The organism is Persicimonas caeni (genome assembly GCF_006517175.1).
Lineage (GTDB): Bacteria > Myxococcota_A > Bradymonadia > Bradymonadales > Bradymonadaceae > Persicimonas > Persicimonas caeni.
The window spans coordinates 4,722,687-4,953,372 of the sequence record NZ_CP041186.1; the positions used below are offsets into that span (position 1 = coordinate 4,722,687).

General features: G+C 63.9%; 169 protein-coding genes, 5 tRNA genes and 1 pseudogene (1 of these 175 running past the window's edge). 95 read left to right on the forward strand and 80 right to left on the reverse strand.

From position 1 onward, the window contains the following. The first annotated feature begins 193 nt into the window (after positions 1–193). Both FIV42_RS17380 and FIV42_RS17385 read left to right on the forward strand, forming a co-directional pair. Positions 194–829, forward strand: coding sequence for a hypothetical protein (locus FIV42_RS17380; protein WP_141198916.1), 636 nt, complete (start codon positions 194–196; stop codon positions 827–829). Positions 830–1,805: 976 nt separating this feature from the next. Next, positions 1,806–3,812, forward strand: a complete 2,007-nt coding sequence (locus tag FIV42_RS17385; RefSeq protein ID WP_168210727.1) for a TonB-dependent receptor plug domain-containing protein — start codon at positions 1,806–1,808, stop codon at positions 3,810–3,812. An 18-nt stretch (positions 3,813–3,830) separates the two neighbouring features. On the opposite strand, the gene FIV42_RS17390 is transcribed toward FIV42_RS17385, so the two are convergent. Continuing rightward, entirely contained in the window at positions 3,831–4,775 is a 945-nt protein-coding gene (locus tag FIV42_RS17390; protein WP_141198918.1) for a diacylglycerol/lipid kinase family protein, read from the reverse strand. A gap of 262 nt (positions 4,776–5,037) precedes the next feature. On the opposite strand from FIV42_RS17390, the gene glgP reads away from it, so the two are divergent. Then, the gene (gene glgP / locus FIV42_RS17395; RefSeq protein ID WP_141198919.1) at positions 5,038–7,173 is read left to right on the forward strand and encodes an alpha-glucan family phosphorylase; all 2,136 of its coding nucleotides are present in this window, start codon (positions 5,038–5,040) and stop codon (positions 7,171–7,173) included. 215 nt (positions 7,174–7,388) lie between these two features. Here the strand turns inward: glgP and dnaK are convergent. From dnaK to rho, 6 genes and pseudogenes are all read right to left on the reverse strand, one after another. Further along, positions 7,389–8,933: pseudogene (gene dnaK / locus FIV42_RS17400) on the reverse strand (molecular chaperone DnaK); the annotation flags it as partial. 120 nt (positions 8,934–9,053) lie between these two features. After that, on the reverse strand, positions 9,054–11,267 hold the full coding sequence (locus FIV42_RS17405; protein WP_141198921.1) for a DUF4388 domain-containing protein: 2,214 nt from the start codon (positions 11,265–11,267) through the stop codon (positions 9,054–9,056). A gap of 6 nt (positions 11,268–11,273) precedes the next feature. Next, a complete protein-coding gene (locus FIV42_RS17410; protein WP_141198922.1) occupies positions 11,274–15,824 on the reverse strand; it encodes a tetratricopeptide repeat protein in 4,551 nt (1,516 codons plus the stop codon). Positions 15,825–16,512: 688 nt separating this feature from the next. Beyond that, complete coding sequence (locus FIV42_RS17415; RefSeq protein WP_141198923.1) at positions 16,513–16,848, reverse strand: Rieske (2Fe-2S) protein; 336 nt, start codon at positions 16,846–16,848, stop codon at positions 16,513–16,515. 43 nt (positions 16,849–16,891) lie between these two features. Continuing rightward, entirely contained in the window at positions 16,892–18,259 is a 1,368-nt protein-coding gene (locus tag FIV42_RS17420) for an erythromycin esterase family protein (RefSeq protein ID WP_141198924.1), read from the reverse strand. Between the two features lie 268 nt (positions 18,260–18,527). Further along, a complete protein-coding gene (rho, locus tag FIV42_RS17425; RefSeq protein WP_168210728.1) occupies positions 18,528–19,385 on the reverse strand; it encodes a transcription termination factor Rho in 858 nt (285 codons plus the stop codon). A gap of 362 nt (positions 19,386–19,747) precedes the next feature. Between rho and FIV42_RS17430 the strand changes: the two genes are divergently transcribed. Further along, positions 19,748–20,185, forward strand: coding sequence for a hypothetical protein (locus FIV42_RS17430; protein ID WP_141198926.1), 438 nt, complete (start codon positions 19,748–19,750; stop codon positions 20,183–20,185). Positions 20,186–20,367: 182 nt separating this feature from the next. Continuing rightward, positions 20,368–20,640 (forward strand): hypothetical protein, encoded by a 273-nt coding sequence (locus FIV42_RS17435; RefSeq protein WP_141198927.1) that lies wholly within the window; start codon positions 20,368–20,370, stop codon positions 20,638–20,640. A 72-nt stretch (positions 20,641–20,712) separates the two neighbouring features. On the opposite strand, the gene FIV42_RS17440 is transcribed toward FIV42_RS17435, so the two are convergent. From FIV42_RS17440 to FIV42_RS17465, 6 genes are all read right to left on the reverse strand, one after another. After that, positions 20,713–21,606: a R2-like ligand-binding oxidase gene (locus tag FIV42_RS17440; RefSeq protein ID WP_141198928.1), complete on the reverse strand. Its 894-nt coding sequence runs from the start codon at positions 21,604–21,606 to the stop codon at positions 20,713–20,715. A 496-nt stretch (positions 21,607–22,102) separates the two neighbouring features. After that, positions 22,103–23,182 carry an IS110 family RNA-guided transposase gene (locus FIV42_RS17445; RefSeq protein WP_141198929.1) on the reverse strand — a complete coding sequence of 360 codons (1,080 nt, stop codon included), beginning with the start codon at positions 23,180–23,182 and terminating at the stop codon, positions 22,103–22,105. A gap of 366 nt (positions 23,183–23,548) precedes the next feature. Further along, on the reverse strand, positions 23,549–25,513 hold the full coding sequence (locus FIV42_RS17450; RefSeq protein WP_141198930.1) for a glycyl radical enzyme family protein: 1,965 nt from the start codon (positions 25,511–25,513) through the stop codon (positions 23,549–23,551). Positions 25,514–26,085: 572 nt separating this feature from the next. After that, positions 26,086–26,493, reverse strand: coding sequence for a hypothetical protein (locus tag FIV42_RS17455; protein WP_141198931.1), 408 nt, complete (start codon positions 26,491–26,493; stop codon positions 26,086–26,088). A gap of 252 nt (positions 26,494–26,745) precedes the next feature. Next, positions 26,746–27,495 (reverse strand): phosphocholine cytidylyltransferase family protein, encoded by a 750-nt coding sequence (locus tag FIV42_RS17460; protein ID WP_141198932.1) that lies wholly within the window; start codon positions 27,493–27,495, stop codon positions 26,746–26,748. A 318-nt stretch (positions 27,496–27,813) separates the two neighbouring features. Continuing rightward, the gene (locus FIV42_RS17465) at positions 27,814–28,611 is read right to left on the reverse strand and encodes a CDP-alcohol phosphatidyltransferase family protein (protein ID WP_141198933.1); all 798 of its coding nucleotides are present in this window, start codon (positions 28,609–28,611) and stop codon (positions 27,814–27,816) included. Between the two features lie 218 nt (positions 28,612–28,829). On the opposite strand from FIV42_RS17465, the gene FIV42_RS17470 reads away from it, so the two are divergent. Together FIV42_RS17470 and FIV42_RS17475 are read left to right on the forward strand one after the other, a co-directional pair. Continuing rightward, the gene (locus FIV42_RS17470) at positions 28,830–29,816 is read left to right on the forward strand and encodes a hypothetical protein (RefSeq protein WP_141198934.1); all 987 of its coding nucleotides are present in this window, start codon (positions 28,830–28,832) and stop codon (positions 29,814–29,816) included. Between the two features lie 83 nt (positions 29,817–29,899). Continuing rightward, on the forward strand, positions 29,900–30,478 hold the full coding sequence (locus FIV42_RS17475; RefSeq protein ID WP_141198935.1) for a hypothetical protein: 579 nt from the start codon (positions 29,900–29,902) through the stop codon (positions 30,476–30,478). Between the two features lie 169 nt (positions 30,479–30,647). On the opposite strand, the gene FIV42_RS17480 is transcribed toward FIV42_RS17475, so the two are convergent. Further along, complete coding sequence (locus FIV42_RS17480) at positions 30,648–31,448, reverse strand: cobalamin-binding protein (RefSeq protein WP_141198936.1); 801 nt, start codon at positions 31,446–31,448, stop codon at positions 30,648–30,650. Between the two features lie 170 nt (positions 31,449–31,618). Between FIV42_RS17480 and FIV42_RS17485 the strand changes: the two genes are divergently transcribed. Beyond that, positions 31,619–32,683, forward strand: a complete 1,065-nt coding sequence (locus FIV42_RS17485) for a hypothetical protein (protein WP_141198937.1) — start codon at positions 31,619–31,621, stop codon at positions 32,681–32,683. A gap of 207 nt (positions 32,684–32,890) precedes the next feature. Here the strand turns inward: FIV42_RS17485 and FIV42_RS17490 are convergent, their stop codons facing one another. The 11 genes from FIV42_RS17490 to FIV42_RS17545 all read right to left on the reverse strand — a co-directional run bounded on the left by FIV42_RS17490 (position 32,891) and on the right by FIV42_RS17545 (position 53,100). Then, the gene (locus FIV42_RS17490) at positions 32,891–33,103 is read right to left on the reverse strand and encodes a dodecin (RefSeq protein WP_141198938.1); all 213 of its coding nucleotides are present in this window, start codon (positions 33,101–33,103) and stop codon (positions 32,891–32,893) included. Between the two features lie 77 nt (positions 33,104–33,180). After that, positions 33,181–34,080 (reverse strand): pseudouridine synthase, encoded by a 900-nt coding sequence (locus FIV42_RS17495; protein ID WP_168210729.1) that lies wholly within the window; start codon positions 34,078–34,080, stop codon positions 33,181–33,183. Positions 34,081–34,099: 19 nt separating this feature from the next. After that, entirely contained in the window at positions 34,100–35,833 is a 1,734-nt protein-coding gene (locus FIV42_RS30205; protein WP_168210730.1) for a hypothetical protein, read from the reverse strand. 152 nt (positions 35,834–35,985) lie between these two features. Further along, positions 35,986–43,281, reverse strand: coding sequence for an OmpA family protein (locus tag FIV42_RS30210; protein WP_168210731.1), 7,296 nt, complete (start codon positions 43,279–43,281; stop codon positions 35,986–35,988). Positions 43,282–44,389: 1,108 nt separating this feature from the next. Next, complete coding sequence (locus FIV42_RS17515) at positions 44,390–45,172, reverse strand: 2-keto-4-pentenoate hydratase (RefSeq protein ID WP_141198940.1); 783 nt, start codon at positions 45,170–45,172, stop codon at positions 44,390–44,392. A 328-nt stretch (positions 45,173–45,500) separates the two neighbouring features. Next, positions 45,501–46,520, reverse strand: a complete 1,020-nt coding sequence (gene dmpG / locus FIV42_RS17520) for a 4-hydroxy-2-oxovalerate aldolase (RefSeq protein WP_141198941.1) — start codon at positions 46,518–46,520, stop codon at positions 45,501–45,503. A gap of 108 nt (positions 46,521–46,628) precedes the next feature. Beyond that, the gene (locus FIV42_RS17525) at positions 46,629–47,567 is read right to left on the reverse strand and encodes an acetaldehyde dehydrogenase (acetylating) (RefSeq protein WP_141198942.1); all 939 of its coding nucleotides are present in this window, start codon (positions 47,565–47,567) and stop codon (positions 46,629–46,631) included. A gap of 213 nt (positions 47,568–47,780) precedes the next feature. After that, positions 47,781–48,554 carry a 2-keto-4-pentenoate hydratase gene (locus FIV42_RS17530; RefSeq protein ID WP_141198943.1) on the reverse strand — a complete coding sequence of 258 codons (774 nt, stop codon included), beginning with the start codon at positions 48,552–48,554 and terminating at the stop codon, positions 47,781–47,783. A gap of 40 nt (positions 48,555–48,594) precedes the next feature. Beyond that, complete coding sequence (locus FIV42_RS17535) at positions 48,595–48,891, reverse strand: hypothetical protein (RefSeq protein ID WP_141198944.1); 297 nt, start codon at positions 48,889–48,891, stop codon at positions 48,595–48,597. 168 nt (positions 48,892–49,059) lie between these two features. After that, positions 49,060–50,601: a hypothetical protein gene (locus FIV42_RS17540; RefSeq protein WP_141198945.1), complete on the reverse strand. Its 1,542-nt coding sequence runs from the start codon at positions 50,599–50,601 to the stop codon at positions 49,060–49,062. A 312-nt stretch (positions 50,602–50,913) separates the two neighbouring features. Then, complete coding sequence (locus tag FIV42_RS17545) at positions 50,914–53,100, reverse strand: hypothetical protein (RefSeq protein WP_141197440.1); 2,187 nt, start codon at positions 53,098–53,100, stop codon at positions 50,914–50,916. Positions 53,101–53,367: 267 nt separating this feature from the next. On the opposite strand from FIV42_RS17545, the gene FIV42_RS17550 reads away from it, so the two are divergent. The 8 genes from FIV42_RS17550 (at position 53,368) to FIV42_RS17585 (ending at position 62,894) form a co-directional block, all read left to right on the forward strand. Continuing rightward, positions 53,368–54,054, forward strand: coding sequence for a polymorphic toxin-type HINT domain-containing protein (locus tag FIV42_RS17550; RefSeq protein ID WP_141198946.1), 687 nt, complete (start codon positions 53,368–53,370; stop codon positions 54,052–54,054). After that, the gene (locus tag FIV42_RS17555) at positions 54,051–54,383 is read left to right on the forward strand and encodes a hypothetical protein (protein ID WP_141198947.1); all 333 of its coding nucleotides are present in this window, start codon (positions 54,051–54,053) and stop codon (positions 54,381–54,383) included. The genes FIV42_RS17550 and FIV42_RS17555 overlap by 4 nt, the downstream gene beginning before the upstream one ends. A 535-nt stretch (positions 54,384–54,918) precedes the next feature. Further along, positions 54,919–56,562, forward strand: coding sequence for an RCC1 domain-containing protein (locus tag FIV42_RS17560; protein WP_141198948.1), 1,644 nt, complete (start codon positions 54,919–54,921; stop codon positions 56,560–56,562). Between the two features lie 24 nt (positions 56,563–56,586). Further along, positions 56,587–57,768, forward strand: coding sequence for a choice-of-anchor D domain-containing protein (locus tag FIV42_RS17565; RefSeq protein WP_168210732.1), 1,182 nt, complete (start codon positions 56,587–56,589; stop codon positions 57,766–57,768). A 135-nt stretch (positions 57,769–57,903) separates the two neighbouring features. Next, positions 57,904–58,686, forward strand: coding sequence for a hypothetical protein (locus FIV42_RS17570; protein WP_141198950.1), 783 nt, complete (start codon positions 57,904–57,906; stop codon positions 58,684–58,686). 405 nt (positions 58,687–59,091) lie between these two features. Then, entirely contained in the window at positions 59,092–59,790 is a 699-nt protein-coding gene (locus FIV42_RS17575) for a CoA transferase subunit A (RefSeq protein ID WP_141198951.1), read from the forward strand. 51 nt (positions 59,791–59,841) lie between these two features. Then, complete coding sequence (locus FIV42_RS17580) at positions 59,842–60,498, forward strand: CoA transferase subunit B (RefSeq protein ID WP_141198952.1); 657 nt, start codon at positions 59,842–59,844, stop codon at positions 60,496–60,498. Between the two features lie 275 nt (positions 60,499–60,773). After that, positions 60,774–62,894, forward strand: coding sequence for a ribonuclease catalytic domain-containing protein (locus FIV42_RS17585; protein WP_168210733.1), 2,121 nt, complete (start codon positions 60,774–60,776; stop codon positions 62,892–62,894). 7 nt (positions 62,895–62,901) lie between these two features. On the opposite strand, the gene FIV42_RS17590 is transcribed toward FIV42_RS17585, so the two are convergent. Next, complete coding sequence (locus tag FIV42_RS17590) at positions 62,902–64,872, reverse strand: serine/threonine-protein kinase (protein ID WP_141198954.1); 1,971 nt, start codon at positions 64,870–64,872, stop codon at positions 62,902–62,904. 44 nt (positions 64,873–64,916) lie between these two features. Further along, positions 64,917–66,524 (reverse strand): phytoene desaturase family protein, encoded by a 1,608-nt coding sequence (locus FIV42_RS17595; protein ID WP_141198955.1) that lies wholly within the window; start codon positions 66,522–66,524, stop codon positions 64,917–64,919. A 60-nt stretch (positions 66,525–66,584) separates the two neighbouring features. On the opposite strand from FIV42_RS17595, the gene FIV42_RS17600 reads away from it, so the two are divergent. The 3 genes from FIV42_RS17600 (at position 66,585) to egtB (ending at position 70,057) form a co-directional block, all read left to right on the forward strand. Continuing rightward, complete coding sequence (locus tag FIV42_RS17600; protein WP_141198956.1) at positions 66,585–67,031, forward strand: hypothetical protein; 447 nt, start codon at positions 66,585–66,587, stop codon at positions 67,029–67,031. A 735-nt stretch (positions 67,032–67,766) separates the two neighbouring features. Continuing rightward, positions 67,767–68,672 carry a hypothetical protein gene (locus FIV42_RS17605; RefSeq protein WP_141198957.1) on the forward strand — a complete coding sequence of 302 codons (906 nt, stop codon included), beginning with the start codon at positions 67,767–67,769 and terminating at the stop codon, positions 68,670–68,672. Positions 68,673–68,800: 128 nt separating this feature from the next. Further along, positions 68,801–70,057, forward strand: coding sequence for an ergothioneine biosynthesis protein EgtB (gene egtB / locus FIV42_RS17610; protein ID WP_141198958.1), 1,257 nt, complete (start codon positions 68,801–68,803; stop codon positions 70,055–70,057). Between the two features lie 88 nt (positions 70,058–70,145). Here the strand turns inward: egtB and FIV42_RS17615 are convergent, their stop codons facing one another. The 6 genes from FIV42_RS17615 to FIV42_RS17645 all read right to left on the reverse strand — a co-directional run bounded on the left by FIV42_RS17615 (position 70,146) and on the right by FIV42_RS17645 (position 76,991). Next, a complete protein-coding gene (locus FIV42_RS17615) occupies positions 70,146–71,639 on the reverse strand; it encodes a leucyl aminopeptidase family protein (protein ID WP_141198959.1) in 1,494 nt (497 codons plus the stop codon). A 41-nt stretch (positions 71,640–71,680) separates the two neighbouring features. Further along, positions 71,681–72,469, reverse strand: a complete 789-nt coding sequence (locus tag FIV42_RS17620) for an ABC transporter permease (protein WP_141198960.1) — start codon at positions 72,467–72,469, stop codon at positions 71,681–71,683. Between the two features lie 78 nt (positions 72,470–72,547). After that, entirely contained in the window at positions 72,548–73,564 is a 1,017-nt protein-coding gene (locus FIV42_RS17625; protein ID WP_141198961.1) for an ABC transporter ATP-binding protein, read from the reverse strand. Next, positions 73,561–74,427 carry an ABC transporter permease gene (locus FIV42_RS17630; RefSeq protein WP_141198962.1) on the reverse strand — a complete coding sequence of 289 codons (867 nt, stop codon included), beginning with the start codon at positions 74,425–74,427 and terminating at the stop codon, positions 73,561–73,563. The genes FIV42_RS17625 and FIV42_RS17630 overlap by 4 nt, the downstream gene beginning before the upstream one ends. Beyond that, on the reverse strand, positions 74,427–75,353 hold the full coding sequence (locus FIV42_RS17635) for an ABC transporter ATP-binding protein (RefSeq protein ID WP_141198963.1): 927 nt from the start codon (positions 75,351–75,353) through the stop codon (positions 74,427–74,429). Before FIV42_RS17635 ends, FIV42_RS17630 begins: the two co-directional genes overlap by 1 nt. A 135-nt stretch (positions 75,354–75,488) precedes the next feature. Beyond that, the gene (locus FIV42_RS17645; protein ID WP_141198964.1) at positions 75,489–76,991 is read right to left on the reverse strand and encodes a serine/threonine protein kinase; all 1,503 of its coding nucleotides are present in this window, start codon (positions 76,989–76,991) and stop codon (positions 75,489–75,491) included. A 238-nt stretch (positions 76,992–77,229) separates the two neighbouring features. Here FIV42_RS17645 and FIV42_RS17650 point away from each other — a divergent pair, with 238 nt between their 5' ends. Continuing rightward, positions 77,230–78,192 (forward strand): hypothetical protein, encoded by a 963-nt coding sequence (locus FIV42_RS17650; protein ID WP_141198965.1) that lies wholly within the window; start codon positions 77,230–77,232, stop codon positions 78,190–78,192. Between the two features lie 104 nt (positions 78,193–78,296). On the opposite strand, the gene FIV42_RS17655 is transcribed toward FIV42_RS17650, so the two are convergent. After that, positions 78,297–78,500, reverse strand: coding sequence for a hypothetical protein (locus tag FIV42_RS17655; protein ID WP_141198966.1), 204 nt, complete (start codon positions 78,498–78,500; stop codon positions 78,297–78,299). 156 nt (positions 78,501–78,656) lie between these two features. On the opposite strand from FIV42_RS17655, the gene FIV42_RS17660 reads away from it, so the two are divergent. From FIV42_RS17660 to rplL, 15 genes are all read left to right on the forward strand, one after another. Continuing rightward, on the forward strand, positions 78,657–80,381 hold the full coding sequence (locus FIV42_RS17660) for a proline--tRNA ligase (protein ID WP_141198967.1): 1,725 nt from the start codon (positions 78,657–78,659) through the stop codon (positions 80,379–80,381). Between the two features lie 27 nt (positions 80,382–80,408). Continuing rightward, complete coding sequence (gene pyrF, locus FIV42_RS17665; protein ID WP_141198968.1) at positions 80,409–81,131, forward strand: orotidine-5'-phosphate decarboxylase; 723 nt, start codon at positions 80,409–80,411, stop codon at positions 81,129–81,131. Positions 81,132–81,201: 70 nt separating this feature from the next. Next, on the forward strand, positions 81,202–81,948 hold the full coding sequence (gene rlmB, locus FIV42_RS17670; RefSeq protein WP_141198969.1) for a 23S rRNA (guanosine(2251)-2'-O)-methyltransferase RlmB: 747 nt from the start codon (positions 81,202–81,204) through the stop codon (positions 81,946–81,948). Between the two features lie 148 nt (positions 81,949–82,096). Then, positions 82,097–82,169 (forward strand) — tRNA-Thr (locus FIV42_RS17675). A gap of 47 nt (positions 82,170–82,216) precedes the next feature. Next, positions 82,217–82,298 (forward strand) — tRNA-Tyr (locus FIV42_RS17680). Positions 82,299–82,353: 55 nt separating this feature from the next. Beyond that, positions 82,354–82,426 (forward strand) — tRNA-Gly (locus FIV42_RS17685). A 139-nt stretch (positions 82,427–82,565) separates the two neighbouring features. Then, positions 82,566–82,638 (forward strand) — tRNA-Thr (locus FIV42_RS17690). Positions 82,639–82,832: 194 nt separating this feature from the next. Next, positions 82,833–84,026, forward strand: a complete 1,194-nt coding sequence (gene tuf / locus FIV42_RS17695) for an elongation factor Tu (protein WP_141198970.1) — start codon at positions 82,833–82,835, stop codon at positions 84,024–84,026. Positions 84,027–84,127: 101 nt separating this feature from the next. Then, positions 84,128–84,200 (forward strand) — tRNA-Trp (locus tag FIV42_RS17700). Positions 84,201–84,314: 114 nt separating this feature from the next. Next, positions 84,315–84,704: a preprotein translocase subunit SecE gene (secE, locus tag FIV42_RS17705; RefSeq protein ID WP_141198971.1), complete on the forward strand. Its 390-nt coding sequence runs from the start codon at positions 84,315–84,317 to the stop codon at positions 84,702–84,704. Positions 84,705–84,707: 3 nt separating this feature from the next. Then, the gene (gene nusG / locus FIV42_RS17710) at positions 84,708–85,259 is read left to right on the forward strand and encodes a transcription termination/antitermination protein NusG (RefSeq protein ID WP_141198972.1); all 552 of its coding nucleotides are present in this window, start codon (positions 84,708–84,710) and stop codon (positions 85,257–85,259) included. 260 nt (positions 85,260–85,519) lie between these two features. Then, the gene (gene rplK, locus FIV42_RS17715; RefSeq protein ID WP_141198973.1) at positions 85,520–85,945 is read left to right on the forward strand and encodes a 50S ribosomal protein L11; all 426 of its coding nucleotides are present in this window, start codon (positions 85,520–85,522) and stop codon (positions 85,943–85,945) included. A 45-nt stretch (positions 85,946–85,990) separates the two neighbouring features. Next, positions 85,991–86,695, forward strand: coding sequence for a 50S ribosomal protein L1 (gene rplA / locus FIV42_RS17720; RefSeq protein ID WP_141198974.1), 705 nt, complete (start codon positions 85,991–85,993; stop codon positions 86,693–86,695). 401 nt (positions 86,696–87,096) lie between these two features. Further along, positions 87,097–87,621, forward strand: a complete 525-nt coding sequence (rplJ, locus tag FIV42_RS17725) for a 50S ribosomal protein L10 (protein ID WP_141198975.1) — start codon at positions 87,097–87,099, stop codon at positions 87,619–87,621. Between the two features lie 84 nt (positions 87,622–87,705). Then, positions 87,706–88,089 (forward strand): 50S ribosomal protein L7/L12, encoded by a 384-nt coding sequence (gene rplL, locus FIV42_RS17730; RefSeq protein ID WP_141198976.1) that lies wholly within the window; start codon positions 87,706–87,708, stop codon positions 88,087–88,089. 121 nt (positions 88,090–88,210) lie between these two features. Here the strand turns inward: rplL and FIV42_RS17735 are convergent, their stop codons facing one another. From FIV42_RS17735 to FIV42_RS17780, 10 genes are all read right to left on the reverse strand, one after another. Beyond that, complete coding sequence (locus tag FIV42_RS17735) at positions 88,211–89,683, reverse strand: hypothetical protein (protein WP_141198977.1); 1,473 nt, start codon at positions 89,681–89,683, stop codon at positions 88,211–88,213. Between the two features lie 105 nt (positions 89,684–89,788). Then, a complete protein-coding gene (locus FIV42_RS17740) occupies positions 89,789–90,481 on the reverse strand; it encodes an RNA polymerase sigma factor (protein WP_141198978.1) in 693 nt (230 codons plus the stop codon). Between the two features lie 58 nt (positions 90,482–90,539). Beyond that, entirely contained in the window at positions 90,540–91,817 is a 1,278-nt protein-coding gene (locus FIV42_RS17745; RefSeq protein WP_141198979.1) for a hypothetical protein, read from the reverse strand. A gap of 149 nt (positions 91,818–91,966) precedes the next feature. Further along, on the reverse strand, positions 91,967–92,821 hold the full coding sequence (locus FIV42_RS17750; RefSeq protein ID WP_141198980.1) for a hypothetical protein: 855 nt from the start codon (positions 92,819–92,821) through the stop codon (positions 91,967–91,969). Between the two features lie 14 nt (positions 92,822–92,835). Further along, on the reverse strand, positions 92,836–93,726 hold the full coding sequence (locus FIV42_RS17755; RefSeq protein WP_141198981.1) for a hypothetical protein: 891 nt from the start codon (positions 93,724–93,726) through the stop codon (positions 92,836–92,838). Positions 93,727–93,808: 82 nt separating this feature from the next. Then, positions 93,809–95,041, reverse strand: coding sequence for a hypothetical protein (locus tag FIV42_RS17760; protein ID WP_141198982.1), 1,233 nt, complete (start codon positions 95,039–95,041; stop codon positions 93,809–93,811). Beyond that, positions 95,042–96,565 carry a hypothetical protein gene (locus FIV42_RS17765; protein ID WP_141198983.1) on the reverse strand — a complete coding sequence of 508 codons (1,524 nt, stop codon included), beginning with the start codon at positions 96,563–96,565 and terminating at the stop codon, positions 95,042–95,044. Beyond that, a complete protein-coding gene (locus FIV42_RS17770; protein WP_141198984.1) occupies positions 96,562–97,845 on the reverse strand; it encodes a hypothetical protein in 1,284 nt (427 codons plus the stop codon). Before FIV42_RS17770 ends, FIV42_RS17765 begins: the two co-directional genes overlap by 4 nt. A 32-nt stretch (positions 97,846–97,877) precedes the next feature. Beyond that, positions 97,878–102,203 (reverse strand): EB domain-containing protein, encoded by a 4,326-nt coding sequence (locus FIV42_RS17775; RefSeq protein WP_141198985.1) that lies wholly within the window; start codon positions 102,201–102,203, stop codon positions 97,878–97,880. A 3-nt stretch (positions 102,204–102,206) separates the two neighbouring features. Beyond that, positions 102,207–103,622 (reverse strand): CCA tRNA nucleotidyltransferase, encoded by a 1,416-nt coding sequence (locus tag FIV42_RS17780; protein WP_168210734.1) that lies wholly within the window; start codon positions 103,620–103,622, stop codon positions 102,207–102,209. Between the two features lie 193 nt (positions 103,623–103,815). Here FIV42_RS17780 and FIV42_RS17785 point away from each other — a divergent pair, with 193 nt between their 5' ends. Genes FIV42_RS17785 through tnpC form a run of 4 tightly spaced genes read left to right on the forward strand, consistent with a single transcriptional unit; the run spans position 103,816 to position 107,314 of the window. Next, positions 103,816–105,000 carry an acyl-CoA dehydrogenase family protein gene (locus tag FIV42_RS17785; RefSeq protein ID WP_168211052.1) on the forward strand — a complete coding sequence of 395 codons (1,185 nt, stop codon included), beginning with the start codon at positions 103,816–103,818 and terminating at the stop codon, positions 104,998–105,000. Positions 105,001–105,049: 49 nt separating this feature from the next. Then, the gene (gene tnpA / locus FIV42_RS17790; RefSeq protein WP_141196692.1) at positions 105,050–105,382 is read left to right on the forward strand and encodes an IS66 family insertion sequence element accessory protein TnpA; all 333 of its coding nucleotides are present in this window, start codon (positions 105,050–105,052) and stop codon (positions 105,380–105,382) included. Then, on the forward strand, positions 105,376–105,741 hold the full coding sequence (gene tnpB, locus FIV42_RS17795; protein ID WP_141196693.1) for an IS66 family insertion sequence element accessory protein TnpB: 366 nt from the start codon (positions 105,376–105,378) through the stop codon (positions 105,739–105,741). The genes tnpA and tnpB overlap by 7 nt, the downstream gene beginning before the upstream one ends. Positions 105,742–105,781: 40 nt before the next feature. Then, positions 105,782–107,314 (forward strand): IS66 family transposase, encoded by a 1,533-nt coding sequence (tnpC, locus tag FIV42_RS17800; protein WP_168210434.1) that lies wholly within the window; start codon positions 105,782–105,784, stop codon positions 107,312–107,314. A 358-nt stretch (positions 107,315–107,672) separates the two neighbouring features. Here the strand turns inward: tnpC and FIV42_RS17805 are convergent, their stop codons facing one another. Continuing rightward, positions 107,673–108,071 carry a hypothetical protein gene (locus FIV42_RS17805; RefSeq protein WP_141198988.1) on the reverse strand — a complete coding sequence of 133 codons (399 nt, stop codon included), beginning with the start codon at positions 108,069–108,071 and terminating at the stop codon, positions 107,673–107,675. 383 nt (positions 108,072–108,454) lie between these two features. Here FIV42_RS17805 and FIV42_RS17810 point away from each other — a divergent pair, with 383 nt between their 5' ends. Continuing rightward, entirely contained in the window at positions 108,455–108,895 is a 441-nt protein-coding gene (locus FIV42_RS17810) for a hypothetical protein (protein ID WP_141198989.1), read from the forward strand. Positions 108,896–109,056: 161 nt separating this feature from the next. Here FIV42_RS17810 and FIV42_RS17815 read toward each other — a convergent pair whose 3' ends face one another. Both FIV42_RS17815 and FIV42_RS17820 read right to left on the reverse strand, forming a co-directional pair. Beyond that, on the reverse strand, positions 109,057–109,890 hold the full coding sequence (locus tag FIV42_RS17815) for an SWIM zinc finger family protein (RefSeq protein ID WP_141198990.1): 834 nt from the start codon (positions 109,888–109,890) through the stop codon (positions 109,057–109,059). Continuing rightward, positions 109,887–112,949: a DEAD/DEAH box helicase gene (locus FIV42_RS17820; RefSeq protein ID WP_222615261.1), complete on the reverse strand. Its 3,063-nt coding sequence runs from the start codon at positions 112,947–112,949 to the stop codon at positions 109,887–109,889. The genes FIV42_RS17815 and FIV42_RS17820 overlap by 4 nt, the downstream gene beginning before the upstream one ends. A gap of 413 nt (positions 112,950–113,362) precedes the next feature. On the opposite strand from FIV42_RS17820, the gene FIV42_RS17825 reads away from it, so the two are divergent. From FIV42_RS17825 to FIV42_RS17835, 3 genes are all read left to right on the forward strand, one after another. Next, positions 113,363–114,892, forward strand: a complete 1,530-nt coding sequence (locus tag FIV42_RS17825) for a hypothetical protein (RefSeq protein ID WP_141198992.1) — start codon at positions 113,363–113,365, stop codon at positions 114,890–114,892. A 142-nt stretch (positions 114,893–115,034) separates the two neighbouring features. After that, positions 115,035–115,877: a glutathione-dependent disulfide-bond oxidoreductase gene (gene yghU / locus FIV42_RS17830; RefSeq protein ID WP_141198993.1), complete on the forward strand. Its 843-nt coding sequence runs from the start codon at positions 115,035–115,037 to the stop codon at positions 115,875–115,877. A gap of 93 nt (positions 115,878–115,970) precedes the next feature. Beyond that, on the forward strand, positions 115,971–116,873 hold the full coding sequence (locus FIV42_RS17835; RefSeq protein ID WP_141198994.1) for a haloalkane dehalogenase: 903 nt from the start codon (positions 115,971–115,973) through the stop codon (positions 116,871–116,873). 87 nt (positions 116,874–116,960) lie between these two features. Here the strand turns inward: FIV42_RS17835 and FIV42_RS17840 are convergent, their stop codons facing one another. Further along, the gene (locus tag FIV42_RS17840) at positions 116,961–117,740 is read right to left on the reverse strand and encodes a 2-oxo acid dehydrogenase subunit E2 (protein WP_141198995.1); all 780 of its coding nucleotides are present in this window, start codon (positions 117,738–117,740) and stop codon (positions 116,961–116,963) included. Between the two features lie 161 nt (positions 117,741–117,901). Here FIV42_RS17840 and FIV42_RS17845 point away from each other — a divergent pair, with 161 nt between their 5' ends. Both FIV42_RS17845 and FIV42_RS17850 read left to right on the forward strand, forming a co-directional pair. Then, a complete protein-coding gene (locus tag FIV42_RS17845; RefSeq protein WP_141198996.1) occupies positions 117,902–118,618 on the forward strand; it encodes a hypothetical protein in 717 nt (238 codons plus the stop codon). Positions 118,619–118,644: 26 nt separating this feature from the next. After that, the gene (locus tag FIV42_RS17850) at positions 118,645–119,187 is read left to right on the forward strand and encodes a GNAT family N-acetyltransferase (protein ID WP_141198997.1); all 543 of its coding nucleotides are present in this window, start codon (positions 118,645–118,647) and stop codon (positions 119,185–119,187) included. A 76-nt stretch (positions 119,188–119,263) separates the two neighbouring features. Here the strand turns inward: FIV42_RS17850 and FIV42_RS17855 are convergent, their stop codons facing one another. The 5 genes from FIV42_RS17855 to FIV42_RS17875 all read right to left on the reverse strand — a co-directional run bounded on the left by FIV42_RS17855 (position 119,264) and on the right by FIV42_RS17875 (position 127,340). Beyond that, positions 119,264–120,055 (reverse strand): alpha/beta hydrolase, encoded by a 792-nt coding sequence (locus FIV42_RS17855; RefSeq protein WP_141198998.1) that lies wholly within the window; start codon positions 120,053–120,055, stop codon positions 119,264–119,266. 39 nt (positions 120,056–120,094) lie between these two features. Further along, positions 120,095–121,108, reverse strand: coding sequence for a glutaredoxin family protein (locus FIV42_RS17860; protein WP_141198999.1), 1,014 nt, complete (start codon positions 121,106–121,108; stop codon positions 120,095–120,097). Between the two features lie 185 nt (positions 121,109–121,293). Continuing rightward, the gene (locus tag FIV42_RS17865; protein ID WP_141199000.1) at positions 121,294–122,643 is read right to left on the reverse strand and encodes an OmpA family protein; all 1,350 of its coding nucleotides are present in this window, start codon (positions 122,641–122,643) and stop codon (positions 121,294–121,296) included. Next, the gene (locus FIV42_RS17870; protein ID WP_141199001.1) at positions 122,643–125,741 is read right to left on the reverse strand and encodes a thrombospondin type 3 repeat-containing protein; all 3,099 of its coding nucleotides are present in this window, start codon (positions 125,739–125,741) and stop codon (positions 122,643–122,645) included. Before FIV42_RS17870 ends, FIV42_RS17865 begins: the two co-directional genes overlap by 1 nt. 237 nt (positions 125,742–125,978) lie before the next feature. Further along, positions 125,979–127,340, reverse strand: a complete 1,362-nt coding sequence (locus FIV42_RS17875; protein ID WP_141199002.1) for an MATE family efflux transporter — start codon at positions 127,338–127,340, stop codon at positions 125,979–125,981. Positions 127,341–127,512: 172 nt separating this feature from the next. Between FIV42_RS17875 and FIV42_RS17880 the strand changes: the two genes are divergently transcribed. From FIV42_RS17880 to FIV42_RS30215, 8 genes are all read left to right on the forward strand, one after another. After that, a complete protein-coding gene (locus tag FIV42_RS17880) occupies positions 127,513–128,808 on the forward strand; it encodes an alpha/beta hydrolase family protein (RefSeq protein ID WP_141199003.1) in 1,296 nt (431 codons plus the stop codon). Positions 128,809–128,855: 47 nt separating this feature from the next. After that, the gene (locus tag FIV42_RS17885) at positions 128,856–129,152 is read left to right on the forward strand and encodes a hypothetical protein (protein WP_141199004.1); all 297 of its coding nucleotides are present in this window, start codon (positions 128,856–128,858) and stop codon (positions 129,150–129,152) included. A 181-nt stretch (positions 129,153–129,333) separates the two neighbouring features. After that, on the forward strand, positions 129,334–131,610 hold the full coding sequence (locus FIV42_RS17890; protein WP_168210735.1) for an amidohydrolase family protein: 2,277 nt from the start codon (positions 129,334–129,336) through the stop codon (positions 131,608–131,610). Between the two features lie 141 nt (positions 131,611–131,751). Further along, positions 131,752–132,474, forward strand: coding sequence for a hypothetical protein (locus FIV42_RS17895; protein WP_141199006.1), 723 nt, complete (start codon positions 131,752–131,754; stop codon positions 132,472–132,474). A gap of 181 nt (positions 132,475–132,655) precedes the next feature. Then, the gene (locus FIV42_RS17900; protein ID WP_141199007.1) at positions 132,656–133,516 is read left to right on the forward strand and encodes a hypothetical protein; all 861 of its coding nucleotides are present in this window, start codon (positions 132,656–132,658) and stop codon (positions 133,514–133,516) included. 190 nt (positions 133,517–133,706) lie between these two features. Next, positions 133,707–134,111 (forward strand): hypothetical protein, encoded by a 405-nt coding sequence (locus tag FIV42_RS17905; RefSeq protein ID WP_141199008.1) that lies wholly within the window; start codon positions 133,707–133,709, stop codon positions 134,109–134,111. Positions 134,112–134,197: 86 nt separating this feature from the next. Further along, entirely contained in the window at positions 134,198–136,453 is a 2,256-nt protein-coding gene (locus FIV42_RS17910; protein ID WP_168210736.1) for a PAS domain S-box protein, read from the forward strand. Between the two features lie 5 nt (positions 136,454–136,458). After that, complete coding sequence (locus FIV42_RS30215; RefSeq protein WP_168210737.1) at positions 136,459–137,178, forward strand: response regulator; 720 nt, start codon at positions 136,459–136,461, stop codon at positions 137,176–137,178. Positions 137,179–137,206: 28 nt separating this feature from the next. On the opposite strand, the gene FIV42_RS17920 is transcribed toward FIV42_RS30215, so the two are convergent. Beyond that, positions 137,207–137,920, reverse strand: a complete 714-nt coding sequence (locus FIV42_RS17920; protein WP_141199010.1) for a response regulator transcription factor — start codon at positions 137,918–137,920, stop codon at positions 137,207–137,209. 288 nt (positions 137,921–138,208) lie between these two features. Between FIV42_RS17920 and FIV42_RS17925 the strand changes: the two genes are divergently transcribed. Next, a complete protein-coding gene (locus FIV42_RS17925) occupies positions 138,209–139,351 on the forward strand; it encodes a fatty acid desaturase family protein (RefSeq protein ID WP_222615262.1) in 1,143 nt (380 codons plus the stop codon). 108 nt (positions 139,352–139,459) lie between these two features. Further along, a complete protein-coding gene (locus FIV42_RS17930) occupies positions 139,460–140,452 on the forward strand; it encodes a hypothetical protein (protein WP_141199012.1) in 993 nt (330 codons plus the stop codon). 22 nt (positions 140,453–140,474) lie between these two features. Here the strand turns inward: FIV42_RS17930 and lspA are convergent, their stop codons facing one another. From lspA to FIV42_RS30220, 3 genes are all read right to left on the reverse strand, one after another. Beyond that, entirely contained in the window at positions 140,475–141,029 is a 555-nt protein-coding gene (lspA, locus tag FIV42_RS17935) for a signal peptidase II (RefSeq protein ID WP_141199013.1), read from the reverse strand. Positions 141,030–141,211: 182 nt separating this feature from the next. Further along, on the reverse strand, positions 141,212–141,667 hold the full coding sequence (locus FIV42_RS17940) for a hypothetical protein (protein ID WP_141199014.1): 456 nt from the start codon (positions 141,665–141,667) through the stop codon (positions 141,212–141,214). Continuing rightward, complete coding sequence (locus FIV42_RS30220; protein WP_168210738.1) at positions 141,668–141,814, reverse strand: hypothetical protein; 147 nt, start codon at positions 141,812–141,814, stop codon at positions 141,668–141,670. A gap of 358 nt (positions 141,815–142,172) precedes the next feature. Between FIV42_RS30220 and FIV42_RS17945 the strand changes: the two genes are divergently transcribed. From FIV42_RS17945 to FIV42_RS17975, 7 genes are all read left to right on the forward strand, one after another. Then, positions 142,173–143,135 carry a transposase gene (locus tag FIV42_RS17945; protein ID WP_141199015.1) on the forward strand — a complete coding sequence of 321 codons (963 nt, stop codon included), beginning with the start codon at positions 142,173–142,175 and terminating at the stop codon, positions 143,133–143,135. Between the two features lie 360 nt (positions 143,136–143,495). Beyond that, positions 143,496–143,810, forward strand: a complete 315-nt coding sequence (locus tag FIV42_RS17950; protein WP_141199016.1) for an SdpI family protein — start codon at positions 143,496–143,498, stop codon at positions 143,808–143,810. Between the two features lie 128 nt (positions 143,811–143,938). Beyond that, complete coding sequence (locus FIV42_RS17955) at positions 143,939–145,288, forward strand: DUF2254 domain-containing protein (RefSeq protein ID WP_141199017.1); 1,350 nt, start codon at positions 143,939–143,941, stop codon at positions 145,286–145,288. 454 nt (positions 145,289–145,742) lie between these two features. Continuing rightward, a complete protein-coding gene (locus FIV42_RS17960; protein ID WP_141199018.1) occupies positions 145,743–147,161 on the forward strand; it encodes a hypothetical protein in 1,419 nt (472 codons plus the stop codon). Between the two features lie 105 nt (positions 147,162–147,266). Next, positions 147,267–148,727, forward strand: a complete 1,461-nt coding sequence (locus FIV42_RS17965; RefSeq protein WP_141199019.1) for a hypothetical protein — start codon at positions 147,267–147,269, stop codon at positions 148,725–148,727. 124 nt (positions 148,728–148,851) lie between these two features. After that, on the forward strand, positions 148,852–149,163 hold the full coding sequence (locus FIV42_RS17970) for a DUF3817 domain-containing protein (protein ID WP_141199020.1): 312 nt from the start codon (positions 148,852–148,854) through the stop codon (positions 149,161–149,163). Between the two features lie 93 nt (positions 149,164–149,256). Next, on the forward strand, positions 149,257–149,964 hold the full coding sequence (locus FIV42_RS17975; RefSeq protein ID WP_141199021.1) for an endonuclease: 708 nt from the start codon (positions 149,257–149,259) through the stop codon (positions 149,962–149,964). A gap of 3 nt (positions 149,965–149,967) precedes the next feature. On the opposite strand, the gene FIV42_RS17980 is transcribed toward FIV42_RS17975, so the two are convergent. From FIV42_RS17980 to FIV42_RS17990, 3 genes are all read right to left on the reverse strand, one after another. Next, a complete protein-coding gene (locus FIV42_RS17980) occupies positions 149,968–151,689 on the reverse strand; it encodes a hypothetical protein (protein WP_141199022.1) in 1,722 nt (573 codons plus the stop codon). 293 nt (positions 151,690–151,982) lie between these two features. Beyond that, positions 151,983–152,552, reverse strand: coding sequence for a hypothetical protein (locus tag FIV42_RS17985; RefSeq protein ID WP_141199023.1), 570 nt, complete (start codon positions 152,550–152,552; stop codon positions 151,983–151,985). A gap of 394 nt (positions 152,553–152,946) precedes the next feature. Beyond that, positions 152,947–154,857, reverse strand: coding sequence for an N-acyl-D-amino-acid deacylase family protein (locus FIV42_RS17990; protein WP_168210739.1), 1,911 nt, complete (start codon positions 154,855–154,857; stop codon positions 152,947–152,949). A gap of 174 nt (positions 154,858–155,031) precedes the next feature. On the opposite strand from FIV42_RS17990, the gene FIV42_RS17995 reads away from it, so the two are divergent. The 3 genes from FIV42_RS17995 to FIV42_RS18005 all read left to right on the forward strand — a co-directional run bounded on the left by FIV42_RS17995 (position 155,032) and on the right by FIV42_RS18005 (position 163,618). Continuing rightward, a complete protein-coding gene (locus FIV42_RS17995; protein ID WP_141199024.1) occupies positions 155,032–155,808 on the forward strand; it encodes a helix-turn-helix transcriptional regulator in 777 nt (258 codons plus the stop codon). A gap of 156 nt (positions 155,809–155,964) precedes the next feature. Beyond that, positions 155,965–161,640, forward strand: a complete 5,676-nt coding sequence (locus FIV42_RS18000; RefSeq protein ID WP_141199025.1) for a hypothetical protein — start codon at positions 155,965–155,967, stop codon at positions 161,638–161,640. 211 nt (positions 161,641–161,851) lie between these two features. Further along, complete coding sequence (locus FIV42_RS18005; RefSeq protein WP_141199026.1) at positions 161,852–163,618, forward strand: acyl-CoA dehydrogenase; 1,767 nt, start codon at positions 161,852–161,854, stop codon at positions 163,616–163,618. Positions 163,619–163,702: 84 nt separating this feature from the next. Here the strand turns inward: FIV42_RS18005 and FIV42_RS18010 are convergent, their stop codons facing one another. The 4 genes from FIV42_RS18010 to FIV42_RS18025 all read right to left on the reverse strand — a co-directional run bounded on the left by FIV42_RS18010 (position 163,703) and on the right by FIV42_RS18025 (position 169,180). After that, positions 163,703–164,155 carry a CBS domain-containing protein gene (locus FIV42_RS18010; protein WP_141199027.1) on the reverse strand — a complete coding sequence of 151 codons (453 nt, stop codon included), beginning with the start codon at positions 164,153–164,155 and terminating at the stop codon, positions 163,703–163,705. Positions 164,156–164,281: 126 nt separating this feature from the next. After that, entirely contained in the window at positions 164,282–165,754 is a 1,473-nt protein-coding gene (locus FIV42_RS18015) for a sensor histidine kinase (RefSeq protein ID WP_141199028.1), read from the reverse strand. 100 nt (positions 165,755–165,854) lie between these two features. Then, on the reverse strand, positions 165,855–166,457 hold the full coding sequence (locus tag FIV42_RS18020) for a hypothetical protein (RefSeq protein ID WP_141199029.1): 603 nt from the start codon (positions 166,455–166,457) through the stop codon (positions 165,855–165,857). A 152-nt stretch (positions 166,458–166,609) separates the two neighbouring features. Then, the gene (locus FIV42_RS18025) at positions 166,610–169,180 is read right to left on the reverse strand and encodes an ATP-binding protein (protein WP_141199030.1); all 2,571 of its coding nucleotides are present in this window, start codon (positions 169,178–169,180) and stop codon (positions 166,610–166,612) included. A 303-nt stretch (positions 169,181–169,483) separates the two neighbouring features. Here FIV42_RS18025 and FIV42_RS18030 point away from each other — a divergent pair, with 303 nt between their 5' ends. Continuing rightward, positions 169,484–170,857, forward strand: a complete 1,374-nt coding sequence (locus tag FIV42_RS18030; protein ID WP_141199031.1) for a mechanosensitive ion channel domain-containing protein — start codon at positions 169,484–169,486, stop codon at positions 170,855–170,857. Between the two features lie 62 nt (positions 170,858–170,919). On the opposite strand, the gene FIV42_RS18035 is transcribed toward FIV42_RS18030, so the two are convergent. Next, entirely contained in the window at positions 170,920–171,765 is an 846-nt protein-coding gene (locus tag FIV42_RS18035) for an aldo/keto reductase (RefSeq protein WP_141199032.1), read from the reverse strand. Positions 171,766–171,841: 76 nt separating this feature from the next. On the opposite strand from FIV42_RS18035, the gene FIV42_RS18040 reads away from it, so the two are divergent. After that, positions 171,842–172,561 (forward strand): SDR family NAD(P)-dependent oxidoreductase, encoded by a 720-nt coding sequence (locus FIV42_RS18040; RefSeq protein WP_168210740.1) that lies wholly within the window; start codon positions 171,842–171,844, stop codon positions 172,559–172,561. Between the two features lie 8 nt (positions 172,562–172,569). On the opposite strand, the gene FIV42_RS18045 is transcribed toward FIV42_RS18040, so the two are convergent. After that, positions 172,570–173,262, reverse strand: coding sequence for a zinc metallopeptidase (locus tag FIV42_RS18045; RefSeq protein WP_141199034.1), 693 nt, complete (start codon positions 173,260–173,262; stop codon positions 172,570–172,572). Between the two features lie 240 nt (positions 173,263–173,502). Here FIV42_RS18045 and FIV42_RS18050 point away from each other — a divergent pair, with 240 nt between their 5' ends. The 4 genes from FIV42_RS18050 (at position 173,503) to FIV42_RS18065 (ending at position 177,682) form a co-directional block, all read left to right on the forward strand. Further along, on the forward strand, positions 173,503–174,111 hold the full coding sequence (locus FIV42_RS18050; protein WP_141199035.1) for an autotransporter domain-containing protein: 609 nt from the start codon (positions 173,503–173,505) through the stop codon (positions 174,109–174,111). 3 nt (positions 174,112–174,114) lie between these two features. Continuing rightward, complete coding sequence (locus tag FIV42_RS18055) at positions 174,115–174,969, forward strand: alpha/beta hydrolase (protein WP_141199036.1); 855 nt, start codon at positions 174,115–174,117, stop codon at positions 174,967–174,969. A gap of 110 nt (positions 174,970–175,079) precedes the next feature. Next, the gene (prmC, locus tag FIV42_RS18060; RefSeq protein ID WP_141199037.1) at positions 175,080–175,982 is read left to right on the forward strand and encodes a peptide chain release factor N(5)-glutamine methyltransferase; all 903 of its coding nucleotides are present in this window, start codon (positions 175,080–175,082) and stop codon (positions 175,980–175,982) included. Positions 175,983–176,299: 317 nt separating this feature from the next. Continuing rightward, positions 176,300–177,682 carry a methyltransferase domain-containing protein gene (locus tag FIV42_RS18065; protein WP_168210741.1) on the forward strand — a complete coding sequence of 461 codons (1,383 nt, stop codon included), beginning with the start codon at positions 176,300–176,302 and terminating at the stop codon, positions 177,680–177,682. A 121-nt stretch (positions 177,683–177,803) separates the two neighbouring features. Here FIV42_RS18065 and FIV42_RS18070 read toward each other — a convergent pair whose 3' ends face one another. The 5 genes from FIV42_RS18070 to pssA form a co-directional block, all read right to left on the reverse strand. Next, entirely contained in the window at positions 177,804–178,367 is a 564-nt protein-coding gene (locus FIV42_RS18070; RefSeq protein ID WP_141199039.1) for a helix-turn-helix domain-containing protein, read from the reverse strand. A gap of 286 nt (positions 178,368–178,653) precedes the next feature. Then, positions 178,654–179,604 carry an NAD-dependent epimerase/dehydratase family protein gene (locus FIV42_RS18075; RefSeq protein WP_141199040.1) on the reverse strand — a complete coding sequence of 317 codons (951 nt, stop codon included), beginning with the start codon at positions 179,602–179,604 and terminating at the stop codon, positions 178,654–178,656. Further along, positions 179,601–180,479, reverse strand: coding sequence for a lysophospholipid acyltransferase family protein (locus FIV42_RS18080; RefSeq protein ID WP_246099062.1), 879 nt, complete (start codon positions 180,477–180,479; stop codon positions 179,601–179,603). The genes FIV42_RS18075 and FIV42_RS18080 overlap by 4 nt, the downstream gene beginning before the upstream one ends. A gap of 19 nt (positions 180,480–180,498) precedes the next feature. Continuing rightward, complete coding sequence (locus FIV42_RS18085; RefSeq protein ID WP_141199042.1) at positions 180,499–183,153, reverse strand: CehA/McbA family metallohydrolase; 2,655 nt, start codon at positions 183,151–183,153, stop codon at positions 180,499–180,501. A 119-nt stretch (positions 183,154–183,272) separates the two neighbouring features. Then, positions 183,273–184,064, reverse strand: coding sequence for a CDP-diacylglycerol--serine O-phosphatidyltransferase (gene pssA / locus FIV42_RS18090; protein ID WP_141199043.1), 792 nt, complete (start codon positions 184,062–184,064; stop codon positions 183,273–183,275). Positions 184,065–184,337: 273 nt separating this feature from the next. Between pssA and FIV42_RS18095 the strand changes: the two genes are divergently transcribed. Next, positions 184,338–185,321, forward strand: a complete 984-nt coding sequence (locus FIV42_RS18095) for a GNAT family N-acetyltransferase (protein ID WP_141199044.1) — start codon at positions 184,338–184,340, stop codon at positions 185,319–185,321. Positions 185,322–185,334: 13 nt separating this feature from the next. Here FIV42_RS18095 and FIV42_RS18100 read toward each other — a convergent pair whose 3' ends face one another. Genes FIV42_RS18100 through FIV42_RS18110 form a run of 3 tightly spaced genes read right to left on the reverse strand, consistent with a single transcriptional unit; the run spans position 185,335 to position 187,621 of the window. Next, the gene (locus tag FIV42_RS18100) at positions 185,335–186,042 is read right to left on the reverse strand and encodes a 4'-phosphopantetheinyl transferase family protein (RefSeq protein WP_141199045.1); all 708 of its coding nucleotides are present in this window, start codon (positions 186,040–186,042) and stop codon (positions 185,335–185,337) included. Between the two features lie 36 nt (positions 186,043–186,078). After that, entirely contained in the window at positions 186,079–186,366 is a 288-nt protein-coding gene (locus FIV42_RS18105; RefSeq protein WP_141199046.1) for a hypothetical protein, read from the reverse strand. 1 nt (position 186,367) lies between these two features. Further along, complete coding sequence (locus tag FIV42_RS18110) at positions 186,368–187,621, reverse strand: tetratricopeptide repeat protein (protein ID WP_141199047.1); 1,254 nt, start codon at positions 187,619–187,621, stop codon at positions 186,368–186,370. 196 nt (positions 187,622–187,817) lie between these two features. On the opposite strand from FIV42_RS18110, the gene FIV42_RS18115 reads away from it, so the two are divergent. Beyond that, complete coding sequence (locus FIV42_RS18115) at positions 187,818–188,849, forward strand: polyprenyl synthetase family protein (RefSeq protein WP_141199048.1); 1,032 nt, start codon at positions 187,818–187,820, stop codon at positions 188,847–188,849. A 129-nt stretch (positions 188,850–188,978) separates the two neighbouring features. Then, the gene (locus FIV42_RS18120) at positions 188,979–189,890 is read left to right on the forward strand and encodes a tryptophan 2,3-dioxygenase (RefSeq protein WP_141199049.1); all 912 of its coding nucleotides are present in this window, start codon (positions 188,979–188,981) and stop codon (positions 189,888–189,890) included. 39 nt (positions 189,891–189,929) lie between these two features. On the opposite strand, the gene FIV42_RS18125 is transcribed toward FIV42_RS18120, so the two are convergent. Continuing rightward, positions 189,930–190,754, reverse strand: coding sequence for a hypothetical protein (locus FIV42_RS18125; RefSeq protein WP_141199050.1), 825 nt, complete (start codon positions 190,752–190,754; stop codon positions 189,930–189,932). Continuing rightward, complete coding sequence (locus FIV42_RS18130) at positions 190,754–191,518, reverse strand: hypothetical protein (protein WP_141199051.1); 765 nt, start codon at positions 191,516–191,518, stop codon at positions 190,754–190,756. The genes FIV42_RS18125 and FIV42_RS18130 overlap by 1 nt, the downstream gene beginning before the upstream one ends. Positions 191,519–191,669: 151 nt before the next feature. On the opposite strand from FIV42_RS18130, the gene FIV42_RS18135 reads away from it, so the two are divergent. From FIV42_RS18135 to rpoZ, 4 genes are all read left to right on the forward strand, one after another. Continuing rightward, positions 191,670–193,421, forward strand: coding sequence for an OmpA family protein (locus FIV42_RS18135; protein WP_141199052.1), 1,752 nt, complete (start codon positions 191,670–191,672; stop codon positions 193,419–193,421). After that, entirely contained in the window at positions 193,411–194,526 is a 1,116-nt protein-coding gene (locus FIV42_RS18140; RefSeq protein ID WP_168210742.1) for a thermonuclease family protein, read from the forward strand. The genes FIV42_RS18135 and FIV42_RS18140 overlap by 11 nt, the downstream gene beginning before the upstream one ends. Before the next feature lie 161 nt (positions 194,527–194,687). Beyond that, positions 194,688–195,572 (forward strand): ChaN family lipoprotein, encoded by an 885-nt coding sequence (locus FIV42_RS18145; RefSeq protein ID WP_141199054.1) that lies wholly within the window; start codon positions 194,688–194,690, stop codon positions 195,570–195,572. 228 nt (positions 195,573–195,800) lie between these two features. Beyond that, a complete protein-coding gene (gene rpoZ, locus FIV42_RS31180) occupies positions 195,801–196,055 on the forward strand; it encodes a DNA-directed RNA polymerase subunit omega (RefSeq protein ID WP_141199055.1) in 255 nt (84 codons plus the stop codon). 11 nt (positions 196,056–196,066) lie between these two features. On the opposite strand, the gene FIV42_RS18155 is transcribed toward rpoZ, so the two are convergent. Beyond that, positions 196,067–196,678 (reverse strand): hypothetical protein, encoded by a 612-nt coding sequence (locus tag FIV42_RS18155; RefSeq protein WP_141199056.1) that lies wholly within the window; start codon positions 196,676–196,678, stop codon positions 196,067–196,069. Positions 196,679–196,795: 117 nt separating this feature from the next. On the opposite strand from FIV42_RS18155, the gene FIV42_RS18160 reads away from it, so the two are divergent. Genes FIV42_RS18160 through tmk form a run of 5 tightly spaced genes read left to right on the forward strand, consistent with a single transcriptional unit; the run spans position 196,796 to position 201,384 of the window. Continuing rightward, entirely contained in the window at positions 196,796–198,400 is a 1,605-nt protein-coding gene (locus tag FIV42_RS18160) for a PEGA domain-containing protein (RefSeq protein ID WP_141199057.1), read from the forward strand. Beyond that, complete coding sequence (locus FIV42_RS18165) at positions 198,397–199,401, forward strand: tetratricopeptide repeat protein (protein WP_141199058.1); 1,005 nt, start codon at positions 198,397–198,399, stop codon at positions 199,399–199,401. The genes FIV42_RS18160 and FIV42_RS18165 overlap by 4 nt, the downstream gene beginning before the upstream one ends. 36 nt (positions 199,402–199,437) lie before the next feature. Beyond that, positions 199,438–199,938 carry a HEAT repeat domain-containing protein gene (locus FIV42_RS18170; protein ID WP_141199059.1) on the forward strand — a complete coding sequence of 167 codons (501 nt, stop codon included), beginning with the start codon at positions 199,438–199,440 and terminating at the stop codon, positions 199,936–199,938. 18 nt (positions 199,939–199,956) lie between these two features. Then, a complete protein-coding gene (locus FIV42_RS18175; protein ID WP_141199060.1) occupies positions 199,957–200,721 on the forward strand; it encodes an enoyl-CoA hydratase/isomerase family protein in 765 nt (254 codons plus the stop codon). 3 nt (positions 200,722–200,724) lie between these two features. Continuing rightward, entirely contained in the window at positions 200,725–201,384 is a 660-nt protein-coding gene (gene tmk / locus FIV42_RS18180) for a dTMP kinase (protein WP_141199061.1), read from the forward strand. A 3-nt stretch (positions 201,385–201,387) separates the two neighbouring features. Here the strand turns inward: tmk and FIV42_RS18185 are convergent, their stop codons facing one another. Continuing rightward, positions 201,388–202,533, reverse strand: a complete 1,146-nt coding sequence (locus FIV42_RS18185; protein ID WP_141199062.1) for a glycosyltransferase family 4 protein — start codon at positions 202,531–202,533, stop codon at positions 201,388–201,390. 170 nt (positions 202,534–202,703) lie between these two features. After that, the gene (locus FIV42_RS18190; RefSeq protein ID WP_141199063.1) at positions 202,704–203,867 is read right to left on the reverse strand and encodes a glycosyltransferase family 4 protein; all 1,164 of its coding nucleotides are present in this window, start codon (positions 203,865–203,867) and stop codon (positions 202,704–202,706) included. A 133-nt stretch (positions 203,868–204,000) separates the two neighbouring features. On the opposite strand from FIV42_RS18190, the gene FIV42_RS18195 reads away from it, so the two are divergent. From FIV42_RS18195 to FIV42_RS18235, 9 genes are all read left to right on the forward strand, one after another. Next, positions 204,001–206,640 (forward strand): efflux RND transporter permease subunit, encoded by a 2,640-nt coding sequence (locus FIV42_RS18195; RefSeq protein ID WP_141199064.1) that lies wholly within the window; start codon positions 204,001–204,003, stop codon positions 206,638–206,640. A 247-nt stretch (positions 206,641–206,887) separates the two neighbouring features. Continuing rightward, positions 206,888–208,330 carry a PKD domain-containing protein gene (locus FIV42_RS18200; protein ID WP_141199065.1) on the forward strand — a complete coding sequence of 481 codons (1,443 nt, stop codon included), beginning with the start codon at positions 206,888–206,890 and terminating at the stop codon, positions 208,328–208,330. 71 nt (positions 208,331–208,401) lie between these two features. Further along, the gene (locus tag FIV42_RS18205) at positions 208,402–210,540 is read left to right on the forward strand and encodes an amidase family protein (protein ID WP_141199066.1); all 2,139 of its coding nucleotides are present in this window, start codon (positions 208,402–208,404) and stop codon (positions 210,538–210,540) included. A 126-nt stretch (positions 210,541–210,666) separates the two neighbouring features. Further along, positions 210,667–212,283, forward strand: a complete 1,617-nt coding sequence (locus FIV42_RS18210) for an alpha/beta hydrolase family protein (RefSeq protein ID WP_141199067.1) — start codon at positions 210,667–210,669, stop codon at positions 212,281–212,283. Positions 212,284–212,494: 211 nt separating this feature from the next. After that, positions 212,495–214,681 (forward strand): hypothetical protein, encoded by a 2,187-nt coding sequence (locus FIV42_RS18215; protein ID WP_141197440.1) that lies wholly within the window; start codon positions 212,495–212,497, stop codon positions 214,679–214,681. Between the two features lie 790 nt (positions 214,682–215,471). Further along, positions 215,472–216,482 carry a hypothetical protein gene (locus FIV42_RS30540; protein WP_174769513.1) on the forward strand — a complete coding sequence of 337 codons (1,011 nt, stop codon included), beginning with the start codon at positions 215,472–215,474 and terminating at the stop codon, positions 216,480–216,482. Positions 216,483–216,966: 484 nt separating this feature from the next. Further along, a complete protein-coding gene (locus FIV42_RS18225) occupies positions 216,967–218,034 on the forward strand; it encodes an IS110 family transposase (RefSeq protein WP_141196007.1) in 1,068 nt (355 codons plus the stop codon). Between the two features lie 557 nt (positions 218,035–218,591). Then, positions 218,592–219,305 (forward strand): hypothetical protein, encoded by a 714-nt coding sequence (locus FIV42_RS18230; RefSeq protein ID WP_141199068.1) that lies wholly within the window; start codon positions 218,592–218,594, stop codon positions 219,303–219,305. Between the two features lie 199 nt (positions 219,306–219,504). Continuing rightward, positions 219,505–220,101, forward strand: coding sequence for a DNA integrity scanning protein DisA nucleotide-binding domain protein (locus FIV42_RS18235; RefSeq protein WP_141199069.1), 597 nt, complete (start codon positions 219,505–219,507; stop codon positions 220,099–220,101). 138 nt (positions 220,102–220,239) lie between these two features. Here FIV42_RS18235 and FIV42_RS18240 read toward each other — a convergent pair whose 3' ends face one another. Further along, positions 220,240–221,931 carry a DUF7151 family protein gene (locus tag FIV42_RS18240; protein WP_141199070.1) on the reverse strand — a complete coding sequence of 564 codons (1,692 nt, stop codon included), beginning with the start codon at positions 221,929–221,931 and terminating at the stop codon, positions 220,240–220,242. A gap of 200 nt (positions 221,932–222,131) precedes the next feature. Here FIV42_RS18240 and FIV42_RS18245 point away from each other — a divergent pair, with 200 nt between their 5' ends. The 3 genes from FIV42_RS18245 to FIV42_RS18255 all read left to right on the forward strand — a co-directional run. Further along, a complete protein-coding gene (locus FIV42_RS18245; protein ID WP_168210743.1) occupies positions 222,132–224,930 on the forward strand; it encodes a VWA domain-containing protein in 2,799 nt (932 codons plus the stop codon). 23 nt (positions 224,931–224,953) lie between these two features. Further along, positions 224,954–228,706: a tubulin-like doman-containing protein gene (locus tag FIV42_RS18250; RefSeq protein ID WP_141199072.1), complete on the forward strand. Its 3,753-nt coding sequence runs from the start codon at positions 224,954–224,956 to the stop codon at positions 228,704–228,706. Positions 228,707–228,885: 179 nt separating this feature from the next. Then, positions 228,886–230,686 carry the beginning of a hypothetical protein gene (locus FIV42_RS18255; protein ID WP_141199073.1) on the forward strand. Its footprint extends 2,342 nt past the window's final position, so the window shows 1,801 of its 4,143 coding nt (coding positions 1–1,801); it begins with the start codon at positions 228,886–228,888; its stop codon lies beyond the right edge, outside the window.

The window sequence follows — 230,686 nt, forward strand, 5'->3', positions numbered from 1 at the left end:
GGAGGCGCCGCGCCCCGACCTGTACGCCCCGCACAGATCGGGGCGCGCCGAACGTGTCCCATCGACGAGCAGCAAACAGAGAAATCGGCGCGTGGCTGCCGCCACGCCACGATCCACGCAACAAAATCTCTCTTCTGCCGATAACCGTAATAGGGGCGCCAACGCCCCACGACCATCGACAGAAGGAGACACAATGACGAATACAGAGATCAATACAGAGATCAAGTACTCGCGGGGCTACCTGCCCCACATTCACACCGAACACGGTCAGACGATCACGTTGAGACTGCACGATTCACTGCCCGTCGCATCATTCAAACGCATGGAGGCGACGGCCGATAGCCCCGAAGAGCGTCACAAAATCGTGGCGCGGTTTCTCGACGAGGGCCGCGGCTCCTGCATTTTGGAGCGCCCGGAGGTTGCTGCGATCGTGCGCGACAGCATTTTGTGGTGCGACGGACGCAAATACGACCTCAAGGACTGGGTGGTGATGCCGAACCACGCCCATGTCTCCTACCGCAACGGGCGGAAGATACCGACGCGGGTGGCCGGAGAGATCAAGTCGTTTACGGCCAAGGAGATCATCAAGGTGTCGGAGGACGTCGAGGCGCCGGTGTGGATGCCCGGGACCTTCGACCGCTACATCCGCGACGAGGTGCACGATTTCAACGTGCAGCGGTATATCTGGTTCAATCCGGTGCGGGCGGGGCTTGTGGAGGATCCGTGGGATTGGGAGTTTTCGAGCATTCACGACTCGCCGTTCGACAAGGAGGAGTTGCGGCGGTGGTTCGAGCAGAACAAGGATGGATTTTGGGATAACGGGTTTTGAGGCGCGCAGCGAGGGACACGCAAGCTGCGGCCGGGAGACCGCAGGGCGGGCCGGAGGCGCCGCGCCCCGACCTGTAAGCCTCGCGCGGGTCGGGGCGCGGGCGTCCCCGCCCGCCGGCGTCGCCTCCGGCGCGCCGAACATGTCTGCCGCAACAAGCAGAGGCGCCCAGCCAGCGCGAAGAACACGCAAGCTGCGGCCGGGAGACCGCAGGGCGGGCCGGAGGCGCCGCGCCCCGACCTGTAAGCCTCGCGCGGGTCGGGGCGCGGGCGTCCCCGCCCGCCGGCGTCGCCTCCGGCGCGCCGAACATGTCTGCCGCAACAAGCAGAGGCGCCCAGCCAGCGCGAAGAACACGCAAGCTGCGGCCGGGAGACCGCAGGGCGGGCCGGAGGCGCGGGCGTCCCCGCCCGTCGGCGTCGCCTCCGGCGCGCCGAACATGTCTGCCGCAACAAGCAGAGGCGCCCAGCCAGCGCGAAGAACACGCAAGCTGCGGCCGGGAGACCGCAGGGCGGGCCGGAGGCGCCGCGCCCCGACTGGTGTGAGGAGCGCAGCGAGGGACACGCAAGCTGCGGCCGGGAGACCGCAGGGCGGGCCGGAGGCGCCGCGCCCCGACCTGTAAGCCTCGCGCGGGTCGGGGCGCGGGCGTCCCCGCCCGCCGGCGTCGCCTCCGGCGCGCCGAACATGTTCGCCTCAACCTTGCCGGGGCTCACAACCAGGTCGGGGCGCGGGCGTCCCCGCCCGCCGGCGTCGCCTCCGGCGCGCCGAACATGTTCGCCTCAACCTTGCCGGGGCTCACAACCAGGTCGGGGCGCGGGCGTCCCCGCCCGCCGGCGTCGCCTCCGGCGCGCCGAACATGTCCGCCGCAACAAGCAGAGGAGGTCAGCTAAGCCAAGAACACACAAGCTGCGGCCGGGAGACCGCGCCGCGCCCCGATCAACGTCCTTGCAAGATCGACGCGAAGTCTGCCACGATCCGCCCCGTGAAAAAGCCGTCCCACATACCCACCTGCCTCCTCGCCACGCTGCTGCTGGCGCCCGGCCTCGCCCGCGCCGAAGACGCCGAAGAGCCCGACGAGAACACCGTCAAGACCGTCTCGCCCAAGGAGCGGTCGGTCGACGATGCGCGCCTGCCCTCCGGCTTCGTCACCCGCGTCGAGGTCGACGAGGCGACCGGGAGTGGGCGCGATCTCGGCGACGAACTCGAGCGGGTGCCCGGGGTGACGGTGCGCCAGACGTCGAGCTTCGGGCGTCCGGCGTTTGCGACGGTGCGCGGGGGCAATTCGCGCCAGCTCGCCGTGTCGCTCAACGGGATGCGCATCAGCGCGCCGGCGGGGGTGGGGTTCGACGTGGGGAGCTTGTCGCTTGCGGGGGTGGAGGCGGTCGACGTGTATCGCGGGGCGGCGGGGGCCGTGCACGGGGCGGGGGCGCTCAGCGGGGCGCTCGACCTGCGTACGCGGCTGCCGAAGAACGACGCCGGCTGGCAGGGCGCGGCGACCGGGCTGGGCGGAAGCTACGCGACCTACGGAGTCTTCGGGCATACGGCCTACGGCGGGGAGTCGTACGCGGTGCGCCTCGACGCCGGTTGGCGCCAGAGCGAGGGCGACTTCGCGTTTGTCGACCGGCAGGGCACCGCGCAGGAGCGCGTGAACAACGACCACCGGCAGTTGAGCGTGCTGGCGGCCGGGCGCGTCGACGTCGGCGAGGGCCACCTCGAGCCGCTGGTGATGTACGACGGGGGCTCGGGCGGCGCGCCCGGGCCCAGCGAGTCGCCCGAGCGCTTCGACGAGGCGCGCGTCGACCAGAGGCGCCTCGTCGGCCAGCTCGCCTGGCGGCAGCGAAACCTCGCTGCAGGCGATTGGGGCGCGATGGATGCTCGCGCGATGGCGGGCTACGGGCGGCGCGACACCGACTACGACAATCCGGAGTCGTACCTGGGCGGCGCGCAGATCTCGGACACCTCGACCCTGCACACCTTCGAGGTCGACGCGCAGGCGAGCACCTTCTTTGCGTTCGGGGATATCCTGCACCTGACGCTCGAGGGCCGCCGGCAAAGCTACGAGGCGGCGCACGAGGAGGTCTTCGCCGACGCGACCGACCGGTCGAGCATCGAAGCCTCGCGGCTGAGCCTGGCGGCGGGCGTGTCGAACGAGTTGCTGCTGGCGGGCGACGCCGTCAGCCTCGTCGCCGCGCTGCGCCTCGAGCACTTGAAGGACGCGCGCCAGGCGGCCGCCGACCGTGCGTGGACGCCGCTGATGCCGTCGGTGGGGGCGATCTGGCGGGCGCACCGGTGGTTGGAGTTCAAGTCGAACCTCGCGCGCACCTTCCGTGCGCCCGATTTCGACGAGCTCTACCTGCGCATGGCCGGCCTGGAGGGCAATCCCGACCTCGCCCCGGAGCGCGCGCTGAGCGCCGACGCCGGCGTGCGGCTCGGGCCCGAGGAGGGCCCCGTATCGCTCGAAGCGATCTACTTTCGCAACGCGCTCGACGAGTCGATCTACTTTGTGGCCGTGTCGGCGTGGAAGTTTCAGGCCCAGAATCTGGGGGCGGGGACGAGCCAGGGCGTCGAGACGACGCTGTCGGTGCGGCCGAGTGAGCGTGTCGACCTGCTTGCAAGCTACACGCTGACTGACGCCACCCTCGACGGGCTTCCCGACGGGGTGACCTTGCTCGGCCAGCCGGTCCACCAGGGCTCGGTGCGCGCGGAGGTCGAATTGGGCGGGCTGGGGCCCTTCGACGGTGTGTCTTCGATGCGTCTGTTCGGCGAGGGCTTCTGGCGAAGCCGAGTCTACTTCGACAACTTCGGCCATATCTCCAACCCGCCGTTTTGGACGGCGGACCTGGGCGCGGCGTTCGCGCCGGTCGACTGGGTCGAGCTGACCTTCAACGCCCGCAACCTGGCCGACAACCGGCGAGGGGCCGACAGCCTGCAGAGGCCGTTGCCGGGGCGGGCGTTTTATGGGGCGGTGAGCGTGGAGTTTGGGGAGTAGGGGGGAGTGGGGGAAGAGTTACTTGATGATGATCTCGACCCTCGGCCCCGCCTCGAGCGTGACTTCCCCACTGTCGGCCACGTGCATGTCGCCGTCGATGGTGTAGGCAATGGGCTCGTCGGAGACGAACACCGCCTTGGCCGACACTGCCGACCGGAAGACGTCTTCGGGGACGGGCAGTCCCAGTCGAATGCGCGGCAGTTGCAGGGCGGTGCCCACCGCGCCTTCGGTGACCCCGAGCAGGTGGAACGCCCCCGCCGACTCTTCGCTGCGGATAAACGGGCGGAAGCCCAGCCCGATCTGGTCGACCGTCGAGGCGAGCACAGCGGTGTAGTCGCGCTCTTGCCAGACCTCGTCGTCGAGCTCGATGCGCGCGCGAAACGGGCGGAACAGCTCGCGGTTGATGTCGCTGTCGAAGGGCATCGTGGCCACGGCTTTGGCCAGAAGCTTGGCGGCGGTGGTCGGGCTCGGATTGCCGGTGCCGTAGTACAGCTCCAGAAAGTTGGCCACCAGGCCGTTGCCGAAGATGAATCCGTAGCGCGTGCCCGTCTCGTCGCGGACGGCCAGCAGGTCGCGCTCGGTCGTCTCGAAGGGCTGTTTGGTGTAGTATTTTTCGACCAGATTCGCCAACAGCCGCGCCGGCGTGCCCTTGACTCCGACCGCGTTGGACACAGTGTTCATGGTACCCCCACGAAGAAGGGCTACCTTGGGAAGGGGGGCGTCACCCCACACCTCGATGAACTTGGTCAAGGTGACATGGTTGGTGCCGTCACCGCCGTTGAGCGCCAGGATGTCGATGTCGTTGTCCCGGAATTGACGGGCGGCGTCGCTGACGTCCTCGATGCGGTTAGTCAGCTCGTAGGTGTCGTCTTGGCCCAAGATGTAGGCGAGCCGGCGCATCTGTTCGGGATGGCGCCGGTTGCGGCGGCTGTGAGGGTTGCTGATAATTCCGATGCCGGGCATCTGCTGTACTCCGTGGGCGAGCCTTGCTAAACCTCAGGCGATTGCTAAACCATAGAAGGAATAGCAAAGTGACCTTTCCCGCGGCAAGCGCAACTGCTTTGGCGCGGCAGGTGCAACGATGGCAGGGGCAACGATGTGGGGGGCCGGCGAGACGGCCGGTCAGATATATGGCTCGATGTTGATGGTTTGAATGGATATTAATTCACCGCGTCCGGTGGCGACCGGCCGCGTTCAGTGACTAGCAGGACAAGAGGCGTTGGTCATGGCAGATAACAGATTTCCGTTGGTTCAGAAGCTCGAAGAGATTGCCCAAAACCTGTGGTGGTGCTGGCAACCTGACGGCTGGTTGGTCTTTCGCGACCTCGACCCGGAGCTGTGGCACAAGACCAACCACAATCCGATCGCGTTTTTGGACGCCCTGTCGCCCAAAGAGATCGAAGATCGCGCCCAGCGCACCGCGGTGGCCAGCCGCATCCAGAATGCCCATCGAAAGCTGCGTGACTACGTCGACAAGTCCGGCCCGAAGGCGTGCATGAGCGCCGGCACCCTGCACACCAAGCCGGTGGCCTACTTCTGCGCCGAGTTCGGCATCCACGAGTCATTCCCGATCTATTCGGGCGGACTGGGCATCCTCGCCGGCGACCACATGAAGGCTTCGAGCGACCTCGGCATTCCCATCGTCGGGGTGGGTCTGTTCTACCCGCTGGGCTACTTCCAGCAGTCCATCGACAGCAACGGCTGGCAGCAAGAGGAGTATGGCCGCACCGACATCGAGACGCTGCCGCTGACCAAGGTCAAAAACGAGGACGGCCGGCCGGTGACCATCGAGGTCGAGGTGGGCCAGGGCACCATCAAATCCCACATCTGGCGGGCCCCCGTGGGCCGAAACCAGCTGTTGATGCTCGACTCGGATGTGCCGGGTAACAACCCGGAGGACCGCCAGCTGACCAGCCAATTGTACGGCGGCGACCAGCGCATGCGTATCCGCCAGGAGATCTTGCTGGGCATCGGCGGGGTGCGCGCGCTCGAAGCGCTCGATATCACCCCCGGCGTCTATCATCTCAACGAGGGCCACAGCGCGTTTGCCACCTTCGAGCTCGCCCGGCGTTATATGGAGCGCGAGGAGCTCTTCTTCGACGAGGCGCGCGACAAGGTCATGCGCCAGACGGTGTTCACCACGCACACCCCGGTGCCCGCCGGCCACGACCGCTTCCCCATCCAGCTCTTCGAGGACATGCTCGGCTGGATGCGCCCCAAGCTCAAGCTCGACCATCGTCAGTTCCACGGCTACGGGCGCATCGATCTCGACGACCCCAACGAGCCGTTCTGCATGACTGTCTTGGCGCTCAAGATGAGCCGGTACCGCAACGGCGTCAGTAACCTGCACGGCGAGGTCAGCCGACGCATGTGGAAAGACCTGTGGCCCGAGCGCGAGGTCAAGGACGTGCCCATCGGCCACATCACCAACGGCGTGCACGTCAACTCGTTCCTCGCCCCGGAGATGCGCGGGTTGTACGACAAGTATCTCGAGCCGGGCTGGGAGAACCGTCTCGCCACCCGCGAGGGTTGGGCGGGCTTGGGCAACCTCGAGCCCGGAGAGTTGTGGGAGACCCACCAGCTCTTGAAGTCCAAGCTCATCGATTTCATCAACGAGCGCGTGCAGAACCAAAAGGCGCCCAGCGGCGACAAAGAGGGCCAGGTCACGCCCGGCAGTGGCTTCGACCAGGAGACCCTGACGATTGGCTTTGCGCGGCGCTTCGCGACCTACAAGCGCGCCGACTTGCTCATGCGCGACATGGAGCGGTTCAAAAAGCTGATCAACGACGCCGAACGCCCCGTCCAGTTGGTCTTCGCCGGCAAGGCCCACCCGGCCGACGAGTACGGAAAAGCGCTCATCCAGAAGATCGTCAAGGCGACCACCGACCCGGTCTTCGAGGGGCGGATCGTGTTCTTGACGGACTACGACATGAATATCGCCCGCCACATGCTCCAGGGCGTCGACGTCTGGCTCAACAACCCGCGTCGCCCGCAGGAAGCCTGTGGTACCAGCGGCCAGAAGGTCGTCCTCAACGGCGCGCTCAACTGCTCGATCCTCGACGGTTGGTGGGCCGAGGCCTACGACGGGCGTAATGGTTTCGCGATTGGAAACGGCACCGAGTACGCCGACCCGGGCAAGCAGGACGCCCACGACGCCAAAGAGCTCTACAAGGTGCTCGAGAACGAAGTCATCCCGCTGTACTACGACAAAGATCAGACGGGCATGCCCCGCGAGTGGATCGAGCGGGTCAAGTGGAGCATTATCAGCCTCGGCTGGCGCTTTTGCGCGAGCCGCATGCTGCTCGACTACCTGAACCACGCCTACCTGCCGGCCAGCGGCGCGACCAGCGCGGAGATGTAGAGGCGGCGAAGAAGCAAAAGAGCAAAGAAGCGAAGAAGCAAAAAAGCGAAGAAGGGAAAAAGCAAAGAGGGCGCTCGCATCGGCGGGCGCCCTCTTTGACTTTTTAGCTCATTAGCTCATTAGCTTTTTAGCTTTTTAGCTTTTTAGCTTTTTAGCTCATTAGCTTTTTAGCTCATTAGCTTTTTAGCTCATTAGCTTTTTGCTCACTACGCCGTTTGTTGGCGTTTCATCGCCCGCTGCAATTCCTCTTCGGACAGACCGGAGTGGCCTTCGACCGTGATCGACTGACTCTTGTCGGTGTTCAAATCTTTGGCGGACACCGCGACGATGCCGTCGGTGTCGATCTCGAAGGCCACCTCGATGCGCGGCTTGCCCTTGGGCTGCGGCGGGATGCCCGTCAGGTTGAACATGCCCAATAGCGTGTTCTCGCTGGCGGTTTGCTCCTCGCCCTGCAGCACCGTGATCGTCACCATGTCCTGATTGGCTTCGGTGGTGGTGAAGATCTTGGTCTCACGCGTGGGGATGGAGGTGTTCTTCTGGATGATCTTCGAGAAGCGATCGCCCGCCACGCGAATGCCCAGGCTGAGCGGGGTGACGTCGAGTAGGATGACCTCCTGGACTTCACCGCCGAGGATGCCCGATTGGATGGCGGCGCCCACGGCGACGACCTCGTCGGGGTTGACCCCTTTGCTCGGCTTGCAGGTAAAGATCTCTTCGACCTTCTCCTGAACCAGGGGCATGCGGGTCATGCCGCCGACGAGCAGCACGTCGTCGATGTCGGAGGGCTGGATGCCTGCATCCTTCATCGCCGTGCGGCACGGCTTCTCGAGACGCTCGACCAAGTCGTAGCACAGGTCATTGAGCTGCGAGCGCGACAGGGACAGCGAAAGGTGGCGCGGGCCGGCGTCGTCAACCGCCAGGAAGGGCAAGTTGATGTTGGTCTCGGTCAGCGTCGACAGCTCACACTTGGCGTTCTCGGCGGCCTCCTTGAGCCGCTGAAGCGCCATTTTGTCCTCGGAGACGTCGATGCCCGTCTCGTCTTTGAATCGCTCGAGCAAAAAGTCGAGGATGGCGCGGTCGAAGTCTTCGCCGCCCAGGTGGTTGTCACCGCAGGTGGCGGCGACCTCAAAGACGCCGCCGCGAAGCTGGACCACGGAGACGTCGAAGGTTCCGCCGCCCAAGTCGAACACGATCAGGTTGGCGTCGTCGGTCTTCGAGTAGCCGTAGGCGAGGGCGGCAGCGGTCGGCTCGTTGATGATGCGGCGCACCGTCAGGCCGGCGATCTTGCCGGCGTCTTTGGTCGCGCTGCGCTGGGCGTCGTTGAAATAAGCCGGCACGGTGATGACGGCTTCCTCGATCTCTTCGCCGAAATAATCCTCCGCCGTCTGCTTCATCTTGCGCAGGATCATCGCCGAGATCTCTTGGGGGCTGTACTGCTGCCCGCTGACCTCCACCCAGGCGTCGCCGTTGGTGTTCTCGACAATCTCGTAGGGAAGCGTCTTTTTGAGCTTCTTGACCAGAGACGAGTTGTACTTCTGGCCGATCATCCGCTTGATGTCGTAGATGGTGCGCTCGGGATTGATGATCGCCTGGCGCTTGGCCTGCTGACCGACGAAACGCTCATCGTCTTCCGTAAAGCCGACCATCGACGGAGTGGTGCGCGAACCTTCACTGTTCGGCAGCACGAGAGGGTCGCCGCCTTCGATGACCGCCACACAGGAGTTGGTCGTACCGAGGTCGATTCCGATGATTTTGCCCATACGATTCTAATTCCTTGAAACTCAACCTGATTCTAGGCTGCCGGCCCATCACCATACCACGGTCAGATGGGCCCCTCCAGTGATCTCATTTCGATGCCACACAACGAGGTTAGGGCGTATTTACTTCTTAAACAAGTTTTTAAGAAAGCTGCCCGCGTCGCTCTCATCGTTGCTCTCGTCCTTGTGGCGCATCTGGTACAGGCGCAACTCGCGTTCGGCCTCACGCGACTTCGGGTTGAGCTTGTGCGCTATCTTAAAATGCTTCATCGCCTGCCGAGACTTGTCTTTGACCTTCAGGATATGTCCGAGGAACAGGTGTGCGTCCGGAAGCGACTGGCGGTCGCCAATTTCGATCGCTTTCTCCAAGACCTTTTGAGCCTCATCGCGCTTGTCGGGCTCGTTGAGGAACAGGAAATAGCCGTAAAAGGTCATGTAGGTCGGGTTGTCCGGCTCGAGGTTGTAGGCCGTCGAGAAGTAACGGAAGGCGAGGTGCTCGTTTTCGTTTTCCCGGTAGGCTTTATAACCTTCGTTGAACGCCTTTTTGGCCTTGTCTCCGCGGTTATGAATCCCGCTGGTGGTGCCGCTGGTGGACTTGCGTCGAAGCTTCTCGAGCCTGGCCTTGCGCTCCTCACTTCCCTGACGCAACTCGCTCTTGCGCGTCTTGCCCTGCACGATCGGCGTGGAGGGTTCGCGGCCCAGGCCGATGGGCGTGGCGCGGCGCTTGGCCTTGAGACGCTCGACCCGCGACTGACGCGCCGAGTCGTCGGTATCCACCTCCTCGGATGCCATTTGGGTCGCCGGCTCGGCGCCGAAGCTCGGCTCGTCGAGGCCGGTGCTCGCAGCAGACACACCTGTGTTCAGCGTCTCGGTCGACGGGCCTGCGACGCTTTTGCCACCGGAATTCGTCGAGGTGCGCCCGGAGGTCATCGGCTCGGAGATGGAGTCGCCAACGCCGGTCGACTCGCGCGGGTCTGGTCGCGTCTGCTCCTTCTCGACCTTGAGCAGTTCGGTGTAGGCGTCTTTGATGGCGATGAAGATCTCCTGGGCGAGGCGTTTGACGTCGCCAGAGACGTTGCCACCGTAGACGTCTGGGTGGTGCATCTTGACCATCTTGTAGAACTTGGTCTTGATCGGCTCGCGGCCGCAGCCCTCCCAGACATCGAAGATCTCGTAAGGGGTCGCCTGCTCGATCTCGTCGAGAAAGTCGTGCAGTTCCTTTTCCAGATCGAGACGTCCCGTGCCGGTGGCGCGGTAGGCCTTGGTCGCCTTCTTCTCCTCTTCGACCCGCTGCTGCTGGGCCTGCTCGACGGCCGCGTCGTACTGGACGTTCACCCCCTCGGGGGTGGGCTGGCTGCGCAGCATGATCAGGTCGGTATGGCGCGCATACAGGCTCGCCTTGAACCCGGCGGTCGCATCGGCACCCAGCGCTGCCAGCGCCTTCTCCAGGTGCGTCTCGCCATCACACGCCTTCATGAACTTGTCGAGGATCGCGTTGGCTTTGACCGCATCGCGCCGCTTGGCCCACAGGTTGGTGACCGTGGGGTAGGTGCGCATGTGCGGCATCATCGACTGCATGACACGTCGTTGGGGGACGTGGCGGTCGAGGCTGTTGAAGATGAAAGGGAGCACGTCGATGGGCTCCCCGTCGGGAACGCTGGTCTTCGCAAACGCGTACTGGCCTCCCTGCCAAGCAAACGCGCTGGCGAGTGTCTCGATGTCGGAGAACGCCGCGCTCTTGAGTTCGAGTGGTTGCCCTTCGCGGATGGCGTAGCGCCGCTTGATACTATCGTTTTGAAGCTGGAGCAGGCCGGTGGCGCGCGTCTGCGCCAGGGTGTAGAGCACGCGCGGCAAGCTCACCTTGTCGAGCAACCCCTTTTCGAGGGAGGGCAGGTGCACTTCGACGAGCGTGGGCCCGACGTCGGCTTCTGGAGCCTGCGCCTGCTCTCGATCCGCCGCGGCCTCGGCGAGAAGGTCTTGGAGGTGAGGTGCGAGCAGTTCGACGCTCGGCTCGGCGCCGCCCAGCTCGATGGAGTCCCGAAATGAATCGAGCGAACTGATGAACTGCTTGGCGCGCTGCGACGCTTTGCGCAGCAGTAGAACGCCGGGAGTCAGCTCCTTCTGGAGAATATTGTCCAGCAGGATAAAGGCATCGAGCCCCTCGATTTTGATGGCGTCGTAGTCGATGCACACCGCGTCGAAGCGGTCCTTGAACAGCGCGTCCTTCGCTTCGGACCATTCGCCGCAACTTTCTACGGTGGCATCGAGCTTGGCGACACACTGCGCGACAGTTTGGCGCAGTGTGTCATCTTCAGTTATGAGAAAGACCTTCTTCATGCGTGCTCACAGGCTTCCGCCGAGTTCTTCAATCTGTCGGAGCATCTCGCGCTTGGTGGCCACCGGTACGGTCTCCTTGGTGGCGATTCGCTTGAGGTACTCTTTGAACGACTTGACCGCCAGCTTGTTCTTGCGCATGCGCTTGTAGAGATAGCCAAGCGTGCGGAAGACCTCCGGGTCGTCATAGCCGTAGCGCACTGCGTTTTGCAGGTGCTCGACACTCTCGAGCTCCTTGCCGGTGTACTGCAGTGCCATGCCGAGCTTGTACTGGACTTCGGCATGCTCGGGACGCTTCTCGAGGACGTCCTCGAAGTTCTCGATCGCCTCGTCATAGTTCTGCTCGCCGTAGTTGGCTTCGCCCATGGCGATGAGCGCCTCGGTCATGTCGGGCGCCAACTCCAGCGCGCGGGCAATGTCCTGCTTGCCCTGCACCGAGTAGCCGAGTCGAGACAGCAGGCGGCCGCGGCGCACGTACAGTTGCGGGTTGGTCAAACCGTAGCTCTCGTCGACGGCCGTGGCCTTGCGGTACTCCTCGAGTGCCTGCGTAAGGCGCTCTTCGGCCTCGTAGGAACGTCCCATCCAGTAACGAAATTCTCCTTCGTTGGGACGGTAATCGAGAACGTGGCGGAAGATCTTCATCGCCTTCTTGTAGTCGCCCTGCTCGAAGGCCGTACGACCCACGAAGAAGTACGCGTCGTGGTAGCGAGGGTCGAGTTCGTAGGCCTTGTTGAAGTCCTCGCGCGCCGTATCGAAGTTCCCCTGGTCGAAGTAGATGCGACCGCGGATGAAGATATACTCCTGATTCTTGGGGTACTGCTCGATGACCTTGTTGATCTGCTCGACGGCCTTGGCGAAGCGCTCGGACTGGCGATAAGCGTCGGCCAGGTAAGCCGACAGGCGGATGTCCTGGATCCCCTCTTCTTTAGCTCGCTCGAGGAGGGTCAGCGCCTTTTCGTCTTCGCCGTTCTCCAGGTACATGCGCGCCAGCGCCAGGCGAGCCGGCCAGTAGTTCGGGTCGCGCTGCAGCGATGCCTTGTACCACTGCTCGGCCAGGTCGCGTCGGTTGCTCATCTTGAAGTAGGCGGCGACGTCGGTGGCGACGCCGGCGTCGATCTGCTCGGGCTGCTGGCGAATCTGCTGGATATGAGATTCGGCTTTCTCGACGTCTTCGTCGACCTTCCAGGCCAACTGCGCGAGGGCCGCGTGGGCCGACAGCAGCGCCGGGTCGATTTGCACGGCGCGCTGCAGCGCCTTTTGGGCGTCGAAGAACGCACCGCGTTTGCGGTTGAGCTTGCCCAGGTACAGCGGGAAGCGTGCGTCGTTCGGGAAGAGCTTCTCGCCCTCCTCGAGCTGGCGGATCGCTTCGTCCCACTTCTCCAGGCCCATATACGAGCGCACGATACCGAGCATCACCTCGGGATCCTTTTCGCCCAAATTCTTGTTGCTCGTAAAGAAGTTCAGCGCCTCCTGATACTTTTCGGCGGCGGCATACTCCTCGGCCAGCGCGCGTAGCGTATCGGTGCGGCTGGCGTCGATGCTCAGCGCCTGGGTGTACGCTTTGATCGCCTCTTCGCTCTGCTGGCGTGCCGAGTGGACGCGGCCGACCAGGTGGTGGGCACGAGCCTGCTCGTTGGCGGCTGCGAGTTGCTTGAACTTGCTGAGCACCTTCTCGAGGCTCTCGGTGGCGTTGTTCAAGTCGCCGCGCTCGTAGTAGGCCTCGCCAAGGTCGACCAACGAGGCGATATGCTGCTCCGATTTTTCCAGTGCCGACTTCCATGCGGCGATGGCCTTCTGGCGGTCACCGCCGAGTTCGTACAGACGTCCGAGCCAGTAGTGGGGCAGGGCGGCCTTGGCGTTCGCCTCACTGGCGGCCTTCAATGCCGTGCGTGCGCGGGCGGCCAGTTGCTTGGCGGTGCTGTCGAAACCCGTGGACTTGGCGATCTTCTTTTTGACTTGTTTGTCTTTGGCCGCGGGCTCGTCTTTCGCTTCGGGCGCCTCTTCGGCGCGCTTGTCGCCGGCCGCTTTGTCGTCCGGCTTCTCAGCTCCTTCGCCAGCCTTCTCAGCGTCGGCAACCTCGCCTTGTTTGGGCTCTTCAGCTCCGTTGGCTTCGGCGCCCTCACCGTCAGCCTTGCCCTTTTCGGCGGCGTCTTTCTTCGCCGCGTCCTCGGTCTCCTTTTCACCCGGCTCGTTTTCGGCCTTCGGTGCAGCAGCATCGTCGGCGCCCAGGTGCTTCTCGAGGGCGATGACGTCACCGACGCCCATCATCAGCTGAGCGTAGTAGCCGAGCTCGCCCGACTCACCGACCAGCGGCTCGAGGTACGAGCGCGCGGCGTCGGCGCTGCCGCTTTGAGCTTCGTAAGCTCCGCGAGCCAAGGCTTCCCAGCCGCCCGATGCATTGGCGTACTTCTTGGCGAGTTTGGCGGCGTGTTTGGCGACGTCTTTGTCGTCATAGCGCGACAGGAAAAGCGACTCGACGACAAGCAGCTTGGGCTCCTCGCCGGCGTCGAGCTTGGCCTTTTTCGACTGGTCGATGACCGCCAGTAGATCCCCGTAGTTGTCCGAGGAGGCCATCTTCATGTCGACGGTCTTGGGGCCGGTGTCTTTGACGACCTTTTTGACCTCATCGCCAGAATCGGCGAAGAAATACGAGTAGATGCCATAGCCGGCACCGCCGATCACCAACAGGGCGACCAACGGCACGCCGATCATGGTGGTCAAGCCACGCTTTTTGTCCTCTTCGACGGCTTCATCGCGCGTCTTTTGTGCCGGAATGCCTCGCGAGGCGGGCTGACGCGGGCCAGAGGAGGCGGGGCGGAACGGATCGTCGTCGTCGAGGCCACCGTCATCCAGGCCGGCATCGTCGAAGCCACCGCCAAAGTCGTCATCCCACGAATCGCCGCCACCGTCGTCGAAACGTCCGGTATCGAAGGCGTCGTCGGCCGGGGCGCTGCCCATCAGATCGTCGCCCCACTCACCCGATTTGCCGGCGAGGTCGTCAGGACCCCCGTCGTCTCCGGCTGCATCGGCCGAGTCGTCCAGGAAGGAGAAGCTGGCGTCACCCGACAGAAAGTCGTCGTCCTCACCTCCGCCATCGTCGAACAGCGCGTCGGCTTCTAGGCCGCCATCTTCAAAGAGATCGTCCTCGTCGTCATCGGCCGGCGCGGCGAATAGGTCCTCGGAGTCTTCGTCGCCAAAGCCGGCGTCTGCGCCACCGTCCGGTGCTCCAAAAGGATCATCGTCGACCGGCGCGGCAAACAGATCGTCGTCGTCCTCTTCGGCCGCAGGCGCGTCGAACAGGTCGTCGTCATCGTCGGGGGCGCCGAAGAGATCATCTTCGTCCTCTTCGGGGGTGCCGAATAGGTCGTCTTCGTCGTCGTCGACGGGAGCGCCGAACAGGTCGTCCTCGTCATCGTCGACGGGAGCGCCAAACAGGTCGTCCTCGTCGTCGTCGTCGACGGGAGCGCCCGGGGCGCCGAACAGATCGTCTTCGTCGTCGTCGACGGGAGCGCCGAATAGGTCGTCCTCGTCGTCGGCCGGAGCGCCGAACAGATCGTCTGCGTCGTCGTCGACGGGAGCGCCGAACAGATCGTCCTCGTCGTCGAGCGGAGCGCTGAACGGATCATCGTCTTGCGCGATCGGCAGGGCGTCCTCGCCTTTGGCTTGCGGCAGACTGTCGCTGCCTTTGGCCGCAGGAAGACTGCCGTTCTTCGAGGCGGGCAAGTCAGGGGCGCCCGATTTGGCTTGCGGCAGCCCGGTCGATGCGGACTGTGGCAGGCCGGTCGATGCGGACTGTGGCAGGCCGGCTTCTTTCGACTGTGGCAGCCCGGCGGCGTCTTTGCTGGCGGGCAGGCCGGCAGCGTCTTTGCTCGCAGGCAGGCCAGGGCCGTCGCCTTTGGGCTTAGGGAGGTTGAGGCCTTTCGGTTTGGGCAGCCCGGGACGGCCCCCTTTAGGTTTGGGGAGTCCGGGACCATCGCCTTTGGGCTTGGGAAGTCCGGCGCCTTTGGGAGCCGGCAGACCGGGGCCGTTGTCTTTCGCCTTCGGAAGGTCGGCTCCCTTGGGAGCAGGCAGCCCTGGCCCGTCTCCCTTCGCTTTGGGAAGTTGGGGCGGACGGGCTTGAGGCAGTTCAGGCTCGTCGTCGTCGACGACCGAGGAGGCCCACCCGCCGAGCATCGTGCCGCCGGGGTTCATTCCGGGATCGTCGCCGCCGGAGGCATACTCGGCAAATTCGGGGATCTCATCGAGCCCCTGCCAACTCTCCTTGTCCGCCGAGACCTCGGCGTCGCCGCTGAGTTTGCCGGCCTCGAGCATCATCCGGATGGCATTCTTGTCGAAGGGCCCAAACACCTTCCCCGTCGGCCGCTTGACGAAGAAGCGGTCGACTTTGCCCGAACGCCCCGAGGCGCCGAGCAGGGTCGAGCCGCCGTCGTCTTGGACGTCGTCGGGATCGACTTGAAAGGTGTGGGAGCACTTCGGGCAGCGCATCGACAAACCGTCAGCGGGTACTCGCGAGGAGTCGACCTCGTATTCCGCCGAACAGGAGGGGCACGTAATGTTCATAAGAACCGTTTCCTTCAAACGTCACGGGAACGACGCTTCCCAAAGCATCTAAAGCGCCTGTTATGCCGTTGTGGTTCCGAGAAATGGAGTCACGCGTCACTTTACCGCCCGCTGTAGGCGTTGACAAGCAAATGACCTTGGAAACGGTGCTGAATTGGTAGGGAAATCAAAATCGGCAGCCGGGGAGGCGTGTGGCTGCGTGCGGGTGTATTCGATCGGGGGAGGGCGAGGGGTCCAAGAAATAAAAAACCCCGCATGGCTGCTCGTGGGTCTTGTCCGGCCCGACTGTACCGGAAGCCATGCGGGGAGCGGTAGTGTCCTGGGATTTCCTAGGCTCAGCGGTAAAGTACCGCCGCGTTGTCCGTATGCTTGCCCCGAGCGGACAACGGCGCCTGGACCTTACCAACTAGGAGGTCACTACCTCACCAGTCGGGTTATGTATCTTTGATCTGCGCACTGGATCACCTCCTTTTCTGGGCACCACGTTTCGCGACTCCCAAGTCGCCGCGGCTGCTTGCACGCGCCCTCATGCAAGTCCGCTTCGACACGCCCTATGCGTGTCTTACCCGAGCGGTGAACCCGGGCCGACCAGCAGGCAACAACCTGAAGGCCGCTTGCGAGGAGTATAACAGAAGGAGCGACGAAAACAATTCCACGAGATGTCAGAAAATTCGAGAAAAGTGGAGCTTTACCCCACTTTGACGAACACCGACTCGTCGATCACTTCGACCGAATAGGTCATCACCGGCGCGCACTTACGCCGGTTGCATCGGCCGGTGGCCAACTCGAAATCATACTGGTGGTGGGGACACGTGATCTTGCCGTGATGGACGACTCCATAGGCCATCGACTTGTCTTTGTGCGGGCAGATCTCGTCGACTGCGTAGACCTCACCTTTGTCCTTGCACAGCAGCACGCTGCGCCCACCGGTCTGGACCTTGCGCGGCATCATCTGTGGGATCTCGTCGAGCCGGCACACCTCTTCAAAGCCGGCCTCTAGCAACTCGTCGCGCGTGCTTGACATCGATACTTCCTAAGAAAGAGTCGCGATTAAAGTCCAAAGGGGATCACAGTCCAAAGGGGTACGTCTCGGGCATGTCGACTCCTCCGCGCGCGGCGTCTTGCCACAGCGTGGACGGGTCGAGCGGCACGACGGCGCTGGTCACGTCCATGTGAATCACCCAGTCGAACTGCTCGGAGAGGCGAGCGTCGAAGTAATGGCTGACTCGCTCGGTCTCCGGGCGGTAGATGACCCCGATGGCGCGCTCCAGGCGCGGCTCGGCCAGCGCCTCGTCTAGCTCGGCGTCGGCGTGCAGGTCGAGCAGAAAATAGCTCGGACCGGCCCTGTGGAACAAGGCTTCGAAGCTTTCGGCGAGCCCGGGGCGCACGCGCTTGTACTCGGCGTGGCTGCCCCAGTTCGACGAGGCGGTCACCGCGCCCTCGTAGGTGGTAAAGCCGACGTTGAGCACCTGGTCGCCGAAGCGCTGGCGCAGCAGCTGACCCACGTTGTGCTCGCCTCGCCGCGACATCGCCGTAGCCCGCGCGTCGCCCAGGTGCGAGTTGTGCGCCCAGATAATGGCCTTGCTGGTGCTTCCCTGCTTCTGCAGGTGATCGAGCAGGGACGACGCCGTCTCGGCCATGTGCTGGTCGCGCAGGTTCCAGGTCGACGCGCGTCCGTAGTACATCGAGCGGTAATACTCTTCGGCGTTTTTGGCCACGCGGGCGTTCTGCTCGGCGAAGAAGAACTCCTCCTCGGCCGTCGTGCCGTCGTGAGCGCGCATCTTGTCGGCCAGGAGCTGGGCGCGGTTTTGCTCGAGCTCGACGAGTTGCTCGACAACCTCGTCTTCGCACGTCTCGGCGCCGCGGCGACCGGCCGTATAGCCGTAGGCCTGGGCGTCGGGTCCGAAGTGGTCGAAGCAGGCGTAGCGTTCGCGCGCACGCCGGGCTGCGTCGGGATTGTGCTCGTCGAGGTAGTCAATGACCGCGTTCATCGACCGGTGCAGGCTGTACAAGTCGAAGCCGTAGAAGCCGGCGCGGTCGGCCGGGGCGTGGTCGCGATTGCGCACGCGCATCCATTCGACGAGCTCGACGACGTCCTCGTTACGCCACATCCAGCGCGGGTAACGCTCGAAGTCGCCGAGCGCCTCGGAGGCGTCGGGCTCTTGGCGGGCGTGCTGCACGTAGCGGTTGACTCGGTAAGCGTCGGGCCAGTCGGCTTCGACCAGCACCGCCGAAAATCCGTGCTCTTCGATCAGGCGTTTGGTGAGCTCGGCGCGCACCCGATAGAACTCGTGGGTGCCGTGGCTGGCTTCGCCCAACAAGACGAAGCGTCGGTCGGCCGCTTGCTCGACCAACGGGTCCAGGTTGCGCGGCGAGCCGCGAAAGGGGTGGGCGGTCTGGGTGATGAGGTGTTCGAGCGGGTCGCTGAGTGTCATGGCCAAAGCTGCCTGATTCGTTGGAAAACGAAACCTTCGGGCGCGTGCTCTCGTGTTAAGAGATAAGCACGCGCCCAGAGGCTGTCAGGCAGACGAGGCCTTGCAGAGATCGAGGCGCTTTCAACATGGGCAATTAAGGACTTAGGGGCAGCGAATCGGAACCATGTCACAACTCGCAACCCCAAAATCCTTAATTGCTCGAGTAGAAGGGGCTGCTACTTCGCAAGGCCTTCGCCTCTCACAAACTCAGCCTTCGCCTCTAACAAACTCAGATAGAGCCGAGCAGCTCGAGGTTGTTATGGGTGCGATCGAGGCGCTCGAGCAACCATTTGAGCGAGTCCTGCTTGCCCATGTCGGCGATGCGCCGGCGCAGGTGGGGGACGCGGTGGCCTTCGACCTCGCTCAGAAGCTTGAGCTCGCGTCGGGTGCCCGAGGCGCCCAGGTCGACCGCCGGGTACAGGCGTCGGTTGGCCAGCTCCCGGTCGAGGACGAGCTCGGAGTTACCGGTGCCCTTGAACTCGTGGAAGATCACGTCGTCCATGCGGCTGCCGGTGTCGATCAGCGCGGTGGCCACGATCGTCAGGCTTCCGCCTTCCTCCAGGTTGCGCGCCGCGCCAAACAACTGGCGGGGTCGATCGAGCGCGCCGGCGGTGATTCCGCCCGACAGGGTGCGCCCCGAGCCGCTGGCCGTATGGTTGTAGGCGCGCGCCAGCCGCGTGATCGAATCGAGCAGCAGCAGCACGTCTTGGCCGTCCAAAAGCTTCTGCAGCGCGCGGCGGAACACCTTCTCGGCCAGCTTGATATGGTCGCGCGGCGAGCGGTCGGTGGTGCTCGCCTCGACCTTGGCCGGGATATTGCGCCGAAAGTCGGTCGCTTCCTCGGGCCGCTCGTCGATCAGCAGCGCTACCTGGTGGATATCCGGGTAGTTCTCGCGCACCGATTGCGAGATCTTCTGCAAGATCGTCGTCTTACCGGCTTTGGGGGGGCTGGTTACCAACACACGTTGGCCTTTGCCCAGCGGCGCGATCAGATCGATGAGCCGGCCGGTGATTTCATCGGGGCCGGTCTCGAGCTTGATGCGCTCGTCGGGCTGGATCGGCGTGTAATCCGACAACCGATCAGCCAATCGTTGCAGTTTGTCTCGTCCACGTCCGCGTGAGCGTCCGCGCCTGCGCTTTCCTCGTCTTCCCATACGACTCGCGTCTTGTGAGGTGAAACCGCTCTGAATGCTTCTCTCAGAGCATTGTTGCCTTGAATAAGGATTTCACGGGGGGGAGCAATCCTGACGGATAACACCTAAAGGCGGGGGCGAGGGCCCTTCTTGGGCCGGGCTAAACGCCCCAACACGGTGTAGTTTGACACAGGTTGGAATTCTTTTCCACCCTTTCTTGTTCTTATCCGGGATGTTCTTTTCACGCGTATTGAATTCCTTGCCTCGGTAAGGTAGCCTTACGCGACAATTATTTGGGCTTTACGAGGAGGCGCACTTTGGACACTCTCGACGTACTCGAAAAAGCAGAACGAAAAGGCGGCCCGGAACGCCGCCAGGCGATGACCGACGTCATCATGGCCGCCCGTGACTTGGGCTGCGACTTCAACGTCGGTGGTGGTAAGGCAGGCGGTTTCAACGTCCGCTACGGCTCGCTGCGCTACGCAGTGATGGATTTGAACACCCGCGGTGAGGTGTTCCTGCACATCAAACATCACCCGAGCAAAGACATCACCGACGAGCAGCGCGACGAGGCCAACAAGTTTGTCGAGAGCCTCGAAGGCTTCACCATCAAGAACGGCCCGATCAACAACTACGGTCAGATCGAAGAGCCGATCGAAGAGGTGCCGGTCGACGCGCTTCGCAAATTCCTCGAGCGCACCGTCGAGGTGATCCGCGAGGTCTACTATCGACCCCACATCGAGCTGGCTGGCTGACTCGGCCAACACAATTCGGTGAGTAGAACCATCGGGCCCGCCACGGCGTTTACGTGGCGGGCTCGTTGCGTTTGCCTTGAGCGAGACGCCTCGTGGTTATCTTCCAACCCGCGCCCGCACTTTCTATCCGCGTTTGTCGATGCGGAGCGTGCGATGAGGCGACGCTGTCAAAGGAGGAAGATATGGAGACCACCAGAAATTTCCCGTATCTTCGCAAGATACCGGGTTTGGAGCGCATGGACGTGAGTACGCGTGACTTCGAGTCGCGTAACCGTCCGCTGTTGCTGACCTGGGCGTTGATCTTTTTCGGCTTGGCCGCCGCGAGCCTCGTGGCTCGCCTGACGATCTTTACCGAAGGGCCCAGTGCTTTGTTATTTACCCTCTTTCTGGTTCTTTTCGGCATCCTCGGGCTGATCTCGTGGCTCGCCCGGATCGTCAACACGCCGGTGGGTTGAGCGCCAAGAAGCGCGGGGCGCGAGGCCGCCAAGATACGGGCCCCTCGCCCCACGCCACTCGTCTTACTGCTCTTATTGCGCCGGGGCCGGCTCGCCCAAAATGTCTTCGAGCGACTGCTCGCGCGCCTTCATAATGCGCGCGTATCGCTTCTGGAACTGATTGGTGGCGTAGTCGACGAAGAGTTGCTGTTCGAGGCCAAACGGCAGCTCGTCGTACGGCGCAAACGTATCTTCAATCATGCCCAACGCCAGCGGGAGCATCATCGTCATGCGGCTCTCGATGGTCTGCCAGACCCCTTCGCCGTGTTCGGCGACCAACCGCGACAAAAAGTAGACCCCGAAGGCCAGGTGGCGCGACTCGTCCTGCTTGAGCAGGCCGGCGACCTCGCGCATGCCGGGCATCAGGTCGTTCTCTTCGAGCATGTGGTGAAACGCGTAGTAGCCCGTCTCGGCGAGCACCCCTTCGACGATCATGTTGTAGGTGACCGACGCTTCGGCCTGCGCCTCCGGCGAGTTGTCCTCGTAGAGTCGGTTGAGCGCGCTGGGGAGCGCCTGCTCGAAGATCGCTTTGTAGTTGCCGCCGTGGAACCGGCTCAAGTCGGTGCGCTCTTCGGCGACCTCGTCGAGAAAACGACGGAAGACCTCGACGTGCTTCGCCTCCTCGAACAGAAAGGAGGTCAGGTACATCTCCTCTTCGAGCCGTCCCTCCTTGGCCACGGTCATGATCAGCGGCAGCAGGTCGAGGGTGACCGACTCCTCTCCGGCCAGAAACTGCGCGGTCAGGTGCAAGATGACCTCGCGCTCGAGGTCGTTCATCTGCTTCCAATCCTCGATGTCTTGGCTGAAGTCGATGTCCTGCGGGTCCCACGTACCCAGCTTCTTGGCCTTCGCCCACAGCCTCATCGGCGGCAGGTTGTGGTTGAGGCCAGCGGGGCTCGTCGTCTGGAAGTTACGCTCGGTGCTCATGAGTCTGCTCCATATTGAGGAGGAGTGAATGAGGTTCGACGGCTTCGATTTGTTGCGACTGGGTACGTTATGCCACAGATTCTTGGCTATTCCAACACGCGTTGGAATAAGTTCGGGGTGAGCGCCTTGCAGTTGAGTCACGCCAGCTATTCCTATGTGTATGATCAAGTCCCCTGATTGGCAAAATCGGTCGAATTGATCTCCTTGCAGCTTGCGGATTCGCAATCGATTTGGTGGCGGCTCGCGGTTAGCGAGGACATGCTCTCTTTCCTATACGTGGTCGTCGCAATGGACGCCTAGCACCCTGTGTCTTTTACGGTATGTGGGACGCCGCCATTTGAGGGCGTGAGTCCTGTGGCTGCACGAATAGCAGGCCGCGGTCGTCCCTCGCGAGCATGGCCAATGCCCGCTACCTCAAAGCTGCCATTTCTGTCGTTTGGTTCATCTACAAGTGCTTGTTCAAACGGTTGATCTACTCAGCAGATGGTGATTCTCTTTAGGCTGTTATCGGGTTGTACTCGTACTTTTTTTGGTCTCGAAGCATTGCACGTATCGCCAGCGCGAGCCTTCGCGCCACCGCCACGATCGCCACACCGGCGCCACTCTTGGCTTTGATGCGCTCATAGACTGCCCGCATCCCGGCGTCTTTGCCGATCAGCGTCCAGCTCGACTCGACCAGGGCTGAGCGCGCTCGTTTATTGCCCGCTCGCGTGATTGAGCCCTTGTTTTGCCCATCTCCACTGGACCACTCGCCTGGCACAAGCCCAAGCCAGCTCGAAAACTCCTCGCAGCGATCGAAACGACTCACGTCACCGAGCTCGAGCAAAAGGAGCATCGTGGTCAGCGCGCCAATCCCCGGCACGCTGCGCAACAACTCGGCTTCATCGGCCCATTTTTGGCTCTCTTCCATCTGGCGAAGTCGCCCCTCGAGCCGTTTAATCTGCTTGTCGAAGCTGTAGATGACGCCCACCAGCGCCTCAATCGCCAGGTCGAGATTCTCGTCACCGGTCGGCCCCTCCTCGAGCCAGCGCATGAATCGCTTCGACCAGTTGGCCTTCAAATCGTCCGGCGCCGAGACGCCGTGAAACAGCAGCAGCGACTTGAGCTGAGCCTTGAGCTGGCTGCGGTGTTCGACCAGCTGGCCCCGGGTACGCACTACCTGCCGCTCGCAGTACGTATCCTCGTCGAGCGCGTGAACGGCCGGAAGCATGCCAGCACGAGCCTGCTCGGCCAAATCGTAGCTGTCGCGCTCGTCGGTCTTGATCTTCTTTCCGCCCTTCTTCTGGCGCACATGTGTCGGCGGAACCATAAACGCATCACAGCCGAGCTCTTCGAGCCATTTCAAGAGCTTGTAGCCAGTGGGGCCTGCTTCATACACAGCAACGATATCGGCGTCTTCGAGACGACGAACCAGCCCGACCACATGCTCCTTGGCGTGGGGCAGCGACTCCGAGAGCACCATCTCACCGTCATCGTCGATGACTGTCACATGCAGCGTGCGCTTGTGGGCGTCGATTCCCATCCACAGTTTGCGCGTCGTTGCAATCACATCGTTGTCGATCTTATAGTTTCGCATGGGTCATCCTCCTGGAGTGAAATCTGGTGGCCGCCTCGTGCGGACCACGTTCCAACTTCAATTTCAGGGGATGACCCACTTTCATTTCAAGTCGCGCTCGCTGCTGTCGTCTCTCGTCAGTGCACAGCATGACATTTGGGGCGCCTATTTGAGGCGCCTGAACTGCGGCGCGGAACTACAATTTGAGGGTAGCTTCGATGCACCACATGAGCCGCATTGAAACGACCCCCAAATTGTAGTTCCGCGAGGGCACTTTCCAGCCCTCGCCCCAAATAGCAGTCCTCCAGCAACCGAGGGGCCTCAAACCAAAAAAGCCCCGGCTGCGTTCGCAACCGGGACTCTTAAAGCTTCAGCAATCAGTCGAGCTTAGAAGTCGACCGAGCAAGCCTCACCGTCGCAGAACTTGTCTTCCTGGTCGTGGTGCAGGGTGTTGCCGTTGTGCTGCTTGAGGGGAGTGATGCCCTTCATCATCTCGTGGTACTCCTCCTCGGTGATCGCCTCGTACGGAGGCTGCTTGTAGCCGTGGTCACGCATCGGCAGGAAGCTGATGCCTTTGAGCCGCGTCTCGTAGGCCGCCAGGATGCGAGGGATCTCTTCGGCCTCGGTGTCCGGATCGAACTCGGCGGTGCAGCTGACCTGGTTGTCGGCCCAGTAGTGCTGGACCTGGGCGGCCAGGTCGACCTTCTCACGCAGGCTGACCTCGTTCTTGCGTCGGTCGAGCGAGTTGACCTTGATCGGGAAGGAGATGACCATCGTGTTGTCCGAGTAATGGTCCTCCTCGATGTGGTAGCCGGCCTTCTCGCACATGTCGAGAAGCTCGTGGCCCTCTTGGACGCGGATGCGTCGGATATAATAGGGCGCGTGATCCCAGTGCACGCCCGGGGTCGAGCCGGCGAGCAGGCTGACGGTGCCGGACGGCTTGACCGAGGTCGTCTTGATGGAGCGCGGGATGCACAGCCAGTCGGAGTACTTCTTGTCGAGGTACTGGATGTACTGATAGCCCTCGTCGCACCAGTTGAAGAACTCACGGTAGCCGTGCTTGTTGATCGCCTGGACGATGCCGGTCATCGAACATCCGATGCGTCGGTTGCGCAGCATGACGGCGTTGGTGCCCGGATCGTGAGTCTGAATCAGGGTGACCGTCTTGGCGTACTGGTAGGCCACGCGCAGCGTCTCTTTGTAGTCGTCGATGCTGTCGTGGTGCGTCGGGTAGGTCTCGACCAGGCAGCAAAGCTCTTTGTCCCAAAGCGTCTGCTCGACACAGGGGTTGGAGCCCTCGGCGTGCTCGTCCTTCCAGTTCGCCTCGTCCTTCATGCGGCCGAAGGCGCGTGCGTTCTCCAGCCAAAGGTAGCCCGGCTCGCCGTTTTTGCCGGTACGCTTGGCCACTTCGGAGTAGTCCATGCCGACTTCGGCGGCGATGGAGTTGTTCGACGCCCAACGCCACGCGGACACCTTCTCGGGATCCATTTTCAGGTCGAGGAATTCGGTGTCGTCGGGGGCGCCGAAGGCGATTTGCGCGGTGCGGCGCACACCACCCGAGACCACGCAGCGGCCGGTGATATTCATCGTGTCGACGATGAGCTTCGAGTCGACCTTCTTGCCGACATAGCCGTCGAACAGATTCTCGAGGGTTTCGAGCATCTTCTCGAGGGGAGCCGGGCCGCTGGCCACGCCGCCAAACGACTTGATCGGCGCGCCCTTGGGACGGATCTGCGAGAAGTCCCACTCACGCGGCAAGGTGTCTTCGCCCACGTAGGCGTTGAGGAGCTTGGTCAGCGCCGCCGCCCAGCCTTCACGGCTGTCGGGGATGACGAAGTTCTCGTTGCTCACCTCGGGCTTGACGATCTCGCGCTTGCCGGCGCCCTTGGTGTCGAAGCCCACGCCCACCCCGAGCATCGACATGCCGAACATCCACGAGAAGGGGCGCGCGAAGTTGCGGTCGATCTCCTTGGTGGAGATGAAACCGCAGTTGTTCAGTGCCGCGCCGCCGCGCTCGTACACGTAGTCCGAGCCCATCATCCACAGGCCGCGGCCGGGCGGGGTCCATTTAAAGTGAAACAGGCGATCGTATGCCTTGCAGGCAAACCGGTGCGCCTTCTCTTCGTCCCAGGGGAGGCCGCGCTCCATGCAATGAACGCGCTGGACGGTAAACATTCCCTCGATGACGCGCTGGCAAGTTTGCCACCAGTCTTCGCCGTCACGGCTGTAGGTGCGTTTGTAGGTCGCCCACGAAAGGTCACCAAACCCCCACTTGACCGGACGCTCCCGGTATTCGTCTAGGAAGCGCTCGTCGAGTGAAAAAGTCCCCCATTTTTCAACATCAATGATCATGTTCGCATCCTTGCGTTGCGAAGGGTTCCCCTCCGGAACTAACCGGTCGGAAGAAGACTCCATCTAGCCTTCCTTGGTCTCCGTCCGCGGTCGGCGTGCGACCGTCGAGATTGAGACGAGCGAAGACCCAAGGCAGGCCTAGATCGACTCCCGCCGGACTGCGGTTATTTCCCGTCGAGAAACCGAATTAACAATTAACAAAAGAGACGGATCGGCCCCGGTCTGAGCTCGAGAAGTGCAACCCAGAACCACAACATGTTGGGGTGTTTGCGATCCGCGACCCACTATATCTAGTGTGTCTGATTTGTAAACTAATTTTTTCGCATCCGAGGTCAAGAACAACGAAAACCGAATAATTGCGGAGGTTTAGAAAGGCCAGATTTTCGAGTGTCGTTTTTGAACGTATGTTCAGTATCGCGTGGGCGCCGAAAATGCAACACCGCGCACAGCCGCATCATAGCTGGATCAGAGAAAACCCGCCCCCTCAGAGAGCCGAGCTCGAGGGGGCAGAGCGCTCGGGCGATCACGTGATCGCCCGAGCGTTAATTTTGTGAAATTTTAGATTTGTGGTGTTAGCGACGCCGGCGTGTTTTTTGTTGTGCGCGACCCTCGTCGCCTTCCTCTTTGAGCACGTACACTTCGCCGCGCTCACGGTGGTAGACCCAGCCCTCGAAATTCTCGTCGAGATAGCGGGTGAAGTCCTCTTGAGGCTCGCCGGAGACGCGCTCGACCTCGGGGAGCTCCTCGACGTCTTCCGGGTGCTCGTCGAGCCAGTCGACGCTGTAGACGACGTACTCCTGGGGCACGCTCGGGTCGGCAGCGCCGCCGTAGACGGCGTCGAGCATGATGTCTTCGTTGACGTTGCCGCTGTTAGGAGGCGGCCACTCGTAATCACGCCCGGCCATGCGGCTCAGGCGAGCAAATCCTTCGTTGGTCGAGATGTCGTAATTCGACTTGAGTCGGTGGTATGCTCCGGGCATGGCTGTACCTCTCGTTTTAGTATTCAAATGAGATGGCCATGCAGGTGTCGTGGCGCCAGCTATTAGGGGCGAGGGCGAACGACGCCCTCGCGGAACTGCAATTTGGGGGTCATGTCAATGCGGCTGATGTGGTGCATGTACGCGACCCACAAATTGTAGTTTGCGCCGCCGTTCAGGCGCCCCTAATAGCTGGAGCTCGTCTGCTGCAAGGCCCCCAAATCTCATCTGAAACATAAGCCGCATAGGCCAAAATCAACCGGCCCACTCGTCTCGCACCCGGTGCAGGTCCTCAACAGTGTCGATCTCGCGCCATCCGCCGTCGATGGGCACCCACCCGACGTCGACGCCGCGGTCGATGAGCTCGCAGAAGAGATCGGTCAGGTAGGCCTTGCGAAACTTGGCCGCCGCCTGGAAGGGCTCGTCATCGCCATACTTGGCGCGCACGTCGGCGTAGACTTCGCGGAGTTGGCGCGCGCCCTCGGCGGTGTAGCGTGCCAGTCCGATAAACTCGCCGACGGCGTTCTCGGGGCCGACCTGCTTGCCCACGCGCAGAACGCGCTCGCCGTCGACCTCGGCCAACTCGGCCTGCTCGGGCGGGTGATCTTCGCGTCCCTCGTAGGCCAAGTGCCATTGGCGGTCGACCACCAGCGCGATGTCGTGAGGGCTGTGGACCGCCTGCTCGACGACCTGAGGCGTGTAGACGATGTCCGAGTAAGTCGACACGAACGGCCCGTCCATCGCCGAAGCCGCACAGAAGAGCGACAACAAGATATTGTTCGACTGGTAGTCGCTGTTCTCGTGGTAGGTCGCCCCGTCGACGACGAGCTTGTCGGCTAGGTAGCCGCGCACGATGTGGATGTCGTCGATGTCGTTCTTGGCGAACGCCTCGAGCTGGTAGCTCAAGATGGAGCGTCCGCCGATGTCGACCATGCACTTGGGGCGCTCGTCGGTGTAGTGCTCGAGGCGGCTGCCGAGGCCGGCGGCGATGATGATGGCTTTCATGGGTAGTTCGTCCTTTCGGGTGCTTCAATCTTGCAATGTCTTGCTTTCTGGCGCCCCCCATCCGCCCTTCGCTCCGCTACGGGCACCTTCCCCCGGGGGAAGGGCTGCCTTAGCGCGCCTGAATCACGTAGCTTCTCGCAAGAGCATCCCTTCCCCTTGGGGAAGGTGCCGAGCGCGCAGTTTAGCGCGAGGCGGATGGGGGGCCCCGAGAAGCTACGCTTCGCCAACTCGCAACAGCATCCCTTCCCCTTGGGGAAGGTGCCGAGCGCGCAGTTTAGCGCGAGGCGGATGGGGGGGCGCCAAAAAGCAACCACGTTGCTACTTATAAAACCCCGGCCTCCCCAACTTAACCAACACCCCCAACCCCGTCTTGCCCGCGTACAGCGCGTACACGCCCAAAAACAGGTACATGAACCAGGCCGATCCATCGAACCCGTCGAGCCCGTCGAGCAAAGCCAGGTACACAAACCACGACGGGTAGTGGACCAGCCACGAGGCGAAGCTTTGCACCAGCCACAACGCTTTGGGCATCAAACCTTTGGGCGCCCCCGACTTTCGGCGCGCCGACTCGCCCGGTTTGATGTCGCGGCCGGCGTACTCGGGACGGCGCACGAAGTTGGTCAGCGAGGTGGCGATGGACACCAGCGCCATGCCACCCAGTCCGACCAGCAGCCAGACCAGCTCGTCGTGGACGAGCCACAGGCGCACGCTGAACGCGCCCACCAAAATGAGGGCTTTGACCTCGTCGATCAGAAAGTCGAGGTAGGCGCCCACCTCGCTGGTCATCGACTTGAGCCGGGCGAGTTGGCCGTCGGCGCAGTCGAGGATGTAGGCGAACTGCAGGATGGCAGCGGCGACGAGCATGCCCGTCCAGTCGCGCATCAAGATGAGTGCGGCAGCGACCCCCAAGAAGGCCACCGCGCCCAGAAAGGTCACCTGATTGGGTGTCAGGGCGGTGCGTCGCAAGAAGTAGAGCAGCACGGCCGCCAAGGGGCGGGCGACGTAGACATTCCAGAAGATGTCCTGCTCTTTGCGCGAGTCGCGGTAGATACGCGCGATCTCGCCGAGCATTCCGCGCGGCTCGTCTCGGGTGGTGTCGGATTCGGTCGTGGTCATGAACGGATAGTTGGAGTCGTGACGGCGTAAGTCCCCGTTGTTCGCCGCGAAGATAGCATTGCCCGGGCGCAATTGGAAACTTGTGGCGCGTCGTATTTAGCCGTGCGCGCCGCGACGGGGCCTGTGGGCGGCGCAGCCGGGCCCTTCGAACAAAAGGAATACACAGTCGGAGCGCGCGTCTTATATTTGTAGTGGCGGATCAAACAGCGGAGGCGGCCATGGCGATCACTCCTCGCACAGTTCTTTCAGAACCCATCAACCTTCTGGTCTTTGCGTTCGGCGTCTTTGCCGTGGGCGGACTGATCGGCGTGATCTGGAGCGCCGACGGGGGCGACGAACGCTCCCGGTGCCCGGCGCTGCAGGCTCATGCGCAGCGTGCGGCCGATGTCGGCGCGGTGAGCCACGGCTTCGAGGAGGACAATGGGCCGCCCGAACTCGCCGAGGCCAGCCAGGCCGATGCCAGCCATCGCGCTGCGCTCGACTATACCTGTCGCCTCGACACGCCGGCTCACGATTGGAACGAAGCGCATTGGCTGCGCCATCTCGACTGCATGGAAGCGCGCGGTGAGCCCACCGAGGTCATCCTCGCCGAGACGAGCGCCGCCATCGAGTCCGTCGGGCTGACCCCGGAGCTGGCGGTCAAAAAGGCCGACGCTCTCGAGGCGGTAGCCGGTCCCGACGAGCACATCGCCTTTCTGGAGCAGGCGGTCGATCGGCTGGGCGTCGTCGACGGCCAACTTGTCCACCGCTTGGCCCGCGCGCTGACCTGGCGCGGTCATCAAAACGACATCGAGCAGATCCGCCACCTGCAGCTCCTGTCGCGCATGCTCATGCCCGACTCGTGTGAGGTCCAACAGACCGACATCTGGGTGCGCTATCACTTGGCCCAGCAGATGGCCCAGGGGCCCTCGCCGGTCGCCTGGGATGGCGTGCAACGCGCGGTTCGCCACTACGTCGACCGCGGCTGTCACGAGCGGCTCCACGAAGGGCGTTGGGAGACGCTCGCCGAGATCGTGGGCGTAGGCGTGGCGGCCGAGGCGACCAACGGCCACTCCGGCCACTCGAGCCTGCTTCGTGAAGTCGCCGGCTCGTTCGAGGTGCGCCAGGTGCCCACCTTCTGTCGCGAGGCGGTCCCCGAAGGCACCGGACTGCGCAGCTATTGTGAGAAGCGCATGGGCGACGAGTTGTTTTTGTCGCGCCGCTAAACTCGCACTCTCAGCGTTGACGCCCGCGGCGGTCGGCGACTACACAGGCGTCTGACATTGGTTTTGTGCGACGGTGTGACACCATGGAAGACGCTATCATCTGGCTCAAAGAGCTTCGCAAATTCGCCCTCGAACATCGCGGGGATCTCGAGATCCCCAACGGCCACGACCTCGACGCGCTGGATAACTGGAAGCGGCGCGTCTCCGGGGGCGTGCTGCTCCAATTCCTCGACTTCGTCCAGAGCGGCGATGTGTTCGAGCACTTCGAGCCCGCCCTCGAGGAGCGCCCGCTCCACGAGCGTGTCTTCTTGTTCATCACCGACCTCGCCGGCGCCGTCGCCGGCCAAGAGCTGCTCCAGCAGGACACCGAGCACGTCTTCTGCATCCTCAACAGCGAGTGGCGCGCCTGGCTGAGCGACCCGGACAAAGCCCACGACGACGACTTCGACAGGCACTACGAGTTTTGGAGTGTCTGGCACCAGGACCTGCACTCGGAGTGGGAGCTCGACGAGCTCGAGGGCGCCGAGTACTGGGTGCACGAAGAGGGCTTTGCGCTGGCCGACGGCGCCGGACGCGGCGCCCAGCACCTGTGGAAGTGGGACGGCCAAGAGATGCACAAGGTCGAAGAGGCGATCACCTCGTGGAGCTCCATGCCCACCTGAACTGCGGTGGGGCGAGCAAAGAAGCAAAAGAGCAAAGAAGTAAAAGAGCAAAGAAGTAAAAGAGCGAAAGAGTAAAAAGCAAAAGGCGAAAGAGCGCGTTCTTGGGGACGTCGCTCTTTTGCTTTTTCGCTTTTTAACTTTTTCGCTGCTCATTCGGATTTTTCGCTGCTCATTCGGCCAACGGCCGGATGATCGCCTCCAGCGCGTCGAGGCCGTCGGTCAGCGCGGCCGGGCCCGGCTGCAGGATGATCGACGGGTCGAGCTCGTAGATCTCGTCGTTTTGGACCGCGGGCACTGTCTCGTACCCCTCCCGATTGCGAATCGAATCACAATCGACCGGCTTGCCGCACCACGAGGCGATGATCGCCTCCGGGGCGTGCTCGATGACCCCGGCGTGGTCGACGTAGCGCTCCTTGGCGCCCTTGCCGTGTGACTTCTCCGAGAAGATGTCGCGCCCGCCGGCCAGCTCGACGAGCTGGCTGACCCATCGAATGGCCGAGATCTGCGGGTCGGGCCACTCCTCGAAGTACACCGGCGGGCGGTGCGCCTGGGCGTCAGTGCGCGCCTTGGCCGCCTCGAGCCGCTCGATATAGCCGCGCGCGAGCTCCTTGGCGCGCTCTTCCTTCCCCACAATCCGGCCGATGGAGACGATCACGTCGAGGATGTCCTGGATGGTGCGCTGGTTGAAGATGAGCACCTGCTGGTTCGCTTCGATGAGCTTCTTGGCCAGCTCTCCCTGGATATCCGAAAACCCGATGATCAGGTCGGGCTCGAGTGCGCAGATTTTGTCGACGCTGCCGCCGATAAACGCCGAGACGACCGGTTTCTCGTCTTTGGCGCGCTCGGGGCGCACGGTGTAGGCGCTGATGCCCACGATGCGGTCTTCTTCGCCGAGCTCGTACAAGATCTCGGTGGGCTCTTCGACGAGGCAGACGATACGTTCGGGGAAGTCGCGAATATGCAGGTTCATCGGTGTTCCCTGAGGCTCAGTTTTCTGAAAGTGCGTCGACTTTTCGACAAAGCTCGGGGGCGACATGCGTCCTTAATGCCCGCTACGCCCGCTCGAAAAGTTGGCATGACTTGTGAAAATCGTACATAGTGTCTGCATTCGTGTGTGTAACCCGAGCGAGCTGGAAAGTCATGCGACGAGCGATCTGGATCCCCATCTGTTTGGTGCTGCTATTCGTGAGCGGCTGTATCGATCTGAACCAAGACTACGAGCGTGAGTGCTTGGCCGAGCGGCGCTGCGGGCCGAGTGAGGCGAGCGTGTGCGGCGTCGACGGGGTGGAGTACGAGTGTGCGGCGATGGCGCAGTGCTACGGCGTCGAGGTCGACGACTCCGGTCAGGCCTGCGACGGCCAGGCTCAGTGCGAGCCGGTGACCTGTGAGATCGCCTGTCCGAACGGCTTCAAGACTGACGAGAACGGGTGCGAGATCTGTGCGTGTAAAGAGGAAGAGCCGCCGCAGTGCGAGCCGGTGAGCTGCACGCTGTTCTGCGAGAACGGCTTCAAGACCGACCAGAACGGGTGTGAGATCTGTGAGTGCGAAGAAGAGGAGCCGCCGCAGTGCGAGCCGTTCCAGTGCGCTCTCGATTGCTTCAACGGGTACAAGACCGACGAGAACGGCTGTCAGATTTGCGAGTGTCGCGAGTCGGAGGGTGGCTCGTGTGGAGCAGATCCGTGCATCTCGTATCACTGCGGCAGTCGCGTGCCGAGTTGCATCAAAGAGAGCGAGCTGGCCACGATGGGCGCCTGTCCTTCGCCTCCGCCGGGCCGCTTTCAAGAGCCCGACCAACAGTGCATCTGTGACCCCGACGGCGACTTTTGTCGGGCGCGCGACTGCTCGTTGGAAGAGGGGTGTCCGGGAGACGACGGCCTGTGCGTGACTTGGCCCGACTCGAACGAGTACGGCTACTGCGTGGAGGCGACCTGCGACGATATCGTGCTTCGGTTCGAAGAGATCGCTCAGAATTACAACACCTGCAGCTCGGACGACGACTGCTCGCTCTACTCGCCGATTTACGATTGCTGTGGTGGTTTTGCGGTCAACGCCGAGGGCATCGGCGAGATGGGTATCGCGGACGCCTTCGCCGCGCGCACGCAGTGTGGGCGCGACTGGGCCGAGACCTGCACGATGGTCGACTGCGCCGAGCCGCCTACGAACGCCGTAGCGTGCGTGCAGGGGCGGTGTCAGGCGACGCGGTAAGCCGCCGTTGCGAATCAGCACCATGTAAAATAACGCAGCCCCTATGTCCTTAATTGCTTATGTAGAAGAGGGAGCAACCACCGAGGCGCGTCGAATGCGAAATGAACGCCTTCAGGGTTGCAACGCCCGCTACATAAGCATTTAAGGACATAGGGGCTGCTACTTTGCGACGCCCTTCAAGTCTGCAAGCTATTTCAAGTCTGCAGGCTATTCCTCGATCGTAAAGCCGATGTCGACTTTGACCTGGTAGTGGGCGACCTCGCCGTTATCGATGTGGCCGCGGATCTCGTCGACCTCGAACCAGCGCAGGTGACGCACCGATTCGTTGGCCTGTTTGACGGCTTGTTTGATGGCGTCGTCGACGCTCTCTTGCGAGGAACCGACGAGGGTGACGACTTTATAAGTATGATCTTTCGTCATGCTTTTCTCCCGCGTGTTGGCTGACGTTACCTTTTTTCGGTGGGGCACGCGGAAATCTAGTATCGCTTCGAGCGACATCAACCGTTGTCGCTCAACCAAGCCTCCAGACGTGGGTGGGGCCGGTCTTGGTCGCGCCACTTTTGGGCCTGGCGCCCGAGCGCTGCGATGCGACGTTTGCGCGCGGCTTCGCGCCCGCCGCAGGCTTGCCACATCGCGTCGACCTCGGCGTCGCTCAGCCGCCGGTATTCGCCGGCCTCGAGCGGCTCGTCTTGCCGGTCCATGGTGACCGGCCCGATGCGTGGGCGGTGCAGGTGCTGCAGGCGAAACTCGGCGCGACGCGCCATGCGCCGCACCATGCGGTGGCGCCCCTCGTCGACGACCACCGACAACAAGCTCTGCTCGGCGCCGCTTTCGACCACCTCGGCGCGAAGCGCGGTGGCCGGCGGCTTGCGGTCGCCGATGTCGATCCCCGCTTCCAATCTGGCCAGGCGCTCATCGTCGTCGGCGACCGGGCCCTCGACGGTCAGGTGGTACTCCTTTTCGACCCCGAAGCGCTTGCGCAGCAGGCAAAAGCACAGGTCGCCGTCGTCGGTCATCAGCAAAAAGCCGGTGGTGGGCCGGTCGAGGCGGCCGACCGGGAAGACCGTGTCGGGCAACTCGTCGAGCCACGGCTCGAGGCACTCGCGCCCGTGCGGGTCGCTCGTGGTGGTCAAAATCCCCTCGGGCTTGTGCAGCGCAAAGTAGTGGCGCGCCGGGCTCGGCTCGACGACCTCGCCGTCGAGCAAGACGACGTCGTCGTCGAAGATCAGGCTCCACAATTCGTAGTCGTCGGGCCACGGCTCCCATGTTGCCGCGGACGAGTCGCCCAGGTCGGGGCGCACCTCGATGCGCCCGGCGTCCCACGCCGCGTTGATGTCGCTGCGCGACAGGCTCGTGGCGTCGGCGAGGTACTTATCGAGGCGCTTGGGTGCTGGCATAGAGCGAGCTGCTGCGGGGTTAGGGCGTGACGAATTGAAACGAAGGGCACAACCGCTGCGGAATCGCGAAGCGGTGCGCGTGCTGTGACACCGGTCCGATGACCGAGTGCGACGGCCCGAAGGTACCGTCCCCGTTGCCCATGTAAAGGCGCGTCTGACCCGGGTCGCCGTAATTTTGGTGCTCGTAACCCACCAGCAAATCGACGTTTCCGTCGAAGTCGATGTCGAAGATGCGGCCCGAGCCGGTGCGCCCGAGGCTCTCGGAGCCATTGGTCTCGTCGGCATCGGTGGGGTTGAGGTCGACGGCCGTGATCGACGAGGTGTCGAATCCGCCGGTGCCGTCTCCGAAGTAGGTCCACGCCTCGCCGGGCTTGCCGTCGTCGTCGAAGCCGAGCACCACGTCTCCGGTGCCGTCGTTGTTGACGTCGGCGAAGAGCGTCGAGTTGGCCGGGGCTTGGCTGGCGCTCTGGTTGTGGGTGAACTGCACCTGCGGCTGGCCGAAGGTGCCGTCGCCGTTGCCGAACAGCGTGTAGACCTGGGTGGCGGCGTTTCCGCCCGACGAATACGTGATCAGCGTCAGGTCATCGTGGTCGTCGGTGTTCGGGTTCAAGTTGACCGCCTGGCCGGCCAAGCGCGCCACCCACTCTCCGTCGACCGTCGAGGTGATGTCGATCGGCGGCATGCGCACGAAGAAGCATCCGTCGTTGGGGTCGTCACCGACCACGCACGAACTGAAGGCGTTCCCGTCGTTGTTCAAGTACACGATGATGCGCCCGCCGCTGATGTAGTTGGGCTTGTCGTACTCGAAGCGCACCACGTCGAATTTGTGGTCGCCGTTGGCGTCCATGACCGTGCCGTAAATGGGCTCGTCGGTGGTGCCGATATGGGCCTGCTGGAACTCGTCGGCTTTGCTGTCGCGCCAGAAGAAGTAGAAGTTTCGCGTCGGGTTGCCGTCGGTGAGCCGGCTCGAGTGGGCGATGAAATCGATCTCGCCGTTGGCGTCGAAGTCGCCGATCGAGAAGAGCCCGTAGGCCAACGTGTTCCCCGCGTGGGTGATCGGCGCGCCGATCTGGGCGGGGGCTTGGAACGTGCCGTCGCGGTTGCTCAAAAAGAGGTCGATCGTCTGCTGGTCGTTCTGGCGCAGCACGAACTCCGGAAACGGCTCGAAGGGGTAGGGATCGTCGGGGTCGTCGACCCCGTCGCCGTCGGTGTCGGCCGCCAACGGGTTGCTGCGCAGGCAGTCGGTGCCCCAGTCGAGCTCCTCGGCGTCACTCAGGCCGTCGCCGTCGTCGTCGTCATCGGCGTTGTTGCCGGTGCCGTCGCCGTCGGTGTCGAGCTGCTCGCTCGGGTCATCGGGGAAGGCGTCCTCGGCGTCGCAGGTGCCGTCCGAATCCGAGTCGACCTGCCCGTTGGGGTTGGCCGGGCACGCATCGGAGTTGTCGCCGGTGCCGTCGCCGTCGGTGTCGGACCACTCGTTCGGATCCTCGGGGAAGGCATCCTGGTCGTCGGGATAGCCGTCGTTGTCCGAGTCGGCGCCGGTGTCGTCCTCGGTGTCGTCCTCGGCGTCGGTGACGTCGTCGCCGGTGTCTGAGGCGTCGACGCCGACGTCGGCTCCACCCGAGTCAGGCGCGACGTCGGCCAGGCTGTTGTTGGTGGTGTTATTGGCGCCGCCGGTCTCGTCGTCGCTGCACGCCGAGGTGGCCACCGAGAGGGACAACAAGAAGATCGAAAGGAGCTTGGCCGTCTGCCGCATGATCCGTACCGCCTGGGGTGAATCGCCATTCATTTTGTGAAGAACGACTCGGATTGTGGCAGATCGCCACACGCGCTGCAAGCAAACGGGGGCGCCGCTGGATGCGACGCCCCCGTTGCGGAGAGGCGGGTCAGGAGCTGGGGAGGGAGGGCCTACTTGGTCTCGACGTCTTCGGTCTCGACCTTTGCCTCCTCCTCGCCCTCCAGAATGGTGAACGTCACGCGGCGGTTCTTCTCGCGGCCTTCGGCCGTGCCGTTGTCCGCGATCGGCTTCGTCTCACCGTAGCCCTTGGCCTCGAGGCGCGAGGCGTCGATGCCTTTTTCGACCAGGTAGCCCACCACAGCGTCGGCGCGCTTCTGCGACAACTCGAGGTTATGCGCGTCGCTGCCCTTGCTGTCGGTGTGACCCTCGACGCGCACCTTGGCGATCTCGGGATGGGTGCGAAGCACCGTCACGATCTCGTCGAGGATGCGGTGGCTTCGCTCACGGATGGTGGCGCGGTTGGTGTCGAAGTAGATCTTCTCCATGATGTTGATCTTCTCTTCGGTCACCTTGACCTTCGACTCGCCCTCGTCGGGGCAGCCGTCCTCATCCTCGAAGCCGTTGACCACCTCGGCCTGGTTGGGGCACTGGTCGTCGGCGTCGGCGATGCGGTCGCCGTCGTTGTCGTTGTCGGGGCAGCCGTCGGCGTCTTCGAATTCGTCGACGTCTTCGGCTTCATTGGGACACTGGTCGTCGGCGTCGGCGAGCTTGTCGCCGTCGTTGTCGACGTCGGGGCAGCCGTCTTCGTCTTCGAATTCGTCGACGTCCTCGGCCTTGTTCGGGCACTGGTCGTCGGCGTTGGCGATGCCGTCTTCGTCACGGTCGGCGCCGGCGTCGGGGCAGCCATCCTTGTCGTCGATGTCGTTGTAGTCCTCGGCCTTGTTCGGGCACTGGTCATCGACGTCATCGATGCGGTCGCCGTCGTTGTCGCGGTCGGGGCAGCCGTCGGCATCTTGGAATCCGTCGATGTCTTCGGCGATATCCGAGCACTGATCGTCGGCGTCCTCGATGCCGTCGCTGTCGGCGTCACGATTGACGGGACGCCACCCGATGGCGGTGAACAACCGGTAGGCCGGCGAGCCGACCCCGGCGCTCAGGCCGGTGCCCGCGCCGAGCGAGACCGCCAGGTCCTGGGGCAGGGCGTAGGAGACGCCGGCGAGCAACTCGGCGGAGTTGGCGTTCTCGTTGTCGGTGCTGTCGCCGGCGTCGAAGGGGTTGCGCGCGTCGGCCAGGTTGATGTTGCCGAAGGCGCTGGCGCGCGCCTTCAGCCCGTCGAGGAAGGCCGGGCCTTCGATGCCCACGCCCCAGCGCACGATGTCGCCGGCGGCGTAGCTGCCCGTGTAGGCCTCTTCGCGCGCCTGCCAGCCCACGTTGGCGCTGACGAGCATCCCCATGGCGTGCTTCCAGTCGACCACGAGGCGCGGCTCGACGCGAAACTCGCCGTCGGAGTTGAAGCTGTCGGTGTCGCCCACGGGCAGGTAGACCGACGCCATCAGCGCCGCGCCGAACCCGTAGAAGCGTTTCGGAAAACGCAGCTTGGGCACCACGCGCATATCGGCGAGCGCGAAGCTGTCGACCCCGCTCAGCCCGTATTGGGCGACGTTGTCGTCGCTCTGGTAGGCGACCATCGGCACGACCAGGCCGATTTCACCCAGGTCGTACAGGCCGATGGCGCCGCTCAATTCGGCTTTGAGCTGCGAGTCGAGCAGCTTGGCGCGGGTCGTGCCCGACTCGGTGTCGAGCCGGATGGGGTCGTCGACGAAGTGCAGGAAGAATCCTGCCGACGGGCGCAGGTGACCGAGCACGTCGCTGGTGGCGACGTTGTAGATGCTGTGGGCCTGCACGGGCAGCGGCTCGAAGTGCTCGACCTGGTAGTCCGTGTCGAGGTTCGCGCCCATCTGCGCCTGGGCCGGGGCCACGTCGACCACCATCAGGGCCGCGCCGGCGCCCAACAGGACGCCGAGCTTCGAGCCGAGCTTACGGCCGCGGCGCCACAGCGCGCTCAGGCCGAAGAGCATCAGCAGGGCCAGTCCCATCGGCGCCGGGCCCGAAGGCGAGGCGCTCGAGCAGGCGAGGCTTCCGCCGCGCAGGGTGGTCTGCTCGTCGTCGATGTCGGACAGCGGGTCGGAGCGGCGGTCGATCTCCTCGCCGTCGGGCACGCCGCCGCCGTCGGTGTCGGCCACGGTCGGGTCGGTCTCGTGCTCGTTGACCTCGTCGGTGTCGATGAGGCCGTCACCGTCGGTGTCCGGGTTCTGCGGATCGGTGCCAAGCTCGTCCTCGTCGGCGTCGGTCAGCCCGTCGTTGTCGCTATCCTCGTCGATGTAGTCGGGCGTGCCGTCACCGTCGGTGTCGTTGCTGCCCTCGTTCTCGTCGTCGATGCCGTCGTTGTCGCTGTCGGAGTCGACGTAGTCGCTCTGTCCGTCGCCGTCGGTATCGACGGTGCCTTCGTCGGCGTCGATGACACCGTCGTTGTCACTGTCGACGTCTTGGAAGTCGCGGGTGCCGTCACCGTCGGTGTCGACGGTGCCCTCGGTCGAGTCGTCGATGCCGTCGTTGTCCGAGTCGTCGTCGAGGTAATCGGCGGTGCCGTCGCCGTCGGTGTCGACGTCGCCTTCGTCGGCGTCGCTGAGTCCGTCGCCGTCCGAGTCGTCGTCGAGGTAGTCGGGCGTGCCGTCACCATCGGTGTCGACGTCGCCTTCGGTCTCATCCGAGATGCCGTCGCCGTCGCTGTCGTCGTCGAGGTAGTCGGGCGTGCCGTCACCGTCGGTGTCGACGTCGCCTTCGGTCTCGTCCGAGATACCGTCATTGTCGGAATCGCTATCGACGTAATCGGCCTCGCCGTCGCCATCAGAGTCGACGTCACCCTCGTCGGCGTCGGTCAAGCCGTCGTCGTCCGAGTCGGTGTCGAGGTAGTCGGGCGTGCCGTCACCGTCGGTGTCGACGTCGCCTTCGGTCTCGTCGGAGATGCCGTCGTCGTCGGAGTCGGCGTCGATATAGTCGGCGGTGCCGTCACCATCGGAGTCGACGTCGCCTTCGACCGCATCCGAGATGCCGTCGTTGTCCGAGTCGTCGTCCAGATAGTCGGGCGTGCCGTCGCCGTCGGTGTCGACGTTGCCCTCGACCGAGTCGAGGATGCCGTCATCGTCCGAGTCGGGATCCCGGTAGTCGGGGATGCCGTCGCCGTCGGTATCGTCGCTCTCCTCGTCGGCGTCGGGCGTGCCGTCGCCGTCGGAGTCGGTGTCCAGATAGTCGGGCGTGCCGTCACCGTCGGTGTCGACGGTTCCCTCGCTGGAGTCGGGCAGCGTGTCGCCGTCGGAGTCGGTGTCGAGGTAGTCGGGCGTGCCGTCACCGTCGGTGTCGACGTCGCCTTCGACCGCATCCGAGATGCCGTCGTCGTCGCTGTCGGTATCCAGGTAGTCGGGCGTGCCGTCCGAGTCGCTGTCGACGTCACCTTCGGTCGCGTCGCTCAAACCATCGTCGTCCGAATCGGTGTCGACGTAGTCGGCCGCGCCGTCGCCATCGCTGTCGACGTCGCCTTCGTCGGCGTCGCTGAGTCCGTCGTCGTCGCTGTCGGTGTCGAGGTAATCGGGCGTGCCGTCACCATCGGTGTCGACGTCGCCTTCGACCGCATCCGAGATGCCGTCGCCGTCGGAGTCGGTGTCGAGGTAGTCGGGCGTGCCGTCACCATCGGAGTCGACCGAACCTTCGACCGCATCCGAGATGCCGTCGCCGTCCGAGTCGGCGTCGAGGTAGTCGGGCGTACCGTCGCCATCGGAGTCGACCGAACCTTCGACCGCATCCGAGATGCCGTCGTCGTCGCTGTCGGCGTCGAGGTAGTCGGGCGTGCCGTCACCGTCCGAGTCGACGTTGCCTTCCGTCGCATCGTCGATGCCGTCGCCGTCCGAGTCGGCGTCCAGGTAGTCGGGCGTGCCGTCACCATCGGAGTCGACCGAACCTTCGACCGCGTCGTCGATGCCGTCATTGTCGCTGTCGGTGTCCAAGTAGTCCGGTGTGCCGTCCGAGTCGGAGTCGCTCGTGCCTTCATCGGCGTCGGCCAGGCCGTCATTGTCGCTGTCGGCGTCGAGGTAGTCGGGGGTGCCGTCACCATCCGAGTCGACCGAACCTTCGACCGCGTCGTCGATGCCGTCGTCGTCCGAGTCGGTGTCGAGGTAGTCGGGCGTGCCGTCCGAGTCGCTGTCGACGTTGCCTTCGACCGCGTCGTCGATGCCGTCGTCGTCGCTGTCGGTATCTAAGTAGTCGGGAGTCGAATCGCCATCGGAGTCGACGTTGCCTTCGGTCGCATCGTCGATGCCGTCGTCGTCCGAGTCCGTGTCGAGATAATCTGGCGTCGAGTCGCCGTCGGAGTCGACGTTGCCTTCGACCGAATCGTCGATGCCGTCGTCGTCCGAGTCGGCGTCGAGGTAGTCGGGCGTCGAGTCTCCATCGGAGTCGACGTTGCCTTCGACCGAGTCGTCGATGCCGTCGCCGTCGCTGTCGGTGTCGAGGTAGTCGGGCGTCGAGTCGCCATCGGAGTCGACGTTGCCTTCGACCGAATCGTCAATGCCGTCGTTGTCCGAGTCGGCGTCGAGGTAGTCGGGGGTGGAGTCGCCGTCGGAGTCGACGTTGCCTTCGACCGAATCGTCGATGCCGTCGTTGTCCGAGTCGGCGTCGAGGTAGTCGGGGGTGGAGTCGCCGTCGCTGTCGACGTTGCCTTCGACCGCATCGTCGATGCCGTCGCCGTCCGAATCCGAATCCAGGTAGTCGGGCGTCGAATCACCGTCCGAATCGCCGTTGCCTTCGATCGCATCCGAGATGCCGTCGTTGTCCGAATCGGCGTCGAGGTAATCGGGGGTCGAATCGCCGTCGCTGTCGACAGTGCCCTCGATGAAGTCGAGCAGGCCGTCGTCGTCGCTGTCGTCGTCCAGGTAGTCGGGCGTGCCGTCGCCGTCGGTGTCGACGTCGCCTTCGACCGCATCGTCGATGCCGTCGTCGTCGCTGTCGGTGTCGACGTAATCGGCGCTGCCGTCGCCGTCGCTGTCGAAGCTCCCCTCGACCGCGTCGCTCAGGCCGTCATTGTCCGAGTCGCTGTCCAGGTAGTCGGGCGTCGTGTCCAGGTCGGTGTCGCCCGCGCCCTCGACCGAGTCGTCGATGCCGTCGTTGTCCGAATCGGTATCGAGGTAGTCGGGGGTCGAGTCGCCATCGGAGTCGACGGTGCCCTCGACCGAATCGGGCAGCGTGTCGCCGTCCGAGTCGGTGTCCAGATAGTTCGGTGCATTGTCGCCGTCGGTGTCGACGTCGCCTTCGATGGCGTCCGAGATCCCGTCGTCGTCCGAGTCGGTGTCCAGGTAGTCGGGCGTGCCGTCGCCGTCGAAGTCGACGTCGCCTTCGTCCACATCACCCAGGCCGTCGCCGTCGCTGTCGAAATCTCGCCAGTTGCCCGTCCCGTCGTTGTCCGGGTCGGCGGTGCCTTCGTCGGCGTCGAGGATGCCGTCGTTGTCCGAGTCGGTGTCCAGGTAGTCGGGGATGGAGTCGAGGTCGGTGTCGCCCGAGCCTTCGATGGCGTCCGAGATGCCGTCGTTATCCGAGTCGGCGTCGACGTAGTCGGCCGCGCCGTCGCCGTCGCTGTCGGTCGTGCCCTCGTTTTCGTCGGGCAGCGTGTCGTCATCGCTGTCCAGGTCGAGGTAGTCGGGCGTCGAGTCACCGTCGGTGTCGACATTGCCCTCGGTCGCGTCCGGGATGCCGTCGCCGTCCGAGTCGGTGTCCAGGTAGTCGTAGGTCAGGTCGCCGTCGGAGTCGACGCGGCCTTCGGTCGCATCCGGGATGCCGTCGCCGTCGGCGTCGGTGTCTCGCCAGTTGCCCACCGAGTCGTTGTCCGAATCGTTCGAGCCTTCGTCGGCGTCGAGGATGCCGTCGCCGTCGGTGTCCGTGTCGCGCGCGTCGACGATGCCGTCCGAGTCGGTGTCGACCCAGCTGCCGCCGTCGGCCTCGACGAAGTCACTGATGCCGTCGCCGTCGGTGTCCGGGTTGTTCGGGTCGCTGTCGGTGGTGCATCGCTCGGCCAGGTCGCTCAGCCCGTCGCCGTCGGAGTCGACGCTGCTGTCGCCGGTCTCCACCGAGATGGACGCGCTCGAGACCGACTCCACAAACGCGTAGGTGTCCAGCAGGGCGTTGTCGCCGCGGCCGGCACCCGAGAAGTCGCCCCAGGCGCGCGCGTTTCCGTTGGTCGTCTCCGTATGCGGCACCGCCGCGTCGGCGTAGGGGCCCGAGATGACCCCGTTGGGGCCCGCCGAGTAGGCGCCGATCTCGCCGTTGGGAAGCGCCACGGCGCTGGCCTGCAGCAACTCGTCGTTCCAGAACATCGTCAGCGGCGAGCGATTCAGCAAGCTGTCGAGCACGTACATGCGCATGCCCTCGTAGCTCGTCTCGATGTCGCGGCCCACGTAGTGGAACTCGCCGACGCCGATGCGGATGATGCAGTCGTAGGTGCCGTAGGGCACCGGGTTGCTCTCGTTGTCGGTGCCGTCCCAGGTCAGGGTGTTGGTCCCCGGCTGGACGGTGCCGGCCACGGTCACGTCGACGTTCGACGAGGGGTCGAAGGTCCCGTCGGCGTTGATGTCGCAGATCATCTGCACGCCGCCCTCGACGTTGGTGTCGAAGGTGAACGTCCCCTCGGTCACCCCCGGATCGATGGCGTTGCACTGCGCCTGGCTGCCCGCGGTCGTGCCCGAAAACGACACGTTCGACACCGTCGGGGTCAGGGTGGCGTAGTCGGACACCGCCGGCGGGTTCAGGTACAGCGGGTACTCGGGAGTCACGCTGTTATTGCTCGACGGCACGCTGATGCCCGACTGGTCGCCGTCGACGCCGCTCGAGTTGGCCGTGATGTCGTAGACATAGCCGGCCAGGCCGTCGAGTTTGAGCTCGACCACCGCGGTCTTGCCGGGCTCGCCGCCCGGAACGATCGCATAGAAGCTCGCGTTGGTCGCCGCCGACGCCGAAAAGCTACCCGCGTCGAAGTTCCACCGGCTGGTGAACAGACGGCCCAGGTAGGTCGTCGTGCCGTCGGTCACGCCGATATCCCAGCTGCCGGTCTGCTGTTGAGACAGCGTCAACGAGTAGACGCCGGCCGGGTGCCCGCTCAACGCGAGGCTTCCCCCGCTCGAAATCGTGCCCACGGTCGTGCCGTTGGGGTCGGTCACCGTCAACGTTCCCGAGCCCGACCAGGTCACCGATTCCGTCGTCGGATCGACGATGTCGAGCTGCAGCAACGTCGACCGCAGATTTTGCGAGCTGCCCAGCTCGGCCGAGCCTTCGGCGAACGCCGGCGAGGCGGGCAGCGTCAGGCACACGCCCGCCGCTAGCATTGCCCCGTAGGCCAGGGGGTGTTTCCAATTTCGGTACTGCATCGTTTGGCTTCTCCCAAATGAAGGGGGTACAAAAAAGTGGCGTGTCACTACCAAGCAAACGACGTGCCGTAAATAGTTTTGTTTTTGATATGATTTTTTCGCTTTAGGCGGGTTGGTTGCGAAAAATATGCGTTCCCCGAGCGCTGCAGATAGATCTTGCGCCGGCCGCGACGGTCGGCGCGCTGACAAAAGTCTCACCGGACCACAGAAGTGGGCGGTTTTTGACGGAGGAGAAGGGCGCGTAGCGAGGCAGTTTTTGCCCGCGCAGCCTTCAGGTAGGTAAGATTTTCCGAGATCGGCAAGACGACCGCCACGCGCAAACGCGGCAGTTCGTCCGCCCTTCAATATTAACTCCTTCAATAGCCGGCGCTGCTATCCTGCAGGGCGTTCCAACTCACCCGAGCCGACTCGTCCCTCGGAGCGAGAGGTTTTGTTTGGTGCCCTCGTAAGAGCTGGAGGTGAGATGCCGAGTGACGCCCGCATGGCCCACAAAAAATAGAACGCAGCGCCGCGAGCGAGGTTCGGCGGACTCGACAAACGGCCCTGAGGTGCGTTCGAAACGTCCGATGAACGGATCACCGTTCGATTCGACCCTCGAAATTTCGTCCACTGGACGTCTCGGCCGAGCCTCGCCCCTCGGTTTTTGGTCCATCGGACGTCACGCGCGTCTTCGAACCCTCGGCATTTTCGTCCATCGAACGTCGGGCGTCTGCTTTCGCACGGAATTTTTGGTCCCGTGGACGTCGAAAGTCGGATTTAGGGCCCACGATTTTGGTCCATCGGACGTTTCGAACGCACCTCAGGCCGAGGTTTTGGTCCGTTGGACGTTTTTTTGAGGGTGGAGGCTCCCTTTTTGGTCCATCGGACGCCACGACGAGGGTCGAGGCTCGTCGTGGCGGACGCCCTGCAGGGTCTCACGGCTGCTATTGAGGTGAGATTATCATTGAAGGGCGGACGATTTGCGGCGTTTGCGCGTGGCGACGCTCTCGGGCCATAGCCACGTGGCTAATCGGCAAGACGACCGCCACGCGCAAACGCGGCAGCCCGTCCGCCCTTCAATCCTAACTCCTTCAATAGCCGGCGCTTCTATCCTGCAGGGCGTTCCAACTCACCCAATAGACAACTCGACGCTGCCCAGCTCATCGACGTCGACCTGGACGTGGTCGCCCGAGTCGACGTGGATGGCGGCGGTGGCGCCGCCGGCCATGACGATCTGGCCCGCTTTCAACGACTCGCCGCGCTCGGCGAGCATGTTGGCGAGCTCGGCCAGCGAGTTGGCCGGGTGCTCGTAGATCGCCGCGCTGCTGCCCGTTTTGACGACCTCGCCGTTGTGGCTCATCACCATGCCCAGGTTGCCCAGCTCGTCGAGGGCGTCGGGCGCCACGCGCTCGGTGCCCAGCACGATCTTCGACGACGAGGCGTTGTCGGCGACCACGTCGATGATGGTGAACTTGAAGTCGCGAAAGCGGCTGTCGATGACCTCGAGCGCCGCGCACACGCTCTCGACGGCGTCGAGCGCCTCGGCCGGGGTGGTCGGGCCCTCGAGATCTTTGCCCAGGATGAAGGCGACCTCGGGCTCGACGCGCGGGTGGATGAACAGGTCGCGGTCGAGCTCGGCGCCGCTCCCCTCGACCATCGTGTCGGTCAGGTGGCCATAGATGGGGTTATGCACCCCCACCTGCTCCATCTTCGCCTTGCTCGTCAGGCCCATCTTCATGCCCACGAGCTGCTCGCCGCGCTCCAGACGCCGCGCGATGGAGGCGCGCTGGATGTCGTAGGCCTCCTCGAGGGTCATCTCGGGCGCCTCGGCGGTGAGCATCGTGATGGGGGTGACGGCGACAGCGGCGCTGTCGACGATGTCGGCGAAGTAGTTGATTTGGTCTTTTTTCATATCAGCTTCTTCCTTCGTTTGTTTTTGTTTGTTCGGTTTGGGTTGTTGTGGCGGCCCCTCCGCCTCGCGCGTCGCCTGCGGCTTGCGCTCGGCACCTCCCCCAGCGCTTTTAAGCGCGCTGGGGAGGAGCCTCTTCGCGATCGAGCAGTGATTGTCACGCGAACCGGGAGGGTTGCCATCTCGCGACGAGTACTCACGCGAACCCGAGTCGTTGCTCTTCGCAAGGGGCTCCTCCCCGCGGCCTTCGCCGGGGGGAGGTGCCGAGCGCCAGCCGCCGCAGGCGGCGACGCGCGAGGCGGAGGGGCCCCGCAAGAAGCAGAGGCACTGCTTACTCGTCACCCTCCGCAAGATCCAACGCCACATCCACAATCATATCCTCCTGCCCCCCGATCATCTTCCTCTTGCCCAACTCCACCAAAATATCCCGCGAGTCGACCCCGTACAGCTCTTCAGCCTTCTCGGTGTGCAGCAAAAAGGACGAGTAGACCCCGGCGTACCCGAGCATCAGGGCGTTGCCGTCGGTCTGGACGGGGCGGGTTTGCAGGGGGCGTACCAGCTTGTCGGCGGCGTCGATGAGCGGGTACAGGTCGCAGCCGTGGTCGACGCCCATGCGGTCGAGCACGGCGACGAGCGCCTCCAGCGGGCAGTTGCCCGCGCCTGCGCCCATGCCGGCCAGCGAGGCGTCGGCGCGGTCGGCGCCGGCTTCGATGGCGATGACCGTGTTGGCCACGCCCAGGCTCAGGTTGTTGTGGTTGTGGAAGCCCACCTCGCAGTCGAGCGCGTCTTTGAGCGCGGCGACGCGCTCGCGGGTCTCGTCCATCAAGAGCGCGCCGGCCGAGTCGGTCACGTACACGCAATGCGCGCCGTACGACTCCATGAGCTTGGCCTGCTCGACGAGCTCGGCGGTGGGGATCATGTGGGCCATCATCAAAAAGCCGACCGTGTCCAAGCCCTTGTCGCGCGAGTACTCGATATGCTGGCGCGAGATGTCGGCCTCGGTGCAGTGGGTGGCGATCCGAATCGTGTCGATACCCGCGTCGACCGCCATGTCGATATCCTCGACGGTGCCGATGCCCGGCAAGAGCAGGGCGGCGAGCTTGGCGTGGTCGAGCTCTTCGCGCACGGCCTCGAGGTACTCGCGCTCGGTATGCGCCGAGAACCCGTAGTTGAACGAGTTGCCGTTGAGCCCGTCGCCGTGGCTGACCTCGACGATGTCGACCTTGGCCTCGTCGAGCTTGCGCGCGATCTGGCGCATCTGCTCGACGGTATATTGGTGCGACAGCGCGTGCATGCCGTCGCGGAGGGTGACGTCGTTTACAATGAGCTTATTTGGCTTGCTGAGAGTCATAGTTGCGCTGACCGTTCTTGACTGTTTGACGAGATTGCGCTCGGAGCAAAAGAGCAAAAAGTGAAGGAGCAAAAGGGCGCTGTTGCTAACCTCGTGCTCCTTTGCCTTTTACTCTTTTGCTTTTTTGTTTTTTCGCTGTGTTGCCAGCAACTCCCCCATCCTCAACGCCGCCGACGTCATAATATCCAAGTTCCCCGCACACTTCGGCAGATAATCCCCCGCCCCCTCGACCTCCAAAAAGCAGGTCACCTTCGTGCCGTGAAGCTCGCCCTCGCCGGGCACGCGCAGCGGCTCGTCGAGGTAGTCTTCGAAGACCGGCGGTTTGACCAGCCGGTAGCCGGGCACGTACTCGGCGACCCGAGCGACGACCTCCTCGATGGAGGCGCGGATGGCGTCGCGGTCGGCCTCGTCACAAAAGGCGTAGACCGTGTCGCGCATGATCAGCGGTGGATCGGCCGGGTTCAGGATGATGATCGCCTTGCCGCGCCCCGCGCCGCCGACCTCCTCGATGCCCCGCGAGGTCGTCTGGGTGAACTCGTCGATATTCGCCCGCGTCCCCGGCCCCGCCGAGCGGCTCGAAATCGAGGCCACAATCTCGCCGTAGTGCACCGGGCTGACCTGGTTGATCGCCCAGATGATCGGGATCGTCGCCTGCCCACCGCAGGTCACCATGTTGACGTTGGTGGCGTCTTGGTGCGCCTCGAGGTTGGCCACGGGCACCACGTACGGACCCACCGCCGCCGGCGTCAGGTCGACCGCGATCTTGCCGGCGTCCTCCAGGATGGGCGCATGGTGCAGGTGCGCCTTGGCGCTGGTGGCGTCGAAGACGACCTCGACCCGCTCCCAGCACTCGTGCTCCATCAACCCGGCGATCCCCTCGTGCGTGGTCGCCACCCCGAGCTTGCGCGCCCGGGCGAGCCCCTCCGACTCCGGGTCGATCCCCACGAGCATGTCGAGCTCGAGGGCGTCGGAGCGCTCCAGAATCTTGATCATCAGGTCGGTGCCGATATTGCCCGAGCCTAGGATTGCGACGTGAGTTTTGGTCATTTTCGAACTCTTCATTGAGCGATTTTGGTTGTTGAGGCCCCCCATCCGCCCTTCGCTTCGCTACGGGCACCTTCCCCCGGGGGAAGGGCTGCCTTAGCTCACCTGAATCACGTAGCTTTTCGCAACAGCATCCCTTCCCCTCGGGGAAGGTGCCGAGCGCGTGGTTTAGCGCGAGGCGGATGGGGGGCGCCGCAAAGCTACGCCTTGCTCTCCTCAACGAAACGAGACCCGAACAGACCCAACACGAGCGATCGAAGCCTCGAGCCAGCAGCCCGGCTCGACGTCGGTCACCGGGCCCAAAGCCCCCGACAAAATGATCTGGCCCGGCTCGAGCGCCGTGTCGAACTCGCCGAGCTTGTTGGCCAGCCAGGCGACCGCGTGCAGCGGGTGGCCCAGGCAGGCGGCGCCGGCGCCGGTGGAGACGACGCGGCCGTTTTTGCGCAGCTTCATGCCCGCCAGGCGCAGGTCGCCGGCGTCTTCGAGTTTGACCGGCTGATTGCCCAGCACGAACAGCGCGCTCGAGGCGTTGTCGGCGATGGTGTCGGGGTACTCGATGTCCCAGTCGGTGATGCGCGAGTCGATGATCTCGATGGCCGGCACCACGAAGTCGGTCGCCTGGATGACCTGGGCGGCGGTGATGCCCGGCCCGCACAGATCCTCTTTGAGGACGAAGGCGAGCTCGGCCTCGGCGCGCGGCTGCAGCAGCTTGGATGTGTCGACCCGGGCGCCGTCGTCGACGATCATGTCGTCGAGCAGGCAGCCGAAGTCGGGCTCGTCGACGCCCAGCCACTCCTGGATGGCGTGGCTCGTCAGCCCGATCTTGCGGCCCACCAGCCGCGCGCCGCCCTCGAGGCGACGCCGGATATTCTCGTCTTGGACCGCGTAGGCCTCTTCGACGGTGATCTCGTTGTTGATCGCGGTGAGCGGCTCGCAGGGCGTGCGTTCGGCCTGCGCGGTGCGAAGCATCTGGGCAAAATCGGTCGTCATGGGTTTGTCCGGCGGGGGGAATTAGGCAGCCAAGATGTGGTTATGCGGCAAGCGCGAAGATGGTCCAATAGGCGAGGGCGAACACGAAGCCGGGCGCCGACCAAACCATGTTCGAGCGCGCCGTCAGCGCCGACAACACGAGCGTGGCCAACCCGAGCGGCGCGCTCACGAACGCCACGCCCAGGCTGGCAGTCTGCGCCAGCGACTGATCCGTCCAAATCTCCACGCCGATGGAGCCGAGCGCGATGGCGCCGGTCCCGGCCGCCAACGTCGCCAGCAGCGCCGTCGGCTTCGACGACCACAATCCGGGCGGTTTCTCTTTGACTGCGTTGTTCATGGCTGTGTCTCCGTGCGTATTGCGGTGCACGTGGTTGTTGTGGATCAAAACCCCGGGTCGAGCCCCGGGGCTGCACCGGCGAGGGCTCCGCTGGGGGCAAGCCCCCGCTCCGCGTCAATCCGCGTCATCCGCGTCCTAAACCCCCAAACTCCCAAACCCCTAGACCCCCTACACAAAAAACCGCTCACTGTAAAACTTGCTGAACCGGTTAAAAGTCACCGCACCAAAAGCATTTACAGCGATCCCCACCAGCACCAATGCCTTGAACAATTTACTCAGCGGGCGTCGTCCGACGGCGAGCAAAACGATGAGGTACGGCATGTAGTCGAGGGCGAATCGGTAGCCGAATTGGGCGTAGCCGGTGTTCTGGTACATCAGGTGCGGGATGGCGACCACGGCGACAGTGACCCACAGAAGGCGCCACCAGAACTTGTCGATGTCCGATTTTCGCTCTTCGGGCAGGAAGAGGTAGAAGAAGGCCGGCGTCGTCAAAAACAGACTCATGCCGTGCTTGCTGATGACCACGAAGGGCGCGTCGGGCTGGAAGCGCGGGATGAGGGTGATCAGCGCGGACAGGTTCTTCGACAAGAAGTGCACGTTGAACAGGCCGAAGCGCTGGATGCGCTCGAGGGAGCCTGCGGCCAAGTAGCGGTGGCCGAACTCGGTGAACGACTCGAAGCGAATATGGTTCATCCACAAGAGGCTCAGGCCCACAATCAAACAAGGCGCGCAGAAGAGGGCGAGCTTTTTGATGGCGTCGCCCCAGTCCCCCTTGCGCAGCTTGCCGCCGGGGAAGAAGACGAAGGCGAAGAAGAAGATCGCCGTGAACACCAGCGGCGCGCGCGTGGCGAAGCCGAGCGCCAAGAAGATGCCCGCCAGCAGCGGATGGCGCGCGTCGATGGCGCACAGCATATACAGCAGGGTGAAGGTCACGCCCATGATCAGCGCGGTGAACCACACCTGGCCCATCACCGAGCACCACAGGTGCGCCGAGCCGAACGCAAACAGGAGCGTCAGCCACAGGTTGTCGTCGCGCCCGCGCCCGGTGCGCCCGCCGATGGAGAGGCGTTTGAGCAGCAAGTACATGAGCACCGCGTTGAGCGCGGCGAAGAAGATCGTCCAGACGACGTCGTTGACCTCGTAGCCCCAGATAGCCGCCAACGGCATCATCAAGAAGGAGGGCATCGGCGGAAACGACACGAAGAAGCGCTGTTTTCGCTCCCGGTAGTCGATCTGGTTGCGCTCCAGGTAGACCACCCGGTTGTCGAGGGTCTTGAAGCGCCCCTGGCCCTGATCGTCGAGCCAGATGCCCCGAAAATGCTCCCCGTCCTTGGTCCTCAGATCCCACCAACTCGCCCAGTCGTTCCGGTGCGGCGGGCGCCGGTCGAGCTCGAAGGCGTACTTGCCCTCACGCTTCTTGACCGCCTCCTCGTCGCCCAACTCGGCGGCGACCATCGTATTGAGCGTATTCGCAAAATAGATGAAGTGCGGGTCGGTCGAGGTGTCTTTGACGCGCTCCCACGCAAATAGCGAGTAGACCGCCGCCGACACCACGAAGATGATCAGCGGCAAGACCCACGCTTTTTGGCCCATGCGGCGCCGAAAAAACGCAAAGAGCGACTCGTCGTCGCCGCGCTCGGAGACGACGGTCTGACCCTGCTCGAGCTCGCGCTCGGGGAGTTGATAGGATGAACCCGGTTCGTGAAGCATGGAATGACGGACGTGGGTAAGGATCGAAACTCTGGGCAAAATCGGGCGGATTGTATGCAGCGCGGGGGTTAAAGTCTATAGCAGCGCCTTGCCGGTTCGCCACCTCAACCCCTCCGGCCTCGCAAACGGCGCTCGGCCGACTCCCCTTCGGCCTGAAAGGCGGCCGTGGGGAGTGAATGGTTGGCCTGTCGAAAGGGGTCGGTTCTCGGCGCTTCGCCTGTCGACCACTTTCGCCAGATCGACCGGCCGCCCATCGACCACCTATGCCAGGTCGACCATTCGCCCCCCAGCGCTTCGCCCACTCGATTCGGATCACCTATTCGCCTTGTTTTGAAAGGGGGGATCCGATGCGGGGGTATTTGCCTCCGGTAAAAGACGTGCGGCAGTTAAGGGGGCTCTGATGGCGATTGTTATGTTGGCCTGCTGGGGCAGGCTGTTCCACTGTAGCCGCTCGTCCCAGGTTTTCCGGCGTCGCTGGCGACGTGCGGCGGTCATCGCCAGATAGTCTACGTGGCGAGTTGAGGAATCCGGTGGAGATTTTGTCACCTCGACCTTGAGGCTTCGAGCAGCTTTTCGAAAGGCGTTGCGAAAGGTGCTTGCGACCAGTACCGGCTGACGCATGTGGAGGTCGCCGGGTTCGGGCAAGTCGTCAGGAATCGACAGTCTAAGCCCTAGCAGGGCCGTTGAGGGCGACGCCTTATCAGCGGGATCACTGCCATGCGTCGGCGCGTCAGCGGCCTTATCTTGGCCTTGGATCGCAGCTGGCTCGTCGTGCGCACCCAGCGTGGCTGGCGGCGGCATGTGAATCTCGATCTCTTTTCTGTAGGTCGGCGACGTCGACGAGGTGCATTCGCGGCGGAAGGGGCAGCCCTGGCAGGCTTGTGGGGAGCCGATGCGGAATCTGACGATCACACGGCCGCCGCGCTGGCGCATTCCGGACAGGCCCAGATAGGCGCCTTTCGCACAGCCGATCTGGCGGGTTTGAGCGTCATAGCTGAATCCATCGAGCCCACCGATGCGCTGCTCGACCTTTCGGGTGACACCCTGCCACCAGGCGTGCGATGCCTCGAAGCCGACGGCGAGCGAGGCCGGCTCCGGACGGCCTGCCGCTGGGGCTGCGTGGGGTGCGGGGGCACCGGTCGGCGCGAGCGGCAGCGTGTCGGCCGATTCGAGCTTGCGCGGCGCAGCCTCGACGTCGATAGGCTCGAGCTCGCCGAAGAGCTCGGCGCCCCTAATGGCCCTGAAATTGTGTAGCCAAACCCCCAGCGCCATCATGACCTGCTGGCCGGGCGCGCAATCCGAGTACATCTTCTCCAGATCCATGTGCCGATCGAGTCGGGCAAAGCCGTTTTCCTGGCGGCCGGCCCGGGCGTAGTAGGTGGTGACGACTTCTGCGGCCGGATAGGCCGTCGGGTCGAGATCGCAGGCGTAGACCTCGTACTGAAGCCCGTCGACAAAGCATCCGGCGCCGCGCTTCTTGCCGTCGGTCGGCTCAAAGCAGCTGACCACCAGCCTGGCCCGAGCGTCACCAAGCCAGTAGTCGCCCATTTCGGTCGCCCAGCGCTGGGGGCCGCTTCGGGAATCGTCGACCTTCTGCCATGTCTGCTGGGCCAGCTGAGCGCGCACCGCAGGATCTTTGAGCGGCTCGTAGTAACGAAGCCGGGTCAAAAAGTGCACCGGCGAGCGAAGCGCCGCGCGCAGCTGGGCAAACCCTCCCTGGTGGCCGTCGATGGCCAGAAAACACCGGCCGGGCTCGAGCCCGCGGGCGTTGGCCCATCGCTCTATCAGTGCCAGGCCCTGCGCAAAGTCATCGCTGAGCTGGCCGTTTCCGGCCGCATAATTCATCGCCAGATAAAGCCCGCTTCCCAGATGCTCCAAGATCGACGTCTCCATCTGGACGTCGGCGCGCTTTCGGCCCGAATAGCCCGGTTTGGCGCCCAAGCTGTCGACCCGACGGCGGGCGGGCGGGTACTCCTCGCCCTCGCACAGCGCCCGGCGTCGAAAAGGCTGCACGCGCCCATCGATGGCGAAGCCGTGCCAGGACTGCCCGGTGCAATCGCGCCACAGCACAGCCTCGTAGGCCGAAAAAGGCGCCGCCGGGGTCCATGCTCCGAGCAACTGCTCTTTGAATCGACACGCCATCTCCTCGGGAATGTCGCCCAAAACGCGCGACATCGATGCCTGGCTGCAAAGCCTGTCTCGCCCCCCTGCCGCTGCCAGGGCCTGCGACCACCCTCGGCCATTGACTTCGTCGAGCATCCCACGAAGCCCCGAGTACGTGGGCTGGGCGCTAAAAAAGGCCAGCCCCGCCAGCACCGCGTCGATAAACTGGTAGCCGCTTCGGTCGAGCCGAAACTGCTGCTCGATCTCGTCGAAAATGCCCTCACCGCGCAGATGCTCGCAGGCTACGATATACTCGTTGAAGTGAGCGGGCACTGCTCGCTGCGGCTCGGAACGCTCGTGATTTTGGAGGCTGACATTGAGGCGAGTGTCTGGCATGATCGTCTCCGGATGTAATGATTTCCAGGCTTTGTGCCCGGTTTGTTTTTGGTCGAACAAAATCATTACATCCTTTTTGTTTTCTTGACGATCCTCCCGATCGGTCGCCCCCCACGCCTCCTCGCTGATTCGGATCGAGTGGGCTTCGCGCAGGGGGGCAGGCGCGAAGGCGCCGGGGGGTTGAGGTGACGGGGCGGCAAGGCCAACGCCCTCGCCGCATACACCCCCACGCGCACCTGCAGCTTCACAGCCAGCACCGTGGTATGGATGTGCGACGGCTCGAACAAGCCGATCGACGAGGTCGAAGAGGGCGAGTGGGTGCTGGCGCGCGACGAGAAGACAGGCGCGGTCGAGTGCCGCCAGGTCGTCGCCCCGTACGCCAACCCCGAGCGCGCCATCATCGAGCTCGAACTCGTCGACGAGCAGGGTCGCGTCGAGGTCATTGAGACGACCGACAACCATCCGTTCTTCGTCGAGGGCCAAGGCTTTACGCGCGTCGACGAGCTTTTGCTCGGCGATCGCATCCCCAGCGGCGACGGTTTGGTGCTCGAAGTCGAGCGCATCTATCTGACCGGGCGCATCGAGACGGTCTGCAACTTTGGCGTCGACGACTTCCGCACGTATTTTGTGGGGCAGATCGGGGCGTGGGTTCATAACTGCTACGATGAGTTGCGTGACCTACTTGGCGATATGCCCAAAGAGGAATTCGAGCGTCTATCCAAGAATTGGAACAAAGGAAATCACGACACGCTGGCTGAAAGCCTCCGTTATCACGCAAACAAGCATGGAGGTGGGAATCTCAAAAAATACCTTCGACAAGCGAACGCGTTTAACAAAAGAGGCGCGAAGAGAACTAAGTTGCCGAATGGGGCCGTGAGGTACAACAAGGGCAATGGTGAGTTTCTCATCAAGCGCAATGGAGGCATCGTCTCGTACGGGAGGAATAATCAGTGAATGACCGGGTATCTGACAGTTTAAACGCGCTTGTAGGGCCAATCGCCAATGCAGCGCGTCCGTTCTCGTCGGTTTTAGATGAGGAGGATTACCATGCGTTGGATTGGCTGGAGGACGTAGCCTTCGGTACGCTCAGTTATCTCGAGAAAGGGAAGGTGCCGGAAGATCGAGAGGAGCGAATCAGGACCTTGGAGGCGGGCGCTGAATTGACGTCCCGGTTGCTCGCGAATGTTCGGGAACCACTCGAGCTTCGCGCATCGGTTGCGTTTGTGGAGATGGTGCGGGTGTGGGTTTTGCGTGAGCTATTGGAACGTCGACCGGCTGAATGAGCGTGAGAAGGCATTCTGACAGTGATGCCAATGCGCATCATGGAAGCATGACGCCGCCAGTCATAGGTTTCAGTGGCCGTATTGCCCCTCGACGAACAGCGCCTTGCCGGTTCGCCACCTCAACCCCTCCGGCCTCGCAAACGGCGCTCGGCCGACTCCCCTTCGGCCTGAAAGGCGGCCGTGGGGAGTGAATGGTTGGCCTAACGACACGCGTGGGTTTTCGACTCCTCGTCCATCGACCACCTGCGCCAAATCGACCATTGGCCCCCCCAGCGCTTCGCGCAGGGGGGGCAGGCGCGAAGGCGCCGGGGGGTTACGTGACTGACCGGCAAGGCCGCCGAAACAGTGTCTGACACCTGCTATAATGCCCGCTATCCCACCTCAGCGATTGAATTGAGGCGCTCAATCGGCTAGTAATCGACCATATCAAGTGACGTTATAGTCGAACGCAGGTGAAGTCGTGGTGTCTCGTAACTCCCAAAATCTAATTAGTGCGCTCCGTTGCAGGACGATCGTTCTGCTGGTGTTCGTCGCGATGACGAGCGTCTTGGGAGCCTCGTGCGCCACCGGAGATCTCGACGATACGGAGGACTCCGGGCGCCTCGACGAAGACTTGCCCGACGCGCCCGGCGCCGATGCCGGTGATGTCGCCCCCGACACACCGGATCCGCAGGACGCGACGGACACCCCGCCGGAGATCGACGCGAGCGATGCGTCGGACGCGGTCGATATCGTCGAGGACGTCGAGGAAGACACCTCCGATGCCACCGACGCGACGGACGCGACCGACACGGCCGACGTCGAAGAAGACACCAACACCGAGCCGTGCGGCGGAAGCTGCCCTGCCACGCAGGTGTGCCGCAACGACAGTTGCGTCGACATCTGCACCGAGGCCGGCGTGCAGTGCGGCGAGGCGACCGTCGACGGAAAGACCGCCCAGTGCGGCGGGTGTGGCACGGGCGAGGCGTGCTCGGCCGGCCAGTGCGTCGACCTGTGCGTGCAGGCCGGCGCGGAGTGCGGCGAGGTCACTTGGTCGGGCGCGACCGCCGATTGTGGGCTGTGCCCGAGCACGAGCCAAGACTGCTTCTCCAACCGCTGCGCGCTCGACGGCTACCGTGAGATCACCGGCGGCTACTCGCACACCTGCGCCACGCGCTCCGACGGCAGCGTGCGCTGCTGGGGCGCCAAGCCCATCGTGGGCAGCTCGACCTACGGCCAACTCGGCGACGGCACTACGGACTACTCGCTCAACCCCGTCAGCGTCTCGAACCTGGGCAGCGCCCAGGGCGTGTCGGCGACGAACAACCACACCTGCGCCTGGCTGTCGAGCCGCACCGCGTGGTGCTGGGGCATCAACACCAAGGGGCAGTTGGGCGACGGCACGTTCAACAACCGTTCGGCGCCGGTGCGCGCGGCGTCGAGCTACTCGGACGTCGTCGACATCGCCTCGGGCGGCGGCCACTCCTGCCTGGCGCGCTCCAACGGCACCGTGTGGTGCTGGGGATCGAGCGGGCAGGGCCAACTCGGCGACGGCAACGTCTACTCGAATAACGTGCTCAACCCGGTGCGCGTCGAGACGGTCTCGTCGGCCGTCGAGGTCGAACTCGGCGCCGCATTTAGCTGCGCGCGCCAGTCCGACGGCACCGTGTGGTGCTGGGGCGCAGGCGGCGACGGTCAGCTCGGCGCGGGCACCTTGTCGGGCTCGTCGAGCCCGCTGCAAGTGAGCAACCTGACCGACGTGGTCGATATCGCGGTGGGCTGGCACCACGCCTGCGCGGTGACCCAGGCCGGCGAAGTCTGGTGCTGGGGCAACGGCAGCAAGGGCCAGCTCGGCAACGGCGGCAACGGGAACCGCAGCCGCCCCGTCCGCGTCAGCGGTCTGAGCGGCGCGCGGAGCGTGGCCGCAGGCTACCGTCATAGCTGCGCGCTCGACGATGTCGGCGACGTCTACTGCTGGGGCGGCAACGGCAAGGGCCAGCTCGGCAACGGCACGAGCATCGACGTGAACACCCCGGTCGTGGTCAACTCGCTGTCCAACGCGCTGTCCATCGGCGCCGGCTACGAGTACTCGTGCGCCGTCAAGATCGACGGCAGCGCCGAATGCTGGGGCGATAACCAGTACGGCCAGCTCGGCAACGGCTCGACGACCAGCAGCGAGACTCCCGTTTCAGTGCAGTAATTGGCAGCAATCAGAGGTACCGCAGTGTTGAAGTACAACCGTGTTGTTTTGCTCGTCGCCCTGGCGCTCGTCGTCGGATGCAGCGACGATGACTCCCAAGTGGCTCCCCAAAAAGATGTCGGCGGCTCCGAAGACGCCGCCGTCGAGGCCGACACCGGCTCCGACGCCTCGGGCGACGCCGTCGACGACGTCGAAGAGGACGCCGCCGAACCGGCCGCGCTCCGCGTCACCCCCACCCAGCTCTTTTTCGAAGGCGTCGAGATCGGCCAGACCGCGACCGAGACGGTGCGCCTGGCCAACGTGGGCGGCAGCACACTGTATATCAACAACGCCGAGCTGACCGAGGGCGACCCGGAGAACGACGCCGAGCTCAAGCCCGGCAGCACCTGGGTGGGCGACGACCCGCTGGCCATCGAGCCGGGCACCCACGTCGACCTCGAGGTCGTCTACGAACCCCTCGACCACGTCACCGACCGCGGCGTGCTCAGCATCAGCGGCACCGACCCGGACAACCCGCAGGTCGAAGTCGCCATCGAAACGGTCAGCTCGTACCCCGACATCGATGTGCTGCGCACGCTTCGCTTCGGCACCGTGGCGGTGGGCTCGCCGGCCACCGAAGAGGTGGTCATCCACAACCGCGGCATCTCGCCGCTGACGGTCAACGAGATCTTGATGGCCGGCGACAGCGCCTTCTCGCTGGCGATGCAGGCGCCCTACGAGACCCCGGCGGTCATCGAAAAGGACGACTACATCATCTTCGAGGTCACCTACAATCCGTCGGACGCCGAGACCGACGAGGCCACGATCACCATCGACAGCAACGACCCCGACGAGTCGAGCTACGAGATCGGCGTCATCGGCAACGAGCCCACCCCGTGCATCCGGGTGAGCTCGAAGAGCCTCGACTTCGGTGAGGTGAACACCGGCGCGCGCGGCACCGAGAGCCTGACCATCCTCAACTGCAGCGAGACGCGCCAGTTGCAAGTCTCCCAGATCGCGCTGTCGACCGACGGCGGCGGCGCCTTCACGATCAACCAGGCGCCCGACACGCCCGTGTCGATCCCGCCGCGCACCACCGAGCAGGTCCAGGTGGCCGCGTCGAGCGACGACGTTCGCGACGCCATCGGCGTGCTCGTCGTCGAGTCGAACGACCCGCAGCAGGGCGGCCTGGTGGTCGATCTGCGCGCCTCGTTCATCGACGAGTGAGCCGACGCGGCACCCATAAACTTGTTCCTCGCCGCACGCCTCTCTATACTCGCTGCGAAAAGATGAAATGATCTAGCCGGCGAGCCCCGTGGTGAATGACACCACCGGCGGCTCGCCCTCGCAATGGAGCGTTGTATGCGTGCATGGAATCGTGTGGTGATGTCTGCGGCCGTGACGGCCGTTCTCGCAGCGGTGATGGTGGCAACCCCCTCGGACGCCTCGGCGCAATACGTCGACCGCGACGACGAAGTGCGCTTCGACGAGGAGTTCGACAAGAACGAGTATCTGGTCGCCCCGCGCATGCGCGCCATCGTGGTGCCCGACTTCATGCTCGACATCTGGTACGACGAGCACGCCAGCCACTGGGACGGCCAGGCCAACATGGCCTACGGCCTCGAGTTCGTCTGGCGCAAGGTCGACGCCTTCGAGATGAGCACCGCCATCGAGTACGCCGACCTGAGCATGCCCAGCGGCTTCTGGAAGGAATCGGGCGACAACCCCGCCGAAGCCGACTTCACCGAAGTCGACATGCAACTCCTGTCGGCGGTCGTCTCCGGCTACTGGTACTGGGACGTCCAAGAGTGGTTCGCCCCCTACGTCGGCGGCGGCGTGGGCGCGGGCATCGTGCTCGGCGACATCGTGCGCTACGACCCGGTCGACGGCTCGACCTGCCAGGGCGAACTCGGCGGCGCCAACGGCTACGCCCCCAACTCCTGTTTCGGGGACGACGGCCAGCCCGATCCTTCGCAGATCGACCAGAACAGCCGCAAAGTCGAAGACGACGTGCCCGCGGTCATTCCGATGATCAACCTGACCGGTGGCATGCGCTTCAATATCGGCAAGTACGGCGTGGCGAAGTTGGAGGTCGGGTTCTACGATTACTTCTTTGCTGGGGCGTCGCTCGGGGCGCAGTGGTGAGAATGCGTGCGAGTCGTGGGGAGGCGAGTCGTGGGAAGGCGTACGAGTCTTGGGAAGGCGTGCAAAGGAGCTACGTTCCTCCCCGCTTTGCAGTTCAAAAGTGGGGAGGACCAAGGAGGGGACCCCTCCTCCGCGAGCAAAGCGAAGTGGAGGAGGATCGAGGAGGAGGAAACCAAGCCCGGGCAACCCGTTTCTACCTCTCCCTCAATCCCTCTCCATTTCGCTTCGCTACATGGAAAGGGAGTCCTCTCCTCAATCCTCTCCTTCCCTTCGCTGCGCTACGGGCGGAGAGGAGGCACGTCTTGTGCTCGATTGCTCCCCCCTTGCCAACCCACCCATCAATTTAGTATCCACTCACCAGCAGAACGAAAGTCGAACGAACCATAACCAAAGAAGGAGCGGTCGATGGACAAGGTATTTGAATCGGCGGCCGACGCCATCTTCGATCTCGAAGACGGCATGACGGTCATGAGCGGCGGGTTTGGCCTGTGCGGCAACCCCGAGAACCTGATTCGCGCCATTCGCGAGAAGGGCACCAAGGATCTGGAAGTCATCAGCAACAACTGCGGGACCGACGACTACGGCCTCGGCATCTTGCTGAATAACAAGCAGATCCGAAAGATGGTCTCGAGCTACGTGGGCGAGAACAAGGAGTTCGAGCGCCAGTATCTGTCCGACGAGCTCGAGGTCGAGCTCAACCCGCAGGGCACGCTGGCCGAGCGTATCCGCGCCGGCGGCGCGGGCATCCCGGCCTTCTACACTCCGACCGGCTTCGGCACCGTGGTCGCCGACGGCAAAGAGACCCGTGAGTTCGACGGGCGCATGTACGTCATGGAGACCGCGCTGCACGCCGACTTCGCGTTCGTCAAAGCGCAGAAGGGCGACAAGCACGGCAACCTGGTGTTCAACGCCACCGCCCGCAACTTCAACCCGCTGATGGCCAAGGCCGGCAAGATCACCATCGCCGAGGTCGAAGAGCTCGTCGAGCCGGGCGAGTTGGATCCCGACGAGATCCACCTGCCGGGCATCTACGTCCAGCGCATCCTGCAGGGCGAAAACTACGAGAAGTGGATCGAGCAGCGCACCACGCGCCCGCGTGGGTAATTTCGGACACTTTTCGCACGAATCGACTCAACGATATCGGAGATTGAGACCATGGCTCTGACACGTGAACAGATTGCACAGCGAGCCTCCCAAGAGCTCGAAGACGGCTTTTACGTCAACCTCGGCATCGGCATCCCGACGCTGACCGCCAACTATATCCCTGAAGGCATGCACGTGACGCTGCACAGCGAGAACGGCCTTCTGGGCATCGGCCCCTTCCCCTACGAGGGCGAAGAGGACCCCGACCTGATCAACGCCGGCAAGCAGACGGTGACCACGCGTCCCGGCTCGGCGTTCTTCGACAGCGCCGAGAGCTTCGCGATGATCCGCGGCGCGCACATCGACCTGACCCTTCTGGGCGCCATGCAGGTCGCCCAGAACGGCGACCTGGCCAACTGGATGATCCCGGGCAAGATGGTCAAGGGCATGGGCGGCGCGATGGATCTGGTCGCCGGCGCCAAGCGCGTGGTCGTCTTGATGACCCACACCACCCGCAAGGGCAAGCCCAAGCTCCTCAAGGAGTGCACGCTGCCGCTGACCGGCACCGGCGTGGTCGACCGCATCATCACCGACCTGGCCAGCTTCGACGTCACCGGCGATCACCTGACGCTTCTGGAGACCGCTCCGGGCGTCAGCGTCGACGACGTGCGCGAAGTGACCGAGGCGGAGTTCGAGGTGGCGAGCGACGTTGCTGAAATGAAGCTTTGATTCAGTCGGTTGACTGAATCGGAAGCCCGCGGGATGTTGTGTTCCGCGGGCTTTGTTTTGTCGTCATTTTGTCATCATAGCTAGGATGGCGCCCCCCATCCGCCCTTCGCTTCGCTACGGGCACCTTCCCCCAGGGGAAGGGATGCTGTTGCGAGAAGCTACGTGGTTCAGGCGCGCTAGGTCAGCCCTTCCCCTGGCGGAAGGTGCCGAGCGCGTAGTTTAGCGCGAGGCGGATGGGGGGCCTCGAGAACCCACACTTTGCAAGTTTGAACCTCATGAACCTAGGCGAAATCATCGAATTCAGCTCCGGCGACGACCACCGCATCGGCGTGATCGTCGGGGAGATCGGCAAGAAGAAACTCGAGGTGGTCACCTCCGAGGGCGACGAGATGCGCGCGACGCGCAAGGAGGTCACCTTCGAGACCGGTGTGAGCGTGGCCGACTACTCGTCGACCTCGGTTGCCCAGAGCGGGGCGCGTCGCTTTGCGAAGAAGGTCGAGGAGTTCGCCGAGGAACTCGACCTGCCCATCTTGTGGCAATTCGTCAGTGACATGGGCGAGGCGATGGGCCCCGAGGGGATCGCAGAGCTCTTCTTCGCCACGACCGAGCCGGCGGCGAGGCTCGCCGTCTTGAGCGTGCTGCGCGACGATATCGTCTACTTCAAGCAGAAGAAGGGGCCGACCTTCGAGCCGCGCTCGGAGTCGCAGGTCGAAGAGCTCAAAAAGCAGGTCGAGGCCGAGCTCCAAAAAGAGCGCGAGCGCCAGAATTTCGTCGACGGCGTCGTCGAGATCTTGAAAGCCGACGATGACGCGCGCGCCGAGGTCGCCGACGCCAAGATGGCCGACCCCGACTTTCGCAAATTCGCTCGCATCATCCAGAAATACGCCATCTACGATCAGGACCACGACCGCGCCGACCAGGCCAAAGAGCTCCTGGACGAGATCGAGGACGGGTACGGCCGCCATCTCAAGGGCCGCTACGGCTCGAAGGCGTTCCACCTGATGGTCGACATGACCGTGTGGGACGAGCACGAAAACCTGCACCTGCTTCGCCACAATATCTCGCCGGATATCGCCGACGAGATCGTCGAGGCTGCCCAGGTGATCTGCGAGCGAAGCTGGGAGCCGGAGGGCTACCGGCGCGACCTGACCGACGTGCTCATGTTCAGCATCGACTCGGCGTCGACCAAGGACATCGACGATGCGATCTCGTGCGAGAAGCTGCCCGACGGAGGCTATCGCGTCGGCGTGCATATCGCCGACCCGTCGGCGCGTGTGGCGGCCGGCTGCAACGTCGACCTCGAGGCGCGCGGGCGCGGCACGAGCATCTACCTGCCCACGGGCATCTTCCCGATGTTTCCGCACAGCCTGAGCCACGAGAAGATGAGCTTGGTGGCAGGCGAGCTTCGCCCGGCGGTCTCGAGCCTGATGACCTTCAACGCCGACCTGGAACTGGTCGACACCGAGATCGTGCCGGCCATGGTCGAGGTCGACCACCGGCTGACCTACGACGGCGTCGACCAGATCCTCGCGAACCCATCGGAGGCAGACCTTCCCGGTCTGGATACCAGCGCCTCCGAGAATCTGGCGTCCTCCCTCCAATCCCTCCAAAAGATCGCCCGCGCGCTGCATGAAGAGCGCGTCTCGAACGGCGCGGTCAACATCGACCTGCCCGAGCTCAAGCTCAAAGTCGACTACACCCCCGGCGGCGAGCCCACCATCTCGACGCGCGTGCTCGACAGCAACTCGCCGTCGCGTCAGCTCGTCAGCGAGGTGATGGTGCTCAACAACCGCGTGCTCGGCGAGTTCTGCCGTGACCACGAGCTGCCCACGATCTTTCGCGGCCAGGCGCCGCCCGAAGAGGAGCTCTACACCGACGATATTCTGAGCCTGCCCGAGGGGCTGGCCCGGGAGTTCGCCCTGGTGCGCAAGATGAAGCCGGGCGACGTCACCACCCAGCCGACCTCGCACTTCGGCCTCGGCCTGGCGGTCTACGTGCAGGCGTCGAGCCCGATTCGCCGCTACACCGACCTCGTCGCGCAGCGCCAGATCAAGGCGTTCCTGGCCGAAGAAGCGCTCCCCTACGGTGAGTCGGATATCATGGAGGTGTTGGGATCGGTCGAGAGCGCCGCGCGCGGCGCCTACTTGGCCGAGCGCGAGACGACGCGCTACTGGACGCTGTATCACCTGGGCACCACCCTCAAAGGCGAGCCGCTCGAGGCGACCGTCGTCGAGCACAAAGGCCACGATAAGGCGGCCGCAGCGGTGTTCGTGCACGACGTCGCCTTCAAGGCGAATTGCAAGTTCCGCGACCGTCCGCCCGTCGGTGCAAAGTGCGAGGTGATGGTCGTCAAAGCCGACCCGCGCAAAGACGTGCTTCAACTTCGCGGGGCGTGAAGGTGACTCAGCCCGTTCGTCTCTTGTCCGTCTTCTTGTCCATCTGGGACGGACTCCACAGCCACGCGATCGAGCCGAAGGTGATCGCGTTGGCCGCGGTGCTGGCGTAGACCTGCAGCTCGGGCACGAGCATGCCCACCACCGCGGCCGAGGCGAATCCTAGGGCCACCCAGCAAAGCCGCATATCCGAGAGCAACCCCGCCCCGACGATGGCGAAGGCCGCCATCATATAGTCGGAGGTGCGCGCGACTTGCAGGTTCCCGTCGACGTACCACACCGCCCAGCGGGTGAACGCCAGCGCGCCGAATAGCGCCACCAGCAAGTAGATGACCCGCCGGTTGACGGCGTTGCGGAAGATGCGCTTGCGAAAGAGCGACACGCCCACGACGACCAGGACCAGGTTGCGAAAGCCCGAGATCATGTGGTTCTCGAGTTGCTCGGCGTAGCTGAAGTGGCCCTGGTCGATGCGGATCGCCGCATACAGGCTCGTCGCCGTCCAGACCACTCCGAACACAATCGCCAGCCGGCTGCGTGAGGTCGTCGCCGTGCGCAAGTCGAGGGCGCTCTCGAGGCGCTTGAGGCGCGCGAGATCTCGCCGGTCCTCTTCGCTGCGCTCGGCGAGCTCGGCGGCGCGCGCTTCGAGCCGCGGGTTCGGCTCGGGCAGCTCGGCGAGGCAGGCGCGCGCAGCCTCCACGTTCGCCTGACTCAAGTAATGCTCCGTCATCGCCTCCAAACAGCGCTGCAGCCCCTCGGAGGCGAGCGCATTCTCCGGCCACAATCGAAGCGCCTGATAAAAGCCAAAGCGGCACTCGCCGTAGGTGTCGTGGATGGCGGCCAGGTCGGCTTCGTCGGCCTCCAAGAGCCGCTCGAGCTCCTCGCGCTTCTCGTCGGCCGACTGCGCCAGGTCGATGGAGTCGCGATGCTTCAAAAAGTCGTGCAGCGCGTCGCGAAACGCCTCCACCGACTCGTAGCGCTCCTCGCGTTTGGCGCGGCACGCCCGGTTGGCGATCTCGGCGAGCTCGGTCGGGATATGCTCCCCATACTCGTAAGGCTGCGAGGTGTAGGCGTTGTACATCACCTCGAGCAGTCGATTGCCTCCGTGGCGCGGCTCGCCGGTCAACACGTGGTGCAGGGTGGCGCCGAGCAGGTAGACGTCGGCGCGCTCGTCGAGCCCCTCGGGGGAGTCGAAGGTCATCTCGGGGGCCATGTACTGCGGCGTGCCGGCGACGCCCGAGGCCTCGGCGAGTTGGGGCAGCAGTTGCTTGTCCTCGTCGACGGCCAACGCGATGCCCCAGTCGAGCAGGTAGACCTCGTCGAAGTGGCCGATCATGACGTTTTCGGGCTTGATGTCGCGGTGCAGAATCCCGCGGCTATGCGCAAAACGCACCGCGCTGCACACCTGCAACAAGATCTCGATATGCTCGCCCAGCGCGTCCAGACGCCGCTCGTCGTCCAGCTCGGCGAGCATGCTCGTCCACGAGGTGCCCTCGACGCGCTTCATCACGATGAGCGGCGCGCCGTCGCGGTTCTTTCCGACCGTGTAGATGGGCAGGATATTGGGGTGCTCGAGATAGCCGGTGACGTAGGCCTCTTGGAGGAGCAGCCGCGCGGCGTCCTCGTCGGCCCCGGCGCGGCTCGTCTTGACGGCGACCTCGCGGTCGAGCGGCACCTGGTTGGCCAGGTGAACCACGCCCATGCCGCCCTCACCGAGGGTGCCGAGCATGCGCAGATCGGGTGGGGCGGCGAGCGGCTCGTCGGTGTCGAGGCGCATCTCGGGCAGGGTGTGCAGCCGCTGTCGGCTCGCCACCCGAACGGTGTCGCCGTCGGAGACGATCGTCTCGCCGCCGTCGCTTAGCAACGTGCGTGCGTCGAGGGTTAATGTGTCGAGATAGTTGTGGAAACTCTCGAGGTCGCGATACTCGCGCATGGGCTGATACGTCGGAGAGAGCAATTCGGCTGGCCGCCACGTTAGCAGCATGGCGACCACCCGAAAAGCCTCACCGAAAAGCCCTGGCGAACCGGTCAGCTCGCCTTGAAGATCTTGGCCGGGATATTCTGCTTGAGCGCTGCCGCCGCGGTGATCATGCTGGCGCTGAGCGCGCCGCCGATGCCGCAGGTGGCGATGTCCTGGCCGGTCAGATACAGGTCGCGAACCGGGGTGTGCGCGCGCAGAAAGCGCTTCTCGAAGCGCTCGGGCGTGTGCGCCAGCCCGTAGATCTCGCCGGTGTCGTAGTTGGCGAAATGCTTCGTCGACAGCGGCGTCGACAGCTCGCAGTGGTCGATCTCACCTTCGAGTTGCGGCTCGACGGCGTAGAGCTTGGCGAGCATGCGCTCCGAGAGCCGCGCTTTGAGGGCGTCGTACTCCTCGCCGCGCTTTTTCCAGCGCGTGCCCTCCCACTCCCGAAACCAGTCGTAGGGCGCCACGGTGATGATCTCGACGGTGGCCGTTCCCGGATAGCGTCGCTCCCAGTCGGGATCTTTGGCCGACGGAAACGAGATATAGGTCACCGGAAGCTCGGTCTCCTCGGGGTTGGCGACAAAGCGCTCGACGTTCTGGTCGTGGTCGTAGTTGTCCGGGTAGAGCCAGTAGTTGGCCTTGGGGAGCTCGAGCTCCTCGGCGGTCTTCTGGAAGCCCAGGTACAGGCAGATATGCGAGGCCGACGGCTCGACCTGCTGCAGCTCGGAGAGCATGTCGTGGCGGCGGGCGACGTCCTCGGGGAGCAGGCTCGAGACGGTGTTCATGTACCCGGCGCCGCTGATGACCATGTCGGCGCGAATCTCGCGGTCGTCGGCCATGCGCACGCCCACGGCCCGGTCGTTCTCGATGAGGATCTCGTCGACCTCGGCGCTCACCGCGATGACCCCGCCGGCTTGCTCGATGACCGGCGCGATATGCTCCAAGATCGCCCCCGAGCCGCCTACCGGATACGCCCCGCCGCTAAAGTAGTGGCGCGCGACCATCGCGTGCATCGCAAAGCTGCTCTTCGACGGCGGCAGGCCATAATCGCCCCACTGGCCGGTGAGCACGCCGATAAGGCGCTCGTTGGAGGTCAGCTCGCGCATCACCGACAGGGTAGAGCGGCCGGCGAGGTCCAAGAATTTCGAGCGCAGGAATCGGCCGGTGAGCTTGCCCAGAAGAGGCGGCATCGCCTTCTCCATGAAGTACTTCTGGCCCTGGCCGACCGCCTTGAAGACGAGATCGACGTAGTCGTCGATCGCCTGCTGGTCCTCGGGCGCCTCGAAGTGGCGCTTGAGCTCGGCCTTGAAGTTGTCGGTCCCCTTTCGAAACGGGTAGACCTCGTCGCCAAAGCAGATCTGGTCGTAGACCTCGCCCATATCCGCCCACTCGAGCTTGCCGTCGGTCACGTAATCGAAGAGCCGACGAAGCGTCGAGTTGGGGCGGGTGACCTCGCCCACGTAGTGCAGCCCGACGTCCCACTCGTACTTCGGTCGGCGAAACACGTGGGTGAACCCACCGGCGGTGTAGTGGCGCTCGAGCACGAGCACGCGCTTGCCCTCTTTGGCCATGATCGCCGCGGTGGCGAGGCCGCCGATGCCGGAGCCGATGATCACCGCGTCCCAGTGACCCGAAAAGTCGTGACGTTTGTACGAGACGGTCGATTGCTTCATGAGATACCTGTCGGCGAGGAAAACATGTCAGCTTCGCAAATGATGGGGCCCGAATGACGTGTGGTCATACAGTATCGCCGCGACCCGGTTCGAGCAAAGCCCCCGCAGAGTCGCGCCGAGCACGCTCGACCAACTCGGGAAGACGTCGAGCGTCCGTTCGAGCACGATAACCTGCTCCACGGAACCCTCGAGGGTACGATCGAGGACGCTGGAGTAAAATTGGAAGGTGTCGAGGGTGCGATCGAGGAGGCTAGAGTAAAATTCGAGACCCTCGAGGGTCGGATCGAGTACTCTGGAGTAAAAATCGGAACCATCGAGGGTCGGCTGGAGGAGGATGACGTACGCGAAGAAGGTGTCGAGGGTTCATCGAAGTACTCTGGAGTAAAAATCGGAACCATCGAGGGTCGGCTGGAGGAGGATGACGTACGCGAAGAAGGTGTCGAGGGTTCATCGAAGTACTCTGGAGTAAAAATCGGAACCATCGAGGGTCGGCTGGAGGTAAAGTAACTTGTGCCCAGCGCATGAAGAAGACGCACCGGTGCGTCGACCGGCGAATTTTGCCGGCTTGGAAGCTGCTGATTCCCATGTTGTCGACGAGTATGCGGGCAAGGCCCGCCTCGTTTTTGAAGCCTCCCCGGCCAGGTCGTACACCGCATACTTCGCACGCCTGACCCGACGCCACCACCTACACCGACGCCGCTGCGGCAACTCCCATGGCACAGGCTCATCTTCACGCCAGGTCTCTTACTTCGACGCTTCCGCGAGCCCGCACCGGGCAAATCCGACCGTTTCGCCACAAGGACGAAACTGCCGGCTCGGCCTCCGCCGAGCGCGCCGAAGATGTACAGGCCGACATCCCATCGAAGATACGCTCGCTACGAAAGCTTTGTTTTGCGGAACGAGGAAACCGATTCCGCCGCAGACCGAGCCCACCGGCTCGACCACCGGCTGGTGAGCCAAGACCAACTTCGACTCACCCGCCCATTTGAAGAGGAAACTCGTGCGCACGATACGTCTACCCCTCACTACTGTTTTCGGCAAAATGGACCGATTCGTTGCGCGAAAAATTCGAGATCCTGCTCTGACGGCAGCCTGGGCTCGTTTTTTCTGCAATTCTCTGATCGTGGATCTGTTCTCTTATGCCGAAGAGGCCGACGCCGAACCCGGGTGGTTCGAACCACGCGAACTGTGTAAACTCCCGCGCAGCAGCACGTCTTCTTTCTCGACTGATTGGTAGTCACGATGTATCGAACTCTCTTCGCTCGCCTGCTCCTCGCCGCGTTGCTCGTCCTGAGCGCCTGCGGCGGCTCCGAGACCGACAACAACGCGGCCGACACCGGCGTCCAAGACGCCGCGACCGACGTCGCTCCCGATGCGGGTGACCCGTCAGATGCCGCCGACACGGTGTCCGCCGACACGGTGTCTGACACCATGTTGGACACCGCGCGGGACACCGCCGACACGGTGTCTGATACCGTGTCGGACGCCGAGCAGGACACCGACCCAGATACTGAAGAAGACGCCGGCGAGCAGGTGCCGCGCGACGGGTTCGGCGCGATCTCCGGCTCGTGCGGGGTGCTCGACGACGAGCTGACCAGCGGGGAGTCGTTCTTCATCGAGAACACCATCGACTTCGGCACCGACCCGTACGACGACGCCGACGAGTCGCTCCTGACCGACGGCGGGCGTGAAATCATCGCCGACGGCAACGCCGGCGGAAGCTCGATTCTGTCGGAGGTCTTCGCCTATGAGGTGCTCGAGCGCTGCGAGCTCGCCACGCTGTTCAAGACCGAAAACGAGGTCAGCTACACGGTGTCTGACACCTCGATTACCGACCTTCTGGTCGAGATCGACGGCCTCAAGGTCGGCGTGAGCGTCACCCGCGCGGTGGGCTGGCCCCGCGAAGATCCCTACACCGTCGAGCAGGCGACCACCCTGCTGACCGACAAGCTGCAGGACGTCCAGGAGAGCAGCGCCAACGTCGCCGCCGAGGACGCGTGGACCAAGCAGATCTTGCACGTCATCGCCTACGAGCCGCAGCACGCCGACTCGCTCGAGACCGCCTACGGGCAGCTCGACGCCAGCGTGGTCGCCGACACGGTGGTGTTCGTGACCGTCAGCAGCGGCGACGACGCTTTTCTGTATTGAAGGTCTCTTTCTGAATCTACCTGTTCGAAACCGACCTGCTCGCACCAGACGGGACTTTGCGCGGCTCGCGCCTATAATGGGGCCGAGCCGTTCAAAATTACCGAGAAAAGATTGATTGAGGGAAGGTCATGGAGCGCGACACAGAATCGCTGCGCAGCCGTTATGTTCAGGTGCGAACTTTCTCCGAGCAGCTGTGCGAGCCGCTCGAGACCGAGGATTACGTCGTCCAGTCGATGCCCGACGCGAGCCCCGCGAAGTGGCACCTGGCGCACACGACTTGGTTTTTCGACCAGTTCATCCTCCAGGAGCTGTGCGGCCGCGAGCCGTATAGTGAGCCGTTCAATTTCCTGTTCAACTCCTACTACAACGCCGCCGGCGACCAGTACACGCGCGCCCGACGAGGCATGATCACCCGGCCGACCGTCGAGCAGGTCTACGACTACCGCAACGCCATCGACGACGAACTCCAAAACGTGATCGCCAAGGGCGACCTGAGTGAGGAGTTCGTCCTGCGGCTCGAAGTCGGCCTCAACCACGAGCAGCAACACCAAGAGCTTCTGCTCACCGACCTCAAGCACCTGATGTGGCAAAACCCGCTGCGCCCGGCGCCCTATCCGCAGGAGCACGAGCCGTTCGCCGCCGAGCGCAAGCAGGAGCCGCGCGAGATGCGCCGCCACGCCTTCGACGGCGGGGTCTACGAGATCGGCTATGGCGGAGACGGCTTCTCCTACGACAACGAGAGCCCTCGCCACGAGGTGCTCTTGCAGCCCTTCGAACTCGCTCGCCGGCCGGTGACCTGCGGCGAGTACCTGCAGTTTATCGAAGACGGCGGCTACGAGCGCCCCGACCACTGGTTGTCGGACGGATGGGCGACGGTGCAGGAGCAGGGCTGGGACGGCCCGCTCTACTGGGAAAAGCGCGACGGCCAGTGGCACCACTACACCCTCAACGGCATGCGCCCCGTGCAGCCCAACGAGCCCGTCAGCCACGTCAGCTACTACGAAGCCGACGCCTTCGCCGACTGGGCCGGCGCGCGGCTGCCCTCCGAGCAAGAGTGGGAGGTCGCCACCCAGGGCCAATTCATCGAGGGCAACTTCGTCGAGTCGGGCAACTTCCACCCGCGCGCCGTCGAGACCGACCCGGAGGGCTTCACCCAGATGTTCGGCGATGTGTGGGAGTGGACCCGCAGCTCCTACGGCCCCTACCCGGGCTTCGAGCCCTTCGAAGGCGCGCTCGGCGAGTACAACGGCAAGTTCATGTGCGGCCAATACGTGCTGCGCGGCGGCTCCTGCGCCACCTCCAAGACCCACATCCGCGAGACCTACCGCAACTTCTTCTATCCCCATTCGCGCTGGCAATTCTCGGGGATTCGCCTCGCCTGGTGATGGCGGAATTTGGTTGTCTGGAGCTCGTAGAGCGGAATCCCCTTTTTCATAGCCCCATGCGAAGCGAAGCGGAGCTTGGGGTGACGTGTCACAGACTCCGCACAAACTCCACGAGCGTCGTCACCCCAAAGCCAGTCCCGCCGACGATGCGAAGGTCGTCGCCTTCGACCGAGTAGGCCGGTCCGGCCATGTCGATGTGGGCCCAGCGGTCGACGTCGACCCAGCGCTTCAAGAAGAGCGCGGCGCTGATCGCGCCGCCCCAACGGCTGCCGATATTCTTCATGTCGGCCACCGGCGAGTCGAGTTGCTTGTCGATGTCGGGGGGGAGCGGCATGCGCCACAGCCCCTCGCAGCCGCGCTTCGAGGCGTCGGTGAGCCCGGCGACGAGCTCGTCGTTGTCCGAGAAGAGCGCTGCGTGGTAGCCGCCTAGCGCCACGACGCTCGAACCGGTGAGCGTGGCGAGGTCGACGATGGTGTCGACGTCGTACTCCTGGGCGTAGGCGAGCGCGTCGGCCAGGACCAGGCGGCCTTCGGCGTCGGTGTTCAAGATTTGGACGGTCTTTCCGCCGTAGCCGCGCACGATGTCGGCCGGTCGGGTGGCCCGTCCGTTGACCGCGTTTTCGGCCGCGGGCACCAAGAAGTGGATCTCGATGCCTTCGGGCTTCAACTCGCCCAGCACGCGCGCCGCGCCGAGCACGGCGGCGCCGCCGGCCATGTCGCTGTGCATGAACTTCATCCCTTCGGGACGCTTCATGCTGTAGCCGCCGGTGTCGAAGGTGATGCCTTTGCCCACCAGCGCGACCTTGCGGCGCACCTCGCCGTCGGGGCGGTAGATCAGGTGGATGAGGCTGGGCGGGTTGTCGCTGCCTTTGCCGACGGCCTCGATCAGGTTGAAGCCGCGCTGGACGAGCTCGGCGCTGTCGAGCGAGGCGCACTCCAGGCCGGCGCGGCCGGCGATGGCGCGGGCGCGGTCGGCGAACTCTTCGGGCGTGAGCGTGCCGGGCGGCTCGTTGACCATGTCGCGGGCCAGCGCCACGCCGTGGGCGATCAGGCCGACTTCGTCGAGCGAGACGTCGACGTCTCGGCCGTTTCGCACCAGCGTGAGCGTGTCGGGCCCCTCGTAGTCTTGATCTTCGCGGCGCAGGTACTTGTCGAAGCGGTAGATCCCGTAGCTGACGCCCAGCGCGACCTCGGAGGCCGCTCGGGCCGCGCCCTTGCCGTCGTTTTGTCCGTCGGGAAGCGCCAGCGCGACGTGTTTGGCGCGCAGTTCGAAGGCGCGACGCCCGGCGCGAACGCCGCCACGCCACAGCGCGTCGCCCGCGCGCTCGTCCTCGCCGCCCAATCCCACCAGGAGCACGCGCTCGGCGCCGAGCTCGTTGAGCCGGCGAAACACGATCGTCTGGCCGGGCTTCGCCTCGAACTCCTCGCGCTCACACTCGACGAACAGGTCGAGCCGCGACTTCTCGCTGATCATGCGCAGCGCGTGACAACGCCGCTCCTCGAGCCCCTCGACCGACACGGGAACCACGAGCAGATCGGCCTCGATTTCAGTCGTGCCCTTGTCGCTAGTCCGATAGTCCATTGTGGCTCCCTGGATTTGGTATGGATTGGATTCGGTATGGCTTAGATGTGGTATTGCTTGTTCGAAAAGATGACCGAGCCCGCCGCGACCGCAATGCCGCACATGATGGCGAGGATGATCGCGCCGAGCCACCAGTCGATCGTCAACGGTTGGTCGAAGACGAGCTGATCGAGCATGCCCAGTCGGCTCGAGGTGTTGAACTCGGCGGCGTTGCGCATGTGAAAGCGAACGCTGAGCAGTTCGAGCACCGGCAGGAACGAGAAAATGAGTTCCACGACCACAAAGTAAAGGATGCCCGCGAAGAGGCTCTTGGCCACCAGGGCGCCGAGCGCGGCGAAGATGGCGGTGTAGGCCGCCGTGCCCAGCACGGTGGCCAACAGGATCTGCACGATGGTGGTCAACGACGTCCCCATCCCGCCCGAGGCGATCGCGACGATGGCGAGCAAGGAGATCACCGGGATGAGCACCAGGCCCACGGCCACCGTGGTGCCGGCGAGCCATTTGCCCAAGAAGAGCGCCGGCTTGGGGACGGGACGCAGCGTCAGGTAGGTCAGCGTGCGCCCCTCCATCTCGTCGACCAGCGCCGGACCACCGTAAAAGACGGCCGCCAGCGGGATCAGAAACGGGAACATCACCCCTTCGACGGTCTCCGAGAACATCGACAGGCCGTCGATATTCTCGAAGAAGACGTAGATCAGCGCGAAGACCACCGGCAGGAGCTGCACGCACAAGAGCACGAGCGTCTTCTTGGCGAACAAGAGCCTGCGCAGATCGGTCGTATAGATCGTCGCAATCTGGCTGCCGGGATTTACTGTACGGGCTGTGGTCATGTTTTCGGTCAACTGCAGGTCTTGGATGGTTCGAACGCCAGGTTCCGAGGCGAGCCTCGGGGTTGCGCGGGCGCGCGATCACTTCACGAGGTACTCGAACACCGACATCAGGTTATTGTCCGGCGACATGTAGCCGCGAAGCTCGATGCCGTGCTCGCGGGCCAGCCGCGGGATGCGCGGGTAGCAGCTGTCGGGGTCACGCGTGGCGACCTGGAAGCCCTTGTCGGTGAACTCGACGCGCACGATGTCGTCGTACTCGGTGAGCATGGCGGCGAATTTTCGCGGCGCGTCGCAGTCGATGAAGATCGTGTGCGGGTGCTCGTCGATGAGCTCGCGAATCTTGTAGATATTGCCCTCGGCGAGCACCCGGCCCTTGTTGATGAGCAGGATGTCGCGCGTCATTTGCTCGACCTCGTGGAGCACGTGGCTCGACACGAGCACCGTCTTGCCCTCGTCGCCGAGGTGATTGACGAGCTCGATCATCTTGTGGCGGCCCACCGGATCGGTGCCGGTGAGCGGCTCGTCCAGAAACAAGACGTCCGGGTCGTGTGAGATCGCCTGGGCGAGCTTGATGCGCTGGCGCATTCCCTTGGAGTACTCCTCGATGGGCCGGTCCTTGGACTCGGTCATCCCGACGAGCTCGATCGTCTCGTCGGCCATCTTGTCGGCTTCGGCCGGAGAGTATCCCTGCAGCCGCGTCAGGTAGGTGACGAACTCCTTGCCCGTCATCTCCTCGTAGAAGGCGTCTTGCTCGGGGACGAGCCCCACGCGCGAGAAGATCTTCGAGTTGTTCCAGATCGGCTCGCCGAACATGCGCGCGGCGCCCGTCGAGGGGCGAAGCTGGCCGCTCAGGATCTTCATCAGCGTCGACTTGCCGGCGCCGTTCGGGCCCAGAAGGCCGGTGACGCCCGGGCCGATGTCGAGCGAGATGTCGTTGACGCCGATCACCTGGCCGTACCACAGCGACAGGCGGCGAGCCGAGATGACGACCGGATCTCCGCCCACACGGGCGATCGGGCGCTCGGCGCGCGTCTGCTGAGTCTTCTGAGCAGTCTGAGCAGTTGCGGCTCCATTGGCTGTTTCGGTGCTGCTCATGCGATCCCCTCGAGTTTGTGGACGCGCCAGCGGATGCCGAAGAGGGCGAGGCCGGAGACGGCTACCAAGATGAGCATGGGCGCGATGATCGGCACGTCGGGCGGCGACGGGTCGAGCAGGCCCTGGCTGAGCAGCCAGAAATTGCCTGCCAGGTGGGTCAGGTTGGCGGTATCCGCCCCCGAGCTGGCCACCCCGACGATGGCCGCGACGACCATCGGCACGAATAAGACGCCGATCCACCCCAGCACCGCGTAGCCGGTGCGCCGCGTCAGGCTACTCAGCCCGAGCACCACGCTGCTGACCACCGCGGCGATGCAGGCCGACAAGACGATCCCGACGAGCGTCTGCTTGATCATCGGGCCGGCGAGGTCGGTGCGGTAGAAATACGCCGCCCGAAGCCCGCCGATGAGCACCGCCGGAACGACCGTGACCAGCGAGCAGAGCATGGAGATGCCCAGGAATTTGCCCAGGATATACTCCCAGCGCTCGACCGGGCGTGAGAAGTAGAGCTGGAAGGTGCGGTAGCGCAGATCTTCGGCGATCGCCCCGCAGCCGCTGGCCATCATCAGAAGGGCGGCCGAGAAGAACTGCATCTGCAGCACGAAGGTCACTGCCCCGGCGCCGAGGCCCTCTTCACCTTTGCCGGCCAGCGCCTGCAAGGAGGGCATATTCTCGCGCACGCCGTACTCGACGAAGACCAGGCCGAGGGTGATCAGCACCGGAATCCAGAGCAAGAAGAGCAAAAGCTTGGTGCGCTTGAGGCTCCAAGCGAGCCCGAAGGTGGCGCGTGCGAAGATCCACCAGCCGCCGCCGTCATCGAGCGGGCCGTCGTAGCTGACGTAATTTTGTTCGTGTATTGCCATTACGCTGTTGCTGCTTCGTTGTGTTCATCCAATAGCGTCAAGAATGCTTTTTCGAGCGTCAGCTCACCCGGCATGAAGTGGCGCACCTGGATGCCCTCCTCGAGGGCGACGTCCAAGATGGCGAGCGGATCGGCGTCGGCGCCAAGGCGCACGAGCAGGCGAAAGCCCTCGCGCTCGACGTCGAAGCCCCGCGAGATCAGCGCCTGGCGGAAGCGCTCGTCGTCCTCTTTGGTCTGAATCTCGATGACACGCTCGCCCTTGTCGGCCTTGAGCGCGTCGATGGGGCCGCAGTGGATCAACTCGCCTTGGTCGAGCATGATCACCGACTCGCAGACCCGCTCGACGTCGTAGAGGATGTGGCTCGACAACACGACGCTCACCCCGCGGGCTTTGACGTCGTTGATCAGGTCGAGCATCTCGTCGCGCCCCTGCGGGTCGAGGCCGTTGGTCGGCTCGTCCAAGAAGACGAGTCTGGGCCCGTGGACCAGCGCCTGGGCGAGCTTGACGCGCTGCTTCATGCCCGTCGAAAAGCCGCTCAGTTTGCGGTAGCGCGCCTCGCCCAGCCCCACGTAATACAGAGTCTCGTGGGCTCGGCTGAACGCCTCCGAGCGGGGCATGCCCGTCAATTCGCCCATCAGGCTGACATAGCGCACCGCCGTCATATACGGCAGGTAGCAGTCGTTCTCGGGCATATAGCCGATGGCCTGACGGATCTTGTGGGCCTGCTCGGGCAGTCGGTGGCCGAGCACGCTGGCGCTGCCGCGGGTCATCTCCAGCAAACCGAGCAGGGTCTTGATCAGCGTCGACTTGCCGGCGCCGTTCGGCCCCAGCAGTCCCACGCTTCCCTCCTCGATTTGCAGGGTGATCCCCTTGAGCGCCTCGAAGTTTCCGTAACTCTTTTGGACGTTGTCGAGGTCGAACAGCATGTACGGCTTGGGGTCTAGGGGTTTAGGGGTCTAGGGGTGTAGGGGTTTGGGGACGGCCGTGATCGTAGTCGTGATCGTGATCGTGATCGTGATCGTAGTCGTGATCGTGACCGCGATCGACTCGGCGTCCCACGCTCAGCCGTTCAACAACAGCACCGCAATGAAGCCGACGAGCACCAGCAAGATGAACACCAGCGCGACGATCGCGATGATGATGATCTTGCGGTTGGCGTTGCCGTCCTGCGGCTGTTGTTGGGGCGCGCCCATGGCCGGTTGGACCGGCTGGCTTTGCGCCTGCGGGTTGTGCGATTGCGGGGCAGCCATCGCCTGGCCGCCGTCGTTTTGAAACTGCGGCGCAGGGGTGGCGTTCGAGACCGCGTTGGTCTCCTTGGCGGCGTCGAGGTACTCGTGCAGCTTGCTGACCTGGTGCATGCCGGTGAGCTCGCTGCCCGGGAAATACGTCTCGCGCGCGTCGACCGAGCGCTCCGACAAGATCTCGCGCTCGCGGCCGACCAGCGCCTCGAACATCGCCATGGCGTTCTCGTAGCGATCGTTGGGGTCCTTGGCGATCGCCTTCATGATGATCTTTTCCATCGTCGGCGCCACGCGCCCGGGAGCGACCTCGCTGGGCTTGGGCGGCTCTTCGAAGACGTGCTTGGTCAAGATCTGCACCGGGTTCTTGTCGGTGAACGGCACCCGGCCGGTGATCAGCTCGTAGAGGATGCAGCCGAGGCTGTAGATGTCGGTGCGCTGGTCCAGATCGAGGGCCTGAGCCTGCTCGGGCGACAGGTATTCGGGCGTGCCGTAGACGATGCCGGCCTGGGTTAGCTTCTGCTCGGGCTTGCCGTCGGGCTCTTTGAGCTTGGCGATCCCGAAGTCTAGAATTTTGACGAAGTTCTTTTCGCCCCGAAATTCGGTCAAAAGGATGTTATCGGGTTTGAGATCGCGGTGGATGATGCCCAGGTCGTGGGCTTCAGCCAGGGCGCTGCACGTCTGCTTCATGATCTTGATGGCCAGCAGCTCGTCGAGCGGGCCGGTTTCTTCGAGGCGGTCGCGCAGCTCGCGTCCCTGCACGTACTCCATGACCAGGTAGAGCAGATCGTCTTCGGTACGCCCGAAGATGAACACCCGAACGATATTCGGGTGGGTGAGCATACTGATGACCTTCGCCTCGCGGTGGAAGCGCTGGACGATCTCGTCGCTCTCGGCCGCCCGGGCGTGCAGCACCTTGAGGGCCACGTTCTGGTCGATGGCGTTTTGGCGCGCCAGGTACACCGCGCCCATGCCGCCTTCGCCAAGCTTCTTGGTGATCGTGTATTCACCGAAGAAAACGCGACCCACCAGGTCGACGTTTTGGGGCTGAGAGATCGGCGAAGACTGGCGCCCTTGTTGAGATCGCTGTTGAGATCGCTGCTGAGACCGCTGCTGGGCGCGCGAGCCGCCACCTTGGGGCCGCTGTTGGGGCCGCGAGCCGCCGGTGTGGGGCCGTTGCTGAGGCCGCGAGCCGGTTCGGTTGGGCGCCGACGGGCGGCTCGCCTGGTTTTGTCCGGTGCGAGCAGCCACTAGCTGGGTGCCGTCATTGGGACAAACCGACGTGTTGTCGGGGAAGCGCTTGTGACACTGCGGACACACTTTCATCGCGGGATGCTCCGGGCAGACAAATCCGTTCGGCGACGTGTACTGAAAATAAGATCGCTTATTAGCACGCGCGCAACCCTCTCGCAATGAAGCAGATACTCACACGGACCCCGGGTCGCGAGACCGGAGACGTCACGCGCCAAGACGCCAACAATCCTTGACTGCCGCCGTCCCGGTGCTAGTCTGGACAGCGGCACCTGCTCCTCGAATGAATATGCTCATCGAAACAGGTGTCGAAATGAAACACGCTGGATGGATGATGAAACTCGACGCACTGACATCGCGTACCGCAGCGGCCCTGACGGCCATCTTGCTGCTCGCGGGCTGCTCCACCGAGGAGAGCCTGCCGCAGCTCGATGTCGACGGCACCGCTGCGCCCGACGAGACCCGCGCGGGCACCTTGTTGGCCGAGTATTCTCACCCACGAGGCGCCGCAAGCGGTGGCGTCAGCGTGCACGCGCAGTTCTTGGACGTCCACGGAGTCAATTACGACACCGCCCTCGAGGCCCTCGAGGTGTGGAGCCCCGACTGGGAGCTCGACGTCGACGCCTGCAGCCTGCGATCGGATATGGCCGTCGGCCAGCAGCATCCCGCCGATATTCGCCTGGAGTTGCTCGACGTCGGACCGATCACGGTGCGCGGACCCGGTGAGGCGATCCGCCTCGAAGCTCGCCGCCTTCCCGACCTTTTGAGCGCGTTTTCCGGTGTGATTTACGGCACCGAGCAGGGCTTCGGAGCTCAACCGCTGCGCATCGGCTACGAGCCGGGCGCCTGGTACTCCTTCGGCGCTCCCGGACGCAGCCACACCGGCGGTTTCTACGTCTCGATGCGCGCTCCGCGCCCGATTCGCATCGCCGCCATCGGCGACCTGCCGGCCGACCAGGGACGCCAACTGGACGCCGACTTCACCCAAGACCTGACCGTCGAGTGGCAACCTTCATTCGGCGAGGCCAGCGACGACACCGTCTTCCTTTACATCTCGAGTGGGTTCGGCCCCGATCGCCCCCGGCTGACCTGCCGGGTCGACGACGACGGCTCCTTCACGGTGCCCGACACCATCGTCCAGCAACTCTCCCAGGACAGCGCCGAGCTTGAGCTCACCCTGCGCCGCATCACCTCCGAGCGCGTCGACATCGACGAACTCGAAACCTCCGAGTTTATCTTCTCGACGGTCGACGAGATCACCCTCGTCGGTCAGTAGGCACCACGTTGCTCTTCGCTGGGTAAGCCCTTCCCCCGGGGGAAGGTGTCTCGCGCGTCGTACAGCGCGAGACGGATGGGGGGCGCCAGAAAGCAAAGCGCCCATCACGCCACGTCCTTCTCCCCAAGAAGCCTCTTCACCAAGTAGACCAGCCCGAACGTCACCAGCACGCCCACAGCGATCGCCACGATCTCGAACGGCACGACAAACCCGACATTTTCAGCAGGCGCATCCGGCGCGCCGTTGAGCTTTTGAGCCACGTCATTTGCGGCCTGCAACAAGACGATGGTGGCGGTGACGAATTTCATGAACTCGTTCTTGGTTCAGGTTCTGGAATTTCGATGGCTGATTCTCGGGCCACGACCGCAGAAATGCAACACATACCCCCGTGTCGTTGACACTGATTGAGCGGTGCGATACTTCCCAGACGTTCGAAGCGTTCTGGTCAAACCCAAGGTAAAACGATGCGTCTTTCCAAGATGTTCATGCCCACGCGCAAAGAAGACCCCGCCGATGCGGAGGTCGTCAGCCATAAGTTGCTGGTGCGTGGCGGCTATATTCGCATGCTCACCCGCGGCATCTACGACTTTTTGCCCCTCGGGTGGCGCTCCGTGCGCAAAATCGAGCAGATCATCCGCGAGGAGATGGACCGCGCGGGCGCCCAGGAAGTCCACCTTCCGGCCGTCCAGCCTGCCGAGTTGTGGAAGGAGTCGGGCCGTTGGGACGAGTATGGACCCGAGTTGTTGCGCTTCAAGGACCGCAAGGGCTCCGATTTCTGCCTCGGGCCGACCCACGAGGAGGTCATCACCGATCTGATCCGCGGCGACATCGCCAGCTACAAAGATCTGCCGGTGAACCTGTACCAGATCCAGACGAAGTTCCGTGACGAGCCCCGCCCCCGCTTCGGCCTGATGCGCGGGCGCGAGTTCATCATGAAGGACGCCTATTCGTTCGACATCGACGAGGAGGGCGCCAACAAGAGCTACGAGGAGATGTTCGAGACGTACAAGCGCATCTGCGAGCGGCTCGGCTTCGACTATGCGGCCGTGGAGGCCGACACCGGCAATATCGGCGGCTCGAAGTCCCACGAGTTCCAGGTCCTCGCCGACACCGGCGAAGACGAGATCGTCAGCTGCCCCGAGTGCGGCTACGCGGCCAACGTCGAGAAGGCCGAGATTCGCCTGCCCGAGTACGACGGCGAGAAGTTCCCGCCCCAAGACCTCGAGTTGGTGGAGACGCCCGGCAAGAAGACCATCGACGAGGTGTCCGGCTTCCTGAACATCGCGCCGATGCGTTGCCTCAAGACGCTGATCTTCAACTGCGACGACACCGCCGTGGCGGTGCTCGTGCGCGGCGACCACGACGCCAACGAGATCAAGATTCGCGGCTTCTTGAAGGAGCACACCGACATCTCGTGCGAAGAGATCAACTTGGCCAGCGACGCGCAGGTCACCGAGATCACCGGCGCTCCGGTGGGCTTCGCCGGCCCGATCGACTTGGACATCCCCGTCTTCGCCGACTTGGCCGTCGAGGAGATGACCAACTACACGGTGGGCGCCAACGACGCCGACAAGCACTACGTCAACGTCAATCACGGGCGTGACTTTGAAGTCGAGGCGTTCGCCGACCTTCGCCGCGCTCAGAACGCCGACCTGTGCGGCCGCTGCGGCGCGCCCTTCGAGGGCCACCGCGGCATCGAGATCGGCCACGTCTTCTACCTCGGCACCAAGTACTCCGAGGCGATGGACGCCAAGATCCAGGACGAGAACGGCCAGATGAAGCCCATGATCATGGGCTGCTACGGCATCGGCGTGACTCGCATTCTGGCAGCCGTCGTCGAGCAGAACCACGACGACAACGGCATCATCTGGCCCATGGCGATCGCGCCCTACCAGGTGACCGTGCTGCCGCTGCAGATGCGCAACGACGAGGTCGTCGAGACCGGCGAAAAGCTCTACGAGGAGCTTCGGGCCGCGGGCATCGAGGTGACCCTCGACGACCGCGACGCCGGCGTCGGCCAGAAGTTCAAGGACGCCGACCTGGTCGGCATCCCCGTGCGCATCGCCATCGGCTCACGCGGTCTCAAGGACGGCAACGTCGAGATCAAGCTTCGCAGCGAGTCCGACATTCAGGATATCTCGGTCGACGAGGCCGTGGAGTACGTCAAAGGGCTCGTACAGAAAGGTTGAGACGCTTCTTTCGAGCAAGGCCACCCTATGAACGACGCACAACAAACTAAGCTTCGCGAGCATGTCATCAGCGCCCTCGACGTCGCCACGATGGACGAGGCGCTCGAGCTGGTGGACGCCCTCGACGGCAAGCTCTCGCTGTTCAAGGTGGGAAGCCGCATGTTCACACGCTACGGTCCGGCCTTGCTCGATGTCTTGGCGCAGCGTGATGTCGACGTCTTCTTGGACCTGAAGTTTCACGACATCCCCAACACGGTCGCCGGTGCGGTCGAAAGCGCGCTGAGCTTCGAATCGGTGTTCATGATGACGGTTCACGCCTCCGGCGGCGCCGACATGATCGCCCGGGCCGTCGAGGCGGCCGCTCAGCGCACCGACAACCCTCCCAAGATCGTCGCGGTGACCGCGCTCACCAGCCTGTCGCCCGACGACATGTCGCAGATCGGCGTCGAGCTCGCCCTCGACGAATGGGCCTACAGCCTCGGCGAGCTGGCGCTCGACGCCGGCGCCGACGGCCTAGTCTGCTCGGCTCACGAGGCCGCCCAGATGCGCGATCGCTTCGGCGACGATCCCCTGCTGGTCACCCCGGGCATTCGCCCCGAGAAGAAGATGGCCAAAGACGACGACCAGAGCAGGGTGATGACGCCCAAAGACGCGCTCGACACCGGAAGCGACTACTTGGTGATCGGTCGGCCTATCTATCAGGCCGACGATCCGGCAGGGGCAGTCGAAGAGATTGGCAGCTCGCTTTGACGCGTGGCCTGTAACGCACTCCAAGCCAACTCGGGGCCCCCAACAACCATAAAAGCCAAATCGAAAAACCATGCACATCTACGGCGTACACCCCTCAGAAGAGCTTCTCCGCACGGCCCCCGACCAGATCTACGAGATCTACGCGGCCGATCCGTACGCTTCAAAACTCGAAGACGTGCGCGAAATGGTCAAAACCCTCGGTCTTCGCCTCCAACAGGCGTCCTACGACGAGCTCGATCGCATGGCAGAGGGGGGCAATCACCAAGGAATAGTGATTCAGACGCGCCCGTTCGAATACGTTGCGTTGGGTGATCTCCTCGACGCGACCGCCGACGCGAGCCGCGCATGCGTGCTGGTGCTCGACCAGATTCAAGATCCGCACAATCTCGGCGCGATCCTGCGCAGTTCGGCTGCCATGGGCGTCGACGGGGTGATCATTCCCAAAGATCGGGCCGCAGGTGTCACCGCGGCGGTGGTGCGTGCTTCGGCCGGACAGGCCCTGCGCGTACCCGTGGCGCGTATCACAAATATCGCCCGCACCCTCGACGAGCTCAAAGAGCATGGATGGTGGACGGCCGGCGCTATGCTCGGCGAACACACCACCGATCTGTGGGACATGGACTTCGAGATGAAGACCGCGTTGGTCATGGGCAGCGAACACCAGGGAATCCGGCGTCTGGTCGGCGAGAAATGTGATTTCAAAGTGCGTATCCCGATGGCGGCAGGTGTCGAGAGCCTCAACGTGGCTTCCGCTGCCTCCATCATGCTCTACGAGGTGCGTCGACAGTGGGCCACCGGTGGATCGCAGGAGGGCTGAACAAGCGGTCGCGGGACGTTTTTCAAAGACTTCCCAAATAAAGTTTATATTCTGCTTGACAGGCCCCGAAACAGACTATATTACTCTCCGTCCGCTGGCGGCGCCGGGCGTCGCAGTCACGCCCGAGTGGGCGAGCAAATGAGCTTCCGCTGGCGTAGCTCAACTGGCAGAGCAGCTGCCTTGTAAGCAGCAGGTCATGGGTTCGAATCCCATCGCCAGCTTTCGCCGCCAGGTCGCATGACCGAAGGCGATTGACAATTTGGTTTGAGGTGGGGTTCCCGAGCGGTCAAAGGGACCAGACTGTAAATCTGGCGGCTTAGCCTTCGAAGGTTCGAATCCTTCCCCCACCACTACGAAATCTCCCTTCGGGGATGATTTCAGCAACAGGTTGCAATAGCAGCCTGTGCGGGAGTAGCTCAGTTGGCAGAGCATCAGCCTTCCAAGCTGAGGGTCGCGGGTTCGAATCCCGTCTCCCGCTTGTGGTTCCGCCCGAGGGCGGGCCACAGGCATCTTCTGCCGCCGGTTCAAATACGACTTGATTGCTCGTCAGGAACAGGCTAAAGAAGGCGACGCGAACGAGACGTATCGTGAAGGTTGCGACTCGCCGCAGTATGTGTGCCCTTGTAGCTCAGTTGGTAGAGCACATCCATGGTAAGGATGGGGTCACCGGTTCAAGTCCGGTCAAGGGCTCTTAAGATGCATGCTCCCACCTCATCCCGCCTTCGGGCGGGATGAGGCCGAGGCGACTCCCTGAGTCGCTCATTTTTTTACCAGCGGCTTTTTTGCCAGCGGCTTAATCAGCACGCAGCCAAAACTACGCACGCGACCGGTCGGTCAGGTTTCACCGATTCATGTCGTAGTGACACCGTTTAAGGAGTCGAATCATGGCTAAAGAGAAATTCGAAAGAACAAAACCGCACCTGAACATCGGGACCATCGGTCACGTTGACCACGGTAAGACCACCCTGACCGCGGCGATTACCCGCGTGCTCAGCGACAAAGGTCTGGCGACCAACGTCGACTTCGAAAACATCGATAAGGCTCCCGAAGAGCGCGAGCGTGGTATCACCATCTCGACGGCGCACGTCGAGTACGAGACCGACAACCGCCACTACGCTCACGTCGACTGCCCGGGCCACGCCGACTACGTCAAGAACATGATCACCGGTGCCGCCCAGATGGACGGCGCGATCCTGGTGGTCTCGGCTGCCGACGGCCCCATGCCCCAGACCCGCGAGCACATCCTGCTCGCCCGTCAGGTCGGCGTGCCGGCGATCGTCGTGTTCCTCAACAAGGCCGACATGGTCGACGACGAGGAACTGCTTGAGCTGGTCGAACTCGAGGTGCGCGAGCTCCTCGAGAAGTACGAGTTCCCCGGCGACGAGCTTCCGGTTGTGACCGGCTCGGCGCTCATGGCGCTCAACGGCGAGACCGGCCCGATGGCCGACGAAGCCATCATGAAGCTGATGGACGCCGTCGACGACTACATCCCCGAGCCGGAGCGTGAGACCGACAAGCCGTTCCTGATGCCCATCGAGGACGTCTTCTCGATCTCGGGTCGTGGTACGGTCGTCACCGGTCGCATCGAGCGCGGTCGTGTCTGCCCGGGCGACGAAGTCGAAATCGTCGGTCTGTCGGACAAAGCCGAGAAGACCGTCGTCACCGGCGTCGAGATGTTCCGCAAGCTCCTCGACGAGGGTGTGGCTGGCGACAACGTCGGCTGCCTGCTTCGCGGCATCAAGAAGGAAGACGTCGAGCGCGGTCAGGTCCTGGCCAAGCCGGGCACCATCACCCCGCACACCAAGTTCATGGGTGAGGTCTACATCCTGACCAAAGAAGAGGGTGGACGTCACACCCCGTTCTTCGACGGCTACCGCCCGCAGTTCTACTTCCGTACCACCGACGTCACCGGCACGGTGCACCTGGGTGAGGGAAGCGAGATGGTCATGCCGGGCGACCGCGTCACCATCACCGGCGAACTGATCACCCCGATCGCCATGGACGAAGGTCTGCGCTTCGCGATTCGCGAAGGCGGCCGCACCGTCGGCGCCGGCGTCGTGACCGAAATCGTCGAGTAAGGAATAGTGCGCCACGTTGTCAGGTTGCACCGGTGAGTCCGGAAGCAACTTGTGGCGCCACAGATAGGTCGGCCCGAGCGTTGCGTTCGGGCCGACCGTAAAGGCCACTAGCTCAATTGGGAGAGCTCCGGATTCCAAATCCGGCGGTTGGGGGTTCGAGTCCCTCGTGGCCTGTTGACCGAGGAAGGACATCGCGTTCTTTCCTCCCGGGAGAGCCGCCGGATTTTGTCGGGCGGTTCTTCTTATGTGTCGGGCCAGTCGGTCCTACTCACAAAACCAACGAGGATCATGGACGTCTCACGACTCGTTAATCTCGTCTACGTCGGCATTGCCATTCTGACCTTCGTCATCGCTGACAAGGCTCTGGAATGGCTCTGGAGCGCCGTCGAGGCCTTGCCGCGCGTAGCTATCATCGGTAGCGCGGTAACCCTGCCGACTGTGATCGCGGCAGCGCTCACCATCGGCTTGGTCGCCTACTTGTACCGTCGCAAAGACGTCTACAGCTACCTGAGCGAAGTCGTCATCGAGCTCAAGAAGGTCACCTGGCCGAGTTGGAATGAGACGAAGCGCTCCACGCTCATTGTGATCGTCTTCACGGTTCTGCTGAGCGTGTTCCTGTGGGGATCGGACCAGATCTGGAGCTTCCTCACCGACATGCTTCTCACACCAGGCACGTAAAGCATGGCCGAAGAACAGCAGCAAAGAAATTGGTACATCGTTCAGACCTTCTCGAACTACGAAAACAAAGCCAAGCAGGCCCTTGAGCAGCGCATCGCTGCGTCAGGGCGTGAAGAGGCGTTCGAGGAGATCTACATTCCGACCGAGACGGTCGTTGAAGTCAAGAACGGCAAGCGCCGCGAGCGCACCAAGAAGTTCTACAAGGGCTACATCTTCGTAAAGATGGTCCTCGACGACGAAACTTGGCATATCGTCAAAGATACGCCCAAGGTCGTCGGCTTCGTCGGTGGCACCCAGCGCAAGCCCAGCCCCGTGCCCGAGAGCGAAGTCAAAGGCATCGAGGAGAAGATCGAAGAGGGGACTCTTCGCGCCGAGCCCACCTACGCCTTCCAGCAGGGCGACAAGGTGCGCATCATCGAGGGCAACTTCGCCGACTTCACCGGTACCGTCGAAGAGGTCAACGAAGAGAAGGAAAAGCTCAAGGTCTTCGTCGAGATTTTCGGCCGCCCGACCTCCGTCGAGTTCGACTTCGACCAGGTCGAAGAAGCCGAGTAGCTCGCAGATAGATATTCGCCACGGGGCACACGGGGGCACGGAGAACAGCATGCTTGGTTTTTCTCCGTGGCCCCGGTGCTCCCCGTGGTGAAAATGAGCAGTTAAGAACGCCGGGTCGGTTGATCCGGCGTTCTTTTTGTTGTAACACGCCCCGTCCAATCCACGAGGGATTGGATTTTGACATGCGAAACGCGCAGGAGTCGATCCTCCGACGCATACTGCGCTACTCGTACTGAACACGAGTCTCACAGAGGTTAGAGATGGCTAAAAAAGAGATTGCAAAGATCAAGCTGCAGGTTCCGGCCGGCAAGGCGAACCCGTCGCCTCCCGTCGGTCCCGCGCTGGGCCAGCACGGCGTCAACATCATGGAGTTCTGCAAGGCATTCAACGCCAAGACGCAGGACCAGCCCGGAATGATCATTCCGGTCGAGATCACGGTGTACGCCGATCGGTCCTTCACTTTCATCACCAAGACCCCGCCGGCTGCGATCCTGATTCTCAAGGAATTGGGCATCCCCAGCGGCAGCGGTGTGCCGAACCGCATCAAGGTCGGAACGCTGACCTGGGACCAGGTCAAAAAGATCGCCGAGATCAAGCTTCCCGACCTTTCGACCGACGATATCGAGGCCGCCGCCCGTACCGTCGCTGGCACCTGCCGCTCGATGGGCGTCAACGTCAAGAAGTAAAACTGACTACACGGCAGCATTGCCGGTGATGAAGGAGAAGAACCTATGGCACGCCACGGAAAAAAGTATCGTGACGCCAATAAGAACGTCGATCCCGCCAAGCTCTACGGCCTGGAAGAGGGTATCTCGCTCGTCAAGAGCATGGCCAAGGCCAACTTCGACGAGTCGATCGACGCAGCGGTCAACCTGAACGTCAACCCGCGCCACGCCGACCAGATGGTCCGCGGCTCGCTGGTCCTGCCGCACGGTCGCGGCAAGCAGACCACCGTCCTGGTCTTCGCCAAGGGCGAGCACGCCAGCCAGGCTGAAGCCGCCGGCGCCGACTACGTGGGCACCGACAACCTGATCAGCCGTATCACCGAGGACAACTGGACCGAGTTCGACGTGGCCGTCGCTACGCCGGACATGATGGGCCAGGTCGGCCGCATCGGTCGTATCCTCGGACCTCGCGGTCTGATGCCGAACCCGAAGAGCGGCACGGTCACCTTCGACGTCGAAAAGATCGTCAAGGAACTCAAGGCCGGTCGCGTGGAGTTCCGCGTCGACAAAGCCGGTATCATCCACATCTCGTTCGCTCGCGCCAGCTTCAGCGAGGAGCAGATCACCGACAACCTCAAAGAGGTCGTCGGCACGCTCGCCCGACTTCGTCCGGCCAGCGCCAAGGCACCGTACTTCCAGAAGATCAGCATCAGCTCGACGATGAGCCCGGGCATCAAGCTCGACACGGGCTTCGCTCGCGAGATGATCTAAAGGCGATTTCACCACAGGGCACACGGGGACACGGAGAATAGCTAGAAAAGGCTTTCCCCAGTGTCCCCGTGCTCCCCGTGGTGAGTATCGCGTTTTGGCTGGACCATGCTTGACCGGGGCAGATGATTGCCCTATACAGTCGCCTCCGAGTCGGAGACGACTCGTTTGAAAATTTGAAGACACCACCCGCGTCGAAGAAGCAGGGGCACCCAAGTCAGGGTGCTTAAACCACCACCCAGCGGAGACTATGACGGACATAGATTTTCCCGACACGGCACGAGCGTGTGCCCTGAACGGAAGCTTGTACGCCAACCCTCTGCGCCGCTTCTCGGCCGGAGGGTTTTTTGTTTGGCTGCGAAAGCAGTCAGTTGGCCCAACTCACAAACTCATAAGGAGTTGCCGTGAATCGCGCACAAAAAGAACAGCTTGTTGAGCAGATGCGCGACGAATTCGGTCAGGCCAAGTCGATCATCATGACCAGTCACGTCGGTCTCGACGTGAACACCGTCAACGAGCTGCGCAGCGAGTTCCGCGCCCAAGGCGTCCACTACCACGTGGTCAAGAACACGCTCGCCAAGCTTGCAGTCGCGGATACTGACTTGGACATCATGGCCGAGTCGTTCCGTGGCCCGACGGCAGTCGCCTACAGCTTCGAGGACGCCGTGTCGCCCGCGAAAGTTGCAGCCGACTTCGCCGACGATCACGACAAGTTCGAGATCAAAGGCGGGTACCTGGACGGCAAGATGATCGACGTGGCCGGTGTCGACCAACTCGCGAAGATGCCCACGAAGGATGAACTTCGTGCCAAGCTGCTTCGTACGTTCGTCGCCGGACCGACCAATTTCGTCCGACTTCTCAACGCCGCACCGCAGAAGTTTCTCAACGTGCTCAACGCACGCAAAGACGACCTGGGCGAAGCTGCTTAATCAGCGGCCCGCTCGGTCACCAACGACAAGAGTCACTTTACTTTGCCCCGACAAAATTCGGGGCCGATACGAAGGAGAATTACAATGGCAGACGTAACCAAAGACCAAGTCGTCGAGTTCCTTAGCAACATGAGCGTCATGGAGATCGCCGACCTCGTGGGCGAGCTCGAAGAGAAGTGGGGCGTCGAAGCTTCGGCCGCCGTGGCCGTCGCTGCTGGTCCCGCTGCTGCCGCTGGTGGCGCCGCTGAGGAAGAGCAGACCGAATTCGACGTCATGCTCACCAGCTTCGGCGACAAGAAGATCCAGGTCATCAAGGCCGTGCGTGAGCACACCGGTCTGGGCCTCAAGGACGCCAAGGACCTCGTCGAAAGCGCTCCCGCCGCTGTCAAAGAGGCCGTGGACAAGGAAGAGGCCGAGAAGGTCAAGGAAGCTCTCGAAGAGGCCGGCGCCAGCGTCGAGCTCAAGTAATCGAGACGTCTTCTGACGTAAAAAAGGCGACCGGGTTTGTCCCGGTCGCCTTTTTTCGTTCTTGTGTCCTATGTCTCGAGTCGTGGGTTTCGAGTCTCGAGTCGTGTGTCTTGGGCCTCGATCAGTCTGCGCTCGCCGGGGCGACGGAGGCGGGCTCGGCGGCCTCCTTCTCGAGGGCCTCGCTCTCGAAATCATAGGAGCGCTTCGACGGCGCGCGGCGGCGCTTTTTGACCTCGCGCTTGCGCTTCTCGGCAAGCTCCCGGCGCTCGCGCTCGATTTGGGCCGAGCGGTACGACGGGTACTTCTTCTGCAGCTCGGCGTAGACCTCGTCAGCCTCGCGCGTCTTGCCCTGTTGGGCGAGCGCGCGCGCCTTGAGCTCGAGCACGCGGGCCTCGTCGGCCTTCTGGCCCGAGGAGCGCGCGAGATAGCGGTCGGCCTGGGTGACGACGCCGGCGTAGTTGCCGCTTCGGTAGTCCGACTCCATCGTGCTGACCTGTGAGGTCTGTTGCTCGCGGCTTGCTTTGGCCTGGGCGGGCACGGGCTTCGATTCGCTCTCGGCGACGGCGCTGTCGTCGGCGCCGACCGCGTAGTTCGAAGAGCTGCTGGTGTCGTCGGCCAGCGAGCCGAGCTTCTGGCCCAGGGCCGCCGAGTCGCTGCTCTCGTCGGCCTTATCGCGCTCGACCGGCGCGGCGGCTTCTTCTTGGGGCGCCGCTTCGGCGCTTGCATAGCGATCGTCGCGATCTTTCCGCGGTTGGGGCTTCGATTTGCCCGTCGGGGCGGCCGCTCCGGAGCGCGTGTTGTTGCCAAAGAGGTCGAGCATATCGCTCGACTTCGATTTCTTGCTGCGCGAGCGAGCCTTGCGCGTCGGAGCTTTCGGGGCTCTCGCTTTGGCGCGCTTTTTCGACTCGACCTGCCGGTTGGCCTGTTGCTGGGCCTCTTGCTTAGTGTCCTTCGTGTCGAGTTGGGCGAGTTCGCCAATCTTTGCCTTCTCGGCCGGTTCTGCTTCGGGTTCTGCTTCCGCGGCTTCCTCGGCGACTTCCTCTGGCTCTGCCGGTGCCTGACCGAATTCGTCCGCCGGGGACTCGGTCGGCTTGGGCGAAGGCTCCATCTTGGCGAGTTCTTCGGTCTCTTCGCCGCCGAACGTAACTTCGCTGTGCACGGCCTCTTCGGCCGCCTGGAAGGCGCGCTGCTCCGACTTGCTCCCCAGCTTGACGAAGATGAAGCCGCCGACGAGCACCACTGCTGCGGCCATGGCCAACTGTGCCACGCCGCTGGAGTTGAGTCGGCTCCACAGGCTCTTCTCTCGAGGCGCGGCCGTGTTGGGCGACCGCTCGGTGACCTGTGCCTGGCGCGACGCCTTCTTGGCGGTGTGCTCGCGCGCTGCGGCCATGATCGAGTCGTGCACGGAGGTCGGCACATCCTCTTCGAGGTCGACGTCGCGAATCTTCGACAGCATCGACTCGAAGCTCTCGAGCTCCTGCCGGGCCTCGTCGGACTGGTCGACCGCACGGCGAACCTCGTCGCGCGCTTCGGCGTCGAGCTCGTCGTCGTAGAGCAGGTCGAGAATTTTGGATTGTGGCTTATCGGAAGCCATCGTCTTGTCCTTCTTGAGGCGCCAAGGGCACCAGTATCACTTCATATGCTGCAAACGTGCGTGACCACAAATGGATCTGTTTTAGTTTAAACGACTCTGTCGCCGTCACTCTTCCGGCACGGCGATCTCCTGTCTCTCCTCGCGGTCGAAGCTATGGTCGATATAGTCGGCCAGGTGGCCGCGAAGCGCCTGCAGGGCGTATCTCATGCGGCTTTTGACCGTGGGCACCTTCACGCCCACCGCCTCGGCGATCTCGCGGTATTTGAGCCCGGAGAATTCGCGCAGCATAAAGACCTCGCGCTGTTCGTCGGGTAATTCGTCGAGGGCGGCCATAAGCTTTTCGCGAAACGCGCTGCGGTCGTACTCGACCGGCGCAGCCGATGCGCCGCCGTCGGCCAGACGCTCGCCCAGAGATTGGCCGTCGGGATCGGAGCCGCGCGGCTGATCCAGGGAAATCTCGGTCGCCCGGCTCCTCTTGCGCGCCTTATCGATGCACAGGTTGCGCGCGATCGTATAGACCCACGTGGTGAACTTGGCGGTGGGCTTGTAGTTGTCGGAGTATTTGATGACCCGCAGGAAGACCTCCTGCAGGATCTCTTCGGCGCGGTCGCGGTTGCCGCAGCTTCGCAAGATAAAGTGAAAGAGCGGCTTTTCGTGGCGGCTGACGATCACCTCGAACGCGCCGACATTTCCGTCGGCATAGCTCAGCATCAGGTCCTCGTCGGACATCTCGTCGAGGGGTTTCTCCTCGTCCGACTTACCCTTGCCGAGCAAGTTCTTGGCGATCGCCAGCAGCATGCAGACTCGCTAGCCTGTGAGTTGGGACGTCGAGTGAGTGGGGACGTCGGGGGCCGACTCAGGACTTCGACAGCTCTTCGAGCACCTCAGAGGCCAGGTCGCCGACGGTCTTCTTCTCGCCCCAGCCCGGAAGGCCCTGGCGGTCGGAGGTCAGCGCCGAAATCTGGTCTTTGAGGTCATCGGCCTTGAAGATGCGCGCGCACTGCAGCGCGAGCATGCGCGCCGGCCAGCGCGAGCTGTTCAGGCCGCGGGTGAGCTGGTCGGAGACCGACTCGACTTTCTCATCCTTCATCTCGCCGTGGTACATCTTGCAGAAGTACTGGGTGTTCTCCACGAGATCTTTGCTGTCGGCGGTCGGATAGCTGTCCATCTCGACCGGCAGGCCGGCTGCTACGTAGGTGAATGCCGGCTTGCCCATGACCTCGACCAGGCGGGTGGCCGACACCCAGCGAAGCAGGCCGCTTCTGTTCTTGACCAGGTCGCTAAAGAAGGGCGCGGCCTTCTCGCCTTCGATGCGCACGAGCGCGTCCATCGAGGCGTCGACGAGTTCGTTGGGCGAGTTCGGGTCGGTGATCGCCTTTTTGAAGTAGGGGCTGAGCTCTTCGTGCTCGAGCGAGAGCAGGGCGATCTGCAGCGACTTGCCCAGCTCGGGGTGCTCCTCTTCGGCGCGCTTGCGCAGCACCTTGGCGGCCGCCTGCTTGGTCTTGTCGTCGCCGTGCTTGTTGATCATGGTGACCACGGTCGACGGCTGGACGGCCTCCTCGAGCCACTTGATCAGGCTCTCGGTGCCCGACTCGCCGGCGCGCGGGGCGATCTGGCCCAGCGTGGTGCTGCCGAGCTGGTTGCGGAGCTGCCAGTCGGTCGACATCCACTCGCCGATGATCGACTCGAGCTTCTTCTGGGACTCGCCTTTGGCGAAGGGATGCAAAAAGTAGGCGGCGTCCTTGGCCTCGACCGACTCGGAGGCGCCGGCCGCGATGCGTCCACCCTTCTCTTTGACGTCGCCGGACAGCTTGGGCATGTCCTGCTTTTCCCACTTCGACACCACGATGGGCACGGCCGCCTCGACCATCTCGGCGCGAAGCTTCTCGTCCTCGACCCCCTCGAGCGTGGGCGGAAGCGCGTTGCCTTCGCCCTCTTCGACCAGGATCTCGAACGCGCGGACGCGCACCGGACGCGGCTCCTCGCCGCTCTGCGCCCACTCCTGCATCTTCTCCATGCCGCCTTTGGCGGTGCGCCACTCTTCGAGGTCGGCAGGCTTTCGCTCGCAGCCGAAGCTGGTGGCGACGAGCAATAGCGTCACGATAAGTACGGCAAGGTGCTTGAGTCGTTTCATATTGTCTACGTTCTCGGCAGTGCGTTTGTGTCTTGCGGCTGTCGAATCATAGTTTGTTCGGCGGGCAAGATGCAATCCCCGGCGATGTTTGTCGCGGTCGCGGATGGTATCAGACACCGTGTTTTCGTCAGACACCACGTTTTGTCGACTCAGCGCGTGTAGTCGCACACCGACTTGCCGTCGACCTCGACGCATTCGCCCGAGCCGCTCTCGCAGATGTCGCGTTCGTCGGCGTCGGAGCAAGCATATAGGCATTGGCCGTCGCGGCACACGCCGTCGCCGTCGCTGCATTCGTCGTCCGACTGGCACGACGGGGTGCAGATGCCCGCCGGGGTGCCGTCGACGCGCTCGACGTACTGGCAGGTGATGCGCGACCCCTTGGGGTTGGGGCAGGGCGACGAGGGCGTGCAGGCGCGCATACACAGGCCTTCGAAGCACAGGCTCGCCACGCCGCAGCCGGTCGTCGGGCCGTAGGCGATGCCCGTGGCCGTGTCGGCGATGCAGCCTTCGACGGTGCACAGGCCTCCGGTGTCGTCGATCGGAAAGCAGAGCGGCTCGGAGTCCTCGAAGCCCGGGGCCAGTCCGTTGCACGTCGAGTCGTCTTGGCAGTCGGCGCCCAGGGTGGGGTTGCGGTACAGGCAGACGCCGGCGCCGACCGACGGCGGGAAGTGACACTCGTAGCTGTCGGGGCAATCGTTCGTCGATGCGCAGCCGGGGACGCATTCGCCCAGGTACTCGCGCTCGCCGTCGGAGCACACCGAGGCGTCGGCGCCGCCGGCGTCGGACGGCTGTGGAGTGACGCCCAGGCTCTGATTGGTCGTGCAGTAGTTGCGGTCCGAAATCTGGTCGTACACGCACGTGTAAGCCGGCCCGCAGTCGTCATCTCTGGGGTCGCATTCGAACAGGTATTTGTCCGCCTCGAGGGTCTGCTCGCAGCCCCCGAGCCCCAGTGTCACCGCGAGCGTCACGGCCATTGCGATTATCGCGCGATACAGCTTCGACATGGTGTCTCCGGGCGTCAAAACGCGGTCGTAAAGGTAAGGCTCGTACCTGCAGGCGTCGTCTGCACGCCCACCTGGGTGGGGCGCGCCTCGGCGCCGTCGGTCAGCAGCAGGTAGAGGCCCCCGCCGATGAGGGCGCCGCCGACCAGGCCCGTCGAAAGCGCGACGGTGTCGAGGGTGTTCGCCTGAGCTTCGGCCTCCAAGAACTCCTCGCGCGAGATGTCGGTGGTCAGCGGGCCGGCGTCGGGCTCGGCATCGGCCAGGGCGTCGTTGCGCGTGGTCTCGGCGACAAAGTGCAGGGCGAGGCTTCCGCCTGCGAGGAGGACGCCCGAGGAGACCGCCGCGACGCCCCAGATATTGCGGGTCTGGCTCTTTTGGACCGGCGGCGGAGTGACCGTTTGCGGCTTGGCGGGCGCTTGTTTGGCGACGACGGGTTGATCTCGCGGGGTGCACGTCTCGGCGCGGTACTCCTCGAGCTTCTTGGCGACGAACGCCGGCGAGGGTTGGGCGACCGCGGGAGCTCCGTCGACGCGATCGAACGCGCCCCGGGCCTTTTGGCAACGTCCGGAGAGCTGATAGGCGCGCCCCAGGTTGAGCCACGTCACGTTGAGCGGCTGACGAAACGCCGACTCCTCGAGCAGGTTGATGGCCACGACATAGTCACCGGCGTCGATCGCGCGAACGGCCTTCTCGTTGACGGAGGCCTGCTCGGCAGAAGGCTCGACGGTGTCGATTTGGTCGGCGGTCGCGGTCTTGTCAGTCTTGTCAGTCTTGTCAGTTTGGTCAGTCTGGTCAGCCTTCTCGGGGTGCGAACCGTCGGATTGGGCGAGGGCGGTGCTGCTCGTAGAGAGGAGCACGCACGCCAACAAGACTCCGGCGGCTCGATGGCCGGTGTGCCTGAGCGTCATGGGATAACCTGTGCGGGGATGGAGGCGGGTGAGCGTGCGACGGTCGAAACGCGTGCTCCTTAAAACGGATGGGCGGAAGGCGTCAACAACCGGAGAGTTCGGCGTCGACGCAAACTCCCTCGGCGCTGCCTTCGGTCACGAAGCAGACTTGCCCGTCGGGGCATCCGTCCGCGTCGCAGTGTGCGGTGCAGCCGGCGCAGGTGCCGGTCTGGTCGCCCGGTTCGGCGACGCAGCGGCTCGGGGTGGGGCAGTCGGTGCACACCTCGGAGGCGGCGCGGCATAATCCGTCGGCGTAGCAAGCTTCGCCCTGTGGGCAGTCGCCCTGGGTGTCGCAGGCTGCGTAGCTCGGCGGCTCGATGCAGGCGCCGCGGTCGCAGACGAGCCCGTCGGCGCAGTCGCTCTGGGCGATGCAGTCGGGGCCGTCGACGCCCACGCAGCGGCCGCGCTCGCAGTAGGGGGCTTGCGAGGTGGGGCAGTGGGTGTCGTCGAGGCATTCGGTGCAGCATCCGTCGACGTAGTACTGCCCGCGCGAGGCGCAGTCTTCGTCGGAGCTGCCCGGCTCGGCGCAAAGCAGGCATTGGCCGTCGGTGGTGCAGAACTCCTGGCGAGTCAGGTCGCAGTCGGAGTTGGCCAGGCAACCCACGCAGGCGCAGGTGAGCGGGTCGCGGTAGGGGCGCAGCCCGGAGCAGGCGGGGGCGTCGCTGCAGTCGGGCAATTCGGTGCAGCGATCGTCGACGCACGACAATTCGCCGGGGCATTCGGCGTCGTCGCGGCAGGGCTCTCGGCAGAGGCCCTCGAGGCAGTAGTTGAACGAGGGGCAGTCGGCGTCGTCGGTGCATTGGGGCGTGCAGCGGCGCCTGTCGACGAGGCAGGTCTCGCCCGTGGGGCATTGGCGGTCGGAGGTGCATTGCTCGGGCGGGGCGGTGCACATGGGCGGGGTGCCCAGGCAGACTTGCCCGCGGTCGCACGCGCTCTTGTCGAGGCAGCCGTCCTCGACGCACCAGCCCGACCAGCAGACAGCCCCGTCGGCGCAGTCGTCGCCCGTGGCACACTCGGCCGGCCCGCAGATGCTGTCGACGCAGGTCGACTCGCCGGGGCACTCGGCGGCCGAGTCGCAGCCGATGACGGCGCACGCGCCCTCGTCACACACCAGGTTCGTTCCCCCGAGACAGTCCGACAGAGAGCTGCATGCGTCGCCGACCTTGGGCGGCGGCGGATCCGAGCAAGCGGCCAGGGTGCCTGTGAGGGTACAGAGGAGGGCGCCGAGGAGCGCGAGACGGCACACAAGCACCAGGCGGAACGAAAGAGCGGTCATCTAGAAGAGTCGGTCGAATTCAAAGAAGAGCAGCACGTCGTTGGCGCGCACCTGCGAGTCGATGAGGTGCAGCGGCGCGCTCGGGTCGAGGGGGATGGGCAGCGAGAAGGCGTCCTCGAGCACGAGCATCATGGTGCGTCGGGTCCAGCGCACCAGGTCGCTGTCGAAGGGCACCTCGTAGCTCCACTGCGACTGCACCGACGCGGCGCTCACGAAGACCGAGTCGACGGTGAACGCGATGCTGTCGAGGCGCTCGGTGGGGCGAAGCGAGACGATGACGGTGGCGGTGACCTGCGCGATGCGCACGGGCACCTCTTGCATCTGGGCGTATAGATCGACCGACAGGTCGTTCCACGCGAGCTCGATGGTGCCGTTGACGGGGTCCATCTCGAGCTCGGGCAGCTCGCCGGGGACGACCACCGGCTCGACCCAGGCGCCGATGGGCAACTCGCCCAGGCCGACGTCTTCGAGCATCAGGTCGTCAGTGGCCACGTTCGAGCCGCCGCCGTCGAACGACAGGTTCTCGAGGCCGCGGCAGCCAAACCCGGCCAGGGTGCTCGTCTGGGCGAGTCGCAACACGAGCGGGGCGGCCACGGCGATGCCCACGTCGGCTCCGGCGCGCTCGACTTCGGCGGCGGGGACCTCGTCGGCCGACAGAGTCGCCGGGGCCTCGGGGTCTCTTGCGGGCGCGCAGTCGGCGCGGCGGCTGTTGAGCGCCATGTCGAGATCGACGTCGAAGCCCTCGGGCGACAAGCTCGAGCCGTTGCTCTGGGTGACGCGGCCCGAGACTTGAAGTTGGCCGCGGCGGTTCTCGAAGCTGCTCAACCGCTGGAGGCCGACGACGCTGTGGACCAGCCCGAGACTGTCGAGCGGGGCGATGGCGATGGCTTTGCGCCCCGATTCGGTCCAGGCGCGTTCGAGGTAGTCGACGAAGAGTTGCTCGACGGCGAAGGCGTCGTCTTCGGCCTGCGCCTCGAGCGGACGGCAGTCGCCGATGAGGCTGACCTGCGGATTGCTCAGGTCGACGGTGCGCCCGCCGACGGCCTCGAAGGTGGGCACGTCGCCATCGTGGCCGAGCGCGACGTCGCTTTCGATGGAGGCCCGGTCGGCCTCTACCGAGTAGCGGCAGATACGCGCGCCGACGCCCTCGGCGATGCGCACCGGCACGGTCACGGCGACGTTATTCGACTCGATGTTCACCGTCAGCGCGTCGGGTTGGGCGTCGACCTGCCAGGTCTGCACGCTCACCTGGCGGTCGATCGGACCGAGGGTCAGGTCGAGGCCGAAGGCGTCCGATGTCTCGCTCGGGTAGGCCAGCGTGATTCCACCGGGATGCTCGGCGCGGTAGAGGCGCTCGAGGCCCTGCGGGCTGACCAGCGAGCGCATAGTGCGCGGCTGGAAGACCGGCGGCTGCGCGCTGCGTGCGCCGGGCTGGAAGCGCACGTCGTCACACCCGCTCGGCAGGAGCATCGTCGCGGCGAGCGCGGCCAACAGAAGCGTCGGATGCAGGACAGGGAGCCTCAAAACTCCTCCTCTCTGAGCAGGTCGAGGCGTGATTCGAGGCCGTCGCGCCGCGGGCGCAACTGCTCGGTGGCGATCGTCAGTCCCAGGGAGGTCGAGAAGCCGAGCGAGGCCGAGAAGCCGGTCGGCGGGCGTCCGTCGACGGTCTGCTGCGCCCAGGTGCCGTCCAGGTCGAGCGTGCGGCGCCGGTGGGCGAGCCGCAGCCGCGCGGTGGTCGCGTCGATGTAGGCGATCCAGGGGATGTCGCGGTCGTCGAAGACCAGGCTGGCGAAGCCGCCCACGAGGTGTTTGCGCTTGCGGCCGAACTCGTCGACCTCGAAGCCCGGGTCGGCGACCTCGATCGTAAACTGGCCCTCGCGGCTATAGGCCAGCAGAAGCTGGCCGCGCGTGTCGTCCTGGTAGGCGATCGCAAGGTTGCCCGAGCGATCGATGGCCAGCGACGGAAATTTGCCGGTGACTCCACTGGTGAGCTCCAGGTCGTCCTCGCGCTCGAAGTCGCCGGTGTCGACCACCGTGGTCGTCCAGGCGCCGTCGATGCGGCTGGCCAGGCGCAGATCGCCGCAATCTTTGTCGTGATAGGCGATAAAGGTCGACCCTGCGCTCGTGATCACGTCGGGGTGATACCCAAGGCCTTGGCCGGAGAGGCGGCGGCGCTGCTCCGAGCAGGCGGCCAAGTCGGATTGCTCCGAGGGGTCGTCGACCACGGCCATCGTCCACGGTCCGGCGTCGGCCTGGCCGCTGAGCACATTCAGAGAGCGTGCCTGGGCGTCGTGAAACGCCAGGTGGATGCGCCCCGTCGTGTCAATGGTCAGGTCGAAGTGCTCCGAGCCGCGGTAATCCTGCGAGCCGGCTTGTGAGCCGGAGGTGATGGGCGGGAGCAGGCGCCAGCGGTCGGCGGCGTCGTCGAGTTGATGGATGGCGACGCGGTACTTTCGGTCTTGCTCGAGCCAGGCGACGGCGACCGTCGACGCCGAGGTCGCCAGGGCCAGCTTGCGGCCCAGAGGGCGGGTGATGTCAGCCAGGGCGTACATCGTCGGCTCTTCGTCCGCCGTGCCCACCAGAACCTGGCCGTCGGCCGGATCGATGGCCGCCAGAAAGGTCTGGTCGTCGATGATGCCCAGGCGAACGGAGCGCCCAGCAGGAGTCTCTTCGAGAGGTTCGATGCGCGGAGGGATGCACTCGCCGTCGTCGGTGTCGCAGACCAAGCCGGCTTCGCAGGCGGGGTCGCAGGCGGTGGCTCCCGTGCGGTCGCAGCTCGCCAGGACGGCGAGCGCGACCAGCACGGAAGACCAGCATATACGGCGGGTGGTCAGTGTCACGGAAGCGTATGGAACTCCGGTTTACCCTCGGCCGGATCGGCCTGGTTGTTGAGGACGAAGTCGACGGCCAGATCCGAGCTGTCCGCGTTGCGGACCATCGCGGCGAAGAAGCCGTGCGAGCCAGAATAAGGATCGCCCGGCTCGCTCAACGTGTCCACCGTCCAGTTGCCGCTCGCATCGCGAGTGGCGATGTGCAGCTTGTGCCAGGTGGCGTCTTGGTAGAGCACGCGCACCGTGCCGTCGCTCTCGAGGCGCAACTCGACGTCCTCACCGATATCGTTGAGCACGTAGCCTTCGGTGGTGTCGCGCACGCCGTCGGCGATCGTCTCGCGGGTGTTCTGGCCGGGGATCTCGTAGACCAACTGCTGGGTTTGCGTGTCCATGTAGGCCAGGTGGACGTTGCCGTCGGCGTCGACCGCGCCGGAGACGTACGGGCCGCTGGCTGCGCCGAGCAGAGTGGCCTCGGCCCAGGTGTCGTTCGCGCGGGTGGACCAGCCGACCTGCTGCTGCAGGTGATCGTAGAAGGTCACCGCCAGGCCGTCGCTCGTCGTGCTCAGGTGGGCGTACAGACCGACCATCATCGGGTAGGCGCGCTTGCCGCGGGTGTAGTACGGCTCGCAGGCACCGTTGTAGCACTCGAGGCCGTCGCCGCAGCTATCGGCGCAGTCGTCGGTCGGCTCCGAGCAGGTGGGCGTATCGCCCGGGAAGCAAAGCTCGAATCCACCGCAGGCGCCGCCGCAGGGGTTGTCGGTCGCCGCCGCGTAGACCACCTCAGGGGTGGGGGCGAGGGCGTCGAGTGCGGCGTCGGCCGGGAAGTCGATGTAGCGAAGCTGGGTCTGCCAACCGTCGGTGGCGTCTTCGACCTGGAAGGCCGCGTAGACCGCGTAGACGTTGCCGCCCTGGATGACCATGCTCGACCACAGGCCGGTGTCGCCGGCGTCGTCGAGGGTCTTGAGTTCGAAGGTGTAGCCGTCGGCGCCGCTGGTGCCGCGGGCGTACTTGAGGTCTCCGTTTTCTTCGTCGCGGTACAGCACGTGGATGTTGCCGTTGGCGTCGACGCCGGTGGCGGTGTGCGTGCCGACGTTGGTGCCGGTGTCGGCGATGCCGCCGCGGGGGCCGTCGAGCGCGCCTTCGACGTCGCCGTCATCGGGCAGGCCGTCGACGAAGTACCAGGTCGGCTCGCCGTTTTGGTCGACGGTGGCGACCATCAGGTCGGTGTAGGTGCGGTTGTAGACGGCGGAAGCGCGCACGTCGCCGTTTTGGGCGACCGAGGCGTACTCACCGTGGACGCCCATGGGCAGCGGCGGAAGCGAGACACACTCGCAGGCCGCGCCGGTGACTTCGCAGGTGGTCGAGTCGCCGGTGCCCTGGCTGGTCGCCTTGGGCTCGAAGCCCGGGTCGCAGACGGTGTCGGCGCACGGGTCGGGCAGGTCTTGGCAGGAGTTCGACGCGTAGCAGCAGAACTGGTCGTCGCCGCAGCCCTCGCTGCAGGCGACTTCGCAGGCGCACATGCCGTCGTCGCCGCAGGTAGCGATTTCGCCTTCGGGGCAGGAGCATTGGTCGTCGGTCTCGCAGGCGCCTTCGATGAGCTCGCAGGTGCCCTCGACGCATTCCTGGTTGTCAGCGCACGCCGGCTCACAGGTCTGCGGCTGGTCCTTGCTGCCGGCGTCGTCGTCGCAGCCGGTCAGGCCGATGGCGGCGATGGCCACCACCAGAATGCTGGCGCGACGGAAGAGTTGGGTCGACTTGCGCCGACGCCACAGCAGCATGGCCACGCCGAAGATGGCCAGGAGTCCTCCGGCCGCGCCCATCGGCGAGCTGCTTCCGGCGGCCTGACAGCCGGCCTTCGGCTCGCTGGTGTCGGTGTCGAGGGTGGGCGCGGCGTCGTCGTAATCCATCGGCTCCCAGACGACGTTTTGCTCGTCTTCGGAGACGTGGCCGGCGCTGTCGCGCACCTGGGCGACGAGGCGGAAGTGCTCGGGCGCGCCGATGGCGGCCAGGTCGATGGTGCGCTCGGGCAGCCACGGCGTCCACTGGCTCTCGCCTTGGCCGTCGACCACGCGGTAGCGGAACATCAGGTCTTCGGGGGCGTCGACGGCGTCCTGCGCGTCGAGGGTGACGAGCTCGCCGTCACGCTCGATGGCGAAGTCGGGCGCCGAGTAGTCGACGGTCACGAAGGTCTGGGCCGGCTCGAGCTCGCTCGAGTCGGCGTCGCCGCGGAAGCGCGCGCGCACTTCGATGCGGTGCTCGCCTTCGAGCACGAGCATCGGGTCTTGGATTTCGAGGCGCGTCGTGCGCTGGTACATGCTCCAGATGCCGCCGTCGACGCGGTAGCTGTACTCGATGTCCGAGGACATCTCGGCGTTGGCATAAGCCGGCAGCACCGAGACGACGTCGACGATGGCCTTCGGGCGCGGCACGCCCGAGGCGGTCCACTCGCTCAGGTCGACGGAGGTGTCGACGATGCTCGTGTCGAGCATCATCGACATCGGCTGGGTGCCCGCGGGCACCAGGTCGGCGTACAGCGCGATCATGGTGTTGTTGTCGACGCTGGTGATGTCGTCTTGCTCGAGCGCGATGCGCATGCCCACGAACTCGGGAAGCTCGATGGGCTGGCTGATGGAGCCGGCCAGGCTCGGCAGCGCCATGCCCATGAGCGTCGGAATCAGGTCGATGATGCGCTGGGGATCTTCTTTGAGAAGCTCGGTGCGAATCGGTCGGATATTCTGCACGGCGCCTTCGAGGTCACCGAGCACCGGCACGATGCTTCCCTGGCCGTCGGCGGCCAGCGCAATCGGAAGCAACATGTCGGCGCGCAGGGTGAATACGCGCACGAAGCGCTCCTTGGCGAACACGTAGAAGTGCAGGTCGAGGTCGCGCCAGTCGAGGGTCATCAGCGGGTCGTCGATGGCGTAGGTGTCGCCGTCCGGGGTCACCGTGTTGGCGCCCAGCTTGACCGTGGGGCCGGTCTGCGGGGCGATTTGCAGGTAGAGCATCGCGTCGCCGCCGGCCAATTTTTTGATGCTCGGCAGCAGCGCGCCGAGGGTGTTGGCCGAAAGCTGGGAGACGTCGTTGCTGTCGATCTTCATGCACAGCGCGCCGCTTCCCCAGGTCGACCACAGGACATGCTCGACCGAACGCTTGTGCATGCCGATGCCGACCATGAAGGGGTCGCCGCCGGGGCGCGAGTCGGTCAGGATGGACGACGAGCGGTCGACCGGATCGAAGCTGGGGCGCGTGGTCGGGTCGACGGGGATGCAGCGGGCGAACTCTTCGGGCTGGGAGCCGATGCGTCCGCCCAAGTTCAGCCCGGTGTCGACGTCGGCCATGTCAGCCAACTTGAACATCGTGTGGACTTTGGAGTCGGGGTTTTGGGTAAAGTCGCCGATGACCTGGCCGAGCATCAGGTTACCCTCGACGCCGAAGCTTGCGGGCACGCAGGTGCCGTCGGAGTACATGCACGATTGGGTGCCGTTGTTGTCTCCGCAGGTCGAGTTGCTCGGGCAGACCGGCTCGCCGTCGCCGCAGGCGCGGCAAAGCTGCTGGGCTTCGAGGTCGGCGATGGTGTCTTCGAGCATCGACTTGACCTGGTCTTCGAGCTGGCCGCGCAGCAAGCCGCTCAGCCAGTTACCCACCGTGCAACCGATGCCGCCGTCGAGTTCGAAGTCGACCTGCTGGGTGATGTCTTCCATCTGGATCTCGCCCAGATCGATGCGTACGTCACCGGTCGGCGAGTTCTGGTCGATGCTGAACATGACCGGCAGGGTGGCGTCGAGTGTGCCGGGGGTGCTTTGGGACGCGCCTTTTTCCCAAAGGTGCACATCGCAGTCGATGGTGCCCAACCAGCCGGTGTCGTACTCGATGTCGAGCTCGTCCTGCCAGTTTCCGTTGGCGTCTTGGCCGCCGATATCGCCGATGGTGATCGCCACCTCGAGGGTGTCCGAGGGGACGGGAGTGATCTCGGCGTCGTCGACCGCCAGGTCGATCTGACAGCCCGGCGAGCCGTCGGCGCAGGTGTGGTCGAGGCAGATCGCCGGGTTGTTGCCGTCGTCGCGCGGCACGCAGAAGCTCAGGCCACCTGGCTGGAACTGGCTGATCAGGGTGGGTACCTGGCCTTCCAGATAGTCGAAGCCCGACTGGGTCACACGCACTTGTGCGCCGCGAGTAAGGGTTTTGTCGTAATGTTCGGCGGGATATTCCGCCGTCTCGAAGCCCTCGCAGTCGCAACCGCTATCGGAGCAGGCGGCCATGAAAATGGCCATCGACACCACCGCTAGCTTGCGCGTCATCCAAGAGGGGAGGCCCCAGCTGCGCTCCACCATTCGTCACTCCTCATCATCAGAAAGAGCCGCGGACAAAAAGTCCGGCGGCGAGTTTTTCAAGTAGTCAACATAGTATGCGGGCTCGCGCCCAGATTCCAGCCGGTCTTCAATGATCTCTTCTTCGAGCCAATCTTTGACCTCGCCGACCATCGGAGATGGCTTGAGGCCCAGGGTCTTCATGATGCCGTTGCCCAGCCCGGAGGGGAGCTCGGGGCGGAGCGTGCCGGCCTCTTCGAGCGCCTCGATGCGCTCCTCGAGTTGGTCGATCTGCTCGAGGGTGTGCGCCTGGCCAGTGTCGGTCACGTCGACCACGGTGGCCCGGGCAAACGCGAGCATGCTGTCGACGTACGGATCGGCGCGGCGCACGTAGCGACGCACCTGCGCGTCGGACCACTGCGGCTCGTACTGGCGCTCTCGGCCGTGATAGCGAACCAAAAAGCGCACCTCATCGGCGGTGTCGTTGTCGAAGCGGAAACGCCGCGCGATCTCGCCGGCGAGCATCGCCGCCTGCTTCTGGTGTCCCGGAAACGCGATCGTGTCGTCTTCTCGGACGATACGTGTCCAGCGTTTGCCGATGTTACACAAAAGCGACGCCCAGCGCAGCCGTCCCGCTCGCGGGGCCTGCTCGAGGACCTGGAGGGTCTCGGTAAACAGGTCCCGGTGGGGCACCGGGCTGGTCGTGTGAAAACCAATCAATGAGTCGACTTCGGGCAAGATGATGCCAAGAATTCGAATCTCATGCAAAAACCGAAGCGATTGGGACACGAACGGCCCCTTGAGCAGCTTGGTCATCTCCTGCAGCCAGCGCTCGGCGCTGATGTCGAGGATGCCGTCGGCGCGCTCGGTGGCCGCCTTGCGCAAGTCCGCTGTGGGCTCGAAGCCGAGCTTGCTCATGAACCGGCCGATGCGAAGGATGCGCAGCGGATCTTCGGCGAGCGTCTCGAGCGGGTCGCCGATGACGCGCAAGATGCCGTCTTGCAGGTCTTTCTTGCCGTCGTACGGGTCGACCAGGTCGCCGTTGCCGTCGAGCGCCATCGAGTTGATGGAGAAGTCGCGGCGGCCCAGGTCCTGCTCGATAGTGTCGCCAAACTCCACGATCGGGTGGCGGCTGCCGCGCCGGTAATACTCCTCGGAGCGGTAGGTCGTGATCTGGACGTCTATCGGCTCGCCGTCGGGGCCGTACAAGACCGCGCCCACCGTGCCGAACTCGGCGCCCAGCTCGTAGACCTGGAAGTTGTTGCTGCGCAGAATCCTGGCGGTCTCTTTGGGCCGCGAGTCGGTGCAGAAATCCCAGTCATCCAGGTTTTCGACCGGCTCGCCGAGTTCGTAGTCGCGTACAGCGCCGCCGACCAGATAGAGGTCGCGTCCGGCGTCTTCGAAGGCTTTGAAGAGTTTTTTGACGGAATCGGGATATTTCATGGTGCGTCGTTGGTATGAGTTGTGGGGCCTCTCTATAGCAGACGTCGCCCCAGAGGGCGACCGTCGCGAGGCCAAAACCCCTCGACAATGAACCCTCATTCACCCATCATAACCCGAAACTCCACGACCCCGAGCAACCCCGAAACCCCAAAATCCCAAAACCCCTAAACCCTAAACCCCCGAGACCACCATGATCGATTACGGACTGACAGAAGATCAGAAGATGTACCAGAAGACGGCGCGCGACTTCGCTCGCGACGTCATCCGCCCGGTCGCCGAGCACCACGACCGCACCGGTGAGTACCCCTGGGAGGTCATCAAGAAGGCGCACGAGCTTGGCTTGACCAACACGATGGTCCCCACCGAGTACGGTGGCCTGGGCCTGGGCACCCTCGACTCGTCGATCATCACCGAGGAACTCGCCTGGGGCTGCACCGGCATTTCGACGGCCATGGAGGCCAACCAGCTCGCCAGCGGCCCGGTGATCATGTACGGCACCGACGAGCAAAAGGAGAAGTACCTGGGCATGCTCGTCGGCCCGCCCAAAGAAGACGGCACCCCGCACATGGCCGCCTACGCGGTGACCGAGCCGGGCGCCGGCAGCGACGTCGCCGGCATGGGCACCACCGCGGTCAAAAAGGGCGACAAGTACGTCCTGAACGGCCAAAAGATGTGGATCACCAACGGAGGCAAGTGCTCCTGGTTCTTCGTGGTCGCCTACACCAACAAGGACGCCGGCTACAAAGGCATGAGCGGTTTTATCGTCGACGCCGACACCCCCGGCATCGAGGTGGGCAAGAAGGAAGACAATATGGGGCAGCGCGCCTCGGACACCCGCGCCATCACCTTCGACGACGTCGAGGTCCCCGAGGAGAACCTACTCGGCGGCAAAGAGGGCGTGGGCTGGATGCAGGCGATGCACGCCTTCGACAAGTCGCGCCCCTTGGTCGCCGCCGGCGCCGTCGGCCTGGCCCAGGCCGCCTTCGAGTACGCCCGCGACTACTCGCTCGAGCGCAAGGCCTTCGGCAAGCCCATCGCCAAAAACCAGGCCATCAGCTTCATGATCGCCGAGATGGCCATGAACATCGAAGCCGCCCGTCAGCTGGTGCGCAAGGCCGCCTGGCGCCACGACCGCGGCGAGCGCAACACCAAAGAAGCCGCCTTCGCCAAGGCGTTTGCCGCCGACCAGGCGCAGAAAATCGCCACCGACGCCGTGCAGGTCTACGGCGGGTTTGGCTTCAACAAAGAGTACCCGGTCGAGAAGCTGTACCGCGACTCGAAGATCTACCAAATCTACGAGGGCACGAGTCAGATCCAGCGTCTGATCATCAGCCGTGAGATCGTAACCGACCGGCAGACCTCGTTCTTGAGCACCTGAGCCCCTCCCCAGCATAATCTGTGCGTCACTCACGCTAAAGGAGTCACGCATGGCATCCCCGAAGAGACGCGGCCGCCCATTCTGGTCGTCCCTCGTTCAGAAGTACGAGCAGTCCAGCGACATCACCCAGAAGGAATTCGCCCAGAAGTACGGTGTACGCACCGACACCTTCCGAAGCTGGCTGTACCGGCTGCGCCGCGAAGAAGCATCCACAGCCGGCCCATCCGCACCTCGATTTATCGAAGTCGACACCAGCCAGGTCGACCCATCGCCCCAGCAGGTCACGCTCGAGCTCGGAGAGTTGCGTTTGCATTTGACCGCGCTGCCCGACCCGGGATGGCTGGCTGAGCTCGCTGCACTCAAGGAGGCGAGCTCATGCTGACCTTACCCAGAGGAGTGCGCATCTATCTCGCCCGCGAGCCGGTCGACATGCGCAAGGGCATCGACGGTCTGAGCGCTTTGGTTCGCCAGTTCGGCGAAGACGTCTTTTCCGGCCACCTTTTCGTGTTCATCTCCAAGCGAGGCGACAGACTCAAGATTCTGACCTGGGACACCGGCGGCTTCGTCGTCTTCTACAAGCGTCTGGAGAAGGGCACCTTCAAGCGACCCAAAATCGCTGCGGCCGACGCGACCCTTCGACTCGACGCAGCCCAGCTCACACTTCTTTTGGAGGGCATCGACTTTAGCCGACTTCGACGCCCGAAATTGTGGCAGCCGCCGGAAACCAGAAATGCGAGCTAAGGGATCGACATCCGATCACTTCTGTGATCTAACCTGCTCTATGGCCGAGCGGATCGACATCCCGACCCCAGAAGACATCCAGAAGCTCGATGGTGCGAGCGCTCGGGGTCTTCTGCGTCAGCTCGCCGCGCTCATTGCCACGCTCTACGCGCTCATCGACGACTTGCGCGAGACGATCGCTCGCCAGAGCCATCAGCTCGAGCAGTTTCAACGGGCGATGTTTGGAAGCTCGTCGGAGCGACTGCCGTCGCTGAAGACCCAGCTTCGAAAGAAGCAAGCGCGCCGGGAGACTGCCGAGCAGAAAAAGGAGCGGCTGCACAGGGCGCAAAAGCGGCGCGAGAAAAACGCCGAGAAGAAGCGAAAGGCCGCGCGCAAAGAGGTGGTCGAGCATCCCATCGTCGAGCCCAATTGCCACGGCTGCGGCCGACACTCCCACCAAGCAAGCCCGCTGGCCGATGCGGTCAGCTACGAATACGAGTACGTGCCGGCGCATTTCGTGCGCCGTGAGCACCGCCAGCATCGCGCGGTGTGCGAGTGCGGCGAGTTTCTGTACGGCCAAACGCCTCAGCGGGTCTGCGAGGGCGGGATGTACGGGCCGGGGCTGCACGCCAACGTGGTGGTGTCCAAGTGTGCCGACAGCCTGCCCATCGAGCGGCAGGCAAAGCGGCTTCGCCGCGTCGGTATCCCGATGAACAAGAGCACGCTTTTGGACCTGTACCACCGCACCGCCTGGCTGTTGCGGCCGCTGTGGGCCTACTTGGTCGGCGACGTCGCCCAGAGCGCGGACGTCTCGGCCGACGAGACCCCGATTCGGGTGCAGGCCAAGGGAAAATGCCGGCGCGGATGGATGTGGACGTTTATCGCGGGCAAAAAGATAAGCTACGTTTACAGCCCGTCTCGCGGCGGCGAAACCCCGGTGCAGGTGCTCGGCGGGACCACCGGCACCCTGCAGGTCGACGGCTACACCGGCTATAACAAGGTGACCTGTCCGAGCGGCCGCGAGCGCGCCGGCTGCTGGGCACACGTGCGCCGCAAATTCTTCGAAGCGCGCTCCACGGCCCCTGTGGAGGCCGACCACATGATGTCTCAGATTTTGGAGCTCTATGGGGTGGAGTATCTTGCGGCAGACGAGCCAGTTATCGGAAGTAAGCCACATTTGCTGCTTACGCTGCGCCAGACGAAGAGCACAAAGATAATCGGCGGTATTTTTGAGTGGCTCGATGTCCAAAAGCCGCTGCATCCGCCCAAGAGCCCGCTGGGCCGCGCCATCAACTACACGCTCAAGCAGCGCGAGGCGCTCAGCGTCTTTCTGAACAATGCGCAGGTCAGCCTCGACAACAACCTGAGCGAGCGAAACCTGCGGCTCATCGCGCTGGGCCGAAAGAACTTTCTCTTCGTCGGAAATGATCAGGCCGGCGAGAACTTGGCCATCCTGCAATCGCTCGTGGCGACCTGCATCGCCAACGACGTCAACCCCCAGGACTACCTGGCCGACGTCTTGATGCGCATCCAAGACCATCCTCAGTCAGCCATTTCGGAGCTGATGCCGTACAACTGGGAGCCTCAGGATTGAGATGCGGGGCGGGTTTGCGGTAGGGTTGAGCTATGCAACGATGTCTGCCAGTCGGTTACGTGAGATCTACAAAGAGGTGTGAGCTAGGGCGGACAAACAACAATTTGAGGGTCGACCTGGCAACCGTGGTGGGTTGTTGAGCATCGAGAACGACTACGTTCCAAAAACGCGACCCCCAAATCGTAGTTTGTCCGCCCAAATAGCGCGCCTCCCCTCGGACGCCCTCCGGTCGCCCGAGGCTACCGAGGCGCCGCAAAAAGCGCGGCGCGCGCTCGCGATGCTCGCTTGGAGGGCATCTTGGGGCCTTGAGGCGGTGTCAGACACCATGTTGACCGGCACTTTGGCAGAATCGGTCGATTCATTGCCACGAGTTCACCACAGCATATCGCACGTCCTCTTCGAGTTCCGGAAAGAGCTCGGCGAACTCTCGAAAGGTCATGCGGCGCCGTCCTCGAACGGAGATGGGTTCTTCCAAGACGACGCCCTTCGCCAGATGTAGCAGAACCGACACGCTGGGTACGTTTTCGAGCAACCTGCGAACTCCGTCGACAACCTGGCGGTCAGCGTCTTTTCGCCTAGATACGATGTGGGTGGCGCCGTGCCCTGAGTTGACGAGCACCACCGCACCGTCCTTGTGGCCCAACGCGGCAGCGCCGATTGGACTGCCGGATGCGTCCTTCAGGTAGAACGCATCGCCGAAGGCGGCTTCGATTTGCGACTGTTCTGTGGGGGCCGCAACTGCCAAAAAGTATGTCATTGAGGGCCTCCGGGTCGAAACAGTGTCAGAAGACTTGTCTTCAGCGCGACCGTCAAGATCGTCGTGAACTATCCGCCCACAAGGTAACGTCCACCTCGCGGACTGACGCGGTGCCAGACACCGTGCGATGGCTGCGAAAGACGGGGCGTTGGAATCTGGACGCCTCGTCGGTATATTTAGGACGCGTGGTCGCCGGTTTCCACAATACTTCTTACCCTCCATCCTCATGGATCGACAGATAGATCGCACAGTCGTCAAGAAGGTGAGCTTACACGAGGCTGCGAGCGACGCCGCATTTTGGCGATCGCGTCCTCCCGAAGAGAGGATTGAGACCGTCGAGACGATTCGCCGAGAGTATCACGACTGGCCCGAGGACCCTGAGGATGAAGATATCCCCCGACTTCAGAGAGTTTATCGCGTGTGCAAACGTTCGTGATGTACGGTTTCTCATCGTCGGTGGATATGCCGTCGCGTACCACGGCCATCCGCGCTACACCAAAGACTTGGGCGTGTGGGTCGAACCCTCTGCTGAAAACGCTCGCCGACTCCTCCTGGCGCTCGAAGACTTCGGCTTCGGTGCGCTTGAGCTGAAAGTCGAAGACTTTCTGGAGCCCGACCAGATCATTCAACTCGGCTATCCTCCACTGCGTATCGATCTACTTACGAGCGTCTCTGGCTTGTCGTTTGACGAATGTTTTCCGAATCGTCAGAACGTGAAAATCGAGGAAGTTGAGGTGCCTTTTATCGGCTTGGATGATCTGAAGAAAAACAAGCAGGCAAGCGGGCGACATCAGGACTTAGCTGATCTTGAAAACCTCCAGTGAGCTTTATCGTCAGGGGGCGCCTCGCTGCGGAATTGGATTCAGGCACCGAGTTAATTCGCTGGGAGGGCCTTGTGACAGCTAGTAGTAGATTGGAGCCTTCACCTTCCCAAAAACACGACCCTCAAATCGTAGTTTGTCCGCCCAAATAGCACGCCGAAGATCTACTCCGACGCACTCCCAACAATACGCGCATACAGCGCTCCAAGTTCGTCGCGCACCTCCGCGATACGCTCGGGCGGCTTGCCCAGCCGCCGGAGTGCGGCATCCGGGATCTCGGCCAAGCCCGGCCGGATACGAATCCGCTCGAGAGAGGGGCCGGCGCTCCAGAAGTTGTCCAGACACTCGGATAGGGGCGTGGATGGCTCAGCGGGTAGATCGTCTTGCGAGCCCGCGGCGCGGGCGTTCGAGCTTCGAAGTCGGCGCAAATGATCGAGCAACTCCTCGCGTGAGCGGCCGCGCCAGCGGAAGATCAGAAACGGATCTTCATCGAACTTCTCGGCGAGGATGTAGAAGACCGCCGCGATGTGCTTGCAGGGATTGGCCGAGTCCGGGCAACTGCAGTGGGTCTCCATTTTTTTGTATGAAGCCGGGAAGAGCGAGAACTCACAGGCTTCGAAGGCCTCCTCGATGTCGGCGGGCATCTCGCCGGCTAAGAGTTGCGCGGCGAAGGCGGCGCGCTCGGACATCGCCTGCTCGACCTGCTCCCAGTCCTCGTCACCCAACGATGCACCGCCGATGTCGACCTTGTAGGGGTTGGGGCGTGAGCCCTGCACTTGGGCGTGGACCATGCCGTCGTCGATGGCGAGCGCGATGACCTGGCCGCCGCGGGCGTAGCGTTTGCCGCGCTTGATGCGGCTGCTGATGCTGTACGACTCGACCACCTCGACGAAGCGGCGCGACCACCACTCCTCGCCGATCTTGCCGCGCTTGCTCTTTGCTTTGATGCCGCCTTCGACTTTGCGCGGGGTGCTCTTCGGAAAGTAGCTCCAGCTCATGTCAGGGCCTCCTCGGAGAGTTCGACCAGCTCGCGGAGCTCGTCGGTGGTCAATTCGGTCAGCCAGGCCTCACCGTCGGTGAGCACCTGGTCGGCGAGGTTCTTCTTGCGCTCGATAATCTGGTCGATCTTCTCCTCGAGCGTCCCCTCGCAGATGAACTTGCGCACCTGAACATTCGAGGTCTGCCCGATGCGAAACGCACGGTCGGTCGCCTGGTCTTCGACCGCCGGGTTCCACCAACGATCATAGTGGATGACGTGGCTGGCCGCAGTGAGCGTGAGCCCGGTGCCGCCGGCATGGAGCGAGAGCAGGAAGAACGGCGGCCCGTCGGGGGACTGGAATCGCTCGACCATCTCGTCGCGCTTCTTTTGAGGTGTTCCTCCATGCAGGTAGAGGACGCGCTTGCCGAGCCTGCGTTGGAGCTGCTGGCGAATCAGCCTGCCCATCTCGGTGTATTGGGTGAAGATGAGCGCCTTGTCGCCGGCGTCGAGAATCTCCTGGGCCAGGTTTTCGAGGCGGTCGAGCTTGCCGGAGCGGTCGTCGACCGACGAGCCGTCTTGGAGGAATTGAGCCGGATGGTTACAGACCTGTTTGAGGCGGGTCATCATGGCAAGGACCAGCCCGCGGCGCTCCATGTCGTCGGCGAGTTTGATGCGCTCGAGCATCTCGTCGACGACGGCTTTGTAGAGCGTGGTCTGTTCTCTGGTCAGGTTGCAATACTCCTTGATTTCAATCTTCTCGGGCAGGTCGGAGATGATGCGTTCGTCGGTCTTGAGGCGTCGCAGGATAAACGGGCCGGTGAGACGGCGCAGGATCTCGGCCTTGCGCTCGTCGCCTTGCACCTCGATAGGCTTGGCGAGCTTTTCGTGAAATGCCTTGGCAGAGCCGAGCAGGCCGGGGTTCAAAAAGTGCATGATCGACCACAGCTCGAGCAGCTTGTTTTCGACCGGTGTGCCCGTCAGGGCGATGCGGTGTCGTGCCGACAGCGCGCGCACCGCCTGGGTGCGCCCCGCCGAGCTGTTCTTGATCTTTTGGGCCTCGTCGAGCACCACGCGATGCCAATCGACTCGCCGAAGCTCGTCGACGTCGCTTCGCACGACCCCGTAGGTGGTGACGACCAGGTCGGCCTCGGCGATGGCGTCTTGGAGAACGTCGCCGTGGCGCCGCTCGGGGCCGTGATGGACATAGACGTCGAGTTCGGGCGCGAATTTGTGCGCCTCGTGCTTCCAGTTGCCCACCACCGACAGGGGGCAGACGAGCAGCGTCGTGCCAGGCGATGTGCTCTCCGCGCGCTCCTCGACCATCCGGGCGAGGACTTGGATCGTCTTACCCAGTCCCATGTCGTCGGCCAGGCAGGCGCCGAAGCCGAGTCGTTCGAGGTAGCACAGCCACGCCAGCCCGCGTTCCTGATACGGGCGAAGCGTCCCGTCGAACTTCTCGGGAGTCTTGGCCGCGGCGAGTTGTTCTTCGAAATCTTGCTCGAGCAACTCGCCGAGCCAGCCGCCGAACTCGTGAGCGACGACCGGCAGCCTTTCAGCGGCTTCTTCCAGGCCCAGACCCGCTCGGATAGCCTCAGCAGCCGTCATCTCTCCGCCTTCGCCCTGCTCGAAGAGCCGCAAGGCGCGCTCGATATCCTCCGGGCGAAGCGACACCCACTGGCCACGCACACGCACCAGTGGCATTTTGAGCTCGGCGAGTCGCTCGAGCTCTTCCTTGGATAACTCCTCATCGCCGAGCGCGACTTTCCAATGAAAGTCAAGGAGTTGTCTTGCGCCCAGCCCACTGCCAGAGCTTTGCGGGTCGCTCGAGCTCTTCGAACGGGTCTCGAGCTTGGCGCCGAGTCGCCGCTCGGGCTCATCCCACCAGGCGGGCACGATGATGCCAAAACCCGACTGTTCGAGCACAGGGGCGTACTGGCTCAAGAATTCGTAGGCTTCGCCGGCAGATACCTCCAAGCGCGTCGGTCTTGCCTCATGGAGCGCGTCTTCGAGGGCCGGGAACAATCGAAGCGCGCGGCCCAGCTCTTCGAGCAGAGCCTCCTGCGGGTGCTCGATGTATCGCTCGAGGACTTGGAGCGTCTTTCCGGTGGAATGCCAGGCGACCTCGGCTTCGACCAGGAGGCTCGGGTCGTCAGCCGCCTGCAGCAAGAAGTCGATGCGCCACGCGCCGCGGCTGATGGAGACGACGTCCTCGTCGATCTCCGCGGCGGCATCCACCTTCGACGGGTTGGCGTCGGGATCGGGCGGCGAGAGCCGAAAGCAAAGACGCAGACCACGCTCCTGCGTCGCGCGGAGAGGCTGTGTCCATGCCTCGAGGTCTTCGCTGAGTGCGGCGACGTCGTTGGAAGAGGCGTCCAGCGTACCTGAGCGGCTCGCGAGAGCGTGGACCCATCGTTGATGGGCGCTGCCTGAAGGAGCCGGGCTTCGTTGGGCATCGCTGTCGGCCAACCTGTCGCGCACCAGTGTATCGACGAGCTTGCCAAGCTGGGAGATGAGGACGCGTCTAGTTGATGGAACCTCCGCTGCTTCCCAGCCGGTGTCCTTGGCGCTTCGAATCATGCTCTCGGTGACCGACGCTCGCGCCATTGGTGGCATCGCCTCGCGCAGCGCCTGCAGTCGCGCAAAGTCCTCGGCCGTCGCCGGCAGCGGTCTCCATACGGCCGTCGCGACGTTGTCGACGACTTCCAGTCCGGGGAGTAGCCGTCCCGCGCGAACAAATTCGTCGGCGAGGGCCGCAACAGCGCGCCAGTAGTGTACCGAGTCGCCCAGTTGGACGCCGCCGAGTTCTTCCGAAAGCTCGTCCAGTAGGCTGATTGCTGCACTACGATTCAGCGAGAGTGCCGGGACCGTCCACGGCGAGAGTCGATCACAGACGGCGTCGACGTCTTCGTCACGCACGAGCCCCGGCGAGGCCTGCGGTCCATCTTTGGTCGAGGGAAGCAAGAGCGTGAATTCGCCGGCTTCGAACTCGCCAAGACCTGCAAGGGGAGCGGCGTTGGCGAGCGCCGCGCGCAGGTCGGCTGCCGACGCGGCGAAGGGATGCGCGCGCGGCTTCGCCACCTTGGGGGGGCGTCCCGGCTTTGGCGGGGGTTGTGGGGGCAATGCTGGATCTTCGGCCCACAGTCGAGCTTCCCCGTCCAGGTGCCAACTCAGATGCAATAGGAGCATATTTGTCCTCTCGTTTGCCAAGCTTCGCGTCTAGGGCGGTAGCGAAATACACGAAACGCCGCGAGTGCCACGGTGCCCGACACTCATGATCATACAATTGCCCTCCAACTTGTGAACAATAATGAGTGCTAGACACCGTCTTGCCCGGCATCTACTCCGACACCCTCCCCGCGATACGAGCATGCAGCGCTCCAGGCTCGTTGCACATCTTCGCGATAAGTTCGGGCGGCTTGCCCAGCAGATATTACATGGTGTCAGGGGTCATGTTATGGTTGGGCAAACAAGACTCGAATTGTACCAACCCTATGAATCCCGAGCATCAACCTGCATCGGCCTCCGATGAGGCATGGCGGCGCTTCTGCGAGGAGTGGCGCCGCGCTGACGAGGCGCTGGAGTCGCTTCCCTATTGCAGCGTGTCGCTCACTCCCTGGGGCCTCGAGATTCACCGGGCGAGGTTTCGGTCGGGTCGCGCCGTCTACATTTTTCTGGGGCTGCTGGTCGCCTTGGGGCTGGCGGTCGCCCTGGCGCCCGGTGTGCTCGGTTTTTTGGCGCCATTCGTGCTCGTGGCCGGCCTGATGGCCTACCGCGACACGTTCGGGGCGCGCGCCGAGCGCCTGATGGTCGACTCCGACGCTGTCACCGTCGAGCGTCTTCGCAAGGGGAAGGTCGACGAGCGCGTGCAGTTCTCCGTCGAGTCGATGTATCTGCCCACCGCGCGCGTTCACCGTGAAGAGTTCTTCCAACGAGCGTTGGCTGATGACAAGCTCTCCGAGAAGGAGGTGCGTGAGCAGATGGGGCAACCCGGGGTGCACCTTTGCGACGTCCATGGCCAACGTGTCGTGTTCGGCGGCGATCTGGCTGTTCGGTACGAAGAGCCGTTGATGGGCACGAAGAATCACCAGGCCGAGATCGAGTGGCTGGCCGCCAAGATCGGTGCCTACCTCGAGTTGATGCGCGGGGCGTACGAACCAGACGCGCAGGTCACCGTGGAGCGGGCGCCGGCCTATGCCGAGGTGGACGCCTGGCTCGAAGAATTCGACTCGCCCGTGCCCCTCGAACATCAGGTCCGGGAGCGTTTGTCGAACGCTGAAACCTATGATTTTTTGCGTCCGCTCTACGCCGGTGCGTCCATCGAGGCGCCCGCCGATACGGCGATCGAGCGAACTGAGGATCGTGACTCAACGCGCTTCGAACTCCCCAGAGTAGGCGTTCGCGGCTCTGCGCGTCGCGCCGTCACGACGACACTATTCTCTAATCTGTTGATGGGAGGGCTGCTCGGCTTTTCGACCATCGCGGGCGTCGGCATCTTGGGGCCGCCCTGGGAGAATTTCGGGGCGGCTTGGGTGGTGCTGAGCCTCTTTCTGGCCATGCTCGTCGCGCTGTCGGCCATCTCGGTCGACCAGGGCCGGCGCGCGCTCCAGGCGGCGTTCGGGCGTGAGCGCATTGTGCTCGACGCGAGCGGGCTGAGCTTCGAGCGCTCGGTGCTCGGCTGGCGGAGCGTCGACTTTATCCCGGTCGACAAGCTCGAGGGGGTCGACGTCGTCGCCGACGTCTATTTGGGGAACAACGACGGCACCCACAACGTGTCGAGCTACGCGCTGTTGGTCTACAGCTTCGACGCCGAACCGTTGCGGGTTGCTCCCGGGCGATCTAAAGAGGATTTGTTGTGGCTCGCCTCGCAGATTCGCGACTTTATCGAAGCCGAAAACGGCGCGGTCGGCGTCGAGTATGTGCTCGATTTGTCGGCGGACGAGGTCGAGGCGTCGGCCGAAGTCGGGTCCGTCAACGAGGAGACCCACGAAAAGGTCGCGGCTAAAGAGACCGTCGGAGTCTGAAGCACTTACACGGTATCAGACACCATGTGACAGCATTCTTGAACCGGAACGGGGTCGAGTCCCATCATACAAACGCCCGAGGGTTCACAAGCGCCCCACGGCTTGTCTCAATGTAATGCCACACCCAACTGGAGTACCGAAGATGAGTGACGACACATATACCCCCCCGAAAGTCTGGGAACCCACCGAAAGCGGCGGCGAGTTCGCCTCCATCAACCGACCGACGGCCGGGCCGCGCTACGAGGAAGAGTTGCCGGTCGGCGAGCATACTCTGCAGTTGTACTCGCTGGCGACGCCCAACGGTCAGAAGGTGACGATCCTGCTCGAGGAGTTGCTCGAGGCGGGCTTTGAGGGGGCCGAGTACGATGCCTGGCCCGTTAATATCCTCGAAGGGGATCAGTTCTCGACGGGCTTCGTCGAAATCAACCCGAACTCGAAGATCCCGGCGATGGTCGACCACAGCTACGACCCGCCCCAGCGAGTCTTCGAATCGGGGTCGATTCTGCTGTACCTCGCCGAAAAATTCGGGGCCTTCTTGCCCGAGGACCACGGGGCGCGCACCGAGGCGCTCTCTTGGCTCTTCTGGCAGATGGGCAGCGCTCCGTACCTGGGCGGCGGCTTCGGCCACTTCTTCCAGTACGCTCCGGTGCGGCTCAAGTACCCCATCGACCGATTCGCGATGGAGACAAAGCGTCAGCTCGACGTGCTCGACAAGCGCCTGGCGGAGAACGCCTACATGGCCGGCGAGGAGTATTCGATCGCCGACATGGCTATTTGGCCGTGGTACGGCAAGCTGGTGCGTGACGAGATCTACGACAACGCCGGCGAGTTCTTGTCGGTGCACGAGTACGAGTGCGTGCGACGCTGGGCGGACGCGATCGCCGATCGCCCCGCGGTCATCCGCGGCGAGCGCGTCAACCGCACCTGGGGCGACGAGTCCGAGCAGGTGCCCGAGCGCCACGACGCCTCGGACTTCGACGAGTAATCGGTCCAAGCGTGAATCGAGCGCGTTCGTGATTACCCTGTGGGCACTTCAATGTGTCGATAATCAAGTAATCACTGACTGTGGAGCCCAAAGATGGATGCCAAACGCACGCCCGACGATCGCTTCGACAACCTCGCCGATTTCCCCTACGAGCCCCAGTATGTCGACGTCGACGACGGTGACGGCGGCACGTTGCGCATGGCCTACGTCGATGAGGGCGAGCGCGACGCGCCGCCGGTGTTGATGCTGCATGGCGAGCCGACCTGGTCGTATTTGTACCGCAAGATGATTCCGCTCTTCGTGGACGCGGGATATCGGGCGGTGGCGCCCGACCTGGTCGGTTTTGGGCGTTCGGACAAGCCGACGAGCCGCGACGACTACAGCTATGCGCGCTACGTCGACTGGACGCGCCAATTCGTCGAGAAGGCCCGCCTCGAAGACATCCACTTGGTGTGTCAGGACTGGGGCGGGCTGATCGGGCTTCGGCTCGTGGCCGACATGCCCGAGCGTTTCGCGAAGGTCGTGGCGGCGAACACCTTTCTTCCCACCGGCGACGAGCCGCTGCCGGACGCCTTTTTCAAGTGGCGCGACCTGTCGCAGAGCATGGACGACCTCGACGCGGGCGCGGTGGTCGACCTCGGCACCGTCGGCGAGCTCTCCGAAGATGCGATGGCGGCGTATCGCGCGCCGTTTCCGGACACATCTTACCAGGCGGCTGCGCACGTCTTCCCGATGCTCGTGCCGACCTCACCCGACGACCCCGCCTCGGAGGCCAACCGCGAGGCATGGGACACGTTGCAGCAATTCGAAAAACCGTTCCTGACGCTCTTTGGCGACTCCGACCCGATCATGCGCGGCGCCGACGTCATCTTCCAGGACATCATCCCCGGCGCCAAAGGCCAGCCGCACGGCACGATCGAAGGCGCGGGCCACTTCATCCAGGAGGATAAGGGTGAGGAGTTGGCGCGCCGGTCGGTCGAGTTTTTTCGCGGCTGAATCGGCCGCTGAAACGGTATCAGACACCGTGTGCGGCCCGGTATCAGGCACCGTGTGCGGCCCGTAGGACGGCACCGCGTCATCCCACTAGGGAAGGGCTTCGCCCGCTTCGACAATCTCGACGAATCGCTGGGCGAAGCGGGCGGCCGGGGCGCCGTCGACGACGTCGTGGTCGAAGTCGAGGGTGACGTGCAAGATCTCGCGCGGCTCGACCTTTCCGTCGACGAACCCTGGCTTGGTGGCGATGCCGCCGACGGTGATTCCGAGGGTGTGGGTGGGCAGGGCGAGCCCCCAACCGGCCCCGCTGCCGAACATGCCCACGGAGGTCAGCACGACCGTGCCCTTGAGCTTTTTGGTCAGCCGGGGGCTCTTGTCGACGAGGCGCAGGAACAGCCGGCGCAAGAAGCCGGGGGCCGCCGAGATCGCCATCAGGCGCTTGACGTTCTTCTCGCGAGTCGGCTGCTCCTGCACGTCGCGAATCTCGGCGTGAATCTGTCGGACCGACTTTTTGTTCGCCGCGCGCACGATATGCCCCACCGGAAATCTCTTTCCGTCCCGCTCGACCTCGATCATCGTCGAGATGTCGACGTCGTCGTACACCACCAGCCGGCCTCGCCAGTCGCGACAGGCGTGCACCTCCTTGTGGGCGTCGATGGCCTCTCCCGCACACGCCGCTAGGTACCCCGTAAACGAGAGTGACTCGCCGGTCTTCTCTCGGTGGGCGCGGATCTTCTGGCGCGGCTCGGTGACGTCGATCTCGAGCAGGCCGCGGATGACGGGTCGGTCTTTGACGACCCGGCCGACGTCGGTGACCAGGCGTCGCGCTCTTGGAAACGGGATGATCTGATGTGGTGCGTCGTTGCCCATGAGGGCTCCTGTTTGCTTCTCCTTGGCGTGGGCGGTCAATGTAGGCAACGGCGCGAAGCCGCCAAGTAGCGGATGCCGGGGATGCAGCGGCACCCTGAGGACTTGCAAGCTCGCGAGGAGGGTGGATAATGGCAGGCCTTCGACCCTGCTGGAGATTGTGTATGTATCGCTTTTTGTTGCTTATCGTTCTCTGTCTCTCCCTGCTCGCGACGGCCTGCGACGACGACTCGACCAACACCGGTGGCAACAACGCCGACGACACCGGCGTCGCTGCGGACACGTCCGATACGACCGACACTTCGGCGGCCGATGCTTCTGCGACCGACTCGGGCGCCGACGTCGACCCGTCTGATGCCTCGTCGGAGGATGCGTCCGACGATGCCTCGCAAGACGTCGCCGAAGACGCGGCCACCGAAGACGCCTCGCAAGACGTCACCGAAGATGTCGCCCAGCAAGACACCGGCTCGGGCGAAGATACGGGCGCCGACCCGTACGCCGGCCGCCCCCTGGGCCAATGCACGACCGACTCCGATTGCCCCGACAGCACCCTCGGCGCGAGCTGCTCGGAGGGGCTTCCCGGCGGCGCGTGCATGGGCTGCGGCGAAGACACCCACTGCCCCACGGGCGCGACCTGCTCGCAGTTCGGCGTGTGCACCTGGGACTGCACTGTCGATGAGGACTGCGCGCCGGGGCTCGAGTGCACCAGCGGCGGGCGCTGCGCGGCGATGCGCTGCACCAACGGTCAGTGCCCCGTGGCGCTATTCGGCTGCAACGACTCCGATCGCTGCGCCCGTGTCGAGTGCACCGGGGACCCGTCGGTCTGCCCCGACGGCACCACCTGCACCGACGGTTGGTGCATCGAAGACCGCTCGCTGTAACGCCGGCTCGGCCCGAGGACACACCCATGTTTAGCTTTCGCATCGACGACCATCTCGAGCTTCGCCTCCACGAAGAGCACCACGCCGAGGCGCTCTACGAGGTCATCGAGCAGAACCGCGAGCATATCGGCCAGTGGCTCCCCTTCGTCGACTGGACCGACGGGCCCGACGATACGCTCGAGTTTATCCGCGGCGCGCGCAAGCGCTGGGCCGAAGGGCGCGCGGTTCCCACGAGCATCTGGCTCGACGGCCAGCTCGTGGGGACTATCGGCTTCGTGAACATGAACCGGGAGCAAAAACGCGCCGAGATCGGCTACTGGCTCGCCGCCGAGCACCAGGGCAAGGGCATCGTCACCCGGGCGACGCGGGCGCTGGTCGACTACGGGTTCGCCGAGCTCGGGCTCTATCGCATCGAGGTTCGCTGCGAGCCTTCGAACGAGCGCAGCTTCGGGGTGCCCGAGCGCCTCGGCTTTACGTTCGAGGGCGTGGCGCGCGGCTACGCGACCTTTCGCGACCGGCAGATCGATCACCGCGTCTACAGCATCCTGCGCGACGAATGGGACGGGTAAGACGATGTCGCAGATGTCGGGGATGCAAAGGATGAAGCTGAATCCGCTCTATCAACTTCATTCGCGTCATCCCCCATCATCGAGTTTCATCCGCCCAGGCTGCGAAGATGCGCGCGAACTGCGCGCGCCAATTGGGCGGGAAGCGATGGCCGCCGTCGTGCTCGATGATCTCTACGGGCAGCTGACTCTTCGTGAGCAGGTCGCGCGTGGCGAAGAATGAGTCGCGGTAGCGCGCCTTTTCGGCGCGGCCGCCGATGACTACGAAGTCGCGGCGCACCTCGGGCTCGACGACCGCGTCGGGCGCGGGCGTCCAGCCGGCCGGCGAGATGGCGAGCACGCCACGGTAGGCGTCGGGGTATTTCGCAGCGAGGTGGACTGAGTGCATCGCGCCCTGTGAGAAGCCGGCGAGCCACAGGCGACCGGTGTCGAGCTTTCCGTCCTTGGCCTCGGCCAACTTGCCCACCACCCCCTGTAAGTAGGCATGGGTGTGCTCGGGCTCTCCTTGTTTCCAGTGATAGTGACCCTCGCCACGCTCGAAGGGCGCCGGCAGGCTGATCGCGGCGATGCCTTCGGCGGCGGCGAGTCGGCCGACGGGGACGAAGTCGCGTTGGCTCGACCGGTAGCCGTGCAGCATTACCAGCGTGGGCCAGCCGCCGTCGGGCGATTCGCCGTCGGGCAGCAAGACGACTGGGGCGACGGGGGGCTGTACGTCGGGCGTTGGGTCAGCCTCGGCTTGTTGGGCAGGGGACGATGCCGGGGATGGTGCGGGCGTATCAGCTTGCTGGACGGACTGCGCGGGCCGGCTCTCACACGCCGCGCACATCAGCAGGGCCAACAGAATGCAACTCAACTTGGTCGGGTACTGCATGAAACTCTCGGGGGATACGGCCTGTAAACGTGGCGAGGCTCAGTGCTTCGCCAACCTCTTGAAACGTCGCGGGCTCCACCCCTGCATGATCGTGTCGCCGTCGATGCGGAAGGTGGGGACGGCGCCCGGTTTGGCGCCCTTGCTCTTGGCAAATTTGACCATCTCGGCCTTGGCCATCTTCGACTCGTCGATGTTCACGAGGCGATAGGGCACCTTGTACTCGTCGAGCCACTTTTTAGCGCGCCGGCACACCCCGCACCAGTGCGCGTAGTACATGGTGACCGGCTTCCATCCGTGTGCGCCGGCGACGGGGCGGGTGCGCGCGCCGGTCGAGGGGCGGCTTCTTGCGTTTCCGTTGATGCGGTTGATCCGGATGGCCGAGCCGCCGCCCGACGAGGTCGCCGTGCCTGTATGGCTGGTGATCTCGGTGTCGGCGAAGAGCTCGATCGCTTCGCCCTTCATGTCGAGCTCTTTGACGTGCGCGGGCATCTTCTCGTCGGACCCAGCGCGGCCGGCTCGCCGGTGGCCAGACGCGCGGCTCTTTTTGCGCACGAGCCCCGCGCGGCTGTCCTCGTCCTCGCCCACGCCGGCCATCAGGTGGACCGTGTCGCGCACCGCCAGCCCACGCAGCGCGGCCTGCTCGCCGGTGGCCAGGCGCGCGCCCACATAGTCGGCCGAGCGAAGCGTGGCGGTCGTCGAGTCGCCGGGCGCCGCGTCGACCAGGTCGGCCACGTAGTAGCGCTCGGCGAGCTCGGGGGTCTTGCCGTTGACGTGCACGACGACCGCCGCGCGCTCGGCCAGCGGGATGCGCGCGAGCTTGTCGGCGCCGTGCAGCCGACCGTCTTGCATGAGCGTACCGTAGAAGACGCCGTCGCCGTCGACCTCGAAGTCGACCGCCTCGGCCGGCGCGGCTTGCTCGGCGGTCGCCCGCGGCTCGTCGCCCAGAAGCTCGCGGGCGCGCTCGCAGCCGACGGACCCCAGACTGGTCGCGAGCGCGAGTAGGGACAAGAGCGCGGCGCGCGCAAGCAATGGGCGGTTTGTTCGAGACTTCATTTTTCCCTCCGGCGTTGTCGGGGCGAATGAGAGCACTCTACACGGTATCAGACATCATGTGGAGCGCCGCAGAGGCCAGTATACGGTCGGCACACGGTATCAGACACCATGTTGAGGCCTCAAAACGACGAGCCCCGCGCACCAGGAGGGTGGCGAGGCTCGTCGTGAACAGGGGCAGGTTGGGATCAGTCGAGGATGGTGAACTCCACGCGGCGGTTGGCCTGCCGTGCCTCGTCGGTGTTCCCGTCTTGGCGCGGTTGGGTCTCGCCGTAGCCCTTGGCCACGAGGCGGTCCTTGTCGACGCCTTTGTCGACGAGATAGGCCACCACGGCCTCGGCGCGCTTCTGGGACAAGTCGGCGTTGAACTCGCCGGTACCGCGCTCGTCGGTGTGGCCGGCGACCTCGACCCGCTCGATTTCCGGATGGGCCTCGAGGACCTTGGCGACGTTGTCGAGCAGCGGGAACGACTCGGACTTGAGGTCGGCGCTCAAGGTCTCGAAGAGGACGCGCTCGTCGAGCTCGACTTTGTCGTCGGCCAATTTCACGAGCTGCTTTTCGGCGCAGCCCTGGTTCTCGACGGTGCCCTTTTCGTCGGGGCAGTTGTCGAGTCGGTCGACCACGGTGTCTTCGTCACGGTCGGTGTCCGGGCAGCCTTTATTGGCTACAGGACCTGCCTGGTCGGGGCATTTGTCCTCGACGTCGGCGACCGTGTCCTGGTCGTTGTCGAGGTCGGGGCAGCCGTCCTCTTGCTCGAACCCGTCGTCGTCCTCGGGCTTGTCTTTGCACTCGTCGACATTGTCGGCGAGGCCGTCTTCGTCGGAGTCGGGCCAGGTGTCGGGGCAGCCGTCTTCGTCTTCGAAGCCGTTAGCGTTCTCGGGCTTCTCGGGACAGCCGTCCTCGTTGTCGACCAGACCGTCTCCGTCGGTGTCGACGGGCTGCGGCGCGGGCGCCGGCTCAGGGGTGGCGAGGCCGAAAGTCCAGGCGCCTCCAAGCAGGAACTCGAAGTGCGAAGTTTCGCCACCGTAAGAGAAGGCTTTGGGCGCGCGAATCCAGCGCAGGTCGGCGCGCACGCTGGCGGACCGCCAGACCTTGTAGCGCGCGCCGGCGCCGGCATACATCACCGTGTCGGCGTCTTCGCCCACGGCGTCTTCGTCGGACATCACTCCCATCGTACCGGCTCCGAAGAGGGCAAAAGGGGTGACGGTCATCGGGTATTGGCCGATGACATGGCCGCGCAGACCCATGATGTTGCCGCCTTCGGCGGTCACCGAGGGCATGAAGCTGGTCTCGGCTTCGATACCCACAAAGTCGAGCGGGTAATAAGCGCCGCGCAAGCCGAGCGCGCCCACCACGGGGTTCATCTCGGCCCAGGTGCTGGTGAAAGGATCGTAAAACTCGTGGTCGTTGGAGGCGAGGAAGCCGCCCATAAAGAGGCCGGCTTCGACCGAGCCGGCGGCCGGCACCTCTTGGGCGCCGGCCGGACCGGCCAGTCCAACGATCACAAGCGCGGTTGTGAGCGTTGTAGCAAGGCGCATCAGTGACTCCTGTGCGCTTTGCGACGACGACGAAGCAGGGCCAGGCCGCCGAAGAGGGCCAGCATCAGCCACGAGCCGCCGGTGGTGCCCGTCGAGTTGCAGCCGTCATCGACCAACGTCTGCGGGTCGCAGGCGTCGCCCAGGCCGTCGTTGTCCTCGTCGGCCTGGTCTTCGTTGGCGTCGAACGGGCAGTTGTCCAACTCGTTGGTCACCGAGTCGGCGTCCGAGTCGGTGGCATCGTCGTCATCACAGGCGTCGCCGATGCCGTCGACGTCACCGTCTTCCTGGTCGGCGTTGTCGACGAAGGGGCAGTTGTCTGCGTCGTTGTTGACGCCGTCATTGTCGGCATCGGTGCCGTTGGACGGGTCACACGCGTCGCCCAGGCCATCTTCGTCGCCGTCTTCCTGGTCGGCGTTATCGACGAAGGGGCAGTTGTCGTCGGCGTTGAGCACGCCGTCGTCATCGGCGTCGGTGTCGTCGTCGGTGTCGCACACGTCGCCGAGGCCGTCGGCATCGCTGTCAGCCTGGTCGCTGTTGGCGACGAAGGCGCAGTTGTCGTCGACATTCTCGACGCCGTCGCCATCGGCGTCGGTGCCGTCCGCGTTGTCGCACACGTCACCGAGGCCGTCGTTGTCGGCGTCAGCCTGGTCGGTGTTGGCGACGAAGGGGCAGTTGTCGTCGGCGTTGGAGGCGCCGTCGCCGTCGACGTCGGTGCCGTCGGTCTGGTCGCAGGCGTCGCCGATGCCGTCAGCGTCGGTGTCGTCCTGCGCGGCGTTGGCCACAAAGGGGCAGTTGTCGTCGGCGTTGAGCACGCCGTCGCCGTCGGCGTCGGTGCCGTCGGCCGAGTCACAGGCGTCGCCCACGCCGTCTTGGTCGGCGTCGTCCTGGTTTGCGTTGGCCACGAACGGGCAGTTGTCGGCGTCGTTGGCCACGCCGTCGGCGTCGCGGTCGTCGTAGTCTTCGGTGTCGCAGGCGTCACCGTGGTCGTCGCCGTCGGTGTCGTCCTGGTTGGGATTGGCCACGAACGGGCAGTTGTCGGCGTCGTTGCTCACGCCGTCGCCATCGACGTCGGTGCCGTCGGTCTGGTCGCAGGCGTCACCGAGGCCGTCTTGGTCGGTGTCGTCCTGGTTGGGGTTGGCCACGAAGGGGCAGTTGTCGGAGTCGTTGGCGATGCCGTCGCCGTCGACGTCGGTGCCGTCGGTGGTGTCACAGGCGTCGCCCACGCCGTCAGCATCGGTATCGTCCTGGTTGGGGTTGGCGGTGAAGGCGCAGTTGTCGGCGTCATTAGTCACGCCGTCGCCGTCGACGTCGGTGTCGTCGCGGCTGTCGCACGCATCACCCATGCCGTCGGAGTCGACGTCGTCTTGGGTGTCGTTGGCGGCAAACGGGCAGTTGTCGCACACGTTGCCGTACATGTCGCCGTCGAGGTTGCCCTGCCCGGAGTTGGCCACGAAGGGGCAGTTGTCGTCGCTCGTGCAGACGAGGTCGCCGTCGGCGTCGCCGGTGGAGTCGTCGCCCGTGCAAAGGTCGCACACGTCTCCGTTGCCGTCTTGATCGGCGTCATCCTGGTTGGCGTTGGCGTCGTTGGGGCAGTTGTCGTCGGCGTCGCAGTAGCCGTCGGAGTCGGTGTCACCGCTGGTGTCGTCGCCGAAGCAGAGGTCGCAGGCGTCGCCGCTACCGTCGCCGTCGGCGTCGGTCTGGTTCGGGTTCGCGTCGCTGTCGCAGTTGTCGACGTCGCTGCAAATGCCGTCGCCGTCGGCGTCGCCGCTCGAGTCAGCGCCCACACACTGGTCACACGGGTCGGCGGTGCCGTCGCCGTCGCTGTCGCTTGCCGCGCTGGTCGTCACCGTCGCCGAGGTATCGCTGCTGTTGTCGACCACGTCCTGCGTGTTGTTGAGCACGCCGATGTCGATGGTGGCGTTGGTGGCGCTCGAGCCGATTTGGACACCGATGTTGGAGCTCGTGATCCCGCCGGTGATCGTGGCATCTGCGCCGTGCAGGGTCACCGCCCGGTCGAACGTGCACAGTCCGACGTTGGTCAATTGGCCACCAGGAAGGCGAAAGTCGATGCCGAGTTTGGCGGTCGTGCCGGTCAACTTCACCCCGTCGACGACGATGCCCGTCTGGCTGCCGTAAAAGGCGAAGGCCGGCGTCGAGTTGTTGAAGTGGCCCCAATCGTCGACCGTCATGCCGGAAGCATCGAACGTGCCCGACGCGCTCCAACTCTGTGCGACGAACCCGATACCCGACACCGCAAGCGAGACGTTGCTGAAGGTGGAGTCGGGATGCAGGTTGCTCAGATTGAAGCCGGTGCCCGCGCCGCTGACCGTCACGTTCTCTACGGTGACCGGCGAGCCGTCGGTGCTGCCGGAGATCGCCTCGACACGCCCATTGATGGTCAGGTTGCGAAGCGTAGTGTTGCTGTTGCCGGCGAGTTGGAGGCCGTAGCCCGCACTCCCCGAGAGATCGAGCCCGTCGACGGTGATGTCAGAGCTGTTGGACAGGTTGATGCCAAAGCCCCACGGGCAGCAACCGCCCGAGCCACTGGTGCCGAAGTCGTTCCCATCGGCGCCTGATAGTGTCCAGGGGCCGGTGATATTATTCAGGTGGAGACCAAAGCCGCCACCGGCAGACGAGTTGTCTAGTTGGTTGTTGGTGAACACCAACGAGCCGTCCGCTCCCTCGAGGCGCGCGCCTGCGGCTGTGCCTCGGAAGTCGTTGCCCGAGATGACGGCGTTCGCGCCGAGCCCGCTAGCGTCGAGGGAGATATACGTGCCCTGATAGCTCGTGTTGAGCACGTCGAGGCCCGGCGAGTTAGGCGCCAAAACGCCGAACTCGATGCCGGTGATGGTCACGTTCTGGATGGTGACGTCGGCGCGGTTATCGGTGCGGATACCGGCGTTGCGCCCGTTGGGCCCGATGATCGTAAAGCCGCCACCGTCGAAGGTGACCCCGTCGGCGCCGATGGTCAGCAGTGGGGCCTGATAGGCGGTGTTGGTGTATCCCGAACAATCGAGATCGCCCGTCAGCGTGACGTCGGAGGTGATCGTGTCACCACAGGCAGGTTGCTGAGCGCTGGCGACAGCGGGAGCGAGCAATAAAAAAAGTGTCGCCACAAAAGCGGCGACGCGTGGAGTGGGAAGCGATAAGCTCGCAGATTTCATCGTGGCATCGAACACGTACTTCTCCCTCGAGGTGGGAATCCAAATAGAAAACAGAACTTTAACGTTGATGCTTCTAGGTGAGGTTAAGTCACGTTTGTTGCATGCACAAGCGTTAAAATTTAATTTTTTTGATTATGTTGGTCGTTTGGGGGTGGTAGTGTGTTCTCGGGGCTACTCGTGGTCCGTCGACTCGATAACGGGTTTGGCGGCCACGATAGCGACGAGGCCGGCGGTGGCGTTGGCGAGCATGATTCCCCAGAACATCCCGGAGATGCCAAAGAATTCGGCGCCCAGCCAGGCGAACGGGGCGATGAGGCCGACGGTGCGCAGCAGCGACAGCGCGGCGGCGGGGAAGGGGCGGTCGATGGCGTTCCACGCGTTGCTCATCGCCCGGAAGGTGCCCTGCAGCGCGTGGCCCAGCGGGACGATGGCCACGAAGAGGACGAAGACGGCGATCGCCTCGTCGGAGTCGGTGAACAGGTCGCCGATGGGCTCGGCGAAGCCGTAGAGTAGGCCCCAGATGGCCACGCTGACGGCGGCGACGGCGGTGCACGTGTAGATGATCGCCTTGTAGACGCGGTCCTTTTGGTGGGCGCCCCAATTTTGGCCCACCAAGGGCCCGAGCGAGGCGGTCAGGCCGTTGGAGAGCACCAGCGCGAACGCCTCGACGCGGGTGGCGGCGCCGTAGCCGGCGACGGCTTCGGTGCCAAAGCCTGCGATCAGCGCGGTGATAAAGGCGTTGGTCAGCGGGACGACCGAGCGCGTCGCCCCGGCGGGGGCGCCCACGCGCATGACCTCGCGCCACGACTGGAGCACCTCGGTCATGTCGGGCATCTCGAAGGAGATGAGGTCTTCGCGTCGCCGCAAGATCCAGAACGCGGCCACCAGCGCCACGCCGCGCGAGACGACCGAGGCGGTCGCCGCCCCGCCGATACCCCAGCCCTCCCAGTCACCCACCCCGAAGATAAAGAGCGGGTCGAGCAACATATTGAGCCCGGCGACCCCGAGCATGATGAGCGCCGGGGTGCGCGTGTCGCCCGTCGAGCGAATGGCGGCGTTGCCGATCATGGGCACGACCAGGAAAGCCGCGCCGAAATACCAGATCGACATGTACTCGGTGATGAGCGGCATGAGCTTGGGCGCGGCGCCCAGCATCGTGAAGATGGGTTCGATCGTCAGGTAGCCCGCCACCGAGATGACCGCCACGACGATGGTGGCCAGGGCGAGGGCGTCGGTGGTGACCCGCCGCGCCTTCGGGTGGTCTTTGCGGCCGACCGCGCGCGAGACCACCGAGGTCACGCCCACGCCCATGCCCAGGGTGAGGCTGCTCAAGAAGAAGACGACCGGAAACGTAAAGCTCATCGCGGCGAGCTGGTCGGTGCCGAGCTGGCCCACGAAGTAGGTGTCGACGATGTTCATCGTCATGATCGCCAGAATCCCCAGCGCCATCGGCCCGGCCAAGCGCACGATATGCTTGGGCAGAGAGCCCTTGGTCAGGTCGCGGTCGGCTCGTTTTTTGGCGGCTTGCGTCATACGTGCAGGTGGGGGGCGAACATGGTGTCAGACACCGTGTTGGAGCTGGGCGAACATGGTGTCAGACACCGTGTGGGGCCATCACATATCACGTGCGGCGGCAGTGACACGAGGCATCCTTACCGCTAAAGTCCTCATCTCGCACGCTCCTGTTTGCAATGGGCTGATGATGATGGCTACTCGAACATTCTTCGCTCGACTTCTCGTGTTGCTCCTCGCCTCCTCGCCTCTCGTCGGTTGCGGCGACGACGATTCGGCCAACAATGCTCAGCCCAACAATGCCAAACAGGACGTCGGCGGCGATACGGGCCAGCCCGACGCCGGCGCCGATGCTTCGGCCGACGTACTAGAAGATGCAGCGGACCCCGATCTCGGTGCGGCGCAACCTCTCTTCGAGCCCGGTCCCTTCGAGGTGGGCTACCGCGAAATCGAGGTCACCTACGACCCGGCCGGCGACGTCACCGAGCGCACACTGCCCGTCAAGGTGTGGTATCCGGCCGCCGCCGATTCGGGCGCCGCGCCGGCGAGTTACGCCGTCGGGGGCATCGTCGAAGTCGAGCCCGAGCTCGCCCTCGACGCGCCGCCAGCGTCGCCCGACGGGCCGTTCCCCGTGACCATCTACTCGCACGGCTCCGGCGGTGAGGGCCTGCTCGCCTATCCCTACGGCGAGCTGTTCGCCTCCTGGGGCTGGGTGGTCGCCGCGCCCAACCACGTGGGCAACACCGCGTTGGACGCCATCGGCAACAGCAGCGCCTCGTTCGCCGCTAACACGCTCAACCGGGTGACCGATATCACCGCCGTGCTCGACGCGCTCGAGACCGGCCCGGGCGACGAGGCGCTCGACGGGCTCTCCGACCTCGAGCAGGTCTTTCTGTTCGGCCACAGCTTCGGCGCCTACACCACCCTGGCCGTGGGCGGCGCCGACATCGATTTCGACGCCCTGCAGGCAGGCTGCTCGAGTTACGGGGACGGCAGTTGTGAGTTTTTGGCCCAAGCCGAGGTCGAGACGACCTTCCGCGACGGCTTTGGCGATGCGCGCGTCGACGCTATCGGCCCGCAGGCGCCCGCGCTCGTGCCGCTCTTCAAAGACGGCGAGCTTGCCGCCATCGACGTGGCGACGATGCTCCAATCGGGGCGCCTCGACGCGACCACTACTCAGGACGAGCAGGCCGTGCCGGCGTGGAACGGCCTCGACAACCCCAACGATATCTGGGTCGAGATGCCGCGCGGCGCCCACTTTAGCTTTATCACCATCTGCACCGACCTGACGCCCGATCTGCTCGACGTGTTTCGTCCCGACGCCACCGAGGACGGCTGCGGTGAGGAGTTCATCGACACCACGGTCGCCGTCCCCACGCTGCGAGCCTACTTACTCGGCTTCGCCCAGTGGCAGGTCCTTGGCGAATCAGCATGGGCGACGGTAATCTCCGACGATCTCGTCGATGGTTTCGTCGTGACCACGCGTTGAGGCAAGAATACGCGTCGAGATGAGGCGCCAGACACCCAGGAGTTGTCATGAAGTCGAAAATCATCGCATCACTCGCCCTGATCTTGACCTGCGCGCTCGTCGGAGCGTGCGACTCACCCAAAAACGAGTCGGCCGAGCTGGGTACGGCAGGCGAGCCCCCCAATCGGTGCGAAGAGTTCATTCGCAAGTTGGAGAAGTGCGACCCGACCGCATCTGATATGTCCGACGAGGTCCGCCAGGAGATGCTGCAGGATTGCCCGGAGTCGGCGAGCCGGTGTGCAGAGCTTCCCGTGGAGACGAACGCCCAGTGCAGCAAGTTCATGGGGTGTTTGTACGATGAGTGACGCCCCAGCCCCCAGCCCCTCACACACACCTTTTGCGTAACACGCATCAGTAGACATTTCTTCTCCTTTTCAGTAGCTTTGTCGCAGGTCCTAAAGATTAACCGATCGGTCGGTAGCGCTGTCGCCCGTACCGGTGCGGTCGATGATTTCCGTTTGGAATGGATTTGCGATGAAGCTTGGAATGAGAGCGTCTGCTCTACCGCTGGTTTTTATCTTCTCGTCGTTGGCTCTCAGCTTGTCGGCGTGCAGTGACGACGCCGACGAAGTCCAGCGAGAGGCCGCCCCCGAAAACGACGGCATCTACGGCTTCGTCGACGGCTGCTACACGATGGACGCGGTGGCGCCAGGCAAGGCCAAAGCAAAATTCTTGGCGCCGGCCGACGACGGGCAGGGATTTGCGTTTTCGGCTGCGGACGCCGCGTCGGCCTCGCGCTTCACGATGAGGGCGTCGGACCTGGCGACCTACCTGTTCTACGACGAAGAGGAGCAGTATTTCGTGGCCGAAGAGGGCGAGTTCGTGCGCAAAGCCGAGCTCAGCTCCGACATCTTCGAGCTCGACGACGCTTACCTGCCCGGCGCGCAGTGGCAGCTCGAGGTCTCGGTCCACGACGAGACGCGCTTCCAATTGCGTCATCTGAAGTCGGGCCAGTACCTGACCACCGGCGGGCTGACCGAGAGCGCCGATGAGGCGGCGGTCGTCACGCTGTATCCGGCCGAGGGTTGCGCGGAGTACCCCGAGCTGACCGTCGATGCCGAAGGGGAGGTCACGCCTCGTCAGTTCGACGACGGCTCGGTGTGGGGCATCGTCGAGACCCACTCGCATATCCTGTCGAACTTTGGCTTTGGCGGTGCCGGCATCTTCCACGGCTCGGCGTTCCACCCGCTGGGCGTCGAGCACGCGCTGCCGTCGTGTGAGATGTTCCACGCCGCCGAGGGCCGCGCCGACCTGTTTGGCTTTGGCTTCGACCAGGGCGACGACCTCGACCAAGATGCGCTGCTTCAGGGCATCGTCACCGGCCGCACGCCCGAGTTCAACCACCACACCGAAGGCTATCCCGAGTTTACTGACTGGCCGAGCGCGCACGACAGCTCGACCCACCAGACGCAGTACTACACCTGGATGAAGCGCGCGTATCTGGGCGGGCTTCGCCTGATGGTCCAGCACGCCACGACCAACCAGATCATCTGCGAGCTTCTGGCCGGCAGTGACACCCAGCCGATCCGCTACTCGTGCAACGACATGGTCGCCGTCGACCGGATCATCGAGGAGACGCGTAACCTCGAGCGCTATATCGACGCCCAAGAGGGCGGGCCGGGCAAGGGCTGGTTCCGTATCGTGGAGAGCCCCGAGGAGGCGCGTCAGGTGATCAACGAGGGCAAGATGGCCATCGTGCTCGGCATCGAGACGTCGAACCTGTTCGACTGCTTCCTGACTCCGCCCGACGGCAAGGAGCGCTGCACCGAGCAGGACGTCGTCGAGAAGCTCGACGAATATTACGAGAAGGGCGTGCGCGTGATCTTCCCGGTGCACAAGTACGACAACGGCTTCTCGGCCGGCGACGGCCACCGCAGCATCATCGAGCTGGGCAACTTCATCCAGACCGGCCACAAGTCGAATTTCGTCGAGGATTGCCCCGACATCCCGAGCGTCTTCGACAAGGGTGACGTGCAGTTTGGCGGCCTCAACGGCCCGCGCGACAACTACTTTGCCGACCCGCTCTACGACATGAGCGGTTTTGGCGACGATCCGGTGGGCACGCTCTTCGACCACGTCGGCATGCTCAACGGCGGGCCCCTCGAAGGCGACTACTGCATGAACGCCGGGCTGACCCCGCTCGGGGAGTTCTTGATCGAGGAGTTGATGAAGCGTGGCATGGTCATCGAAATCGACCACCTGCCGCGTCGCTCCTACGAGCGCGCCTTCGAGATGCTCGAGACCAACGACTACCCGGCGGTGGGCTCGCACGGCAACAACAACAACGGCAAGCTGTACGAGCTGGGCGGCGTCTCGAAGTTCAACTTCAAGAGTTGCAGTGATCCCAGCCAGCCGGGCACCCGCGACGACAACCTGCAAGAGCGCATCGCGCTCATCGAAGCAGCCGGCGGTTATCCCGCCGAGGGCTTTGGCTTCGACCTGAACGGCTTTGCGGGCGCGCCCGGGCCGCGATTTGGCGACAACAGCGTGTGCAGCGAGCCGCAGGAAAACCCGGTGACCTACCCGTTTGATTCGTTCTCGGGCGAAGTCACCTTTACCGAGCCTCGTGTGGGGGACCGCACGATTGACTTCAACACCGAGGGCTTCGCCCATATCGGCATGCTCCCCGAGCTTATCGAGGACGTGCGCAACGACGGGGTCAGCGACGAAGATCTCGATCCGCTGTTCCGCTCCGCCGAGGGCTACCTGCGCATGTGGGAGAAGTCGATCGAGCGCGGCGAAGCGTTGGGCTCGGCTCAATGACCCTGCGGCCCTAGACGGTTAACACATTGCTCCTCGCGTTTAGCTTGGCGCCCAAGCCCGCTGCGCTGCCATTCGACATATTTTGTCGGCAGCCCAGCGGGCTTCGACGTCATGAGCTTTGAATGCCATGTTGGAGGAGAAATGAGTTACCGAAGTACGATGAGCAAACGCCTTGTGAATATGTTCGCCGTTGTGTTGGCCGCTTCGTTTGCTTGGGCAGGCTGCTCGCACGAAAAGGAGTACGTCGACGACGAGGGCAAGACCACCGGTGAGATCGAGGTCTCCGAGGACGAGACCGAGTACGAGATCGAAAAAGAACTCCCCGAGAAGGAGAGTCGTGCCACCGGCGAAAAGGAGATCGAGACCGAGCACGGCGAGGTCGAAATCGAGGTCGAAGAGGACGAGGTCGAAGTCGAGGGCTATCGCGAGTATCCCGAAGGAGAGAATCCCGCCTACACGGGCGGCTCGGGTGAAGAAGATGTCCAGATCGAGCTCGGTCAGCCCAAGCCCAGCCAGGCGATCAGCGTCGTGAGCGTTTACGCCGCACCGGTCGACTTCATCGGCGCGACGGTGGTCGGCAAGGCCGAGGTCAACAAGGTCATCTCCGACCGCGGCTTCTGGATCAACCACAACGGCGAGCGCATCTTTGCGGTGGTTCGTGAAGACATTCCCAGCAACGAGATGATCGATATCAGCAAGGGCGAGCAGCTCAAATTTGGCGGCATCGTCGTCGACGGCGACGACTGGAAGAAACTCGCCGGCGACCTCGAGCCCAAGACTCGCCAAACTCTCGAGGAGCAGCCGTACTTCGTGGCCGTCTACTGGGACGACATCGAAAAGGTGGGGCAAACCTCGACGAACTGAGTTTTCGCGAGATTGACGAACTCGACCGGAGCAAGGGCTCATACGCCTTTGCTCCGGTTTTTTGTTGTTCGAGGGGCCGCAGTCCTCGAATGCACACAATCTGCACGAAACGTGGACCAAACATGCGCGCGATCTCAGAGCAGAGTGCACGCGGGTAGGCTAGGATGCGCTCGTCAAGTGGATGAACCGTTTGCGGATGATTCGGCTCGAGCCCGACCCGTTGGAGTTGCACATGGAGTATGCATGCCGAATCGAGGCCCGGGGCCGACTCACGGATGCGTTGGAGATCTACGCCAAGTGCGTCGACGGCTACAAGGCGGGCAACACCAACAAAGCCCTCGAACTCGCCGAGCATATGTTGGAGATCGACGAAGACCAGCCCGAGATGCGCACCCGACTCGTCGAGGGCCTGCTGGCCGAGGCGAAGGCCTTCCTGTCCTACGGGCTGGCCGACCAGGCGGAGGTGTATCTGCGCCGAGCCCATCAGTGGAGCCAACAGCCCGCGCGCATCGAGCAGATCGCGGCCGGTCTGGGGATTGCGTTCGACGCGGTAGGCGACTGGGAAGAACCACCGCCGCCTCCCGAGCTGGGCAATTTGGGCGACGAGCCGACGACCCTGCGCAGCGATGAAGAGTCACGTGGAGCATCGGAGTCGCCCGGTGGGCAGTCAGGTAGGGAGCCCGATGCGGTCGTGGCGCGCTTCTACGAGTTGATGGCCAACTCCAGTGAGGAAGCTTGGTTGTTGAGCTTCGACGCGCCCGGCGCCGATGGCTGCACTGCGCTGCGAACCACCGTCAGCTCGGACCGCCGCAAGGGTGAGCTCGGTGTGCTGGGGCAGAAGGTTCGCGCGCTGCTCGACTACAGCCGGGAAGTCCGCGGGCACCTCGGGGCGGAGGCGCTCATCAATGCTTTCTTATTCGGCGACGGTCTCTGGTGCACGATGGCCACGGACGAGCACGCTGCACTGGTGCGCAGCCAGCCCCATCAGGTGGGCTCTACATTGATCAAGGCGCGCCGATTGCTCGAGGAGGTCGCGGCGTGACCGGCAAGGCGAGAGGTACATAGGCCGCCGGGCCGGCCGTTGGTCGCTTCATCGGCCCAAATATTCGACAGAATTCGACAAGTTCGAGCACACGCTCGACCCACGACACCACGACGGTGTCGCCGGACCTTGCATGGGCGAGGTTACGGCATTTTATCCACTCAATAGTTAGTCATTTAGGAGTAGTCATATGTCGCTCGATTCCGCCCTGCAGGCAGGTGTCAAAGAAGTCCCCGAGTGTGTCGCCGCTGGTTATGTGGACATGTCCACCGGAATGCTCCTCGGCGTGCGTACCGTCGAGTCGCACCCTCAAGCGGTTCTCGACTTGGTGGCCGCGGCCACCGCTGATATGTTCCAAGGCAAGAATGTCACGGCCATCGAGAAGATGTTCAAGGCTGGCCGTGGCCTGCCCGAAGACGACCACCACTATTTCCAGGAGATGATCGTCTTCAGTGACAACCTGTTGCACATCTTCCAGCGCTGCAAAAACAATGAGGATCACGCCGTGGTCTGGGTTTGCGGCAAGTCGGCCAATATCGGCATGGCGCTGGCGAAAGCCCGTATGCAGCTCAAAGGCGTCGAAGCCGCGCTTTGATGCGCGGTTGTCCGGAGGCCCGGCCCACCCGGCGAAGAGGGCCTCCGGACGCCTCGCGCGAGACGCGAGCGGGGGCAAGGGTGTTTATGAATTCGAGAAAAGTAGATCCACCTGTACTCGCTGACGGGGAGGCCGGCGGCGAGGCGATCGACGAAGCTCCGGCCGATTCGCGGCTTCGGGCGCTGCTCGACAGCGCGGTCGATGCGATCATCACCATCAATAGCAAGGGGATCATTCAAGAGGTCAACCCGGCGGTCGAGCGCATCTTCGGCTACAGCCCCGAGGAGTTGCGTGGGCAGAACCTCTCCATCCTGATGCCCTCGCCGATGCGCGAGCGGCACGATGGCTTTATCTCGTCGTACCTGCGCACCGGCAACAAGGGGGTCATTGGCACCGGCCGCGAGGTGGTGGCGCTCAAGAAGGACGGATCGTGCTTCCATGCCCACTTGACGGTCTCGGAGTTCCACTCCCGCGGGCGTCACGAGTTTTTGGGCGTGGTGCGCGATATTTCGGCGATCAAGCGTGCCGAGGCGTCCTCGCGCCGCTTGGCCGCGGTGGTCGAGTCATCGGACGACGCCATCATCACCAAGTCGCTCGATGGGACCATCACCAGCTGGAACGAATCGGCCGAGCGGCTGTTTGGCTACACAGCCGACGAGGCCATCGGCGCGAAGAGTTCGTCCTTGGTGCCCGTCGACCGGCTGGGCGAAGAGGCCCAGATTCTCGATCGGCTGGCGGCCGGCGAGCGGATCGACCACTTCGAGACGGTCCGGGTTCGGCGAAACGGCACCCAACTGGACGTGTCTGTGACCGTCTCGCCGCTGCACGACGACCGAGAAGCAGTGGTGGGAGCTTCGTCGATCGTGCGCGATATCTCCGAGCGCAAGAAGCTCGAGCGCATGCAGGCCGAGTTCGTCTCCAATGTCAGCCACGAGTTGCGCACGCCACTGACGGCGATCCGTGGAGCCCTGGGGCTGGTTGCGGGGGGCGTTACCGGCGAGTTGACCGAGGAGACGCGCGAGTATATCGACATCGCGCTGACCAATAGCGAGCGGCTCATTCGCATCGTCAACGACATCCTCGACATCGAGAAGATCGAGTCGGGCAAGATGGAGTTCCAGATGCGCACGGTCGCCCTCGACAAGGTCATCGACGATGCGCTGGTTGCCAACGCCTCCTTTGCGGCCTCGCACGAGACCGAATTGGTGCTCGAATCCGACGTGCCCGCCGGAGACATCTTCGTCGACATCGATCGCTTCGCCCAGGTCATGGCCAACCTGATCTCGAACGCCGCGAAGTTCTCGCCGCCCCATTCGCCGGTCGAACTCGCCGCCGAGAAGCGTGGCAATTGGGTGCGTGTAAGCGTGCGTGATTACGGGCCGGGGATCCCCATGGAGTTTCGCGGCAAGCTCTTCGAGCGCTTCGCCCAAGCCGACGGCTCGAGTCGGCGCCGCAAGGGCGGCACCGGGCTGGGGTTGAGCATCTCCAAGGCGATCACCGAGCGGATGCGCGGGCGTATCGGCTTCGAGGACGCCCACGGTGGAGGCAGCCGCTTTTATCTGGACATTCCGCTCCTGGCACCGGTGTGCGCCGACGGAGCACTGAGCGACCGGCCCCGGGTGCTGGTGTGTGAGGAGGACTTGGATGCCGCACGTGTGCTGCGGCGATTGCTCGAGGACAACGGCAACGCCGTCGACTTGTCGCCGACCATCGAGCGGGCGCGTCGGCTGCTCGACTGCCATCGCTATGCGGCGGTGCTCCTCGATTTGAAGCTCGGCGATGGCCGTGGTTCGGAGTTGGTCCGTGAGATGCGCCAACGCAAGGCGACTCGGCTGACTCCGGTGGTCGCGGTGATGGCCAGCGACGGACGCCTCGGGGAATTGGGGCTGTCGATTTCGGACATCATCTACAAGCCGATCGACGAGCAGCACTTGCTCGAGGTGGTCGAGCGCGCCATCGAGATCGGACACACCCAGCCGGCGCCGCGATTGCTCCACGTCGAGGACGACCAGGGGCTGCGCCGTGTCGTCGAGCGGGTCATGCCCGCCAGCTGGATCTTTGTGGGGGTCGAAGATCTCGCCGGTGCCACCGAGGCGCTGGACGAGCAGAGCTTCGACGTCGTCTTGCTCGATCTCGCGTTGCCCGACGGATCGGGCGAGGATCTTCTCGACCGGGTCGGCAACGCCAAGGTCGTCATCTTCTCGGCCTCGGAGGCGCCTCAAGAGATGGCGGAGAGGGTGTCGGCAGCGTTGGTGAAGTCGCGCACCGAATTGAACGATGTACGCCAGACCATCATGACGCTGCTGCACAATAGTCTTTCGAACGACACGGCGACCCATTGAAATCGATGAGTACCAAGATTTTGCAGCATATCTTGCTGGTCGATGATGACGAGCATATCCGAGCCATCAGCACCTTGGCGCTGAGCCGGGTGGGGGGCTACGACGTCGAAGTGGCGAGCGGAGGGGAAGAGGCGTTGGCCCAGATTGCCCAGGCCGAGCCGGACCTGGTGCTACTCGACGCCATGATGCCCGGCACCGACGGGCGGGACGTGCTGGTGCGTTTGGACGAACAGGGGCTGCTAGACAGCTTGTGCGTCGTCATGTTGACCGCCAGGGCGCAGCCAGAGGAGGTGCGAGGCTACCGGGAGCTGGGGGCTTTCGAGGTGATCACCAAGCCGTTCGATCCGATGACGTTGGCCGACCGGATTCGAAAAATTTGGGAGACCTACTCGGCCCATGAAATCGAAGAGTCGAAGGAGGTCGCCGCGCTCTACGAGGAGCTACGTGATATCTTCATGGCGAAGTTCGAGGAGCGGATCGGCCGCATGCGCCAGCAGGTCGGTGCGCTCGGAGACGGGGGCGCGGCCCTCGAGGGGCTCTATATGGAGGCCCATCGCTTGGCTGGTTCGGCGGCCACGTACGGGTTTGTCGAGGCCGGTCGAGTGGCGATCGCGCTCGAAGAGGCCATCGCGCCGATGAGGGGGCAAGGGGAGGTGTTATCCGACGAGCAGGTTGTAAGGTTGAGTGCGCTGGTCGACAGGCTGCAGGCTGCGGCATCCCACTGAAGGCGCTCGAGCGCATTCTCGAGCACATTCAGGAAGAGCTGGCGACGGTGAATCCGACCCCGCGCACTGTCTCGATGGGTTGCAGCGACGGCGCGCCTGCCTGCTCGAATTTCTGGCGGACATTTCGCACGTGGCTGTCGATGGTGCGTTCGCTCACATAGGTGCTGGGCCCGTGAATGCGCATGATCAGCTCTTCGCGGGTGTAGACTTTGGTCGGCCGCGCCATCAGGGCGCGCAGCAGGTCGAACTCAGTCTTGGTCAAATCGACGGGGTTTCCATCCCAGCACACCTGACGGCTGGTGGGCTCGAGAGTGAGGCGGTGGTGTTGGAGCGTCTCGGAAGGCTCGTCCGTCTGCGCCGCAGACGACTCGCCGGCCAAGTTGCTGCGGCGCAGCACCGCCCCCACCCGCGCCGAGACCTCGCGTGGGTGGAACGGCTTGGCGATATAGTCGTCGGCGCCCAATTCCAGGCCAATGATGCGATCGATGTGCTCGCTGCGCCGCGACAAGAAGATGATCGGGACCTCGGAGTCGGCGCGTATGCGGCGACAGATCTCGGTGCCGTTGATTCCAGGCATCATCACGTCGAGTAGCAACAAATCGGGGCCGAATGCGTCGACTTTCTCGAGGGCTTGGTCGCCGTCGATCGCTTCGACGACGTGATAGCCTTCGGCCTCGAGGGCCACCCGCAGCACTGCGCGGATATCTTCGTCGTCGTCAGCCAGCAGAATAGTTGGAGCCATGAAGCTACCTTCTCCGATACAACATACAAATGGAGCAGGTTCGGTTCTCTTCGAGGGAGAAGCGGGGGGATTGGCCCGCCGATGATCTCTTCTTGAATGCGTTCCGGTCAAGGAGCGACTGCAATGAACTGCGTGACATGCGCATGACAACTGCGTGACAGGCGTCGCGGATCATCTCGGCGACGTTCGCTTCGCACTTGACCTCGTGGTAAGGGAGCCTGTGTATTTGACAACGCGGGGGCATCCGAGAACCTCGCAATGAACTCCTCATGTTGTAGCGAGGTCCCTGTGTCCAAAGCCCCTCCGTATCTCGAGCACGATTTTGATCCCCGCAAAGTCGATGTCAAAGAACTCGCCCGCGAACTCAAGGCGTTGCGCGCCGAACTCGACGCCGAAGCCGGCCCCGAGGACATCGCCCACCTCGAAAAGATCGAGCGATGGGGCAAGCTGTGCACGATGCTGGGCTACGGAACCGCTTGGATGGCGCCGAACCCGGTGTCCAGCGTGCTCATCTCGCAGGGCGTGCTCACCCGTTGGCTCCTGATGCACCACATCAGCCACCGAGGCTACGACAAGGTGCCGGGCATCGATCCGAAGTACACCAGCAAGGTCTTCGGCAAGGGTTGGCGTCGGCTGATCGACTGGATGGACTGGATCTATCCGGAGGCGTGGCACGAAGAGCACGACTTTTTGCATCACTACCACCTGGGGGAAGACGACGACCCCGATCTACTCGAGCGCAATACCGAGTGGATGCGCGAGCAAGACTTGCCCGGATGGCTCCAAAAGCTTCTGGTCGGGCTGCTCGCCGGCACCTGGAAATGGGTCTACTACGCGCCGAGCACCCTCGACGAATTGCAAAAGGCGCGCGCGCGGCGGGCCAAAGAGCCGGCGCCCGAGCCGGCCGAGCTGTTGAGCCCGTTCAACGAGCGCGGCCGCGAGCTGTGGCTCAAGTGCTTGATTCCGCACGCGCTGTGGCGCTTTGGTGCCATCCCGGCGATGTTTGCCCCCCTGGGGCCCGTCGCGGTGGGCAATGTTCTGTTGAACACGCTCGGCGCCGAGTTGTTCACCAACATCCATGCCTTTCTTATCATCGGGCCAAACCACACCGGTGAAGACCTGTACCGATTCGACGAGCCAGTCGAAGGGCGCGAAGAGTTCTACCTTCGCCAGATCGTTGGCTCGGCCAACTATGCCTGCGGCAACGAGTTCGTCGACTGGACGCAGATGTGGCTCAACTACCAGATCGAGCACCACATTTGGCCCGACCTGACGATGCTGCAGTACCGAAAGGTCCAGCCCAAGGTCAAAGCGCTGTGTGAGCGCATGGGGATTCCGTACGTGCAGGAGTCAGTGTTCGTGCGCGCCAAGAAGATGATCGACGTGATCTTGGGCAAAGCCAAGATGCGGCGGGTGGATGGGTTGGTATAGTTCCCCTCCTTTTCGAACGAGTTCCGCCTCTCCGTGGTGGCGTGCATGCGCGGTTCACTCTATAGTGAGCCAACTCGCTAGCATACTTCAGCACGGGAGGCAGTTATTGTGAAAAGCGTCAAAATTTTGATGGTGGGAACTGTTTTCTTCGCGCTCACGCTCGCATCGGCGGTGACGTTTGCGCAGTCGAGCGCCAAGAAGCATCTTGCGTACTTTCCTGAAGAGACCCGTTTCCTCTTCGGCGTCGACCTGGCCGGGGCTCGTGGCACCACGCTGTACGATGCCGGCGCCAAGTGGGTGGCAGCTCAGCCGGACGCGCAGTTTCTGGAAAAGGGACTCATCGAGAAGGCGGGGATCGATCCTCAAAAAGACCTCCACCGGCTTACCTTCGGCTTCGTGGCGCCCAACCCTCGAGGGGATGCCGTTTTCACGGCGGTCATCGAGGGCAAGTTCGACAAAAAGGACTGGGTCGCGCTCGTCGAAGACGACTCCACGATGTCGCAAAAGAAGGTGGGGGAGCTCGACGTTTTCACATTCGACGATGCCGGTGAGGTGGCGTTGCCGAAGAAGAATATCGCGGTGTTCGTGTTCGGCCCGGCGGACTACCGTAAGAAGGTCTGGAAGACGGTGAGGGGGAAGGCAAAGACGGTCGAGACGCAGGCGATGATGAAAGAGCTTCTCGGCAAGGTCGACTTGAACAAGCACGTGTGGGTGGCCATGGACGTGGGCGTCTACAATCGCGGTGGGCCGGTCGATGTCATGAAGTTGACCGGTGCGCTCGATGCGTCCAAGGGGGTGCAATTGGAGGGGCAGTTAGATACGGGCGACAAGGCGACCGCCGACATGTTGCTAGAGCGGTGGAAGGAGAAGCGCACCACCGCCGTGTTGACCATGCAGATGATGCGCGGAGAGGCGTTGCTGTCGAACTTGAAACTGGAGCAGGACAAGGGCGCGCTCAACTTCGAGACCTCGATGACCGATGAGCAACTCGAGGCGATGCTCGCTCAGCTCGAAAAGATCAGTCAGAAGCAAGAGCAGGGAGCTGCGCCCGCAGCGCCGACCTCCGAGGCCGTCGAGACGCAGGCAAGCCCCACGAAGTAAAGGTCGCTCGGTGAAGCTTCGTTTAGCTGCTTGTCTCGGGAGGGTCGGCTGGGGCTTCGGCGTCGTCGGGGTCGCTTGCAGCGCCGGGTTCTTCGGGGGCGCGCCACATGTCCGGGGTGAGGGCGAGTAGCACCACACCTGCCATGATCCAGACATCAGCGACGTTGAAAATGCCGGTGCGCAGCGAGCCGATGCCCATGTTCATGAAGTCGGTGACGCCGCCGTTGAAGGCGACGCGGTCGATGAGGTTGCCGATGCCGCCGCCGATCACCAACGAGGCGGCCACGACCGCCATCTTGGAGATGTCGGCGGTGCGCAGCACCCAGACGAGCAGGCCGAGCAAAAAGACCGCCACCAACCCGGTGAAGATGAGCGTGCGCATCCCTTCGGGCAGGCTCGAGCCCATCCCCAGAAACGCGCCGTGGTTTTCGGCGTAGGTCAGCCGAAAGGTATCGCCCAAATACGAGAGCGTGCCGCGGCCGTCGAGGTGCTGTCGCGCGGCCACTTTGGTGACCTGATCACAGCCCACGCTGCCCAGAAGTACGAAGAGTACGATGGTGATCTTGCCAAGCTTCATTTCATTTCCTGCACACGAAGAGCCCTGGGGGCCAAAGGTTCTGTACCAGTTATATGGGCAACTGGCCGGGCTGGCGAGATCTTCCCGTGGATTTTTGGGAGCGGTTGCAGCCGTCGCCCGGGTTCGCCAAATGATTCCAAATCGGGAAGCGAGTGTCGAAGTACGAGGGGGCTTGGTTGGAGTCAGGGAACCAGGGTGCAGGTGTTCTGTTCGCAGACGGCACGGCGGCCTTGGGGGCAAGCGTCAGGTGAGCAAGTGTCATCGGGACTGCCATCGCATGATGCGTTGAGGGTCTTTGTCCAAGCGGCCTCATTGACGGCGAGGTCGGGGCATTCACAGGTGCCGCGGGTGCAGAATTCGGGGTCGCTCGATTGGATGGGCGCGCAGTCGGAGTCTTCGGTGCAGCTTCGGTCGAGTTGCTCGGCGAGTCCCTGCGGATCTTGGGGCGACCACACCTCGCATCGATTCGCTGAGCACATCACATAGGGTTTGACCGTCGCGTTGTTGCACCAGTCAGTGGACAGTTCGTCACAATCGACTTCATCTTGGGCCCGCATAAAGTCGTCGAGCGCCTCTTGGTTGATGGCGGCGTTGCCGCCGACGCGGCACTGCAGGCAGGTCTGCTCGTTGACCAGCACTCAGTCGCGTGCGGTGTCGCAGGTCTGGTCGAATGCCTCCGCGTCGATGCGCTCGGGCGGTTCGTTGTGACAGGCCGAACCAAGCGTTGCGAACGACAGAAAAGTGAGCAGGGCAAGCAGGTAATGTGACTGGGTGCGGTTGGGCAAAGCAGGTCCCCCTAGGGTGGTGAGTCGTTGATTGTAGATGCATCGTAGCTCCGGAAACATCCAGATATAAATCGGCCCCCTCCCCCGGTGCCAGACACCGTGTCTGCAAGCTGAAACACGATGTCTGGCACCATTTCCACAAACAGAAATCCCACCCCGATCTCGCCCCACCCCCGGGACAGTGTCAGACACCGTGTGGGTTAGCTTTCATGCGCATCACGGCGCGATCGGGGAGCCGATCTTCTGCCGCGTCTCCGCAAAAAATTTAGCTCGATCACGCAACGAATATCCCCCTTTTGCCGAAAACCGTAATGAGGGCTGTAGACGAACCTTCATCTATTCACGGAGCACGGCACCCATGGGACACCCGCTGCGAAATCAGGAAAAGGACGCCATTTACGAACTCGGCAACCGCACGCTGCACCAGATCTATGCGCTTTTGCCCGAGGAGCAGGTCAACGCCATCATCCTGGGACTGCTGTCCAAGTACGCCTGGATGTATGGGGTCGAGATCTTCGCGTTTTGCTTCATGTCCAACCATTTCCACATCCTGGCGCGCTGCCGCTCGCTGCAGATGCATCTGTTCATGCGCGACTTCCAGAGCCAACTGGCCAAAAAGATCAACAAGCTACGCAACCGCACCGGTACCTTCTGGGAGCGCCGCTACACCGCGACCAAGGTCCTGACCGACGAGGCGATGCTCCAGCGTCTACGCTACATCGTGTGCAACCCGTCTGAATCGAACCTCGTGCACCACCCGAAGCAGTGGCCGGGCTTGTGCTCCTGGGACATCCACAAGAGCGGAAAGCCGATGGTGGGCGAGGTGGTCAACCGCAAGACGTACTGGGCGGAGAAGCGCAAGCGGAAAAACAAGGATAAGACCGAAGCCGAGCTCATCGAGATGGCCACCGAGCGGTACGCCCTCGAGATGGCCAAGCTTCCGCAGTGGCAGGGCCTCGACGACGAGGCGTACCACCAAAAGATCGTCGACGAGTGTCACACACACGCTGGGGAACTCGCCAAACTGCGCACTGTGCCGTGCCCGGGGCCTAAGAAGGCACTCAGCGTGAAATGGAGCGACTCTCCCAGGAAGCCGAAGAAGGCGCCTCGGCCGCTGTGTCACAGCGGCGATTTCAAGCAGCGCCAGGAGTACCGCGAAGACCGACGACTTCTCGTCGACCGGTACCGAAAGGCGGTCGGCAGGTGGCGCGAGGGCAAGTCGGATGTCGAATTTCCCGACGGCACCATTCCGCCGGGCCGCCAGTTCTGCGTGGGCGGCAGCTGCGATATCCGCCGTGAGCCGCCACCGTCGCTCAATTGAGCCGCCCCCCATTTGCCGTGCCAGCCATTGTACCCGCCCGTTTGCGCCTTCCCGAGCCGCGAGCCCGCCGAACTATGTCTTCAATAGCCCACAATAGTCTTCGTACACGGTGACTCGAGGCGAATAGAGAACGAGAGGAGCGACGGTCGCCTAGGAGCCTCGGTCTGACAGGAAAGGGGCATGGATCTACGCCATTTGGGCGTTGCCATTCTGGTAGAAACCCGGCGCAGAACCGCACGGAGAGGGCTTTACACGGTGTCTGATACTCGTTTGTGTGTGGGGGGCATTGGGGGGCATTTGGTTCGCGCTTTGGCTGCTGCGTTTGCCGTGCGCCGTCGGGTGAACTACATTGGACGAGCCATGAGCGACGATGACCACACAGGCGGGGGAGGAAAGGGCTGGCTTTGGAGCATCCTGGGCGTAGTTGCCCTCGTGATCGGCCTGCTCGTTCTGATTGGCCTCTCCGCCGTCCTCATCAAATGGGGGATCATTGCGCTGTTGGTCTACGGTGCGTTCGTCCTCGCCCGCCGCCTGCTTGGAAAGTCGTCCTCGGAGCAATCCTCCGCGCCAAAACTCCTGCCTGAAGCAGACCGTTCCTCCGATCCCCTCGCCCTCCTCGAGCAAGAGCGAGAGCTCGACAAGCTCAAGGCGCGTATGGGCGATGATGGCGACTGAGTGACTTCGTCAAGTCCGCCGCAACAGCCCAAAGATATCAACCTGGGCCCCGGGCGTGCATAGTTTTGCAGAGAAGCCTTCTGCTTTGCCTGAAGGCGTGAACCTGCACTCCGTCTACCCATGGGCCGATGAAGCCACGTGAGCTGAGCTTCTGGATCAAAATTCGCGAGAGCATGTGGTTTCTGCCCTCCGTGCTGGTGTTCGGAGGGTTGGTGCTCGCTCCAGTCATGATCTGGATCGACGCCAATTTCGGCCCCCAGATCGATGAGATTCTGCCCTTCGCCTATGACGCGGGCGCCCCGGGCGCACGGGTGATCTTGGGCACCATCGCCGGGGCCATGGCCACCGTCGTCGGTATCGCCTTTTCCATCACCATCGTCGTCCTGCAGCTCGCCGCCGGCCAATACTCCCCGCGGGTGATCACTACGTTTCGCCGCGACCGCGGCCAGCAGGTCGTCCTGGGGACCTACTTGGCCACGTTCATCTACGCCTTGCTGGTGGTGCGCCAGGTCGAAGGTCCGTTCGAGGGCGACGATGCCTTCATCCCCGGCTTGTCCATGCTCGTGGCCCTAGGGCTGGCCGTGCTCTGCCTGGGGATGCTGGTCTACTTCGTCCACCACACCTCCGAGCAGCTTCGTGTCTCGGACATTTCCCGACGCATCCATGAGGACTTGCTCGACATCGGTGAACACCTCTACCCGGAAGGCATCGGTGAATCGCACGAGAGCGAGCTGGAGGACCGTGACCTAGTCGCGCAACTCAAGGGGTCGGAGCGCCCTTCGGCTCTGATTCGTTCCTCTGAGTCGGGCTACCTGCGCCAGGTGGACACCGATCAGGTCGAATCACTCGCCGATGATTCGGTCGAGGCCATCAGAATTTGCCCCCGCATCGGCGAGTTTGTCGTCAAACGTGGCCCGCTCGTCGAGCTTTACTTCGACTCGGAGCTTTCGTGCGACGACTTCGAAGACCTCGAGAAGGACGCGCGCAGCGCTTTTCTCATCGGGCCGCGTCCCACCGTGGCCCAAAACCCGGAGCTCGGAATCCAGCAGCTCGTCGATATAGCCCTGCGCGCGCTGTCTCCTGGAATCAACGATCCCACGACCGCCGAGCAGGTGCTCGCGCAACTCGGCGACTGGATTGCCCGCCTCGCCCACCAGGATTTCCCGCGAGAGGTCCGCCTCGTCAACGGGCGCACGGTCGTTGCCCCGCGCCCTTCCTTCGAAGACCACCTGCGCGAGGCGTTCGAACAGATTCGCCGGGTCGCGGCCCCTCAGGTCCACGTGCTCCACAGTCTGCTCGACGTCTACACCCGCATCATCGAGACCGAGCCGCCTGACGACCGACTGCGACCGCTGCGTCACCAAGTCGAGGCGGTTGCTCGCCTGGCTACTGAAGAGAATGTCCCCGAACCCCACGAGCGCCAGGACCTCGTCGACCACGCCAACCAGATACTCGCCCAACTTCCGCCCGACCAGTAGCTCCACCTCGCGGCCCGTCTGCCTGCCTCCCACCTACCTTCTTCATCTACCATTTTTTGTGTTCAATACGCCTCGGTCGAGTTGCGTGTTGAATAAGGAAAAAAGCTAAAGGGGATTGAAGGTTCTTCATCTTCTCGTAGCTGTTAGCATGAAAGTTTTACTGTAAATAAAATTGTACATAAATAGCAGAAAAGCCTTGCTCTTCAAAAACTTACCCTTTAGAGTCCAGTTATTGCCGAAGCTCATGGGGCGAGTTCAAGCTCTTGAGTTTCGGCGTGTTTTTCGTTTGCTCGGTAAGCTGGAGCTTCCGTCGGTTGATTCCAGCTTCCGAGTAAACGAAAAGCGTCACCGATAACGAAACTCAGTTCGGTGTCCTCGTTGGACGCCGAGAGGAAAACGCACTTCCTAAAGCACAATTTATTGTGCCGAGAAGTACAAGCAGTTCGGTACGCTTATGTTCAACACAGCAGTATTTTTCCGTCGTAATCTCTTCGCCCTTCTCCTCGTCTTTTCGGCCGCCGCGGTCGGCTGCGGTGGTGCAGCAGATAAAGACGACGCCTCCTTCGACTCCAAAAACTCGGGAGGCATCCTCGAGGAAGGGTCCTCGCCGTCCACGGACGGATCTGACGATGCTGGAGACGATCCCTACTCAGTAGGCGATCCCAGCGACGAAGAGAGCCCAGTGTTAGTCGGCGACATAAACGATGACGAGCAGCCCAGCGCTGATCTCGAGGCCGACACGAAGTCTGACACCGACACCGACACGAAGTCTGACACCGATCAGTCCGGCGATCAGACCGGTGATCAAACCGATGGTGGCGGCCAGACCGCCGACGCGCCGCCCGCCTCCAATGGCAGCAATCCCCTGGCCTTCTTGAATCGCTCGGACATGCGCGCCATGTGGGTCTGGAGTGAGATTCCGGGCGCCAAAGAGATCGTCGAGAATATCGGCGGCGCGCAAGACGAGCTGTTGCAGTTCGCCGCCGCCCCGCACGGTGACTCGTCGCGCGCGCTCAACCGCCTCTACTTCGAAGCTCGCGGCCACACCAACGCCGATCGCTGGTCGCAACCGCGCGCGGTCACCTATGATCCGCTGCTCGACACCTCCAAGCAGGGCGCGCTTCGCAGCTTCCTTCGCCGCGCGCACTCCCAAGGTATCGACGTCGAGTACCTCGACGGCCAGGCCATCTGGGTCGCCAGCGACGCGCTGGCTGAGGTCCCCAAGCAGATCTGCCGCGATATCGTCGCCTTCAACAAGACGACCAACGACGTGGCCGAGCGCCTCGACGGCGCCCACTTCGACATCGAGCCGCACACCGTGCGCGAGGGGCCTTATGCCGGTCTTTGGTGGGAAAACCGCCTCGACGGCGGCTACAACGCCGAGTGGACCCAGCGTTGGAAGGGCATCATGAACTCGTGTCGGGCGATCTTCGACGCCTACGAGGCCGAAACGGGTCACAAGCTGATCTTGGCCTCCGACGTCGGCGCCGACTATGCCTACTACAACAAGCCGATCCTCGAGTTCTTCAACGGGCCGAACAGCCCCGTCGATTATATCGGCATCATGAACTACTACGACAACCGCCCCAACGCGAACGGTCAGCCGTCGTTCTTCTTCGGCGAGAGCGAAGGCGGCACGGTGACCGGCGGTGTCGAGCAGAACTTGGAGCTTTGGACCAACACCCCGTTGGTGTTCGGCCTGGAGACCGGCCCGACCTCGATCGCGCCTGACTGGATGTCGTTTTACCAGGAGGGCTACAACGCGATGAACACGGTGGTCGACCAGCTTCGCAGCGACTACGGCACGACCCAAGCGCTGGGTGTGGCCATCCATCACTACAGCCCGAACTCCTATAAAGACCTGAATCCGTAATACGTACGGGGGCTGGCGCTGCGGGCTTCGACCCGCAGCGCCAGTTCGTTTTGCCCGAAAGTTTCTGACCCCATTGACGTACCTCGCAGTCGAGCAGTTTACATCATGTTGGAGCACGCAGTAGCGCTTCACAGACGACTCCTTATCCTCGCCGCCTGCTTGGGGATCACGGCCGCCGGATGTCTCAATCCGGCCTCGGACGACGAAATCCCCTTCGATTCTACAGATACAGACTATTCAGACGTCGCCCACGCCCTGAGAGACGCCGGTAGCTCCGATCCGGATGGCTCGAGCATGCCATCGGATATTGGCATGGGCGGGGATATCTACCCCTCGCCCGACGCAGACACGGTCCCTGACACCGGATCGATGGACACCGGATCGCTCGCTGACAGCGGTTCCGACGCAGACACGGTCCCTGACACCGGATCGATGGACACCGGATCGCTCGCTGACAGCGGTTCCGAATTCGACGCGGGAACGACCCCTGACACCGGATCGGCAGACGTAGGAACACCTCCGGATACTGGAACAGCTCCGAATCCAGCACCGACTCCCAGCACACCGTCTTTCCTGAACAGCTCGGACACCCGCGCCCTGTGGCTGTGGGCCGACGCCGAGACGTCGAAGGCCTTTTTGGATAACCGCTGGGGGATGCAAGACCAGCTCATGCAACTCGCCGCGGCTCCGCACGGCCAGCCGGCGCGTGCGCTCAACCGCCTCTTCTTCGAAGCGCGCACCTACACACGCGTCGACATGTTCGATCGGCTGCGCGCGGTCACCTATGATCCGCTGACCGACCCGACCGAGCAGGCCAAGCTTCGCGCGTTCAACAGACGTGCACATGCCCAGGGCGTGGCCGTCGAGTACCTCGACGGACAGGCGCTCTGGCTGGCGAGCGACGCCAACGCCCAGTGGCCCAAGCAGGTGTGCCGCGACGTGGTCGCCTTCAACCAGACGACCAATGATCCCGACGAGCGCCTCGACGGCGTCCACTTCGACATCGAGCCGCATACCGTCCAGGGCGGCCCCTACGGCGGCGGTTGGTGGCAGAACAAACTGCCCAACGGCTACAACGCCGATTGGACCCAGCGCTGGAAGGACATCATGAACTCGTGCCGGGCGACCCTCGACGCCTTCGAGGCGCAGACTGGCCACCATCTGACCCTGACGGTCGATCTGGGCGCCGATTACGCGTTCTACAACAAGCCAATCCTCAACTTCTTCAACGGCGCCAATACCCCGGTCGATTACGTCACGTTGATGAATTACTACGACAATCGGCCCAACCAGAACGGCGACCCGTCGTACTTCTATGGCTGGAACGACGGCTACGCGACCACCGGCGGAGTGATCCAAAACCTCGGGTTCTGGACGAACGTGCCCGTGCTCTTCGGCATCGAGACCGGGCCCACCGGGATCGCCGCCGACTACATGTCGTTCTACCAAGAGGGCCACACCGCCATGTATTCGGTGGTCGACACCCTCACCCAAAACTACAGCGGATCGGGTATGCTCGGCGTCGCCTTTCATCCGTGGGGATCTTTCAAGGATTTACAACCGTGATCCGTTTGTTTGTGTGAATGGTCGATAAATGGCCGGCGCCTCTTTTCGGGGCGCCGGCTTTTTGGTATTTCGAAGCCGGAAGGTTTTGATTAGAAAAGATCGAACTCTGGGCCAGGAGATCCCGATGTCGAAAGCTCTAACTCGATTCCGTTATATTGCCATCGCCGAGGGCATCTCGTTCCTCGCGCTGCTGCTGGTGACCATGCCGCTCAAGTACATGATGGACATGCCCACGCCCAACAAGGTGGTCGGGATGATCCACGGCGTGTTGTTCATCCTCTATGTGGTGATGGGCATGCAGGCCGCCACTGACGAAGAATGGTCCCCCAAGTTCATGCTGCTCGCTTTCTTGGCCTCGTTGGTCCCCGGCGGCACCTTCATTCTCGACCGCAAGCTCAAACCCGAGCCTGAGGCCTCGGCCGAACCCGCCGAATAGAGCGCGCGGCCAATTCGCGGCGAAGTCGCGAATTGTGCTAAGGTTTAGGGGCAGGGTAATGCTCGGCTACTGCGATCCGTTTGGGAGATCATCATGCACACTCGCCGTCACGATCTGTCCCTTTTGCTCTTCGCCACCGTCGGCGCCTTTTTGTTCTACGGGCTGCTCCACGAGACGATGCGACCGCCCGAGCCTCATCCGGGGCTGCGCGACGACGCCCTCCAAGACGCGCTGCGCGAGGATTGGAGCCATCAGGAGTTGTCGTATTTTCAGGCGCGAAAATACCTGTGGGGCGAGATCGACGGCGACGGCCGTCACGCCGAGGGGGCCTACACCGGCGAGGAGATCGAGTACTTCAAGCAGCCCCTGCCCAACAATGGGGCCGTCGAACACGCTTGGCCGCTGACGCGTCTGCCGAAAGAGGGGCGAAGCGATCTGCACCACATGTTCGGGGTCATCGGCGAGGCCAGGGCGGCGCGCATCAACCTGCACTACGGCGATGTAACCGTGGCGGTCTGGTCGCGCGGCGGGTCGCGCTCGGGGCCCGGCTCGGGCTTCAAGCCGGTCTTCGAGGTGCGCCCCGAACGCCGGGGTGATGCCGCTCGCGCGATGTTCTACGTGGCCACCATGTACGATCTCGATATCCCCAGCGCCGAGGAGAAGGTGCTTCGAAGCTGGCACCACGAGGACAAGCCGTCGAAGGCCGAGCGCATCCGAAACGATCGCATCGAAAAGCGCCAAAAATCACGCAATCCCTTCATCGATCACCCCAAGCTGACGAGTCGCATCAGCGACTTCTGATCACTACCACTGCCCGACGCTCGTGCGAGCCAGAAGCACCGGCAAAAGCCGGGCCGCCTTGCTGTTGTCGGGCGCGATCTCGAGCAGCCTTTGCACGTAGTCGAGCGCGCTGTGGTACATCTTGCGGCGCACCGCGGCGGCCGCGAGCGTCTCGAGTTGTCCGGCGGTGCGCCGACGCGCTGCCGCAGACACTAACCGGTTGCGGTAGCGTTGGCGTTTTTTCGGCTCGCTCAACACCTCGTAGCTCGCCGCCAGGTGCTTTCGCACCGCGCGCAGCCGAATCCTCTCCTTACCATTGAGCCCCAGCGGCTGGTTGAGCGTCTGGAAGGCCGAGCGCAACTCGGTGTAGCGCTTCTCGACCTCGGAGTCGTAGGTCGCCCAGTGAAGCCCGAACAACGTGAAGTAGTTCTCGCGCTCCATGCGCGCCTCCATGACCTCCAGGCGCGCGATCGCCTCTTTGTACTCCTCGGCCCAACTCGATGATTGCAGCGACGACAGGCCCGGCGACTGCACCGACAGCAGGCCGACGGCGTCGAGCGCGCCCAGAAGCGCGACGGTCTCGTCGCTGGGAAGCGGCGACAACTCGAGGACCTTCTCGAAGAGCCGCGGCTTGGCGAGCACCCGGTCGACGAGTTGACGCTCGTGAAGCTTCAAGCCGAGTTGGTTGAAGCTGAACATCAGGCTCGTGCGGCGCTCGAGTTGCATGCCGCGAAGCTTCTCCTCGGTGCGTCCGCGCCGTCCGGAGAACCGGCCGCTGTGCGCGTCGCGCATCTGGTTGAAGACGACGCCGACCATCGGAACCGACGTGATCAACAGCGACGACGGCACCTCGTCGAGGCGATAGTAATCGGCCTCGCCCAATTCGGCGTCCAGCAGCCTGCGCAGCAGGTAGCGAAGCCGCGAGCTGATGGAGGCGCGCACCACCTCGGGCGGCGCCAGGTGCGGCATCCCCAGGAGCGCCTTGGCCGGACTGACGCCGTGTTGGCGGGCAAACGCCTCCACCTCCTCGGCCGCCTCGGGGCTGAGCTTCCCGCCGCGCACCATGAACGACAGCAGCGCTCGCTTCGGGGAGCTTGGCAGCAGCCGAAGGTCGTAGAGTTGGCCGTCGCGGATCACCAGTTGGGCGCGACGCCGCCCGCTCCTGAGCTCGAGCAGTCCGGTTCCGGGCCGTGAGACGAGGGTGAGCAGCACGCGACGAAGCGTGGTTTTGTGAGATACGTCCCAGTGTTGGGCCGGGGCGGTCTCCATTGGGCGCAGGTCGACCGACGGGGTGACATCGGCGGGCGGCGGGTCGGGTTCGGTTGGCGTTGGCGCCGACCGTTGCGCCTGGTCTTGTCGAGCCTGGTCCTGTCGAGCCTGCTCCTTTCGCGCCTCATTGGGAAGAGGAGGCGGCTGGGCGGGGAACTTGCCGGCGTCGCGTCGTTTCCTCCGGGTCTTGAACACCCCGGCTTCGGGCATGACGCCCTCGATGCTTCGGCCGAGTTGAACTTCGACCGTCGGCGGCTCGACGTCGGCCTCGCTGGTCGGAGCCTCCTGCACGATCGCCTCGGAGTCGCGCGCATCGAGCCGTTCGATGCGTCCGATCGCGTCGTCGGCGTGCTCGGAGATCTCCTCGAGGATCTCGGCGATGCTTGGCTCGTCTCCCTGGCGTTTGGCCGCGCGTTTCTTGGCGCGCTGAGCCAATCTGAGCGCGAGCCTGCGGCGTTTCTGGTCGTCGTTCGACATAGGCCTCCCCTGGCAACTAGGACGCACCGCGGCCCACCCCGCGGCGCAGAACACAACACTGTTAGAACTGTCGGTAGGCCGACCGAACTAGAGTACTGTGTGAGGCCTAAACGGGCAAGGTTGTCGCTAAAACTCTATAGAAAACAAGGGTTTGTGTTTGATCTGTTTTTGGCGGGGATGTGTCGTGAGGATGACCCATCACCCCGAGCCCCCAGCTCCATTTCGCGTCGCTACATCGCGCAGAGAGCGCGCAGCGACCGGAGCTGGGGGATGAGGAGGGGGAGGAAAGAGGATCAGTCGAACATCGAGAAGACCGCCCCGCTGGTAGGATGCGAGGCGGGCACGCACAGGGTGCCCCGAATGTCGCTGTAGAAGCCGCTGCCGTCCTCGAAGCCGAAGCCGTTGATGAACAGCGTGCCGCTGGCGCCTGTGAAGAGCCCGGTGCCCGAGACCACACGGTCGAACTCGGTGAACGCACCGCCGGCGGTGTCGAAGATGCCCACGTCGCTCATGACCAGCTCACCGAGCGCCGTGCTGATGACCAGCTCGCCGGCGTAGGTCCACGTCGTCGACGGCTCGACCGGCGGAGTGACTACGCTCGCCTCGCCGACGACCCCGCCGCCGATGCCTTGGGCGGTGTAGCTAGCGACGCCCAAGATCGCGCCGGTGGGCGTGGTCACCTGCCCGGCGGTGCACAGGCCCACCGGACTGGTGCACCCCTCGCTAAAGAAGGTCGCGGTCATCTCGGCGAACACTGGCACGCACAACTCGCCATCGGACGCCTCGGCGTCGGGCAAGGCGGCCATCAACACCACGGTGAATGCAGCCACGAAACTCAGCCATGCATCTCGACGACGTCCCATCTTCGACTCCCTTGCAGACAAACCGACGGCCCGCGCCAAACTCGTCCCTGCGGACGGACTTTCGGCCCTCGATTCGCGTGGTTACCACCCAATTCAAATTGTTCGACGCGTTTGCGTTGTCTTCAATTGTAGCGGGGAGAGCGGCGTGGTTCAAATAGTGGCCGAGATTTTAATGTGTGATTGAGCGGGTCGTCCTGCGTTGGGGGTGAGTGGGATGCGTTTCCGTGGGCGACGTTCGACGCGCAGGTTCCGGCATTGTTGGGGCTCAAACGGAGCGCCGGAGCCGTCGTGACGCCGCGAAGCTGCGAGCCCGGAGGGCGATAGAGAGTTTGATAGCCCCCAGCGCAGGGAGCGCGCAGCGCGACCGGAGCTGGGGGACTGGGGTGAGGACGCTCTACTCCGCCGCCGCCCGGAAGGTCTTTGGGGCGGGGAGTTCGACGCGGCGGTTGCGCAGCGCGCGCCCCATCTTGACCTGGCCGAGCGCGTCGGTCAGCTCGCCGCCGTCGACGGCGAGCTTGCCGCCGATGACGACCATGGGGACGACGCCCTCGGAGCGGTTGACCAGTTGGTTGTGCTCGAAGACTTCGCGGTAGACGTTCTCGATGTTGGACTCGGAGTCGTAGCCGCGAAGCTTGTCGGGGTCGACAAGCGTCAGGTCGGCGGTGGCGCCGCGGTCGATGCGCCCGGCGTCGAGGCCGAAGAAGTCGGCCGGCTCGCGCGTCAGCCGGCGCACGGTGTAGGCGACCTGGTCGAGCGACTCCTTCTGGGCGATCTGCAGCGCGCGCAGGTTGACGTCGTAGAACGCCATGTTGGTGATGTGGGCGCCGCTGTCGGAGAAGCCGGGCAGCATCTGCGGGTCCATGAGCAGGTCGCGGCGCGGTCCCTCGTCGAGGTTGGCGGCGTAGGTGTACCAGTACAGGTCGAGGTCGAACTGGCGCAGCAGTCCCAAGAAGAAGTCGGCGTCGTCGGGAGGCGCGGCGCCGAAACTGTCGAACGTCTCGCGCTCGGCCTGCGAGCGCGCCTCGACGTCGCCGTTCTGGTAGGACATCAGCCGCTGGTAGACCTCCTGCATCGTGGCGCCGTTCCATTCTTTGACCGGACAGGTCTCAATGACCATGTCCTCGAGGTTGCGCGTCAGGGTGTGGTCCTCGATGCGCAGCCATCGCTTCAGGCGCGCCAGGCCGAAGCCGCGCTTTCCGCTGAACCACATCTTGCGAAACTGGGCGCGCCACTCGGGGTCGTCGAGCACGCGCATGCGCGCCTCGCGGTCCTCGAGGTCGGGCTCGTTGAGCCGGCGAAGCTCGGGGATCTCCTCGGCGAGCGGGGTGACGGGGCCTTCGGACCACACCTTGAAGGGCGCGGCGAGGGCCTGCAGCCGGAAGTTGCCGTCGACGATTCGGGAGTTGAGGATGCGGGTGAGCACGCGCCCCAGCGCGCCGAGCATGCGGTTGGTGCGCACGTCCATCGCCGCGACGGCGGTGATCCGAAGCGGTTTGCCGTGCAGCCGGCCGCTGGAGAGCAAGAAGTTGCGCAGGGTCTGCGGTGGGCTGTCCTTGGGCGGCGTGGCCTGCCAGACCGCCTCGTACTCGCGCACCACATCGGTCAGCGCCTTGAGCTCTTTGTAGGTGCCGTACTGGGTGGGGATCTTGCTTCGCCGGTTGGGGTCGTTGGCCAGGTAGTGAAAGGGAAGGGCGTCGGTCGAAAAGCCGGCGTAGCCCTCCTTCATGCCCTTCTCGACCAGGGCGCACATCTCGTCGAGCTCTCGCTCGGTCGGATCACGCGCGATGCTGTCTTCGAGCCCCATCACCTCGATGCGCAGCATCGAATGGGGGATGAGCGGGACGACGTTGGGCCCCAGCGGGAGCTCGTCGAGGTGGCGAAGGTAGCCCTCGGAGTCGTCCCAGTCCTCGGCGACGCTCGCCGCCTTCTCGAGGATATGCTTGGGCATATTCTCGACGCGCGCGAAACAATCGACGATGGGATCGGCGCCGCCGTTGCGCTGGGCGCCGAAGGCCAGCCCCAGGCTGCAGTTGCTCATGACCACGGTGGTCGTGCCGTGGCGCACCGACTCGGGCAAGCTTGGCTCGAGCTCGACCTCGAGGTCGTAATGGGTGTGGATGTCGAGCAGGCCCGGCATCAACCACTTGCCGGCGGCGTCGACGACACGCTCGGCCATCGACGCGTCGAGATCTTCACCCCGGGCGGCGACTCTACCGTCTGTAACCGCAAGATCCCCACGTTGGGGCGGCTCACCGGTACCGTCGAAGATGATCGCGTCTTTGAACAGCAGATCCCATTTGGCCACGGTTGATCCTCTTCTGCCTGAGTCCAGGAAGATTGGCGAATCTCGGTTTGGTGCTGCAATGAGTATGAGCACATTCTGCCAGTTTTGTAACAAGTAGCAAGGCAAGCAACTTTCAAGGTTGTTGTCTCTGGGCTACAATCGCCGTGCCCTTGTTTCGAGAGCCGGTTCTGAACGATGGAAGTACTCGATAGTTGCGATTGGCGTGCGATCGCCGATTTGTGGGCGGAGCTCAATGAGTTTGGGTTGAGTGAGTCCGAAGGAGCGTGGGTCCATTTTCGCCAGCGCGTGCACCAGATGCTCGATGTGGACCGCGGGCTCACTGTCGTCCTCGAGGAGGTCGCCGAGCCGGTCGACAATCCACTGTATCGATGCCTGCCTCTCGTCACCCTCCACCACGGCCCGGAGGCCGAACAGTTCAATCGATTAGGCCACGAGTGGATTTTTCGGGAGCCCGGCTATGGGAACGAGCCCGCCATCCAATACCTCGCCGCCAGGCACGGGCAAGCTCGCACGGTCAGTCTGCGCCGGAGCGTCGACCAGCGCACCTTCGACGGCTCGACGATGCGTGGGTATTTTGATGTCCTCGAGGTCGAGGATCGGCTCTTCAGCGCGTTTCCTGTCGCCAATGGGCTCGAGATCAATATCGGGGTCGACCGCGTCCGCGGCTCGCGGGTATTTGGGCTGAGGGAGCAGCAGATGCTCCACACCATCGTCCAGGGGATCCTGCCCCTGGCCCGAGCATACGTGCGAAGCCGGGGGCTGATGCCAGGCCAGCAGGAGTTGAGCGCCCGCGAGCAACAGGTGCTGTCCTATTTGCTCGGTCCGCTGTCGGAAAAAGAGATCGCCGACCGCCTCGATTTGAGCACGGGCTACCTGCACCAGGTCGTGGTGCGCATCTATCGGAAGTTGGGCGTGCGAAGCCGCCCCGAGCTCATGGCCCAGTGGCTCTGAAATCCTCGCAAATGCGCATATTCTGCGCCTCAGCCGGCCGGATGGTACCCATTAGTACCATTGCTCCGCGTGCCCATTTCTCGGACCCTTGTCGCCTAACGATTTCGTAAAAGGTGCTGCCTCAGATCGAGGCGGGTTCGAGAAAGGGTCAGGGATATGAGGGTTTCAAAGTGGTGGGTCATCGGGCTCGTTGCGCTGATGGTCTTGCTGGGCGCTTGCGGCGACGATACCGGCAAGAGTGGCAAGACGAATCTGGAGGACGTCGGCGTGGACGCGCCCGACGGCGGCGACACCGACTCTGTCGAGCCCTATGCGTGTGAGCCGGATCCGCAACTTGTCGGACAGAAGATCTCCTGCGTGCGCGACGAGCATTGCCCGTGCGGCACGAGTTGCTGGCTCGGCCAGTGCCAGGCGCGCTGCGAAAAGGACGACGAGTGTGCCGACGACGAGTATTGCGACGGCTTCGGCCAGTGTCGCGCGACGGACGACGCGGCGACGGTGCATTTGCCCGAGCGCCACGACCTGGGCCGGCTCGAGCCGCGCCAGAAGCTCGCCACGCTCACCGATGCTCGTCCGCTCGCCTCGATCTTGGTGCGCGCGGTCGACGGTCCGGTCGTGGCCGGCCGCGTGGGCGCTGGTGAGGGGCTTCAGGTAGCGGTCACCGACGGGGACGCGCCGGGCGATGCCGACTTTGCCGCCGAGGTCCTCATCGACCAGCGTGTCGAAGCGGACGGGACGGTTACGTTGTGGGCCCGGCGAGACCCGGGGCACACCGATGACGAGCCGCTGACCAACCAGGTGGGGATCTGGGATTCGAGTGGACATCATACCTCGGTGACCGTCACCGAGCGGACCTCGCTCGTCGGCGGGGCCACTGACGGGCCCGAGCTCGTCGGCACCTACACTGGCGTCGCCCGCCTGGTCGCCCGCGGAAGCGTCGGTGGCCTCGGGCTCAATATCACCACCCCGCGACGCGAGCAGTCGGTGCCGATCACCGCTCAGATTTTCGATACCGGCAGCGGCATGCGCCTGGTGATCGAAGACAATCTGCGCGTGCTCCACCCGCAAGGGGAGTGGATCGGTGAGCTGAGCGCCGATGCCCAAGACCTGGCGCTTCCGGCCTTCGAAGCGCTCGCGCTCGACCAGATCGCGCTGTCCAATTCCCAGGTGATCGCCACGCCGAGCGACATGCGCGTCGACGCCGATCCGAGCGCCGCCGATTGGGACGGGGTGCTTCGCTTCGGCTTCGACCTGCGCTACGCGGGCATCACAGACACGGCGGCCATCCCCATGTCGCGCTGGATGGTGACGCTGTCGCGTACCGGCGACCTGCCCGACGGAGCCGACGCCCCCGAGGCGCAGTCCGACGCCCAACTCGCCTACGACACCGCCCAACTCGCCGACACCGAGTTCGTCGCCGAGACCGGCATGGCCACCGTGGCCAGCGCTTATCCTGATTTCGATTCCAAATGGGAGGCCATCCGTCAGGTCGCCGACCGCTCGATCGGTGGCACCGACATGGGCGTTTGCGTCGCGCCGTACTTGCCGTTTGTCTCCGACGACGATCGCTCCGCCTACTACAATAGCTTCTACTACTCGATCTTCCCCGACGTGTACGCCGCGAATGTCGGCGCGCTGAACCAGCCGTACACAATCACGCCGGTCTTTGCCTACGATAGGGCTCCGAACTCGCCCGGCGGATGGACCGTGAACAACGACAAGACCAAGACGGTCAGTGAGCTGGCCGGGGCCGGTGTGCCGTTGCTCTCGGAGATCTTTGCCGGCGTCTCCGACCAGTCTCTGGAGCTGTGGAGTGCGCAAGTGCCGGTCGCCAGCGGGTTCTATCACGATGTCACCCCGACGACGCCCAGCGGGTTCCGTCAAGCACCCGAGATCACGCTGGCCGACGGCACCACCGTCAACCATGCGCTTCCCTGTGACATCGACCTGAGCGACTCGCCCGATACGGTCGCCTTCGACGAGGGGTACGGCTCGTCAGTCTTCGATGTGACCCTCGACGTGCCCAACCAGCGCTTCGATTTCTGCCAAGAGGCCGCCGATCGGCTCGACTGCCGCATCGTGGATGTGACGTCGGTGCTCACGCCCGAAGAGCGTGACATGTATCCGGCTCAGTACATCGATTTCGACGTGACCATGCAGCCGGGCGACTCGTTTTCCTACCAGATCCGCGCCAATATTCCGGACGTGCGCTTCAGCAAGGTGTGCATCCCGCCGTCCCTCCCGAAGCGCTGCGCCGAGGGCTTGGCCTGTGAGAACGCCAACACCGGCAGCGGCTCGCTCGAGATCGAGCCGCTGTCCGACAGCGGGCAGTCGGCTTCGTCGGGCGACCTGACGTGCGGAGAGAGCGGGCGCCATTTCGCCTTCGAGATGGACGAAGCCGGCCTGACGGCGGACACGCTCGTCGAGGATTGTGTGGCCGACTCCGAGGCGATCGAGCGCGTGCTGGCCTCGCCGACGGGCACGACCGAGCGGGACAAGCTCGCCGCGATGGGCTGGTACAACTCCGAAGGTTGCTTCAGGCCCATACAGCTGCTGGGCACGGTGGGCCGGGCGACCGAGGCGGTGCGCTACTGGCGCGACGAGACCGGAGCCGAGGCGACGCTGGCCGATCTGATAGCCATGCGCATGCTGCAGCGTTGGACGGACGCCCATGCCTTCATCGCCAGTGAGGCGACCCACAGCACTCCGTTTGCTCACCTGGATGCGACGGTCAACTCGGATAGCCTCGACGGGCTCGAGGCGCGCTTGGACCAGTCGCTTCGCGCCTGGCGCCTGCTGATGCATCCGCGCGTGGCCACTGCCCTGATGAGCCTGAGCCCTGAGGCGCTTCGCCACCCCGACTACCGTCAGATGGTCGGCGCCGGGTTCACCGAGGAGGGCTATCACCGGCAGGATGAGGGCTTGGTGGTCTCGATGGCCGAGCTGCTCGACGCTCAACTACGGCTCGGGCAGGCGATCGCCGAGCGCTACGCCTACGAGGGCGCCCAGGAGGTGCCCGCCTCTCTGGTTCGGCTCCAGCAGGCCCACCTGGTCGCCGAGAGCTTGATTCAGGCGCTCACCGAGCGAAGCCGCGACGTCGACGGCAATTACGGGGAGTGGGACGAGAACTTCCGCGCCGTCGAGCGGCGGGTTATGGGCAGCTGGGTTACGCTTCTCAACCGCGTCGACGGGCTTCTCGAAGGCCGCAATCCCCTGGGCATCGAGGATACCGACTTGCCGCTGTATTTCCGCGACTTCCGGGTGGACGCCACCAGCCGATTCACCGCCATCACCCGCTTTTTGCTCGGCCAGACCAATGGCTCGGAGGCCTGGGCCGCCTCGCTGGTGCGCGACGCAGTCGACGCCTACGACACGGCCAAGGACGCCTATCTCGACGAGAGTTCGCGAGCGATGAACGAGGAGGCGACCGCCACGGCCAAGGCGCTGCGGGTCGCCGACGAAAAGACCGACTTCGGCCTGATGATGATCGACTTTTGTGGAAGCGAGGCCTTTGGCGACGTCGGTCCGGGCGACGTGCACGACAGCATCGATCAGGCCACGTTCGACGCCTCGACGTGCTGGTTCCGAAGCGAGCGCACTGAGTGCGCGCCGGGGCAGGCATCGAGTGAAGACGCGGTGACCTACAGCCTGTGCACCAGCGCGCTGGCCGCACTGGGGCCCAACGGCATCGGTCGACGCCCGGCGTATGCGACGGTCAACGTGCAGGGCAAAGACTTCCGCTACTATGCCATGGTCCGCGGCTGGGAGTTCGACAACCCGGTGCTCGGCTCGTTCTACGAGCAGATTTTGGAGAATTGGACCGGGTTCCCCGCCCAGATCAACGTGACGATGCGCACCACCGCGGGAGCCTGTTTCCGCACCTCGGAGGGGACCACCGTGTGTGCGCGGGACGAGGTCGACCGGCCGGTCAACGTGACCTACGACCCGCAGACGCACCAGCCGTATAACCCCTGCAAGAACACCGCAGTGCCCAACTTCCCGGGGATTCTGCCCGAAATCGAGCAGTTGGGCGACGGGAGTTATGAAGCCGTGTGCGCGCCCAACCAGGCGCTGGGCTTCGAGGGCACCACGCTGCGCATGCCTTTGTCCGGCGCCGCCGCCAAGCAGTTGCGCGGCACCTACACCAACGGTGTGCTCACCGAGCAAATTGCAGGCCGCTGCCGCGAGTTCGTGCCCGGCCATGATCCGACCCCGGTCGCCCGTTGGGCCGACGCACCGCAATCGTGCTACGGCGGCTCGGTGGGCGCCGAGGTCTACGCCACACGCACTCTGGTGACCGACATCGAAGTGGCGCGCGACGCCGTCGAGCAGCATACCGAGGCGTACCGTATCGCCATGCAGTCGTGCTTCATCCAGCAGCAGGGCAACCAGCAACTCATGGAGGCCCAGCGAAGCTTCGACGCCGAGATGAACCACCTGCAGACGGCCAAGCAGATCGCCGACACCGTGGCGACCTGGGCGTACTCGACAGGCGATTGTCTGTCGGAGGTCTCCGGCGCAGATGAGCCGTGGGACTACGGACTGGCCGCCGGTACCTGCGCGGCGTACGCCGTCGGGTCGGCCGCCGACACAGCCAGCATCGCCTACGACGCCGACATGCAGCGCGCCGAGCGCGCCCACGAGACCACGATGATGGGCATCGAGCAGTCCACCGAAGAGGCGCGCTGCTTCAAAGAGGCGGAGCTCGAGCTGGTGGGGCTGCGCGCGGCGTACTTGGAGATTCAACGGGCCCAGCAGGAGCTCGCGTCGAGCTACCTGCAGGCACAGCACGCCGTGGAGGTGCTCGAAGCCGAGTACGACGCCGGCCTGATCGACGTGGAGACCGCCGAGACCGCCGCGATGTTCGTTCCCTCTCAGAGCCCCTGGTATAACGAGGAGCTGGCCGACTACGAACGCAAGCTTCGCCTGGCGCGCCGAGGCGCCTACCTGGCGGTGCGCGCGGTAGAGTACGAGTTCCAGATGACCTCGAGCTACCGCTCCGACGTGCTCTTGGCCGAGACGCCGCTCGAACTCGAGCAGGTCCTGACCGAGCTGCGCCAAGAAGCCAACACCAACAGCGTGGCCGGCGCGCGGCCGGCCGAGTTGACCGAGGTGGTCAGCCTCAAAGACCACCTGCTGCAACTCGGCGACCGCTCCGAAAGCACGCCCGCAGGGTGGCACGCGCTGTCGGACACCGAGCGCTTCCGCAAAATGCTCGTCGACCCGGCCTACGAGGTCTACGAAGACGGCGTCTTCATCGGCCGGCGCATCCCCTTCAACATCGCCCCGCTCAGCGTGCTCGATCGCGGCGAGTTCCAGGGCGTGCCCATCGTCAGCGACAACTCGTGCGCCGAGCGTCTCTGGTCGCTCAACGTGACCATCCAAGGCGAAGACGGCGAGGTCATCCGGGGCGTCAGCCCGACGATCAACCTGGAGGTGCGCAAGCGCAACACCTTCTTCAGCAACCTGTGTGACGCCGCGCGAGGCGACTTCCAGGTCGCCAGCGTGCGCCCGGCCCGAAACCTGTTCCGCGAGCCGGGCGTCGGCGAGGGGATCAGCGGCATCACCGGCCAATCGGAAGCCGACGGCTTCTCGAAGGCCCGCGTGCAGGCTCGCCTGAACATCGCCCCGCAGGAATTCGCCAGCGACTCGTATACCGACGGCGCCAGCGCCGAGTTGGCCGCCCGCGGGCTCTTCGGTGAGTACGAGCTGTTCATCCCGGCGACCAGCCTGGCGCCGGCGTCGAACGGCCTGCCCAGCGGGGACGGGCTGGTGCTCAACCAGGTCGACGATATCCTGCTGCGCGTCGACTACGTGTCGGTGGCGCGGTAACTGCGTCGGGCCCCGGGGGCGGCCTTCGCCGCCCCGCGCCCGCCGCTTCTCGCAGGGCCCTCGACCCGGTTGCAAGGTCAGCCAATAGATACTCTGGGAATTTCGCGTGACATTCGCTCGCTAATTGTACAGTATAACTGCGACTGAATGAGCGTTCATTCGTTCCCAAAACCCGACCCGGGTACAAGACACACAAGAAGAGAGGCTGATCATGCAACGGTATTCCCCCCCGCTCAAAGAGATGCGCTTCCTACTCGAGGCGTTCGGCTTCGAAGAAAAGCTCGGCGATATCGAGGCGTTCGAGATGTACGACCTGGCCACGACCATGGCCGTGCTCGAGACCGTCGGCAATATCAGCGTCGACAAGCTTCTGCCGATCAACCGCAAGGGTGACGAAGAAGGGCTGAAGTTCGATCCCGACGAGGCCACCGTCACGTTGCCCGAGGGCTTCCGCGACGCCTACCAGACCCTCGTCGAGAACGGCCTTGTCGGCCTGGCCGGCGACCCCGAATACGGTGGTGGCGGCGCTCCCGAGGCGATGGGCATCCTCGCCAGCGAGATCATCAGCGCGTGCAACAAGAGCTTTTCGATGGCGCCGGGCCTGACCAACGGCCTGATCTCGGCGCTGCAGGCTCACGGCAGCGACGAGCAAAAAGAAAAGTACCTGTCCAAGCTCATCCCGGGCGAGTGGTCCGGTACGATGTGCCTGACCGAGCCGCAGTGCGGCACCGACCTGGGCTTGATCACCACCAAGGCCGATCCGCAGGACGACGGCACCTACAAGCTGACGGGCACCAAGATTTGGATCACGTTCGGTGAGCACAACCTGACCGACAACATCATCCACTTCGTCCTCGCCCGCCTGCCCGACGCCCCCGAGGGCATCCGCGGCATCAGCGCGTTCATCGTCCCGAAGATCCTCGACGACGGCACGCGCAACCCGGTCTACTGCACCGGCCTCGAAGAGAAGATGGGCATCCACGCCTCGCCGACCTGCGTCATGGCGCTCGAGGAGGCCGAAGGCTACCTCGTCGGCGAGCCCCACAAGGGCATGCGCTCGATGTTCACGATGATGAATATGGCCCGCCTGCACGTGGGCATGGAAGGCTACGCGCTGGGCGAAATTGCTTACCAGACCGCGCTCGCCTTCGCTAAAGAGCGCCGTCAGGGCCGCTCGCTCGACGAGAGCAAGCGCGAGACCGACGAGCCGGCGGACACCATCATGGTCCACCCGGACGTGCGTCGCATGCTGCTCAACATCAAGTCGACCAACGAGGCGCTGCGTGCGCTGGGTGTGTGGGTCGGCCTGCATCATGACCTCGCGCACAACCACACCGACGAGACGGTGCGCCAGCAGTCGAGCGACCTGGTCGCGCTGATGACGCCGATCATGAAGAGCTACGGCTCCGAGCGCGGCTTCGAGAATATCTCGGAGGCGATGCAGGTCTGTGGTGGCTCGGGCTACACCGCCGACTGGGACATCGAGCAGTACATGCGCGATGAGCGCATCGCGATGATCTACGAGGGCACCAACCACATCCAGGCGCTCGACCTCGTCGGTCGCAAGCTTGCCAAGGGCAAGGGTCGCTTACTGATGACCTTCCAGCAGCGGGTCCAGCAGGCCATGGAAGAGGCCGGCGAGTATGAAGAGGTCGCCGCGCTGTTGCCGCCGTTCCAGAAGGCCGTCGGCCGCGTCATGGAGGCCACGCAGAAGCTGGCCAGCGAAGGGGCCAAGGACCAGGAGATGGCTGCGGCCGTCGCCTCGAACTACCTCAACCTGTTCGCGTTGACCGCGCTGGGCTTCATGTGGCTCAAGATGACCACCTACGCGGTGGCCAACGACCACCCGAACGCCGAGACCAAGCTCAAGACGGCGCGCTACTTCATGGAGATGGTGCTGCCCGAGACGGGTCTGTACGCCAAGCTCATCAAGGCGGGTAAGGACCCGATGATGGCGTTTAGCGAAGACGAGTTCTAAACGACTCGGGTCGTCGAGACCAAAAAAGGCCCGCCGGCGCTGCGCCGGCGGGCCTTTTTGCGTGTGAGCGTTCGAGTCGGTGGTCTAGCGGTTCGAGCGGGTCTGCTGGCCGCCGCTGGGCTTGGAGATCTGCTGGACGACCTTGCCGGTCTCACGCTGTGGCTCGTTGCGCGCCAGGTCGGCCTGGGCGAGCACTCCCACGACGTTGTTGTTGTCGTCGACGACGATAAGCCGGCGGATCTGGTGTTGGCCCATCAGCTGTTCGGCCTCGTTGTCGTCGGCGTCCTGGTTGATGCAAATGGGGTTGCCGCTCATGACGTCCGAGGCGTTCAGGTCCAGCGGGTTTTTGCCCTGCGAGACCGCACGGATGGTGATGTCACGATCGGTGACCGTGCCCAGCACGTTCGATTTTCCGTTTTGCTCGACGATGGGGATCATTCCGCAGTCGCAGTCGTCCATCATCTTGGCGATGTCCTGCAGCGACGTGTTCTTCGACGCGCACTGCGGCTTGCTTGTCATCAGGTCTTTAATGCTCATGGCGTTCCTCCACGGGTGCGAAGGGATTGGTGCGATGGTTTCGTGCGGACGCAAGCGTCCGTTCTGTTCGTCCTACGAACCTAGACACACACGCAAAGCTGATGACCCCTGGGGGCGGGCCGGGGGCTAGTCGGCGGTGGGGAGTTCGACGATGGCGACGGTGCCGCCGTCGTCGGGCCCTTCAAAGTGGATGGAGCCGTCGTGGCGGTCGATGATGGTCTTGGCGATGGCTAGCCCCAGGCCCACGCCGCCGTAGTCACGGGTGTCGGGGCCGTCGGCTTGGGAAAAGCGCTCGAAGATGCGGGCACGAAAGCCGTCGTCGATGCCGGGGCCGTGGTCGCGGATGCTCAGCCGCGCCACTTCGACGGTGCGGCTGATCTCGATCTCGATGACGCTGTCGGCCGGCGAGAACTTCTCGGCGTTGGCCAACAGCTTGGCGACCGCGGCGCACAAACGCTCGCGGTCGGCGGTGATCACCACAGGTTCGTCGGGGGCGTGTACCGACAGGGCGTGCGTCTCGTGCAGGTCGCTGCGTTGGTCGAGGGCGTCGACGAGGACGTCGTACAACTCGACCTCCTCGAAGGTAAACGTGTCGGAGACTTCTCCGGTGAGCGCGCGGACCTCCAAGAAGGCGTCGACGACCTCGACGAGCCGGTCGGCGTTCTTTCGAGCCATGTTGATCATGTGGGTGAGCCGAGGACTCTCGAGGACTTCCTCGTCGTGGCTCAGCAGCGAGATCAGGCCTACCAGCGGGGTCAGCGGGGTGCGCAACTCGTGGCTGACCAGGGCGATGAGTTTGTCTTTGAGTTGCTCGACTTCGTGGCGGGCGGTGACGTCTTGGACGGTGCCGCGAAGGTAGATGAGTTCCTCGCCGTCGTAGACTGGCTCACCGTAGGCACGAACGATGATTCGGGTGCCGTCCGGTCGAGTGATCGGATGCTCGAGGGTGTACGGCAGCCCTTTGTCGAGCGTGCGTTCGACGGCACGCCGGATCATCTCGGCGGTCTTTGGGTCGAGCAGCTTCTGATAGGTCTCGAAGTCGAACCCGGCCGCCTGTGGCTCGAGGCCGAAGATGCGAAAGCATTGGTCCGACCAGGTGATCGTATCCCGGTGGATATCCCACTCCCAATCGCCCAACTTGGCGACTTGTTGGGCGTAGGCCAGTCGCTCTCGGCTGCGCTCGAGCGCCTCTTGGGCGAGGTGTTTGTTGGTGATGTCAGTCAGGATGCACCGAAACCGAACGGGCTGGCCATCTTCGCGCACCACGGTGGTGGCGTCACGAAACCATCGCCACTCGCCGTCGGCGGTGCGCATCCGATACTCGAAGTCGTAGCGGTCGGCGCGGTCGTGCAGTCTGTTGCACGTGGCGATGACGGCGTCGAGGTCGTCGGGATGGACGATCTCTTTCCACAGATTTGGTTCGTCGTTGGCGTGATCGAGCGAATACCCCAAGATCCGCTCGATCTGGGGGCTCACGTAAGTGGTGGTGAAGTCGCCCGCGTCGAATTCCCAGACGATGGCATCGATCGACTCGAGAATCTCCTGGCTATGCCGCGCTTCGAGCGTGTTGTATCCCCCGTCTGGCGTGTCCCTTCCCACGGTTGCCTCGTAACGCTAGTGCGCAAGAATGCATCGACCGACCGATGGCCGATCGATTAGTTCGAACATAGACGGAGCATTCGGGACTGCCAGTGCGATTTTAGCGCTCGAAGATGACTCGCTGGCGATACTCTCGGTACTCTTTGGTCTCGCGCAACTTGTCGAGGATGACCTCGTACTCGGCCTTGGTCAGTTTGTCCTTGAGGATATTCTTGACCTTGCCGCCTTCGATAGGACCGGCGTCGGAGAAGAAATTCGCCAAGATCTGGGCAGCCGCCTTCGGACCATGACCTTCGAGTTGCTCCAGGCAGGCCTTGGCGACGTCGGCCACCGAGCCGTCGACCTCGGGCACCTCGATCGGTTCCGGCTCCGGTTCCGGCTCGTCCTGGGGCTCGGCTTCCGGCTCCGTCTCTGGCTCGGCTGCCGGCTCGGGCTGCGGCTCGGTGTCTTGTTGCGGTTCCGGCTCGGAGTCTTGCTTCGGCTCCGGCTCGTCGGTCTGTTCGGGAGCCTCGCTCGGCTCGTCGGCCGGCTGCGACTCGGCGGGCGCGGCCTTGCCGCCGCCCTCGAGGCCACGCTGCAGCAACTCGAGCGCCATCTCCGAGTAGGTCTTGTCCTGCTCGTCGGCCAACGCTTTGACCTTGTCGATGATGTCAGTGCCATGCGGGTCGCGGGAACGGACAACCAACTGCGCATTATAACCCATACTTCACTCCCAACTGCCCAACGTCTGAAATCGCGGCAACGTCATTTAGATTAACATGGAAACGATAGGTCGCTGATCAACCTGAGGCCAAAACCTGCAGATCAACTCGGCCAGATGGCCCTAGGCTGACTCAGGATGGACGTGACCGCAAGTTATTTACCGGGAAGGTGCATTCGGACGACGAAATTGTCCTCGACGACGACGACGTCGAGTCTCCCCCCATGGGCCCGCACGACCTCGTCAGCGTAGCGTACGTCCATGTGCAGCGAGTCGTAGTTGGCCGTCTCCTCGCGGGTCGTGCTCGGTGAGGGCACCGCCTCTTCGAAGACAATTTCGATGGTGGCGCTGTCGTCTGTCGCTTTGAATCTCACGGCCGGCACATCGTTTGCCGGCTCCGAACGCGCCGCGAGATGTGCGATGGCGGCGACCAGGCGCTGGCGATCCCAACGACCGCTCTTTCGCTCGGCTCCCTCCTCGACGGCGACTCGACTCACCACGCGGCTCTCGGCTTCGAGAACGCCCTGGACTGCATCGCTCAGCTCTTCGAGGCGAATTGGCTGCAGGTCGAGCGTGGCGCTGCCCGCTTCGAGTTCGGCCATGTCGAGCGCGCGCTCGAGAATTTGGCTCATCGTCGCACTCGAGCGCGCCAACCTCTCGGCGAGGTTGGCCTCGGGGGCGTCGGCGTCGGCGTGGTGCTCGAGGATGGCGCTGCTAAATTCCACCGCGCTCAACGGGCTTCGCAGGTCGTGCACCAGTTGACGTATCAGGGGGAGCAATTCGGCGGGACGGGCTTCGTTGCCAGTCTCGTTGCGATCTGCGAGGGCGCTATCATGTCGCTCGACGGACTTCTGGATGGCCTCGGGGTCGTCCGCGAGAATCGCGGCGCGCAGCTGCTCCGGCGAGACGGGCTTGGCGAGGTGGGCGTCGAATCCAGCCTCCAGCGAGTCGGCGATGTCGCGGTCCTGCCCATACCCGGAGATAGCCACCATGCGGGTGTCGGCGTAGGCGGGGAGTTGTCGGAGTCGGCGCACGAGGTCGCGTCCGCTCATGTCGGGCAGGCCAATGTCGAGCAGCACCACGTCGAAGTCGTCATTCTTGGCTTTGTCGAACCCCTCGGCTCCGGTGGCCGCCAGCTCGACGGTGCTGCCGGCATCTTGCAACAACACTGCCATGAAGTAGGCCGCGTCGACGTTATCGTCGACCGCGAGCACTCGCAGCCCGTCGAGGCGCCCGGGCAGCGGGTGGGCCTCGAGCGCGTCCGTCGGGATATCTTGGGCGCGGGGAAGGGTGACGACGAACTCGCTTCCCTGGCCGGGCCCCTCGCTACGCACCTCGATAGTTCCCTCGTGGAGCTCGACGAGTTGCTTGGCCAGCGCCAAGCCGATGCCAAGGCCGCGACTGCGCTTGCCTTCCCCCTGTCGAAACGGCTCGAAGATGGCCTCGAGATCTTCGCGGCGAATGCCGCGGCCGGTGTCGCGCACGTGAATGGTGACGGTGTCGTCGTCGGGCTCGATCCACACTGAGATTCGGCCCTCGGGCGGAGTGTAGGAGACGGCGTTGTCGAGCAGGTTTGTCACGATTTGCTCGAGGCGGGTGGCGTCGGCGTCGACAGCCACGTCGGGCACCTCGGGGACCTCGACGGTATGGCCGAAATCGTCGGAGCGCGGGCGCACCGAGGCGACGGCCGAGGCGATGATCGGTGCCAGCGGTTGCACCCGGCGCTCGACGTTGAGTCGCCCACGCGTGATGCGAGTGACGTCGAGCAGGTCGTCGAGCAGCCGCGACATCTGAGTGACGTGGCGTTGGACCATCGGAAGCGCCTGACGCGCCGGCTCGCCGCCGCGATCGACCACGCGCACCCCGTTGGCGATGGCCGCCAGCGGATTGCGCAACTCGTGGCCGAGCATCGCCAAGAACTCGTCCTTACGTCGGTCTGCGTGGCGCAGCGTGATCTCGGCGCGCTTGGTCGCTTCGATGTCGGTGGCCGTTCCGTACCAGCGCACGACCTCGCCGTGCTCGTCATACGCGGGGACGCCGCGGCTCAGGTACCATCGATAGGTTCCGTCCTTCACCTTGATCCGGTGCTCGATCTCGTACAACTCACCGGTTCGCACCGAGTACTCCCAGGCATCGATGGTCGCCGCGCGGTCGTCGGGGTGAACCACCGGGCTCCAGCTCCACCCGCCCTCGGTGCCGTACGCGATGCCCTCGAACTCCTCTCGCCGTTGATTGTAGTAGTCGACCGTCCCGTCAGCTCGTGCCGTCCAGACGAGCTGGGGCATGGCGTCGGCGAGTTCCTCGAACCTCTCCTCGCTCTGGCGGCGGGCGGCCTCAGCGGCATGCTGCTTGGTCAGATCTCGCGCAAACAGCACCGCTCCCACCTGCTCGCCGCTCTCGTCGCGCAGGCCGCGGTAGGTCAACTCGTAGATACGTCGGTGGCGCTGTGGGTCGCCAAAGGTCGAGGTCATCGTGAACTCTTCGCCGGCCAGGGCGCGCTTCCACAAGTCGAGGCCGCGTTCTTGATCATTGGGCAGGTGCGCCAATGCCTCGGCGAGACTGGTGCCCACTTCGACCTCCACGCCGTAGGCGGCGTGAAATTCGTCGCGAAATTCGTCGTTGAACGCGATGAACGTGAAATCCTGCGAGATGACGCACACCGGTGCCGAAGCTGCTGCCAAGATCCCCTGGAGCAGCAGTCGAATTTCGGAATCTCGAAAGGGCATAGAGGCTCGGTTGGAGAGTGTTGAAGACCGCGAGGATACTTGAAATAAAAACGTAGCATACACCCAGGGCGCATGCAGCCGCTTCCGGCCTCGCAGATGCTACGCTGAGCTGACTCCTCTCTCAAAGATGGGAACCATCGGCCGGCTGTGAACTCGAAGGCTCGGTCTTGTCGGCCAGCCTTCTTGTCAGCTTAGCTGTGGGAGGGCATGCTTGGCGCGAACCGCAATGAGACGCTGTGGGCGCTGCAGACGCCCACGCGCGTCATGTCGCGATACCGACTGTCGCTATACCGAGCGTAATCGATGAGACTCTCCCTACGACAAGTCACCGCCGTGTGGGCCGGCGCTTTGCTGCTGGTATGCCTGACGGCACTGACGGCGTCCTACGCGCAGCAGCTTCCGCTGCAGGAGCAAGAGGCTGACAGGCAGCAGGAAGCTGACAAGAAGCCGGAGGTCGACGCCAAAGACGCTCCGGTCGATCCCCGCGCTCAAGACGACGCCATCCGCGACCGGTTGAGTACGATCTTCGGCACCGTCGAGGAGCTCTCCGGGGTCGACGCGACGGTCCAATCAGGCGTGGTGCGCCTGAGCGGCGAGGTGCCCGGGCCGGAGTCCTCCCGGCGCGCCGAGGAACTGGCCGCCGGCCTCGAGGGCGTGGTCTATGTCGACAACGACATCACCGAGGCGCGCGAGTTCTCCCGGCGCATCGAGCCCGCCGTCGACAAGCTCGGCGAGCTGGTCGGTGCGGCGGTGGTCTACTTGCCCTTATTCGTCGTCGGGCTGGTCATTCTGGGGTTGTTCTGGATGCTGGCGAGCGGCGTCGCCCGCATCGACTTTTTGTTCCGAAGGCTCTCCGACCGGCCGCTCGTCCAGAATATCGTGCGCCAGGTGGTCAGCACGCTGGTGTTCTTGTCGGGCGTCATTCTGGTGTTGGAGGTCTTCGACATCACAGCGCTGGTCGGCGCGGTGCTGGGCACCGCCGGGGTGGCCGGCGTGGCGCTGGGCTTTGCGTTTCGCGACATCGGCGAGAACTACCTCGCTAGCATCTTCTTGAGCCTGCGCCGCCCCTTCAACCATAACGACCACGTGCGCATCGAGGACTTCGAGGGCAAGGTCGTGCGTCTGACCACCCGCGATACGGTGCTCATGACCCTCGATGGGAACCACGTGCGCGTGCCCAATTCGCTGGTCTTCAAGAGCGTCATCCACAACTTCACGCGCAACCCGCGCCGGCGTCTGGACGTCACCGTCGGGGTGGGCGTCAACGAAGACCTGGTCGAAGCGCGGCGCACCGGCCTCGACGCCCTCGATGCGATGGAGGGCGTGCTCGCCGAGCCGCCGCCGTTCGCTCGGGTGACCCGCCTGGGCGACTCGAACGTCGAGGTGACCTGGTACGCTTGGGTCGACCAGAACGAATACGACTTCCTCAACGTGCAGAGCGAGGCCAGATATATCGTCAAGGCCGCGCTCGACGCCGCCGGCTTCGACCTGCCCGAGCCGATCTACCGGGTCAATCTTATTGACCCGAGCAAAGAGCCGGCCGAAAAGCTCGCCCCTAAAAAGCCCGCCCAGCCGGCGCCGACCTCGATCGTCAATCTCGAGGCCGAAGCCGAGATCGACGACCAGATCAGCGAAGACCGCCAGCACTCCGACGAGCCCGATTTGTTGGAAGGATAGATTCGGTGCGAGTGCTTCGAGTTCTCGCGAAAGAGGGACGCGATGCCCCCGCACCGAACAGCTCAATCGCTCATCTGGCTGAGCGTCTCGAAGTCCTCGTCGCTCAAGTCGATGTCGCGCGCGGCGGTATTCTCCTCGAGGTGCTCGATGGAGGAGGTGCCCGGAATCGGCAGCATCACCGGCGAGCGCTTCAACAGCCAGGCCAGCGCGATCTGGCTGGGCTTGGCGTCGTAGTTTTTGGCGATGTCTTCGAGGCGCTCGTCCTCGGCGAGTTCGCCGGTGTTGAGCGGGTACCAGGGGATGAACCCGATGTCGTGCTCGGTGCAGTAGTCGACGACCGGGTCGTGCTCGCGGTCGCCCAGATTGTAACGGTTTTGCACCGTGACCACCTCGACCATCTCGCGGGCCTGTTCGATCTGGTCGACCGAGAAGTTCGACACACCGATGTGGCGGATCTTGCCGGCCTCCTGCGCCTCTTTGAGCGCGCCCAACGAGTCCTCGAGGGGCACGTCCGGGTCGGGGGCGTGTAGCTGGTACAGGTCGATTTGGTCGACCTCGAGGCGCCGAAGCGAGTTGTTGATGGCGCGCTCGAGATGCTCGGGGCGCCCGTCACGCGGCCACTCGCGCGGCCCGAGGCGAGTCAGCCCGCCCTTGGTGGCGATGTGGACGTTCTCGTAAGGCTTGAGCGCCTCGCACAACAGATATTCGCTGACCTCGGGGCCGTAGGAATCGGCCGTGTCGATAAAGTCGATGCCCAGCTCGACGACGCGCTCGAGCAACTTCTTGGCCTGCTCGCGGTCGTCGGGCCAGCCCCAGATGCCCTCGCCGGTGATACGCATGGCTCCGAAGCCGAGCCGATGCACCGTCATGTCGCCGCCGATATCGAATGTATCGTTTGCCATTTTCATCTCCACGTTATGTTTGTGTCACTAAAACATGCGACGAGAGATTAAGAGCGAAACGGACTCAGACAAGGAGATGCTGATGAGCGAGGGTCAACGGAACGAGGGCAAGGTATGTGCGGTGGTCGGCGTGGGGCCGGGAAACGGTGAGTCGTTGGTGCGCCGGTTTGCCCAGGAGGGCTACCGGGTGGCCGCGATGGCGCGCCACGAGGATGAGCTCGAAGAGTTGGTGGGCGATATCGACGGCGTCGAGGTCTTCGGCTGCGATGCGACAGACGAGGCCAGCGTCGACGGGGCGTTCGACCGGGTCGCCGAAGAGCTCGGCGAGGTCGACACCTTGCTCTACAACGCCGGCACCGGCGTGTGGGGCAAGCTCATGGAGGTCGAGGCCGACGACCTCCAGATGAGTTGGAAAGTCAACACGCTGGGGCTATTTCACTGCGCCCAAAAGGTCGTGCCTAAGATGCTCGACAACGGCGGCGGCACCATAGGGGTCACCGGAGCGACTGCGGCCATGCGCGGAAAGCCCTTTACGACCGCCTTCGCCCAGGCCAAGGGCGCCCAGCGTATGCTCGCCGAGTCGATGGCCCGCGAGCTCGGCCCCAAAAATATCCACGTCTTCTACTACGTGGTCGACGGCGTCATCGACAGCCCGCGCACCCGCGAGATGATGTCGGACAAGCCCGACGAGTTCTTTCTGAAGCCTGACGACATCGCCGAGGCGGTGTGCGCGGTGGCGCACCAGCCGCGCTCGGCGTGGACCTTTCAGTTGGATCTGAGGCCGTTTGGTGAAGAATGGTAGGGAGTGGCTTAGTCGCGACTCCCGCCGAGCACTCCCAGCCGGAACAACCAGTACAGGAGCTGCAGGATTGCCGCCACGGCGGCTGCCACGTAGGTGGCTGCGGCGGCGGTGAGCACCTGGCTGACGCCGTCGAGCTCGCGCGAGTCGACGATGTTGTAGTTGGCCAGGGCGCGCTTGGCGCGCGAGGAGGCGTCGAACTCGACGGGCAGGGTCACCAGGGTGAAGGCGACGAATCCGGCGAACAGAAACACGCCGATCTTCGCCAGGCCCGCCAGCCCGATGACGAGGCCGATGATCATGATCCAGACGCCAAGGTTGGTGCCGATATTGGCCACCGGCACCATCTTCTGGCGAATGGTCATCGGCATGTAGCCCTCCTTGTGCTGGATGGCGTGGCCGACCTCGTGGGCGGCGATGCCGGCGGCGGTGACCGAACGGCCGTTGAAGATGTCCGAGCTCAGTCGCAGCGTGCGCGAGCTCGGGTCGTAGTGATCCGACAAGAAGCCGTGGGCCTGCTCGATGTCGACGTTGGTGATGCCCTCGGCCTGCAAAATGGCGCGGGCCACATCACGACCCGTCATGCCGCGGCCGATGGCCACCTCGGCCCACTTGTTGACGCGATTCTTTACCCAGAACTGGGCGCCCAGGCTCAACGCGAACCCGACGCCGATGATGATCAGATACAGTGGGTCGAAAAACATGGTCTTACCTCCGCATGAGACCCAAAGGTTGACGCTCTAAAAACATCCGTCCGAAATTTCTCATTCCAACCCGTCGACACCTAGTGAGACAAAAACGCCCTCGCAAAAAATTCCGCACCATTTGAATGAAACGCGCCTCCGCGACGTCTGCTTAGCAACCGTGAGAAAGTTGCTCTGCGACGTTGAATTGGCTAAACCCGTACAGTGTCTTTTCCAGATAGATCATTTTGGAGGCGTTTCATGCTCGCGAAAAGAAAGTTGATCCTCTCGGTGCTCGTGGTGCTCGCCGTGCTATTGAGCGCCGGTTCGGCGTTCGCCGACGGTGTCGGCTCGACGGCCTCGGCCAAAAAGCAGACCCGGCTGATGTCGGTGACGTTTTCGCCGGTGCATCTGCTCTTTCCCATCGTCGAACTCACCGGCGAATTCAAGGCCGATGATAACTGGGGCGCGGCCATCATCGGCGGTTACGGCTCGCTCACTCAGAATGACGGGGTGCTCGGCGAGCAGACCTACGATGTGTGGGAAGTCGGCGGCCAGTTCCGCTACTACGCGCTGGGTGACTTCGACCATGGCCTGCAGGTCGGCGGCGAGGTGCTCTACGTCAACGTCAGCAACGACATCGAGACGTCCAGCGGCACGGTCAGCGGTACTGGGGAAGGCGTCGCGGTCGGTCCGTTTATCGGCTATAAGATCGCCACCGACTTGGGCTTTACCTTCGACGGACAGCTCGGTTACCAACGCGTCGGCATCGGTGCCGAGGCCAAGAACGAGTCGTCCGGCGACTCCGTCACGGATGAGAGCAGTGACTGGGGCCCCCTGCTCAACCTGAATATCGGTTGGTCGTTCTAAAACATGCCGGACGCTGACGCATCGCACACCTGGCGCCACTACACGTGGCGCGCCCTTCGCCTCGTGGTGGTAGCTTACGTGATCTACGCCGGACTCCTCGCCTTATTGCAGCGAAAGATGATCTTTCCGGGGACGGATCTGCCCGCCGGCAAGCCTACAGGGCTGGCCGAGGCCGGCGGGGAGCAGATTTGGCTACAGAACGAAGAGGGCAAGGTCGAGGCCTGGTTCTTCCCCGGCAAGGGCGTCAGCGTCGACAAACCTGGCCCGGCGGTCATCATTGCCCACGGAAACGGCGAGCTCATAGACGGCTGGGAAGTGGGCACCGCCGGCAGGTACCGCCAGGCGGGCGTGAGCGTGCTCTTGCCCGAGTATCGCGGCTACGGACGCTCCGACGGCACACCCACTCAGAAGCATATCACTCGCGACTTCGTGCGCTTTTACGACCGCCTGGCCTCACGGCCCGAGGTCGACGGGGAGCGCATCGTCTACCACGGCTTCTCCCTGGGCGGCGGCGTCCTCGCCTCGCTGGCGAGAAAGCGCAAGCCGGCGGCGTTCATCCTGCAATCGACGTTTACCCGCATCGCCGACATGGCGCGCGGCGTGCCGGTGCCCGAGTTCCTGATCACCGACCCCTTCGAGACGCTCTCGGTGGTCGAGTCCCTCGACATTCCCGTGCTCGTCGTCCACGGTGAGCGCGACGAGGTCATTCCGTTCGAGCACGGAAAGAGACTTGCCAAAGCGGCCAAAGACGCCGATTTTCTGCCCCACGCTGGCGGCCACCACCTGATGACCGATCAAGTGGCCTTCTGGCGCGCCGTGCGCAAGCTGTTCGTGCGCGCGGGCATTTTCGCGAAGTAAGTCAGGGCAAGATGCCCTGCCTCCGAAGCAAGTTCGACCTTTGGAGGCAGACCTTCTAGGTCTGGAGACATACCCTCGCAACGAAAACACGACCCAAGACCTCACGACCCATGCCCCAAGACCCAGCCACCACGCCTCCCGAAGAACTCGGTCCTCCGTGGACGCTGCTCAAGATCCTGCGGTGGACCACCCACTTTTTCGAGACGAAGGACGCCTCCGACAGCCCCAGGCTCGATGCCGAGTTGCTGCTCGCCCACGTCCTCGGTTTCGACCGGGTCAAGCTCTACACCCATTTCGACCGGCCGATGGGCTCCGACGAGCTGGCGAGCTACCGCGCGCTCATCAAGCGTCGGGTGAGCGGAGAGCCGGTGGCGTATTTGTTGGGCACCAAGGGGTTCTGGGACATCGAGCTCGACGTCGACAAGCGCGCGCTCATCCCGCGCCCGGAGACCGAGGTCCTCATCGAGGAGGCGCTCGAACTTGTCGGGAAGGAGGACGAGGCTACGCTGGTGGACGTGGGCACCGGCACCGGCGCCATCGCGTTGGTCATGGCCAAAGAGCGGCCGAATCTGCGCGTCATCGCCACCGATGTCTCCGAGGATGCCTTGGCGCTCGCCCGTCAAAACGCCGAGAAGCTCGAACTCGACGAGCGCGTTGACTTCGCCCACGGCGACCTACTGTCGGGTGTCGCGCCGGAGGTGCTTCCCGTCGACATCGTGGTGAGCAACCCCCCTTATGTGGCCGAAGACGAGCGCGACGAGGTCATGGTCGACGTCAAGGACTACGAGCCCGACGGCGCTCTCTTTGCCGGCCCCGACGGCCTCGACGTCATCCGTCGGCTCATCCCTCAGGCTTTCGACGCGCTCGCGTCGGGCGGGCACTTTGTGTGCGAGCACGGCTGGCGGCAAGGCGACGCTATGCGCGAGCTGCTCGAAGAGGCCGGCTTCGTCGACGTACACATCCGCAAGGACTACTCGGGCCACGACCGCATCGCCCGTGCCCGCAAGCCGTAGACGGCAGAACGCGTGGTTCACCGTAAAGGACGTCAACAAGAGCTTTCTTTGCCGTCCTTTGCGTCCTTCGCGACCTTTGCGGTTCCATCTGCTTTCGAGCAAAACGTGACTTTTATGGGGGCGTGTCGAGATTGTCGCACCGGTGCGTATGGACCTCCTCGCCGCCTCTGGATCGCGGGCGCGGCGGTTTGACACAGTGCGTCATATCCGCTAATTAGCACGTCCGGGCTCGAAATTTTCGGCGAATGAGGCGATTTTGTCGCCGCCAATCCATATATTTTGATGTTGCTCAACGATCTTTAGAAGAGGCAAGTGCGATGGCCAAGAAAGCAAGCAAGCAAACCATCGAGGAACTCTCCCAGGTGAAGTATGTGGGGCCGGCGAAGGCGGAAGCTTTCGTCAAAGAGCTCGGCATCGGCTCCATCGAGGAGCTCTATGAGGCGTCCAAGAATGGCAAGCTCGAGAAGGTCTCCGGAGTGGGCGCTGCGCTCTCGAAAAAGATCCACAAGGCCGCCGGTGAGGCGTTGAAGGCCACCGGGCCGGCCGAGGTCGCCGAAGAGCCGGCCAAGAAGGCCAAAGAAGCCCAGAAGAAGGCCAAAGAGAAGAAGGCCAAAGAGAAGCAAGAGGCCAAGGCAAAGGAAGCCAAGGCCAAAGCGGCCGAGAAGGAGGCCGAGGCCAAAAAGGAAGCCAAGGCCAAAGAGGCCAAGGCAAAGGAAGAAGCCAAGGCGAAGGCGGTCGAGACCAAGAAGAAGGCCGAGAAAAAGGCCAAAGAGGTCAAAGAGAAGGTCGAGAAGAAAGCCAAAGAGACCGTCACCGAGGAAGTGCCTCCGACGCCGGAGACCGCCCGCAAACGCGCTCCGGCCAAGCCGGCCGCGCGCACCGAAGATCGCGTCGAGCAGTTCATCGCCACGCTGCGCTGCCCGGCGTGTGGCCACGACGAGTTCGACCGTGGTGCGACCACGCTGACCTGCACCGCCTGCCGGCGCGAGTACAACTTCCACAACGGCGTGGCCGACTTGGCCCCGCCCAAGCCCAGCGGCCGAAGCGTCACCCAGCGCATCATGGAGTCGCGCTTCTACGCGCGCTTCTACGAAGACGTCATGCGTCCCAAGCTGACCGGCGTGGTCAGCGACCGCAGCCTCAGCGAGGAATACGCGCTCAGCTCGGAGATGCTCGAGCTGGACGATAACACCCGTCTTCTGGACGTGGCCGCGGGCACCGGCAACTTCACCCGTTACTTCGCCCAGCAACTCAACGAGCAGGGCGCCGGCGACGACAGCCTGGTGGTGGGCATGGACCTGTCGTGGCCGATGCTGGAGACCGCGCGCACTTACCTTCGCCGCGACGGCCTCGACGAGCAGGTCTTCTTGATCCGTGGCGACGCCACGCGCATCCCCGCTCGCCGTGCCGCCTACAACAGGCTGCACTGCGCCGGAGCGCTTCATATGATGAAGAATATCGACGAAGCGCTGCGCAACTTCGCGCGCATCCTCGAGCCGGGCGGCATCTGCGTCATCGGCACCTTCATCCTGGGTGACGGCATGATGCGTCGGCTGGTCAAGCGTGCCGCCGAGCTGCCCACCCAGTTCCACTGGTTCAGCCGCGACGAACTGCACCAGCGCCTTCGTCGCGCAGGCTTCGAGGTCGTCGAGGACAGCGTCGCCGGCGATGCCATCACGGTCAAAACGCGGCGTACCTGAGCAATTAGCCCAACAACCAGTTGCAGGGCGTTTCAAAACACGGCCCCTTGGACCTTTCATGCCTCGGAAGCATGACAGGTTTAAGGGGTCGTCTTTTTTGGGTGGGGTGGTTTTCGAGGCTCTACAGCAACGCGCGGCGAATGGCTTCGTGCAGTCCGCCTTCGTCGGAGACCGGCGAAATGACGTGGTCGCACCCAGCCTCGCGCAGCTTGGCCGAATACTCTTCGTCGCGGTCGTGCAGCGCGATGATGCACACCGGGCGCAGCTCGCGGTTCTCGCGAATGGTCGTGCAAAGCCCCGACAGATCGATGCCGTCGAGCCGGTCGTCGACGATCGCCACGTCGGGCTGCCACTGACCGATGGTCAGCAGTGCCTGCTGGGCGTTGTCGCTGGAGTCGTAATCGTGCTGCTGGCCAAACTGCAGGGCCAGCTCGTCGATCCGCTCCGGGTTGCTGTGCACCAAGAAGACCCGCTTGCGCTCACGCTCGGCGAACGGGTTGGGCATGCAGTGGCGATTCAGAAAATCATCGAGCACCTTGCGCTCGATGCGGTAGTGGCCACCGGGTGTACGAAACGCGCGAAGCTCCCCCTTGTCGATCCAGTTCTTGATCGACGTGATGTTCGCGTTGCAGATCTTGGCTGCTTCGAATGTAGTATAGACTTCTTTGTCGAGATCGACGTCCATCGTGGTCCCTCACTGACTCAGATGGCAGGCGCCGGCGTGTCTACATCTTTGGGGTCCCCCGACCTGAAAAAAGGACACACCGCCTTGGGTTTTTATCCGACATCCGACGCGCCTTTGAGCGCGTCGAGCGTCGTCAATCGAGTTGATGTGTTTTATGCATAATCGATCTTGAAGGTCAAGTTACCTAGGTCCGAACGACATTTGTTTGACACACGAATACTCTCGCTGGAGAGCGTGGAAAGGCACGCGCAACGCCGACGCAAAAGTGCGTGGAGCCGCGAACGCGTCAGTGACGGGGAGGTCTGCTCAGATCGTCGAGAATACGGTCGAGTGAGTACTCGTGTGCGAAGCCAAGCTTTTGGCGCGCCAGCGAATCGTCGACCATGCACACGTATTTGATGTGGTCGAGCTCGGGCACCGGCCAGTCACTGACCTTCAGCGACCAGCCTGCTTTGAGCATCATGCGAGCCATCGGTTCGGGCACCGGCCGCGGTGTCTTGCCCATCTTGTCAAAGAGCAGTGACAGGGGAACCGGCGACGGACCGGCGATATTATACACGCCGCGTACTCCGGGCGTCAGCGAGCGCTCGACGGCCGAAACCACATCCTCGACGTGGATCAGCTGGATCATCGGGTCGAAGCCCATCACCGTGATCGGGCGCTCCAGGCGCAGGTAGCGACTCGGCGCGTTGTTGACTCGCCCCACGATATGTACCGGGCGCAAGATGACCGTCTCGATCTCGGGGTGACGCCAGAAAAACGTGTTGCAGAACATGTCCAGCGCGATCAGGTCGCGAATGGCGTCGAATTTTTGGCCCCCCATCAACGGCGCATCTTCTTTCAAGAACTGGTTGTTCGTGGGATCGGGGCCGTACACGTTGGCGCTCGACAGCACAATGATCTTGGGCACGCGGTGCTCGGAGGCCAACTGGAAGATCTTTTGGGTGCCCACGATGTTGAACGCGTGGTGCTCTTCTTGGCGGGTGCGCGGGTCGTGCATGATGTTCAGATGCACCACCGCATCGATGCGCTCGCGGCGAAAAACGTCCTCTGCGCGGCGTCGACGAATGTCGACATTTTCGACATCGATGTCCTTGGGCATGTGGTGGACCGGGCGTCGATCCATGCCGATGATCTCGTAGCGGCGGTGCAGCCGGCGGGCCACCGCGCGGCCGAAATTGCCCCCGATGCCGGTGATCAGGACTCGTTGTTTTCGTCCACGTCGTTTGCGACTCACCAAAACACTCCTTCACGTTCGTCGAGGCCGCGGTCGATGAGCTCTCGAAGCGCGTCTTTCACCCGGTCGACCTGCGCGTTGATCACGCGGTCTTCATCGTCGGGGGCACCCTCGAAATGCATCGGCTCGCCGAAGTAGAGCCGGTATTTGACCGGCAGCGGCAGCGCGCCCAGCGGCCCGAGCAGAGGCCAGGTGGGCGTGATCGGGAAGGCGGGCATGCCCAAGAGTTTGCCGAGTGACTCGAAGTTCCAGATCGACGGCATCTGCTCTTCACCGCCGACCACACCCACCGGCACGATCGGTGTATTGGTCTCGAGCGCCAGGCGCATAAACCCCAGCCCGAAGCGCTCGAGCTCGTAGGCGCGGTCGTAGGTTTTGTTGATGCCACGGATGCCCTCGGGAAAGACCAGAATACAGCCGTCGCGGCCCAATAAAATGCGGCAATTCTCGCGAGTACCCACCACTTGGCCGGCGCGCGCCAAAAACCACGATACGAAGGGAATGGTCGGCACCCAATGCTCGACCATGCTGCGCACCATGCGCGCCGGTTTCTTGTCGAAGAGCAGGGCACAGCCCAGCAAGAAGCCGTCGATGGGGATCTGGCCGGTGTGGTTGGCCACCAAGAGCACGCGCCCCGAGTCGGGGATATTCTCGATGTCGACGACCTCCGTGCGAAAGTATTTGCGGTACAGCCGCTCGGCCACCGGCACGATGTACTTGAGGAAGTCGGGCTCGAACCCGAAGGGGTCGAAGCCGTACTCGTTTTGGCCCGCCTCCATGTTCTGGATATTGGCCCAGATGGACGGGTCGATCGTATCGACCAGTGTCTCGTCGATGCGCTCGCGAAGCCGCTTTATCGGTTGCGTCAGACCCATAATCACTCGATCGTGTCGATCAGTTGCAGAATTGGTTGACCGCCTCGAGCGACAAGGCGCGCGCGCCGGGGGCTTCCCAGGCGTCCGCGTCGCCGTCAGCGTCGCCGTCGACGTCGACGTAGATGGGGTTGGAGAAGCCGACGACCGGCTTGCTCGAGCTTACCTCGCCGGACGGCGAGGCACCGTACGTGAAGAAGACGACCCACGAGTCGTCGTCGAAGGTAATCGACACCGTCTGGTCGAAGTCGAGGTGCTCACCGGCTTGGCTCGAGCGGTCGAACGTCTCGACGACCTCGCCGTTGACCACCGCGATGAGGTGGTCGGCCTGAGCCCAGTTGGGCGTATGAACGCGCACCGGGAAGTCGAGGCTTTGACCGGAGTCGATCGTCAGGGTGTCGCCCGGAAGCTTGTCGTCTGCGAAGTCGATGAAGGTATGCGCGCCGACGCTGACCTTTCCGGTTCGCATCGCCCCGCGCACGTCGGCGTGGGTGACCTCCCCGGGGGCCTTATCGATGTGCAGGTAGTTTCGCGGCAGGCCCGACTCTCCGGAGAGCCCGTGGGTGTCGGAGTTGCCCAGGCCGGTAAACCGGTGTCCGGTGTTCAAAAAGCCGCTCCAGTCGGCGAAGAGCCTACAGGTATTGTCGAAGCGGTTGATGATCTCCATGGTGTCGAAGTCGGTGGTGAACCGGAAGTCGTCGACGCTATCGGGGCCGACCTCGGGGTCGAAGCCGACCAACTCGAGCATGCCCGAGGAGCTACGGCGCGAGTGGTTGAGCTGGACGATCGGGTCGCTGGCCAGCCCGCGCGCGATGTCGACGAGCTCGGGGATATAGCGCTTGGTCGGCTCGCCTGCGTTGTCGACCACGGCCAGCGGCACGGTGCCGCGGCCTCGCTCGTCGGCCTTGTAATCCATCGGGTAGAGGCCTACGTGGGTCTCGAGCGGCGAGATCTCGACGCCCGGGAGGTTGGTGATCTCGTCTTCGAGGCCGTACGCGGCGATCAACGCGTTCAGGTCGGTGACGGCTTCGTGGTCGGTCGAGGCGAACACCTCGACGCCCACCGAGGCGTTCTCGAGCAGGCGCGCCTCTACGCCTGCCTCGCTGTCGAGGCTCGGCTCCATATGCTGGTGGAAGTCGCCGGCCAACCAGCCGGTGGTGTCGAAGGCGCGCGAGAGCTGGAGGCTCTCGGTGGTCGTCTCACCGGCCGTCAGCGTCACGTCGATCGCGGTGGAGTCGTACTCGGGGCCGCGCATCACCACGACCCGATAGGTGCCGGGCGCCATGGGCAGCTCGAGCGAGCCGTGCAGCGCCGGGCCGCTCCAGCTGGCGGCGCCGCCGCCAATGAGGACGCGCGCGCTCAGCGCCTCGCCGCCGTCGGCGTCTGCCACGTCGAGCTTCAGGGTCGCCGGCGTCTCGATCGTGACGGTGTGCGTCTCGCCCGAGACGTCGAGGGTGTGCTCGTAGGGCTGAGCGCCCGCCCAAGCGTCGATCGTGAGGTCGTAGGTGCCGTCTTCGAGCAGGAGGGTCACTTCGCCGTTCTCGTCGGTCACGCCCCAGCCGACGGACTGATCGTCGCGAGCGGCGAGGACGCTCCGACCGGCGGCCGGCTCGCCGGCTTCGGTCTCGATGGTCAGCGTGCGGCGTGTGCCGGCGATCTCTTCGTCGCTGCGTAGCTGGGCGCTCAACTCCTGGATGGACGCCAGTGTGCCGTCGCCCACCGCGAACCAACGCTGATAGATACCCTCTTCGCCCGCGGCGAGTTGGATGCGCTGGGCCCGTGAGCCCGCCCAGGGAAGCCCTTGCTGGGTCAGGCCGAGCTCTCGGGCCTCACCTTCGGGAATGATCCAGCCGTACGAGCGGCCCTCGGACAACGAGGCGAGCCAGTTGTAGGTGCCCCCGGGGGCGCCCAAGCCGCGTCCGGGCGTCCACAGCTGGGCGCGGTCGCCAAAGCCGAACCAGTCGCCCACGAAGAACGAGCGGTTGCCGTCGGTCGGGTTGGTATAAAAGCTGACGATCTCGACGACGTCGCTGTCGGGCTCGAGGCGGTATTCGGTGACGATTTCGAGGCCCTGCGGCTCGCCCAGCGAGCGGCCGCTGAGTCCGACGAGGTGAGCCAGGGCGATGTCGTGTGACGTGACCTGCAATACCGCCGCGCCGCCGTCAGTGCCGTCGCGAATCACCTCGACGCTGTCGGCGTAAGTGGTGCCCGCGTTGACCAGCGGCATCACGAAGTCGAGCACCTCGTCGCGATCGTCGCCCGCGCGCTTGGCGTCGACGAGCTTGCCACCCGAGAAGACCTCGAAGCGGTTGGTCGTCTCCGACTGGATGCACACTTCGATATTGGCGTTGTAGAGCTTGAAGTCGCCGGTGCGACAGTGCGCCCAGATCCCCGTAAAGCCGGTCTCTTCGCCCGTGATTTTGCCTACGCGCGCTTCGCCGGCAGACGCCGGCTCGTCGACGTTGGCGTAGCCGTTCGGATCGACGCCGTCTTGCGGAGTCGTGCGCTGCAGACCGTCGGGGCCTGTGTCGGCAGTATCTCGGGCGACATCGGAGGTGTCGGCGGGGCCGGCGTCGGGGGTGACGCCGGTATCGGTGGTTTCTTTTTTGTCGTCGTCACCGCAGGCGGTGAGGCTCAGGACGACGAGAAAACACGACAACAGAACGCGCTTAGACATGACTCGATCACGCAAACAGAAGACATTGATGGGGCAACGCGCGCCGAGTTTAATACAGATGGGGGGGCAATTGCTAGACAACGTCACGGTGCCCGGCAATGCTCCGGTGGGTCTTTGCGTTACCGGTCCTCTTCGACAGTCTCGACCACGTAGTCTTCCTCGTCGTCTTCGACGGTGCCGAACAGGTTGCGGCCGAGGTCGACCAGCCCGCCGCCGAGGCCGACGACGATGTACATGATCATCAGGGTCACGAAGGCGACGCTCGGCTCGGCCACGGCGCTGACGCCGGCGGCGAGCACGAGCAGCAAGGCCAGGGCGATGCCGCCGCGACCGCGCACGTTGAAGTCTTTGAAGGTGCGGTAGCGCACGTTACTGACCATCAGACCACCCAAGATCACTGACATGCCGGCGACGTTCCAAGAGGCGCCGGTGGCGGTATGTCCGGTCAGCGACAGGTGAGCCATGATGATGGAGACGACCGCGCCGGCGGCCAGCGGTGTGGGCAGTCCTTCGAAGTACTTGCTCTTGCCGCCATCTTCGGCGGCTTTGACGTTGAAGCGGGCCAGGCGCATGATGGCGCAGGCGGTGAAGACGAATCCGAAGAAGATGCCCAGCATCCCCAGCGGTTGCATGCCCCAGCTAAAGAGGAGCAGGCCGGGAGCCACGCCGAAGCTGACTGCGTCGGCGAGGCTGTCGAGTTGCACGCCGAACTCGCTCTGGGCGTTGGTCATGCGGGCCACGCGTCCGTCGAACAGATCGCAGAGCATGCCGGCGACGATGAGCCAGGCGGCCAGCTTGAGCTGGTCGACCGAGGCCGCCGTCAGCGACAGATAGATACTCGACACCCCGCAGAAGACGCTCGACAGCGTCAGCAGGTTTGGAAAGATGTACTTCGATTTGCTCAAATCCATAGGAGATCCTCGCTCGGCAGCGCGTACGCCTGCTGCAAAACACAGCTGATTCCCGCTCTAGACTGCCGTCGATAGTCGGTTCACGGATAAGTAAGTTACCGGAAAGTGTCAAGTTGAATGAGGCCGCATGGCGATTAAGTGGCTTACATGTGGCGGTTTTTGACGAGTCCGGCCGTGGAGAAGAACGTCGATGGCTGGCCGCGGCGGTTTGCCGAATTCGGCCGGTGTACCTACTGTTAGGGAGAGACTTCTACGTTTCTGACCACTCCACACATGCGCCGACTTGATATCCAAGAGTTTCGCGACCGGCTCGACCAGTTCGACCGCGAAGTCGCCCGCACCCCCGACGTCGATCGCTTTTGCTCGGCGTCGTGTTGGGTGATCCCGGCTTTCGAGGCGCTCAGTCCCGACCACGACCTGTGGGTCTGGGAGGCGTCGAAGACCGAGGGCTTTGTGGCATTGTGCAAGGGTTCGCACCCCCGCGTCGGCCGCTACTTGCAGCCGCTGGAGGCTTCCTGGGGGTTGGCCAGCCCGATCATCGGCGCCGACGTCGAGGGGGTGACCCGCGAATTCGTCAACGAGGCGCGCCGCATGGCCGATAAGTGGGATATCCTCTTTTTGACGGGCATCAGCGAAGACTCGCGCCAGTTCGAGGAGTTGGTGCGCGGTTTCCAGTCCGACCACTTCATGGGAGTCGGCCCGTCGATGGGCCGCCAGTACGCCGGCTTGGAAGGCGGCGTCGAGGGATTCTTGTCGCGACGCTCGTCGAAATTTCGGGCCAATATCCGGCGCTCGCTGCGCGACGCCGACGATGCCGGCATCAAGTTTCAGTACCTGTCGGAGTTCGACGAGGCCGAGTGCGAGCGTGTCTTCGACAGGATCATCCGCGTCGAACGAGAGAGCTGGAAGGGCCGCCAGGGCGTGGGGATCGCCGCCGGGCGCATGTACGACTTCTACAAGCGCATGCTGCCGTGTCTGGCTGAAAAAGACGCGCTTCGGGTCATCTTCGCGACCCTCGACGACACCGACATCGCCTACTGCTTCGGCGGCCTCTTCCAGGACACCTACCGTGGCCTGCAGATGAGCTACCACCAGTCCTACGGCGACCACTCGCCGGGCAACCTCGTCCAGATCGAGATGATCCGCAACCTTCACGACGAGGGGATCGGGGTCTACGACATGGGCCAATCGATGGACTACAAGTCGAGCTGGACCGACGGGGAGTTCGAGACGGTGGCGGTGATCGTGAGGCGCTGACCGCGGCGGGGCGTTAGCTGTCGAAAGGCCGCACTTCGATTTCGTGCACACCATCCACACAAAGCGCACCTGCATACCCGGCAGCTATCTGCAGATCGCTCAGCTGCCAGGCTTCCGGCTCGCCATCCTCCACCCACAACAGCCGCGGATCGTCGTCCACGCTCACCTCGAAGGTCTTGAGGCCCAGCGCCAGTCCTTGGCCGGTCGCTTTCATGAACGCTTCTTTGCGCGTCCAGCACCGGTAAAACCTCACGAGACGCTCCCGATCGGTGTCAGGGGCCATGACGGTTTCGCATTCGCCGGGGGCAAAATGGTGCTCGGCGACCAGGGCGAGGCTCTTGCGGGGGCGGATCTGCTCGAGGTCGACGCCCACGGGCCGGTCTTGGCAGAAGGCGAGGAGGCTGTAGGTGCCGGAGTGGGAGACGTTGAATTCGACGCTCGTGTCGGCCACGGCTGGTTTGCCGTGGTTGCCGTTCACGAAGTCGATTTCGCAGGGAGTTTTGTCGAGATAGGCGCCCAACAGCCGGCGGAGCTGGCTGCGGGTGAGGGTGTAGCTGATTCGGTCGCGCTCGAAGCGAAACCGCGCAGCACGCGCGGCCTCGTCGTCGGTGAGTAGCTCGGCGGCTCGAGCGACCAGGGGGGCAGGCTGCTCGAGCGACAGCCGCCATACGTCGACCGTGTTCGGCTGCAGCTCGAGCGCGTCAGGTGGGGCCTGCCACATTGGATTGTCCTGGCCACATTGAGTTGACCTGGCGATTTATTGAGGGCCGAAGTCCCAGCCCTCGAAGAATTCGTGGACGCGAAGCACCACGCTGAAGCTCTGGTCTTCGAGTTCGTCGGCCGGGCCGAGCTCGGCGACCGCGTGGGTGGCGTCTTCGACTTGGACGTCGACCGGTGCGTCGTTCATGAACACGACCACCTCGTCGTCGATCGACAGGTCGCAGGCGTCTGCGTCCTGGCTGACCAGCTCGAGGCGCAAGATATCGTCGTCCTCGATGGTCAAAAAGACCGAGAGGTTGTCGTCGGAGTGGAGTTGCTCGTGCATGTCACTGCTCGCGGTTCAATTGGATGACCAGGTTGCCGGGCGGTCGTTCCATGCCCTCGACCTGGGGAAGCTCGACCTCGATGCGGCCGAGTTCGGGGTTTTGCTCGATATACTGCGGGATCTGGTCGAGGACCTGGCGAATCGCGTTCTCGTAGCCCGGAGGGGCGGCGTCGGCGTCGCCGAAGATCTGGCGCATGATCGCGCGTACGTCGACCGGCTTATTGGGATTGACCGGCACATTTCGCGACGGGTTGAGCAGCGAGCCGTAGACAAACTCGGGAAGGCGCGCGGCGCCTTCGGCTTTGTCCTGCTCTTCCTGCGCTTTGTCGCTCTTGCCGATCTGGTCGTAGGCCGCCGCGCGCAGGGCGAACAGGTCGGGGTAGTCGCGCGGGTTCTTCATGCGGTCTTCGGCCTCTTTGAGCGAGGCAACCGCCTCGCCGCCGATGCCGCCGGTGATCTGTGCGGCGGCCAACGCGAGGTAGCCCCAGGGCTCGTCGGGCAGCAGGTCGATGGCGACCCGAGCGTCGTCGGCGGCGGCGTCGGCGCTGCCGAGGCCCAGCGCGAGCTGGCTTCGAAGCAGCGCGCCGGGGGCGGCGAACGTGGGATCTTCGCCCTCGTCGACCAGCAGCTCGAGGGTCTCACGTGCGCCGGCCGAGTCGCCGTTAAGCGCCTGGAGACGCGCCAGGTTCAGGCGCGACTCCTCGTCATACGGGTCGGAGTCGACGGCGTAGCCGAGGTCGCGCTGGGCGTCCTCGAGTTGGCCCCAGCGCAGCGCGATCATGCCGCGGATCGCGAACGGCTGGCCTTCCTGGTCGTCGAGCTCGATGGCGCGATCGAGGTCGATCATCGCCGCGCGGTGAAAGTCGAGGTAGTCGTGGACCATGGCGCGGCCGACGATGGCCGTCCACAGCTCGCCGTCTGCCTGCACCGCCTGGTTGAACGCTTGGCGTGCCTCGTCGATCTTGTCGGCGTAGTAAAGCGCGTAGCCCTTGAATGCCAGCAGGCGGGCACGATCTTCGTGATCGTCGACTTCCTCGATCGAGTCGTTTACCAGTTCGACGCACGCGTCGTAGTCGTCGGACTCGAGGGCAATCTCGGCCTCGAGGATGCGCAGGCGCGGCTGGGGCCCGTGTTCTTCGATGGCGGCCTCGAGGCGCTCTTGGGCCTCGTCGAGGTCGTCTTCGGCGATGAGGTCGTCGATCTCGGCGACCACGTCGTCGAGAGTTTGGGATTTGCCAGATTCTTGGTCTGCCATGGGTTCGCCTTCTTCTTCGTGGGAATTCACGGCGGTAAATTGTCATGGTCGCTCGGAGGCGTCAATGGTTGGCGTGGCAGAGCCAACAAGCAAAGCATTCCAAATCGAACTCGACTTATGCTATCCACCCGAACCATATTCGCGACCGCACGCATCTAAACGCAGCCCTAACCTACTCACACCCTAAGAATACGCCATGAGCGAGATGATGACGAACTTCGAGCGCCTGCGAGACACCTACCTTGGCGAAATCCACGCGTTGATCGACCGGGTCGTCGAGGACGAGGCGCCCGAAGGCTCGTCACTGGTGGAGATGTGCCGCTACCACATGAAGACCGGCGGCAAGCGATTACGCGCGCTGTTGCCACTGGCGGTGGCCGAGGCGTTCGGCGCCGAGCCGACCAAACTGGTGCCGTTGGGCGCGGCCTGCGAGATGCTGCACAACGCCACGTTGGTCCACGACGATCTGCAGGATCGCGATCAGATCCGCCGCGGCGAAGAGACGGTGTGGGTGCGCTTCGGCGAGCCGCGTGCGATCAACTTGGGAGACGCGATGCTCTACTGGACGCTGCTTCTGGCGGGGCGCCTGGAGTGTCCGGCCGACAAGCGCCAGCGCATCTCGTCGCGCATCTTGCGCGAGACGCTGCGGGTGGTCGACGGTCAGGAGCGTGAGTTTTTGCTCAAGGACGTCACCTCGCCGTCCGTCGACGACTATTTCCGCATGGTCGAGGGCAAGACGAGCGGGCTCTTTGCACTCCCTCTCGGCGCCGCGGCCGACTTTTGCGACGCGCCCGAAGACGTCATCGACGAACTCGAGATCGCCGCCGGCCATCTGGGCGTGCTCTTCCAGATCCAGGACGACGTGCTCGATCTGTACGCTGACAAGGGCCGCGAGCACCGCGGCACCGACATCTGTGAGGGTAAGATCTCGGCGCTCGTGGTTCACTTCTTGACCCACGCCCCCGAAGACGAGGCCGCCTGGCTTCGCGACGTGCTCGACCGGCCGCGCGACGAGGTCAGCCACGACGACATCGATCGAGTCATCGACGCGTTTCGCGAGCACGGCTCGCTCGACTTCGCGCTCAACGAGATCGACCGGCGCCGCCGGCTTGCCTGCGACACCAAATTCTTCGCCGACTACCCGGCGATCGAGGGGCTGCTGCGCGGCATGGCCGAGGTCTTCTTGAAGCCGATCCAACACGTGATCGCCGCGGAGCAGCAGGCGTAGCGCATCGCAAAGACCGCTTCTGTGCAAAAATTTCGTGCGATCGCAGCGTGTTAGCGCCTTGCGAAGGATGGGGTGGGCGACTACAACTTCGGTGGAATCTTAACCGCCCCCACGCAAGCGCATGCTGACATGAGTGAAGACAAAACCACTGGCTGCCCCGTCGCCCACTCGCCGGCGTCTTCCGACGACGATCAAGAACTCTTGAGCTACGGCTCGTACCTGAGGGTGCCCGAGTTGTTGGAGCTGCAGGAGCTCAAGAGCGAGCCGCCGGCGCACGACGAGCTTCTGTTCATCATCATCCACCAGACCTACGAGCTCTGGTTCAAGCTGATCTTGTTCGAGCTCGACAGCGTACGCGACGCGATGCGAAACGACGACCCGTACGAGGCGTCGCGACTTCTGCAGCGCGTGCTGACCATCGAAGGGCTTCTGGTCCAGCAGATCCACGTGCTCGAGACGATGACCCCGCGCGATTTCCTGAGCTTTCGCTCCGCGCTCATGCCTGCCAGCGGTTTCCAGTCCGCCCAGTTCCGGGAGGTGGAGTTCGCCAGTGGCATCAAGCAGGGTGGTGAGGTGATGAAGAATATGCAGATGCTCGAGCAGGAGCGCGAGCGTCTGGAGCGTCGGCTCGAGGAGCCGAGCCTGCGCACCGAGTTTTACGAGCTTCTCCAACGACTCGGCTACGAGGTGGCGGTGCCGCCCGAGGAAGGCGAGGCCGACGAGGAGACGCGTCAGAAGGTCTTCGACGGCCTACACGACGTGTACGAGAACCCCGAGAATCACTTTCACGTGTACAATTTGGCCGAGGCTCTGGTCTCCCACGACCAGAATATCTTGCTGTGGCGTTTCCACCACGTGCGGGTCGTCGAGCGGCTCATCGGCACCAAGCCCGGGACCGGCGGCTCGTCGGGCGTGGGCTATCTGTCGTCGACCCTCGAAAAGCGCGCTTTCCCGTTGTTGTGGGAAGTGCGCGGTCAGCTGAGCGACGAGGCGCTGTACGGCACTCGCCGCGGCCCCACCCAGCCGCCGCTTGGCGAATAAATCGCAGAGCACCTTGTCTTCTCAGAGCACCTTGCCTTCTCAGAGAACCTTGCCTTCGAGGGTGTAGTCGAATTGCGACTCGCCCTCGGAGGCGCCGAGCACCCCTGCCTTGAACGACCAGATCGAGTTGCTGTTCTTGACGATGATCGTCCATGTCTCGGTGTTGCCATCACGCACGCACTGCATGGATCGATATTGGTCGTCGCGCCCCTCATCACAGGGAACGCTCGCCCCGCCGACGCGCACGTCGAGCCCCCATTCGGAGTCGATGCACATCTCGGGCACGGTCAGCTTGACCTGCATTCGGAACTGGGCGTCACACGGCGCGATATTCATGCCGAAGTAGTCGCCCTCTTCGTCGTAGCACATCGTGCCGTTGATGGTCGTCGACCAGTCCTCGGGCTGCTCGAGCGAGCCGTAGCAGCCCAGGGTGGTGTCCTTGAACTCGTCGGCGTCGATCCACTCGTCGTTGTCGTAATTGTCGTCGTTCTCGCAGGTGACCGTGAAGGGGTCGACCGCGCACGTCTCGTCGCCGCCGGAGTCTTGCCTGCCGGAGTCTTGGCCACCTGAATCTTGGCCACCTGAATCTTGGCCACCGGAGTCTTCGCCCGTGGAAGCATCGTCGCCCGTCGAAGTGTCTGGGCTCGAGGCGTCGGGGTTTGGCGAATTGTTCTGGGTGTTGTTTCCGGTGTCGGTGCCCGTCTGAGGCTGACAACGTCCGGCGACACAGGTCTCCCCGCTAAAGCAATCGTCGGAGGTGGAACATGCCTGCGGATTGTCCGAGCAGCCGCTCGCGGCCAGGCACGTCAACAGGAGAGCGGTAGCTGCGCTGGTCGCGGCGTTCGTACGGAGGCGAGTCGACATCATTGGTGTAGTTTGACCGTGATTTCGTAGGGGACTTGAACTTTCTTGTCGCTCGACCCGTGGGAGACGGCGAAATAGGCTGCTCGGTTTTCGCTCTGGACCGGCGTTTGCTCGACGATGTGCTGGATGCGCAGGCCGCCGTTTTCGAGCGGAGTGCAGTTCGTGTTCGCGTCGTCGCACGAGTGGTTCTTGAACTCGAAATTGACCAACTCGGTGGTGCACTGGTTGGTGGGGCGGAACTCGAAGTCGATGTAGTAGGCGAAGTCTTTGCAGGTGTTGTAGCTGAAGTCGTAAAAGTCAGCCGTCTCCAGCGGGCACAGCGTGGCGCTGAAGGTCTGGTCGATGGGTCGAAAGTCGAGCCGACACCCGAAGGCCTCGTTGGCGTCGAAGATATGCTCCGACGCAATCCACTCTTCGTTGGGCTCGTACTCGTCGTTTTGGCAGGTCTCGCCGAACGGGTCGGCGACACACTCGGGCTCGCCGTTGTTGTTATTCGACGAACCCGTGTCGTCTCCGCTCGTGCCGGAGTCGCCTTGCGTGCCCGAATCGCCCTGCGTGCCACCGTCGGCCGAGGTGTTGTTGTCGGGCGTACCGTTGTTGGAGGCGTCCGATTCGGTCACCACCAGGCACTTACCGCCTCGGCACACCTCGCCGCCGAAGCAGTCGTCGGTCGTCTCACACGCTGCCGAGTCGGAGCAGGCGGAGAGTGCGGCAGCCGCACAGCCGAGAAAGACCAGGCTTAGGATTGTTCGCAACGTATTCATGAGCATCACTCTAACGTGCGTGTCGGCCGGAATCCAGTAGCGGGACGTGCTGCAGAGGCGTGTCGCCTTAAATAGACGCAACCGCGCTCATGTGCTAATGGCAGAGCCGTTACTTTTTAGCTGATTGTATTGCCCGTTGGAGTGAATTGTCATGAATAACCGCAATGCGCGTTTGTACTCGTTGTTGGTCGCGTCACTGCTTGCCTTTGGCGCGCAACCCGCTTTTGCTCAGGAAGCCGAAGGGGCCGACGACGCCGCCGAAGAGACCAAGACCGAAGGTGAGCAGGCCGAAGAAGGCCAGGACGAGGCTGAAGAAGCCACCGAAGCCACCGAAGCCACCGAAGAAGGCGAAGACGCTAAAGAAGACGAGGACGGCGAGGACGACGAACCCGCCGAGAGCGCGCACGGAAGTTACGAGTGGAAGCCCTCTTGGGGTGGTGGTGTCGAAGCCGGCGTCTTCTTCAGCGACCTCGATCGCTGGAACAGGAACCTGCTCGAAGACGAAGCGCAGTTCGACACGAGCACCATCTGGCACTTCGACGGCGCCGTCGAAGCCTCGTTCATCGAGGGCACGCGCCTGTCGGTGTTCGGAGGATTCACCACGCCGTTTGCCGACAACCCCTCCCTGACCGCCTGGTATGTGGGCCTCGAGCCGGCCTTCGCCTTCCGCCGCGACGAGTGGGAGATGGCCGTGGGCCTGAGCACCGGTGTGGGCGGGACCAACCTGTCGGTCGATCCCGACAAGAGCGCCGACACCAAGCTCGTGTTGCTGCGTCCGTTTTTGGAGGTCCGCCGCTATCTGAGCGAGAGCGCTGCGGTTTACGTGCGCGGCGGCTTCAACCAGTGGCTTCCGTTCGACGTGGCCACCGAGGGCGGCCTGCAATTCGGCGAGGACGTCCGGGATACCAACGAAGAGGAGCTCGACGAGGGCGGGGCTTACCTGGCCCTCGGCGTGCGCTTCGGTAGCTATCCCGAGCACGTCAAGATCGTGCCCGACACCGACGGCGACGGCTTCCGCGACGACGTCGACAGCTGCCCCGAGAAGCCCGAGGACGAAGACGGCTTCGAAGATGAAGACGGCTGCCCCGAGCTCGATAACGACGACGACGGCATCAATGATGACGTGGACGAGTGTCCCAACAAAGCCGAAGACAAAGACGGCTGGAAGGACGAAGACGGTTGTCCCGAGACCGATGATGACACCGACGGCGACGGCATCCTCGACAAAGATGACGAGTGCCCCGAGAAGGCCGAAGACAAAGACGGCTTCGAAGATGAAGACGGCTGCCCCGATCCCGACAACGACGAAGATGGCATCGCCGATGCCGACGACGAATGCCCCAACCAGAAGGGTGTCGCCGAGAAGAACGGCTGCCCGCTCAAGCGCGTTGTCGTGACGCTCAAGCGGATTATGATCAACGAGAAGGTCTTCTTCGAGTACAACAAAGCTGACATCCAAGAGAAGTCGTTCGACCTGCTCAACGAGGTCGCCCAGGTCATCAAGGACAACCCGCGGATCAAGAAGATCGAGATCCAGGGCCACACCGACCACAAAGGCAGCGACGACTACAACATGGAGCTGTCGGACAAGCGCGCGAAGTCGGTCCACGACTACCTGGTCGAGCAGGGCGTCGACGCCGATCGCCTGACCTCGAAGGGCTACGGCGAGACCGACCCGCTGGTGCCGCTCGAAGAGGGCCAAGAGGACAAGGATGAGACCGAAGAGGCTGCGGCCCAAAACCGCCGCGTCGAGTTCGTCATCCTCGAGCAGGAAGACGTCAAGAAGGTCGTGCCCGAAACCGAAGTCCCCGAGGACGCCGCCGAGGTCGAAGAGACCGACGAGACGGTGCCTGTGAATGGTTCTGATGACGAAAAGAAAGAGGATGACGAGTATGCCGAATAACTCGCCGTACATCCTGATCGCCGCTGCGCTGGCTCTCGGGTTCGCCTCGTGCGAGCCGAAGGGCGGCGCCGGCGCCCGTGTCGACGAAGCCTCCGGTTCTGCGCCGGGGGCTTCGTCGTCTTCCGAACCTTCGGCCGAGCCGGCCGTGATGGAGCCACAGGGCTTCGTCCAAGAGGCCGAGCTGCGCAGCCTGCCCGGCGGTGTGGTCGACGGCGACACCTTCAAGGTGGTCGGCTATGCCGAGAGCCTTCGGCTGCTCAACATCAACACCGAAGAGTTGCTGCACAAACGCGCCGACCGCGCCAAGGCCGCCCAGAACTGGAAGGCCTACCTTCGCGAGCAGACAAAGGGAGAAGGCTTCGAGACCTTCGGCACCCCGATGGGCCAGGAGGCCAAGGAATGGGCCCGCCAATTCTTCAAGGGCGTCGATCCGAAGGCCGACGAAAAGAAGATCTGGCTCGAGTACCAATCGGCCACGCGCACCCACGGCTTCTTCGACCGGCATCTGGTCTACGTGTGGGTCAAAAAGGACGGCGATTGGGTGAACTACAACCTCGAGGCCGTCCGGCAGGGCATGTCGCCGTACTACACAAAGTACGGCTACAGTGATCGACTCCACGACGAGTTTGTCCGAGCCGAGCGCGAAGCCCGCGAGCATAAGCGCGGCATCTGGGCTCCGGGGGCGAAGTCGTATCCCGACTACCCCGAGCGCATCGCCTGGTGGAATCGGCGGGCCGACCAGATCGCCAAGTTCCGCGAGCATTTCGACGACAACCCGCGCTTTGTCGACCTCGCCACCGACACCGCGTTCGCCACGCTGCGCACCCGCTTGGGCCGCCGTGTGGTTGTCTTTGGCGAGCCCACCTCGTTCAAAGAGCGCGGCGACCCGCAGCGCATCCGCATGAGCTACCGCTACCGGCGCGATTTTCCGATCGTCTCCTTCGAGCCGGTCGACATGACCAAGAGCGGCGTGAACCCCGACAAAGAGGAATTCATCTACGTCGAGGGCGTGGTCAGTATGTATCGCGGCGATCCGCAGCTTCGGTATGACGAGAAGAGTTGGATGCGGTCGGGAAAGGAGCCGCCGGTGGGGGAGGACAATTGAGGCGGTTTAGTTCGCAAAATCAGGCGCCTCGGTTCGCGAAAGCTTTCTACATGAGCAATTAAGGACATAGGGGCTGCGAGCCGAGACACATTCCCGGTATGCAACCCTTATGTCCTTAATTGCTCATGTAGCGGGCGCCACCTATCTGCAAGGCCCTCTCTATGAAACCATCTATTTCAATCTTCCTCCTCTTCGCCATGCTCACCGCCTGCGCGACGGGGCCGCAGCCTACGTCAGAGCCTGCGGCTCAGCAGAAGCTCGCGCCAGGCATCTACGCCACCGACACCGGCGAGGAACTCACCGAGGAGCAGTTGCTCGACCGACTCGCCGAGCATCAGTACGTGGTGGTCGGCGAGCAGCATGACGACGCGTGGCACCACGAGATCCAGGCGCGCGTCTTGCGTGGCTTGGCTGAGCGGGTCGACGAGGTGGCGCTTGGCATGGAGATGTTCCAGCGGCCGTTTCAGGGGCCGCTCGACGCCTATGTCGCCGGGGAGATCGACGAAGAACAGATGCTCGAGCAGACCGAGTGGGCCGAGCGCTGGGGCTTTGGCACTGAGATGTATCGCCCGCTGTGGCTCTTCGCGCGTGAGCAGGCCGCGCCCATCATCGCGCTGAACGCGCCGCGCGAGCTCTCGCGCAAGATCGCCGAGGTGGGGCTCGAGGGGCTGGACGAGGCCGAGCGCTCGGAGATTCCCGAGCTCGATCTCGATAACCAGGCGCATCGCAAATACGTGCGCCGGGCCTTCGAGCAGCACGACATGGAGATGAGCGACGAGCGATTCGAGCGCTTCTACACCGCCCAGGTCGTCTGGGACGAGACGATGGCCAACACCGCCGTCGAGTTCGTGCACAACCGCGCTGATGTCGACACGATGCTCATCGTCGCCGGCGGCGCCCACGCCCACCGCGGTTTCGGTATCCCACCGCGCATCGAGCGACGCACCGACGCCGACGTCGTCACCCTCCAACCGGTCACCGACCCTCAATCGGCCACCATGGAGCAACTGGGCGTGGCGGCCGACTTTGTGTGGATCAAGGAATGAAGGCGTAGCAAATCGCAACCCCTATGTCCTTAAATGTCTATGTAGAGGGCGCCTCGGTTCCTGAAGAAGGCAATCTACATGAGCAATTAAGGACATAAGGGCTACGCATCGTCACGTTTACTTGACTGGGACCGAGCCAGCTACTAGGTTCGCCGCCCGCGTTCGGCTCGCCTCCAATCCCTGCACGGGCGGCCGCACCACTGATCGAGCACACGAATAGAGGCCCATATGGCACGCGTAACTGTCGAAGATTGCCTGGAAAAGGTCGAAAACCGCTTCGCGCTGGTGATGATGGCAACCCAGCGCGCCCGCGAAATCCGCAAGGGCGCTCCGCGCATCTTCCCGTCGGGCAACAAAGAGCCGGTGCACGCGCTCCGCGAGATCGCCGCTGGTTTCGTCAAGTTCGACGACCGCAGCAAGCGCAAGCTTTCGCGCGTTCTGTCGCTTCCGGAGCTCGGCGAAGAGGGCGAAGAGACGGTTTGACGCCGGCTTTTCTAGTCCTTCTTCTTTTTCGTGCTCTGGGGCACCAGCCCTGCACTCTTCAGATCACTGAGGTCGAGACTCTCGCCGCGTCGTAGCTTTTGAAGCACGGGGCTAGGGTCACGGCCTTTTTGTGCCTTCTTGGGCCGACCGAGGCATTTGAACGCCTCGACGAAGCCGTCGAATTTGTCGGCGAGCTCCTCGTAGATCTGCTGGAAGAGACCTCCCGGATCCTTGAACATCATCAGGTCGCTCAGTTGGCCATATGCGATCCGGCCGACATTGCGGTAGTATTGCGAGCTGACGGTGCCGCGCCGGGTAAGGTGGGCGTCGAAAAAGCCGCAGTTGAACAGGCTGACGTCTCCCAGGCGCCTGTAGGCGACGATGCGTTGTTCGCCCGGGGCGTTCATCGCGTCACCGAGCAAAAACGCCGCCGGCTTCTGGAAGCCGACTTCCTGGGCTAGCTGGGGGTCGAGGCGTACGAAGTTCTCGAGCAGGTGCACCAGATACGCCTCGGTATTCTCGGTGCTGTCGACACCGATGGCGTCGAATGCGGCCTTGAGTTCTTCACGAAAATAGTTGAGAAGATTACTCGTACTCTGAATCGATCCCTGCGATCCCTTCATTTAAATCCTCCTGCACGTACTGCGTTGATCGAGCGAAGCCAGTATACCAAAGTGCCAGATGCGACGCCAAGATATCGTTGTTTTTCCTTGATATTCGCCGTCTTGGCGGTCCTCTCCGTGAATTTGGGCGACGTCGAGCACTCGTACGCTCAGGATCCCGAGCCGGGCGCGCAAGGCGCACCAGACGCGAAATCGGAGACCCAGCAAGCAGCTGCGGCCTCGCGCAAGGAAGTCGTTTTGTGGACCTTCCGGGCACCGGGATTGCCGCAGACGATGCTGCCGAAAATGCACCAGGGCCTCGAGGCATCCCTCACCGGTGAAACTGGACGCCATCTATTCGGTGAAAAGGCATTCCGGACCTACGTGGCGCAGAAGAGCGCTCCGACGCCCGATTGCTTGAAGGGGCTCGAAGCCTGCGTGTCGCCCCAGACACTCGCCTTCGATGCATTGGGGCTGACGATGGTCATCCGCGTCGACGTGACTCGGAACGCCGATGGCCTGACGGCGAATTACGCGCTGGTCGATCGGCGCGGCGAGGTCGCCCGCGAAGCGAGCGTGCAGGGCAAGACGCCTCGCGAGCTTGCGTTTGCGCTGGCCGGCGAGATCTTCGACGCCACTGCCAGCATCACGCTTCGCAGCGAGCCCGAAGGCGCGCAGGTCGAGATCGACGGCGAAGCCGTGGGCACCACCCCGCTCAATTATCGCCTCCCGGTCGGCAAACACACCTACACGATGCGCCTGGCCGACCACCGCGTGGTCGAGGGCTCGTTCGAGCTGGAGAGTTCGGGCGCCAAGGATATCCACGAGAAGCTCGACGAGCTTCCCGGCGTGCTCTTGGTCCGCGACGCGCCCGACGGCGCCAAGGTCTTCGTCGACGGCGAGGAGCGCGGCCTGGCCAGTGAGCGCCTCGAGCTCGAACCGGGTACCTATACGGTCGAGATTCGCGCTAAGGGCTTCGACACCCACAGCGAAGAGGTCACGCTCTCTGCCGGTCAGGTAGCCGAAAAGCGCGTGCGCCTCGAAAAGAGCAACCCTTTGCTCAAGGACATCGAGCCCAACTCCATTGCGGTCAACAGCTATATCGGCCGGCTCTCCTTCGACCAGAGCCTGCACATGACGACGTTCCGCGATGCACGTGGCGATTCGGCAGGGACGGACTTCGAATTCTTGGGCTTCGCCAAGGAGGACCAACCCTCGGTGCTGGGAGAGGACCTGCGCCGGCTGACCGCGCCGAGCGGGTTGCGCTTCGACTTCACCTACAGCTGGGAGAATTTCGGGCTCGTCCTGCTCTCGGCTTCATATGCTTCGAGCAGCCTCGACCAAAAGGCGTTCGTCGACTCGTCCGCCTCCGACAACCCCATCAGCGTGACGGTAACCGACATGAGCCGGTTGCAGCTTCGTCCGCTGCAGGTGCGCTACCGGCACTTCTACAAAAACTTTGCGCCGTTCGTGGAGTTGGGCACCGGCATCAATATCCAGTGGGTCGAGGTCGACGGCGAGCTCCTCGAGCAGCCGGTGACGTTGTCGAACTCCGAGGCGTTCTGGACGCTCGGGTTGGGCGGCTCGTACTTCTTTACGCCCAACGTCTTCGGGATGCTTCGCTACAGCGCGCAGTTCTACTTTGACGACGGCTTGGGCACCGAGAACGTGCTCAGCGTGGGCGCCGGGGTGGCGCTTCCGAACTTGTTTGGTTTCGAGCCCGAACCGCCGGAGAAATTATGAGGCGCGCTCTGACCATCACAATCGCGACTCTGCTCCTGGGCGCAGGTCTTCTGCTGGGCCAAGGCGTCGCCCACGCCGCGCCCGAGGCACCCACCGATGGCTACGACGTGGTCATCAAAGTGGCCAACAGCGCCTACAACGACGGCAAATACAAAGAGGCGGCCAGGGGCTTTATTCAGGCGATCCAGTCGCGCCCGGAGCGCGCGGTGCCATATCGCAACCTGGCGCGCACCTACTTCTGGCAGTCCCAGTACGCCGAGGCGGTCGCCTACTACGACATGTACCTGCGGCTGGCGACCGACGCCGACGACCGCAAGCAGGTCCAGTCCGAGCGCAGGCTCGCCTCCTCGCGTGCCGGCGAGCAGGTGTGGACGACGCCCGAGCCGCAGCGCCAGGCGCTCGGCGCCCTCGAAGAGCAACTCGAGAAGGGCGCTGCCTACGCGCCGGGCGGCGGTGGCGCTTGGGGGCTTTACAACACGCTGCTTCGCACCGGCTTCGCCCAGCCCGAGTTGGCCAAGCTTCGCCGTCGGCTGGTCAGCAAGCTCCTCGACGAGTTCGAGGGGACGCTCGTGCCCGATGCAAATCAGCCCACGCCGCGCCTCGATCTGGATGCGTGGCAGCTCCAGCAGGAGCGCTTGGAGGCCGCTCGCCAGCTCACCCACGACGAGGCGCTGCTCGCCATCATCGAGCGTCGCTCGGCGCTCGTTGGAGTGGGCTTGGCCCTGCTCAATGGTCAGTACGACGAAGTGGTCGCCACGGCCGGCCCCGCGCTCGAAAAGAACCCCGACATGCCGTTCGTGCGCTGGCTGCAAATCACCGCGCTCGTCGAAGAAGGCGAGCACGAAAAGGCGCTCGACGCCGTCGAGGCGCTGGCCAAGCAGCTCGCGCAGACCCGCCCCAACCAACTCGGCTACGCCAAGATTCTGCGTGCGTCTATCTTGCAGCGTATGGGCCGAGGCGACGACGCCGCAGATCTGTACCTGGGTCTGATCGAGAAATGAGCCATGGCCAGAGCCTCGCACATAAGAGCCTCGCATATGCTGGTCGTCGTCCTTCTGAGCGTCGGCGCGTCGAGCGTGGGCGTGCTGGCCGGCTGTGATCGCAGCCCCGAAGAAGCTCCCGCGGCGTCTGCCGGCGCAGGGGCGGGCGTCGACGCCGAGAAGCTCGTCGAGACGCTCGAGCGCGAAGGCGTGGCTGCCGAAGCGCGCCTCGAAGCGATTCACAAAGCCCGCGACGCCAAGGTCGCCAAGGCCATCCCGGCGCTCCAAAAGCTGCTGAAATCGCCCAACCCCGAGATCGTCGTCGCCTCGGCAGCCGCGCTCAACGGGCTCGACGCCAGAGAGGCGACCGGAAGCGTGCTCGAGGCGGCGGGGCGCCTGGGGCGCGAGAATCATTACGAGCAGCTTCGTCAACTTCTGTTCATCATCGGTGATATCGGCGGTCCCGAGGCGCGCACGTATCTCGAGACGGTCGCCGACAGCCACGACGTGCCTCCGATTCGCCACACCGCCGGGCAGGTGCTCGAGCGGATGAATTGAGCTCAACAAGGGATTGTCATGAGCGTGCATATCGAAGAACGCGATGCCGCCCTGTGGGCGACGATCGATCGCCCCGACGCGCTCAACGCCGTCGACTACGAAGTGATGGAGGGCTTGGAGTCGGCGCTCGACCGCCTCGAGTCCGAGGCGCAGTGGCGCGCGTTCGTGCTCACCGGCGCCGGCGAAAAATGCTTCGTGTCGGGCGGCGACCTCAAGAAATTCGCCGATCTGACCACCGCCGAGCAGGCCGCCGAGATGGCCGGGCGCATGAAGGCGATTCTGGCGCGTCTCGAGGCGCTCGATTGCTGGACCATCGCCTGCATCAACGGCGACGCCTACGGCGGCGGCTGTGAGACGCTGCTCGCCTTCGATTTCCGCGTCGCCGCCGAAGGTGCGCGCTTTGGGCTGACGCAGGCCAACTTTCACGTGACCCCGGGCTGGGGCGGGCTGACGCGGCTCGTCGAGGCGATCGGGCGGCGCCAGGCGCTTCGCTGGCTGGGCGAGGCGACGGTGGTCGACGCCGAGCGCGCGTTGCAGGCAGGCCTCATCGACCGGGTCGTGCCCCGAGCGGCGCTGGAGCAATCGGTGATTTCGCTTGTCGAGCGTCTGGCCGAGCAAGATCGCGAGCTGATCGGCGCGCTCAAGCACGGCGCCATGCAAGCGCGGGAGATGGGGCGAACCGAGGCGATCGAGGCCGAGCTCGAGCCCTTTTGCGACCTGTGGGCCGGCGACGAGCACGCCCGGCGGGTCGAGACATTTTTGAGCCGAAACGACGACGAGTGACAGATGGCAGATCTTTCGAAGAACGCACCGTTCGTGGTGATTGAAGGCCTCGACGGGGCGGGGACCACCACTCAGACCGCGCTGCTCGTCGAGCGGCTTCAGGCAACAGGCCAGGAGGCGATCTCGACGCGCGAGCCGTCCGACGGCCCGGTGGGCGTGCTCATCCGCCAGATGCTCTCCAAGCGCGTCGTCACGCCCCGAGCCGACGGCTCGGTCGGGCCGGTGGGCCGCGAGGTGCTCGCGCTCTTATTCGCCGCCGACCGCCTCGATCACGTCGAGGCCGAAATCGAGCCGGCGCTCGCCGCCGGCAAGGCGGTCATCAGCGACCGCTACTACCACTCCAGCTTCGCCTACCAGGGCGACGTCGACGCCTCCGACCACTTCGACATCGACTGGGTGCGCACGCTCAACGAACGCGCGCGCACCCCGGACGTGACCTTCTTTTTGGAGGCGCCCGTCGACCTGTGCCTCTCTCGCATGAGCGGGCGCGGCAGCCGCGACATCTACGAGACGCGCGAGAAGCTCGAGCGCCTCGAGCGGCGCTACGCGCAAGTGATGGGAGCGTTGGAGGAGGAAGGCGAGCGCATCGTGAGGCTCGACGCGAGCCTCGCTATCGACGAATTGTCCGACGCGATCTACGCCATCGTGACGGGCGAGTCGTGAAACTCAACTCGACAAGACCTTCGAATATACCTGCAACGTCTTTCGAGCTGTGAGCGGCCAGCGAAACTCGGCGGCGCGGCGTTGTCCGCGGTCGACGAGGCTGTTGTAGAGGCTGTCGTGAGTCATGACCCGGCGGATGGCGTCGGCCATCTCGCCGGTATTGTGCGGGTCGACCTTCAGCCCGCCGTTGGCGGCGACGGTGCGCATCGGCTCCAGGTCGCTGACGACGGTGGGAACCCCCATCGCCATCGCCTCGAGCACCGGCAGTCCGAACCCTTCGACAAGTGACGGGAACACGAACATGCGCGCGTGGCCAAGGACCTGACGAAGCTCGTCGTCGCTCAAAAAGCCCGTGAGCGTGACGTGCTCGGCGACCTGAGACCACTCGATCTGGGGGCGCAGCGCCTCGCAGTTGCCGACGAGCACCAGGTGACCCGCGTCGAGCTCGGGGCGCACCCGGGCGAAGGCGTCGATGAGCCGGTTTAGGTTCTTGTACGGCTTGCCGTTGCCGATGGCGACGATATAGGGCGTCTCGTTCTGCACCAATTTGGGCAGTACGCCCGTGGGGGGCGGGGCGGGGCGGAAGAACTCGGGCGTCACGCCGTGATAGACCGTCGTAAAGTGGCCGCGCCGCAGCCAGGGGCGTGCGCGTTGGGCGGTCGGCTCCGACACACAGATGACGTGGTCGGCGGTCTTGAGCGCGTAGGGGATCGCCGCCGAGGCGAACGCGCGGATCGCTTCCGCCTGCAGCCAGGTCGGCTGCGACTGGTGCGGGTAGTCAATCCAGACCAGGTCGTGCAACGTGACGACGATCTTCGAGGCCCCGCTGCGGCCCCGCCTCAACCCCACCGGCAAGATGTGGAACAGGTCGTGGTAGATGTCCGGCGCGCCGTGCTCGCGAAAGACCCGCTTGAGGGGGCCCGCGCCAAGCAAGAAGTTCTCCATATTGTCGATCGGCCGATCGACGAACACCTCTTTCAATCTGTACCCGAGCACCTCGATCGGCTCGCGATTGGAGCTGTGCCGAATGACGATGAACTCGTGCTGGGGCGCCTGACGCACGAGCTCGGGGATGAGGCTCAGCGCGTAACGAGCCACGCCGGCGGGCGTCTCGGTGATATTGCGTGCGTCTAGGTAGATTCTTGCCATGTCGAGGTCGGCGAAACTTGGGGCAGGGGGAGTGGTTGAGTGGTTCGGTGGATCAGTGGTTTCTTGGTTGAGCGGTGTCTCGGTCTTGGGGCGTTGTCGACTATGTCCGCCAAGCGGGGGCTGCGCGATGCAGCTCAGGGGCTCGAACAAGAAACCACTCAATCACTGAATCACTCAACCCCTTCGAGCGTTTGGCGATAAATCGATAGCGTATCTTGGGCGCACTTGCGCCAGGTGAATTTGGCGGCGTGTTCGAGGCCGCGTTGGCGTTGTTGTTGCCAGAACTCGTCGTCGTCGAAGAGCTTTCGCAGCGCGCCGGCCAGCTCGGAGGGCGACTCCGGGTCGGCGGTCAGCGCGGCGGGGCCGGCGACCTCGCCGGGCGCGCCGTAGGTCGAGGTGACCACCGGGGTGCCGCACGACATCGCCTCGAGCGCCGGCAGGCCGAAGCCCTCGTACAGTGACGGGAACAAAAACGCGTGCGCCAAGCTATACAACGCGCGCAGCTCGTCGCCGGTGACGTAGTCGAGCTGGATGATGCGCGAGGCGACGTCGGGGTCGGCCATCAACTGCTTCAGACGCGTGGCCGGCCCTCGGGTCAGTCGGCGCACGAGCACGAAGTAGACGTCCGGGTCGTGGCGAAACGCCTCGATGAATCCGGCGAGCGCGCCTGCGTGGTTTTTGTACGGCGAGCCCTGACCGACCACGAGCACGAAGCGCGAGCGTGGTGTGAGCCATTTTGAGAGCAGCGGCCAACCTTTTTCGGGGGCCATCGGACGAAAAAACGGGTCGACACCGTTGTAGGTCACGTGAACGCGGCCGGCCTTCTGTGGGAAATAGTCTTCGATCGAACGCCGCGAGTGATGCGACACGGTCAAAATGCGCGTGGCCTGCGCGGCCGAGCGCGGGATCAACTGCTGATAGAATGTGCCGGTGACCAGCTTCCGCCACCAACTGTCGGTGCAGTAGTTCTTGTCGAGCAGCCACATGATATCGTGCAACGTGAAGATACACGGCACGGGCACGTCGGCCGGCAAGATATTGAACGGCGAATGAAACAAGTCGACGCCGCGAAAATCGATGCTCTTGGTGAGTAAAAATCGCGTGCGCAATGAATTTGGGGCGGCCGCATACGTCTGACACGATACCCGAGGCGATTCGAACGGCCGAGGCCGGCTCGGATGGGTGATGAGCTTCAAGCGCAACGTATCGTCGAGCTCGAGCAGCTGCTCGATGAGGTTTTCGGTGTATCGCCCAATGCCGCTCGACTGATCGCTGATATAGCGCGCGTCGAGCATCACACAGGCGTCGGTATGAGACGAATGGGCTGCAGGCATCGAGCCGGTCCTGCTCTAAAGTCTTAGAAAACTGTTCGAATCGCGTCGTCGAACGTAGTATGAAGCAGCTGTTAGCTGCCAGCCCGTGTACCCTAATCGAGTCCGGCAACTCTGCAAGTCCAGAGATTTTGCGATGACAGGCCTTCTCAAACGATTCATAGCCGTCTTCTTCCGGCGCATCGTCGGCCGCCACTACCTGGTGATCAGTGCGCTGAGCCTTCTGTTGAGCGGTTTGGCCATCTGGGTCATCGCCACTCGGTGGAATATCAACAGCGACTTCAAGGCGCTGCTGCCGCAAACCTCGGCGGCCTATCAGGCCATGGAGGAGGTCGGCGATCGCGTCGGCAGCGGCTCGGCGCTCTTTGTGGTGATCGACTCGCCCGACGGCGAGGCCAACAAGCGCTTCGCCAAGGTCTACGCCGAGAAGCTGCGCGGGCTGCCCGAGGTCGCGCTCGCCCACTACCACAACGACAAGAGCTTCTTCAAAAAGCACCAGCTGCTCTACCTCGACGAGCCCGACCTGCAGAAGCTGCGCGACAAGCTCGCCGACAAGATCCGCGACAAAAAGCGCAAGGCCAACCCGCTCTTCGTGTCGCTGGGAAGCTCGGACGATGATGACGACGATGAGCTCATCGACAAGAAGCAGCTCGAAGAGAAGTACCAGGACCTCGCTCACGAAGATTACAAGGAGTACTTGGTCAGCGACGACGGCTACGCGCTCACGATCGTGGTGCGCTTCGTCGAGTCGTCGACCAACCTGGAGGCGACCAACCGGCTGCTCAACAAGGTCAAAGACCTGGGCCAGAGCCTCGAGCCGAGCGAATATCACCCGGAGATGGCCCTCGAGTACGGCGGCGGGCTGATCAACCGCCAGAAGGAGTACAGCTCCATCCTCGACGACGTGCAGACCTCGGCGGTCTTCACGCTGGTCGGTCTGTTCTTGATCATCGCGCTCTATTTCCGCCGGCTGCGAGCCATCAGCTTCGTGCTCACCCCGCTGATCATGAGCGTGCTGTGGACGCTGGCGATTGGCTTCTTGGTCTACGGAGAGCTGACGACCGTCACGGTCTTCATCTTCGCGATCCTGCTCGGCCTCGGCATCGACTTCAGTATCCACTTGCTAAGCGGCTACGACCACGCCCGCGCCGAGGGCAAGGAGCCGGTCGACGCGCTCATCGAGTGCTACAATACCACCGGCAAGGCCACCGTCGTGGGTGCGTTTACCACCTTCGTGACCTTCTTGGTGCTCAGCTTCGCGCAGTTCCGCGGGTTGAGTCAGTTCGGCCAGGTCGCCAGCGTCGGCGTTATGTGCACGCTGTTGGCGATGATGGTCGTGCTGCCGGCGCTGATCTTGACCGTGCATCGCTTCAAGCCGCACGAGCCGTCGGCCGCAGGCGCTCTATTCGGCCTGTCGATGCCCGAATGGGCCAAGGAGACGCGCGTTCGGCGGTTCGCGCCGGTGCTGCTGCTCTTGGCCGCAGGGCTGACCACGTTTGCCGCCGTCCAGTCGCCGCAGCTTCGCTTCGAGGAGAATTTCCGCCGCGTCGGCAAATTCACCCCGCCGTGGCAGGCTGCAGAAAAGAAGGAACAGAAGAAGGACCCCGCCGCCGAGGCCGAGTCGCAAGCGGCCCACCTCGCCCGCAAGGTCGCCTCGCAGGCCGTTCAGGTGCGAAGCCAGGTCGATCCCGACACCTACAAGCCGGATCGCAAGCAGAAGACCACCGGCCAAAAGTACACCAGCGCGGTCAGCGGCAAGCAGTCGTCGACGCCGACGCTGCTGCTCTTCGACGACCCGGAAAACGCACGCCAAGTCTACGAGCATATGTCCGCGCTCAAGCGCGAGGGCAAGCTCGAGACGGTGCGCTCGGTGGCCTCCATCTACGCGTTCATGCCGGGCACGTTGGACGCCCAGAAAGCGCGCATGGACGAGATCGCCGCGCTCGGTAAAGTCATCGACGACGATGACCGCTCCTTCCTCGACAAAAAGGAACGCAAGCGCGTCGCCGAGCTCGACGATCGCGTCGACGTCGAGCCGTTCAGCATCTACGACCTGCCGACCTGGACCAAACGCCTCTTCAAGGAGGCCGGCGCCGGCGCCAAGCCCGCTCACGAGGGCGAAGAGTACGCCTTCGAGTACACCATCTACGTCAACGAGGCGGTCGACCACATGAAGGGCGCCGAGGCGCGCCGCTTCCTGAGCGAGCTTCAGCAGGTCAAAAAAGACACCGGCATCGACTTTCGTATCGGCAGCCAGTCGTACATCTACACGGCGATGCTCGACGAGATCAAAAACGACGGCGTGGTGATGCTGAGCATCGCGCTGATCATCGTCTTCCTCATCTTGGCCTTCACCTTCCGCCATCCGCTGCGCGGCCTGGTCGCCTTCACGCCGCTGTTGCTCGGCGCGCTGTGGATGTTCGGCATCGCCGCCTTCGTGGGGCTTCGCCTCGATTTCTTCAACGTCATCATCTTGCCTGTGGTCATCGGCCTGGGCGTCGATGACGGGGTCCACTTCTACTACCACTACCGCGAGAAGGGCCGCGGCTCGGTCGGCGAAGTGTTGCGCAAGGTCGGCTCGGCGATCACGATGACCTCGATCACCTCGATGATCGGCTTCGGCGGCCTCGCCGTCACCGACTACGCCGGGCTTCAGTCGATCGGCTACCTGGCGATCATCGGCATCGCGACCACGCTGCTGGCCACCCTGCTGGTGCTGCCGGCAATCTTATGGCTCGGCGAGAAGTATGATATTCAGTGGTTGGTAGGTGAGTGAACTGAAGGCCTCTGCTTCTTGACGCGGCCCCTCCGCCTCATGCGTCGCCGCCTGCGGCGGCTGGCACTCGGCACCTCCCCCCGGCGAAAGCCGCGGGGAGGAGCTTCTTCGTGAATCGAAAAGTGGCAGCAGGGCGAGGGGCTCCTCCCCGGCGCGTTCAGCGCGGGGGAGGTGGCGGCGAGGCGAAGCCATAGCCGCCGGAGGGGCTGCCTCAGCAACCAGAGGCGTACCAATTTCGAGTTGTGATATGACCAAAGTAGTTCCAATTCTCCTAGCTGTGACCCTCCTCACAGCCTGCGGCGCAGACCGCAATCAAGCCCCCACCGCCAGCCTGTCGGCCGGCGCCTCCGAAGTCGCCCTGGGCGACGAAATCACCCTCGACGGCACCGCCAGCACAGACCCCGACGGAGACCCGCTCTTGTTCCGCTGGTCGGTCGACGCGCCGCAAGGCAGCGCGGTCGACCTCTCCGGCGAGCGTGCCCAGACGGTCAGCTTCACCCCCGACATCCTGGGCACCTACACGGTGCGCCTGAGCGTCGACGACGGCGAGTTCGAAAGCCAGCCCGTCGCCGTCACGGTCGAGGCGACCGGTTCGGGCGCACCGGTGGCCGACGCCGGCGACGACCAGTCGGTCGAGGTGGGCGCCGAGGTCACCCTCGACGGCACCGGAAGCTCCGATCCCAACGGCGACGCCCTCACGTACACTTGGTCGATCAAGCAGCCCCCGCCCGGAAGCTCGGCTTCGTTGGACGATCCCAGCGCCGCCCAGCCCACCTTCACGGCCGACGTCGCCGGCGACTATATCATCGCGCTGGTCGTCTCCGACGGTGAGCTGGAGAGTCAGGAAGACACCGTCACGATCTCGGCCGGCAGCGGCAACCTGCCGCCGCAGGCGGACGCCGGCGAGGACCAGACCGCCGACGTCGGCCGCGAGGTCGTGCTCGAGGGGGGCGGCACCGACCCGGACAGCAGCGAGTTGACCTACTTCTGGTCGTTCGTCTCCCGCCCCACGGGCAGCAACGCCGCCATCAGCGGCGCGGTCACCGACACCGCCCGGTTCACCCCGGACGTCGAGGGGACCTACGAGATCGAGCTGAAGGTGAGCGACGAAGAGAGCTCGGACACCGACACGGTGGTCGTGACCGCCGAGACCTCGGTGAGCACGACTTGCCTGCTCATCTCGGAGTACATCGAGGGCTCGAGCGACAACAAAGCCGTCGAGCTCTACAACTGCGACAACGCCCCCATCGATCTGAGCGGGTTCGGCCTGTGCGTCGTCTCCAACGCGAACACCACCTGCACCAACTACGACATCGCGCTCGACGGCGAACTCGCCGCCGGCGACGTGCTCACCCTGTGCAACACCGGCCTCGATTCGGCGGTCTACGACCCGGCGAACTGCGACGTGGTCGACGGCTCGGTCAACTTCAACGGCAACGACCGCATCGTGGTCTACGAAGACGTCGACGACAGCGGCGACTTCGGCACGGGAGACATCCCCGCCGACACCTTCGGCGAAATCACCAACGTCCCCTCGTCGGCGACCACCTGGTCCGACACCACGCTGCGTCGCTGCGACTTCGAGCGCCTCGACGGCGCCTCGGGCTTCGACTTCACGCAATATTTTGTCGAGGCAGCGACGGACGATTTCAGTGATTTTGGCCAGGCGCCGACGGAAGGGTGTCCGTGATTCGCGTTGGGGCAACCATTTGTTGCACGTGGATCATTCTCGCAACCGCCTGCAACGACGAGCCGCCCTACGTGCCGCTCCAGAGCGGCCGGGCATGCGTCGACTCTGCGCAGATGGGCGATCCCGACGGTGATTCGGACGGCGCCCACGACGACTGCGACAACTGCCCCGATCTGGCCAACCCCGACCAAGCCGACTCGGACCACGACGGCCGGGGCGACCTGTGCGACGGAGATATCGACGGCGACGGCATCGCCAACGACGAGGACACCTGCCGGGGCGTGTTCGACCCGAGCCAGCAAGACTCCGATTCGGACGGGCTGGGCGACGTCTGCGACGCGTGCCCGCTTTTCGAGGGGAGCGGAGACGACGGTGACGGCGACACGGTCGCCAGGTGTCTCGACAACTGCCCTGCGACCGCCAACACAGACCAGGCCGACGCCGACGCCGACGGCGTGGGCGATGCGTGCGACAACTGCCCGAACACGCCCAACGCCGGCCAAGCCGACGTATGTGCCGAGCCCGGCGAGCCGGACAACTTCCGTGTCGAGGAGGCGACGGTCGCCGATATCCACCGCGCGATTCGCACAGGCGAGGCGACCTGCTCACAAATCACCGACGCCTACCTGCAGCGCATCGCGCGCTTCGACCTCGACGTGAGCGAAGGGGCGCCCATCAACGCCTTCGTCATGCTCAATGAGAGCCTGCGCGAGCAGGCCAGCGCGCTCGACGAGGCGTTCGAGGCCAGCGGCGAGCTCACCGGGCCGCTCCACTGCGTGCCGTTTGTCATCAAGACGAACTTCGATTCGACCGACACGACCACCACCAACGGATCATTCGCGCTCGCAGACACGTGGGCCCCCGACGACGGCTTCGCGGTCGCCCAGATGCGCGAGCGGGGAGCGCTGCTGGTCGGCTCGACCGGGATGGACGAGTTCGCCCGCGGCATCCACGGCATCGGCGGGCGCCACGGCAAGACCGGCAACGCCTACGACACCGACCTCAATTCGGGAGGCTCGAGCGCCGGCAGCGGCGCGGCGGTCGCGGCGAGCTTCGCGGTGGGCGGCACCGGCACGGACAATTGCGGATCGTTGTCGATCGCGGCGGCCTACGGGGGGCTGGTGACCATGCGCTCGACGTTCGGGTTGGTCAGCCTCGACGGCGTCTTTCCGAGCGGACGGCTCGATACGGTCGCCGGGCCCCTGGCGCGCTCGGTGCGTGACATGGCGCTCTTTTTGGACGCCATGGCCATGCGCAATTCTGATGACCCTCTCCATACGAGTAGCTTGTGGCGGCGTCCCGCCTCATTTACCGAGCACCTCGACCCCGACGGGCTACAGGGGCGGCGCATCGGCGTGCTTCGCCAGTTGTCGGGTCGTGCGAGCAAACGGTACCGTGAACCGTTCGAGGGAGGTGACGCCAGCACCCACAAAGCCTGGACCCGCGCGCTCGGGGATCTCGAGCGCCTGGGCGCCGAGATTGTCGAGAACGTCCATATCCCTTCATTTTCGAGCCGCCGCTACGGTGGCGGGCTTGTCGTCGACGTGAACGCCTACCTGAAGACGGTCGATTCACCGGTCGATAACTTCGAGCAACTGTGCCGCACGCGTGCACTCTCGAGGTTCGTGTACGACAGCATCGGAGAGTGTTTGGAAGATGCCGAATGCCGTTCGGACAACCCGTGGGGCGGGCTGCACGACGGCGCCGAGGCCTACGAGCGAAACCGAAGCCGCGTCGAGCGGGCGATGGACGACCTCGAGCTCGACGCGCTGGTGCTTCCGGCCGACGCCTACGGTGCGGCCAATCGGCTCGCGACCAAGAGCAACTGCATCTTGCCGGCGACCTCCGGGCTGCCCGCGATGGTCGTGCCCGCAGGGTTGTCGAGCGACACGCCCCGGCTCCCCGTCGGGCTGATGTTCATCGGCCGCGCCTTCGACGAGCCGACGCTCATCGAGATTGGGTACGCCTACGAGCAGGGCACCGGCTGGCGCCGGCCTCCGACGCTCGCGTCGAACACCTCGCCCGACGACGTCCCTCGCCTCGATTTGGCCCAGGCCAACGCGCTGCGCCGCCGCATCGCCCGCGCCGCCTTCGACGAAGTCCTGGCCGACGGCGGCAAATTCGACCTGAGCGCCAGTCGCTTCCGCACCATCGCTCGTCGGGTGCTCGAGGATGCCGGGGCGGATTATTTGTTGGGGGGGACGGAGTGAGTGTGACCGCGAGCCCCGACAACCCGAACGCTCCGAAAAGGCAACCCTTATGTCCTTAACGCCCGCAGTTCAGTGCGCCCCAAGTAGCAGGCGCCGCAACTCTGCAAGGCCATCAACACAGCCACCATGAACCCACGCCAACCCATACATCGCTCACTGACCGTCGCGCTGCTCGCGGCCGTCATCACGACCGCGTGCAGCGACGACGACCAGCCTTTCCAGCGCTACGAGGGCCCCATCCCCGCCTGTGAGGTCGAAGTCCGCACGGGCGCGAGCGCGCCGAGCTTCGAGCCGGCGCGCGCGTCGGCTGCGCCCGAGTACTGGAAGAAGGGCCCGTACGGTGTCTGGAACACGAGCCCGGCCGAGCCGTGCGGGCAAGATCCGGTGATTCGCATGGGCGGCGACGAGCGCGATATCGCGCTCTACATCACCTACCCGGCGGTGGGCGTGCCCACGGTCTCGGGACGCGGGGAGGTCGCGCCCGGCGAGTGGCCGGTGATCGTGTTCGCCCACGCCAACAACGACCGCGAGTGCAATATCTACCGGCGCTACTACTCGCTGCACGACCACTGGGCGAGCTGGGGATTCATCGTCGTCTCGGTCGACGGCACGCACACCAACTGCCGCATCGGCACCACCGAAAACATCGAGCGGCGCGTCGACGGCCAACTCGCCGCGGTCGCCAAGCTGCGCGCGCTGCACGTCGACCCGAGCAGCCGGTTCTTCGGGCGCGTCGACCTCGACCGGATCGTCTTCGCCGGCCACAGCCGCGGCGGCGGGGCGAGCCTGGTTGCCGCCGAGCGCTACGGCCGGTCGGCCGGCGTCATCGACCTGCAGGGCATCGACCTGACCTCCTTTGGCTTCGGCGCGCAGACGCTGCCCGACTTTCCGGTCCTGGGCGTGACCGCCGGCGAGGACGTCGACCTGAACTATCCGTACGCCGAGCCCACCGAAGACCAACTCGGCGGCCCCTACACCTGGCTCAATATCAACGGCGGCATCCACGCCTACACCGCCGACACGGTGCCCATCGAGCCCGACGACGAGCCGCTCATCGAGCGGGCGCAGCAGCACGACATCACCGAGTACTACTCGACGGCCTTCCTGGCGCGCCGGGTCGGCGTGGGCGACGGCCGCGCGCCGACGGCCTTCGTGCCCGACGAATCCGCCGACGCGGTCCTCGCCAGCCACGAGGGCGCGCGCACGGTCGACCGCGACATCTCCGAACTCGGCGTCTACACCCGCTGGCGCACCGACGATACCGCCATTTGGCTCGACCACTTCGACGGCGCCTCGCCGGGGTCGAACCTGACCGGCGGCCAGAATATCGCCCAGGGCTTCGCGCGCTCCCAGGAGGTGGCGACCTACCGGCCGAACAGCAGCCCCGGCGGCATGTACGCCAAGGCGCGCTCGCTTCTGCTCGAGGCCGACGGCACCGCCACCTACCGCCTCGAGCTCGACGAGGTGGTCGCCCCGGCCGAGGCGAGCCTGCAGGCGCGGGTCAAAGGCCCCGACGCGGGCCCCGTGGCCGAATTCGCGGTGATCGTCGAGCTCGCCGACGGTACGCGGCAGCGCTTCGAGGGGACCGAGCACGTCGGGCCGGAGCCGCTCGCCGAACGCTTCACCCAGCTCGTCGTTCCGGGGGAAGCTTTCGCGGGCGCGAGCATCGCCGCCGTCGAGTTCGAGGTGCGCGACGGCGCGCTCTTCGTCGACGATCTGCGATTGGTGGCTTTGTCTGAGTAGGAGAAGCAGCGAAAATGCAGAAACCGACCACTTCTAATAAGCCGACCATATCCACCCCCGTAGCTCCGCCCACTCGATCCGAATCAGCGAGGAGGCGTGGGGGGCGACCGATCGGGAGGATCGTCAAGAAAACAAAAAGGATGTAATGATTTTGTTCGACCAAAAACAAACCGGGCACAAAGCCTGGAAATCATTACATCCGGAGACGATCATGCCAGACACTCGCCTCAATGTCAGCCTCCAAAATCACGAGCGTTCCGAGCCGCAGCGAGCAGTGCCCGCTCACTTCAACGAGTATATCGTAGCCTGCGAGCATCTGCGCGGTGAGGGCATTTTCGACGAGATCGAGCAGCAGTTTCGGCTCGACCGAAGCGGCTACCAGTTTATCGACGCGGTGCTGGCGGGGCTGGCCTTTTTTAGCGCCCAGCCCACGTACTCGGGGCTTCGTGGGATGCTCGACGAAGTCAATGGCCGAGGGTGGTCGCAGGCCCTGGCAGCGGCAGGGGGGCGAGACAGGCTTTGCAGCCAGGCATCGATGTCGCGCGTTTTGGGCGACATTCCCGAGGAGATGGCGTGTCGATTCAAAGAGCAGTTGCTCGGAGCATGGACCCCGGCGGCGCCTTTTTCGGCCTACGAGGCTGTGCTGTGGCGCGATTGCACCGGGCAGTCCTGGCACGGCTTCGCCATCGATGGGCGCGTGCAGCCTTTTCGACGCCGGGCGCTGTGCGAGGGCGAGGAGTACCCGCCCGCCCGCCGTCGGGTCGACAGCTTGGGCGCCAAACCGGGCTATTCGGGCCGAAAGCGCGCCGACGTCCAGATGGAGACGTCGATCTTGGAGCATCTGGGAAGCGGGCTTTATCTGGCGATGAATTATGCGGCCGGAAACGGCCAGCTCAGCGATGACTTTGCGCAGGGCCTGGCACTGATAGAGCGATGGGCCAACGCCCGCGGGCTCGAGCCCGGCCGGTGTTTTCTGGCCATCGACGGCCACCAGGGAGGGTTTGCCCAGCTGCGCGCGGCGCTTCGCTCGCCGGTGCACTTTTTGACCCGGCTTCGTTACTACGAGCCGCTCAAAGATCCTGCGGTGCGCGCTCAGCTGGCCCAGCAGACATGGCAGAAGGTCGACGATTCCCGAAGCGGCCCCCAGCGCTGGGCGACCGAAATGGGCGACTACTGGCTTGGTGACGCTCGGGCCAGGCTGGTGGTCAGCTGCTTTGAGCCGACCGACGGCAAGAAGCGCGGCGCCGGATGCTTTGTCGACGGGCTTCAGTACGAGGTCTACGCCTGCGATCTCGACCCGACGGCCTATCCGGCCGCAGAAGTCGTCACCACCTACTACGCCCGGGCCGGCCGCCAGGAAAACGGCTTTGCCCGACTCGATCGGCACATGGATCTGGAGAAGATGTACTCGGATTGCGCGCCCGGCCAGCAGGTCATGATGGCGCTGGGGGTTTGGCTACACAATTTCAGGGCCATTAGGGGCGCCGAGCTCTTCGGCGAGCTCGAGCCTATCGACGTCGAGGCTGCGCCGCGCAAGCTCGAATCGGCCGACACGCTGCCGCTCGCGCCGACCGGTGCCCCCGCACCCCACGCAGCCCCAGCGGCAGGCCGTCCGGAGCCGGCCTCGCTCGCCGTCGGCTTCGAGGCATCGCACGCCTGGTGGCAGGGTGTCACCCGAAAGGTCGAGCAGCGCATCGGTGGGCTCGATGGATTCAGCTATGACGCTCAAACCCGCCAGATCGGCTGTGCGAAAGGCGCCTATCTGGGCCTGTCCGGAATGCGCCAGCGCGGCGGCCGTGTGATCGTCAGATTCCGCATCGGCTCCCCACAAGCCTGCCAGGGCTGCCCCTTCCGCCGCGAATGCACCTCGTCGACGTCGCCGACCTACAGAAAAGAGATCGAGATTCACATGCCGCCGCCAGCCACGCTGGGTGCGCACGACGAGCCAGCTGCGATCCAAGGCCAAGATAAGGCCGCTGACGCGCCGACGCATGGCAGTGATCCCGCTGATAAGGCGTCGCCCTCAACGGCCCTGCTAGGGCTTAGACTGTCGATTCCTGACGACTTGCCCGAACCCGGCGACCTCCACATGCGTCAGCCGGTACTGGTCGCAAGCACCTTTCGCAACGCCTTTCGAAAAGCTGCTCGAAGCCTCAAGGTCGAGGTGACAAAATCTCCACCGGATTCCTCAACTCGCCACGTAGACTATCTGGCGATGACCGCCGCACGTCGCCAGCGACGCCGGAAAACCTGGGACGAGCGGCTACAGTGGAACAGCCTGCCCCAGCAGGCCAACATAACAATCGCCATCAGAGCCCCCTTAACTGCCGCACGTCTTTTACCGGAGGCAAATACCCCCGCATCGGATCCCCCCTTTCAAAACAAGGCGAATAGGTGATCCGAATCGAGTGGGCTCCGCGTGGGGGTGGCGGCGCGGAGGCGCCGGGGGGCATCGTCGCGAATCTGCCATGCCTGCGACCTGCGATTCGTAGCCGCAAGCCGTCCGTGAGTTTCACAAAGGCCGTCAACTCGCCGCGGAGGGCCTTGTGAATTTCACAAAGGCCGTCAACTCGCGCAGACAGCCTCGCCCGAGCACACAAAGCCCTAAACGACGCGCGGGAGGGCTTTGTGAATTTCACGAACGCCTTATTCTCGCGCGGGAGGGCTTTGTGAGTTTCACGAAGCCTCGAAACTCGCCGCGGAGGGCCTTGTGAATTTCACGAAGCCTCGAAACTCGCGCGGGAGGGCTCTGTGAGATTCACGAAGGCCGTCGCGGCGAGAATAAGACGTCCGCAAGCGATCGAAGGGCCATGGAGGCGAGAATAGGGCGTCCGCAAGCGAATGAAAGGCCGCCGAGGCGAGAATAGCGCGTCCGTGAGTGAACGAAAGACGGTGGAGGCGAAAATTCGGCGTCTGTGGGCGTCACGAAGCCCGTCGCGGCGAAAATTCGGCGTCTGTGAGCGTCACGAAGACGGTCGCGGCGAGAATAAGGCGTCGAGGACCGATCGAAAGCCCGTCGCGGCGAGAATTGGGCGTCGAGGACCGATCGAAAGGCCGTCGCGGCGAGAATAGGGCGTTCGGGCGCACCGACGAGCCGCGCCCGGCGCCCTTGATAGTTTTCAAAAAGTCTTATAACACTGCGCCGTTATCTGACTTGTAAATGATTAATCTGGAACGGGATATCTGCAATGTATCGAACATCGATCAAAATTCTTGTCGCGGCCCTGTGCGCCGTGAGCTTGGCCGCATCGGGTTGCTCGGATGACAACGGCGGCGGTGGCGGTAATAACGCGGCTGACACCGGCGTCGACGCGTCGGCGGACACGGGTGGAAACGAGGACACCGGAGGGACTGGGGACACCGGAGGAACGGAAGACACCGGTGGAACTGAGGACACCGGTGGCACCGAGGACACCGGTGGAACCGAAGATACCGGCACCGAGGACACCGGTGGAACCGAAGATACCGGCACCGAGGACACCGGTGGGACCGAGGACACGGGCACCGAAGACACCGGCACCGAAGACACCGGCACCGAAGACACCGGCACCGCGGATACCGGCACCGAAGACGCAGGCGACGCGTCGGACGCCACGGATGCGACCGACACGGGCGACACGGCCGATGCAGGAGACACCGGCGCCGACGCCGCCGACACAGGCGACGTAGCCGACTCGGGAGACACCGGCGCCGACGCCGCTGACACGGGCGACGCCGGCGATGCGACGGGCACCGCGTGCGACTACAACGGATTCACCGCGGTCGACGAGTCCTCCGTCTTTGCCGACTACGCCAACGATCCCGAGATCTTCTTCTACTCGGGCAGCTCGGCGACCACCGAGCCCTACGATTTCCTCTCGGTGGAGATGTACGGCACGACCTACGGCGGCGCGACGAGCGCAGGCACCTACACCATCATCGACGAGAGCTACGCCGACTGCGGCAACTGCATCCTGATCTACCAGCAGTGCACCTCGACGAGCTGCGCCAAGTACTTCCAGGCCACCAGCGGCACCTTCGAGATCACCGACTACCCCGCCAACGTCGGCGACAACTTCACGGCCACGTTGACCAACGTGGTCTTCGAAGAGGTCACCATCGACGGCACCACCTACGAGTCGACCAAGGTGCAGGGCGGCGAGACCTGGTGCGTCAACAACTACACGTATAGCGTGGCGACGACGTCGAATGCGCCGTAACTAGGCGCCTATCGATCCCCGCTACGGGCAACGGTCGGCGGCCGATCGACCCCCGCTACGGGCAACGGTCGGCGGCCGATCGACCCCCGCTACGGGCAACGGTCGGCGGCCTACGGTCGCCTCCCTCGCCCGCAGCTATAAACTCCGTATCACCCACAGGGGGTTCGGGGTTGAGCGCAAAGCCATAAATCACGTCTCGTGCCGTTCGAAGGCAGACGCTCATCTGGCTCGAGACGTCGTCCAAGCAAGGCCCACAGCCTTGGAGCCCCTTGTGGGTGAAACAGAACTTTTAGCTGCGGGCGAGCGCGGAGCCGATAGGCGACGTGCGCGCTGGGAGCGAAGCGACCGAGTACCCTTGGGGTGTTGCCCGTAGTGGGGGTCGATCGTCGACGCGCGCGCTGGGAGATAGGATCGAAGAACGCCCCCTGAAGGGTGTACGGTGTGGTTGCGATTCCAATCCACCATTCACCCAAAAGGAGGCGTGATGAGTACTATGTACGTTGGCGCAGACATTCACAAGTCGACCTCAACCGTTGTGGTCAAAGACGAGCAAGGGAGGACGGTAAGCAAGTGGGTCGGCCACACCAGCGCAGAGAATCTGTCGACGCAGGTCATGGCCATCCCCGGTACAGTGCACATGACCTTTGAAGAGTCTCCGTACGCTGCTTGGATGTGGGATACGCTGCATCCGCTTGTCGACAAGCTGGTGGTGTGTGACCCGAGACGAAACAAGCTCATTGCCGAAGATGACAAGAGTGACGAAATCGATGCGGAGACCCTGGCTGATCTGCTCCGCGGTGGATTCCTCAAGCCAGTGTACCATGGCTCCCATAGCAGCCGTGATATTCGCCATCTGGTCAAGAGTTATCAGCAGGTCATCTCGGATCGAGTGCGCATTAAAAACCGTTTATGCGGGCTCTTCGACGGCTACGGTGTTCGGACAAACGCCAAAGAGCGCTACACATGTGATCAAAAGGCTCGCGAGACACTGCTCAAGAAGCTTCCAGGGCGCGGCATCCAACAGCGAGGGCGTCGACTCTATGTCCAGCTTGATCTGCTCGATGAACTGGTCGACGAGGCCCTTCGAGACATGATCGCTGAGGCTCGGCGCTTCGATGCCTTCGAATGGATCAAGAGCATCCCGGGATTCGGTGATAAGCGAGCTGCCGCGACCATCGGCTGGGTGCGCACCCCCCATCGGTTTCGAGGCAAGCGCCAGTTCTTCAAGTATGTCGGATTGGCTGTCGTGCATCGAAGCACGTCAGATTGGAGGCAAGGAGCAAAAGGCCTCGAGCGAAAGAACAATGGCCAGACGATGGGGCTCAACAACAAGTACAGCCGGCCGCTCAAAGATATCATCAAAGGCGCCGCAGTGACGGCCGCAACGACGGACCCGGCATGGGGCGCACATGAGGCTGCACTGATCGATGACGGGATGGACCGGGAGATCGCCCGGCTGACCATCGCCCGGAAGCTCGCGTCGATCTTATTGTCCATCTGGAAACGAGGAGAACACTACAACGCAGAAAAGACAGTGCTAAGAGGGTCGTGACGTCCACCTGACTCGGAGCGCCAGCTGGCGAGTCCGTGAACAGCGTGGGACGACCTGGTCGGGAAGAGACTCTCGTCGCTTCGTGAGCCGGCTCAAGCCAGCCGAGTTCCACTGGGAGATTAGTCCACCCGCATGACCAGAACTTATCTTGGCCCTCGAGGTCCAAATAGGAGCGTGGTCGGCACTTTTGCTACGACCCGATTTAGATAAATGCCCCCCATGAGCATTCACCCAGACTTGTCGCAGGAGATCTCCGAACATACGGGGGTTCCGGACGACACAACCGGTGTTGCCGGGGGCTAGAAGCTCAAAAGACGAGGGCCCCTTGGAACGAACCACTCTGCTCTTGACCTTCTTCTTCATAGGAGCGAAGCGACCGAGTACCCTTGGGGTATTGCCCGTAGTGGGGGTCGATCGTCGACGCATGTTGCCCGTCGCGGGGGTCGATGAACACAACGAGATCAACCGAACCCGCCTTGATACTTTCGCCAAACTCCTATAACCATCCGCGGCTACTGAAATCCGTAACGATTTAATGTGAAACGAGGATGGTTAGGATGTACCGAAACACGATCAAGATTCTTATCGCAACGTTGTGCGCCGTGAGCTTGGCCGCGACGGGCTGCTCGGACGACGACAACGGCGGAGGAGGCGGCGATAATAACGCGGCCGACACCGGCGTCGACACCTCGGCTGATGCCGGCGGCACCGAGGACTCCGGCTCGGACGACGACGCGGGCTCGGATGACGACGCGGGCTCGGATGACGACGCCGGTTCGACCGAGGATACCGGCTCGGACGACGACGCGTCCTCGTCGGCGTGCGACTACACCGGGTTCACGGCCGTCTTCGAGGTCGCCAGCCAAGACCAGCAGGACATCGTCTACTCGGCTGATTCGAGCGAAGGAACGCCCGTCGACTACCTGTCGGCCGAGATCTACGGCACGAGCTTCGGCGGCGCGACGAGCGCGGGCACCATCACCGTCGTCGACGAGAGCTACGCCGACTGCGGCAACTGCTTCATGATCTACCAGGGCTGCGACGATACCGGCGAGTGCGCCAAGACCTTCATGGCCACCAGCGGAACCGTCGACATCACCGACTACCCGGCCAGCGCCGGCGAGACCCTGTCGGCGACCATGACCGACTTGGTCTTCGAAGAGGTCACCATCGACCCCGAGACCTTCGCCTCGACGAAGGTCCAGGACGGCGAGACCTGGTGCATCAACGACTACTCGCTGAGCTTGGCCACCGAGGCCGTCGCTCAGTAAGTCGTCGCCCCATCGACCCCGACCACATCGACCCCCGCTACGGACATCATTCGTAGCGGGGGTCGGTATTTGAGCGCACCGACGCCGCTCGTCACCCACCGCAACACACATTGACTCGACGAACGCGCAGTTAATTTTTATAAAGGGGCCGCTTCACCTACCAATGACCACACACCCGACTGACTGACGGAGCTCGCCGATGCCCTCGATTCCCTCGCAGATCTTCGACCGCGTGTGGGTGCCCGACTGGGAGATCAACCCGGAGACGTTCGAGCAGGTGCTCGAGCTGGCCGTCGAGATCGCTCGGGAGGGGCGCGAGGGGCGCAAGGTGGGCACGATCTTTTCGATCGGCGACAGCGAGGCGGTCCTCGAGGCGTCGCGCTGCCTCATCCTCGACCCCTTGGCCGGCCACTCCGACGAGGTCCGGCACGTCTCCGACCACAATCTTCGCGAGACCATCAAAGAGCTCGCCCAGCTCGACGGGGCGTTCGTCGTCTCCGATGACGGGGTGGTGATCTCGGCGGCGCGCTACTTCAGCACCGACGCCGAGGGCATCGACGTGCCCCTGGGCCTGGGCGCGCGCCACATCGCCGGGGCGTCGGTCTCCTGCAAGACGCGCGCGGTCGCCGTCGTCGTCTCGCAGAGCTCGATCGTGCGCATCTTCGACGACGGCCACCTAGTCACCGAAATCCTGCCCGAGCTTTGGATGCTCCAGATCCACGGCATGATCGTGCACGAAGATTCGGTCGAGAAGATCTCCGAAGGCGAGTTCACCGTGGTGCGCCGCACCGATTGAGGCTGCACCGATTGAGGCTGCACCGATTGAGGCCGCACCGCGCGGATATCCTTATTCGCGCAACCGACACACGCACAAAAAAGGCGGCCCGGCATTCACCGGGCCGCCTTTATTGCGTCCTACAGCTCAGGGCTGTGATCAGGGCGCGGGGGTGAATCGAATGTTGTCGATCCAGCCTTTGTCGTCACCGCTGGAGGTGCTCACGTCCTTGTCGTACGCCCAGCGAATGGTGTGGCTGCCGGCGGTGACAGGCACGTCGACCTGAGTCCAGTCGATCTCGCCTTCGATATAGTCGTCTTCGGTGCCGTCTTCGCACACACCGCTGGGATCGAGGCAGTAGACCAACTCGTCGCAGCAGCTTTCCGAGGAGACTTTCCAGTCGAACGACACGGTGCCGTCACTCGGCGCGTCGAAGGTGATTTCGGCCCAAGTGAGCGAGCTGTCACCGATGTCGCCGCTAGCAAACGAGGTCGACCCATCGCTGGCCACGGTCGAATCGAGCGTCCAGTCGGCGTCGCCACCGGTGCTGAACAGAGCCGGGATGCTGCCCATCTCGAACGAGATGGGGATGAGCGGGAAGAGCGAGGCGCCATCGGCGGGAACGAGTTCGGTTTCTCCGTCGACGAACTGCACGAGCAGGATGGTCTCGCCGGCCGCGGGCGCGAAGTGCAGATAGGCGATATCACCGTCTTCGAACAGGTCGTCCGGGGTGTCGAAGGTGATGTCGGCGGTGCCGTCGGCGTCGGTGTCGAGGGCCAGTCCGTACACCGGCGGCGTCACCGTGCCGGTCGTCGAGGCTTGGCCCAGGGCCACGCCGCTGAACAGCGCGCTGGTCGAGTCGTCATCGGCCACGCGGAGCACGTCGATGGTGGCGTTGGCCGGAAGGGCGTTGAATGCGCTCAGGCGCGCATCGGGGCTGGGCGAAGTCAGGTCTTCGGTCAGCTGGGCCACCGCGAGGTTTCCGCTGGCGTCCTCGTAGGCCACGACCGTGTAGTCTTGGCCGGGATCGAAGGTCAGCGAGGGCGTGGTCGCCAAAACCGTGCCGTTTTCGATGACGTCGAATTCGTAGCTGCCCGAGTCGATGGTCAAATCAGCGCTTGCGGAGCCGTAGCCAAGCGTGGTCACCGCGTCGGTCGTGCCCGTCGGGGCGATGTCGACCGGGCCGGCTTGCGGAAACAGGTGGACGATTTGCACGTCGGCCACCGCCGGATCGACCGCGTCGACGTCGAAGGTCGCCACGTCCACCGAGCAGTCGTTGGTCGCGATGATCGCGACCTCGAAGGGCCCGCCGATATCTTGGGGCGTCACGGTAAATTCGCCGTCATTGGCGCCCATGGTGTAATCGAACGCGGCGCCCAAGAAATCGAATTCAACCGCGGAGGTCGAGGTGTAATCGATCGTGATCGTCTCACTTTCGATCCCTTCGAAGTACTCTTGGTCGGTGCCGGTGATATCGTTGATGGCGACTTGATCGGTGCACGCACCGCCGCCACTCTGGCTGCACACGAGCGTGCTCGAGCCGGCATCGATTTCCGACTGGGACAGCTCGCCGTTGCCGTCGGTGTCTACGCCGGTGTTGATGCGCACGCCGCCGTTCTCGCACTCGTCGCCGGGATCGACGGTCTCGGTTTCGACCAAGCTGGCCGGGCCGGCAGGGCCCTCGGGACCTTCCGGACCTTCCGGACCTTCCGGACCTTCGGGGCCCTCAGGGCCCTGTTCACCTGCAGGACCCTGCTCGCCCTGCGGGCCTTCGCTTCCGCCGCACGCTGCAGTGCCGACTGCAAGCGCAGCTGCGATCAAAAAAACACTCAAACGATTCGTCTGGAGCATCAGTGTTCCTCCCTAAAAAGTGTCAATGGGAACATACAAAAGGGGGCACGCGGATATCACACAGCCGTTTTACGGGCAACTGCCATAGGGGCTGCGTGTTGCATGGTGCGCGACGGAAGGCCGGCACGAGAAATTTGACACCCTCCGGGATGGGGGCGTACCCTTCGGGTGCCGAAACGTACAAATTCGCGGAGGGTGTGTTGCACCGATCGTCGCAGAGTCTAGCAGTAAACAAGGGAGCCATCCGAAGCGTGGTCGCTTGTTTGTGGCTATGGGTCATCTGTGCGCTCGCTCCCGGCGTCGCCAGCGCCCAGTCGACGAACGAACTCTCCTCGGCGCAGGCGCGCACCGCGCAATATGTCTTCGTCATCGACGACTCGGGCAGCATGAGCCGGCGCGTGCGCGGCAAGGCGCCCGCCGACCCCGACCGCCTGGCCGTATTCGCGGCGCGCTCGACCTTGAGTATGCTCGACGACGTCGACGAGGCGACCGTCGTGCGGCTCAACGGGCCGCTGGAGGGCGAGGCGGTCGTGCCGGTCGCCCCGCTGGCCGACAATCGCGCCAAACTCGAAAAGATGCTCGCCCTCGATGGCAGCGTCGCGCAGTATGCCGGCGACCAGACGCCGTGCAAGAGCGCGCTCGACGCGGTCAAAAAGGCGCTCAACGACGCCTACCGGCCCAACGTCGCCCAGGTGGTCATGTTCCTGACCGACGGCGAATGCACCGGCGGGCAACCGACCGTGCGCGGGTTTTTGAACGGGCTCGAGTCGGCCGACGACGAACTCTTCAAGTTCTACCTGCTTCGCTTCGAGGGCCGCGACTATACCCGCGCGCTGCAGAAGCTCGCCGACCGCACCGGCGGCATGGCCATCGAGGCGTCGGCGACCGACCCGAGCGCTATCCTCAAGCCGTTTGCGCGGGCGTTGTCACGCTCGCAGGGCTACGAGTCGTACCTGCTCACCCCGTCTGACCGCATGCTCGACGCCCACCGCGGCGCAAGGCGCGTGCGTCTTCTGGCGGTCGCGCCCGACAAGGGCAAAGACCTCGACTTCAAGATCAATCCGGCTCGAAAGGGCGAGACGCCGCAAGTTTTGGGCGACGCCAAGAAAGGACTGCACCAATTCGAAGACGGCCGGCGCTACCGCTACGCGGCGATCGACTACCGCCCGGGCACGGTGCCGGTGAGCGTGAACGTCGAGGGCGCCGGGCGCGACTGGAAGGTCGTCGCGGTGCCCGAATATCGCCTCTTCGTCGAGATGGACGTGCGCGCAGGCGCCTGTTCCCAGAAGGGCGAGCCCATCCACTACGCCGAGGTCGGCAGCAACATCTGTGCAGAGGTGCGGCTGGTGAACGAGAAGGGCGAGGTCGTCACCGCCGACGTCGCCGGCCGCGGCACCGAGGCGCTGGTGCGCTACACGGCCGCAGGTGGTGAGGGCGAGGGCGAAGGCGACCGGAAGCCGCGCGAGCTGCCCGCCAACCGGCAGGGCGACGAGGCTCGGTTCGTCATCGAGCGCGCCAATCTCGAGAAGGGCGACCATATCTTCCGGCCGATGGTGCGCCTGTCGGTGCCCGGCCAGCAGGGCGCGAGCGTGACCATCAAGGGCGCCGCCGAGACCCTGCAAGTCAGCTCGATGACCATCGAGGCGACGCCGGCGCGCGTCGACTTCGACACGCTCGTCCCCGGAGCCGAGAAATTCAAGGACATAAAGGTCGGCGGGAACTTCCCGGCCGCGCGCGCTCGCCTCGTCGTCCAGAACCGCGAGGACGTGCCCGACTGCGTGAAGTTCGCGCTCGGGGGCAAAGGGGAGGGCGAAGAACAGAAGATCACGCCGGGGCAGTCGTACCAGCTCGGCGTCGACGTCGACCCTTATTGCGGTGCGTCGTCGTTCACGCGCGATATCCAGACGGCGGTGCGCATCGAGTTCGACCAGTCGGGACAACTGTTGAGCGTGCCAACGCTGGTGATTCCGGTCCACTTCGCCTCGGTCAGCGAGATTTCGGTGCCCAAGGCGCTGTCGACGACCCTCGACGCCGGCGACTCCGCCACGCTCGATCTCGAGCTCGACGGCAACTTCAAAAAGGACGCCACCTTCAACGCGCTGGTGCCCCCGCCCGACGAGCGCGAGCGTTGGCCGTCGAACGCCGACCACCTCGAGCTGCGATTCCTCGACGGCGACGGCGAGCCGATCCTGAACGAAGACGACGAGCCGGCCCAAAAACACGGGGTGAGCTTTGCGCCCGGCTCCAAAAAGGACCCGCTTCGTATCGAAGTCGCCTCGGACTCGTGCTGCAGCGGCGGGACCTACCGCACCGAGATCGCACTCGTGCCCACGTCGGGCACCAAAGATCCGATCCGCGTGCCGGTCGAGATCACCGTCAACGAAGCGAGCGTGTGGAGCTGTTGGGGCCCGGCGATCCTGTGGGCGCTGTTGGCGTTGCTGCTCCTGTTGTTGGTCCTGTACGTCTACAACATGTTCAACAACAGCAGCTTTCTGAAGAAGAAGCAGCTCATCAACCGGCTCAAGCTGCTCGAATGGGGGCCTACGGGGATGCCGTCGGCCTCCACCGACGGGCCGCGTCAGATCAAAGAGTTCGTGAACAAGAAATTTACCTTCGCCAACCGCGCGAAGGCCTGGTTTGCCGCCAACCCGCTCAAGCTCGGGTTGCCCAACGGCTATAAATACGACGAGACTGTGCGTCTCGTGCTCAACACCGACCAGCCGCGGCTGTCGTCGCTCAAGGTCCTCGACAAGCCGGGCCACTACGACCGGCTCGTCGAAGACCCACGCGTCAACGGGCACGTGTACATCTCGAAGAATCAAGGATTTTACGGCGTGCCGGACCTCGACGGGTACTTCGGCTCGCTCCGCCACCAGAGCTACATCAGCCCGCCCACCGGCGAGCTCGAAGTGGTCAATCTGAGCGGAGCGAAGCTGGTGCTCGAAGACGACCGCGACCGCATGCAAGGTAACGTAGCCGGCTGGGAAATCGGCTACTGATCACCCCATCTGAGGAATCACTCATGGCGAACGAAAGAGCCGTTGTCGAAGAAATGCTGACCAAGCCGAGCATGGTCGCCCCCACGTTGTTTGTGGGCATCGGCGGCTGTGGTTGCCGCATCGCCGTGCGCGTCGCCGAGCACCTCAAGCGCCGCCCGGATTACAAGGAGCGCTACAGCGATCTCATCAAGGTCGCCCTGGTCGATACCAATATCAACGACCTGGAGACGTATCGCGAGCACGCCGACGAGAGCTTCCTGATCAGCAACTTCGAGAAGGAAGAGTACGCCAACCTCGCCGCCGGCAAGCTCTTCTTGGAGGCCGACGACTACTTCACCCAGTGGGTGCCGCAGGACTACCGGTTCCGCGCGGGCGACACCGCCGGCGCCGGCCAGATCCGCATCGAGTCGCGCCTTGGCTCGTACTACCAGCAGAAGCACAAGGATATGGTGCCCAGGTTTCGGCGCCTGCTCGAGGAGATGAAGTCCCACGAGCACGGCCACCGACGCCTCGATACCACCGAGATTCGCATCGTGATGTGTTTCTCGAACGCCGGTGGCACCGGCTCGGGCAGCCACCTTCCGCTGGCCTACACGCTGCGCGACCAGGCGCGTGAGCTCGGCAAGCCGACCATGATCGGGGTGTGCGTGCTCCCGGCGGTCTTCGAGGACAAGACCGGCGCCAACAAAGACGGCACCTTCGCCAACGGCTACGCTGCGCTCAAGGAGGTCGAGCACCTCATGAAGCTCGGCTCGCCCGAGTCGCGCTTCTACCCCGAGAACGGCATCGAGTTTCACTACGACCCGTCGGACACCTCCAAGCGGCGGGTCCACCAGCAGCCGTTCAACTTTATGTACCTGATCGACAAGCCGGAGTCGTACAGCCTCGAAAGCCCGGTGGACGCGGCCGCAGACGGCCTGTACCTGCAGTTCTTCTCGCCGATTTTCGCCGAGCAGGCCGGCGACTACGACAACTACACCCAGCACCAGCGCTTCCTGGTGCCTCACGACTTCGAGGCCAAGGGAATCGTCGGCTACACCCAGTATTACGGCTCGTACGGCTCGGCCGTGCTGCTGGTGCCGGTGCCGGGGCTGGTCGACTACTGCGCGCGCTCGGCGGCGCTGGGGCTGATGCGTCAGAGCTTTTTGGGGAGCATCCCGGGCGACGCGACCTACAACGCGCTTCGCCAGAACTCGCGCACCTTCTATGAGGTCACCGAGACCGACGGCGCGGACACCGCGCCCATCCACGTGGCCGACTTCCGAAAGAAGGACAGCGAGACCCGAAAACGCCTGCGCGACCGCCTCTTCCAGAAGCGCGTGCGCCTGCTCGCCGCCTGCGAGAACGACACCGGCGAGTCGGGCCAGTTCATGGAGATCTTCCGCCACGGCCACGGCCCGGGCGCGGTGCCCACGACCGAGGGGGCGATCGACACCGACGACGATCGTCTCGACCGCGACCGCCAGAACCTGGGCCAGGGCGGCATGAAGTACTCCATCGGCGCGATCCTGCTCGAGGCCGTCTCCGGGGAGCGCTCCGCGGGGCTGACCCAGCGCGCCTACGCGTCGATCGACGACCAGAAGAACAAGCTCATCCAGAAGGAGACCTACCAGAAGGAGGACTTCGCCTACTGGAAGTCGATCGTGAGCAGCCAGACGCGCAAGCTCAAGCAGGTGGGCATGTCGGTGCTCGAAAACGGCTACCGCGACCACCGCACCGACGCGCTGATCCCGGGCATGGACGCGCTCGTCGACCTCGACTTCATGAAGGACGACGCCGGCGAGGTGAACCTGGCCGCCCAGCGCTACGCGGCGCTGAGCGTGCTCGACGCCCTCAAAGAGGACGACACGCGGCTGCACGAGCCCAAGCCCCCGCAGTTCGACTACGCCGATGACGACCGCGTCAAAGACGACGACTTCAAGCGCGTCATCTCGCAGTTGTACGAGTACGAGGCCAAAAAGGCGTTCTACGAGGTCCAAAAGGCCTTCTTCGACAAGCGCGCGGTCTTCCGCGGCAAGCTCGCCCGCATGGCCGACCAGCTTCGCGGCCTCGAGCAGGGCTTCGAGGAGTTCGCCCGCAAGCAGGAGAAGAAGATCAGCCGCAAGCGCGTCGACGGCGACGAGTCGGCCAATCAGTACGTCATCGACTCCGAGGCGCTGCAGATCGAGAACGGCCGGCGCATGTGGGACTTCTATTTCGAGGACAAGATCGCCCCGCTGGGCGAGTTGAGTCTGCAGAGCAAGGAAGTCCAGAAGCGCCTGAGCGGGGTCATCCGAACGATGAGCCTGCAGAAGAGCATGGGCAACACCGCCAAGCTCCAGAAGATCTTCGAGTCGCTCCTCGAGTACGCCCAGGGCTTCTTGGACACACATATCGGCGGCGACCCCAAGGCGCAGGATCCCACTCGCCGTGACGGGCTGCGCCTGGCCGACGCGCTCAAGCTCGAAGCCGAGTACCGCGCGCTCTTCCGCACCAACCAGGAAGAGATCGACAAAGAGGGCCGCAAGGCGATCCGCAACGCCGTGGCCGAATACCGCGCCAAGCCCGACGAAGAGCAGATCGACCTGGGCCAAGACGTCTACCAGGAGTATTTCCGCGACAAGATCAAGCGCATCGAGACCGAGAAAGCCTCGCTTCTGTGCAGCTACGACGAGTCGCGCGACCAGCACGGCGGCGTGCGCCCCAACCGCGTCTTCTTGGGCGTGATGGGCGAGGACTTTGGCGACGCCGACATCGAGGGCGCCATCAAGAGCGTCGAGACCGCCGGCATCAAGTGGGTCACCGAGGGATGGCACGACCCGCACAAGATCGTCTTCTACCGCGCGGTCTTGAACGTGCCCCTGTACGTGTTCGGGCGCATGAACGAGATGAAGGAGTACTACTACCGCTTCAAGAACCTGGCGAAGCGCTCGAAGGTGCTCCACATCGACAAGAACTGGGAGAACTCGCTGCCCGACCTCGACCCGGACGGCGCCCAGGAGAAGCACCGCCAGGAGATGGTGCGCGAGCATATCATCAACTTCGGCGTGCTGCTGACGGTCAACGACCCGTTCGGCAACAACAAGGGCTTTGTGGTCCACCGAAACGGCAACTACTACCTGCGCCCGCCCAACAGCGTGCCCACCGACGGCGACGATCAGTTGGCCTTGCTGGGCCGCAGCCTCACCGAGGCGATCGAAGCGCTGCCCACGGTACTCCAGGGCGAGAAGGTCAAGTACCTCGCCTTCCAGCAGATGCTCCAGGCGGTCCACGACGGGCTGGCCCCGCTGGTGCTCGAGCGGGTGGTGCGCCTGCCGTTCAAGTGGCGTCGAAACCGCGACCAGCTTCGCACCCAGTACGGCACCGAACCGTCGGCCGAGCAGAAGCTCAAGCTCCAAGACTACACCGACTCGTACGAGCGCATGAAAGAGGCGCTCGAGTCGCTGCTCGAGCGGCTTCGCAACATCGAGGCCGAGCAGATGACCATCGGCGGGGGCTTGGACGGCAATGCCGCAGGCCTGAACGACCATCAAGCCAAGTCGAACCTGCGCCAGTCGATCGAGCTCTTGCGCGGCTTCGTCGAGGGCTGGCGCGGCATGGAGAACCCCGAGGAGTCGAAGACGGTGCCCCGTGACTTCCAGAGCCTCTTCCAGCCGATGCAGGAGGAGAAGCTCAAAGACACCCTCGAGATCTTGCGCTCCGGTGAGATCGATCGGGCGAGCTTCGAGAAGGCGACGAAGAAGCAAGGCGCGCAATCGCCTACATTCTCCTCCCCTGCGAAGCGAGGGGAGGACTAAGGAGGGGACTCCCTTTCCGCGAGACGTAGTCGAGTGGAGAGGGACCGAGGGAGAGGCCTCCTCCTGAATCCTCCTCCATTTCGCTTCGCTACATGGAAGAGGACGCCTCTCCTCGGTCCTCTCCTCCTCTTCGCTTTGCTACGAGCGGAGAGGAAGATGTCGAATGATGTAAGGTATTCATGAGTCGTAGTTCCAAAAACCGAACCGAATACCCCTCGCCGGCCATTGTGGTGGGCGTGGGGCGCTTCGGCTTGGCGGTCCTCGAGCGCCTGGGCGAGGACTGGGAGGCGCTCGAGCAGGCGACCGACGACGCGTCGCTCAAGAACCTGCGCCTCGTGCATGTGCGTGCCAAGAGCGACGTGCGCCAGAGCGAGTGGCGAAAGGGCGAGCGTCAGTTCGTCGAGATCGCCCGCTATACCGGGGACGGCGACCTGCCGTCGCTGGCGCTCGACTTCGTGATCCTGCGCTCGCTCGGGCTGATTCGCTACCGAAACGGCACCTACCAGGTCGCCGTGCCCCGCGACGAGGGCGTTGTCGAGGTGCCCTCGGACCGCACCCGCGAAGTCGTGCCCGATGCGGAGGTCGACGACGACACGCCCGACACCGACTTCGCGCGCCAGCGCTACTTCGACTGGAAGAACCTGAGCCCCGACCCGATCACCTCAGTCGAGCGGCTTCGGGTGCTCAAGGCGCGTCAGGCCGACCTCGATCTGTTCATCACCCCGCTGGTCAACCGCATACGCCAGGGCCACAGCCCGCGCGCGGTCCTCGCCTGCATCAGCCGCTGCCGCGCGCTCGCCGAGGGGCGAGACCCGTGGCCGTGGTCGTGGCTGTTTCGGCCGCTCGTGGAGGGCGGGGCTGCGGAGACGGAGGCGGGTTTTCGCCACGTGCCCGTCGAGCGTGATTGGCTCGAGCCGAACGACGTGCGCGGCTTCCTCGAAGGCTTTGCGAGCGAGCCGCTGGACGGCTGGGCGAAGTGGCTTCGCGAGCTGAGGCTGCAGATCGACGAGCCGACCCTTGGTGACATCGACCTGGGACAAGGGCGCTTTCGGGTTAGCCTTCCCACGCCGTTTCTGCCCAAGGCGAGCGATCTGGCCTCGCCGATCATGCCCACCCAGCTTTTGACGGTCGACTGGGAGACGACTGGTTGGGCGACCAAGGAGCTCAACAACGGCGGCTCGGTGGCCTTCGAGCCGGTCGCGGTGAGCCCGTTTCGCCTCGGGCTCTTCGATCACGACGACGGCTCGCGCATCCACAAGACCAACAGCGGGGAGTTTCGCGCCCGGCTGCGCGAACTCGCCATTCACGTGCACCGCGGGCTGGTGCGCATGTGGGTCGACCTGCAGCGCGAGCGGGTCGAGTCGCCCGAAGAAGAGCTCGAGCCGACCCGGCGCCGCGAGAGCGTCGACGACTCGCTCGACCAGTCGCTCGAGGTGCTCGGCGAGCTGTTGGTCCGGCCGCTCATCTCCGAGCGCGCGCTCGATGTCGACGCCTGCGAGGGCGACGACGAGCTCGACGAAGATCACGACCGCTACGAGGAGCTCGCCCTCCACGACACGGCGAGCACGTTTTTGCGAAAGCTCGTCGTCGAGGAGGCCGACGCCGAGAATGCCGCGCGTGACGCGCTCGACAGCCGGCTGACCGCCCTCGGTTTCGCGCCGCCGCGCGCCGAAAACCTCGAGCACAAGCTCTTTTGCGACGTCACGCTCGAGCCCAAAGACATCAACTTCGAGCCCGACGAGAGCAGCATCGTCGACCCGGACGTGCTCAACCGACGCAGCGAGGGGCTGCTCGAGCTTCGGAGCCTGCTCAACGAGCGCACCCGCCAGCTCTTCGATTTCTCGTTTCTCAAGCAGTACCGAAATGAGCCGGTGCGCCGCGCGCCCCGATTGTCGATCTACGTGGTGTGCGACGCGACCGAGGCGTTCGCCCGAAGCTCGATGCGCACAGTCTTGCGCGAGATCCACGCCGAGTTGTTGC

Coding starts and splice junctions, on each gene's coding strand:
- FIV42_RS18110 (WP_141199047.1), bottom strand. CDS start 187,621: ATGGCAGACCAAGAATCTGGCAAATCCCAAACTCTCGACGACGTGGTC.
- rplA (WP_141198974.1), top strand. CDS start 85,991: ATGGCACGCCACGGAAAAAAGTATCGTGACGCCAATAAGAACGTCGAT.
- FIV42_RS17440 (WP_141198928.1), bottom strand. CDS start 21,606: ATGAGCACCGAGCGTAACTTCCAGACGACGAGCCCCGCTGGCCTCAAC.
- pssA (WP_141199043.1), bottom strand. CDS start 184,064: ATGGATTTGAGCAAATCGAAGTACATCTTTCCAAACCTGCTGACGCTG.
- tnpB (WP_141196693.1), top strand. CDS start 105,376: ATGCTGACCTTACCCAGAGGAGTGCGCATCTATCTCGCCCGCGAGCCG.
- prmC (WP_141199037.1), top strand. CDS start 175,080: ATGCCCCAAGACCCAGCCACCACGCCTCCCGAAGAACTCGGTCCTCCG.
- FIV42_RS17755 (WP_141198981.1), bottom strand. CDS start 93,726: ATGACGCTCAGGCACACCGGCCATCGAGCCGCCGGAGTCTTGTTGGCG.
- FIV42_RS17485 (WP_141198937.1), top strand. CDS start 31,619: ATGCGACGAGCGATCTGGATCCCCATCTGTTTGGTGCTGCTATTCGTG.
- FIV42_RS17975 (WP_141199021.1), top strand. CDS start 149,257: ATGCACACTCGCCGTCACGATCTGTCCCTTTTGCTCTTCGCCACCGTC.
- FIV42_RS17890 (WP_168210735.1), top strand. CDS start 129,334: ATGAGAGCGTCTGCTCTACCGCTGGTTTTTATCTTCTCGTCGTTGGCT.
- FIV42_RS18175 (WP_141199060.1), top strand. CDS start 199,957: ATGAGCGTGCATATCGAAGAACGCGATGCCGCCCTGTGGGCGACGATC.
- yghU (WP_141198993.1), top strand. CDS start 115,035: ATGAGTGACGACACATATACCCCCCCGAAAGTCTGGGAACCCACCGAA.
- FIV42_RS17740 (WP_141198978.1), bottom strand. CDS start 90,481: ATGCTGCTGGCGATCGCCAAGAACTTGCTCGGCAAGGGTAAGTCGGAC.
- glgP (WP_141198919.1), top strand. CDS start 5,038: ATGGCAGATAACAGATTTCCGTTGGTTCAGAAGCTCGAAGAGATTGCC.
- FIV42_RS18135 (WP_141199052.1), top strand. CDS start 191,670: ATGAATAACCGCAATGCGCGTTTGTACTCGTTGTTGGTCGCGTCACTG.
- FIV42_RS17985 (WP_141199023.1), bottom strand. CDS start 152,552: ATGGGACGTCGTCGAGATGCATGGCTGAGTTTCGTGGCTGCATTCACC.
- FIV42_RS18040 (WP_168210740.1), top strand. CDS start 171,842: ATGAGCGAGGGTCAACGGAACGAGGGCAAGGTATGTGCGGTGGTCGGC.
- FIV42_RS17965 (WP_141199019.1), top strand. CDS start 147,267: ATGTTGGAGCACGCAGTAGCGCTTCACAGACGACTCCTTATCCTCGCC.
- FIV42_RS17635 (WP_141198963.1), bottom strand. CDS start 75,353: ATGCTGTTCGACCTCGACAACGTCCAAAAGAGTTACGGAAACTTCGAG.
- FIV42_RS17545 (WP_141197440.1), bottom strand. CDS start 53,100: ATGCCAGACACTCGCCTCAATGTCAGCCTCCAAAATCACGAGCGTTCC.
- FIV42_RS17540 (WP_141198945.1), bottom strand. CDS start 50,601: ATGCTTCACGAACCGGGTTCATCCTATCAACTCCCCGAGCGCGAGCTC.
- FIV42_RS17970 (WP_141199020.1), top strand. CDS start 148,852: ATGTCGAAAGCTCTAACTCGATTCCGTTATATTGCCATCGCCGAGGGC.
- FIV42_RS17750 (WP_141198980.1), bottom strand. CDS start 92,821: ATGTCGAAGCTGTATCGCGCGATAATCGCAATGGCCGTGACGCTCGCG.
- FIV42_RS17735 (WP_141198977.1), bottom strand. CDS start 89,683: ATGGCTTCCGATAAGCCACAATCCAAAATTCTCGACCTGCTCTACGAC.
- FIV42_RS17950 (WP_141199016.1), top strand. CDS start 143,496: ATGAGCGACGATGACCACACAGGCGGGGGAGGAAAGGGCTGGCTTTGG.
- FIV42_RS17995 (WP_141199024.1), top strand. CDS start 155,032: ATGGAAGTACTCGATAGTTGCGATTGGCGTGCGATCGCCGATTTGTGG.
- FIV42_RS17495 (WP_168210729.1), bottom strand. CDS start 34,080: ATGCCAGCACCCAAGCGCCTCGATAAGTACCTCGCCGACGCCACGAGC.
- FIV42_RS17405 (WP_141198921.1), bottom strand. CDS start 11,267: ATGAAGAAGGTCTTTCTCATAACTGAAGATGACACACTGCGCCAAACT.
- FIV42_RS18025 (WP_141199030.1), bottom strand. CDS start 169,180: ATGCCCTTTCGAGATTCCGAAATTCGACTGCTGCTCCAGGGGATCTTG.
- FIV42_RS17885 (WP_141199004.1), top strand. CDS start 128,856: ATGAAGTCGAAAATCATCGCATCACTCGCCCTGATCTTGACCTGCGCG.
- FIV42_RS17660 (WP_141198967.1), top strand. CDS start 78,657: ATGCGTCTTTCCAAGATGTTCATGCCCACGCGCAAAGAAGACCCCGCC.
- FIV42_RS18225 (WP_141196007.1), top strand. CDS start 216,967: ATGAGTACTATGTACGTTGGCGCAGACATTCACAAGTCGACCTCAACC.
- FIV42_RS18070 (WP_141199039.1), bottom strand. CDS start 178,367: ATGGACGTCGATCTCGACAAAGAAGTCTATACTACATTCGAAGCAGCC.
- FIV42_RS18155 (WP_141199056.1), bottom strand. CDS start 196,678: ATGAAGGGATCGCAGGGATCGATTCAGAGTACGAGTAATCTTCTCAAC.
- FIV42_RS17650 (WP_141198965.1), top strand. CDS start 77,230: ATGAAACACGCTGGATGGATGATGAAACTCGACGCACTGACATCGCGT.
- FIV42_RS17775 (WP_141198985.1), bottom strand. CDS start 102,203: ATGGTGGAGCGCAGCTGGGGCCTCCCCTCTTGGATGACGCGCAAGCTA.
- FIV42_RS17550 (WP_141198946.1), top strand. CDS start 53,368: ATGTGCGACGGCTCGAACAAGCCGATCGACGAGGTCGAAGAGGGCGAG.
- tuf (WP_141198970.1), top strand. CDS start 82,833: ATGGCTAAAGAGAAATTCGAAAGAACAAAACCGCACCTGAACATCGGG.
- FIV42_RS17415 (WP_141198923.1), bottom strand. CDS start 16,848: ATGTCAAGCACGCGCGACGAGTTGCTAGAGGCCGGCTTTGAAGAGGTG.
- FIV42_RS17560 (WP_141198948.1), top strand. CDS start 54,919: ATGACGAGCGTCTTGGGAGCCTCGTGCGCCACCGGAGATCTCGACGAT.
- FIV42_RS18215 (WP_141197440.1), top strand. CDS start 212,495: ATGCCAGACACTCGCCTCAATGTCAGCCTCCAAAATCACGAGCGTTCC.
- FIV42_RS30210 (WP_168210731.1), bottom strand. CDS start 43,281: ATGCAGTACCGAAATTGGAAACACCCCCTGGCCTACGGGGCAATGCTA.
- FIV42_RS18145 (WP_141199054.1), top strand. CDS start 194,688: ATGAAACCATCTATTTCAATCTTCCTCCTCTTCGCCATGCTCACCGCC.
- FIV42_RS18095 (WP_141199044.1), top strand. CDS start 184,338: ATGCGCCGACTTGATATCCAAGAGTTTCGCGACCGGCTCGACCAGTTC.
- FIV42_RS17655 (WP_141198966.1), bottom strand. CDS start 78,500: ATGAAATTCGTCACCGCCACCATCGTCTTGTTGCAGGCCGCAAATGAC.
- FIV42_RS17570 (WP_141198950.1), top strand. CDS start 57,904: ATGCGTGCATGGAATCGTGTGGTGATGTCTGCGGCCGTGACGGCCGTT.
- FIV42_RS17515 (WP_141198940.1), bottom strand. CDS start 45,172: ATGAAAAAAGACCAAATCAACTACTTCGCCGACATCGTCGACAGCGCC.
- FIV42_RS17460 (WP_141198932.1), bottom strand. CDS start 27,495: ATGAAAGCCATCATCATCGCCGCCGGCCTCGGCAGCCGCCTCGAGCAC.
- FIV42_RS17455 (WP_141198931.1), bottom strand. CDS start 26,493: ATGCCCGGAGCATACCACCGACTCAAGTCGAATTACGACATCTCGACC.
- FIV42_RS17490 (WP_141198938.1), bottom strand. CDS start 33,103: ATGACGAAAGATCATACTTATAAAGTCGTCACCCTCGTCGGTTCCTCG.
- FIV42_RS17910 (WP_168210736.1), top strand. CDS start 134,198: ATGAATTCGAGAAAAGTAGATCCACCTGTACTCGCTGACGGGGAGGCC.
- FIV42_RS18130 (WP_141199051.1), bottom strand. CDS start 191,518: ATGAATACGTTGCGAACAATCCTAAGCCTGGTCTTTCTCGGCTGTGCG.
- FIV42_RS18240 (WP_141199070.1), bottom strand. CDS start 221,931: ATGCTCCAGACGAATCGTTTGAGTGTTTTTTTGATCGCAGCTGCGCTT.
- FIV42_RS18115 (WP_141199048.1), top strand. CDS start 187,818: ATGAGCGAGATGATGACGAACTTCGAGCGCCTGCGAGACACCTACCTT.
- FIV42_RS17585 (WP_168210733.1), top strand. CDS start 60,774: ATGAACCTAGGCGAAATCATCGAATTCAGCTCCGGCGACGACCACCGC.
- FIV42_RS18045 (WP_141199034.1), bottom strand. CDS start 173,262: ATGTTTTTCGACCCACTGTATCTGATCATCATCGGCGTCGGGTTCGCG.
- FIV42_RS18080 (WP_246099062.1), bottom strand. CDS start 180,479: ATGGGTCTGACGCAACCGATAAAGCGGCTTCGCGAGCGCATCGACGAG.
- FIV42_RS17875 (WP_141199002.1), bottom strand. CDS start 127,340: ATGACGCAAGCCGCCAAAAAACGAGCCGACCGCGACCTGACCAAGGGC.
- FIV42_RS18120 (WP_141199049.1), top strand. CDS start 188,979: ATGAGTGAAGACAAAACCACTGGCTGCCCCGTCGCCCACTCGCCGGCG.
- FIV42_RS18190 (WP_141199063.1), bottom strand. CDS start 203,867: ATGCCTGCAGCCCATTCGTCTCATACCGACGCCTGTGTGATGCTCGAC.
- FIV42_RS18235 (WP_141199069.1), top strand. CDS start 219,505: ATGCCCTCGATTCCCTCGCAGATCTTCGACCGCGTGTGGGTGCCCGAC.
- FIV42_RS17590 (WP_141198954.1), bottom strand. CDS start 64,872: ATGCTGCTAACGTGGCGGCCAGCCGAATTGCTCTCTCCGACGTATCAG.
- secE (WP_141198971.1), top strand. CDS start 84,315: ATGGACGTCTCACGACTCGTTAATCTCGTCTACGTCGGCATTGCCATT.
- FIV42_RS17380 (WP_141198916.1), top strand. CDS start 194: ATGACGAATACAGAGATCAATACAGAGATCAAGTACTCGCGGGGCTAC.
- tnpC (WP_168210434.1), top strand. CDS start 105,782: ATGGCCGAGCGGATCGACATCCCGACCCCAGAAGACATCCAGAAGCTC.
- FIV42_RS18085 (WP_141199042.1), bottom strand. CDS start 183,153: ATGTCTAAGCGCGTTCTGTTGTCGTGTTTTCTCGTCGTCCTGAGCCTC.
- tmk (WP_141199061.1), top strand. CDS start 200,725: ATGGCAGATCTTTCGAAGAACGCACCGTTCGTGGTGATTGAAGGCCTC.
- FIV42_RS17780 (WP_168210734.1), bottom strand. CDS start 103,622: ATGAAATATCCCGATTCCGTCAAAAAACTCTTCAAAGCCTTCGAAGAC.
- FIV42_RS18140 (WP_168210742.1), top strand. CDS start 193,411: ATGCCGAATAACTCGCCGTACATCCTGATCGCCGCTGCGCTGGCTCTC.
- FIV42_RS18165 (WP_141199058.1), top strand. CDS start 198,397: ATGAGGCGCGCTCTGACCATCACAATCGCGACTCTGCTCCTGGGCGCA.
- FIV42_RS17525 (WP_141198942.1), bottom strand. CDS start 47,567: ATGACCAAAACTCACGTCGCAATCCTAGGCTCGGGCAATATCGGCACC.
- FIV42_RS17810 (WP_141198989.1), top strand. CDS start 108,455: ATGAAGATATCCCCCGACTTCAGAGAGTTTATCGCGTGTGCAAACGTT.
- FIV42_RS18105 (WP_141199046.1), bottom strand. CDS start 186,366: ATGCACGAGCAACTCCACTCCGACGACAACCTCTCGGTCTTTTTGACC.
- FIV42_RS17420 (WP_141198924.1), bottom strand. CDS start 18,259: ATGACACTCAGCGACCCGCTCGAACACCTCATCACCCAGACCGCCCAC.
- tnpA (WP_141196692.1), top strand. CDS start 105,050: ATGGCATCCCCGAAGAGACGCGGCCGCCCATTCTGGTCGTCCCTCGTT.
- FIV42_RS17410 (WP_141198922.1), bottom strand. CDS start 15,824: ATGAACATTACGTGCCCCTCCTGTTCGGCGGAATACGAGGTCGACTCC.
- FIV42_RS17620 (WP_141198960.1), bottom strand. CDS start 72,469: ATGACCACAGCCCGTACAGTAAATCCCGGCAGCCAGATTGCGACGATC.
- FIV42_RS18050 (WP_141199035.1), top strand. CDS start 173,503: ATGCTCGCGAAAAGAAAGTTGATCCTCTCGGTGCTCGTGGTGCTCGCC.
- FIV42_RS18000 (WP_141199025.1), top strand. CDS start 155,965: ATGAGGGTTTCAAAGTGGTGGGTCATCGGGCTCGTTGCGCTGATGGTC.
- lspA (WP_141199013.1), bottom strand. CDS start 141,029: ATGAAGCTTGGCAAGATCACCATCGTACTCTTCGTACTTCTGGGCAGC.
- egtB (WP_141198958.1), top strand. CDS start 68,801: ATGGAGCGCGACACAGAATCGCTGCGCAGCCGTTATGTTCAGGTGCGA.
- FIV42_RS17745 (WP_141198979.1), bottom strand. CDS start 91,817: ATGAAACGACTCAAGCACCTTGCCGTACTTATCGTGACGCTATTGCTC.
- FIV42_RS17475 (WP_141198935.1), top strand. CDS start 29,900: ATGGAAGACGCTATCATCTGGCTCAAAGAGCTTCGCAAATTCGCCCTC.
- FIV42_RS17960 (WP_141199018.1), top strand. CDS start 145,743: ATGTTCAACACAGCAGTATTTTTCCGTCGTAATCTCTTCGCCCTTCTC.
- FIV42_RS17615 (WP_141198959.1), bottom strand. CDS start 71,639: ATGGACTATCGGACTAGCGACAAGGGCACGACTGAAATCGAGGCCGAT.
- FIV42_RS17855 (WP_141198998.1), bottom strand. CDS start 120,055: ATGCAGTACCCGACCAAGTTGAGTTGCATTCTGTTGGCCCTGCTGATG.
- FIV42_RS17605 (WP_141198957.1), top strand. CDS start 67,767: ATGTATCGAACTCTCTTCGCTCGCCTGCTCCTCGCCGCGTTGCTCGTC.
- rplK (WP_141198973.1), top strand. CDS start 85,520: ATGGCTAAAAAAGAGATTGCAAAGATCAAGCTGCAGGTTCCGGCCGGC.
- FIV42_RS17955 (WP_141199017.1), top strand. CDS start 143,939: ATGAAGCCACGTGAGCTGAGCTTCTGGATCAAAATTCGCGAGAGCATG.
- FIV42_RS17625 (WP_141198961.1), bottom strand. CDS start 73,564: ATGAGCAGCACCGAAACAGCCAATGGAGCCGCAACTGCTCAGACTGCT.
- FIV42_RS18100 (WP_141199045.1), bottom strand. CDS start 186,042: ATGTGGCAGGCCCCACCTGACGCGCTCGAGCTGCAGCCGAACACGGTC.
- FIV42_RS17480 (WP_141198936.1), bottom strand. CDS start 31,448: ATGAACCTGCATATTCGCGACTTCCCCGAACGTATCGTCTGCCTCGTC.
- FIV42_RS17815 (WP_141198990.1), bottom strand. CDS start 109,890: ATGAGCTGGAGCTACTTTCCGAAGAGCACCCCGCGCAAAGTCGAAGGC.
- FIV42_RS17920 (WP_141199010.1), bottom strand. CDS start 137,920: ATGGCTCCAACTATTCTGCTGGCTGACGACGACGAAGATATCCGCGCA.
- FIV42_RS18020 (WP_141199029.1), bottom strand. CDS start 166,457: ATGGGTTATAATGCGCAGTTGGTTGTCCGTTCCCGCGACCCGCATGGC.
- FIV42_RS18210 (WP_141199067.1), top strand. CDS start 210,667: ATGAACCCACGCCAACCCATACATCGCTCACTGACCGTCGCGCTGCTC.
- FIV42_RS17535 (WP_141198944.1), bottom strand. CDS start 48,891: ATGAACAACGCAGTCAAAGAGAAACCGCCCGGATTGTGGTCGTCGAAG.
- rpoZ (WP_141199055.1), top strand. CDS start 195,801: ATGGCACGCGTAACTGTCGAAGATTGCCTGGAAAAGGTCGAAAACCGC.
- FIV42_RS30215 (WP_168210737.1), top strand. CDS start 136,459: ATGAGTACCAAGATTTTGCAGCATATCTTGCTGGTCGATGATGACGAG.
- FIV42_RS17895 (WP_141199006.1), top strand. CDS start 131,752: ATGAGTTACCGAAGTACGATGAGCAAACGCCTTGTGAATATGTTCGCC.
- FIV42_RS18170 (WP_141199059.1), top strand. CDS start 199,438: ATGCTGGTCGTCGTCCTTCTGAGCGTCGGCGCGTCGAGCGTGGGCGTG.
- FIV42_RS18005 (WP_141199026.1), top strand. CDS start 161,852: ATGCAACGGTATTCCCCCCCGCTCAAAGAGATGCGCTTCCTACTCGAG.
- dmpG (WP_141198941.1), bottom strand. CDS start 46,520: ATGACTCTCAGCAAGCCAAATAAGCTCATTGTAAACGACGTCACCCTC.
- FIV42_RS18065 (WP_168210741.1), top strand. CDS start 176,300: ATGGCCAAGAAAGCAAGCAAGCAAACCATCGAGGAACTCTCCCAGGTG.
- FIV42_RS17860 (WP_141198999.1), bottom strand. CDS start 121,108: ATGAAGTCTCGAACAAACCGCCCATTGCTTGCGCGCGCCGCGCTCTTG.
- FIV42_RS17805 (WP_141198988.1), bottom strand. CDS start 108,071: ATGACATACTTTTTGGCAGTTGCGGCCCCCACAGAACAGTCGCAAATC.
- FIV42_RS17465 (WP_141198933.1), bottom strand. CDS start 28,611: ATGACCACGACCGAATCCGACACCACCCGAGACGAGCCGCGCGGAATG.
- FIV42_RS17530 (WP_141198943.1), bottom strand. CDS start 48,554: ATGACGACCGATTTTGCCCAGATGCTTCGCACCGCGCAGGCCGAACGC.
- FIV42_RS18200 (WP_141199065.1), top strand. CDS start 206,888: ATGACCAAAGTAGTTCCAATTCTCCTAGCTGTGACCCTCCTCACAGCC.
- FIV42_RS17450 (WP_141198930.1), bottom strand. CDS start 25,513: ATGATCATTGATGTTGAAAAATGGGGGACTTTTTCACTCGACGAGCGC.
- FIV42_RS18125 (WP_141199050.1), bottom strand. CDS start 190,754: ATGTCGACTCGCCTCCGTACGAACGCCGCGACCAGCGCAGCTACCGCT.
- rplL (WP_141198976.1), top strand. CDS start 87,706: ATGGCAGACGTAACCAAAGACCAAGTCGTCGAGTTCCTTAGCAACATG.
- FIV42_RS17580 (WP_141198952.1), top strand. CDS start 59,842: ATGGCTCTGACACGTGAACAGATTGCACAGCGAGCCTCCCAAGAGCTC.
- FIV42_RS17595 (WP_141198955.1), bottom strand. CDS start 66,524: ATGAAGCAATCGACCGTCTCGTACAAACGTCACGACTTTTCGGGTCAC.
- FIV42_RS17850 (WP_141198997.1), top strand. CDS start 118,645: ATGTTTAGCTTTCGCATCGACGACCATCTCGAGCTTCGCCTCCACGAA.
- FIV42_RS17865 (WP_141199000.1), bottom strand. CDS start 122,643: ATGCGCCTTGCTACAACGCTCACAACCGCGCTTGTGATCGTTGGACTG.
- FIV42_RS17840 (WP_141198995.1), bottom strand. CDS start 117,740: ATGGGCAACGACGCACCACATCAGATCATCCCGTTTCCAAGAGCGCGA.
- FIV42_RS18185 (WP_141199062.1), bottom strand. CDS start 202,533: ATGGCAAGAATCTACCTAGACGCACGCAATATCACCGAGACGCCCGCC.
- FIV42_RS17845 (WP_141198996.1), top strand. CDS start 117,902: ATGTATCGCTTTTTGTTGCTTATCGTTCTCTGTCTCTCCCTGCTCGCG.
- rlmB (WP_141198969.1), top strand. CDS start 81,202: ATGCACATCTACGGCGTACACCCCTCAGAAGAGCTTCTCCGCACGGCC.
- FIV42_RS30540 (WP_174769513.1), top strand. CDS start 215,472: ATGTATCGAACATCGATCAAAATTCTTGTCGCGGCCCTGTGCGCCGTG.
- FIV42_RS17645 (WP_141198964.1), bottom strand. CDS start 76,991: ATGAAAGTGTGTCCGCAGTGTCACAAGCGCTTCCCCGACAACACGTCG.
- FIV42_RS18230 (WP_141199068.1), top strand. CDS start 218,592: ATGTACCGAAACACGATCAAGATTCTTATCGCAACGTTGTGCGCCGTG.
- nusG (WP_141198972.1), top strand. CDS start 84,708: ATGGCCGAAGAACAGCAGCAAAGAAATTGGTACATCGTTCAGACCTTC.
- FIV42_RS17390 (WP_141198918.1), bottom strand. CDS start 4,775: ATGCCCGGCATCGGAATTATCAGCAACCCTCACAGCCGCCGCAACCGG.
- FIV42_RS18195 (WP_141199064.1), top strand. CDS start 204,001: ATGACAGGCCTTCTCAAACGATTCATAGCCGTCTTCTTCCGGCGCATC.
- FIV42_RS17445 (WP_141198929.1), bottom strand. CDS start 23,182: ATGCGAAACTATAAGATCGACAACGATGTGATTGCAACGACGCGCAAA.
- FIV42_RS17470 (WP_141198934.1), top strand. CDS start 28,830: ATGGCGATCACTCCTCGCACAGTTCTTTCAGAACCCATCAACCTTCTG.
- FIV42_RS18250 (WP_141199072.1), top strand. CDS start 224,954: ATGGCGAACGAAAGAGCCGTTGTCGAAGAAATGCTGACCAAGCCGAGC.
- FIV42_RS18035 (WP_141199032.1), bottom strand. CDS start 171,765: ATGAAAATGGCAAACGATACATTCGATATCGGCGGCGACATGACGGTG.
- FIV42_RS17575 (WP_141198951.1), top strand. CDS start 59,092: ATGGACAAGGTATTTGAATCGGCGGCCGACGCCATCTTCGATCTCGAA.
- FIV42_RS18010 (WP_141199027.1), bottom strand. CDS start 164,155: ATGAGCATTAAAGACCTGATGACAAGCAAGCCGCAGTGCGCGTCGAAG.
- FIV42_RS18055 (WP_141199036.1), top strand. CDS start 174,115: ATGCCGGACGCTGACGCATCGCACACCTGGCGCCACTACACGTGGCGC.
- FIV42_RS17900 (WP_141199007.1), top strand. CDS start 132,656: ATGAACCGTTTGCGGATGATTCGGCTCGAGCCCGACCCGTTGGAGTTG.
- FIV42_RS17905 (WP_141199008.1), top strand. CDS start 133,707: ATGTCGCTCGATTCCGCCCTGCAGGCAGGTGTCAAAGAAGTCCCCGAG.
- FIV42_RS17835 (WP_141198994.1), top strand. CDS start 115,971: ATGGATGCCAAACGCACGCCCGACGATCGCTTCGACAACCTCGCCGAT.
- FIV42_RS17945 (WP_141199015.1), top strand. CDS start 142,173: ATGGGACACCCGCTGCGAAATCAGGAAAAGGACGCCATTTACGAACTC.
- FIV42_RS17760 (WP_141198982.1), bottom strand. CDS start 95,041: ATGACCGCTCTTTCGTTCCGCCTGGTGCTTGTGTGCCGTCTCGCGCTC.
- FIV42_RS17825 (WP_141198992.1), top strand. CDS start 113,363: ATGAATCCCGAGCATCAACCTGCATCGGCCTCCGATGAGGCATGGCGG.
- FIV42_RS17630 (WP_141198962.1), bottom strand. CDS start 74,427: ATGGCAATACACGAACAAAATTACGTCAGCTACGACGGCCCGCTCGAT.
- FIV42_RS17880 (WP_141199003.1), top strand. CDS start 127,513: ATGGCTACTCGAACATTCTTCGCTCGACTTCTCGTGTTGCTCCTCGCC.
- pyrF (WP_141198968.1), top strand. CDS start 80,409: ATGAACGACGCACAACAAACTAAGCTTCGCGAGCATGTCATCAGCGCC.
- FIV42_RS17980 (WP_141199022.1), bottom strand. CDS start 151,689: ATGTCGAACGACGACCAGAAACGCCGCAGGCTCGCGCTCAGATTGGCT.
- FIV42_RS17435 (WP_141198927.1), top strand. CDS start 20,368: ATGGAGACCACCAGAAATTTCCCGTATCTTCGCAAGATACCGGGTTTG.
- FIV42_RS30205 (WP_168210730.1), bottom strand. CDS start 35,833: ATGCGGCAGACGGCCAAGCTCCTTTCGATCTTCTTGTTGTCCCTCTCG.
- FIV42_RS18030 (WP_141199031.1), top strand. CDS start 169,484: ATGAGACTCTCCCTACGACAAGTCACCGCCGTGTGGGCCGGCGCTTTG.